Below are 227,780 nucleotides of genomic sequence, written 5' to 3'. Positions count from 1 at the left end.
TCCTCGCCGATGATGGCGTTGTCCATCACCACGGCGTTCATGCCGACGAGCGCATTGCGGCCGATGCGGCAGCCATGCAGCACGGCGCCGTGGCCGATATGACCATCGACTTCGACCACCGTGTCGCAGCCGGGAAAACCGTGCATGACGCAGGTATCCTGCAGATTCGCGCCCTCTTCCAGGATCAATCGGCCGAAGTCGCCGCGGATCGAGGCCAGCGGACCGATATAGCAGCGCGGGCCGACGATCACATCGCCGATCAGCACGGCCGACGGGTGCACGTAGGCGCTGGGGTGGACGACGGGGGTGACGCCGTTGATTTCGTAGACTTTGACCATAAAAACTCCTATATGCCTTGAGATAAAGCGTGCTTTCAGCCCAAGACCTCAACTGCCGGGGTCGGACCCTCAGGGTCCGACCCCAGTCTCTGCTCTTGGGTTACATGCCCAGATAGGCACTTTGTACCTGCTCGTTATGCAGCAATTCGGGACCGGGACCGGACAAGGTGATGGCGCCCGTCTCGATCACATAGCCGACGTCGGCGATCGACAGGGCCGCGTGCGCGTTCTGCTCGACGAGGAAGATGGTGATGCCCTGGTCGCGCAGCTCGGCCACGATGCGGAAAATTTCCGCGATCAGGAGCGGGGCCAGGCCCATGCTCGGTTCATCGAGCAGCAGCAGTTGCGGGCGCCCCATCAGCGCGCGCGCCATGGCCAGCATCTGCTGCTGTCCGCCGGACAGCGTACCGGCCAGCAGCAAGCGCTTTTCCTTCAGGATCGGGAACAGCCCATACATGCGCTCCATGTCGCCGGCCACGTCCTGCGCGGGGCGCGTAAAGGCGCCCAGGCGCAGATTGTCTTCCACCGTCATGGGGCCGAACACTTGGCGCCCTTCCGGCACCTGGCAAATGCCGCTGCGCACGCGCTTGTCGGCGCTCATGCGGCTGACGTCCTGGCCGGCGAAGGCGATGCTGCCCGCGCTGATCGGCTGCACGCCGGAAATGGCGCGCAGCAGGGTCGTCTTGCCAGCGCCATTCGCGCCCACCAGCGCCACCAACTGGCCCTGGCGCACTTGCAGGTCGATGCCGTGCAGGGCCTGGATGCGGCCGTAATGGCTGGTCAGGCCGGCGATATCGAGCACCAGCGGAGTTTGAGGTTTTTCCATCTTCATCATGCCGCCACTCCCAGGTATGCCGCCACCACGTCGGGATTGGCGCGCACTTCGGCGGCGGTCCCTTCGGCCAGCTTCTTGCCATAGTCGAGCACCAGGATATGGTCCGACAAATTCATCACCAGTTTCATGTCATGCTCGACCAGCACCACCGTCACGCCCGATTGCGCCACCTTGCGTATCAAGGCTTCGATCTCGCCCGTCTCCGTGTGGTTCAAGCCCGCGGCCGGCTCATCGAGCAGCAGCACTTTCGGCTTGGCCGCCAGCGCGCGGGCGATTTCAAGGCGTTTCAAGGCGCCATACGACATCTGTCCCGCCTCGTCGTCGATATGCCGGCCCACGCCGACAAACTCCATCAAGCCCGCCGCCTCGTCGCGGCAAGCCGCATCCGCGCGACGCACGGACGGCAAACGCAGCATGGAGGCGAACAGGTTCTGGTTCAGGCGCAGGTGCGCGCCCACCATCACATTGTCGATGGCCGTCATGTTCATGCACACCTGCAGGTTCTGGAAGGTACGGCTCATGCCGCGCCGCGCCAGCGCATCGGGCGGCATGGCGGCCACGTTTTCCCCATTCAGCAGGATCTCGCCCCTGGTCGGCGTGTAGACGCCCGTGATCAAATTGAACAAGGTCGTCTTGCCGGCGCCGTTCGGCCCGATCACGGAATGGATATTGCCTTCCTTGACGGTGAAGCTCACGTCCTGCACCGCGTGCACGCCGCCGAAGCTCTTGCTCAAGTTGTTAATCGTCAGCATCTCACACCTCCTGTGCCGGTTTGGCGGGCGCCTTGGGCCCCCCTGCCCGCTTGCGCGAACGGCTGGCCAGGCTCGGTACGAGGCCCTTGGGCATGAAGATCATGGTGGCCATCAGGATCACGCCAAACACCACCGTCTCCCAGCCTTCAAAACTGGACAGCAGTTGCGGCAGGATCGTCAACAGCGCTGCGCCGATGATGGAGCCGAAGATCGACGCCATGCCGCCCACCACCACCATCGTCACCAGCTCGATCGAGTGGAAAAAGCCGGCCAGGTTGGGCGTGATGAAACCGATGTAATGGGCGCTGATGCTGCCCGCGATGCTGGCGATGACGGCCGACAGCACGAACACGCGCACCTTGAAGCGCGTCGTGTCGACACCGACCACGCGGGCCGCCACTTCCGAGCCGTGGATCGCCTGCAGCGCGCGGCCGACGGGCGAATCGATCAGGTTCAGCGCCAGCCAGGTGACCAGCAACAGCAGCACGGCGCACACCAGGTACCACGATTTTTCACCGGCGATTTCCAGTCCGGCGACACTGAAGGCGGAGACCCCGATGCCATCGGGGCCGCCCGTCCATTGCGTCTCGTTGTTGATGACGATGGAAATGATGATGCCCAGGCCCAGGGTCGCCATGGCCAGGGTATGGCCCTTGAGTTTCAATACGGGGCGGGCCAGCAGCAAGGCCAGCAAGCCCGTGGCGACGGCGCCGGCGGCCAGGGCGGCGAGCGGCGGCCAGCCGTAGTGCGTGGTCAACACGGCCGATGCATACGCACCCAGGCCATAGAAACCCGCGTGACCCAGGCTGATCTGGCCCGTGTAGCCCATCAAGAGGTTCAGGCCGATGACGACGATGGCGTTCAGGGCGATGCGGATCGCCACGTCATAATAGAACGCATTGGTGAGGAACAGCGGCAGGATGGCCAGCACCAGGGCCAGCACCAGCAAGCCACCATGGCGCGAGCGTGTCAAAAAGTTGGTCATACACGCTCCGAATTTTTAGCGCCAAACAAGCCTTGCGGCAGGAAGAACAGGATCAACAAGATCAGCACGAACGGCACGGCGTCCTTGTAGGCCGAGGAGATGTAGCCGGCCGTCATGGCTTCGGCGATGCCGAGGATCAGGCCACCGGCAATCGCGCCGGCGCCGCCACCGAGGCCACCCAATACGGCAGCGACAAAGCCTTTCAGGCCCAGCATGATGCCCGCGTCATACGAGGTATACGTGATCGGCGCGACGAGGATGCCGCCCGCCGCGCCCAGCAAGGCCGACAGGCCGAACGAAAACAGCAGCACCTTGCGCGTGTTGATGCCCACCAGTTGCGCAGCCAGCTTGTTGTGCGAGGTGGCCAGCATGGCCTTGCCCATCAGGGTGCGACCGAAGAACCAGCCCAGCACCAGCACGATGACGATGGTCACGCCCAGCACCCACAGGCTTTGCGGCAGCAGGCTGGCGCCCAAAAATTCGATCGGCGTATCGCCGGAAAAGGCGGGCAGTGTATGCGTATCCTTGCCCAGCCAGATTTGCACCAGGCCGCGCAGCACCAGCGAGGCGCCGATGGTGATGATCAACAGGGTGATGACCTGCGCATTTTGCGCCGGTTCGATCACGGTTTTTTCCATCAGCAGGCCCACCAGGCCCGTGGCGATGACGGCCAGGATGATGGCCAGCGGCAGCGGCACGCCGGCGGCCGACATCACGGCGGCCAGCATCCCGCCCAGCATGATGAATTCGCCTTGCGCGAAATTGATCACGCCGCTGGTGTTGTAGATGATGGTAAAGCCCAGCGCCGCCAGCGCGTAGGCGGAACCGACCGTCATCCCGGAATACAGAAATTGTAGAAATTGAGCGACTTCCATGGTGTCTCCATTATGTTCGGCTACGCGCGGACCGCCTTCGAGGGCAGTCCGCGCAGGTACTTCTGGCTTACATTATTTCGACAATTGCCATTCGCCGTTCTTCACTTCCACCATGCGGAACGCCGACAGGTCCAGGCCCATATGGTCTTTGGCCGACATGTTGAAGACACCGGTGGTGCCGACAAAACCCTTGGTCTGTTCCAGTGCCGTGCGCACTTTTTCGCGGTCCGTGCCGCCGGCGCGCTTGATGGCGTCCACCGACAGGTTCAGGGCATCGAGCGCATAGCCGCCAAAGGTCGACGGATCGATCTTGTAGCGCTCTTTATACGTCTTGTCGTAGCCGACCACGATGGCCTTCTGCGCGTCGCTGTCGGGCAGCATGGCGCCGATCAGCAGGGCTGGCGTCGGCAGGCGCACGCCTTCGGCGGCTTTGCCCGACAGCTTCAGATACTCGTCCGACGCCACGCCGTGCGACTGGTACAACGGCAGCGCGGACATGCCCAGCTGGCCGTAGTTCTTGGTCACCACGGCCGGCCCCTGGCCCAGGCCGAAGACGAAGACGGCCTGCACGCCGGCCGTATTCTTGATGCGCGTGAGCTGCGCCGTGATGTCCGTGTCTTTCGGACCGTAGGTTTCATCGGCCACCAGGGTGATGCCATATTTGGAGGCGACGATCTGCGATTCCTTGCGGCCCGAGGCGCCGAAGCCGCTCGTTTCCGACAGCAGGCCGACCTTGCTGATGCCGCGCTTCTTCATGTCCTCGAACACCTTCTCGGCTGCCATGCGGTCCGTATGCGGCGTCTTGAACACCCATTTTTTCACGGGATCGATGATGACCACGGCGCCCGCCAGCGAAATGAACGGCATGCTGGCACGCTCCACCAGCGGCGCCATCGCCATCGTCGCGCCGGTGGTGGTGCCGCCGATCAGCACATCGACCTTGTCCGACTCGATCAGGCGCTTGGTAAAACCGTTGGCCTTGGCCGCATCGCTGCCGTCATCGTAGTGCACCAGTTCCAGCTTGCGCCCCAGGACGCCGCCGGCCGCATTGATTTTCTCGATATACAGCTGCAGGGTTTTCAGTTCGGGGTCGCCCAGAAAGGCGGCAGGTCCCGTGACGGACAGCACGGAACCGATCTTGATGTTCTCGGCCGCATACGCGCCCGCGGCGGACATGGCCAGCACGCCGGCGATCAGGGTTTTCTTGAAAATATTGGCAATCATTGTGGTCTCCACCAGGTTGGCACTACGGTCAATTATGGTTGGCGCTTTTTTGCAAGCCTGCGCCTTTTGTTTTTACTTTGTTTTTACTCGTTTATACGCGTTCAATGACGACAGCAATACCCTGCCCCACGCCGATGCACATGGTGCACAGCGCATAGCGCCCGCCCGTGCGTTCCAGCTGGTTCAGCGCCGCCATCACCAGGCGCGCGCCCGATGCGCCCAATGGATGGCCGATGGCGATCGCGCCGCCATTCGGATTCACGTGGGCCGCGTCGTCGGCCAGGCCCAGGTCGCGCGTGACGGCCAGCGCCTGCGCCGCAAACGCTTCATTGAGTTCGATGACGTCCATCTGTTCGATGGTCAATCCTGTCTGCGCCAGCACCTTGCGCGACGCCGGCGAAGGCCCAAAACCCATGATGCGCGGCGCCAGGCCGGCCGTGGCCATGCCCAGCACCTTTGCGCGCGGCGTCAATTTGTATTTATCCACGGCGGCGGCGGACGCCAGCAGAATGGCGCAGGCGCCGTCGTTCAAGCCCGAGGCGTTGCCGGCCGTGACCGTGCCGTCGGCCTTGACTACGCCTTTCAGTTTCGCCAGCATCTCCAGCGAGGTATCGGGACGCGGATGCTCATCCATCGTCACCATCTTCGGTTCGCCTTTTTTCTGCGGCACGGCGACGGGCACGATTTCGCGATCGAAGACGCCAGCCGCGTTGGCGGCGGCCCAGCGCTGCTGGCTGCGCAAGGCCAGACCATCCTGGTCGGTGCGGCTGATGCCAAATTCCACGGCCACGTTTTCCGCCGTTTCCGGCATGGTGTCGATGCCGTACTGCGTTTTCATCTTGCCGTTGACGAAGCGCCAGCCCAGGGTCGTGTCTTCAATTTTCGCCGCGCGCGAAAAGGCGCTGTCGGCCTTGCCCATCACGAATGGCGCGCGCGTCATGCTTTCCACGCCGCCGGCAATGATCAGCTCCGCCTCGCCCGCCTTGATGGAGCGGGCGGCCATGCCGACGGCGTCCAGGCTGGAGCCGCACAGGCGGTTGATGGTATTGGCCGGCACTGCCGCCGGCAAGCCCGCCAGCAGCGCGGCCATGCGGCCCACGTTGCGGTTGTCTTCGCCCGCCTGGTTGGCGCAGCCGTAGAACACATCGTCGATGGCGGACCAGTCGACGGAAGGATTGCGGGCGATCAGCGCAGCGATTGGCAGCGCGCCCAGGTCGTCCGCGCGCACGCTGGACAAGGCACCGCCGTAGCGGCCGAAAGGTGTGCGCACGGCGTCACAGATAAAGGCTTCGTTCATGTTTGCTTCCTTGTTCGGGCTATCAGGAGAAAATCTTCGGGCGCTGGTCAACCACGCGGCGGGCCTTGCCCGTCAGGGTGCGTTCGATGCCGGCGGCGGCCACCAGGCGCACGCGCGTGCTCACGCCCACATGCGTCTTGATGCGGTGTTCCAGCTCGCGCGCCAGGCCATCGGTCTCGCTGGCCGAGAGGGTGGCAGTAAGATCGATACGCAGCTCAGCGATCACTTCGAGTTTGTCGAGGTGGCCGTCGCGCGTGACGACCAGCTGGTACTGCGGCGCCAGCTTCGGCATTTTGAGGATCAGCTCTTCGATCTGCGTGGGGAAGACGTTCACGCCGCGGATGATCAGCATGTCGTCGGAGCGGCCCGTGATCTTGCCGATGCGGCGCATGGCCCGCGAGGTCGGCGGCAGCAAGCGGGTCAGGTCGCGCGTGCGGTAGCGGATGATGGGCAGCGCCTCTTTCGACAAGGAGGTAAACACCAGTTCGCCCTCTTCGCCGTCCGGCAGCACTTCGCCCGTTTCCGGATCGATGATCTCGGGATAAAAATGGTCTTCCCAGATGACGGGACCGTCCTTGCTTTCGATGCATTCGGACGCCACGCCAGGCCCCATCACTTCGGACAGGCCATAGATGTCGACGGCGTCGATGCCGGCGCGCGCCTCGATTTCCGAGCGCATGGCATCCGTCCACGGCTCGGCGCCGAAGATGCCCACCTTCAGCGACGATTCAGCCGGATCGAGACCCTGGCGCGTGAATTCCTCGATGATGTTGAGCATGTACGAGGGCGTGACCATGATGATCGATGGCTTGAAATCCTGGATCAGTTGCACCTGCTTTTCCGTCTGGCCGCCCGACATCGGGATGACCGTGCAACCGAGGCGTTCGGCGCCATAGTGCGCGCCCAGGCCGCCCGTAAACAGGCCGTAGCCGTAGGAGATATGCACCATGTCGCCCGCGCGGCCGCCGCCGGCGCGGATCGAGCGCGCCACCACATTGGCCCAGGTATCGATGTCGTTCTGCGTGTAGCCGACCACCGTGGCCTTGCCCGTGGTGCCGCTCGACGCGTGGATGCGCACCACTTGCTCGCGCGGCACGGCAAACAGGCCGAACGGATAATTGTCGCGCAAGACTTTTTTGTCCGTGAACGGAAATTTGGCCAGGTCGGACAAGGATTTGAGATCGTCCGGATGCACGCCCGCTGCATCAAAAGCGGCGCGGTAATGGGGCACGTTGTCATACGCGTGCTTGAGCGTCCATTTCATGCGTTCGAGCTGCAGCGCCTGCAGTTCATCCTTGCTGGCGCGCTCGATCGGCTCGAGGTCATTCGGGGCGGGAATTCGTTGGACCATCATTGTCTCCTAATTGGTTCTTTAACTATTTAAAGCTGCGGCGGCAGTTCAAGCCTGCTCTTGTATCTTCAATCGCTAATGACTTCACCCGCCACGCGGATCGACTTGCCTCGGAAGAGCGCGATGGCGCGGCCATCCTGGTTGCTGACCTTGACGTCGTAGACACCGCTCTTTCCCGCCAGCGCCTGCTCGACGGCGTGCGCCGTGAGCACGTCGCCTTCACGTCCCGGCGCCAGGTAATCGATGGTGCAGCCGGCGCCCACGGTATTCATGTTGTAGCTGTTGCAGGCAAACGCGAAGGCACTGTCGGCCAGGGAAAAGATAAAGCCGCCGTGGCAGGTCTGGTGGCCATTGAGCATGTCTGGGCGCACCGTCATCGTCATGCGCGCGTGGCCGGGCCCCACGTCAGCCAGGGCGATGCCCATGGCGGCGGTGGCGTTATCGCGCGACAGCATGGAGGCGGCGGCCGCTTCGGCCAATGCCTGTGCCGTCATGTTGTGATCTTCATTCGGCATGAAACGTCGCTCCAGTGGCAAGTTTGCGGCGCAGCAGCGGCGAGACCCGATAGCGGTCTTCGCCATAGCCTTGCGCCAGGTGGTGCAGCACGGTCACGATATGCTGGACGCCGACAGCATCGGCCCAGGCCAGCGGTCCGCGCGGGTAATTGACGCCCTTCTGCATGGCGACATCGACGGCAGCCACCGTGCACACGCCCTGGTTGACGGCATCGGCCGCTTCGTTGGCCAGCATGGCGAGCGTGCGCATGACGGCCAGGCCAGGCACGTCGTCCAGGCGCGTGACGATGAAACCGGCCGCCTGGAACAGGCCGACGACGGCCGCGTAGGCGGCGTCGCCGCACTGGTCCGCACGGGCCACGGCGATGCGTTTGGCACCGGCGTAGTCGAGCGCCAGGTCGAACAGCACCGTGTCCGGATGCTGGTTGTCGTGCGCGCGCTGGGTGGCGCTGCGACCGTCGGTCAGATAAATCGCGGCGCCGTTGCAATGCAGGGCAGGTGCCTCGTCATGCGCCTGGCCTTCCTGCGTCACGCGGCGGCTGACGGTGATGCCCGCCTGCTCCAGCCGCTGCACCAGGCTGCGGATGACGCCGCTGTGGCCACGACCATCGCCGCCGATGGCAGCCGACAGGGCGACGAATTCCGGGGTCGCTTGCGCGCTTTCCGCCTGCGCCACAGGGGCAGCGGCGCCTTCGCCGTACAGATAAAAGCCCCGGCCCGATTTGCGGCCCAGGAAACCGGCGTTGACCATTTCCTGCTGCAGCACGGACGGCGTGAAGCGCGGGTCGTTGAAGTAGGCGCCGAACACGGATTGCGTGACGGAGAAATTCACGTCGTGGCCGATCAGATCCATCAATTCGAATGGCCCCATGCGGAAACCGCCCGCTTCGCGCAGCACGGCATCGATGGTGGCGGGGTCGCCCGCCTGCTCGTTCAACAGGCGCCAGCCTTCCGCATAAAACGGACGGGCGACACGGTTGACGATGAAGCCCGGCGTCGATTTCGCATGCACGGGGTTCTTGCCCCAGGCGATCGAGGTGTCGTAGACGGTGGCGGCGACCTGCTCGCTGGTGGCCAGGCCACTGATCACTTCAACCAGCGCCATCAGGGGAACGGGATTAAAGAAATGCATGCCGACCAGGCGTTCCGGACGGCGCAGCTTGGCGGCGATGGCCGTCACGGAAATCGACGAGGTATTCGTCGCCAGGATGCAGTCGTCGCTGACTAACGCTTCGAGTTCGGCGAACAGGCCGCGCTTGACGTCGAGGTTTTCCACGATGGCTTCCACCACCAGGGCGCAATCGCTCATGTCGGCCAGGCTGCCGGCCGCCTGCAGGCGCGCCGTGGCGGCCGTGGCTTCGTCAGCCGTCATGCGGCCCTTCTCGGCCAGCTTCGCATACATCTTGCCGATATCGAGCAAGGCCTTGCTGACCGCTTCCGCGCGCGTGTCGTACAGTTTGACCCTGTAGCCGGCGGCCGCGGCCACCTGTGCGATGCCGGCGCCCATGGCGCCGCTGCCGATGACGGCGACGATACTGTTGTTTGCCAATGCGGTCATATCAGTGTCCCTTGAATTGCGGTGCGCGCTTTTCCATGAAGGCGGCCACGCCTTCGCGGTAATCGTCGCTGTTACCGAGATCGCTCATCATGCGCGCTTCCAGCGCCAGCTGCTGCGGCAGGGTATTCGCACCGCTGGCGGCCAGCGCCTGCTTGGTGTAGGCCAGGCCCTTGGTCGGCGCCGTGGAAAAGTGCACGGCCAGCTTGCGCGTTTCTTCGGCCAGCTGCGCGTCGTCCACGCATTTCCAGATCAAGCCCCAGTCTTCCGCCTTTTCGGCCGTCAGTTTTTCGCCGAGCATGGCCAGGCCCATGGCACGCGCCGAACCGATCAGGCGCGGCAGGAAGAAGGTGCCGCCCGTGTCCGGGATCAGGCCCAGCTTGCAGAACACTTCCACGAAGCTGGCCGACTTGCCGGCGATGACGATGTCGCAGGCCAGTGCCAGGTTGGCGCCCGCGCCGGCGGCCACGCCGTTGACGGCGCAGATCACGGGCATAGCCAAGGCTTTCAAGGCCAGCACCAGCGGCGCATAGTTTTTTTCCACCGACTCGCCCAGGTCCACGCCCTTCGAGCCTGGTTCGACGGCGCGGTCGGACAGATCCTGGCCCGCGCAAAAGCCACGCCCCGCGCCCGTCAGCACGAACACGCGCACGGTGCTGTCGGCGTTCACTTTCGCAAGCGCATGGCGCACTTCCTCGTGCATGGCTTGCGTAAAGCTATTGAGCTTGTCGGGACGGTTCAGGGTGAGCGTGGCGATACCCTGCTCGATGGTAAAGAGGATGTTTTGGTAGGTCATGGCGTCTCGCTTCAATTTTTTAAACCCAGATGCAAGTGCCGGGGTCGGACCCTGAGGGTCCGACCCCAGTCTTCGCTTGGGGTCTGATGTTACTCAGCTTGGTCGAAGTCGACCACCACCTTGTCGGTCAGCGGAAAACTCTGGCAACTGAGGACGAAGCCGCGCGCCACTTCGTAGTCTTCCAGCGCGTAGTTGACGTCCATTTCGACCTTGCCGTCGAGGATCTTGCAGCGGCAGGTCGAACACACGCCACCCTTGCATGAGTAGCGCATGTCCAGCCCCGCTCGCAGACCCGCGTCGAGGATGGATTCCTTGTCCTTGTCCATCGTGAAGGTGGTGTGGTTGCCATCCATGATGACGGTCACTTCCGTTTCCCGCACCGCATCCGCAGCCAGCTGCGCACGCGGCTTATGAAAGTTTTTCGGGATGCTGGCGGCGAACAGTTCGATCTTGATGTTCTGCTTGGGCATGCCGGCCGCCTGCAGGGCGGCGGAAACACCGAGCATCATGTCTTCCGGGCCGCAAATAAACGCGTTGTCGTAATCTTCTACCTTGATCCAGTGCTGCAGGAATTGCTCGCATTTTTCCTGCGTGATGCGGCCGTTGAACAGCTCGATATCCTGCTGCTCGCGACTCATCACGTAGACCAGGTTCAAACGCTCCAGGTACACATCCTTCAAGTCCGTCAATTCTTCCTTGAAGATGACGGAAGACGAAGCGCGGTTGCCGTAGAACACAGTAAAGCGGCTCAAGGGTTCCATCAGCAGTGTCGTCTTGATGATGGAGAGGATGGGCGTGATGCCGCTGCCGGCCGCAAAGGCCAGGTAGTGCTTGCGGTTGACGCAGTCGAGCGGCACGTTGAAGTGGCCCATGGGCGGCATCACCTCGATGGTGGCGCCGGCTTTCAGTGTGTCGTTCGCCCAGGTCGAAAAGGCGCCGCCCGGTGTGCGCTTGATGGCCACGCGCAGCGTGCCGTCCTGCACCGCCGAACAGATGGAATACGAGCGGCGCACGTCTTCCGCATTGATATTGGCGCGCAGGGTCAGGTGCTGCCCCTGCTGGAAGCGGAACTGCTGCTGCAGTTCCGCTGGCACGTCGAACGTGATGGCGATGGTGTCGCGCGTTTCATTGCGCACGTTCGATACGCACAGCGGATAAAATTTACTCATGCTTCATCTCCAGTTTCTTCGGAACGTGTGCCTGATTTTTTTAGTGGCACTTGAAGTAGTCAAACGGTTCGCGGCAAGCCAGGCATTTGTACAGGGCCTTGCACGGCGTGGAGCCAAACTGGCTGGTCAGCTGCGTATGCGTGGAACCGCAATTCGGGCAGATCACCTCCAGCGTCGGCATGGGCTGGCGCTTGACACCACCTGTCAAACCACTGATGTCGATCACCTGCTGCTGCGGCGGGGCGATGCCATAGCCTTTCAGCTTGGCCTTGCCCGCCTCGCTCATCCAGTCCGTGGTCCAGGCGGGCGCCAGCTGGTTCACCAGCGTCACCTTGACCACGCCATGGCTGCGCAAGGCATCGGTGACGGCATCGGCGATCACCTGCATGGCCGGGCAGCCCGAATACGTGGGCGTGATCGTCACGATGCACTCTTCGCTGCTGACCACATCGACGGCACGCACGATGCCCAGGTCCACCACCGAAATGACGGGAATTTCCGGGTCCGGCACGTCGCCCAGCCAGGCCCAGACCTGGGCCGCGTCCAGCGCTGCCATGGGCGTGTTCACTACCACTCCGCCCCGGGATAGGCGCGCTGCAGGAACTGCATCTCGGCCAGAATAAAACCCAGGTGTTCCGTGTGCGTGCCCTGCTTGCCACCCTTTTGCATCCACGCGTCGGGCGCCGGCATGTTCAAGGTGGCTTCGGCGAAGATCTCGGCCACGTGTTCGAGGAAGGCCTGGCGCAGGATGTCGGACGGCGGCGCGATGCCGGTGGCAAGCATGGCCTGGTCGACGGCGTCGTACTTGAACATCTCGCCCGTGTACATCCACAGCTTGTCGGCCGCCGCCTGCGTCTTGGCATGGCTGTCCGCCGTGCCGTCGCCGAGACGCACGATCAGGTCGCCGCTGCGTCTCAGGTGATACGTCACTTCCTTGATCGACTTCTGCGCCACTTCGACGATGCGTGGATCGCTGCATTTCGCCAGTTCCAGCAGCTGGAAGTAGTGCCAGCTGTCGAAGAAGAACTGGCGCATCATGGTGTCGGCGTAATTGCCGTTCGGCTGTTCGACCAGCAGGCAATTCTTGAAGTCGTGGGCGTCGCGCAAGAAGGCGATGTCGTCCTCGTCGCGGCCCGCGTTTTCCAGTTCGGCCGCATAGCTGAACCACAAGCGCGTCTGGCCCAGCAGATCGAGCGCCACGTTGGTCAGCGCCATGTCTTCTTCCAGCGCCGGCCCCTTGCCGCACAGCTGTGACAGTTGCTGGCTGAGGATCAGGGCGTTGTCGCCCAGGCGCAGGAGGTAATTGACCTTGTCATCCATTACAGGCGCTCCCATCACAGGTTCTTGACTTCTTCCGGCATCGGGAAGAAGGTGGGATGGCGGTACACCTTGCTGTTCGACGGTTCGAACAGGGCGGCCTTGTCGCCAGGGCTGCTGGCGACGATATCGGCCGCGCGCACCACCCAGATGCTCACGCCTTCATTGCGGCGCGTGTAGACGTCGCGCGCATGGTTGACCGCCATGGTGGCGTCGGAGGCGTGCAGGCTGCCCACATGCTTGTGCGCCAGGCCGTGCTGGCTGCGGATGAAAACTTCCCACAATGGCCATTCTTTGCTCATGTTGCTCTCCCCTATCTGTCTTATGTAATTACGCTGCTGCTTTATTAGCGGCTTGCTTGTCTGCATACGCGAGCAAGGCATCGCGGAACCATGCGCCGTCTTCATACGCTTTGACCCGCGTTTGCAGGCGCTCGCGGTTGCACGGGCCATTGCCCTTCAGGACATTGTTGAACTCGGACCAGTCGATCTCGCCGAATTCATAATGGCCCGTTTCCGCATTGAACTTCAGGTCGGGATCGGGCACGGTCAGGCCCAGGTATTCGATTTGCGGCACGGTCTGGTCGACCATGCGCTGGCGCAATTCGTCGTTCGAGAACAGCTTGATGCGCCATTGCGCCGATTGGGCGCTGTTGACGGAGGCGGCGTCGGACGGGCCGAACATCATCAACGATGGCCACCACCAGCGGTTCAGCGCATCCTGCGCCATGGCTTTCTGCTCTGGCGTACCCTTGCACAGCGACATCATGATGTCGTAGCCCTGGCGTGCATGGAACGATTCTTCCTTGCAGACGCGGATCATGGCGCGCGCATACGGACCATACGAGCAGCGGCACAGCGGGATCTGGTTGATGATGGCGGAGCCGTCGACCAGCCAGCCGATGGCGCCCATGTCGGCCCACGACAGGGTCGGATAGTTAAAGATGCTGGAATACTTGGCTTTGCCCGAGTGCAAGGCAGCGAGCAGATCGTCGCGCGACACGCCCAGGGTTTCCGCGGCGCTGTACAGGTACAGGCCGTGACCGGCTTCGTCCTGGATCTTCGCCAGCAGGATGGACTTGCGTTTCAGGGTCGGTGCGCGCGTGACCCAGTTACCTTCGGGCAATTGACCGACGATTTCCGAGTGCGCATGCTGCGAAATCTGGCGGATCAGGGTCTTGCGGTAAGCGTCCGGCATCCAGTCCTTGGCCTCGATCTTGATGCCTTCGTCGATGCGCGCCTGAAAAGCGCGCTCTTCCTGGCCCATGTCGTCGATGGAGCGGACGTTCTTGAGGCCGGTTTCAACCATTTGTGCGTACATGATGTGTCTCCCATGTCTTTGATTTTGCGCAGCAACGCGGTGCGATGAACAGATAATACGATACAAAAAACGATTTGCATACACTTGATGTGAGTCATTTTAAAAATTCGTATCTTATGCAGCTTTTTTGTGCGTATGATATTGCTTATGAGAAAACACTACGAAGTGCCACCAGCGCTTCCGGCAAATTATTGACGCGCTACCCGCGCAGCCAAGTAAACTGCTGCTTTTATTGAATCGACCGCAACACGGCCAGACCGGAACCACATGAAGAACACCCGCTGCACGGCATGGATAGCCGATTTCCTGGAAAGCGACCCACCGCGCTCAAAGTCCCTGGTGATGACGATTTTCGGCGACGCCATCGTGCCGCGCGGCGGCGCCATCTGGCTGGGCAGCCTGATCGACCTGCTGGCACCGTTTGGCGTGAATGACCGCTTGCTGCGCACCAGCGTGTTCCGCCTGGCGCAGGAGGGCTGGCTCAGCTCGCAACGCGACGGCCGCCGCAGCGCCTATACGATACGCCCGGAAGCTCTGGCCCGCTTCGAACGCGCCTATCGCCGCATCTATGCGCCGCTGGTCGTGCACTGGGATGGCAGCTGGACCCTGGTGATCGGGCCGGCCGGCAGCATCGGCGCCGCCGAGCGGGGGGCGCTGCGCAAGGAATTATTGTGGGCTGGCTATGGCTTGATCTCTCCCGGCATCTTTGGCCATCCAGCCAGCAACTCGGAGGCGCTGGAAGACATCCTCGTGCGCAACGAGGTACAGGGCAAGCTGTATGTTTGCCACACGACAGAGTTGCCGGATGTCAGCACACGCCCGCTGCGCGACATGGTGGGCGAATGCTGGGACTTGTCGGAAGTGATGGCCGGTTACGAAAAATTCATCGCCAGCTTCCAGCCCCTGCTGACCTTGCTCCAGCAGGAACCCGTGTTCGATGCGGAGCAAGCGTTTGTCATCCGCTCGCTGCTGACGCACGCCTACCGCCGCGTGCAATTGCACGACCCGCAACTGCCCGTCGAACTGCTGCCCGAACCGTGGCCCGGCACGCAAGCGTATGCGCTGGCGCGCGACCTGTACCGCCTCACCCATGCGGCGGCCGAGGAACATATCCTGGCCACCCTGCGGCGCGAGGATGAGCAGGCGCCGGACGTGGAGCCGTGGTTCTTTGAACGTTTTGGCGGCCTGAACACCTGACAAAACGTCCATGGCGGCGTTGCAGGGCCTGGGCGTACGTTCGTACTGCCTGCGGCCCTGCGCCTTGCCCTGGCCATTTTTCAGGCGTTCAGCAAGCGTCGTTGTGTACCGTTCATTGCTTGGTCACGACTTGCTTCGCCCCTGCCAGCAAATCCTGCCCCAGCTTTTCCAGTGCATTGGCCTGCACCAGCATGGTGTCGAGGATGGCGACGTTGAAGGTGAACTCGGCCGGCGTGGTATAGCCGGGAAAACGCAGGATGCGCAGCAATTCATGCAAAGTCGTGCCCTTGCCCAGGTGCGCCAGGGCGTCGCTGAGGGCGCTGATTTTCTTTTCCAGGTCGCGTATGTGGTTGCTATGGTCGTCCATGATGCTCTCCCCGTGTTGGAACTATCACGTTAGCAAAGCATGTCCCGCGTCGTTTGCGCCAGCACAAAGGCGCGACTAAAACAGGTATCATCGCGCCATTGCACACGATGCAAAACCCATATGTTTTTATCAGGAACACTCATGACCATTAAAATCAGCCAGCAATTCGACGCCGGCGCGATCGAGGTGCTGCGCGCCGACGATGCCCAATCCATCGAGCTGAACATCCGCAAGGATTCCCACGCCGACATCACGCAGTGGTTTTATTTCCGCCTGCAAGGCGCGCAAGGCGAGGCGTGCACGATCCGCTTCATGAATGCAGGCAAGTCGGCCTACCCGGACGGCTGGAAAGACTACCAGGCCGTCGCCAGCTATGACCGCGAAACCTGGTTCCGCGTGCCAACCAGCTTTGACGGCACGGTGATGACCATCGCACACACCCCCGAGGAAGAAAGCGTGTACTACGCCTACTTCGAGCCGTACCCATGGGATCGCCATCTGGCCCTGATCGACAGCGCGCAAGCGTCGCCGCTGGTGCGCCTGATCGACCTGGGCAGCACGGTGGAAGGGCGCGACATGAACCTGCTGGTGGTCGGCGACGCCGATGCCGAGAAGAAAGTCTGGGTCATCGCGCGTCAGCATCCGGGCGAAACGATGGCGGAATGGTTTGTCGAGGGCATGCTCGAAGCATTGCTGGACCAGGCCAATCCGTTTGCCCGCCAATGCCTGCAAGACGCCGTCTTCTACGTGGTGCCGAACATGAACCCGGACGGTTCCGTGCATGGCAACCTGCGCACCAACGCGGCCGGCGCCAACCTGAACCGTGAATGGATGACGCCGACGATGGAACGCAGCCCGGAAGTATTCCTGGTGAAACAGAAAATGCATGAAATCGGCTGCGATCTGTTCCTCGACGTACATGGCGACGAAGGTCTGCCTTACGTGTTCGTCGCCGGCAGCGATGCGCTGGAAAATTTCACGCCAGCACAAAAGGCAGAGCAAGACCGCTTCATCGCCGACTTCAAGGTGGCCAGCCCCGACTTCCAGGATGAGCACGGCTATGAAGACGGTCCGTTCACGCCGGAAGTACTGACCATGGGTTCGCCCCACATCACGCATGCCTTCGGCTGCCTGGCACTGACCCTGGAACTGCCGTTCAAGGACAATGCCAACGATCCCGACCCACAAACGGGCTGGAGCGGCGCCCGCAGCGCTGCCCTGGGCGCGGCCGTACTGCAGCCTATCCTGTCCACCTTGCGCGCCTGAGCATCAGGGCCGGACCGGCCCGCGTAAGCCCGATGCCCCGCACGCCGGGGCATTTTTATGCCCGCACTGCAAGCGTTGCTGAGCGAACGATTTTTTTTCAGAACGTCTTGCCTAGCAGAAATTATCGTCCTACACTCAACAACAGAATCAGGCCGTGCCACGCTGCGCGGCCCCGCAAGAATACGCCACCGGGTGGGTCGCCATGACTTCCCGGCCACCAGAAATACGCATCCACGGCCCCATACCTGCCGAGCTAGCTCTCTGTAAGAAAAAACGACCGCATCGGCATCGTGCCGCAGCGCGCCTGCCCATCTGGCGGGTGCGTGTACACATGCTGCCGGGCGCTTCCCGCATGTCGCCGAGGATGGATTACCTATGTCCAAGCTTAAAATCAGTACCCGTCTGGCCTTCAGTTTCGGCCTGATCATTGTCCTGCTTGCCATGGTGGCATTTGTTTCCGTGAGCCGCATCCGCAACATCAATGCCTCGACGGAAAAAATCCTCAATGACCGCTATGTCAAGGTCATGCTGTCGAATACGATACAGTCCGAGATCAATATCCAGGCCCGCCTGCTGGGCAACGCGATCATCGGCGCCAACGATGCCGACGAAGTCAGCAGTGCCGTGGCCAAGATTCAGGCATCGGTCAAAAAGAACCTGGAACTGCTGGCGCGCCTGAAAACCCTGATCAACACGCCCAAGGGCCAGGAACTGCTCCAGGCCGTGATGACCAGCCGCGAAAGCTATGCCAGGACGCGCGATGCGAATATCAAATTGTTGCAAGAGGGAAAAACCGAAACGGCCGGCATCTTCCTGCTGACGCAACTGCGCTATCCACAAGAAAAATTCTTGACGGCGCTGGCGGCCATGGCCGGCTTCCAGGAATCGCTGATGGCAGCCGAAGGCAAGCAAGCTCTCGCCGACGGGCGTCTGGCCATCATCCTGACCCTGTCCCTGTCGCTCGCCGCGACGGCCATTGCCATCGCGCTGGCCGTCCTGATCAGCCGCTCGATCAGCCGGCCCATCGCCGAAGCCGTCAAGGTGGCGCAACGCGTGGCGGCTGGCGACTTGTCGGGCAGCATCGACGCGCGCGGCAATGATGAAACGGGCCTGCTGCTGCGCGCCCTGAAAGAAATGAACGACAATCTGCAAGGCATCGTGGCCCGCGTGCGCCATGGCACGGATGCCATCGCCCATGGCTCGCGTGAAATCGCCTCCGGCAATATGGACTTGTCCTCGCGCACGGAACAACAAGCCAGCTCGCTGGAAGAAACGGCCTCGTCGATGGAAGAACTGACGTCGACCGTCAAGCAGAATGGCGAAAACGCACGCCAGGCCAACCAGATGGCGCAATCGGCCTCCAGCGTGGCCAGCAAGGGCGGCCAGGTGGTGGCGGAAGTGATCACGACCATGGATTCGATCAATGCCTCGTCGAAGAAAATCGTCGACATCATCGGTGTTATCGACGGTATTGCCTTCCAGACCAATATCCTGGCCCTGAATGCGGCCGTGGAGGCGGCCAGGGCGGGCGAACAGGGCCGCGGCTTTGCCGTGGTGGCCACGGAAGTGCGCAACCTGGCGCACCGCTCCGCCGCCGCCGCCAAGGAAATCAAGATCCTCATCGACGACTCCGTGCAGCAGGTTAATCTCGGCAGCAACCTGGTGAACCAGGCGGGCAGTACCATGGAAGAGATCGTCAGCAGCGTGCGCCGCGTCACGGACATCATGGCCGAGATCACATCCGCCAGCAACGAGCAGGAAGCGGGGATTGAACAGATCAACCAGGCCATCACGGAAATGGATGCCGTGACACAGCAAAATGCCGCCCTCGTGGAAGAAGCGGCAGCCGCGTCAGAAGCGTTGCAGGATCAGGCCGGCATCCTGGCCGAAGCTGTCAGCGTGTTCAAGCTCGACGGCACGCAGGCGCTGCCGCCGGTTCCGGTTCCGGTTCCGGCCCCAGCCATCCGCGCACCAGCGAAGCCTGCCGCCGCGCCACGCGTCACGGTCACTGCCGCACCCGTCAGAAAAGCAGGCAAGGTGGTCGCGCAGGCCGCAGTCACCGAGACCGAGTGGGAAGAGTACTGAGGCACCGCCATAGGCCTGCGCCTCAGCCGCCCGCCACCACCATGCTCTCGATGAGGATGGAACCGGTCTCTTTGGTGCCGCGGCGCAGCACGTCGGCGCCCACGGCGACGATGTTGCGCAGCATGTCCTTCATGTTGCCGGCGATGGTGATTTCTTCCACCGGATACTGAATCACGCCATTTTCCACCCAGAAACCGGAGGCGCCGCGCGAATAGTCGCCCGTCACGTAATTGGTTCCTTGCCCCATCAGTTCCGTCACCAGCAAGCCCGTGCCGAGTTTTTTCAGCATGGCACTAAAATCGTCGCTGGCGGCCGTCTGGGACGAGGTCAGGTACAGATTGTGCGAGCCGCCCGCGTTGCCCGTCGTCTGCATGCCCAGCTTGCGGGCCGTGTAAGTCGACAGGAAATAGCCTTGCACCACGCCATCCTTGACGACGTCGCGGCTGACGGTTTTCACGCCTTCCTCGTCGAATGGCGCGGAACCGACGCCACCGATCACGTGCGGATCTTCAAAGATCTGCACGTGCGAGGGCAGCACTTGCGTACCCAGGGAATCGATCAGGAAAGTGGATTTGCGGTACAGGGCGCCGCCCGAGGTCGCTTGCACATAGGTACCCAGCAAACCGGCCGCCAGCGGCGCCTCGAACAGCACGGGACAGGTGCGCGTGCCCAGCTTGCGCGCGTTCAGGCGCGACAGGGCGCGTTCGGCGGCGTAGCGGCCGATGGCTTCCGGGCTCGACATTTTGGCGGCGTCGCGCACGGACGAATACCAGTCGTCGCGCTGCATCTTCGCGCCCTTGCCCGCGATGGGCGCCACGGACAGGGTGTGACGGGAAAACGGGTAGCCGCCGATGAAGCCGCGCGAATTGGCGGAAACAAAGTGCGATTGCTGCACATGCACGCCCGCGCCTTCGCTGTTCGTGATGCGCGGGTCGACGGCAAACGCGGCCGCTTCTGCCCGCTGGGCCAGCACGACGGCTTCCTCGGCGGAAATCAGCCAGGGATAGAACAGTTGCAAGTCGCGGGGGGACATTTCCAGCATGTCGGCGTCGGCCAGGCCCGCGCAATCGTCCTCGGCCGTGAAGCGAGCGATATTGTAGGCGGCGTCCACCGTGGCGCGCAGGGCGGACGGCGAAAAGTCGGAGGTGCTGGCATTGCCGCGTTTCTTGCCGACAAACACGGTCACGCCCATGCCCTTGTCCTTGTTTTGCTCGATCGTCTCGATCTTGCCTTTTCGTACAGACACGGACAGGCCACCGCCTTCGCTGACTTCAACGGCTGCGTCGGTGCCGCCCGCTTCCCGCGCAAAAGACAACACATCACGGGCCAGTTGCTGCAATTGCTCTTGACTATGGGTAAATACGGAGTCGTTCATGCGCTGTTTTCTTCGGAAAGCCGCTAAAAAGGGTATCATAGCAGTCGTTTACAGTTTACAGGTGCGGCCTACGCGGCCAATCCCGCCTTATCATGCCAAATCCAAACCGGGGAGCTTGCGGCTTCCAATCCACCGAATTCGAACAGGAATATGAACGTCCGTCGAAGTCGGAACTCAAGCGTCAGATGACCGTCCTGCAAAAGATGGGGGAAGAACTCGTCAATGAAGCACGCGACCGCGTCAAGCGCGTCCCGATGCCGGAAGACGTGCGCGACGCCATCCTCGAATGCCAGATGATCCGCGATCACGAAGGCCGCCGCCGCCAGCTGCAATACGTGGGCAAGAAAATGCGCACCCTGGATGAAGAAGAAGTTGCCGCCATCCAACGCACCATCGATAGCTGGAAAGGCTTGTCGAAAGCCGACACGGCCAATATGCACGCGATGGAACGCCGCCGCGACAAGCTGTTGACGGACGACAAGGCGCTGACCGTCTTGCTGTCGGAAAACCCGGAACTGGACGTGCAGCACCTGCGCACCCTGATCCGCAATGCCCGCAAGGAGCAGGCCGAGAACAAGCCGCCAAAAGCCTTCCGTGAAATCTTCCAGATCTTGAAAGAGATCGCCAAGAAGAAAAACGGCGGCAAGAAAGATGCCGACGAAGATGGCGTTGAAGGCGAAGACGACGAGTAAACCCCACATGCAAAAGCTGGGGTCGGACCCTCAGGGTCCGCCCCCAGTCTTTGCTTAGGGTTGGGAAAAAACCGGGAGCCAACCCGGTTTTTTGGTTTTTACGACATAACAGGTACCGCATGACCACTCTCGAAGACGAATTGATTATCGGCCTCGTGTCGATCTCGGACCGCGCCAGCGGCGGCGTGTATGAAGACCAGGGCATCCCGGCCCTGGAAAGCTGGCTGGCCGCCGCCATCCGCACGCCTTTCCGCCTGGAAAAACGGCTGATCCCGGACGAGCGCTCGCAGATTGAAAACACCCTGATCGACATGGTCGACCTGAGCCACTGCCATCTGATCCTGACGACGGGCGGCACGGGCCCGGCGCGGCGCGATGTGACGCCGGACGCGACCTTGTCCGTCGGGACCAAGGAAATGCCCGGTTTCGGCGAACAGATGCGCCAGATCAGCCTGCAATTCGTGCCGACGGCGATCTTGTCGCGCCAGGTGGCCGTGATCCGCGAGACGCCCGAGCGCGCTTGCCTGATCATGAACTTGCCGGGCCAGCCGAAAGCCATCAAGGAAACCCTGGAAGGCTTGAAAGACGCCGCTGGCGTGCAACTGGTCAACGGCATCTTTGCCGCCGTACCGTATTGCATCGACCTCATCGGAGGTCCCTACATGGAAACCGACCCGGCCATCTGCAAGGCCTTCCGTCCCAAATCGGCGCTGCGTCCGGCGCAACCCCTACCTGAGGAAAATACATGAGCACCTTGCTGGAAACCATACAACTCGACAGCGCACCGAACCCCACCGTTTCCATCATCTGGATGCACGGCCTGGGCGCCGACGGCAACGACTTCGTGCCCCTGGTCAAGGAACTCGATTTGCGCGGCTGCCCCGCCATCCGCTTCATCTTCCCCAGCGCCGGCACCATGCCCGTCACCATCAACAACGGCTACGTGATGCGCGCCTGGTACGACATCCGCGAAAATGATCTGGTGCGCCGCGAAGACGAGAACGGCTTGCGCGCCTCGCAGGCACAAGTCGAAGCGCTGATCGCGCGCGAAAAGGCGCGCGGCATTCCCGCCAGCCGCATCATCCTGGCCGGTTTCTCGCAAGGCTGCGCCATGACCCTGCAAACGGGCTTGCGCCAAGCGGAACCGCTGGCTGGCCTGATGTGCCTGTCCGGCTACCTGCCGCTGGCCGACAAGACGGCGCTTGAACGCACGCCAGCCAGCCTGGAAACACCGATCTTCATGGCGCACGGCACGGCCGACCCCGTGGTGCCGATCGCCCGCGCGCAGCAGTCGCGCGATTTGCTCACAGGCATGGGTTACAAGGTGGAATGGCACGAGTACATGATGCAGCACTCGCTGTGCCAGGAAGAGATCGACGCGATTGGCGCGTGGCTGAAAAAAGTATTGGCTTAAAGTAAAACAGGCGCGGTGTGCGCCGCGCCTGTTGTCAAACGGAACGCCGGGAACGATCAGTTCGCCGGCGTTTTTGCATTCCATATTTTCAACATGTCGGCCGATGCTTCCGAACGGATGCCGTTGTCCGTCAGCACCGATTCCGTCGCCGCCAGCATGTCCTTGCGGGGTACGACGACCATTTCCGCATCGCGCTGCTGGAAGCGGAACGTCAGCAATTCATCCGTCTGGTCGCGCAGCAAGGTCACCAGGTGCGCCAGGCTGCGCACGCGCACGCCATTGACGGAATCGACGACCGAGAAGAAACGGGTACTGTAACCATTCATCAGCTTGTGCGGGAAGAACGGCGCGGCGATCACCACCAGCTCTTCGCGTTCGCTATCGGGCGCATCGCCGCGCCGCGTGACCAGCGGGTTGCCGGCAAAACTCATGCCGCCCAACATTGCCGGGTTGCCATTTGGCGCGGCCATGAATTCCGTGCTGGCGCGCGAAAACACCATCGGGCCAAAGATGAAATAGGATGGGTAATTGCCCTGCAAGCCGCTGATGAGCATCGGGTGCGCCGCCGAGACGGGTACCTTGATTCTCACGGGCGCGCCCTGGCGCACCACCGTCAACGGCAATTCGCCGTCTTTCGCCAGCTGCTGCACCCGGTACTGGAAGCGCACGCGGCTGTTGGCATTCAGCTTGACCATGCCCTGATTGTCGATAGGAAATTCACCGATATGCGTGATGACATCCCACTCCTTGAGCGGATAGGCGGCATCCTTGCTGGCCGGCGTCATCACGACGGCGCCCTCGACGCCCTTGGCCAGCTTCAGGTAGGTGCGCAGCGCGGGATTTTCCAGCGTTTGCGTCACGTCGCGCATGGCCGGCTTGCCCTTGGGCGCGCCGCTTTCCTGGTCGCGCAGGAACAGCTCGATTTCCTCGTTGGGGATGATGTAGCCGATGTTTTGCGCATTGAGCATGCCGGCAAAGGCCAGGCCGATCATCTTGTCGCCCGCAATCACGGGGCCGCCGCTATTGCCCGGGTTGATGGCAGCATCGATCTGGATGCGCAGGCCGGACACGGGGAAGTTATAGCGCACGAATTCGATGCGCGACACGATGCCCTTGGTGATCGACAGCGAGGTGCCGCCCGTCGGATAGCCATACGCCAGCACGGCATCGCGCACGTCCGGCAAAACGTTGGCGCGCGGCACCGCTTTGTGGCTGGCGAAAAAACTGTCATCGTCGATTTTCAGCAAGGCCAGGTCCATGCCACGCGAAATGGCCAGCACGGTCGCCGGTATCTTGTCGCCCGCGCCATTGGCCTGGATCTGCACCTGACTGGCATAGCCGACCACGTGCGCATTGGTGAGGATGCGGCGGCCTTCGATGACGACGCCGGAGCCTGTCACCTCTTGCGGCGCGGCCTTGCTCCAGGGTTTATAGGGGTCCGGCCCGCGCAGGGTGGAAAACACCTTGACGACGGAATTTTCCAGCGCGGAAGCGCTGGCGCTAGCCGTAGCGGCGGTCTCCGCGGCCAGCGCCCGCAGCGTCATCAAGGGACAAAAAGAAAGGGCCAGCGCCAGGAAGGCGCGGCCCATCAGGGTGATGCACGGACGAGTTTTCATTGAGCTTGTTGGCAATGGAAGGGAAGCAAAATTATATATTGAATAATTGCAACTTCATTACACTTTGTCCATCTTTGCCCGAAGAACTCTTCTAATCGGGCAAAGGCGTGACGCCCAAGGCTGGCACCGCCGTCTGCGCGCCGTTCATCACCATGGCGAGGAAAGTGTAATAGCCATTGATGCCCATCAAGTCCACCACGCCGTGCTCGCCGAACAGCGCCAGCGCGCGCGCATACGTGGCATCGCTGACGCGCTTGTTCTGCTGCAACTCGATGCAAAAGTCGTGCACGGCTTGCTCGTCTTCCTTCAGGGAAAGCGGCGCGCGGCGCGCCGCGATGGCGTCCACGGCCGCCTGCGCGATGCCGTTCTGCACGGCCAGCGGCGCGTGGATGGCCCACTCGACTTGCTGGTCCCACTGGCGCGCCGTCACCAGGATCGCCAGCTCGGACAGGCGCGTGCCGATGGCGCTGCGGTAGCGCAAATACTCGCCCATGCGCTGCGCCGTTTCCATCAGCTCCGGGCTGCGGATCAGCGGCACGAAGGGGCCGTACAGCGCGCCGCGCGGACCATCGATGATGGCTTGCGCGGCGGCGCGCTGCTGCGGGTCGAGCCGGTCCAGCGGCAGCGCGGGCAAGCGGTCGATATCGCTACCGGCCATCAGGCAGTCCAGGCGACCACGTCCTGCTGCTGTTCACCGAGGCCGGGGATGCCCAGGCGCATGCTGTCGCCTTTTTTGAGGAAACGCTGCGGCTTGCGGCCCTGGCCCACGCCCGGCGGCGTGCCCGTGGCGATGACGTCGCCCGGTTCCAGGGTCATGAATTGCGACAGGTAGCTGACGATCTGCACCACCGTGAAGATCATGGTTTGCGTATTGCCGGTCTGCATGCGCTTGCCGTTCACTTCCAGGTACAAGTCCAGGTCTTGCTCGTCGATGACTTCATCGCGCGTCACCAGCCACGGGCCGATGGGGCCGAAGGTGTCGCAGCCCTTGCCCTTATCCCATTGACCGCCCCGCTCCAGCTGGAACGAACGCTCGGAGATATCGTTGACGACGCAATAGCCGGCCACGTATTTCAAGGCGTCCTCTTCGCTCACGTACTGTGCGCGCGTGCCGATGACGACGCCCAGTTCCACTTCCCAGTCCGTCTTTTTCGAGCCTTTCGGCAACACGACATTGTCGTCCGGACCGTTCAGGCAAGTGATCGCCTTCATGAAGACGATCGGTTCGGCGGGAATCGGCATGCCCGATTCGGCCGCGTGATCCGCGTAATTGAGGCCGATGCCGATGAATTTGCCGACCTTGGCCAGCGGCACGCCGAAGCGTGGATTGCCGCGCACCAGGGGCAAGGTCTTTTCGTCGAGCTTGGCCAGCTTGCGCAAGGCCTTGTCGGACAGTTGTGCGCCGTCAATATCGGCAATCACGCCGGACAGGTCGCGCAGTTTGCCTTCTTCATCGATCAGGCCCGGTTTTTCCTTGCCTGGACGTCCATAACGAACGAGTTTCATAGTCTTCCTTGGAGTTGATCATTGCCGCTGTGCAGGCCGCCATTTTACCGGATGGCCCGGCGCGCCTGTAGCGGTGAATGAAAAACATCACAAGTCCCGGCAGTTGCAAGGCCGCCAGCACGCCAAACGCCACCTGGTACGCTTGCGGCGGGTACTGCTGCAAGCTGTTCAGGGGCCAGCAGCCGAGGAGCAGGCCAAAGCCCGCCTGCACCAGGAAGGCGCCCGTAAAAATGAGCAGATTCAAACAGGTGGCCGCCCTGCCCGTCAGGCTGGCCGGCATGCTTTGCGCGACGATCACATACTCGAGGCCCGTCACCGTGCCCAGCAAGGTAAACAGCACGGACAGCATGGGCAGGCTGGGCACGACGTTACACGCCATCGCCACTTGCACGGCGACAAACAGGACGATACCGGCGGCCGCCACTTGCATGGGCGCAATGCCGCGCCGCCCGGCCCACTCCGTCAGCATGCCCATGCCGATGGCGCCGAAGATGACGGCCGCCATGCCCAGGTACAACAAATACGCGACATTGTCATCGGACAAGCCGCCCACGTCGGCCAGCCAGCGCCCCACCCATAAACCCTGCACGCCAAAGAACACCGTGTGCGGCAGCAGGATCAGCGCGATGGTGCGGCGAAAGCCGGGATCGCGGTACACGCTCCAGACGCTGACCTTGCTCACCGGGTGCGCGGTGGCGGGCCTGGGCATGGCCGGCGACAGCAGGCGGATCAGCAAGCCGATGGCCAGCGCGGCCAGCGCCAGGCCCAGGAACACGCCGCGCCAGTCCGTGTAGTGCAGGGCCAGCTTGACGGGCATGGTGGCGCTGGCCGCACCCAGGCCGCCCACGGCGATCAAATAGCCATGCACGGAAGGCAGGCGCGCTGGCGCGATGGCGCACGAGAGCGCTTTCACGGCGGCCATGAAACAGCCGCCCAGGCCTGCCCCCATCAGGGCGCGTGCCCACATCAGCTCGGCAAAGCTGTGACCACGGCTGAACAGCCATACCCCCAGGGCCGCCAGCACCAGCAGCCACAGTTGCACCGTGCGGGGGCCGTAACGGTCGAGCGCCATGCCGATCGGCAATTGCACCAGCGCAAAGGCGAGAAAAAAGGCGCTGGTCAGCAGGCCCAGCTGCGCTGGCGTCAGGGCAATGGCACCCAGCAATTGCGCCGTCAGCACGGCATTCACGCCGCGCAGCAGGCACGACAGGTAATGCCCGAGCGCGAACGGCAGGAACACCAGGCAAAACACGGCTACGCCGGAACGGGAAGAGGCGCCGGCGCCGTGCATGCTCAGGCGGCCTGTGCCAGGCGGATGATTTTATGCGGCAACTGCGGCACAGGTTCATCCGTCTCGAAGAAGAATTTATCGTGGCCGAACGCGGGCTTTAAATCGTCCATCCACGTCGCTTCCGCATCGAACTTCGCATAAAACGGCCGGCGCACCCAATCCGGATTGCGCGCCTGCAAAAATTGCAGGGCAAACAGTTTTTCACCATTGATGCTGACGATGCCATCGATGACGATCTTGCCGGGAAACGCGCTCATGGAGGGCCCGCGCACCGTGCGCGACAGGCCGGACACCATCTGGTAGGCGGCCTGGAAAATCTCGTGCGCCTTCGCCAACGGTAACTCGAAATAGCCGCGCGGCCCCGTGTCCCGTTCGACAAACATGTAATACGGAATCGCTCCCAGGCGCGTGCCCGTCTGCCACAGCTCGGCCCAGCTAGCCGGGTCTTCATTGATATGGCGGATCAGCGGCCCCTGCATGCGCAAGGTGGCGCCCGTGGAGACGATGCGTTTCACCGCTTGCTGCGCGATGTCCTGGCGCAACTCGACGGCGTGGCTGTAATGGCCCATCACGGCCAGGTTCTTGCCCGCCTTGACGATGCGCTCGAACAGGCGCAGCAAATCATCCGCATCGCGGTCGGAAACAAAACGCTGCGGCCAATACGCCACCGCCTTGGTGCCGATGCGAATGTTCTGGATGTGTTCCAGGCCCGGCGCCAGCAGCGGCTCCAGGTAGGCAGCCAGTTGCCGCGTGTTCATGATCATCGGGTCGCCACCCGTGATCAGCACATCCGTCACTTCCGGATGCAGTTTCAGGTAGGCGGCCAGCTCATGCGACTCGCGCGCATCGAACTTCATGTCGTCCATGCCGACGAACTGGGGCCAGCGGAAGCAGAAGGTGCAATATGCGTGGCACGTCTGGCCTGCGCTGGGGAAAAACAGCACCGTCTGCGCATACTTATGCTGCAAGCCGCGCACGGGCGCATCGTTGACCCTCGGCACGTTATGCGTCATCTGCCCGGCCGGATGGGGATTCATGCCCAAGCGCAAGCCATGCACATAGGCATCGATGGCCGCCTTGTCTCGCTGCACCAGCACCAGGTCGCGCAAGTGCGCGTACTGCTCGGGCGGCAGCATGTCGCGGTGGGGAAAGACGAGGCGATAGATGGGGTCGTCAGGGATGTTGTTCCAGTCGATCAACTGGTCAAGCACATAGGCATTGGTGCGAAACGGCAAGACGTGCGACACCACCTGCACGGCCTCGCGTTGCTCTTCCGGCAGCCATTCCCACTGCCGCGCCTGATGAATGGTTTGCCGCGTATACGGCTTGAACTTGGGTGAAAACGGCTCGGTAATGAGTGCGGACACGATCGGCTCCTTGCCAGTAAATAGCGATAACTTTCATGAAATTGACCGTATATCGGCCAATTTCAGCCTCTTTCCCCCACAGGCCATGCCAGCTCGGCATGCTGTGAAAGTCATCATAGTTCTTGCCGCCTGGAACCAAATTGCTACACATCAACAAGCATTCCGATACGTTGTTCGCTGCCTACAAGCAACACCTTAGTTTGTTCCATCGCAATTTGATGGGTCCGTCGACGACGTAAATTACGGCTTGGCAATACATCCCTCGATATCACAAGGAGCTGTCATGAAACGCTTATTCACGGGTAGCCTGCTGTGCCTGGCATTTGCCGGCGGCAGCGTCAATGCCGCCGTCGAACCAACGGAAAAAGACGCCATCGCCATGGCCGAACGGGGCGCCGCCTTCATGAAGGCGCATGGCAAGGAAGAAATGATGAAGAAAATCACGGCGAAAGACCCCGACTTCGTGCAGGGCTCGCTGTATGTGGACATGCGTGACATCAAGACGGGCATCGTGCTGGCCCACCCCATCAATCCATCCATCGTGGGCAAGGATTTGACGGATGTGCCTGATGCGAATGGCAAGAAATATCGCCGTGAAATCATTGAGCTGGCACAAAAGCAGGGCAAGGGCTGGGTCGACTACCAGTACAAAAACCCCACCAGCGGCAAGATCGAGCCGAAGACCACGTACATCCTGCGCGTCAACGACGTAGTGCTGGAAGCGGGGATCTACAAAAAATAAGGCAACGGCGGCGTACACGAACGCTGTGCGCCGCCAGTGCCTGGAACAGCCATAGCCAGGAGTCAAGCATGCTCAATCAATTACGCATCGGACCAAAATTATTGCTGGCGCCCGCCCTGGTCTTGCTGCTGCTGATACTCAGCTCGAGCGGCGCCTGGTATGGCATGGTGCGGCAAAATGCCTCGCTGGAAAACATGGTGCTGGTGCGCATCGCGCATCTGAAAGCGGCCGCCGACGTCGTCGGCGAGGCCAAACATGTGCATGGCAATATGTACCAATTGCTGTCGTGGACGAATGGCAGTTTCGCCAAGGCCCGCATCGACGCGCTGGAACAACAGATCAAGGCGCGTCACGCGGCCATCGGTACCCAGCTGGCCACACTGCGGTCCTCCGCCACGGGTGCCGAACGCACCTTGGTCGATGCCGCCATCACGGCCCTGGCCGGCTATCGCAAGGCCGTGCTGGAAACCATGGAAATGGCACAGATGGACCAGTCGATCGCCACCAATTCCATGCTCAAGGCGGAAACGCAATTCGGCCAGTTCAATACACAGCTGGCGCAGCTGTCGGCCCTGGAAACGACGCTCAGCAGCCAGGCCCATGCGACGGCCAGCGCCGAGTTTCGCAGCCTGGGCTGGAGCCTGCTGCTGACCGTCATGCTCTCCATCCTGGCCTCCATCGTGGTGACCATGCTGGTGCGGCGCGCCATGCTGGTGGAAATCCGCGGCATAGCCGACGCCGTGCAAGACTTGGCGGCGGGCAAGCTGATCGCCGGTGCGCCCAAGCAAGGCAATGACGAGATCGCCGCCACCTCGCGCGTGCTGGACCAGACCATCGCCCACCTGAACCAGACCTTGCGCACCATCATGGACGCCGTGCAATCGATCGACACGGCGTCGCGCGAAATTGCCACCGGCAATCTGGATCTGTCGGCGCGCACCGAAATGCAAGCCAGTTCGCTGGAAGAAACGTCGAGCGCCATGGAAGCGCTGACGCAAGCCGTCAATGACAACGCCGACAACGCCCAGCTGGCCTGCGAGCTGGCGGGGCAAGCCTCTACCTTGGCCGTGCAAGGGGGAAGGTCGATGCAGCAGGCGGTGACGACGATGGCGACGATACGCGCCAATTCGCGCCAGATCGTGGATATTATCGGCGTGATCGACGGCATTTCGTTTCAGACCAATATCCTCGCGCTGAACGCCGCGGTGGAGGCGGCGCGCGCGGGCGAGCAAGGCCGCGGCTTTGCCGTGGTGGCATCCGAAGTGCGCACCCTGGCGCAACGCTCGGCGCAGGCGGCCAGGGAAATCAAGACCCTGATCGCCACCTCGGTCACCACCATCGATGGCGGCAGCGTGGCCGTGCAGCAAGCGGGTGACAGCATGGGCGCCATCGTGGCCTCGGTGCAGCAAGTCAATGAAATCATCCAGCGCGTCAAAGAGGCCAGCGCCGAGCAGGCGTCGGGCATCACGGAAGTCAACCAGGCCGTCACGCAAATGGATGACGTCACCCAGCAAAATGCGGCCCTGGTGGAACAGGCAGCGGCAGCGGCGGCCAGTTTGCAGGACCAGGCCGTCAAGTTGTCGGCGGCCGTGGCCGTGTTCACCCTGGACGAGCGCCCCGCTACGCCGGCCGGCCACAGCGGAGACGAGGTATTCCAGCATCCGGCCAGCCCCGTCAAGGGAGAAGGCAAGGACAGGCGCGCGCTGCACAGCCCGCTGCGCGGCATGCCCGGCCTGCGCGGCGCCAAGGATGCGTCCCAGCGCCGGCGCGGCTAGCTGACAGGCGCGCGCATCGGCTTGCTCAGGTAGGGCGAACCGGCCAGCACGAAGCGCCACGGCGTCTCCATCGCCCTGGAAATGCCGATGCGCGGGCCCGCCTGCACAGCAAACTCTTCCTCGCGGGCCAGCAGGGTGAACGGTGGCGCATCGAGCGCCAGCCGGTTCTGCAGGTGGCTCACGCCCAGCGCCTGGCACACCTTGCCCGGGCCCGAGCACAGCAGCCGCGGTTCCTCGACGCCGCGCCGCTCGCGCATGGCATCGATGCCCGCCAGCGGCTCGATGGCGCGGATCAGCACGCCCGCCCCATGGCCCGCTTCGCGGCACACAAAGTTCAAACACCAGTGGATGCCGTAGGAACGGTAGACATAGGCGTGCGCGGGCGGGCCGAACATGGCGGCGTTGCGCGGCGTCAAGCCGGCATACGTGTGCGAAGCGGGGTCCAGCCGGTCATACGCTTCCGTTTCCACGATGCGCCCGCCCACGCCGTCGACCAGCACGGTCACGCCGATCAGCTGGCGCGCCACGCTGCTGGAATCGTCCGCAAAATCGATACCGGCCAGGAGTTTTTTCATGCAGCAATTGTACTGCCGCACTTCCCGCCGCACGCCTTGCCCCATCTTAAAAACAAGTAAAACTTGATTTTTCGGTCATGGAAACCGGGGTGGACAGCGTCGTAAAATGTGGAAAATAGCGTATGGACCAGGTCAAAACGGGGATTTTTTCCAGAATATATTGTCGAGATGAACTATTGCCACGCATAAACAGCGATAATCGTTGGGCACTGCGTCAGACGCTCATGAAGCGGGCAGCGGCAGCGCGACAGAATAAGCACCGGGCACAAAAATGATGATGAAAGCGTGATGATGAGAGCTGCAGCGCAAAAGCAGGTAGTGCAGGAAGATCCGGTTGACGCCTTGATGCGTTCCATCCGTATTCCGCCGCGTCCCAGCCTGCTGGTCGACCTGCAGCGCGAACTGGCGGAACAGGACCCGTCGCCGCGCCGCATCGCGCGCATCATCGCCGACGATGTCGGCATGTCCGGCGCCCTGCTGAAATTGGCGAATTCACCGTTCTACGGCGCCGCGCGCAAGGCAAAATCCGTCGAGCAAGGCATCAACTTTCTCGGCATCAACCAGTGCAGCGCCATGATGACGGGCTTGCTGGCGCGCCAGGCGCTGGAAGCGGAAGGCGTGGAACTGACCAACTTCTGGGACGTGTCGGCCAAGCGCGCGCGTGCCCTGGTATTTACCTCGCGCAAGCTGCGCATCGCCCCGCCCGACATCGCCCACACCTTCGGCCTGTTCTGCGATATCGGCGTGCCCCTGCTGATGAACCGCTTCCCCGACTACGTCAAGACGTACGCGGCGGCGGCCAACGATGCACACAATTGTTTTACGTCACTGGAAGACGCGCGCCACCAGACCAACCACGCGGCCATCGGCTGCTTGCTGGCGCGCAACTGGGGCCTGTCCTCCGATGTCTCCTGGGCCATTTTGCACCACCACGACTACACGGTGCTGGCCGACCCGTCCACGGACGACGCCATCCGCTCGCTCGTCGCCCTGTCGCTGCTGGCCGAAAAGGGCATTCAGCGCTACCATGGCAACAGTACCTCGCTGGAGTGGGACAAGGGCGGCGAACTTGCCTGCCAGCATCTCGGCCTGTCGCAGGAAGAAGCCGCCGACCTGCTCGACGAGCTGCACGAGATGTTCGATACCGACCATTGAGGTATCAGGCGGCCGCGTCCGCCTGTATGATCCGCCCCGGCGCCTGGCAGAGCCCTGGCGCCCGTTTCCGTTTGCCTGACCGTATTTCTTAACCTGTTGATCGCCATGCCCAAAAATAAGCGCCCTGTCCCCCGTAAATCCGCCAACACGCCTGAAGACAAGGATGAGTCCGTCACGCGCATGCTCTGCACGATGGCCCTGAATCTGGCGGAGCAGGAAGACAGCGAATCGCAGGGCACGGTGCTGGCCGAGCAAGCCGTCGAATTCGGCCGCCTGATCCGCAAGGCCTTGAATCAAAAGAAGGATGAAATCCTGTACGACGCCATCGAGCGCGCCAAGTACGAAGACGTGGGCGCCTACCAGTATTTGCGCAGCCATATCGAGGAAGCAGCGTCCATTTCCGTGATCCGCCGCGAAAATGCGCCGGCCATGGAAATCAACGCCTTTGTCGTGCCGTTGCTGGTGCAAAACACGGGCGGCCTGCGGGAAGCGGACAGTTTCCAGGACCAGGACGCCTTCGAAGCGTTGGTGAAAAGTTTCCAGCAGGCACAACTGGAAAGCGCCAAGGCCAAGGTGGTCTTGATGAGCCATGCCTACGACCTCGATGAAATCGACCGCATCACGTATAGCCATTTGCACGAGATGGTGCGCGATGCGTACTCGTCGATGACGGACAAGAAAATCGTCGCCACGCCGGGCCTGGAAGGCAGCATCGTCGGCTGGAGCGAGACGGCCTTCGGCCCGCAGGACACGGCCGTCGAACTGCGCTTCCTGCTGGGCTTTGCCCTCAAGCGCGTGGACGACCCGTTCTATGCGGAGCCGAAGGATGAAGCGGCGCTTGACGCCTGGTTCGACGCGCGCCTGGCCCGCTACCAGCAGTGGACGACGGAAGTGGGCGACCTGGTGAAACGCTGCCTGGCGCCGGCCGGCAGCGCGCTGGAAGTGAGCTTCTTGTACCAGGATCTGTTCCACGGTGGTAAGGAACAAGGCATGAGCGAGTATGCGATGCTGCAGATGATGTCGGGCATCAACCACGCGCTGGCGGAAAACAACATTGATGCGGGCGACGTCTCGGTGGTCGTCGGCCCGGCCGATGAACACGGCGAAATGCTGTTGCGCGTCAATGTCAGCACGGCGGGCGGCGAGCTGCTGCACAGCGCCGACAAGCCGCTGGACCTGGCCGCCGACCTGCAGGAAGAAGTCGACGACATCTGCGATGCGCTGGCCACCATCGGCGTGACGCAACTGTCCGTGGCGCTGAAATTCGACGCCAAGGGACAGCCGGTGGAAGCGCAGCCGTACGCGCCGGCGTAAAACCGGCGACATAATCAGTGCGCGGCCGGCGCCTGTTGGCCACGCAGCGACAGCCATGCCTGCAATTTCTGCGCATACGCCAAGGTGTAGGCGGGGCTGCTCGACGGCAAGCTGACGATGCGGTAGCGCTGCGCATGTTCGCCCAGCACCTTGACGCCCAGCTTCGCCGCCGTGCCGCCGTTGAAGGCGATCGTGTGCAGCCGCGGCAGGCTGGCGGCCAGGGCCACCAAGTCGTTGTCGTCGCGGCAGCGGATATTGCTGTCCAGGCTGCCCGCGCGCTGCGCCTGCGCCACCACGTCCCACAGGCCCACGCCGTGCGCCAGCAAGGTGGCCAGACGCTCTTCATAAGGCAGGCTCTTCAGCTCCACGCCCAGCACCTCGCCCAGCAGCATCCAGAATTTGTTTTGCGGATGCGCATAGTACTGGCTGTGCGCCAGCGATTTTTCGCCGGGCAGGCTGCCCAGTATCAGCAAGCGCGTATTGGCGTCGACGACGGGATCGAAACAGCGCTTGCGCGGGTCCGGCATGGCCGGTTCAACAGACAATAAGCGGGTCAAAAGCGGCATCCTGCAGGAGTGGGGGTAGCGCCTATTTTACTGGGGCCATTGCACGGGCACAGACATGATGCCCTTGTCATCCCACACCAGCACCTGTGCCGTATGAAATCTGCCTTGCGGTGTGACGGCATTGCCGATGCCATTGACATGGTATTGGTAGCCCGATCCATAGCGCTGCGCCACTATCGTGCGCGCCTGTCGCGCCGTCTCGCCATGCAAGGTCGCCAACCCGATGCCAACGCTGCTGATCCCCAGGATTAGCCCGAGAATGGCAGGTATGCGCAGATCGCGCCGCCTGTATCCCCTGGCATCGCAGGCGGCCATGACAGCTGGCATCCCCAGTTGACGGTACAAGTAATGCATGGTCCACAGCGACAGCACGGTTTCCAGCACCAGCCAGCCATGACGGACAGGCGCCAGCTTGAACTGCGTGACGGTCAGCGACAGCGGTTGCATGAACAGGAAATCGAGCACCAGCACGGTGGGGAGCACCAAGAGAACAATCAGCCAGCGCAGCCATCTCGCCGCGCGCAGGTTGCCACGCAACAAGAAGATGCCAAAGATCAGCAACTCGATACCGCCAACAAAATACATCCGACTCTCCGCCAGCGCGATTTCAGACCAGGCACTGACGGTCAACACGACCCACGTGAACAGCAGCACATAGCCGGCCGACTGCAAGTGGGGCTTGGCCGCTTGCGCGAGTGCGGCAGTAGCGGGATCGAGCGGCTTGTCCTGCGGCCGCGCTACCCATTGGCGCTGTTCTGCCGCATGGTCATCCAGCTGGCGCTGGGCAATTTCCGCTTCGATGCGCTGGCGCCGTGCCGCATCGGCGCCGTCGGCGCCGGACAGGGCTTGCTGCAGGGACGCCATGGAATAGCGCTGGTAATCAGGGAGGCTGGCGGGCGATGTCACGGATGTCTTTGAGATGAACGGGAATATTTCCAACGGGAAATAATAACGCGAAATTAGCAATTGAGCAATTCCACCACAGAACACTGCGTTCGGCGGCTGGTGTTCCGGTGTAGAATTTCCAGCCAGAACATCACACAAGAGACCGCCCATGCGCACCATCGATACCCTGCTGGCCCAGTATGGCGAAAGCCACCGCAACCACGTCAATGAATGGGTGCACATCGTGTGCGTGCCGCTGATCGTTTTCAGCCTGCTGGGGCTGCTGTGGAGCGCGCATCCCAGCGTGGCGCTGCTCGGCGGTATTCTCGCCTTATACTATTATTACAAGCTGTCGCGTCCGTTTGCGGCAGGCATGCTGCTGATGCTGGCCATCATGCTGGGCCTGCTGCTACTCATGCCGGCGCTGACCATTCTGCCCGTGTCGCTGGCGCTATTCGTGCTGGCCTGGATAGGCCAGTTCATCGGCCACCAGATCGAAGGCAAGAAACCGTCGTTCCTCGACGATGTGCGCTTTTTGCTCGTGGGTCCGCTGTTCGTGCTGGGATTTTTATACCGGCGCCTGCGGCTGGCGTACTGAGCGGCAAGACGTCACGCGTAACCGGTAACAGATTTTTACTATTCGCAACTAGTTATCTGATGCAAGTGTCCTTATGATAAGTCATCATCTGCCGGTCAATGTAATCGGCAACTAACTTTTGTCCAAGGGAGTCCCACATGAAAGCACCAATTATTGCAGTGGCATTGCTCGCCACCCTGGCCGGCTGCGCCGTACAACCGAACTCGGCGAATGTGTACAACGCGCGCCAGGCGCAGAATGAACAATCGGTTCGCATGGGCACGGTTGAATCCGTGCGCCAGGTCACCATCGACAAGGGCGAAACGGGCACGGGCGTGCTGGCTGGCGCGGCACTGGGCGGCGTGGCCGGTTCCGCGGTCGGCGGCGGCAAGGGCGCCATCGCGGCCAGTATCCTCGGCGCGGTTGCCGGCGGCATGGCCGGCAAGAGCATCGAAGCGAATGCCTCGAACAAGGCCGGCCTGGAAATCACCGTGCGCCTGGACAATGGCGACATGCGCGCCATCGTGCAGGACGCGGACGAACTGTTCCGCCCGGGCGAGCGCGTGCGCCTGCTGTCCGATGGCCGCAAGACCCGCGTCACGCATTGATCTGCTTGCCGGCGCATGCGCTCAGCCGAATGCGCCGGCAGCGAGCAAGGCAGACGGGTGCAGCCAGATGGCAATCACGGCGGTCACAACGACATACACAAGCAGGCTCCAGACTTTGATCTGCAGTGAGGCTGGCATGGCGGTCTCCCTTCAAAGATGCAATTCAGAAAATATTTACTTGATAATAAAGTAAATATTTTCATAAATTCAACATTTTCCAGAAGCACTGCGCTGGCTCAATGCCCGGCTGTCTGCTGACCGCTCTTTGAGCAAGCTCGACCAAGACTCGCCATCCCCGCGCGATGCCCGTATACTTGCGCGATGTCCTCTCCTCTCCTGTTCATCATTGCCTGCCTGATCTGGGGCTCCACCTTCTGGGCCATCACCTTGCAGCTGGGCGACGTCGCCCCCGCCGTGTCCGTCGTCTACCGCTTCGGCCTGGCGTCCGCCACCCTGTTCGCCTGGTGCGCGCTGCGCGGGGACACCCTGCGCCTGCCCTGGCGCGCGCAAAAATGGATGCTGCTGCAAGGCCTGGCATCGTTTGCCCTCAGCTATGTATGCACCTACAGCTCGGAGCAATACCTGGTCTCGGCCCTCGTCAGCGTGCTGTTCGCGCTGATGGTGTTCTGGACGCCCTTGCTCAACCGCATCGCCTTCGGCACGCCGATTACCTGGAGCACCTGCTGCGCCGCGTTCGTTGCCATCTGCGGCATCGTGCTGCTGTTTTACCAGTCCATCGGCGCGGCGCTGCACGATATTCTCGGCGGCGGCAATGGTCATTTCCTGCTCGGCTTTATCCTGGCGCTGGTGGCCACCATTTCCAGTACGGCCGGCAATGCCCTCGTCATGAAAGTGCGCGAACAGTCCGGCAATGTGATGCTGACCATGGCCTGGACCATGTTGTGGGGCACCTTGATGGTGGCCGCCTGGGCCAGCGCCACGGGCCAGTCCTGGCAGTTGCCCACGCGCCCCAGTTACTGGATGGGACTGGTCTATCTGGCCATCTTCGGCTCGGTGATCGCCTTCAGCGCGTATTTCACTTTAATCGCCCGCATCGGCACGCAAAAGACCGTGTACATCGGCGTCGTCACGCCCGTCATTTCCGTGCTGCTGTCGGTGCAATTCGAACATTACCGGCCCGCTCCCATCGAATGGGTGGGCATGCTGCTGTGCCTGTCCAGCGTGGCCTGGGCCCTGACCTCGGGCGCGCGCAAGACGGCTGCCGTCGCCTCCCTTTCCACCACTCCATCAGCAAAGGCAACATGAGCACCTCTTCCTCCCTCGCCATCCGTCCCGCCCAGGAAACCGACGTGGCCGCCATCTTCGGCATGATCCATGAACTGGCCGTGTTTGAAAAACTTGAACACATGATGATCGCCAAAGAATCCATGCTGCACGACAGCCTGTTCGGCAAGCACCCCGCGTGCGAAGCGCTGGTCGGCGAGGAAGATGGCGAGGTAGTGACGTTCGCCCTGTTCTTCCATAATTTTTCCACCTTCCTGTGCCGCAAAGGGCTGTACCTGGAAGACCTGTATGTGAAGCAATCGGTGCGCGGTAAGGGCTATGGCAAGCAGATGCTGGTGGCGCTGGCGCAACTGGCCGTCGAACGCGATTGCGGCCGCTTCGAATGGTCAGTGCTGGACTGGAATGAAAACGCGATCAACTTCTACCAGGGCATGGGCGCGGACGTGATGCCGGACTGGCGCATCTGCCGGGTCGCTGGTGATGCCTTGACGCAATTGTCGGCGGGCACGCCGAAAGCGGCCTGATTGGAGGGGGAACTGTAGCGAGCGGATGCGATTTGTGGCCGAGAAGCGGAACTGTACGCTAGGTACAGTGAGCATCGCAGGCCGCAAGGCGCGCCGCGCAGTAAGTTCCCAAAAAAATCCCCGCGGGCTAGCGGCACCGCGGGGTGAACCCATTGTCAAGTGGGAGGGGGAGAATGCAATCAACGGTTATCAATATAAACGCTACGACTGGTCACCGCGTCGACCTTTACATTTGCTTACCGGGCCTTACATTTGACTTAAATCCGCTAAGCAAGTGTCGCTCGGATGACACTGATTATTTCCGTGGTTCAATCAACGTGCCGTGCAAGCCGATATGTTGTTGCGCAACCCCACTGCCACCCTGCGCATTTTTATAGATTTGGTACACTGTCAGGCAGGCGATGCAGCCAGCAACCACGGCAAAAATGACCATGCGACGCTCCTTGAGTTTTTTGTAGCAATCAGGAAAAACAGAGCCTGCGGCCGATGATGGCCAGGCAGGGAAGATTCAGTGTGGCATCTTCTGCTGGTGGGGCATTGCGCAATATCAAACGCGTCAAAGTGACGGCGCGCTGGCGTTTGATGCGACGCAAAATGGCGGCAATGCGCTCACACACAATGGACGAATCAATGAACGAATCGTTACGCATACGGGAGCCACATCATGAATGTCTCTGCCAAACCGCTCGTCATGAAAATCTACCGCGCCTACCTGCGTTCCCGCCTGGAACGCTACACGCGCGACTTGCAAGCCATCGCCGAACAGCGCGAGAACGACTTCCAGGCCGAACGCATCCTGCACCAGGCCGTCGTCTCGGTGCGCTCGAAACTGCACTCGTTGTAACCGTGATGCCGTCAGCGCTGCCGGCCGGCCACGGCCCAGCGCTCCACCAGCTCGAACAAGCCTTGCGTCAGCAGGGCCAGCACGGCGGCGGGGATCGCGCCGGCCAGCAGCATGTCGTTGTCGTTCAGCGCCAGGCCGATGGTGATGCGTTCGCCATAGCCGCCCGCGCCGATGAAGGCGGCGATGGTGGCCGTGCCCACGCTCATCACGGCCGCCGTTTTCACGCCCGCCAGCATGACGGGCAAGGCCAGCGGCAAGTCCACGTGCAGCAGGCGGTCACGCCGGCTCAAGCCCAGCGCCAGCGCCGCCATGCGCAGGCCTTGCGGCACCTGCAAGATGCCCGTGCACGTGTTGCGCACGATGGGCAGCAAGGCATACACGAATAGCGCCACCAGCGCCGGCACGGTACCGATCATGCCCAGCACGGGGATCAAGATCGCCAGCAGGGCCAGCGACGGCACCGTCTGCAGCACGCCGACGAAGGCCAGCACCGTTTGCCGCAGCGGCGCCGAAAACGCCGCCAGCACGCCCAGCGGAATGCCGATCAGGCAGGCCAGCGCCACCGACAGCAACACCAGGGTCACATGCTGGCGCGTCAGGGTCCACAGATCATCGCCGATGATTTTATCGAGCAGCTTGCTGCGCGCGGCGGACGGTTTGCTTGCCTGCGAGCCGGAGGCCAGCCACTGGTGCGCCACGTCAGAAAAACGCTTGCCATCGATTTCCACGGCCGCATTCATGGCGATCATGTCACCCTCGCTGATGCGCCCCTGCAGCCCTTGCAAGGCTTGCCAGGCGGCGGGAAAGCGCGGCGGCAAGTCGAGCCGGTACAAGAGCATGGCGTCGTAGCGGGGAAAGTACTGCCGCGTGTCGGCCAGCACGCGCAAGCCGTACTGGCGGATCTTCGCGTCCGTCGAATAAATGTCGATCACGTCCACCTGATGCTGCGCCAGCGCTTCATAGGCGATGCCGTGATCGAGTCCGCGCGGGCGCTGCGGCAAGCCATAGCGCGCGGCCAGGCCCGGCCAGCCATCGACGCGGCCGATGAATTCATGCGACAGGCCGAATGTCAGGGCCGGGTGCTGCGCCAGTTGCGCCAGGCTCGTAATGGATTTTTCATCACCGCGCATGGCCAGCGCATAGGTATTATTAAAGCCCAGCGGCACGGCCACGCCCAGCCCCAGCGCCGCCAGTTCGCGCCGCATCTGTTCCAGATCAATCGGTTTGTCGTGCTTGAGGATTTCGCTGGCGATGGTGCCCATGTATTCGGCATACACGTCGATGCTGCCCGCCTGCAGTGCGGCGAGCACGATGGCCGTGTTGCCCAGGCCCTGGCGGTGTTCCACCGCGACGTGCGGCGCGGCGCTCTGCTTGACGATTTCACCGAGAATATACGATTCCGTGAAGCGCTTCGAGCCCACCTTCAGGGTGCCGCCATCCATGGCAAGGGAGGACATGGGCACGGCGGCGAAGACTAGCAAGAACAGCAAGTAAAACGGCAAATAAGCAGCACGCACGCGGCGCTCCAGGGCGGATGATCAATCCGGCAAGCTTACCACCGGCGCGCGCCAGACACCGCCGTGCACCACGCCCGCGCACGGGTTCAGGCCCAGCGCATACGCCAGGTCGGCCGGACGCGCGATACGCCACAGGGCGAAATCGGCGCGCTTGCCCACCGCCAGGCTGCCCGTTTCATGCTGCAAGCCCAGCGCGCGCGCCGCATGGCACGTAACACCGGCCAGCGCTTCCTGCGGCGTCAGCCGCCACAAGGTGCACGCCATGTTCATCGCCAGCAGCAAGGACGTCATGGGCGAGGTACCCGGATTGCAATCGGTGGACACGGCCATCGGCACGCCGGCCGCGCGCAATGCCGCGACAGGCGGCGGCTGCGTCTCGCGCAAAAAATAATACGCGCCCGGCAGCAGCACGGCCACCGTGCCATGCTGCGCCATGGCGGCGACGCCCTCTTCCGACAGGAATTCCAGATGGTCGGCCGACAGGCCGCCGTAACTGGCCACCAAGGCCGCGCCGCCCAGGTCCGACAGCTGCTCCGCATGCAATTTGACGGGCAAGCCCAGCGCCCGCGCCGCCTCGAACACCCGCTGCGTTTGTGCCGGCGTAAAGCCGATGCGTTCGCAAAACGCGTCGACGGCGTCAACCAGGCCATCGCCGGCCAGCCGGGGCAGCATCTGCGTGCACAGCAGCTCGATATACGCGTCAGGCTGGCCCGCATACTCGGGCGGCAGCGCGTGCGCGCCGAGGAAGGTGGTGCGCACGGATACGGGTAGCTGTTCGCCTATCCTGCGCGCCACGCGCAGCATCTTCGCCTCGCTGTCCGCATCCAGGCCGTAGCCGGACTTGATCTCCAGGGTGGTCACACCCTCGGCCAGCAGCGCCAGCACGCGGGGCAGGCTTTGCCGCAGCAACTCGTCGTCGCTGGCCGCGCGCGTGGCGCGCACGGTGGACATGATGCCGCCGCCGGCGCGGCTGATGTCTTCATAGCTGGTGCCATTCAGGCGCGCCTCGAATTCGTCGCTGCGGTTGCCCGCGTGGACGATATGCGTGTGGCAGTCGATCAGGCCGGGCGTCAGCCAGCAGCCCTGGCCGTCAATCAGCACCGCGCCGCTGGCCGGCAGCTCGTCGCCGGGGCCGAACCAGGCGATGCGCCCATCCTTGACGGCGATGGCCGCGTCGAGCAGTTCGGCGTAGCCATGTTCCATGGTGGCCAGGTGGACGTTGTGGATGACCATATCCCAGTCTTGCATGGCTTTTCTCTCCTAGGTAAACAGGTCGACGCACAACACGGCCGTGCGCTGCAAGGCGTCGAGCCGCCATTCCTGCGCATCGTCGGCGTCCAGCAGCAAGGCGTCGTAGCGGGCCAGCGCGAACTGCTGCTCGCCACCGCGCGCCAGCACGGCACCCTCGCCGGCGACGAACAGCAAGGTCGCCGCGCTGCGCCGCGCCAGCCTGCCCGGCGCCGTGATTTTTTCCAACTGGTGGCGGCAGCGGTCGCGCCGCGTCATCACATTGAAATCCGTCGTCGGTCCCTTGACCTGCGCCTCCACGGCGGCCTCGCCGGGAAACCACAGCATCGGTTGCGCCGCGCTCAAGATTACCTTGCGCGTACCGTCGAGCGTCAGCTGCACGCTGTCGCCATCGACCAGCATCAGGCTGCGGTCGATGCCGGGAAAGCTGGAAAACGGCCCGCTGGCCGTGATCGTCGCCAGGCTGATACGCCAGTCGAATTCCATCAGGCTGGCGCCCGCTGGCGAAATGGCGATTTCCGTCGTGCTGCCGCCGCCGTTTTTCCACGGCGCGGCGCGCAGGTATTCCTGTGGGATGAAGGTCGCCATCAGAGCGCCCTCAGTTGCGCCAGGGTGCGCTTGTAGGCAGTGGCGATGGCGTCCTGCGCCACGTGGCGCCCGCCGCGCACCTGCCACCGGCCGCCGCACAGCACGTCGCGCACCAGCGTGTCGTTGCCGCAAAAGATAAAACTGCCCAGCACATCGGCGATGGCCACGCCGCACAGGTTCACGTGCGCGTCGTCGAGCACCAGCAGGTCGGCGCGGCAGCCCGGCGCCAGGGCGCCAAGCTTGCGTCCGGACGCCTGCGCGCCGCCCTGCAAGGCGGCCTGCCACAGATAGTCGCCCACATGGCGCTCATGCGGCGTGGCGGCCACATTGCGCTGCTGGCGCTGCAAGCGCTGGCCGTATTCGAGCCAGCGCAACTCTTCCACGGGCGACTGCGACACATGGCTGTCGCTGCCGACGCCGAAACGCCCGCCGGCGCCGATGAATTCGGCCAGCGGAAACAGGCCGTCGCCCAGGTTCGCCTCCGTCGTCGGGCACAGGCCCGCCACGGCGCCGCTGGCGGCCATCAGCGCCACCTCGTCGGGCTGCACATGCGTCGCATGCACGAGGCACCAGCGCGCATCGACGTCGACCTGATCGTACAAATACTGCACCGGGCGCCGGCCACTGTAGTCGAGGCACTGGCGCACTTCGCCCTGCTGCTCGGCGATATGGATGTGGATGGGGCGGCCCGCTGGCAGCGCTTGCGCCACTGCGCGGATCTGCGCCACGCCGGCCGCGCGCAGCGAATGGGGCGCGAAGCCCACTTCCACCTGCCCGCCGCGCTGCGGCGCCAGCGCCTCGATAATGCGCAAGACGTCGTCGGCGTCCGTGCGAAAGCGCGCCTGCTCGGGTTTGAGGGGCTGCTCGCCGAAGCCCGCATGGCTGTACAGCACGGGCAGCATGGTCATGCCGATGCCGCTGAGGCGCGCCGCCGCCAGCACCCGCTCCGCCGTTTCGGCGGGACGCGCATACAGCGCGCCGGCCATATCGCGCTGCAGGTAGTGAAATTCGCAGACGGACGTGTAGCCATGGCGCAGGCATTCCGCAAACAGCTGCGCGGCGATGGCCTCCATCTGTTCCGGCGTGATGTGGCGCGCGAAGCGGTACATCAGCTCGCGCCAGGTCCAGAAGCTATCCGCTACATGATTAACCTCGTCACCTGCAATCTCCGTCATGCCGCCCAGCGCCCGCTGGAACGCATGCGAATGCAGGTTCACCATGCCGGGCAAGACATACTCGGCCACTTCTGCGCCGGGCGGCACTGTGGCGCTCTCCGTCACCGCCGTCAAATCGCCAGCCGCGTCCCATTCCAGCAGCACGTCGCGGCGCCAGCCCTGCGGCAGCAGCGCATGGCGCGCGAACAGACAGGTACTCAATGCGCCACCCATGCCACGGCCGCTTCCATCATCTGACGCAGCAGCGGCTGCACCTTTGTCGCCAGGTCGGGCCGGTAGCCGAACGGCGCCGTCTCGTCCATGTACACACATTGGCACATCTCCAGCTGGATCGCCTGCACGCGCTTGTCCGGCTGGCCGTAATGGCGCGTGATATGGCCGCCCTTGAAGCGGCCGTTGAGCGCCACGGTAAATGCATCCTGCGCGCGCGCGATGTCGACCACGGCGGACGTCAGACCCGCATCGCAGCTGGCGCCATCGGCCGTGCCGAAGTTCAGGTCGGGCAGCTTGCCGTCAAAGAAGCGCGGCACGTGCGAAGCGATGGAATGGGCATCCCACAGCACCACGGCGCCATGCACGCGCAGCAGCCGGTCCAGTTCCGCGCGCAGTTGCACATGATACGGCGCCCAGTAGCGCTGCAACCGGTGCTGCACGTCGGTCGCATCGGGTTCGCGGCCGGCCAGGTACAGCGGCTCGCGATGAAACGTATCGTTGGGCAGCAAGCCCGTCGTATCCTGGCCCGGATACAGATTCGTGTCTTCCCGCGGGCGGTTCAAGTCGATGGTGTAGCGCGACCAGCGCGCCGACAGCACGGACGCATCCATCTCGTGCAAAAAACCATACAGCTCGCGCAAATGCCAGTCCGTGTCGGCCTTGATCAAGGCCTGCGGCGTCATGCGCGCGGCGATATCGTCCGGTATGTCGGTGCCCACGTGGGGCATCGACACGAGCAGCGGGATGCTGCCTTCGTTGAAGCGGAAATCCATGCTTGTCTCCTTGCGCCCGCTCAGGCGTACAGCGGGGCGAACAAATTCTTGCACGTGCTGCTCAACTCACCGTGCAGCACCATCTGCTTGGCCGCTTCGATATCGGGCGCGAAGAAGCGGTCGGCATCGAAGAACGGCACCTTCTGGCGCAGCTGGTGATGCACATGTTCGAGGTGCGGCGAGGTTTTCAGCGGGCGGTGGAAATCGATGCCCTGCGCGGCGGCCAGCAGCTCGATGCCGACGATGACGGCCGTGTTGTGCGCCATGTCGTCCAGGCGGCGCCCGGCGAACGTGGCCATGCTCACATGGTCTTCCTGGTTGGCGGACGTGGGCAGGCTGTCGACGCTGGCCGGATGCGCGAGCGACTTGTTTTCCGACGCCAGCGCGGCAGCCGTCACATGGGCGATCATGAAGCCGGAATTGACGCCCGGATCGCGCACGAGGAAGGGCGGCAGGCCCGAGAGCGTGGCGTCGATCAGCAGCGCGATGCGGCGCTCGGCCAGCGCGCCGATTTCGGCGATCGCCAGCGCCAGCGTGTCGGCCGCAAAGGCGACAGGTTCGGCGTGGAAGTTCCCACCCGAGACGATTTCCGCCTGGCCGTTGGGACCGTCCTGGAAGATCAGCGGATTGTCCGTGACGGCGTTGGCTTCGATCAGCAGGGTGCGGCCGACGTTACCAATCAGGTCCAGGCAGGCGCCCATGACTTGCGGCTGGCAGCGCAGGCTGTACGGATCCTGCACGCGCTCGTCGCCTTCCAGGTGCGAGGCGCGGATCGCGCTGTGCGCCACCAGCTGGCGGTACATCTGCGCGGCCAGGATCTGTCCCGGCTGTCCACGCACGGCATGCACGCGCGCGTCGAACGGCGCATCGCTGCCCTTGGCCGCGTCAAGCGACAGCGCGCCCGTGACCATGGCCGCTTCCAGCAGGCGTTCGGCCATGAACAGGCCATGCAGCGTCAGCGCGTTCGACACCTGCGTGCCGTTGATCAGCGCCAGGCCCTCTTTTGCCGCCAGCACCACGGGTGCGATGCCCGCCTGCGCCAGCGCCTCGGGGGCCGGCATCAATTCGCCGTTGACGCGCACGTCGCCCACGCCCAGCATGGCCAGCGTCATGTGCGACAACGGCGCCAGGTCGCCCGAGGCGCCGACGGAACCCTTGGCGGGAATGGCCGGCATGATGCCCGCGTTGTACAGCGCGATCAGGGTATCGACGATCAGCGGGCGCACGCCGGAATAGCCGCGCGCCAGGCTGCCGATCTTCATCAGCATGATCAGGCGCACGACGGCGTCCGACAGCAGCTCACCCGTGCCGACGGAATGCGACAGGATCAGGTTGCGCTGCAATTGCTCCAGCTTTGCATCGGGGATGCGCGTCTTGGCAAGCAGGCCGAAGCCCGTGTTGATGCCGTAGGCCGCATCGCCCTTGGCGACGATGGCTTGCACGGCGGCGGCCGACGCCTCGATGACGGGATACGCCTCGGCGGCGAGGATCAGTTTCGCGGGCGCGGCCCATACGGCGCGCAAATCGGCCAGGGTCATCGCGCCGGGTTTTAACGTCCAACTTTTTGAGTGCTGTGTCATCTTCGCTTTCACTTCATCATGGGGAGAATCAGGCCGTTGCGCTTGGCGCAGGCGGCCGCTGTTTCGTAGCCGGCATCGGCATGGCGCATCACGCCCGAGCCGCTGTCGTTGACCAGCACCCTGGCCAGGCGTTTCGCCGCGCCTTCCGTGCCGTCGGCCACGATGACCATGCCCGCATGCTGAGAATACCCCATTCCCACGCCGCCGCCATGGTGCAGCGAGACCCAGGTGGCACCGCCGGCCGTGTTCAGCATGGCGTTCAGCAGCGGCCAGTCGGAGACGGCGTCCGTGCCGTCCTTCATGCTTTCCGTCTCGCGGTTCGGGCTGGCGACGGAACCCGTGTCCAGGTGGTCGCGGCCGATGACGATGGGCGCCTTCAGCTCGCCCGTGCGCACCATTTCGTTGAAGGCCAGGCCGGCGATGTGGCGCTCGCCCAGTCCCAGCCAGCAGATGCGCGCCGGCAGGCCCTGGAAGGCGATGCGCTCGCGCGCCATGTCCAGCCAGTGGTGTACCTGCGTGTGGTGCGGGAACAGCTGCTTGATCTTCGCATCCGTCTTGTAAATGTCTTCCGGGTCGCCCGACAGGGCCACCCAGCGGAATGGCCCCCGCCCTTCGCAAAATTGCGGGCGGATGTAGGCGGGCACGAAGCCGGGGAAGTCGAAGGCGTTCTGTACGCCCTGGTCGAACGCCACCTGGCGGATGTTGTTGCCGTAATCGACAGTGTGCACGCCCATGGCGTGGAAATCGAGCATGGCTTGCACGTGGGCGGCGCAGGAATCGGCGGCGGCCACCGTCAGGCGCGCATGGCGCTGCGGATCCTGCTGCGCCGCCTTCCAGTCCGACACGCTCCAGCCGCGTGGCAAATAGCCGTTGACCAGGTCATGCGCGGACGTCTGGTCCGTCACCAGGTCCGGCACCAGGCCGCCCGCCTTGGCGCGGCGTACCAGTTCCGGCAGCACTTCGGCCGCGTTGCCCAGGAGGCCAATGGAAATGGCTTCCTTGCGTTCGGTGTGGTATTTGACCAGCGCCAAAGCTTCATCCAGGCTGGCTGCCTGCTTGTCCAGGTAGCGCGTGCGCAAACGGAAGTCGATGCTGCTTTGCTGGCATTCGATATTGAGCGACACGGCACCGGCCATGGTGGCGGCCAGCGGCTGCGCGCCGCCCATGCCGCCCAGGCCCGCCGTCAAAATCCAGCGCCCGCCCCAGTCGCCGCCAAAGTGCTGGCGGCCCGCTTCGGCGAAGGTTTCATACGTGCCCTGCACGATGCCCTGCGTGCCGATGTAAATCCAGCTGCCGGCCGTCATCTGGCCGTACATGAACAGGCCTTGCCGATCGAGTTCGTTGAAGTGTTCCCAGTTGGCCCATTTCGGCACCAGGTTGGAGTTGGCAATCAGCACGCGCGGCGCGTCCGCGTGCGTCTGGAACACGCCCACCGGCTTGCCGGACTGGATCAGCAAGGTCTGGTCATCTTCCAGTTCGCGCAGAGAAGCGAGGATCTGGTCGAAACAGGCCCAGTTGCGGGCCGCGCGGCCGATGCCGCCGTAGACGACCAGATGCTGCGGATTTTCCGCCACTTCCGGGTCCAGGTTGTTTTGCAACATGCGGTAGGCCGCCTCGGCCTGCCAACTCTTGCAAGCCATGACCGTGCCGCGCGGCGCGCGGATGGTACGGCTGGCATCAAAGCGTGGATCGGTGTCCATTGTGCTGTTCATGCTGTCTCCTCGTAGGGTGCGAGCGGGCGTATCTGGCCCGATACGTGGCCCGATACCTGGCCCGCTCTGGTACTCCCAGCATAGGTTGTCTATACAACCAAGTCAACAGGTTTTCTTTGGGGGCAGACCCGGCGGGTCTGACCCCAGCCCTCATTTTTTCTCGAACACGCGCTGGCCCGCCACCCACGTCTGCAGCACCTGCGTCTTGCCGATGGCGTTCGGCGCCACCCTGAACAGGTCCTGGTCGACGACGATGAAATCCGCCCATTTTCCCGCTTCCAGCGTGCCGATGACCTTTTCCTGGTGCGCCGCACAGGCCGCGTCCAGGGTGAAGCAGCGCAGCGCCTGCGTCACCGTCATGGCTTGCTGCGGATACCAGCCACCGGCCGGGAAACCGTCGCTGTTTTGCCGCGTGACGGCCGCGTGGATGCCCTCGAACGGATTCGGCGACTCGATGGGGAAGTCCGATCCGCAGGCGATGCGCGAACCTTGCTGGAGGAAGGTGCGCCACGCATACGCACCCTTGATGCGCTCATGGCCCACGCGCTGCTCCGCCATGTTCTGGTCGGACGTGGCGTGCGTCGGCTGCATCGACGGCACGATGCCCAAGGTCTTGAAACGGGGGATGTCGCTCAATTGCACCACCTGCGCATGTTCCATGCGGTGGCGCAGGCCCGCGCCGCGGTACTGCGCGATCAAGGCTTCATAGCCGTCGAGGATTTGATGGTTGCCCGCGTCGCCGATGGCGTGCACGTTCACCTGGTAGCCGGCGCGCATGGCTTTTTCCATCTTCGCGCGCATGGCGTCATCTTTGAAGAACAGCAGGCCGCTGGTGGTCGGATCGTCGCTGTACGGCGCCAGCAGCGCCGCGCCGCGGCTGCCCAGGGCGCCGTCGGACAGCAGTTTGACGGCGCGCAAGGCGTACATGTCGCGCGCGTAGCTGTTCAAGGGACCGTTTTTCGACAGCGCGTCGAAGTCGTCCGTCGTGTCGGCGATCATGCCGTACACGCGCACCGTCAGCTTGCCGTGGTCCGCATAGTCGCGGAACAATCGGTCCTGCATCTGGCCGATGCCCGCATCGTGCACGCTGGTCAGGCCCACCTGTGACAGCTGCGCCAGCGCGCCATCGAGGGCGGCGCGGTTTTCCACGTCACCGGGCTTGGGCAGCACGGCATCCATCAAGTCCATGGCGCTGTCGACCAGCACGCCGGTGGCGTTGCCGTCCGCATCGCGGACTATCTTGCCGCCCGCAGGGTCTTGTGTGGCGCGCGTGATGCCGGCCAGCGCCAGCGCGCGGCTGTTGGCCCAGCCCGCGTGGCCATCGACCCGGCGCAGCCACACGGGCCGCGCGCTTTCCGCCGCATCGAGCTCAAAGGCCGTGGGAAAGCGCCCCAGCTTCCAGATTTCCTGGTTCCAGCCATTGCCGACGACCCAGTTGCGCTCGGGATGCGCGCGGGCGAAGTCGCCCACGGCCTGCACGGCGGCCTGCAGCGACGCGGAACCGTACAGCATCACGCCGCTGGCGATCGTCCCCAGGCCAAACACGTGGCCGTGCGCGTCGATCAGGCCAGGCAGCACGGTCTTGCCCTGCACGTCGACGTGCTTGGCGCCCTTGGCCGCCTTGCGTTTCACCTGCGCGGCGCTGCCGACGGCGAGCAGCTTGCCAGCGTCGTCAAAGGCCAGCGCCGTGAAGCGGACCACCTTGCCGTGCGCGTCGAGCGTGTAGCCGTTGGCATTGTCGATGACGGTATCGGCGTGGGCGTGGGCGTGGGCCAGCGTGCCAAGGCAGGCGAGAACGAGCAGGGTGCGGCGCAGTGGCAGGGTCGGCATTTCCATCTCCAGGTCTTGAATGAAAAGACGAGTGTATAGAAATTGGCAAAATGGTCAATCAGGCAGCAGATGGTTGCCGCAGCATCAGCCAGTAATCGCAGCCCGTGACGGCTTCCGCGTAACGCCCCGCCACCGCGAAGCCCAGGCGGCCATAGAACGGCAGGCTGCGCTCGTTGTAGGTCTCCAGGAAGCACGTGGCGCCCGCCGCATCGACGGCCGCCAGGCCAGGCGCCAGCACGGATGCGCCCAATCCCCGGCCCTGCGCGTCCGGGGCGATGCCGGCGATCGACAGGTACCACGCGTCCTGCAGACCATGCGGCGCCAGCGCGTGCTCCATGTTCTCGACGATGGCCGTGAAATGCGCGAAGCCGCGCTCCCCCAGCAAGTTGCGCAAGGCGGCTTCGCGCTGCGCATACGCGGCCTGGCGCTGGGCCGACGGCGTATCCGTGGTCCAGATGGCCGCCCCATTGCCCGCGTCATCAGCCAGGTCGACGCGGCCCGCCTGCTCGCCCTCGTCCAGCGCCAGCGCAAAGTACGCCGTCAGCATTTCCAGCCGCGCCGCTTCGTCCTCGCCGCATGCCACCGTGACGACGCGGTAGAACGGGTCGCCGATCAGGGCGGCGGCCAGGCTGCGGGCGATGCGGGGAAATTCGATGTTGGATGGGCTGGACATGGGATCTCTTTCTTTGTATTAAAACGCCCGGCATCTTAGCGCAAGCGCGCAGGCCTTGCGCCTGGTCAATACTTCCCCACCGCCGCTGTCCTACGCTGGCGTTTTAACGGGGAGCTCCCATGGCCAGGCACCATGTCATCAGCACCACCGCTTGCGACGTGTTCTTCAAGCTCGTGGCGCACCAAAAGAAAAGCCTGGGCGCGCACTTCGACAGCATGATCGTCACCTTCAGCGCCGACGGTCGGCCCGTGCTGGGCGCCACCCTGCGCAACGCGACTAGCGGCTGCGAACTGCACCGCCTGGCCGGCCAGCCCGACGAATGCTGGTGCTGCGGCTACGACGAGCAGCTGGAATTCGTCTCGCCAACCAGCGTGCCGCTGGCGCACGCCGACTACCGGCTCACCTTGAGCAATGGCGAAACGTGGACGGGGACGACGGATGCAAAGGGCCGCACGGGGCGCGTGGCCAGCAAGCAGGAAGCGCTGATTACCCAGGCCGAATTCCTGCCGCACGCGGATAAATCGCCATGCTGCGCCGCCGCGCCAAAACATGCTGCGCCAGCCATCAAGGTCGTCCAACTGGAAGGCATCAAGACGACCGACAAGGACGTCGGTTCGTCCGTCAAACAGGTCAAAGTGAAAGACAAGGTTCGCCCGCTGACCAAGGGCGAGATCGACATGGCGTGGATGCTGTTCCAGGATGCGATCGACTATGGCAAGGTCAAGGTGCATGGCGAGCCGTATCTATGGTTTAACTGGCAGCCCAAGAACGTGGCCATGACGCCGGATGGGGAGATGTATTTTCATGAGTCGGAGTATCGGGAGGATTTCTCAAAGGAGGATGATCATCGGAAGCATTGGTTCATCCACGAAATGGTTCATATTTGGCAGTATCAACTCAACTATCCAGTAAAGATACGTGGTGCCATTCGTCTCGGCCTGGACTATACATACGTTTTGCTAGCAAATCAAAAACTGGCCGATCACAATATGGAAGCTCAAGGAGATTTAATTGCAGACTACTTTGTGCTGAAATTTTTAGATTCTACTGAAGCAATGGTCCAACAGAAATATAAGAACTCTCAAAAAACTTTTGAAGAGGTACTCGGTGATTTCTTTAAAAATCGAAAAAATCCAAAAAATCTTCCTGGTAACAATATCGACCATGAGCCTTTATTCGATATCCCCTGACGGATCCGCCTTTTCACGTATGGCATATGCCGTCGTCACTACTTCAAACGGAATGCCGTGCTTTTCCATTACAAAAAAAGAAGAGGCACGCAATGGCACACCAATGCTCGGGGCATTGATCGTTTCCGATCTATCCGTTCAACCCGTCAAGAAGGTATGGTCTTTCTCTGCACCTCCAGATTGGCCTATTCCAATCCATGCAGATTCGTGCATTCGTTATGGAGATTTACCCCCTACTGCTACAGGAATCAAACCAAAAAGTCTTGTTCCAGGACATTTCTATAGCGTATTTCTGAATGGCCGCCCTAAAGATCCGTCCGATCCAACCTATGGTTACCAAGGAAAATTCTGCGTGAGAGCTACGGCGGATGGCGGCCAGCAAGTCATCCCCATCAACAGCGACATGCAGGCCTGGATCGATGAAGTCTGCCCGACGCCTTATTAGCATCATGCCCTTGCGTCATAAAACACTGTGCATACTGCTCGCGTTCACGAGCATGAAAAGCTGCGCGCGATCACGCATGGCCGATGCCGAAGTTACCTCGATCAATGGCGTGCCCTGCTTCAGCATTTCCAAACAGGAAGAGAGGCGCAACGGCCAGCCCTTCCTCGGCGCCTTGAGCGTGTCCGATGTGACGGTCAAGCCAACGACGGAAATATGGGGGTTTCTCATGACGGACGGTAAGAAAATTCCGCTGTCTTCAACAGATTGCATTCTCTATGGAAATATTCCGGCACATGCCGACGCCGCGCCCGCGCCTGAATTGAAGACCGGCAGGATGTACGAGGTATTTCTGAATGGCAGGCCAGCCGATCCTGCCGATCCTACCTATGGATATGTGGCAAAGTTCTGTCTCGTACAGCAGGTCTCTGCCAAGCCACGCCTCGTCGTCATCAAAAGCGATACACAGGCCTGGATGGATGATACGTGCCCAGCAAGAAATTCTTCCCGATAACGCAAGGCATGCAATGAATCATCGCCACCTTAGTCTTTGTCTGCTGGCGACCTTGACGAGCATGGATGCCTCGGCGTGGTCGCGCATGGCAGAAGCCAAGATTAGCTCATTCAAAGGCATACCATGCTTTAGCATTTCAAAAAAAGAAGAACGCCGCAATGGAACTCCAATGCTGGGCGCACTCATGGTTTACGATATCTCCATAAAGCCGCCTGTAAAGGTCTGGTCCTTCATTCTCCCTGGAGCGACGACCCTCCCCATGCATGCGAAAACCTGCTATTTGTATGGCCAAGTACCGGCAGGAGCCGAATCGACTGCCGCGACAATGCTGAAAACAGACAGGATGTACAGCGTTTTTTTGAATGGCAGGCCGGATGACCCGTCTGACTCGACCTACGGCTACAAAGGGAAATTCTGTCTCATCGAGACAGCTAACAGCGGTCAACAGGTCATTCCCATCAAGCGCGACATGCAGGCCTGGATCGATGAAGTTTGTCCAGCAAACCTCCAAGCACAAAAGGGCCAATAATGCCCAACTGCAACAAGACCCAATTGATGCTTATCTTTCTGACCAGCATGAGTGCCTCGGCCACCTCCCGCATGGCATATGCGGAAGTACAGCTAAAAAACGGCACTCCCTGTTTCTCTATTTCTAAAAAGAAGAAGCACGCAACGGGGTTCCGCAGATTAGTGCGGTCGTACTGACAGATGTATCCGTCAAGCCTGCAGTCAAAGTATGGTCTTTTCTTTTACCGGGCACAGCAACTATCCCTGTGCATGCCAAGTCCTGCCTTTTGTATGGGCTTGCTCCCGCAACGGCAGAGGTCAAGCCGCCCAAAGCGCCGCCGCTGAAAACGGGGCGCATGTATGACGTCTTCCTGAACGGTAGGCCAGCCGATCCTTCAGATCCTACTCGCGGTTACGTAGGCAAGTTTTGCTTAATGACAGGCATCTCCGGGGAGCGCAAGATTCTTCGTATCGACAGCGATAGCCAAGCTTGGATAGATGAAATCTGTCCCGTTCAGAAATAGGAAAAACATAATCTCCTTGCAACAGAATGCCCTGTTCATACTGCTCATGTTCCTCGGCCTGCATGCCTGTGCAACATCGCGCATCGCCGATGCTGACATCAGTTCAGTGAATGGCACACCCTGCTTCACCATCTCGCAGACGGAAGAGCAGCGTAACGGCCAGCCACTCCTGGGAGCACTCAGTATTTCAGACCTCTCAGAAAAGCCCGTCGTTGGTGTGTGGAGTTTTTATATGACTGGTGGAAAAAAAGTACCGCTCTCGTCAAAAAGCTGCCTTCTCTATGGTGATCTTCCTCAGGGAGCGAACGGCATGCCCGCCCCTGAACTGCAAACAGGACGGGTCTACAGCATTTTCCTCAATGGAAGACCAAATGATCCTTCCGACCCCACCTATGGCTACATGGGGAAATTTTGCATAGTTGCCACGCCCGCTGGTGAACGAAAAATCATCGCCATTGGCAGCGACACGCCAGCATGGAAACAGGATAGTTGCCCGGAGCATTCGCTCATCAGATAGTGCAAGGATCGCCATGCCATATCGTCACACACTGTTATTCCTGCTTGCCGCCTTGACGAACGTCAATGCCTCGGCATGGTCGCGCATCGCTGATGCCCACATTCACTCTGTCAACGGCACGCCCTGCTTCTCCATTACAAAAAAAGAAGAGGCGCGCAATGGCCTGCCATTTCTTGGCGCACTCATGGTTTCAGACATGTCCGTGCAAACGGTAAAAGAAGTATGGGGGTTCTCCCTACCGCCAGAAATGGCGTTACCCATCCGTGCCAGCACATGCATACGCTATGGCAGCCTGCCTACCGGTGCGACGGGCATACGCGCTGAAAAACTGATTCCTGGGCATTTCTATAGCGTATTCCTGAATGGCAGCCCCAAAGATTCGTCCGATCCAACCTATGGTTACCAAGGAAAATTCTGCGTGAGAGCTACGGCGGATGGCGGCCAGCAAGTCATCCCCATCAACAGCGACATGCAGGCCTGGATAGATGAAGTTTGCCCACCTCCTCCCTAGCACCCTCAGGGCTTGGGCGGCGCCACTTGACCTGATTCCTCCCCCCGCTTTGCCGGCGCCCTGAACCATTCACCGGGCGGCACCACGTGCGATTCTTTCGGGTCGTCGATGTAGTGCGGCGAGGTGATCTGCACGTCGAATTCGTTGAAGACGTCGATGATGTTCTGGTGCAAGCGGTTCAACACTTCGGCGCGCTGGCGCGGGACTTCGGCGCTGGCGTAGGCGACGAGGCGGTATTGCACGTAGTAATCTTGCAAGGCCAGCTGCATCACGTAGGGTTTCGGCGTGGTCGACAGTTCTGTCGTGCGCGACGCGGCCAGTTCCAGCATGGCGTGCACTTGCCGCCAAGGCGTGGCGTAGCCGATGGTGACGGTGGAGTCGAGCACGAAGCCGCCGCCCGGCTGGGCGCGTGAATAGTTTTTCGTCGTTTGCGACATGACCCACGCGTTCGGCAAGGCAACTTCCTCGCCCAGGCCCGTGCGCAGGCGCGTCTCGAACATGCCCACGTCGACCACGGTACCCTCGCTGTCGCCCACGCGCACATATTCTCCCTTGCGGAGGGCGCGCGTGTACATCAGGATCAGGCCGCTGGCGCCCTGGCCGACGATACTCGACGCACCGATCGACACCATCAAACCGACCAGCACGGAGAGTCCCTGGAAGGCGGCCGTGTGCGAGCCGGGCAGATAGGGATAGGCCATGGCCAGCGCGAACAGCCAGATCACCACGCTGGCGATGCGGCGCGTGGGCAGGGCCGTGTCCTTGTCGAGCCAGCCGATCTGCAATTCGCCGCTTTCCACGCGCTTGAACAGCGAGGCGGCCGTGGCGGCGATCAGGCGCGCGATGGCGAAGATCACGCACACCAGCACCAGCCCCGGCAAGGCGCCGATGATGGCGTGGAAGACGTCGGCCGCCACGTCGAACAAATAGCCGCTCAGGCTTTCGCCCCAGGAGCGCGTGTAGGGCAGCCGGCCCAGCACGAAGGCGGCCCACAGATAGGTGGCCATCAGGCGCAAGCCCCACAGCACGGCGCTCAGCAGTTGATACGCGAAGGCGATGTAGTGTTCGGCGTCGAGCACGCGCACGTTTTTCAGGCGCACGTCGCGCAGGCGAGAAGCAAGCAGGATGCCGCTGCGGCGCTTGGCCCAGCGGTACAAACGCGTCAAACCCATCCACACCAGCCAGAACACGAGCGTGGCGGCCGCGCACACGGCGGCGGCGATCGACAGGTAGCGCCAGCTGCTCTGCTCGCGATAGTCGAGCACAGCCTTGCGTAATTCCTCGGCGGCCGCTTTCGCCACGCTTTCCGTCGTGTCGCCGGCCAGCTGGTTGACGTCGCCGGGCACGACGACGAACAGTTGCACGCCATCGAGCAGCACTTGCGTGCCTTCGGGAATCATGCGCGTGCTCGCCTGCAAGGGACCGTTTTTCGCCAGCACGCTTTCCAGGCGACGCTGCGCGCCGATGGCCCGTTCATCGGGCGGATAGCCGGCCAGCGCGGCGCGGAAGACGAATACCTTGCGGTTGGCGAACATCAGCGGCGCCGTCTTGACGGTGGCGGCCTGTGACGGCGCGATGGCGGTCGCGGCTTCCGCAACGAGCGAGGATGCGCCATCGTCCGCATGGGCTGCGGGCAGCAGGAAAATGGTCAACAGGCACAACAGGCGGAGCAACGCGGACATGGCAGAAATGAAAGAGTGACAAGAATAGCCATCATGCCATGTAATTGCGGAAACTCAAGCGCCGCAGCTACCGTTCAGCTCGCATCATGGAAAATGATGCCCAGGGTGTGGCGCATGCCCGAACGCAGGCGCGACACGCCATGGCGCATGTTGACGCGGTAGCTGCCGCGCGTGCCGTTGACGGGGCGCTGCGCCACGGGAAAGAGGACGGCGTCGCCCTGCGCCAGCGGCACCACCTCGGCGCGCGACTGCATGCGCGGGCGCTGCTCCGTCAGCACGAATTCGCCGCCCGTGAAATCGTCTTGCGGGCGCGACAGCAGCACGGCCAGCTGCAGCGGAAACACGTGCTCGCCATATAGATCCTGGTGCAGGCAGTTGTAATCGCCTTCCCGGTAGCGCAGCAGCAAGGGCGTGGGCCGCGTCTGCCCGGCCGCATGGCAGCGCGCGAGGAAGTCCGCGTGGTCCAATGGGAAGCGGCTATCGAGCCCCATGCTGGCGTGCCAGCGGTTGGCGATCGCCGCCAGGGGCGAATACAAGCGCGTGCGCAGATCGGAGACTACGTCGGGCAGCGGATACGCCCAGTACTGGTACTCGCCCTGCCCAAAACCATGGCGCTGCATCACCACCCTGCTGCGAAAGCGCGACGCATCGTCGTACTGCGCCGCCAGCGCGGCGCACTGCGCAGGATTGAGCAAGCGCGGCACGACGGCGCAGCCGTATTGATTCAGCGCATCCTCGATCTGCGGCCAGTCCAGCGCCCTCACCGTTCACCCTCGCGCTCGCGCTCGAGCAGCGCCTGCTTGCGCTCCACGCCCCAGCGGTAGCCGGACAAGGCGCCATCGTTGCGCACCACGCGGTGACAGGGGATGGCGACGGCCAGGGCATTGGCGGCGCAGGCACCCGCCACGGCCCGCGCACCGTTCGGGGCGCCGATGCGGTGGGCCAGCTCGGCATAGCTGACCGTGCTGCCGGCGGGAATCTCGCGCAACGCTTGCCACACGCGCTGCTGGAACACCGTGCCGCGCACGTCGAGCGGCAAGTCCAGGCCGATCGCTGGCGCCTCGACCAGGCCCACCACCTGCGCCACCGTCTGTTCATAGTCCCCTTCCGCGCCACGCAGTTCGGCTTGCGGAAAGCGGTCCTGCAAGTCGCGCAGCAGCACTTCCGGGTCGTCGTCGATCAAAATCGCGCAGATGCCCTTGTCCGTGCTAGCCACGAGGATGGCGCCCAGCGAACAGGCGCCGATGGCGAAGCGGATCACGGCGCCGCTGCCGCCGGCACGGAATGCGCCCGGCGTCATGCCCAGCAGGCCCGGCGTGGCCGCATACAGGCGGCCGCTGGAATTGAAACCGGCCGCGTACAGGGTCTCGGTGACGTTCGCCGCACCCTGCAAGCCGGCCTTCAGGCGCTCGCCGCGCCGCGCCGCCGCGTAGGCTTTCGGCGTGATGCCCGTGTGCGCCTTGAAGACGCGGTGGAAGTGAAAGCGGCTCATGCCGGCCGCATGCGCCAGGCTGTCCAGGTCTGGCAACTCGTCGCTGGCGTCGATCAGGCGGCAGATATCGGCCACGATGGCCGCCTGGCGCTGGGCCAGCGGCGGCAAGTCTGGTTTGCAACGCAGGCAGGGGCGGAAACCGGCCGCCTCCGCCTCTTCGCACGTGGCGTGAAAAGCCACGTTGCGGCGCAAGGCGGGACGCGCCGCGCAGGAAGGGCGGCAATACACGCCCGTCGTGCGTACCGAGTAATAAAAGACGCCGTCGGCGTCGGGCGCGCGCCGCTGCAGGGCGTCCCAGCGTGCATCGTCAGTCAGGTAAGCGTATTCCATGGCGAACTCCGTGCAAGTCAAGGGTAAGTCACCAGCATAGCCAGCACCCGCGCGCGCCACACTCCGGCGCTTGCTTTTGAATTCAAAAAAAGGCTGGCGGCGGGCAGCGTGCTCGGTGCTAAAATCGGCCATCGCGCCTCCAGCCGGCGGCGCGCCCTGCCCGCGCCCCGGAGAAACCGCATTGGACGATCATACTACCCAGGAAAATACGCCCATTTTCCAGCGCATCAAGGATTTTCTGCTGGCCGGCATCGCCGCCGGGCGCTGGAAGGAAGGCGACGTGATTCCCTCCGAGCAGGCATTGGTGAAACAATTCGGCGTCTCGCGCATGACGGTCAACCGCGCCGTGCGCGAACTGACCAGCGAGCAGATACTGACGCGGCGCCAGGGTTCCGGCACCTATGTGGCGCAGCAAAAATACCAGGCGACCTTGTTGGAAATCAAGAGTATCGCCGATGAAGTGCGCGCGCGCGGGCATATCCACCGCAGCAGCTTGCAATTACTCGAACGCACCAAGGCCTCCGATTTGCTGGCCAAGCAATTCGGCTTGCCGCCCGAGCACCCGCTGTTTCATTCGCTGATCGTGCATTTTGAAAACGGCGTGCCGATCCAGGTGGAAGACCGCTGGGTCAATCCCGAGTGCGCGCCCGACTACATGACGCAGGATTTTTCCAGCATCACGCCGAACGAATACCTGATGGCCGCCGCCCCCCTGCAAGGCGCCACCTACAGCATCGAAGCGCTGTCGGCGCCGCGCGACATCGCCGAAATGCTGGCCATCGACACCAAACAGCCATGCCTGGTGCTGCGCCGCCAGACGCGCTCGGGCGGCAAGATCGCCTCGATCGCCACCATGTGGCATCCCGGACACCGCTATCAGTTCGCCGGAAGTTTCACCTGAGGCTATCGCCTCGATTGAGTAGCACGATTTTGCGCCAACTTTCTCACGAATTCTCACCAAATCACAAAAAAAACAGCCATTCCGGGGCAAAAAAAATCCCGTTCTGGCTGTTTCAGAACTTAACTACTGCGACTAAATATTCGATGCTATAGTTGCCGCCAGAAAGCGCCGCAGGCGTTTATTTGAGCGCGCAGCATGCACTGCCAGCCCAGCCCAATCACGCCCCAGAAAGGGATGCATTTGTCGTATTGCAGCCACACGAGTTTCAGCGCACCACGCCGACGGCGCCCTGCGCTGCGCCGGCTCGCTCGCATGATACTGGCGGCAGGCATGACACTCTCGCTGCCGGTGCAGGCGGCGGTACATGGCATGGCGCCGACACTGCTGTGGCCGTACGCCGCCGCCAGCGCCACCGCCCTGGCGGGACTGGCTTGCTGGCAAGCCTGGCGGCTGCGGCAACAACTGCGCCACCTGCTCCTGCCCGCACATGCCCTGAGCGAACAGAATGCCGGGCAAGCCTTGCGCGGCGCGGCCCTGACTGGCTGGATCTGGCGGCGCCAGTCCGACCGCCTGCAGTTCGCGCCCCAGTACCAGGACGTGCTGGGCGACAAGAGCGCCAGGCTCGACCATACACTGGCCGACTGGCTGGCCGAAGTGCACCGCGACGACCGCGCGCGCCTGAGTCTTACATTTCGACAACATCTGGATGGCCAGGCGCACGGCACCTTCAATTGCGAATTCCGTTTGCGCCACAGCGACGGCCACTGGCGCTGGCTGCTGGCGCGCGGCGCCGTGCTGGCACGCGCCTCGGATGGGGCCGCCACCCACGCCAGCGGCATCGTCTGCGATATCAGCGAACGCAAGCAGGACGAGCAATCGCGCATGCGTTCCATGCTGGAAGCGGCGCCCGAAGCCATGCTGGTGGCCGACGTCGAGGGCAAGGTGCATTACGCCAACCAGATCGGCGCGCGCTGTTTCGGCTATCCGCTGGCCGAATTGACGGGCATGTCACTGGAACAACTGGTGCCGGAAAGCACGGCCAACCACTCCGTGGTCGACCCGCAAGCGCGGCACAGCCTGCCGGGCCGGGTGATGATGGCGCGGCGCCGCGACGGCACGCACTTCCCCGCCAAGGTCAGCCTGTCGCCGCTGCGCATGGCCGGGCAAGTGTTTTCCATCGTCTCGCTGCGCGACATGACGCAGCGCCAGCGCGCCGAAGAAGCCTTGCACGCCAGTTCGGAACGCTACCGCCTGATCGTGCAGACGGCGGCCGAAGGCATCTGGATGACGGATGCGGACGGCAAAACCACGTTCGTCAACCCGAAGATGGCGCACATGCTGGGCTATACGGTGCAGGAAATGCTGGGTCGTCCCATGCTCGACTTCATGGACCGCGACAGCCAGTTGCTGATGCAGCGGCGCCTGGCCAGCCACGGCAGCTTCGCCAGCCAGCCGGACCAGGTTGACTTCCGCTTCTTCCGCAAGGACTTGTCCAGCCTGTGGGGCTTGCTGTCGAGCACCAGTATCCAGTCGGACAATGGCGAGCCGGGCGGCACGCTGGCGATGATTACCGACATCACGGAACGGCGCCAGGCATCGATCGCCCTGTCGAATTCCAGCCAGCGCATGGCCTCCGTGTTCGGCGCCGTGACGAATGGCCTGGTGGTGCAGGACAGCCACGGCCACATCCTGGAAAGCAACGCCGCCGCCGAGCGCATGCTGGCGGCCAATCAGACCAACCGCAGCCTGTGGCAAGCCATCCGCGAAGACGGCTCCGCCTTCGACCAGCGCAGCCATCCCGTGCACATCACCCTGTCGACGGGTGTCGCCATGCGCGACGTGCTGATGGGCGTGCAGCAGCCCGATGGCAGCCTGTCGTGGCTGTCCGTGAATACCGAGGCCATCCGCGATGAATACGGCAAGGTGGGCATGGTGGTGGCCAGTCTGACGGACATCACGTATCACAAGCGCAGCGAGAGCGCCTTGCGCGAACTCAATGAACACCTGGAAGAGCGCGTGGCGCAGCGCACGGAACAGCTGGACCAGGCCAAGCAGGTGGCAGAGGAAGCGAGCCTGGCGAAGGGCCAATTCCTGGCCAACATGAGCCATGAAATCCGCACGCCGATGAATGGCGTGATCGGCATGGCGTATCTGGCCCTCAAAACAGACCTGGAACCGCGCCAGCGCGATTACCTGGAAAAAATCCGCTTCGCCGGCGAGCATTTGCTGGGCATCATCGACGATATCCTCGACATCTCGAAAATCGAGGCGGGCAAGCTGGAAATCGAGCGCGTCAATTTCAGTTTCGACCACGTGGTGCAAACCCTGATGACGGTGGTGGCGCCGCGCGCCGCCGGCAAGAACCTGGAACTGCTGTTCGAGATCGACCCGCAATTGCCGGCTGTGCTGGTGGGCGACCCGCTGCGCCTGGGGCAAGTACTGATCAACTACGCCAATAACGCCATCAAGTTCAGCGAACAGGGCAGCATTACCGTGAAAGTGCGCAAGGTGGTGGCGGACGCCAGGCACTGCCTGGTGCGCTTCGAAGTGTGCGACCACGGCATCGGCCTGTCGCAGGATGAAATGAGTAAACTGTTCCAGTCCTTCCAGCAAGCCGACACCTCCACCACACGCGAATATGGCGGCACGGGCCTGGGCCTGGCCATCTGCAAGCAGCTGGCCCAGCTGATGGGTGGCGACGTGGGCGTCGACAGCCGTCCCGGCGCCGGCAGCACCTTCTGGTTCACGGCCAACCTGGGCATTTCCGACCAGGCGGCGCCGGCCATGCTCGACAGCATGGCGCAGACGGCAGCGGCCATGCGCGCCAGCGCCGACGCCGCCCTGGTCCTGCGCACGCTCAAGCATGCGCGCATCCTGCTGGTGGAAGACAACACCTTCAACCAGCAAGTGGCGCTGGAATTGCTGGAAGAAGCGGGCGCCGCCGTCTGTCTGGCCAACAATGGCGAAGAGGCGCTCGACCTGCTGCGCCAGACGCAGTTCGACTGCGTGCTGATGGACGTGCAGATGCCGCTGATGGATGGCTTGCAGGCGACGCGCCACATCCGCGCCGACCCGCAGCTGGCGCATCTGCGCGTGCTGGCCATGACGGCCACGGCCACCAGTGAAGACCGCGTGCGCTGCCTGGAGGCGGGCATGGACGATTTCATTTCCAAGCCGATCCAGCCGGCCATGATGTACCAGACCATCGCCAGCTGGCTGCCGGCGCGCGAGACACCGCCGCCGCCCGCGCGCAGTCGCGCCGCGCCCGCCTTCAAGACCACCCTGGCCGGCGACCCGCAAGTGATCGACCTGTCCATCCTGGCCAAGTTGCTGGGTTACAACCCGGAAAAAGTGCGCAAATTTGCCTTCAAGTTCCTGCAGACCACGCAGGATGGCTTTGGCGACATCGATGCGGCCCTGGCGCGCGGCGACGTGCACCAGGTACGCGAACTGGGGCACCGCATCAAGTCGTCGGCGCGCACCGTGGGGGCCCTGGGGCTGGCCGAACTGTGCCACAACCTGGAAACCCTGGCGCCGGGCGAACCGGCCGACGAGGCTGAGCGGGCACAACGCATCGTGGCGCGCCTGTGGCCCCTGCTGGAACTGATTACCGAACAAATCATGAATAACACCAGCTTTGCCAATGACGATTAGCTACCGCCAAATCACCTTACGGCAAGGTATCGGCATCGACAACGATGCAGCATATGAATAGGAAGACGGACGATGAATACTGTATCAAACCAAGCAAGCCGGGAACACAACGAAGCAGGCCTGGCGCCGTTGCGCGTGCTGCTGCTGGACGACGATGTCTTCATGCTCGACGTGCTCAGCGACATGCTCGAACAAATGGGCCCGTTCGACATCCGCTGCGAATCGCACAGCGAACAGGCGCTGGCGACCCTGAAGCAGCACCAGCCCGACCTGCTGATCTGCGACCTGTCCATGCCTGACATCGACGGCATCGAATTTTTGCGCATGGCGGCGGAGAATGGCTTCCGCGGCGGCGTGGTCCTGCTGTCGGGCCTGCATTCGGCCGTGCGCCTGGCGGCCGAACGCCTGGCCATGGCCAATGGTCTGCATATATTAGGCACCTTCCGCAAGCCGATGGAAAGCGCGGAATTGCAGCTCATGGTGAACTTGCAACTGCAACACACGGCCCGCCAGGCCAGCGTACAGGCCTGAACGCGGAGGATGGTCACGGGGCGGGCACGGCGCTGCGGACCAGCAGGCATGCGGCTTTGCCGCCCTGCCGGCACGCGCGGTGGCGATATGCCTCAAGTTTTTCTGCAATAATCGCCACGCTTTGAAAAAATGGGTTATTATTTCAGCCATCCCCGCCTGCATACCTCTGGTCGCACCTTCCAAGAATATTGAATTTGTGCCCATTGCCCCCATCTGCTAGCTGCATTCCAGGAAGCATGGATGGCGAACCAGCGTATGGTTAATCCCAGGCATTATTGATCCCACCCTCATTTGAGGAAAATATGAGCGAAAATATCAAACACATTAGCGATGCATCTTTTGAAGCAGACGTCCTGAAATCCGACTTGCCCGTCCTGGTGGACTTCTGGGCTGAGTGGTGCGGTCCCTGCAAGGCCATCGCCCCGATCCTGGAAGAAGTGGCCAAGGAATACGCCGGCCGCATCGTGATCGCCAAGATGGACGTGGACGCCAACCAGGCAGTGCCTGCCAAGTTCGGCATCCGCGGCATTCCGACCCTGATCCTGTTCAAGGATGGTGCTGCAGCTGCTCAAAAAGTGGGCGCCATGGCCAAGGGCCAGTTGACCGCTTTCGTCGACAGCAACATTTAATGTATGATAGGCAGCGCTGCGCCCGCAGCGCCGCCTGACTGGAACGTCCGGGAAGCAGCTTTGCCCTCATTCGTGCACAGCCTTCCCCACTGATTAATCAACGCCACGCAGTCCCCTCCCCTACCTTTACATCCCGTCTCGGGACACTCAACACATATGCATTTATCCGAACTAAAGGCCCTACACGTATCCGCCCTGCTTGAGATGGCGATCGGTCTTGACATTGACAACGCAGCCCGCTTGCGCAAACAGGAGCTGATGTTCGCTATCCTGAAAAAACGCGCCAAGTCCGGCGAACAGATTTTTGGCGACGGCGCCCTGGAAGTGCTGCCAGACGGCTTCGGCTTCCTGCGCTCGCCTGACGCCAGCTACATGGCGTCCACCGACGACATTTACATCTCCCCTTCGCAAATCCGCCGCTTCAATCTGCACACCGGCGATTCGATCGAGGGCGAGGTACGGACCCCGAAAGATGGCGAACGCTATTTCGCATTGGTCAAAGTCGACAAGGTCAACGGCGAATCGCCGGAGATGTCGAAACACCGCATCCTGTTTGAAAACCTGACGCCGCTGCATCCGAACGAGCCGCTGCGCCTGGAACGTGAAATGAATGGCCAGGAAAACATCACCGGCCGCATCATCGACCTGATCGCCCCGATCGGCAAAGGCCAGCGCGGCTTGCTGGTGGCATCGCCGAAATCCGGTAAATCCGTGATCCTGCAGCACATCGCGCATGCGATCACGGCCAATCACCCGGATATCACGCTGATCGTGCTGCTGATCGACGAACGTCCGGAAGAAGTGACCGAAATGCAACGCTCCGTGCGCGGTGAAGTCGTCGCCTCGACCTTCGACGAGCCGGCCACGCGCCACGTGCAAGTGGCCGAGATGGTGCTGGAAAAAGCCAAGCGCCTGGTCGAAATGAAAAAAGACGTGGTGATCCTGCTCGACTCGATCACCCGTCTGGCGCGTGCCTACAACACCGTCATCCCTGCCTCGGGCAAGGTCCTGACCGGTGGTGTCGACGCGAACGCGCTGCAACGTCCAAAACGCTTCTTCGGCGCCGCGCGCAATATCGAAGAAGGCGGTTCGCTGACCATCATCGCCACGGCGCTGATCGAAACGGGTTCGCGCATGGATGACGTGATCTTTGAAGAATTCAAGGGTACCGGCAACATGGAAGTGCATCTGGAACGCCGTCTGGCTGAAAAACGCGTCTATCCGGCAATTAACCTGAACAAATCGGGTACCCGCCGCGAAGAACTGCTGATCAAGCCGAACGAACTGCAAAAAATCTGGATCCTGCGCAAGTTGCTGTACTCGATGGACGAGATCGAGGCGATGGAGTTCATTCTGGACAAGATGAAAGCCACGAAGAACAACGCCGAATTCTTCGACATGATGCGCCGAGGAGGGTAAACCTACTGCGCGTCCCGCTCTACGGCCTGTGTTGCTCGCTGTACCTTCGTACAGCTGCGCTACTCGGCCGTATATCGGGCCTGCTCGCTACGGTTTCCCTCCCCTCGGTGGCACATATCAATGTACTACCGGCCCAAGCCGCTCATTGAGCGGCTTTTTTATTGCCTGCAGTCCGAAAGCGCTATATAATCGACGGTTGCATTATTTTAAACCCTGGCAAGTGATCGGCAATCGGGTCAAGAAGCAAGACGACCGACGAAGTGCTGTTTGGCTACCTACTTAGAGAGAATCCCATGAAAGTCGATACCCATCCAGAATACCGCGAAGTTGTTTTCCACGATCTGTCGTGCGATTTCAAATTCGTTACCCGCTCGACCATCCAAACCCGCGAAAAAATCACCCACGACGGTAAAGAATACCCACTGGTGAAGATCGAGGTTTCGGCTGAATCGCACCCATTCTTCACGGGCAAGCACAAAATCGTCGATACCGCTGGTCGCGTCGAGAAGTTCCGTCAGAAGTTCGGTACTGTTGGTTCGAAAACCGCAGTCGCAGCAGGCTGATTTTTGCCGCTTGGCGGCAAAAAAGGGCAGCTTCGGCTCCCAGAAAAAAGGCAGCCACGGCTGCCTTTTTTGTCTTTGGCCGCTTTACTTTATACTCGCGCATACCCGACGCCATTCGTCGCGTCTTGCCACTATTCTGATACCGATTATCGATGAAGCCAGTCCGCCTTCCCGCCGCTGCCACACTCGCGCTGCCACGATGGGCCTTGTTTGCGCTTGGCCTGCTGTACATCCTGCCTGGCCTGATCGGCCGCGAACCGTGGAAGAACGATGATGCCGCCAGTTTCGGCATCATGTGGACCATGGCACATGGCGGCCTGAACGACTGGCTATGGCCCAACGTGGCCGGCTTGTCGCTGCCGGATGAAGGCCCGCTGGCCTTCTGGCTGGGCGCCATTTTCATCAAACTGTTCGGCTGGATCGACGGCGACGTCTTCGGCGCGCGCATGTCGACCATCGGCATCTTCGTCGTCAGCACCCTGTCCGTCTGGTACACCGCCTTCAACCTGGGCCGCCGCAATGACGCCCAGCCGCTGCGCCTGGCCTTCGGCGGCCAGCCCGAGCCGGACGATTTCGGCCGCACCCTGGCCGATGCCGCCGTGCTGATCTACCTGGGCTGCCTGGGCTTGCTGCAGCACAGCCACGACATCACGGCCGAAGCGCTGCATGTGTCGCTGATGGCCTATTTGCTGTACCGCGCCGTGCGCTATGTGGAAGGCCCGTCCATGCGCAATGCCGCGCTGCTGGGCCTGGCACTGGGCGGCCTGACCCTCACGCGCGGCTGGATCACGCCGGCGGCGCTGAGCATGGCCCTGCTGCTGTGCACCGTCTTCCTGCGCCTGCCGCTGCTGCGCAGCGTGCGCCACCTGGCGCTGGCCGTGCTCGTGGCCATCGCACTGGCCCTGGTCTGGCTGTTGCCGGGCGAACTGCTGCAACCATACGGCCATTCGCCGCTGCAGGCATGGATGGAGTGGAATGGCCGCCAGTTCAGCGCCCCGAGCCTGAAAAGCCTGCAATATTTCTTGCGTGTCGGCATCTGGTTCTTCTGGCCCGCCTGGCCATTCGCCGCCTGGGCCGTGTATGCCTGGCGTCGCCAGCACCACGTGCTGCACATCGTCGTGCCGCTGACCTTTGTCGCCATGCTCGCCATCCTGGGCCTGTGCCACCCCGATCCCGAACCGAGCCAGCTGCTGCCCCTGCTGCCGCCGCTGGCCGTGATGGCCGCGTTCGGCCTGCTGACCATGAAACGGGGCGCCATCAACGCCATCGACTGGTTCTCCGTGATGGTGCTGACCATCTGCGCCCTCGTGCTGTGGCTGTTCTGGTTCGCCATCCTGACGGGCTGGCCGCCGCAACAGGCCCACAATGCACTGAAACTCGTGCCAGGATTCAAGCCCGAGCTGGAACTGGTGGCCTTCTTCGTGGCCGCTGGCGTCACGGCTGGCTGGATCGCCCTGGTGCACTGGCGCATCTCGCGCCAGCCTGCCGTGCTGTGGCGCGCCGTGGTGCTGTCGTCCGGCGGCCTGATCCTGATCTGGGTCCTGATCATGACGCTGTTCCTGCCGCCGCTGAACTACAGCAAGAGCTACGCCAGCGTGGCGCACCAGATTTCCATCCACCTGCCGCCAGGCAGCAAGTGCATCAACAGCAACGTCGGCGCCGCCCAGCGCGCCTCGTTCGCCTACTACGGCCACCTGCCGTTTGCCGGCGTGGAGCAGCAGCAATGCGATGTGTTCTTGTTGCAAGACAGCATCAAGGTTCCTGACAGCAAGGAACAGCTGCCCGAGCATCACGGCGCGGACTGGATCAAGCTATGGGAGGGCCGCCGCCCCACCGACAACGTGGAGCGCTTCCGCCTGTACCAGCGCGTCAGGTAACACACGAAAAAACCGGGCATGTCCCGGTTTTTTCTTGCCCGCCAGAGCAGCGTTAAGAACATACAAAATGTTGCCTTTAAGTATAGTCAATTAGCTAAAATGAACGACAATTGTTTTTTATATTATAATGTCGGCCAGCGCGATGGCGGTGTACTTGCTTTCCCGCCCTTCCGTCCCTATTACTAGAGAATATTTATGACATTTTTTGCCTCACGCACCTTGCCGCTCATCAGCGCCGCCCTGTTCGCTTTTTCCTTCAGCGCCTCGGCCCAGGCGACCGTGATTGACCTCGGCGTCGCCAACGGCTACTCGGCCTTCATCTTCGGCAACATCGGCAGCAGCAACGCCAGCGGCTTCACCAGCGTCAGCGGCAGCCTGGCCGCTGGCGGCAGTATCTACCTGGACGGCTACAGCGTCGGCACGAACAAGAAGCCGGGCAGCGCCGCCAACACGCTGGTTGCCGGTAGCAACCTGAACATCGGCGGCGGCAGCATCAACGGCACGGGCGTCTACGGCGTGAGCAATGCCAACGGCAGCGTGACAGCGCCATCGTGGTACCCAACGGGCACCTTCAGCAAGGGCAATGCCTCCACCCTGGACTTTGCAGCTGCCCAGCAGCAACTGACGACCCTGTCGGGCGACGTGGCCAAGCTGCAATCGAACGGCACCGTGATCTCCCAATACGGCGGCTTCAAGCTGGTGGGCGACGTCAACGCCGACGTGAATGTCTTCACGATCGATGCGGACAACCTGCATAACCTGATCCTGGACGTATCGTCGCTGAAAAGCACGGCCAGCATCATCATCAACGGCACGGCCACCAAAATCACCATGAGCGGCGGCTTCGACAATTTCGCCAGTTTCGCCGATCGCACGCTGTTCAACTTCGCCAACGCCACCACCACCAGCCTGCAGAACGTCGGCATCAACGGCAGCATCCTGGCGCCGAACAGCGCTTTCTCGGGTTCGGGCAATATGAACGGCACCCTGATCGCCAATTCGGTCAGCTCGATCAATTATGGCCACGTCTCGATGAACGGCTCCGGCTTCAACACGGTCAACGTGTCGGCCGTACCGGAACCAGGCACCTGGGCCATGCTGCTGGCCGGCCTGGGCTTGCTCGCCTTCGTACGCCGCCGCACGCCAGCGCGCGCGCCGCAAGCGCAACTGGCCTGAGCTTTACGCTGAATCAATAAAAAAACACCGGGCCGCGCCAGCGTCCCGGTGTTTTTTTATGTGCTGGCGAAAAGCTTAGTCCGCGCTCAGCCCCAGATCCGTCGCGACTTGCTGGCGCAACAAATATTTCTGGATCTTGCCCGTCACCGTCATGGGGAATTCCTCGACGAAGCGCACATAGCGGGGAATCTTGTAATACGCGATCTGCCCGTCGCAAAAAGCGCGGATATCCTCGCTGGTGGCCTGCGTGCCCGGCCGCAGGATGATGCAGGCGCACAACTCCTCGCCATACTTGGCATCGGGCACGCCCACGCATTGCACATCGAGCACGCTCGGGTGGCGGTACAGGAATTCCTCGACTTCGCGCGGATAGATGTTTTCGCCACCGCGTATCACCATGTCTTTCGAGCGGCCGACGATGCTGCAAAAGCCGTTCTCGTCGATGACGGCCAGGTCGCCCGTGTGCATCCAGCGCGCCGTGTCGATAGCTTCGGCTGTTTTTTCCGGGTCGCCCCAGTAGCCCTGCATCACGGAATAACCGCGCGTGAGCAACTCGCCCTTTTCGCCGCGCGGCACGATCCGGCCTTCCGCATCGACGATTTTCACTTCCAGGTGCGGATGGACGCGGCCGATGGACGAGACGCGCATCTCGCGCGGGTCTTCGATCGACGTCTGGAAGCTGACGGGCGATGTTTCCGTCATGCCATACGCAATCGTGATTTCCGCCATGTGCATCAATTCGATGACCCTCGTCATGACTTCCATCGGGCAGGGTGAGCCGGCCATGATGCCGGTGCGCAAGTTCGACAAATCGTATTGTTTGAAATCAGGATGGTCGAGGATGGCGATGAACATGGTGGGCACGCCATGCAGCGCCGTGCAGCGCTCGGCCTGCACGGTTTCCAGCACGGCCTTCGGATCGAAACCTTCGCCCGGGAACACCATGGCCGCGCCATGCGTGACGCACGCCAGGTTGCCCAGGACCATGCCGAAACAGTGGTACAGGGGCACGGGAATGCACAAGCGGTCCTGCTGCGTCAGGCGCATGGCTTCGCCGATGAAAAAGCCGTTGTTCAGGATATTGTGGTGCGTCAAGGTGGCGCCCTTCGGCGCGCCCGTGGTGCCGGAAGTGAACTGAATGTTGACGGCGTCGTCAAACTGCAAGCCAGCGCTCACTTCTTCCAGGCGCGCCAGGTCGGCGTCCGTGATGCCGTCCATTACCGCGTCGAAGTTATGCATGCCTGGCGTGGCGGCCGTGCCCAGGCGGATGACGTGGCGCAATTGCGGCAGGCGTGGCGATTGCAGGGCGCCCGCGTGCGAACGGGCGATTTCCGGCACCACGTCCTGCACGATGGCCAGGTAATCGCTGGACTTGAAGCTGGGCGACAGGATCAGCGCGCTGCATTGCACCTTGTCGAGCACGTATTCGAGTTCCGAACGCCGGTAAGCGGGGTTGATGTTGACCATGATCAAACCGGCTTTCGCCGTGGCAAACTGGGTCAGCACCCATTCGGCACAGTTTTGCGACCAGATGCCGATCCGGTCGCCCGGCTGCAAGCCCAGCTTCAGCAAGCCTGCGGCCAGCCGGTGCACGCGCCGCTGGAATTCCAGATACGTCCAGCGCACGTTCTGGTGCGCCACGATCAGGGCATCGTGCTGGCCGTAGCGGGCGGCGACGCCGTCCAGGTAAGCGCCTATCGTTTCGCCGATCAACGGCGTCTCGTGGGCGCCATGTACATAACTCATTGCTTGCATGCTATCTCCAGGGTGTGTGGCGCGACGCGCTCTTGTTATCGTCTTCGATGCAGAAAATTATAGCCGCAACCGCCCCCGCCCTGCATCGGCTTGCTGTAATGTGCAGGCCAGCACACCAGACACTCACGGCACCATGACAGGCAACGCGCAGCATCCGCCCGAACAGGGCTTTATTTTGACCCGCCACTGGCGCGACACGCGTGACGGCACGGAGGTCGATTTCTGGCTGGCAACAGACGCCGGGCCACGCCACGTGCGCCTGCCCGTGCAGACGGCCGTCGCCTTCCTTCCCATGGAGCAGCGCGAGCAGGCGGAGCTGTTGCTGCGCGGCGAGCGCCACGCCGAGTTGCGGCCCCTGTCGCTGTGCGATTTTCACCAGCGCCCCGTGCTGGGGCTGTACTGCAAGCAATACCGGCATTTGCTGAAGCTGGAAAAGCAGCTGCGCGCGCACGGCATCGATGTGTACGAAGCCGACATCCGCCCGCCCGAGCGCTATCTGATGGAGCGTTTCATTACGGCGCCGGTAACGTTCAGCGGAGAAACCGGGCAGGAAGTGCAGCTGAGGCCGTCACCCGGCTACCGCCCCACATTAAAACTGGCATCGCTCGATATCGAGACGACGGCGCACGGCGAGCTGTATTCGCTGGCCCTGGAAGGCTGCGGCCAGCGCCAGGTCTACATGCTGGGGCCGCAAAACGGCGGCGACGAGACACTCGACTTCGACCTCGAATACTGCGACACGCGCGCACAAATCCTCGAACGCCTGAACACGTGGATGGAACGCCACGACCCCGACGCCATCATCGGCTGGAACCTGGTGCAGTTCGACTTGCGCGTGCTCAAGGAACATGCCGAGCGCTATCAAATTCCCTTGCGGCTGGGACGCGGCGGCGCCGTGATGGAATGGCGCGAGCATGGCGGCAAGCAGGAACACTATTTTGCCGCCGCGGCGGGACGCCTGATCATCGACGGCATCGAAGCATTAAAATCGGCGACGTGGAATTTTTCCTCTTTCAGCCTGGAAAACGTGGCGCAAACGCTGTTGGGCGAAGGCAAGTCCATCGACAATCCCTACCAGCGCATGGCCGAGATCGACCGGCGTTTCCGTGAGGATAAACCCGCACTGGCGCGCTACAACCTCAAGGACTGCGAACTGGTCACGCGCATCTTCGCCAAGACCGAATTGCTGACCTTCTTGCTGGAACGGGCCAGCGTGACGGGCCTGGCGGCCGACCGCAGCGGCGGCTCCGTGGCCGCCTTCGAACATTTGTACTTGCCGCTGATGCACCGGCAGGGTTATGTGGCGCCCAACCTGGGCGATATCTCCGGCGAAAACAGCCCGGGCGGCTTCGTCATGGATTCCCAGTCGGGCCTGTACGATTCCGTGCTGGTGCTCGACTACAAAAGCCTGTACCCGTCCATCATCCGCACTTTCCTCATCGATCCGGTGGGCCTGGTGGTGGGCACCAGCGGCGACGAAGCCGATACCGTGCCCGGCTACCGGGGCGCGCAGTTTTCGCGCGTCAAACACTGTCTGCCCGCCATCGTGCAACAGGTGTGGCAAGGGCGCGAGACGGCCAAGCGCGAACGCAACGCACCGCTGTCGCAAGCGTTAAAAATCATCATGAATGCGTTTTATGGCGTGCTGGGATCGAGCGGTTGCCGCTTCTTCGATCCGCGCCTGGCCTCGTCGATCACCCTGCGTGGCCACGACATCATGCACCGCACGCGCGAGCTGATCACAGAACAGGGTTATCAGGTGATCTATGGCGACACGGACTCCACCTTCGTGTGGCTGAAAACGGCGCATACGGATGAAGAGGCGGGCAAGATCGGCCGCGCCCTGGTGACGCACGTCAACGCCTGGTGGGATGCCCATCTGCGCGAGGAATTCAGCCTCGCCAATGCGCTGGAGCTGGAATTCGAGACGCATTACCGGCGTTTCCTGATGCCCACCATCCGCGGCTCGGAAGAAGGCAGCAAGAAGCGCTATGCGGGCCTGGTGGGCAAGCCGGACGGCAGCGAACAGATGGTCTACAAGGGCCTGGAAACGGTGCGCAGCGATTGGACGCCGCTGGCGCAGCAATTCCAGCAAGAGTTATACCGGCGCATCTTCCAGCGCGCCGCCTACCAGGATTATGTGCGCGACTACGTGGCGCGCACCGTGCGCGGCGAATGCGACGCTTTATTGGTCTATCGCAAGCGCTTGCGCCGCCCGCTCGGCGATTACCAGCGCAACGTGCCGCCCCATGTGCGCGCGGCGCGCACGGCCGACGCCTACAATCTGGCGCAGGGCCGGCCGCTGCAATACCAGAACGGCGGCTGGATCAGCTATGTCATCACGGTGGCGGGGCCGGAACCGCTGGAAACGCAGCGCTCGCCCATCGACTACCATCACTACCTGACGCGCCAGCTGCAGCCGGTGGCCGACGCGATCCTGCCTTTCCTGGGCGACGACTTTTCGCGCCTCGTGTCCGGGCAGCAGGATTTGTTTTAGGTCAATTTTACTGACCGGCATGGCCAAGCTGAGGTAATATCGGCGCCTGCCAGGCCAGTCCGCAGGCGCTGTGCGCCGGGGCAGCGTAAAATACGCCATGGCGAAAGAATAAGAGCTGCATGAAGAAGATGCCATTCCAGACGAGAATCGTTCGCAACATGATTTCCCCGGCTGAAATGGCGCATCATTTAACACTATGTTGAACCAGCGGGCAGTCGCACCAGCCATCTGCCTTGCTAATTTTTGAATGAATTGACACCATGACCGAGATTACGTCCTTAAGAGACATCCCGCAAAAAAATATCTTCCGCAAGGGCGACACCTTTGTGCTGTTTGGCGAGCTGTTCGGCCGCGGCTATGTGAATGGCTTGCTGGACGAAGCGCGCAAGGCGGGCATGAATATCGTCGGCATGACGGTGGGCCGCCGCGATGAAAACATGGCGCTGCGCCCATTGAACGCGGAAGAACTGGCCGAAGCCGAAGCCAACCTGGGCGGCCGCATCATCAATGTGCCGCTGATGGCCGGTTTCGACCTCGACGCGCCAGCCGGCGAACCGACGCCGACGGCCCTGCTGGCCGACATGACCCTGAAAAGCTGGCAAGAAGACAAGCTGGACTGGGCGCAGATCGAACGCTGCCGCGAAGCCGGCATCGCCCGCTTCAGCGCTTCCGTGGCGAAGGCCATGGCCGAGCTGGACAGCCTGATTCCTGACGCCAGCAATGTGTATTTCGCCCACACCATGGCGGGCGGCATTCCGAAAGTCAAAGTCTTCCTGGCCATCGCCAACCGCATCTACAAAGGCCGCGGCGAGCGCTTCATGTCCTCGCGCGCCCTGCTCGACAGCGACCTGGGTAAATTGATCCTGATGAACTTCGACGAAGTCACGGCCAACACCCTGCAACACCTGATCGACGGCAGCGCCGCCATCCGCGCCCGCATCGAGCAAACGGGCGGCCAGGTGCGCTACAGCGCCTACGGCTACCACGGCACCGAGATCTTGATCGACGGCAAGTACCAGTGGCAAACCTACAGCAACTACACGCAGGGCCTGGCCAAGATGCGCCTGGAAAACGTGGCCAAGGCCGCGTGGGAAAAAGGCATCAAGGCCACCGTCTTCAACTGCCCGGAAATCCGCACGAATTCGTCCGACATTTTCGTCGGCGTGGAACTGTCCTTGTTCCCCCTGCTCGACGCGCTGAAAAAAGAAGGCGGCGGCGCCTGGGCCGAAGAGCAATGGAAAATCTGCCAGGGCTTGCTGGAAGACGGCGTCTCGCTGCAAGACTTGCTCGACCGTATCGCCACCTACAACGGCGACGCCACCAGCGTGCAGTTCCGCAACTTCGCCGCCTGGCCGATGGACAACACGCCAGAACTGGCCGACGTCATGATCGGTACCTCGGACGACATCACCAAGCTGCACAAGGAGCGCAAGGAACTGATCACCGACCACCTGAGCTCGCTGGTGCTGGAAGGCACGGGCCCGCTGATGTTCCACACCATGTCGGAACCGCCAGCGCCCGTCATCTGGCTCAACCACGACATCATCGCGCGCCAGCTGAACTCGGTTCACAACTGAGCTTGATGTAGCGTAAGGCAAGCTGCACCACACCGACGGCCCGGCTCATCCCCGGGCCGTCGGCGTTTCCGGCACCGCGTTGATGTCCACAAGATGGATACGCCGCCATCGCAGGCAGTTGCTACTTGGCCACCAGGAAGGCACTGGGGAGATTGGTATCGATGCCCGCGCACCACTAGAACGGCTGGCCAGGCGCGGCACTCCGTTTCTTGCGCTGGAATCGGCGCCTTCAAGGATGCTCAATGCTGGTGTAAAACACGCGCCAAGCATAAAACTTGCCAGATTGTGACAAATCAGCGATAATGCGTCTCGCGTTGCCGGGATGGCGGAATAGGTAGACGCACGGGACTCAAAATCCCGCGCTGGAAACAGCGTGCCGGTTCGATTCCGGCTCCCGGCACCAGAACACAGCAGTAAAAGCTCGAAAAATATCCAGGAACCCGCCTTCGTCATAGGAGCGCGGGTTTTTTGTTGTCCGTGTTTGTCCATCGGCGTACATTAAAAGCCATGAACTTTGTTGGTACTTTTTGCTGGATTTAGGATTTTCTCTAAAAAAATACCATCAGGGAGTGCGCTATGCCACTGTCCGATCTGTTTCTCCGCCATGCCGTCTACCAGGGCACGCCCAGCGGCGACAAGTATCCCGACCTGTACGGCATGTACCTGCTGGTCACCCGTACCGGCAAGTACTGGCGCATGAATTACCGCCATGCAGGCAAGCAAAAGACACTGGCCCTGGGCGTCTACCCCCGCGTGAGCCTGGCCCAGGCGCGGCGCAAGGCTGAAGATGCGCGCAAGGCGCTGGCCGAAGGGATCGATCCGAACGCCGTCAAGCGCGCGCAGAAGGCTGAGCAGCGCAGCGCTGCCTTGAATACCTTCGACAAGCTGGCGCGCCAGTGGCTGCTCACCATCCAGCGCAACGGCAGCGCCAGCACGCAAAAGAAAGTCGGCAACTGGCTCGAAGGCGACGTCATCCCCTACCTGGGCAAGATGCCGCTCAACACCATCCGCCCGCGCGACGTGCTGCGCGTGGTGCAGCGCGTCGAGGCGCGCGGCGCGATCGATTCGGCGCACCGCATCAAGCAGCTGTGCGGCCAGGTGCTGCGCTTCGGCGTGGCGATGGACCTCATCGAGCGCGACGTCACGGCGGACCTGAAAGGCGCATTGACGCCGGTGCCGAGAACACACTACCCGGCACTGACGGAACCGGGCGATGTCGCGCCGCTGCTGCGCGCCATCCACGGCTACCAGGGCCACGCCACGGCGGTGGCGGCGCTGAAACTGGCGCCCATGCTGTTCGTGCGTCCCGGCGAACTGCGCGCCGCCGAATGGAGCGAAATCAATCTCGATGCCGCCGAGTGGCGCATCCCGGCCAGGAAAATGAAAATGCAGCTCGAACATCTGGTGCCGCTGCCGACACAGGCCGTGGCGATCCTGCGCGCGCTGCAGCCTGTCACCGGCGAAGGCCGCTACGTGTTTCCCGGCCTGCGCAGCGGCCAGCGCTGCATGAGCGAAAACACCATCAATGCGGCGCTGCGTTCCCTCGGCTATGCCAAGGAAGTCATGACCGGCCATGGCTTCCGCGCCATGGCCCGCACCATCCTCGACGAAGTGCTGCAAGAGCGCGTGGACCTGATCGAGCACCAGCTGGCGCACAGCGTGATCGACCCGAACGGGCGCGCCTACAACCGCACGGCGCACCTGCCTGCGCGCCGCGCCATGATGCAGCGCTGGGCCGACTATCTCGACGCCCTGCGCGACGGCGTCGCCACGCCGCCAGCGCAAGCCTGACGCCGACGCCCGCCTGGAGAAAGAAAACCAGTGGTGGCGCTGGCAGGAACAGGTGCCGCGATACGCATGCCTGTCGCCTGCGCGCCACGATGGGCGACACGGCGTGCGTCCACCCGCATCCGCCGTCGTCCTGTTTCGCGACAGCGCCCGCGCTGTTTGATATCGCGTAAGGAAAGCGGCTGGCCCGCGCCTACATTAAAGACCGGGGAGCTGCAGGCGCGTGGGCTGGCGAGGAGCAAGCCATGTTTTCGCTTCGCTCAAACCGGCTTGCCCTGCGGGGCCATCCTCGCTGCGCTCGCCCACCACGCCAGGAGCATCGATGCACGCCGAGACCACGCCACGCAAGCGACAAGGCGGCCGCCCGAAAGGCGACCCGGCCGCCGTGCGCGGCGCCACCATCGGCGTGCGCGTCTCGGCCGCCGAACATGCGGCGCTGCTGGAACGCGCCGCCCGCATGCAGATGCGTCCCGCGCAATGGCTGCGCGCCGCAGCGCTGGCGCGCGCCTTGCCCGCGCCGCCGGTCGCCGCCATCAACCGCGAACACTACGTGGAACTGGCCCGCCTGGCGTCCAACCTGAATCAGTTGACCCATCTCGCCAACGAGGGTGGCCGCGTCGCCGTGGCCGACGCCCTGCTGCAGCGGCTGATCGCGGAAACGCGCCGCCTGCGGCTGGCACTCTTGGGCGTGAAGGAGCAGGACGATGATCGCTAAGGCCATCAAGGGACGCGGCTTTCGCGGCGTGCTGGCCTATGACTTGGGCAAGAAGCAGGCGCGCGTGATCGACACCAACATGACCGGCCGCACGCCGCGCGAACTGGCGCAGGAATTCGGCGCCGTGCGCAAGCTGCGCCCAGGCCTGGGCAAGGCGGTGCTGCACGTGTCGCTGTCGGCCGCGCCGGGAGAGCAGCTGTCCGACGCCTAGTGGACGCAGATCGCGGGCCGCTATCTGGCGGGCATGGGCCTGGACGACAACCAGTACCTGCTGACGCGCCATGCCGACACCCGGCATGAACACGTGCACCTGCTGGTCAACCGCGTGCGCTGCGATGGTGGCGTGGCCAGCGACAGCCACGACTACCGGCGCCAGGAAGTCATCATGCGCGCGGTCGAACGCGACTTTGGCCTGCAGCAGCTGCGGCCCTCCGTCGAGGCGCCGCGCCGCGCGGCGAGCCGGGGCGAGATCGAGGCAAGCCTGCGCACCGGCATCGCCTCGACGCGGCAGCGCCTGCAGCAGCTGTGCGATGCCGCCATTACCGGCTGCGGCAGTTTCACCGCTTTCATGCAGCGCCTGGCAGCGGCGGGCGTGGCCCTGGTGCCGGTGACGCAGCGCAATGACAGCACCCTGGCGGGCCTGTCCTACCGCCTCGATGGCGTGCTGATGAAGGGCAGCGACCTGGGACGCGGATACAGTCCCATGGGATTGGCGAAACGAGGAGTCCACTATGACAAAGAGCGAGACCTTGCGGCGGTTGGCCACTGCCGAGAATACGGCGCAGCTGGACGCGCTGGCGTGCAGGATGGCGCAGCTGCACCAGGCGAAGCTGGCCAGCGCCGAGGAGCTGGCGGCGACCCTGGAGCCGCTGGCGCAGGCGATGGCGGCCCTGACGGACGAGGCGCGCCAGACGATGCAGCAGCTGGGCCTCGACGGCACGCGCCAGGGCGAGCAGTTCCGGCGCCAGATCGAGGCGGCGACGAGCGCCTGGCGCAGCGCGGAGCAAGCGGCGCGCGAGAGCGCCCAGGCAATCGACTGCAGCAGCCGTACGCTGTCGCAGCGCCAGTACCTGCTGGCCGCGCTGGTGGGCATGATGACGGGACTGCTCGCCAGCGCATTGTGGCTCTGGCTGGCACCTGCCCCCAGGCTGCAGAACGTACTGGACGCGCAGCAGCTGGCCGCGCTGATCCGGCCCGCGACCGCAGCTTGGAAGCCGTGCGCGGGCAAATGACGGCGCTGGGCTGCGCGCAGTTCATCGTCAGGCTGGTAGAGGCGAAAAACGGCAAGCAAGAGACGCGGCAGTGGAGCGGGCTGGAACTGCTGCGCAGCCTGGCCTGGCTCAAGCGCATGAATGCGCGCAGCTACGACGTCACCGTGCGCCCCGCAGGCCCGCATGGCCTGGTGCTGCTCGACGGCCTGCAACAGGCCGACTTGCAGCGCCTGGACGCGCGCGGCTGGCAGGGCGCCGCCGTGGTGGAGGTGCAGCATGGCCGCTTCCAGGCCTGGATCAAACTGTCCGGCCAGCCAGTCGCCGACGCCTTGCGCGGCCAGGCGGCATCCCGCCTGGCGGCCGAGCTTTGCCGCAGCGGCAGCGCCATCACGGTCGCCGAATTTGGCGCGCTGGCCGGATTGACCTGCCACGCGCCGGGCATGGCCGAAGGGCAAGCGGCACGCTATGCGCTGCTGCAAGCGTCGAATGGAGCAGTGGCAACCGCTGCAGCGCCCTGCCTGGAGCGCATGGCGCACCTGCCGGACCTGCCACCGCCGCCCAGGCTGTCCATGCCGCAGGGCGCCGTCCGGAAACGCTCAAGCGGGCGCGCCAGATAACCGGCCAGGTGCTGGCGGCCTTAGCAGCAGCTTTACCGGTTGCATTTCGACATGGTGACGAACGTTTGGCGCATGAGAAAGCCATTTCCCCGGGCGTGACAATGCGTGTAGTTTTCTGTTTGGCAATTTGCTATTCTCGGGGACGGCTGTCGGCTGCGGATTCAACCGGTCAACGACGGCAAGCGGCCAAAAGCCGACCTTCCCTCAATCGAGTTCGCCCTCTAACAAAAATGATTGTGCCTTTATGCATATCGCTCTCCCGATCATCCTGCTCTTGTCCGTATCCAGTTCCGTCATGGCGCAATCCGGCACCGAACAGCCCCCTCCCGAATCAACTCAACAAGTGACTGTGGCGGGTAGCAGAGATCCGGACTGGAAACCGTACCGGAAAATGCTGGATGGTATAGATGCATTCGACCGCTACCATTCTCTGGCGCCGCAAGCCCAGCTGAAATTTATTTTACGCCCGCAACAGCCTCGGCTGACGGCATCCGATCTCAAACTTCGCATCGTCGGGGATAATGTGAACATCGAAGTTCCGATTGCAGCCGACCTGACTTTTTCAGTACCCCGCGACGAGTCGGCAGCAAAAGATGATGCCGATCTCCGGCTCAGCACCAAAAAGGGATTATTTCGTTGGCGGCCTGACATCCATACCGCTGGCATCCCTCTCGGAACAAGGCGCCTGGGTGATCTGCGTCTGGAATGCGAAGTGCGATGGGCCGTCGACAAATTTGACGCGTCGTTGATCAAGCTGGCCTATCTAGTCCCTCTAGGCGGAGTTTGTCATACATCGAGAAGCCGGGTTTTTTATTCGTCTAACGTCCCCATAACGGGTGCTACGCTGGTGTCGGGTTCGCGCCGCGAAAGGCTTCCGGCAGAGCGTCTGGATGCAAAGGACCGCGCGCGCTATGCACCACCGCTGCATGATCAAAGCTGGCCGGATGACACGCTCGTGGAATTTGAGTTCGCGATGCCGAATGACGCCACCGCCGCCGATACGGTAAAAAATTGAGACTGGCGTGGCCAATGTCATACGAAAATTTCCGCAATCTTGACGCTTAGGTCGAACAACCCGCGCCGATATTTAAGTTCAGGAGCGCTAACTGATATCGGCCAGAAGCGGCCATTCGAACCAGCGTGACAATGTGTGAGATTTTCTGATTGGCAATCCGCTATGCTCTGGTGCCGCTACCGGCCACAAGCGGTCTTTCAAAACCGCCCTTGTAGAGAAACGACCAAAACAGGATATTGTTGCATCGTGAAAATTAAAGACGAAGATGTAATTCAAGCACTGACGGTTAATGGCATAACTTTAGACCGCTGGCTCTCCCTTGGCAGTCATCTCGTCGGCTATCTTGATGAGAGTAGTGGTCTAATGGCACGCATCATTGAGGATGAGGCGCTCGCCGTCGCGGCTTCCAAGATGCTTCAAAAGCGCGGTCAGATTCACAACATTAAGCGCGTATAGCAGTGTTCGCTTTGGGGCGGAACCTACCAATGACGGCTACCGGCCTATCGTGTTGAAAAAAACGAACGACGACATTTTCAGGAGGACGCAGACCTCCAATCAGTCGCTGTTCGTTCCATAGCGGCGGTTCTGGCCAGTTCAGGTTGGCAGGATTTCTATCTTAACGTCAAGGTAGCTATGTTTTTTAAGGCAATCGGCAAGAAGCATTCATTCCCGGGCGGCTTAACATGCCTGGCGCTGTAAAGTGCCGCGCTTGCCGGGCAGTTTCCGCTTCGGCTGGAACAACAGCGCGGAGAAGAGCTCATGCTGATGCATTCTCCATGCAAGAAATCAGTTACTTAGTGTTGCAAGTTGCCAGTCGCATCAGGCTTCAGCCAGCCCGAAGCGGCACCTCCCGGATCGGGCAAGAATTCAACAACAGGACGTCATTACGATGAATCAGTATTTTGGGACCATATTAGCCGTCATAGTGACCAGTGCGCTCTACGGGTGCTCCGCCTCTCAACCCAAAGCGGCGCCTGTCCCTTTTGCCAATGTTGCACCGTGGGCCGCTGACGTGACTAAAGCCCCGGAGTACACATTCCCAGGCGAGGAAAATTTACGCCTCCCCTTGCCGAGCGATACAGGCGTGGCATGGGACGAAATTTCTCATCGAGGCGATATGAGATGGAACTGTCGCGCAGTGCCAAGCGGTAAATTCGTTATGAACTCCCTGTGTGCGAACGAGCCCAAGGTCGACTCACGATGGCCCGGGACAGCGCCCCCCCCAGGTTGGGACGGCATGGTTCATTCAGACTGATCCAAAGCAACAAGTGACTTTATGGCAATAATGTGACGAAAGGTTGGTTGGATGAATACCCTGGTGAACGCCCGTAATGGGGCGGAACCTGCCAACGACGGCAGGCGGCCAGAAGCGGTCTTTCAACGTTCGAAGATTAAGAGCCACATGAAGAACATCATCCTTGAAAAAACGAGTGAAGTCCGCTGGTACACGAACATGCGCGACGTGTTCGAGGCCGCCAACATTGCGCCGCAAGACTATGACTGGTACGTCAGCGACATCGAAACGAACTGGAGACCACCAGGTTTCTCGCCGGATGATCAATGGTTCACTGGCGACGAGCTTGCAGCCTTCCTGCATGCCTATGAGGTCCAGTTTATCTGGGCAGTATTCAGCGCGGTACCTAAGGGGCTTCGTCCGATACCTGCTCCCGCGCCATACGTCGAGGACAATCCGCAGTATTGGGATGGTACGGAACCGAAGCCGCAACTAGAGGGCGCGTTGTTCGAGATCGCGTGTTGGGACAGCAGTGGGACGATTCTGATCAACCTGCCTGAACAAGCCATCCATTCGTTCTTGATACGATACCCAGACGCAAAGCCGTTGGAGACCGCGCGTTCCTGAGGAGTGCTGAGACGTCTGCTTTGGGGCATAATCCGCCAACGACGGCAACCGGCCACTTCCGGTCATTCATGAAATGGAGATAGCGATGTCCTGCGTGTTGAGCGTGTCCGGTGAGCATCTTGATATCGATGCTCTGCTTCAAAGGCAAAATTTAATCCCCATCGTTAGTTGGCGAAAGGGAGAAGAGCGATTTTTGAAGGGCCGATTCCATACTGATTCAGGTGCTAACTTCGATGTTAGTGATGCCGAAATTGAAGATTTCGCACGTCAAATCATCGATGCTGAGTTGTATCTGGCGACGAATTACAACGCAATTTCCATACTTGTGTCGGCTGCAGGTGTCGCGAACGCAACATTAGATTTTTCAGTGTCGACACGCCCAGGATTTGTAACTCAAACCAGCTATTTTTCGTCTACGTTCGTGCAGCATGTTGCTGAGCTAGGACTGGGGTTAGCAGTCTCGCATTACCCGACGCAAGACGATATCGAGGAAAATATCTAGAAATTATGAGTGTCGGCTTTGGGGCGTAAGCGGACACCGCAGTGGGAAGCTGCGGCCTCAAAGCAACTCGCAGTAATTTCGGCCATGCTTTTCAAGAAAGTGTTCCCTCGCTGCCGATGCTTGCTGGGAGGAAAATACAAAATCAAAAAAATTCATCGGGAGTACTAGCATTTGACGTTTTTTGTACTAGACTGTTTGTCTGAAGTCACCAGCAACCGCTCCAAGTGGAATGGTAACGAAGAACTTTTTCTCCAATGATGGTATTTATGATGGTATTTTTGGATATTCGCTGAATTCTCATAGCGGCTTTCGATTCCGGCTCCCCCACAGAACACATCAAAGAAGTACCGATAAAGCCATTAAATCCAATAAAATCAAGGATTTAGTGGCTTTTTTCTTGTCCGCTCATTCCGAACACCAGCGTTTATTCCCGATAGAGCTGCACATTACGCCCAAGAAGTCGCCGCTTGGGCGGTCGAACGGGAAGCGCTACTGCGCTGCAGCGAGGCGAGCTATGAGCCGCAGCGGGGAAGTGCCGCCGCATCACTGGATAGCGGCCGACGATTCCTTGCCATCATCAGTAGCTCATTTCCAGACCGGCCATCCTGACAACGAAGAAGGTGACGATCCCCAAGGCCAGGAGCAACAGCATGAAGACTGCGACCACCTTGCCGCTTGCGCGCAGCACCGCGCGGTTCTGCTTCGCCTTATCCTTATCCTTCTTCCCTTGATCGTAATGCCACTTGATGGCGAAGAACATGCCCGTGCAGAGCACGAAAGCCTTGAATGTCACGAAGACTATGGGGGTCCAATCGATCATTTTGCGTATTTCCAGTCTATTACTTGACACTATCTATCGTGAGGAGCACTGCCTCAAAACGCTGCGTCAGCAGCTTCTGTGCAAACCATCCCCCCCAGACATCCTGTTTGACTCTTTCATTATATCTACCTATGAAATAACAATGGCATCGGGCGCAGTGATTGGCCGAATGCGGATGAGAGAGGAGAAAACGTCAGCGACTGCCATGCAAGGATGCTGCCGCACGTGTTGAAGCATACTACTTCAAAACAATTTCCATACATTGAGACAAAATGTCCCAGTTGAAAACCATGCAAGATGATCATTTGGCTATCTGTTTGCCGTGATTAGGCGGGAACAAGGGAGCGGGCACAGCAGCAGGGAAGCTGCTGCCTAAGGCTAGTACTTAACCAAACGGCCGCACGCCAAACAGCACGCCATGCAGCCAAAACGCCAGCAGCAGCCACAGCGCGACCCCAGCGCCGATGGCGATCAGGGTGCCTGGCATGGTGCCGCCCGGGTACGCCACGCCGGCCGCGCGGTCGCGCAGCACGGCGGCATACAGATCCACCGACGACCAGGCGAGGAAGCCGCCGAACAGCAGCACGTCGGCCACGCTGCCGTTGGCCAGCAGATGCGCCACGGCCCAGAGTTGCGTGCCCAGCAGCATGGGGTGGTGCACCCAGGTCTTGATGCGGTTGCGCGGCACATTGGCCGCCGCCAATAAAATCAGCGAGAACAGCATCAGCAGGCCACTGGCGTGGCGCAAACCCATGGGCGGCGTCCACAGCACCAGCGCGTGCTGGCGCGCCAGGGCATAGCCCCAGATGATCAGGCCCAGCCCGGCAAACGCCACGAGCGAATACAGCCCTTTCCAGCGCTTTTCGCCGAGACGCGCCAGTTGGGCGCTGCGCCAGCCATCGGCGACGATACGCACCGAGTGCAAGCCCAGGAACAGCAGCAAACCGAGTATCAGCACCGTCATCGTCTTCTCCCGCAGTCAATAGCAGCTACCGAGCATAGACGACGCCATGGCCGGCGTCGTCCGTGCAGATCAACGTTCCTCGCGATAGTAGTCGCAGCCCTCGAACGTGGTGCGCAGCGCCTGCTGCAGCTGGGCGTAGCGCTCCGGCGTCAAATTGAAACGCACGTCGATCTGGCCGTCGTCATCCATCTGCATGGCCGCCTCGGCATCCATCTGCACGGACAAGCGGTTCGGATGCAGGATGACGGCGTGCATGTGGCCATACCAGGCAAATTCCTGGCCGCAGTATTCAATATACGGTTCGTCCATGCCCATGGCGACGTCCTGCTCGTCATACTCGTCCGCGCGCTGCAACATCAGGTAGACGGGCTCGCCTTTGCCGGCCGGCGCGGCCAGGGTGGTGATCAGGGCGTCGTCTTCATTCATGACGGACAACTCGGTGGCGGTAAATCCTGCGGACATGGCGTGCTTTCAACAAATAGAGGGATGACGCCACCATAGCGCAAAAGCGGCGCGCACGACATAGGCACGGGCGAATAAAGCGTGCCGCCCCGCAAGCCCATCGCCGCCTATAATTGCCGCTCCAACTATTTCGACAGGAGACAGCCTTGACCGCAGCATCGCCCTACACCACCCGCCTGGCCATCCCCTCCATCGCCACCTACCAGCAGCTGCGCGTGGCCGCCGGCATGAGCGCGAAAAGCACGGACGCGGCGGCCAAGGGCTTGCCACACTCCCTGTTTGCCGTGCAAATCCTGCATGGCGACGCCGTGGTGGGCATGGGCCGCATCATCGGCGATGGCGGCTGCTTCTTCCAGGTGACCGATATCGCCGTGCTGCCGGCACACCAGGGCAAGGGCCTGGGCAAGCGCATCATGCGCGAGATCATGCAATTCATCGAGACGGCGGTGCCGGAAAGCGCGTATGTCAGCCTGATCGCCGATGGCCAGGCGCAAGACCTGTACGCGCAATTCGGCTTCCAGCACACGGCGCCCGCCTCGGTCGGCATGGCGCTGAAGCGCTAGGCGCCCGATGCCTGTCTGGCTGCTATGCAGCATGGCGCTGGCGCTGCTGTTGAGCGCCGCCGCCTGGCGCGCCGAACGCGCGCGGCAGCGGCGCGGACGCCCGACGCGCTGGCTGTGGCTGGCGGCCATCGCCGCGTCCGTCATCGTGCCCCTGGCATGGCTGCCCGGCGTGCTGGCAGCCATGCCGGCGGAGCAGGCACAGCTGAAACTGGGCTGGTTTGTCTTATCCAGCGGCATGCTCTTGATGTTGGCGCTGCGCAGCATCTGGCTGCTGTCGCACCAGCGCCGCTGGCAAAAGAGCACCTTGCTGGGCACGCCCGTGTACTTGAGTGGCGGCATTGGCCCTTGCGTGGCGGGGCTGCTGCGACCGCGTATCGTGATGCCCGTCTGGCTGCAACTGATTCCTCCCCAGCAACAGGCGCTGCTGCTGGCGCACGCACAATGCCGGCTGGCCGCGCGCGACCCGCTGCTGCTGGCCCTGGCCTACGCCTTGATCGTGCTCATGCCGTGGAACCTGCCCCTGTGGTGGCAGTTGCACCGGCTGCGCTTTGCCATCGAAGTCGATTGCGACGCGCGCATGCTGGCGCACGGCCACGCGTGGCGCGACTATGCCACGGTGCTGCGTCGGCACGGCCAGTATTATTCGGGCCTGACGGGCGCCGCGCCCATCGTGCTGAACGACCCGCGCGCGCTGCGCCGGCGCCGCCATCTGATGGCCAGATTTACCGGGAAGCAGGCGGCGAACTTGCTATAGTAGCGGCAACGCCGCGCGGCGCGCCCGCGTTCCCGGCTTCCCCCTTAGAAATCAGAGAGATACCATGCTTTACCTGCTTGCCATCGTGATCGTCATCGCCCTGCTGTACTACGTCTTCAGCGGCCGCACGCCCGTCAAACCGCTGCACAAGCCACTCGTCTCGGTGCGCCAGTACGTGCCGGCGATTCCCGCGGGCGCACCGGCGCACCACTGGAACGACGAGGGGCGCTTTGCGTCGGAAGTGGAAAACGAAGCGATGTACCAGAGCGCCATCGCCACACTGGCCGGCGAACACGGTCCCGGCAACGCGGAAGAAAAATGCCTGGCCCTGCTCGTCTGCGACGATGCCAATCCGTTCCAGGACAAGGCCATCGCCGTCTTCATCGATGGCCAGCTGGTCGGTTACCTGTCGCACAACGACGCCCTGCGCCTGCGCCGCAACCTGGGCCGCATGGACCTGGTGGGCCAGCTGACCTCGTGCGACGCCGTCATCCGTGGCGGCGGCCTGTGGAACGGCAAGCGCCTGTCGTATGCCGTGTGGCTGGACTTGCAGCCCTACAATTAAGTGAACTCCCGCCACGGCCAGCGTTGTTGCGTCACACAAAGCAGTGCCGGACAGATGGCGCCGGCGCCGATGCAGACCACTGGAAGGGCAAGGAGTTCGATGCCATTATCGCCGGCAGTGGGCCAGGCATTTTGATGCACATCAAACAGCTCGCAATTTCCTGGCCGTCGCCTTGCACAAGGCCACGGCCCGTGTTTTCTTGACCCACGTCAAGCCCAGCATAAGAAAATCCCTGGCCACTACGGCAATGCTGGACTTGCCCACGTTGTCGTTCTAGCCTTGTTGCCATCCTGACTAGCGAATGACACCATGGCTTATAAATCCATCCTCGTCCACGCCGACCTGTCGCGCCATGCGCCGCAGCGCATCGCCATCGCGGCGCGGCTGGCGCACGCGCACCAGGCGCACCTGATCGGCGCGGCGATGACGGGCATGTCGCGCTTTACCCTGGAAAACAACCGCGGCATGCGCGGCGGCGCCGTGGCGGCGCAGATCAACGCCCTGCATGGGCAGGCGGATCAGGCGCTGGACCAGTTTGAAACGCTGGCGCGCCAGGCCGGCGCCGTCTCGCTCGAACGGCGTCTGATCGAAGACGATGAAGATGGCGGCATGGCCGTCAGCGCCCGCTACAGCGACTTGACAGTGCTCAGCCAGCACGACGACAGCGAAGCACTGCCCGGCGCCATGAGCGACCTGGTGCCCTACGTGATGCTGAACGCGGCGCGTCCCGTGCTGATCGTGCCGCGCAGCGGCCAGTTTGCGGAAGTCAGCAACACCGTGGTGGTGGCCTGGGATGGCAGCATGGAAGCGACGCGCGCCATCGGCCACGCCCTGCCGCTGTTGCGCGCGGCGCGCCTGGTGGTGCTGGCCCTGCTGCATCCGCCGACCGGCCATGCGCAGCCGGCCCGCCATCCGGGCGCCGACATCGCCGCCTACCTGAGCCGCCATGGCGTGCCCGTCGAGGTACGCCCGGCCGTCGCCACGGGCGACGTCGGCGCGGCGCTGCTGGCCATGGCCGCCGAAGTGCATGCGAACCTGCTGGTAATGGGCGGCTACGGCCACGCGCGCTTCCGCGAAATCCTGCTGGGCGGCGTCACGGAAACCGTGTTGCGCCAGATGACATTACCCGTGCTGATGGCGCACTGACGTAAAAAAGCCGCGCCACCCTTGCGGATGGCGCGGCTTTCAATTGACAGCGACAGCCTTAGACCTTGCGTTGCGCTACGGCATCAACCACGCACAAGGCCGTCATGTTGACGATGCGGCGCACGGTGGCCGATGGCGTCAAAATGTGCACGGGCTTGGCGCAGCCGAGCAGGATCGGACCCACGGCGATGCCGTTGCCGGCGGCCGTTTTCACCAGGTTGTAGGCGATGTTGGCCGACTCGATGTTCGGCATGACCAGCAGGTTGGCATCGTGCTTCAGTGCCGAATTCGGCATGATTTTTTGACGCAGCTTGCTGTCGAGGGCCGTATCGCCGTGCATTTCGCCGTCGATTTCCAGGTCCGGCGCGCGTTCCTTGATGATGGCCAGCGCGGCGCGCATCTTTTGCGCCGAGGCGCTGTCGCTGGAACCGAAGTTCGAATGCGACAGCAGGGCCGCGCGCGGCGACAGGCCGAAGCGGGTCATCTCTTCGGCGGCCATGATGGTGATCTCGGCCAATTGCCCGGCGTCCGGGTTTTCGTTGACGTGCGTGTCGACCATCACCAGCTGGCGCTCCGGCATGATCAAGACGTTCATGGCCGCGTAGACATTGCTGCCGGCGCGCTTGCCCAGCACCTGATCGATGTATTTCAGGTGCAGCTGGGTGGTGCCGAAGGTGCCGCAGATCATGCCGTCGGCGTCGCCCTTGTGGATCATCATCGAACCGATCAGGGTGTGGCGGCGGCGCATTTCCAGCTTCGCGTATTCCTCGGTGACGCCCTTGCGGCTGGTCATCGCGTAATACGTGTTCCAGTAATCGCGATAGCGCTCGTCGAAGTCCGGGTTGATGACGTCGAAATCGACGCCTTGCTTCAGGCGCAGGCCGAACTTCTGGATGCGCGCTTCGAGCACGGGCGGACGGCCCACCAGGATGGGGCGCGCCAGTTTTTCATCGACCACCACTTGCACGGCGCGCAGCACGCGCTCTTCTTCGCCTTCGGCGTAGACGATGCGTTTGAGTTCGGCCGGCGTGGACTTGGCCATCAGGAACAGCGGCTTCATGAAGGTGCCGCTGCGGTAGACGAATTGCTGCAGGCTGTCCGCGTACGCTTGCAAGTCCTTGATCGGACGCGTGGCGACGCCCGATTCCTCGGCTGCCTTGGCCACCGCTGGCGCGATCTTGATCAGCAAGCGCGGGTCGAACGGCATCGGGATCAGGTATTCAGGACCGAACGACAGGTTGCTGATGCCGTAGGTGGTGGCGACGATGTCCGACTGCTCGGCATGCGCCAGGTCGGCGATCGCGTGCACGACGGCGATTTCCATCTCGCGCGTGATCGTCGTCGCGCCGCAATCGAGGGCGCCGCGGAAGATGTACGGGAAGCACAGCACGTTGTTGACCTGGTTCGGATAGTCCGAACGGCCCGTGGCGATGATGGCGTCGCTGCGCACGGCCTTGACTTCTTCCGGCAGGATTTCCGGATTCGGATTGGCCAGCGCCAGGATCAGCGGGTTCGGCGCCATCTTGCGCACCATGTCCTGTTTCAGCACGCCGCCGGCGGACACGCCGAGGAAGATGTCGGCGTCCGGGATGATCTCGGCCAGGGTGCGCAGCGGCGTGTCTTGCGCGAAGCGTTCCTTGTCCGGGTCCATCAGTTCCGCGCGGCCCTTGTAGACCACGCCGGCCAGGTCGGTGACGTAGATGTTTTTCAGCGGGAAGCCCAGGTCGACGATCAGGTCCAGGCAGGCCAGCGCCGCGGCGCCCGCGCCCGACACGACCAGCTTGCAGTCCTCGATTTTCTTGCCGACGGCTTTCAGGCCGTTCAGGATGGCCGCGCCGACGATGATGGCGGTGCCGTGCTGGTCGTCATGGAAGACGGGAATCTTCATGCGGCTGCGCAGCTGGCGCTCGATGTAGAAACACTCGGGCGCCTTGATGTCTTCCAGGTTCACGCCGCCGAAGGTCGGTTCCAGCGAAGCGATGATGTCGACCAGCTTGTCCGGGTCCATTTCGTTGATTTCGATGTCGAAGACGTCGATGCCGGCGAATTTCTTGAACAGCACGCCCTTGCCTTCCATCACCGGCTTGGCGGCCAGCGGGCCGATATTGCCCAGTCCCAGCACGGCCGTGCCGTTGGTGATGACGGCCACCAGGTTGCCGCGCGCCGTATATTTATAGGCATTCGCCGGATCGATGACGATTTCTTCGCACGGTGCCGCCACGCCTGGCGAGTAGGCCAGCGCCAGGTCGCGCTGGTTGGTCAGTTGTTTGGTGGGCGTCACGCTGATTTTGCCGGGGCGCGGGCACTCGTGATATTCGAGTGCGGCCAAGCGCAATTGTTGACGCAATTCTTCTTTTTTATCAGATGACGAATCCATGCTGTGCAGCCTTCCTGTTTGGTCGATCGGGTGTTCCGGATTTTATCAGACCGATTCTTTCAATTAGCTAGGTATTTTCCGCTAGCCACAGTCTGATATCACGAAAACGCATAACCTAGCATTGTAAGGCCGTCCGGCGGCACAAACGTGCTGAGCAGGAAAAACTATCAAATTTTATATTTCAATTAGTTTTTATGATAGACCGCCGGGAGCGCGCCACAGCGGCAGCGCGGCGACGGCGCGCTCGATATCGTCCATCTCGTCGTCGCCAAGGGCGGTGTCGAACGGCGCGGACAGGATGCTGCGCATCAGCGCCAGGCGCGTCGTCGCTTGCTCCTCGTCGATGAAGCGCGTCGTCTCCGCGCAATACTGCGCGCGCCGCAAGGCATCGGCGCCATCATCGTCGCCGTCGGGATAATAGTGGCGGCCGATGTGATGCAGCGACTGCAGCAGGAATTCGATCTCGCGCAGGATGCGCAGCGCATCTTCGCCGGACAGCACGATGCGGCGGTTGGCGGGCAGCAGCGAGGGTGGCGCGGCGATATGGTCAGCCATGGCGGCATCTTTCTCTCAAGAACAAACCGCCAGCCTACGCGACTTTCCCCGCAGACGACGCCAGCCGCGCCCCCGGCGCAAAGCGCACGGCGATCAGCAATAACACCACCACGCCGCCCGCCATCACCATCCACGCCTGGGCCAGGCTGGATGAATGCTGGCGAATCAGCCCGGCGATGAACGGCATGCTGCTGGCGATGATGTAGCCGCCGCCCTGCACGAAACCCAGCAGGGCACCGGCGCCGGCCGGGTCCGTCACGTGGTCCATGCTGACGATCAGCGACAGGGGGAACAGAGAACCGATGCCGCAGCCCAGCAGGATCACGGCGGGCAACGCCAGTTGCGCCGGCGCCACGATCAGGCAGGCCAGGCCGCCCAGCACGGACAACAAAACGGACAGCAGCAGGATGCGGCGGTCGGGAAAGCGGTGGATGATGCTGGAAATCACCAGTCCCGCCAGCACTTCCACCAGAGTCAGGGCGCCCAGCAGCAAGCCGCTGTCGGCCGCGCTCCAGCCCAGTTCCGTATAAAACGGCGGCAGCCAGGCCAGCACCAGGGTGTACGCGCCCGTGCCGATGCCGAAAAATACCATCAGCAGCCAGGCGCGGCCACTGCCCACGGGCAGGCTGGCGCCCGCGCCGCCGGCCACGTCCACGCGCGCAGCGGATGCACGACGCCACAGCAGGGCGGCGGCCATGGCAGGCAGCGCCCACAGGGCCAGCAGCGCGTTCCAGCCCCAGCTTTGCGCCAGCGGTGAAGCGGACGCGGCGGCAATGGCCGCGCCGCCCATGATGCCCGTCGTATAAAAGCCCATCAACTGGCCCGCCCGCTGGGGGAAATGGCGCTTGATGAAGGCCGGCAGCAAGGCTTGCACCAGCGCGATGCCCAGGCCGCCCAGAGCTGCCGTGGCGATCAGGCCGCCGCTGCCATGCAAGGGCCAGCGCAGCGCGCAGGCGGCAGCGATGATGGCGATGCCCAGCGAGATGCCGCGCGCCACGCCCAGGCGGCGCTGCAGCTGGGCGCCCGCCAGCGCGCACACGCCCATGGCGAACACGGGCACGGTGGTCAGCAAGCCCGCGTCGGCATTGCTGATGCCCGTGCTGGCCTGGATGCTGTCGAGCAAGGGACCGATGGCGGCCAGGATGGGCCGCAAATTCAGGCCCAGCAGGATGATGGCGGCCACCAGCAGGGCGGACGAGGGCAGCGGGGAAGATACGGGGCGTTCAACAGGCATGGCAGAGTTGTCCTTGCCTCGCAGGGAGGCACATGGTTTAATGCGTCACATAATAACTTGATGAAAAGTATCTTAACATAAAGATAGAAATCTATCTTGATGTCGAGATAAATGCATACACCATGACGGATACCCCGCAAGAACACACGCGCGCGCAATTTGCCGCCGCACAATGGCAGCGCGAATTGCCGCAGATGGATACGCATGCCATGCAACTGGTGGGCCAGCTGGGCACGGTGGCCCAGCTGATGGCGCGCGACTGGCTCAACCCGCTGTTTGCCGAACATGGCTTGCAACCGGGCGAATTCGACGTGCTGGCGACCTTGCGCCGCTCGGGCGCGCCGTATGCGCTGACGCCGACGGCCCTGTACGAGGCGGCCATGCTGTCCTCGGGCGGCATGACCAACCGCATCGACCGGCTGGAAGCGGCAGGCCTGATCGAACGCCAGAAGCACCCGACGGACCGGCGCGGCGTGCTGGTGGCCCTGACGCCGAAGGGATTGGCACTGATTGAAAAGCTGGTGCTGCTGCACGTGGAGAACGAACGCGCCATGCTGTCGGCACTGAGCGCGGACGAGCAGCGCCAGCTCGACCAGTTGCTGGCCAAGCTGCTGCAGGGCATGGCGCAGGCGAAGAAAGTTTAAGGAGCGAGCAGCTGCGCCAGCTCGCGCAGCGCCGCATTGCCGCGCCGGGCCAGGCGCCGCAGGTCGGCGGGGTCGCGGCTGTCGTACAGGGCCTGGACATGGCCCACGCTGGCGGCGCGCAAGTCGATATCGCTGTCGCGGTCGGGAAGCTGGGCCTCGGCCACGTGCCCCTCGACCAGGGTCAGATAGTAATGACGGGGCTTGCCGCGCAAATTGGCGGCAAACTGCAGCACCAGGCCGCTGTCGAACAGCAGGGCGCCGCTGCGCCCGCCCTGTTCCAGCAGCACGCGAAACGCCGGCAAGGGCTGCCGCGCCGCGCGCAGGAAACCGGCCAGGTGCACCTGATAACCGAGGTCCAGGCCATTCGCGCCCAGCTGGCCGCGCTGCAGATACGCCTTGAACGATGCCAGCACCGGACGCTGGCCCCTGCGGAACAGGCGCTCGTCCTCGTACAGGCACAGCTGGCCGCCGTCGCTGATGGCGTCGAAGCCCCACGCCACCAGTTCCTGCGCCTCAAAAGTATTCAAGCCGACGGCTTGCGGGTCGCGCAGCCAGCCATGGTCGAGCCAGGATTGCAATAAGACGTGAATATCGAGAATGGGCATGGCAAGTTGCTCGGCAGTGGAAAAGACCCGTATTGTAGGCCAGCCTATAATAGCCGGGCCACACCATCACTCAACGCACAGACTACGCCATGGCCCCACACGACGCGCTTTCCGAATTCGACCTGATCAAACACTATTTCGTGCGCCAGCGCCCCGGCCGCGCCACCCTGGGCATTGGCGACGATTGCGCGCTGATGACGCCCGGCGCGGGCAAGCAGATCGCCATCTCGTCGGACATGCTGGTCGAGGACCGGCACTTCTTTGCCGGCGCCGACGCCCGCATGCTCGGTCATAAAAGCCTGGCCGTGAATCTGTCCGACCTGGCCGCCATGGGCGCGCGGCCCGTGGCATTTACCTTGGCCCTGGCCCTGCCGCAAGCGCAGCGCAGCTGGCTGGCCGGCTTTGCCGAAGGCCTGTTTGCGCTGGCCGACGCCTTTGATTGCGAACTCATCGGCGGCGACACCACCAAGGGGCCTTTGAATATCTGCATCACCGTATTCGGCGAACTGACACCGGGCCAGGCCCTGCGCCGCAGCGCTGCCGTGGCGGGCGACGATATCTGGGTCAGCGGCACCCTGGGCGACGCGCGCCTGGCGCTGGCAGGCTACCGCGTGGAACAGGAACTGGCGCCAGCCGACCTGCTGACGGCCGCCGCGCGCATGCACACGCCCACGCCGCGCGTGGCGCTCGGCTGCGCCCTGGCCGAAGCGGGCCTGGCGCATGCGGCCATCGACATTTCCGACGGCCTGGTCGGAGACCTCGGTCACATCTTGAAAGCGTCGCAAGTGGGCGCCACCCTCGACGTCGACGCCCTGCCGGCCGGCCCCGTGCTGGCGCGGCAGGAAACCAGCTTGCGCCGCCGCTACACGGCCGCCGGCGGCGACGATTATGAGCTGTGCTTCACGGCGCCCCCATCGTCGCGCGAGGGCATCGCCGCGCTGGCGCTCAGCTGCGGCACGGCCGTCACGCGCGTGGGCCGTATCGAGGCGGTTAGCGGCTTGCGGCTGGTCGATGCGGCCGGGCAGCCGCTCGATCTGGCCTTGAGTTCTTTCGACCACTTCAGCGAGTAAATTCTACCGCACCGCCACGCGCGCCAGCCCCGGCTGGTTCACCATCCAGTAGTGCTGGAAGGCCAGGCGGATGTTGTCGCGCAGCTGGGTGTCGTCCCACGGTTTCGTATAAAAACGGTAGATGGCGCCGCGGTTGATCGAGTCGAGCACCGCTTCCAGGCCCGTGTAGCCGGACAGGATGATGCGGATGGTTTCCGGGTACAGCTCTTTGACTTTGCTCAAGAATTCCGTGCCGCTCATGCTGGGCATGCGCTGGTCGCAGACGATGACGTGGACCCTGTGCAGGGCCAGCATTTCAAACCCTTCGGCCGGTGTGCTGGCCGTGAGGATCTGGTAGCCCTCGGGACGGAACAGGCGGTGCAAGGACGACAGTACGTTGACGTCGTCGTCGACGATGAGCAGGGTTTGCGCCGGCTGGGCAGCGGGATCGTGGCCGGGCGGCAGGCCGGCGCCGGCGGCGATCATCTGCCCCAGTTCCAGCGCCGGCAGGGCGCGGCTGAAATAAAAGCCCTGGATCTCGTCGCAGCGGTTGCGCCGCAGGTACTCGAGCTGCGGGCGCGATTCCACGCCCTCGGCCACCACGCTCAGTTTCAGGCTGTGCGCCATGCTGACGATGGCCAGCGCGATGGCCGCGTCGTTCGGATTGCTGGTGATGTTGCGCACGAAGGCGATGTCGATTTTCAGCTTGTCGATGGGGAAGCGCTGCAGATACGCGAGGCTGGAATAGCCGGTGCCGAAATCGTCGATGGCCACCTTCACGCCGATTTTCTTCAATTTGCCCAGCACGACGATGGTGCGCTCGGCGTTCGACATCAGCGCCGTTTCCGTCAGTTCCAGTTCCAGCAATTCCGGCGCCACGCCGTACTGCGCCAGCGCGCGCGTCACTTCGCCTTCCAGGTCGCCTTCGGCAAACTGGCGGCTCGACACATTCACGGCCACGCGCACGGGTCCCACTTCGCTGTCGCGCCACTCGGCGATCTGGCGGCAGGCGGCCTGGATCACCCAGGCGCCCACGCGCACGATCAGGCCCGTGTCTTCCAGCACCGGCACGAATTCGGCCGGCGCCACCAGGCCGTAGCCGGGACGGCGCCAGCGCAGCAGCGCTTCCACGCCGCTGATGCGGCCCGTGCGCAAGTCCACCTTCGGCTGGTAGTACAGGATGAACTGGTCATGTTCGAGCGCATGGCGCAACGCCAGTTCCAGGTCCAGGCGCGCCAGCACCTGCACGTTCATGCCGGCCGTGAAAAAACGGTAGCCGTCGCGCCCCGCCTGCTTGGCGCCGCCCATGGCCGTATTCGCGTATTTGATCAGCGTTTCCGGGTCGGTGGCGTCGTCCGGATACATGGCGATGCCGATGCTGGCCGTCAGGGTGGCCGCGTGGCCGCGCAAGTCAAACGGCGCGCGCAAGGCTTCGCGCACCTGGTTCGCTACCGCCACGGCTTCCTGCTGGTTGCGGCTCATGGTGAGTATCAGCGCGAATTCGTCGTTGCCCAGGCGCCCCACCGTGTCGCGCAGGCGCACGCATTCGACCAGGCGGTTGCTGAACTGGCGCAATAGCTCGTCGCCCAGCGCCGCGCCCAGGGTGTCGTTGATGCTTTTGAAGCGGTCGAGCGCGATGAACAGCACCACGATGCGCCAGCTTTTTTCCTGCGCCAGTTCGACCGCCTGCGCCAGCGTCTGGTAGAACAGGCTGCGGTTCGGCAGGCCCGTCAAGCCATCGTAATGGGCCAGGTGCTTCAGCCGCTCCTGCGTCTGGCGCCGTTCGCTGATGTCGCGCGCCACGGCGATCAGCAGCAGGCCACCCGTGGCATGGCCGCCGGCCACGGGCGCCTGCGCATACCAGTGCCAGCCCAGTTCCACGGGCACCAGGCTCAGGTCGCGCCGCACCAGTTCGCATTCCGTCACTTCCGTGGCCAGGTGGCCCGGACCACCCGGCAGCGCGGCCAGGGGCGGGGCCGGCGGCGATGGCAGCAAGGTGCCGGGCGCCAGCGCCAGCAGTTCGGCGCGCGCATAGCCGAGCAGGCGGCACGCGCCGTCGTTGACGTCGACCAGGGTCATGCCCAGCACGTCGACGAGGAAGATGGCGTCGGTGGTGGCGTCCATGGCGCCGCGAAAGCGCTGCAGTTCGGCCGTGCGCTGGCCCACCGTGCGTTCGAGCAAGGTGTTGTAGTGGCGCGCGGCGCGGTGCAGCAGCCGCACTTCAAGCATGTTGCGGATGCGCGTGAGCACTTCGAGCGCGTCGAAGGGCTTGCTGATGAAGTCGCGCGCGCCCGCTTCCAGCGCGGCCAGCTTGGCGTCCGGGTCGGCGGCGATCACCAGCACGGGCAGGTAGCCTTCCAGCTCCAGCGGGCGCAAGGCATCCATCACGTCGTAGCCGCTCATGCCGGGCATCACCAGGTCGAGGATGATCAGGTCGAACTGCTGGCGCTGGTGCAGGCCGGCCACGGCGTGCGCGTCGAGGGTGCTGCTGATGGCCGTGTAGCCGCCGCTTTCCAGCAAATGCGCGAGCAGGCGCAAATTGACTTCCTGGTCGTCGACGATGAGAATTTTCGCCGCATAGATATCGGCCTGGCTGATCATGGCGCGCCTGTTCCCTTTTGCCGGCGCTGCCGCGCCACATAGGCCAGGGTGCTGTTGATCGCCTCGGTAAATTCATCGAGGTTGATCGGCTTGGTCAGGTAGCGGTAAAAGCCCAGCGCCATGCTGCGCTCCACGTCGCCAGGCATGGCGTTGGCCGTCAGGGCGATGACGGGGATGTGCGCCGTGCGCGGATCGGCGCGCAACAGTTTCAGCGCATCCGTGCCGTTCACATGGGGCAGGTTGATGTCCATCAAGATCAGCTGCGGCAAATGCGTGCGCGCCATCTCCACGCCCAGGCGGCCATCCGTGGCCGTCAGCAGCTGCAATTGCGGGCAGTAGCGGACGATTTCCTCGACCAGCGTCAGGTTGGCGGGATTGTCTTCCACGTACAGCAAGGTCACGAGGGCGCTGTGCTCGAGCAGCGCGCCGGCCAGGTCCGGCCGCGGCAAGACCGGGGCCACGGGAATGGGCACGGCGTCGACCACGCGCAGCTCGATCCAGAAAGTGCTGCCCTCGCCGGGTGCACTGGCCACGCCAATGTTGCCGTCCATCAATTCCACCAGGCGCTTGGTGACCACCAGGCCGATGCCGCTGCCCTCCTCCGTGCCGCCTTCCTGCCCCAGCCGGTTGAAGGGCTGGAACAGCAGCGCCAGCTGTTCGGCATCGAGACCCACGCCCGTGTCGCGCACGCTGATGCGCACCCGTCCGCCAGCGTGCGGCGCGCAATCGATGGCCACCTGCCCCTGCTCGCGGTTGTACTTGAGCGCATTCGACAGCAGGTTCAACAGAATTTGCTTGAGGCGCGTGCGGTCGGCCAGCACGTTCAGGGGACAGGCATCGGGAAAAGCCATGCCGATGCCGCGCTGGCTGGCCAGCGGCGCGATCATGTCGCGGCATTCCTGCAAGATGGCGTCCAGGCCCACCGGTTCCAGCGACAGGCTGACCGTGCCCGACTCCACCTTCGCCAGGTCGAGGATTTCATTGATCAAGGTCAACAAATGGCGGCCCGATTTGAGGATATGGCCGGCGAATTCCTTCTTTTGCTCCAGGGTCGACGGCAGGCGGTCGGAACTGAGGATTTGCGCGAAGCCCAGGATGGCGTTCAGCGGCGTGCGCAATTCATGGCTCATCGACGACAGGAAGGCCGACTTGGCATAGTTGGCGCTGCGCGCCTCCTCCATCGCCATGGCCAGTTCGCCATTCGTCATTTCCAGCTGCATCGTGCGCTCGTGCACGCGCACTTCCAGTTCCTGGTTCAGGCGCATGACTTCCTGCTGCGCCTGGGTGCGCTGCTCGCCTTCGCGCGCCAGTTCGCCATTCGAGCGTTCCAGCGCGTGCGTGCGCAGCTCGATCTCGGCCAGCATCTTGTTGAAGGAATCGACCAGCTGCGCTACTTCGTCGTCGCTGAGCTTGCGCGCGCGGCGCGAGTAGTCGCCCGTCTCGATCACTTCGCGCGCCACGTCGGCGATATCGAGGATGGGCTGCGTGATGACGAAATCGAGGCGGCGCAGCAACAGCAAAGCCACCAGCAGCGCCAGCACCGTCACGCCCAGCGCGATGGCCAGGTAGTCGGCCGTGCGGCCGGCCAGCTCATAATCGGCGCGCAGATACACGGTGCCCAGCAGCTCGCCATTGTCGACGATGGGTTTGAACAATTCCACCGAGCTGCCGGCGATGCTTTCGCCTTCCTTGCCCACCTTCGCCGGCAGCGCGCCCACGCGCTCGTTCGCGCGGTAGCTGGCAAACAGGCTGCCGTCGGCCTTGTACAGGGCGCCGGCCGTCACGCGCGGGCGGATGCGCATCAGGTTCAGGTTTTCCAGCGCCAGACGTTCGTCGTCGAAGGCCAGCGCGGCCGAACTCATGTGCCCCAGCAGCTCGGCCTGGGTACTGATGTCGGCCACCAGGTTGCGGTGATAGGCGCGCAAGTCGTAGACGACGATGGTGCCCAGCGAAATGACGAGCGCCACCAGGGTGGTCAGCAAGACCACCGACATCAGCTTGTGGCGGATGGAACGCAGTCGCAGCATGGTCAGGCGCCCCCCGTCTGCACGCGATAGGCGGCCAGCAGCATGCGCGCGCTGATGCGGATATGCGCCAGCGCCACGGGTTTCAAGGCCACGTCGAAGCGCACCTTGTCTTCGGCCATCACAAAATTGATCATGCTGCCCATCGCGTAGACCTCATCCGAATCGGACACCGTCAACAACGCCAGGCCACGGCTGGCGGCCAGCATCTCCTGCAGCGCCGTTTTTTCCAGCGCGCCCAGGTACAGCACGTGCAGCCCGGCCAGCGCTTCGCCGCGGCGCACTTTTTTCACCTGCACGGCGCGGCCGTTGACGCTGTGCCCGGCCACGCTCAGTTCGAGCTGCTCGGCCAGCGCGTCGGCGCCCGCCACGCCGATCACCAGCGGAGAGTCGGGCCGGGCAAAGCTGCCGTCCGGCCACTCGACAAAGCCGGCAAACTTGTACAGATACGCGGCCTTGACCTGGCGTTCCAGTTCACCTGGCACCTGCGCCCGCACGTCGGCGCACAGCACGCCCAGGAACAGCAATAGCCAGCCCCAGCGAAGAGGGCGGCGGCCGGCGCCGCGCGCGGGGCGGCGCAGGGGGCCAGCATGACGCCACCAGGTCCAGTTCAGAATTGCCATGACAACCGAGTAAGATAATGCATACGAAGGCGCGGCACCATGCCGCTTGCCGGTTCGGGCGATGCGCACCAGGGTGGCGCAGCGACAGAGCGCCTGCCGGCCCGAAGTGGTAGCAAATGTATAAAAGAGTGTACGCATTTTCGCTGTTACCGGGGAAAGTTTCTTTTACCGTTGGCCATGCTACAGTCTCGCCACCCTTACCACCGCATGCAGGAGTCCTCCATGAGCAACACACTCGCCTCCCTCTCCACCGCCGTCGGCCTGGCCTTGCAGGCGAAGGGCCTGCTGCTGGCCACGGCCGAATCGTGCACGGGCGGCGGCGTGGCCCAGGCCGTCACCGACATCAGCGGGTCGAGCGCCTGGTTCGATCGGGGCTTCGTCACCTATTCCAACGGGGCCAAGAGCGGCATGCTGGGCGTGCCCGCCGAGCTGATCGCCGCCCACGGCGCCGTCAGCGAGGAAGTGGCCGCCGCCATGGCGCAGGGAGCGCTGGCGCACAGCGATGCTCAGGTGGCGGTCTCGACCACGGGCATCGCCGGCCCCACGGGCGGCGTGCCCGGCAAGCCCGTCGGCACCGTCTGCTTCGGCTGGGCCATGGACGGGCGCGCACAAACAGAGCGCCGGGTATTTGCCGGTGACCGGCAAGCCGTGCGCGAGCAGGCCGTTCTGCATGCCCTGCAGGGCCTCTTGCGCTTTATCCAGTAGCCCCGGCGATGCAGGCACGGTCGCGGCCCGCCTGCTTGGCCGCATACAGGGCGCTGTCGGCGCGCAGCAGCAACTCGTGGCGGCCGGCGCCATGGCGCGGATACTCGGCGATGCCCGCCGAAAAGGTGCAGCCCGTCAAGCTGTGCGGCGCCTGCCGGATCAGCAACTGGCGGTAGCGCGCGGCGATATCGTCGATCTTGTGCGCGGCGATGACGCTGTCGGCTTCGCGCAACAGCAGGCAGAATTCCTCGCCGCCATAGCGGCACACCATGTCGCTGCCGCGCAGCTGGCTCTCCACCAGGCGCGCGAACTGGATCAGCACTGCATCGCCAAAGTTGTGCCCGTAGGTATCGTTGACGCGCTTGAAGAAATCCAGGTCGATGATGGCGATGGCCACGGGGGCGTCCGCATCGGCCGCGTGCAGGATGGCATTGAGGCAGGTTTCAAAATGGCGGCGGTTGTACAGGCCCGTCAGGTGGTCGCGCATGGCCTGCTCCTTCAGGCTGTCCTGCAGCGAATTGACGTGCAGGATCTGGTGCGCCAGTTCGCGGTTCAGATGTTCGAGCTTGACGTTTTCCGTCTCGCGCGCCGCCTGCAGCTCCAGCGCCTTGTCGCGCTCGGCCTTCAGGCTGTGCATTTCCTTTTCCAGGTTGCGCATCAGGCTGCGCGAGGCGCGCGCCGACTTGCTGCTGGCCTCGAACACGGCCTGGTATTGCTGCAGAAAGCCGTACGCCGCCTGCCATTCGCCCAGCTGGGCATTGATCTCGGCCAATCCCCGCAAAATCTGTTGCTGGTGAAACGGATTGCGCGTCCAGCTCAGCAGGCTGTGCGCCTGCGTCAGCGAGGCCAGCGCCTGCGCCGTCTGGCCCGCGTGCAGGTCCAGCTTGCCGCGCACCAGCCACGCGTGCATCTGCTCTTCCAGGTCCTGGCCGCGGCGCGCATAGTCTTCGGCGCGCAGCAGCAGTTGCAGCGCGCTGTCGGGCCGCTGCAGCAAGATGGCGGCGTGCGCGGCGATGCAGAACAAAAAGGCGCGCACGGCCAGGTCTTCTTCCGGCCACTCGTAAAACGGTTCCACCAGCGCCAGCGCCTCGGCCGGCTTGCCTGTGGCTAATAAACACATGGCCAGGTTGGCCGAGACGATGGTTTGCTGGTATTTGAGCTTTTGCGTGCCGATGATCTCGAGCGCCTCGGCCAGCAGGGGAATCGCGTCTTCATCGTTGCCCAGGTCATGCTGCGACGACGCCAGGTTCGACAGGCTGTTGACGCGGTGCGCGGGGCTGCCGAAGCGTTCGGCGATGTCCAGCGCCAGCAAAAAATTGCGCGGGCCGTCTTGCGTATCGCCACGGTTCAGGGCGTCGACGCCCAGGCGCGCATACAACATGAACTTGTGCAAGGAATCGGGGATCTGCGCGGCCTGGCTGCGCGCCTGCAGGAAATGCTGCTCGGCATCGGCAAAGTCGCCGCGCCGGCTCGCATACGCGCCCTGCAGGGCGGCCACTTCCATGCCCCCTTCCAGGTCGCCGCTGTGCTGGAAATACGCGTGCAGGCGCTCGCACGACGGTTCAGCCTCGCCCGCGTAATACGCGAGCCAGCAATGATTGAGTTCCGCATACGCGCCGCCGCGCGCATACTGTTGTCGTTGCGCCGCCGCCAGCGCCATCTGCGCCAGCCGGCGCGCCTGGCGGCGGTTGCCGACCAGGCAAGACAGGGCTTGCTGATTCAAACGGTCAATGTCGGCTTTATCGAGACTGGAGATCGGCACTGCGTCCTCGTTCACACTCTGGGGTGGATTTTTCACACAAAACTTGCTCTGTATCAATGGTATCCTGATTAACATCATAACCAGATTCGCTGTTCCGCATGGCATATTTGCAAAGGATTGTGGTAAAAATGCCAGTCGTGGCCTGGCCTGGCGCCCGCGCCGCTGTCACGGATCTTTGATTGTCACTGACGCAACAACTTGGAGTAGTCGCAATGCAAAACACGGTACATTTCATCCTGCAGGGCAAGGGCGGCATCGGCAAGACCCTGGTATCGACCCTGCTGGCCCAGTGGATAGGCGGCAAGGACGACACGCCCTTGCGCTGCTATGACACCGATCAGGAAAACGCCACGTTCTCGCGCTACAAGGCGATGCAGGTCAAGCATGTGCCCGTGATGACGGATGCGCGCAACATCGACCCGAAACGCTTCGACGCGCTGATGATCGACATCCTCGAAACAGACGGCAACTGCGTGATCGACAATGGCGCCAACACCTTTTCGCCGCTGATGGGCTATCTGCTGGAAAACGATTGTTTCTCGCTGCTGGAAGAATCGGGCCGCAAGGTGTACATCCACACCATCGTCGGCGGCGGCGACACCTTGCACGATACGGCCACGGGCTTTGTCGCCACGGCGCAAGCGACGAAAGTGCCGCTGGTGCTGTGGCAAAACGAACACTTCGGCCTGCTGCAATCGGCGTCCGGCAAGCAGTTTGTCGAATCGCAGTCGTATGCCGACAACCGCGCGCGCGTGAAAGGCAGCATCACCTTGAGCCAGCGCAATCCCGACACCTTCGGCGCGGATGTGAAAAAAATGAACACGGCACGCCTGACGATGCAGGAAGTGATGCAGAACGACAAGTTCAACATCATGGAAAAACAGCGCATCAAGGTCGTCTACCGCGACATCTTCGAACAACTCGACAAGGTGCAATGGTAGATGGACCAGCACAAACTGCGCAGCCATGTGTTCGACAAGACGGGCATCAAGATCGACGTCGATGACCCGATATTCGCCCTGGTGGCGCTGAACGAAGCGGTGCTGGCGGAAACCGTCGAGCGCCAGCTGGCCCTGCTGAACTCTGCCACGCAAGCGCTGGCGGCGCAGGCGCGCGCGGCGGGCGGCTTGCCGGCCGAACCGGCGCCAGCCATGCCCCAGCCCGCGCCGCAAGCGCCGGCAGCATCGCCATCGCCGGCCGGCTTTACGCCGCGCGAATGGCGTTTGCTGGGCGCGGCCGCCATCGTCTCCGTCGCCTGCGCGCTGCTGGTGCTGGGCGGCGCGACCCTGCTGTATAAACTGTAGTACCGTCGCGCTGCGCCCGCCACGAGCGGGCCGCAGCGTCTTCCCCACCCTAGCCTGGAAGCATGCATGAAACCGATCAAATTGCTGGCCATACCCGCCCTGATGCTGTCGCTGTACGGCGCCCCCCTGAGCCTCGCCCACGCCGCCGGTGCGGCCGCCGCGACGGCAGCCACGACCGTGCCAAATGTTGCCTACGAAAAATACACGCTGCCGAATGGCCTCGACGTGATCCTCGTGGAAGACCATAAATTACCCGTCACGGCCGTCAATGTCTGGTACCACGTGGGTCCGGCCAATGAAGCGCCGGGGCTGACGGGCTTTGCGCACTTGTTCGAACACATGATGTTTGCCGCCACCAAGCACGTGCCGCGCGGCATGGCCGACCAGTTGCTGGAAGGCGCGGGCGCCACCGATTCGAACGGCAGCACGGATTTCGACCGCACCAATTATTTTGACACGGTGCCGTCGAACCAGCTGGAACTGGCCTTGTGGGCCCATTCCGACCGCATGGGCTATCTGCTCGACGTGCTCGACCAGACGGCGCTGACGAACCAGCAGGACGTGGTGCGCAACGAGCGCCGCCAGAGCGTGGAAAACGCACCGTACGGCATCGTGCAGGAAGCCCTGTACCACCAGCTGTTTCCGAAGACCCACCCGTATTACGCCAGCGTCATCGGTTCGCATGCGGACATCCAGAACGCGAAGCTGGCCGACATCAAGGAATTCTTTACCAAATACTATGGTCCCAACAATGCCAGCCTGGTGATCGCCGGCGACATCGACAAGGCGAAAACCAAGCAACTGGTCAACAAATACTTCGGCAGCTTCAAGAGCGGCCCCGCCGTGGCCAAGCCCGATGTGGTGACGCCGCCCATCACGCAGGAGCGCCGCATCGTGGTGCAGGACCGGGTCGAGTTGCCGCGCGTCTTCATGGCCTGGCTGACGCCGTCCGCCTACGCCAAGGATGACGCGGAACTGTCGATGGCCGCGCACATCCTGGCCGGCGGCAAGTCCAGCCGTCTGTACAAGTCGCTGGTGTACGACAAGCAGATCGCGCAGGACGTGGGCGCGAACCAGAGCTCGAACGCCCTCACCTCGGTGTTCAGCCTGGACGTGACGGCCCGCCCCGGCCACCAGCCCGAGGAAATCGAGCAAGCCATGCAGGCCGAACTGGAACTATTGCGCACCAAGGGACCCAGCGAGAAGGAAATCGAGCGGGCCCGCAACAGCATCGAGACGAGCATGCTGAGCCAGGTGGAAAAAGTGGGCGGCAACGCCAACATGATGAACCAGTACAACCAGTACCTGGGCGACCCCGGCTACCTGGGCAAGGATATCGAACGCTACCGCCAGGTGACGGCGGCCGGCGTGCAGCGTGCCGTCGACACCTACCTGACAAACCAGGCGCGTGTGGTCGTGTATGGCGTGCCGGGCACGCCGGACCTGGGAGCGGAAGTGGCGACGCCGGCGCCGGGCAAGGTCAAGGCGGCGCCAGGCACGGCCATCAATGCGGACGAGCCTTGGCGTAACAAGGTGCCGGCTGCCGGTCCCGCGCCGAAGATCGTGCTGCCGCAAGCGACGTCCTTCACCTTGAGCAATGGCTTGACCGTGATCCATAATTACAACCCGGCCGTGCCGCTGATTTCCAGCCAGCTGGTGGTAAAAAGCGGTTCGGGCGCCAATCCGCTGGCGCAGCCGGGTTTGTCGGGCTTTACGGCGCAACTGCTGCAGGAAGGAACCAGTACGCGCAGCGCGCCGCAGATCGCCGATGACGTGGCGCAACTCGGTGCTTTCCTCGGCACGGGTTCCAGCGCGGACGCCTCGTTCGCCCAGCTGACGTCGCTGAAAACCACCTTCCCGCAAGCGCTCGACGTGCTGGCCGACGTGGTGCAGCACCCGCAATTCCCCGCGGCCGAAGTGGAGCGCCAGCGCGCCAGCCGTATCGGCGAACTGGCGCAGCAGCGCGAAAACGCGGGGGCCGTGGCGGCCCGCGTGGAAGCGGCAGCCCTGTACGGCCCGCAACATCCGTACGGGTACATCCAACTGGGCACGGAAGCGGCCCTGAAAGCCACCAGCCGCGCCGACCTGCAGGCGTTCTGGCAGCAGCATTATGTGCCGAACAATGCGGCCCTGATCGTCTCGGGCGACATCGACGCCGCGCAATTGAAGAGCCTGGCCGAAGCCAAGTTCGGCAGCTGGAAGGCGGGCGCGGTGGCGCCGTCCGTGACGGCGGCGCCGGCCACGACAAAAGCAAAACTGATCCTCGTCGACAAGCCGGGCGCGCCGCAGACGGCCGTGCGCCTGTCGACCATCGCCGTGGCCCGCACGACGCCCGATTATGCGCCGCTGCAAGTAATGAATGCCGCGCTGGGCGGCTTGTTTACGAGTCGGCTGAGCAATAATCTGCGCGAAGAAAAGGGCTACACCTATGGCGTGCGCTCGCAATTCCAGTACCGCAGCCAGCCAGGCCCATTCTCGATAGCCGCCGGCGTGCGCACGGACGTGACGGGCCCGGCCGTGTCGGAAACCTTCAAGGAAATCCGCGCCATGATCGCCAAGCCACTGACGGCCAGGGAATTGTCGAATGCGCGCAATTCGCAGGTGCTGTCGCTGCCGGGCCAGTTCGAGACGAATGCCAGCATCAGCGCCAGCATGGCCAACGTATATATCTACGGCCTGGGCCTCGACTACTACGCGACCCTGCCACAGCGCTTTGCCAGCGTGACGGACAAGCAGGTGCAGCAGGTGGCAAAAAAATACCTGCAGCCGGAAAAGCTGATCGTCATCGGCGTGGGCGACCAGGCGAAGATCGCCCCGCAATTGAGCAAGCTGAAACTGGCGCCCGTGGAACTGCGCGATGCCGAGGGTAACGTGAAGTGAGGACTAGCGGCGCTTGAACAGCGCCGCTTTATCCACCAGCGCCGCGATCGCCACACCGGCCGTGTAGGCGATCAAGTCGCCCCAGCCGAAGGTGGAACCGAGCACCAGGTGCCCCAGCGGATGCGCGCGCAGCGCGACGAGCCATGGCGTCTGGACCAGCTGGCCGAATTCCACGGCAAAGCAGATCAGCAAAGACCACAATGCCAGCTGCCACGTGCGCATGCGCGTGGCGATGATGCCCAGCGCAAAGACGATCATCATGGCCCACAGGGCGTCGCCCGGATACTTGCCGAGCGCGGCGGGAAGGAATTGGGGATAGGCGCGCGAGGCCAGGCCCAGCGCGATGACAGCCACGGTTGCGCCCACCTGCAGCAGGCGGCGGCGTTCAGGTTTTACCAGGAACATATTTCCATTCAAAGGCACAATACGGACCGAACCATTGCGGCCCGTGCGATATTGTACTGCGCCTGCCCTGCCTGCCTGGCGCATATTTCGGCATGGCAAGTTCAACCGGCGCCCTTGCACGGCGCCGGTCAAGCGGCGCTACCTTCGCAGCCCCGCCGGACGGATCGGCTCTTAGTCGCCCAAGCCCGCGTACAAGGCCGTGCTCAGGTAGCGTTCGCCGAACGACGGGATGATGGTGACGATGGTCTTGCCCGCGTTTTCCGGACGGCGCGCCACTTGCAGGGCTGCCCACAGGGCGGCGCCCGACGAGATGCCAACCAGCAAGCCTTCATCGCTGGCGGCCAGGCGCGCCGTGGCGAACGCGTCGTCGTTCTTCACGCAAATGATTTCGTCGTAGATGGCCGTGTTCAGTATCTGCGGCACGAAACCGGCGCCGATGCCCTGGATCGGGTGCGGCCCCTTGGTGCCTTTCGACAGCATCGGCGACGCTTCCGGTTCCACGGCGATCACTTGGACGCCGGGCTTGCGTTCCTTCAACACTTCGCCGATGCCGGTGATCGTGCCGCCCGTGCCCACGCCGGCGATGACGATGTCGACTTGTCCATCCGTATCGCGCCAGATTTCCTCGGCCGTCGTGGCGCGGTGGATGGCGGGATTGGCGGGATTGTTGAATTGCTGCAGCATCAGGTAGCGCGGCTCGGCCGCCACCATTTCCTCGGCCTTGCGGATGGCGCCCAGCATGCCTTCGCTGCCGGGCGTGAGCACCAGCTCGGCGCCGTAGGCACGCAGCAGGATGCGCCGTTCGCGGCTCATGGTATCGGGCATGACGAGGGTGCAGCGGTAGCCGCGCGCGGCGCAGACCATGGCCAGCGCGATGCCCGTGTTGCCGCTGGTGGGCTCGACGATGACGGTATCGGCATGAATCTTGCCAGCGGCTTCCGCAGCGACGATCATGGACAGGCCGATGCGGTCCTTGACGCTGTGCGCGGGATTGTAGAATTCGAGTTTGGCCAGGATGGTGGCCACACTGCCGGCGGCGATGCGGTTGATGCGCACCAGGGGCGTGTTGCCGATCAGTTCAGTGACGTCGTTGGCGATGTTCATGGGAGTCTCCACAGCTATATCAGAAAATCCCAGTCTACCGCTTTTTCACGGCAGCGCACGTGGTGCGCTGCCGAAACTGAACAATTACTTCACGTCCAGCAATTCCACGTCGAAGATCAGTGCCGAGTTCGGCGGAATGTCGCCATTGCCGGCGCCGCGCGGACCATAGGCCAGTTCGCCTGGAATGATCAGGGTGCGCTTGCCGCCCACTTTCATGCCGGCCACGCCCTGGTCCCAGCCCTTGATGACCATGCCCTTGCCGAGCGGGAAGTCAAACGGGCCACGGCCCACGGAGCTGTCGAACTTCTTGCCGCGCGAATCTTTCGCCATGGGACGGTACAGCCAGCCCGTGTAGTGCACGGTGACGTTATTGCCGGCGGACGCTTCCTTGCCCGTGCCGACCTTGTTGTCGATCACGATCAGTTTATCGGCGACAGGGCCGGGGCTCAGCGAGACGGCGGAGGCGGGAACAGGCGCTGGCGCCTGTGCCTGCGCCAGCGACGCGGCGACGGAGCAGATCAGGGCAAACAAAACGGAGCTACGCGTCATGATGTATTCTTTCAGTGAGTTTCGGTGAGATCCCTGCCAATGCAAGAGGCAGGGAACGCCAATCATAGCAAACCGCCGCAACGATAGGAAAAACTTGTCGCCTGATACCCATTGCCCCCGCCTGTTTTACGCGCTGTGGCCCGATGCAGCCACGCGCACGGCCCTGCTCGCCTGGCAGGCGCGCTTGCAAGGCAAGCCCGTGCGCGCCGAGAAACTGCACCTGACGCTGGCCTTCCTGGGCCAGCGCCCGGCCAGCGAGCTGCCGGCCCTGCAAGATATCCTGGCGCACTTGCCGGCGCATCCCATACCCTTGCTGTTCGATCACGCCAGCCACTTTGCGCAGCTGGCGCTGGCCTGGGCCGCCCTGGCGCAGCCCTCGCCCGCCCTGCTCGCCTTGCGCGCGGCCTGCATGCATGAGCTGGCGCAACAGGGCCTCGCGCCCCGCTTCGAGCACGACCGCTTTACACCGCACGTGACGCTGGCGCGCCAGGCGCCGCCGCCGGCCAACCAGGACTTCGCGCCCATCGCCTGGCTGGCGGACGAACTGGTGCTGGTGGAATCGCTGAAAAGCAGCGGCGATTACCGCATCCTGGCCAGCAGGAAATTAAGCTAGGCGGCGTCCGGTATTAACACTGGCACCTCGGCCAGTTTGTCCTGGCGCAAGCTTTTCAGCGCATGGGCGGCCGCCACCATGCCGAAGCTGGCCGTCACCACCACGCTGGAACCGAAGCCGGCACAGTTCAAGCCCGTGACGCCGGCGGGCGCGCTGCCATCGATGGCGCACGCTTCGGCGCTCTCGGGCGTGCTCAACGGCTCCATGGAAAACACGGCGTCGACATTGAATTTGTTTTTCACGCCACGGGGAAAACCATATTCGGTGCGCAACAGTTTTCGTACACGCTTGAGCAGCGGTTCCTGCTCCGTTTTCGACAAATCGCGCACGGCGATCAGGGTCGGGTCCGTCTGCCCGCCCGCGCTGCCGATCGTCAGCATGGGAATGTTGCGCGCACGGCAATACGCGATCACGGCCGCTTTCGCCTTGGCATTGTCGATGGCGTCGATCAGGTAGTCGAAATCGCGCCCGCCCAGCAATTGCTCCAGGTTATCGGGAGCAATAAAATCCTCGATCTGCGTGACCTGGCACAAGGGGTTGATCAGTTCGATGCGTTCGGCCAGGGCCGTGATCTTGGCCTTGCCGATGGTGTCGCTCATGGCCTGGATCTGGCGATTGATATTCGATTCGGCAACATTGTCGAGGTCGATCAGGGTCAGGCGGCCGATGGCGCTGCGCGCCAGCGCTTCGACGATCCAGGAACCGACGCCGCCCACGCCGATCACACACACATGAGCGGCACGGAAGCGTGCCAACGCGGGGGCGCCGTACAGGCGGGCAATGCCGCCGAAACGCCGTTCAAAATCGATCTCGGTCAAGTCCATGGAAATTAGTTCATTGGTGGAGGTATGCATGGCGCCATTTTAACGGACACTGCGCTGGCGGATATTCTAAAATAGCCGAATTGACACAGCGACAAGCTCCGTTTGTCGCCGCGCCCCCACACCGCCCACCACGAGAACTCGCCATGACCTCTCCCCTGTTCGACTCCGTTCCCGGCTTTGACCAGCCCATCGCCGTGCTCAAGCATTGCCACGACAAGATCCGCAAGCAGCTGACGACCCTGCAAAATCTGCTGGGCCACCTGGGACAGAACGGCAACACGCCGGAAGCGCAACAGGCGGCCAAGGCGGTGTTGCAGTATTTCAATAAGGCCGCCCATCTGCATCATGATGATGAAGAGCAAGACCTGATGCCCATGCTGCAGGCCACGGCCACGGGCGAGGACGCGGCCCTGCTGGCCACCCTGGTGCCGGAAATCCTGGCCGACCACCAGCGCATGGACCAGGCCTGGCTGACCCTGCGCCCGGAACTGGACGCCATTGCCGCCGGCACGGACTCGCAGCTGTCGCACGATGGCGTGCGCGACTATGTCGCCGCCTACCAGGCCCACATGGCCAAGGAAGAAGGACAACTGGCGCCGATGGCCAAGCGCCTGTTCAGCGCGCAGCAGATGGAGCAGCTGGGCACGGCCATGCAGCGCCGCCGCGGCATCGCGCCCGATGCGCCGGAAGCTCCCGCAGTGCCGGACGCGGCCGCCGTGCTGGCGGCCATGCGCACCGATTACGTGCAATCGCGCCTGAGCGAGACGGATGTACTGGCCGATCCCATCGCGCAGTTCCAGAAATGGTTTGCCGAAGCCGTCAAGGCCCAGGTGATGGAGCCGAACGCGATGGACTTGTCCACCGTCAGTCCCGACGGCAAGCCCAGCTCCCGCATCGTGCTGATCAAGCAGTTCGACGAGCGCGGCTTTACCTGGTACACGAATTACAACAGCGACAAGGGCCAGCAGCTGGAACACAACCCGCACGCGGCCCTGCTGTTCTTCTGGCGCGAGCTGGAACGGCAAGTGCGCATCGAAGGCACGGTGGTGAAAACCACGGCGGCCGAGAGCGACGAGTATTTCAATGTGCGCCCCCTGCAAAGCCGCTTGTCGGCGATTGCCTCGCAGCAAAGCGCCCCCATCGCCGACCGTGCCACGCTGGAAAGCCATTACGAGGCCGTGGCCGCAGCCCTTGGCGACGCGCAGCCGCCACGCCCGGCCCACTGGGGCGGCTACCGCTTGCAGCCGGAGCGCATCGAATTCTGGCAGGGACGCCGTTCGCGCTTCCACGACCGCATCGTGTTTACGCGCGGTGCCGACGGGCAATGGAGCATGCAACGCTTGCAACCCTGAGCAAGCTGGTCAAGGCGGCGCAAAGCAAGCTGGTCAATATAGGTGTAGGCTATGAAGGTAGAAGTTACTAAATAACATTGTTTCTCAATTTGCGGCCCCAACTGGGGCCGCTGCATTGGAGGCCATTTTGTTTGTACAAAACCAACTCAAGTCCTGGATCGCCAGCATCCGCAGCAAGACCGCCCTGCCGCTGCGCATCGAATTGTGGAACGGCCAGCATGTCGACCTGTCCAGCGAAACGCCCAGAGTCACCATCCGCCTGCCGACCGTCGCCTCGGCCCGCTATCTGCTGAACCCCTCGCTGGCCAATCTGGGCTCGGCCTATGTGGAAGGCAATATCGAGGTCAAGGGCACGGCGATGGATATGATTTCCATCTGCAATGCCCTGGCGCGTAACACCTTGAAACCGGAAGGCAAGCTGGCGCGCATCGTGCGTAGCTTTACGCACGACAAGAGCAAGGATGCCGAGGCCATCCGCTACCACTACGACGTGTCGAACGCGTTTTATGAACAATTTCTCGACCCCGCTCTCGTGTATTCCTGTGCCTATTTCGAACATGGCGATGAAACCCTGGCGCAGGCGCAAGTCAAGAAGATCGACCATATCCTGAAGAAAATCCAGCTGCAGCCGGGCCAGACCCTGCTCGACATCGGCTGCGGCTGGGGTGCGCTCGTCATTCGTGCCGCACAGCAATATGGCGCCCGCTGCGTGGGCGTGACCCTGTCGGAAAACCAGTACGCGCTGGCGCGCGAGCGCGTGGCGGCAGCCGGCCTGGCGCACCTGATCGACATCCGGCTGCAAGACTACCGCGACGTCACGGGCCAGTTCGACCGCATCACCAGCGTGGGCATGTTCGAGCACGTGGGTTTGAAGCACTTGCCCGACTACTTTTCCATCATCAACAAGCTGCTGGCGCCGGACGGCATGGCGATGAACCACGGCATCACCTCCACCGACCCGGAGAATGGCGAAACGCCGTATGGCGGCGGCGAATTCATCGAAAAATATGTGTTTCCGCACGGCGAGCTGGCGCACATCGGCAATGTCCTGAAAACCATGCAGCAAGGGGGGCTGGAAGTGCTGGACGTGGAAAACCTGCGGCGCCACTATGCGCGCACCTGCGCCCTGTGGACGGAAAATTTCGAAGCCAACGCCGAGCAGATACGCCCGCTGGCGGGCGAACGGCGCTTCCGCATCTGGCACGTCTACCTGGCCGGCTGCGCCTATGCCTTCGAGCAAGATTTGATCAGCCTGTACCAGATCGTCTGCGTGAAGGGGGGCCGGCGCTCCGCCACCCTGCCCTGGTCGCGCAACTACATGTATGCGCAGGAGACAAGGCCGTCACCCGTGCTCACGCCCTGACAGGCACGCGCGCGGGGCGCCTACTTCAGGCGTCCCGCGTACATGGCGCGGAATTTCTCCACCTTGGGCGCGACGACCAGCGCGCAATAGCCCTGCAAGGGATGCTGGGCAACATAATTCTGGTGGTAATCCTCGGCCGTGTAAAAGACTTGCGCCGGCGCCAGCTGCGTGACGATGGGCGCATCCCACACGCCGGCCATCTCGGCCAGCACCTTGCGCGCCACGCTTTCCTGTTCCGCCGACTGGTAATAGATGACGGAACGGTATTGCGTGCCGACATCGTTACCCTGGCGATTCAGGGTGGTGGGGTCGTGCAGCGTGAAAAAGATTTCCAGCAAGTCGTGGTAAGCGATGACGGCCGGGTCGAATTCCAGGCGCACCACTTCCGCGTGGCCCGTGTCGCCCGCGCATACCTGTTCATACGTGGGATCGGGCACGCCGCCGCCCGTGTAGCCGGCCGCGACGCGCGTCACGCCGCGCACTTCCCCATACACGGCGGCCAGGCACCAGAAACAGCCGCCGCCCAGTACCGCCACTTCCATTTCCGCACGCATCTTGTACTCCCTTCTCCCAATTGGCCATGAAGGCAATATTGCTACTTAAATTACTATAAACCAAACCGCCAGCGGCTGCATTGCAGCCTGCATGCTGCGGGCTGATACGGTCATCGCATGGAACATTTTGTCATTTGACCATCAAACACGGGCGCTGCTATACTGGATTAAATATTTCCTATAAGCAACAAAACATTACGGATGCCATATCACGAATGTTTCATCTCTCACTCCAAGGCAAAACATGAAGGAATATACTGGCGACTATCTGGAAATCGGCCCGAGCAAACCAAGTGGCAAATGGCGTAAGTACACGTATATCAAGATCGGTACCGAGATCATCAAGAATGTCTACATCGACGAACGCCTCAGCATTATCTTGCGTGATCAAATGAAACGCGAGGGGCCTGCGAAATTGTGGATCATCCAATGGGCATTCCGGCCTTTGATTATCGGCATTACCCAAAATGACGGGCAAACCTTCCGGCAGAGTCTTTTCACACAATACGGTTTTGCCGGCATATGCCTTGCCATTGCGGCTGGCACGCTGATGGCATGGGAAATAGGGAAATTCATTCTGCCTTTGGCGATTCTCGGCGCCTGGCTTAACATCGGACTGATCAGCAAAATCAAGAAAATTCCGGCTGACCATATTTATTGATGTCGCCGACGCATGCTCCGGCTTCATTTCGCTTCGGGCCTTCATGACGGGAAAGTACTGGCAAGGCCATTTTTTGGCATAATGGAGACAAACAGACAGGTCTCCCATGAACACACGCTCTCCCCGCGCGCCCGCGCAAGAATTCGATACGACACATTTCCGTCAGGCATTGTCGCAGTTTGCCACCGGCGTGACGGTCATCACCACGCGCCTGGCCGACGGCAGTTTCCGCGGCTTGACGGCCAGTTCCTTCAATTCCGTTTCGCTGTCGCCGCCCCTGGTGCTGTGGAGCCTCGGTTCCGTGGCGAACAGCATGCCGATTTTCAGCGGCAACTCGCATTACGTCATCAATGTGCTGGGCGCCGAGCAGGCGGAACTGGCGCAGCGCTTTGCACGCCGCACGCCGAATCCCTTCGACGATGTCGAATACGAACTGTCGCGCACGGGCCAGCCCATCCTGAAAGGCGCATCGGCCTGGTTCGAATGCCACAACCGCAGCCGCTATCCGGAAGGCGACCACGTCATTTTCGTGGGCGAAGTGGAACAATGCGCGTTTGCCGCGCAACCACCCTTGATCTTCCACAATGGAAAGTTCAATACACCGCCAGCCTGAGCGGGACAAAAAAAAATCCGCCGAGGCGGATTTTTTGTTTTACAGGGTAAAGTTGTACCCGATGCTGATACTCACGGCAACCGGGTCGAGCTTGATGTCCTGCGTCTGCCCCGTCGAGAATTTCGCCTTGGTTTTCAGGTAGGTCTTGACCACGGCCACGTCGGCAAACCAGCGCTCGTTGATGGCCACGGTGCTGCCGAGCACCAGGCTGCCTGTCAGCTTGTTGTCCATGCGGTAGGTGACTGGTTTTCCACCCGGATCCAGCAGGGCCGTCATCTGACCCGAGCCGGTTTCCTTCTGGAAATATGCATACGTCAAGCCCGCGCCCACGTAAGGGCGGATCATCGCATTGGGCTGGAAGAAACGGTACTGGATGAAGGCCGTCGGCGGCAACACTTCTGCCGTGCCCAGCTTGCCCGTGCCCTTGATCGAACCATCACCCACCAGGTCGTGCTTGTACGGCACGCCCAGGATCATTTCAGCGGAAATATTGTCCGTGAGCATATAGGCAAAGCTCAGGATGGGCTTGGTATCGGCCTTGACATCGGCTTTCGTGCCCGGCAGTGCCGGTGCGGAAATGTCGCCACTGTCCACGTGCGGCGTGATCTTGTTGATGCCAGCCTTGACCATCCAGGTGCCTGCGCTTTGCGCCGAAGCGCCCGTCGCCATGGCCATCGCGGCAGCTGCAGCCAGCACGCGTACAGCGGTATTCAAACGATTCTTCATCTTGTCTCCTGATTCATTATGTGCGGAGTGTTCCGCTATCGAGTCTTGTCGCTGCCGGCCGCGCCTCCCAGGCACAGCCGGTACGGCCATCCCTTACAGCCAGCCCCGCACGACCATGTCCTTGGCCACGTAGCGGGCCAGCAACAGGTTATTGAACGGCGTAGGATGCACATCGTCGGCATACGCATAGTGGCTGACGTCGCCCGCTTTCAGGTTCGTGCCATTGCACACCAGCGAGCTGCCCAGAATATTGCCTGGCGCGCTCAGGTCGCATGCCGTTTCCGTGACGTTGGTCAAGCCATACGGGCCGGGATTGACGCCCTGGTCATGGCTGACGGCAAACACGTCGACCAGCAAGACTTTCGCATTACCCGTCAAGCCCGCCTTGATTTCGCCATTGAAGGTGCTGACCATGGCATTGATGAGCGCCTTGGTATTGGCATCCTTGCCCAGGCCCGATGGCGTACCGGCCACGTCAGGCAGATTGTTGACGATGACATAGTTGGCGCCCTTGGCAATGATCTGGTCCTTCACCAGCGCTACCAGTTCGGTGCCAGCCTGTTTCATGGCGCCAACCAGTGCAGGTCCATTCGCTGCGGCGTAATCGGCACCGGCCTTGGCACCTGCAGCGGCGCCGGCGGCGTTACCGGTAACGGTGGCATCGGCTTGCGCCTTGGCCACCAGCGGGCCATACACGGCTTGCGAAGATATTCCCGGATCACCGGCAATAACGGCAGCTTGCACGGCAGCACCCACGATCGATGCGGAGGTGGCGCCTGGCGCTGCGGCGGCAGCCGCCACGGCGGCGCCGATGGCTTGCGCCGCCGTGGCAGGATTGGCGGCGTGAGCAGCGAAGGCCGCGACCAAATTGGTGGCAAAGGCTTTCGCGCCAGCAGCGGCACCAGCAGTAGCGCCTGCCGCCTGACCAGCAGCGGTGGCCTTCGCTTGCAAATCACCCAGCAAGAACAGCACGTCGTTACCGCCGGCCATCACGAACACGGCTTCCGTGCCGCTGAACTTGCCGCCGGACACGGCCAGGTGGTTCGCGATCTGCGTCACCACGGGCACGGTCAGGGCACCCAGCTCGCTGCCCGTCGCCTTGTTGTTCGGGCCAACCGGATTGGTCACGCGCGAACCGCCCATGGCGTAGCCGTAGCAACCAGCATGCTTGACGCGTGGCACGGCCAAGCCCTTCAACGCATTGCCTTCCAGGCCAGTCTCGGCGGCGCATGGCGCGGCCAGGCTGAATTGCGCGGCCAGGTGCTCGGTCCAGTTCTTGCCCGTCAGTTCAGGATTGATCTTGGTATTGTCGCCATTGATGGTGAACTTGCCGCCACCTTTCGCCAGCACCGTGCCGACGGCATACGAACCGACATCGGACAGGCTGTCGCCGAACGACACCTGCGCCGTGTATTTGACTTTCAAGGTTTGATCACCGCCACTGGCGCCACCGCAACCTGCCAGGACAGCCGCAGCCAGCACGGCCAGCGCGAATTTTGTTTGATGCATTTTGTCTCCTCGGTCTTTTTTCTGGTTTCTAAACGAACGGGCGTGCTATTCGCTACCCAACTAATATGCCATCGTTCCTCAGGCTTGTATAGAAAATATGTTTTAAAAATCAACGAAATAACAACACCGCCGGCGCCCTGTCATGACCGGGCGATCAGCTGAATTATGGAGGATATAAGATGTTTCGTGGCAAGCATCGCTATTGCGCTGCATCAAGAAAAAGCCCCTTGCGGGGCTTTTCATTATGCGGATAGAAACTGCTGCAAGATACCACTTGAGCCGAACGCGGCGCGCCGCAAACGGTCATTCACGCCCAGCCACGCGGGCCCGGTGGGCGGTGCTTCGACGAGTATCAGCTCGGCGCCGACCTGGTCCATCGTGCGCAGCGAGGCATACAGCGCATGTGCGTAATTTTCAGGGGTCGCGGCCAGGCGCACGCTGGCGCTGGCTGGCGGCAGATCCGAGTAGTGGATCAGGGCCACGCGACGCCCGTCATTGAGCAGGCGGTTCAAGGTGGCGCGCACGTCGTCGCTGTGCTGCATCGCAACAGGCGTGTGCGGTGCGTAATGCGATTCCAGTGTGCCCGAGGCGCGCGGCGCGGCCGCGTCCGCCACGGCCGGTGCGCGGCCGATGACGGCAGCGATTTGTTCGCTGCTGATATGGCCGGGACGCAAGAGCACGGGACCGTGCGTGGCCAGGCGCGACAGGTCGACGATGGTCGACTCGATACCGACCTCGCTCTGGCCGCCATCGAGGATCTGGCCCAGCAAGCCGCTGCCCAGTTCCGCCGCGAACTCATCGCGCACGTGCTGCGCCGTGGTGGGGCTGACATTGCCGAATTTGTTCGCCGACGGCGCCGCCAGGCCGCCCTTGCCGCCCTTGAAGGCGCGGAGCAATGCGATCGCCACCGGATGCGACGGGCAGCGCAGGCCCACCGTATCCTGGCCGCCGGATACAGCGTCGGGAATATGCGCGGCGCGCCTGACGATCAGGGTCAGCGGGCCGGGCCAGAAGGCGGCCACCAGCTGCTGCGCTTCCACGGGAATATCATCGGACCAGTGCGCCAAATCGGCACCGGGCGCCACGTGCACGATCACGGGGTGGTCCGATGGCCGGCCCTTGGCTTCGTAGATGCGCGCCACAGCGGCCGGGTTTTCCGCATCGGCGCCCAGGCCATATACTGTTTCCGTCGGGAAAGCGACGAGGCCGCCCGCTTCCAGCACGGCGGCCGCCGCCGCCAGGTCTTGCGCGGGCACGCTCACGGCGCGATTCCCAGAATCAGACAAGCATCGCGCAGGCGCTGCTGCGCCTCTGGCAAGCTGGCCGCGATGAAGGTCAGGTGACCCATCTTGCGGCCACGGCGCGGATCGTCCTTGCCATACAGATGCAAACAGGCGCCCGGCAGCGCCAGCACCTGGTCCCACGCCGGTTCGCAGGCGACATCGCTGTCGTCGGCAAACCAGGCGTCGCCGAGGATGTTGAGCATCACGGCCGGCGAATGCTGGCGCACATCGCCCAGCGGCAAGCGCGCCATGGCCCGCACCTGCTGCGCGAACTGGCTGGTGACGCAGGCATCCATCGTGTAATGGCCGCTGTTGTGCGGACGCGGCGCCATTTCATTGACCACCAGGCTGCCGTCTGTGAGCACGAAAAATTCGATGCACAGCACGCCGACATAGCCGAGTTCGGCAACCATCGCTTGCGCCGCCCGCTGCGCCCTGGCGGCGCAGTCGTCGGACACGTTCGGACCCGGCACCGTGGTGGTAAACAGCACGCCGTCGCGGTGCACGTTTTCGGCGATCGGATACACGACCGATGCGCCGTCCACGCCGCGCGCCGTCAGCACGGACACTTCATACGCCAGCGGCAGCATCTTTTCCAACAGGCAAGTTACTTCGCCCATTTCCGCAAACGCGGCACGCACCTCGTCGCGCGTGCGCACGCGGTACTGGCCCTTGCCGTCATAGCCCATGCGCACGGTTTTCAGTATGCCTGGCAGCAAGTCGTCGCTGATGGCATCGATGTCAAGCTGCGTGGCAATCACCGTATGTGGCGCCGGCAGCACGCCCGATGTCGAGGCGCAGGCGACAAAGAAACGTTTTTCGGCGATGCGGTCCTGCGCCACCGACACGCCGTGGGCGTTGGGGGCGACAAACACGCTTTCGGCCAGGCGCGACAGACTGTCGGCCGGCACGTTTTCGAATTCGGTGGTGACGGCCAGGCATTGCGCGGCCAGCGCGTCAAGCCCGGCTGCATCGCTGTAGCCGGCATTCACCAGACGCTGCGCCACCTGCCCCGCAGGGCAGGCGTCCGATGGTTCCAGTACGGCAACCTGATAGCCCATGCTCTGGGCGGCCTGCGCAAACATGCGGCCGAGCTGGCCGCCGCCCATCACGCCCAGCCACGCCGGTGGATGGGCGGCGGGCAGCAATGGGGAAGTCGATTTACTATTCATTATTTTTCAAACACATTATTCAGGCAAGACCATGGCCTTGGCGGCGGCCGTTTGCGTGGTGCGGAAAGCTTCGAGTTGGTCAGCCAGGGCGTCATCGTTGGCGGCAAGCATCGCCACCGCCGTCAACGCCGCATTCGCCGCGCCCGCTTCGCCGATGGCGAAGGTGGCCACCGGCACGCCCTTGGGCATTTGCAGGATGGACAGCATGGAATCTTCGCCGCGCAAGTATTTCGACGGCACCGGCACGCCCAGCACGGGCACGATGGTCATCGCCGCCACCATGCCAGGCAGGTGGGCGGCGCCACCGGCGCCGGCGATGATGGCGCGCAAGCCGCGCGCGCGCGCGCTTTTCGCGTACGCATACATCTCGTCGGGCATGCGGTGCGCGGAAATGACTTGCGCTTCGTACGGCACGCCAAACTGTTTCAGGATGGCAACCGCGTTCTGCATCACTTCCCAGTCCGAGGACGAGCCCATGATGACGCCGACCAGCGGCTTATTCTGCTCTGTCATCTTATGCCTTCAGCTTCTCGCCCGTCAGGCGTTCGATGGCTTCGAAGTACTTGGCCTGGGTTTTTTCGATGACGTCGGCCGGCAGCGCGGGCGCCGGTGCGGTCTTGCCCCAGGTCAGCGTTTCCAGGTAGTCGCGCACGAATTGCTTGTCGAACGACGGCGGCGAAATGCCAGGCTGATAGGAATCGGCGGGCCAGAAGCGCGACGAGTCGGCCGTCAGCACTTCATCCATCAGATGCATGACGCCATTGTCGTCCAGGCCGAATTCGAACTTGGTGTCGGCGATGATGATGCCGCGCGTGGCCGCGTACTCGGCGGCCGTCTTGTACAGGGCAATGGCCACGTCGCGCATCTTGGCGGCCAGTTCGGCGCCGATGCGCTCTTCCATTTCAGCAAAGCTGATGTTTTCGTCATGCTCGCCCAGCTCGGCCTTGGCCGCCGGGGTGAAGATCGGTTCCGGCAGTTTTTCCGCCTGTTGCAGGCCTGCTGGCAACTTGATGCCGCAGATGCTGCCTGTATCTTGATAGTCTTTCCAGCCCGAACCGATGATGTAGCCGCGCACCACCGCCTCGACCATGATGGGCTTCAAGCGCTTGGCCACCACGGCGCGGCCCTTGACTTGCTCCACTTCCTCGGGCGCCACCACGGATTCCGGCGCCACGCCGGTCAGGTGATTCGGCACGATGTGGCCCAGTTTCTCGAACCAGAAGTCGCTCATCTGATTGAGGACCTTGCCCTTGCCGGGGATAGGCTCGTTCATGACGACATCGAAGGCCGACAGGCGGTCCGTGGTGACGATCAGGATCTTGTCGTCGCCGACGGCGTAATTGTCGCGGACCTTGCCGTGGCCCAGCAATGGCAGGGAGTGGATGGAAGTCTGATAGAGGCTGTTCATAGCGGGGGGAATAGTTGGATGAAACGAAACCGGCAGGCAGGGAAGACGCCCGCCGGTCGAGAAAATCGGGCACGGAGATGCAGCTTCCGGCCCGTTCCAGACAGAATTTTACTTCACAATTTGCGACAGCTCGCCGGCCTTGTAGCGCTCGGCCATTTTTTCCATCGTGATGACCTTGATTTTCGACGCCTGGCCTTCGCAACCGAATGCCTGCATGCGGGCGCGCACGATTTGCTCTGCAGCAAGACGGGCTGGCTTCAGGTAGTCGCGCGGGTCGAATTTCGATGGGTTTTCAAACAGGTATTTGCGGATCGCGGCCGTCATCGCCAGGCGGATATCGGTGTCGATGTTGATCTTGCGCACGCCGTGACGGATGCCTTCCTGAATTTCTTCCACTGGCACGCCGTAGGTTTCCTTCATGTCGCCGCCGAATTCGCGGATGATGGCCAGCAATTCCTGCGGTACCGACGACGAGCCGTGCATCACCAAATGGGTGTTCGGGATGCGCGCGTGGATTTCCTTGATGCGGTCGATGGCCAGGATGTCGCCCGTCGGCTTGCGCGTGAATTTATACGCGCCGTGCGAGGTGCCGATGGCGATCGCCAGGGCGTCGCACTGGGTGCGCTGCACGAAGTCGGCAGCCTGCGCCACGTCCGTCAGCAGTTGCTCACGGGTCATGGTGCCGTCGGCGCCGTGGCCGTCTTCCTTGTCGCCCTTCATGGTTTCCAGCGAACCGAGCACGCCCAGTTCCGCTTCCACCGTCACGCCGATGGCGTGCGAGAATTTCACCACTTCACGCGACACTTCCACGTTGTATTCGTAGGAAGCGACCGACTTGCCGTCCGCTTCCAGCGAACCGTCCATCATCACGGAAGTAAAACCCGAGCGGATGGCGGCCATGCAGACGGCCGGCGACTGGCCGTGATCCTGGTGCATGACGACGGGAATGTGCGGATACGCTTCGACGGCGGCGTCGATCAGGTGGCGCAGGAAGGCTTCACCGGCGTACTTGCGCGCGCCAGCGGACGCTTGCATGATCACCGGCGAATTCAAGGCATCGGCGGCGGCCATGATGGCTTGCACTTGCTCCAGGTTATTGACGTTGAAAGCAGGAATGCCATAACCGTTTTCGGCGGCATGGTCCAGCAGTTGACGCATGGATACGAGAGACATGGTAATACTCCAGAGAACAATAGAAACCGTTGCGGCGCTTCGCGGTCGATGACCGCGGCGGCGCCTGAATTCTTAGCTATTAATCAAACTCGCCGACTGTGACAATCTTTAATGCATTCGTGCCACCCACCTGGCCCATCGGCTCGCCCCAGGTGACGACGATCATGTCACCCTTTTTGACGATGCCCTGCGCCACCAGCAGCTCTTCCGCCTGCTTCAGCACTTGCGCGCTGGGGGCGTTCTGCATCAGATGATACGCCCGAACATTGCGGTACAGCGCGGCTTTGCGCAAAGTGGTGACACTGGGCGTGAGCGCGTAGATCGGCGTGTCGATGCTGTGGCGGCTCATCCACAAGGCGGTGGAACCGGATTCCGTCAGCGCCACGATGGCTTTTACGCGCAGGTGATGGGCCGTGAACAGCGCGCCATACGCGATCGACTGGTCGATGCGGGTAAACGTGACGTTGAGGAAATCGGCATCGAGCTTGTTGTATTCGGACTGTTCCGCCTCGACGCAGATGGCGGCCATCATTTCCACCGTCTCGATCGGGTACTTGCCCGAGGCCGTCTCGGCCGAGGTCATGACGGCATCCGTGCCATCGAGCACGGCATTGGCCACGTCGGACACTTCGGCGCGGGTCGGCACGGCGTTGACGATCATCGATTCCATCATCTGCGTGGCCGTGATCGCCAGTTTATTCGACGCGCGCGCCATCTTGATCATGCGCTTCTGCAAGGCCGGCACGGCCGCATTGCCCACTTCCACGGCCAGATCGCCACGCGCCACCATGATGCCGTCGGACGCGTCGAGGATTTCCTGCAGGGCAGGAATGGCTTCGGCGCGCTCGATCTTGGCGATCATCATCGGCTTGTGGTGGTACGCTTCGCCGGCAATATTGGCCAGCTGGCGCGCCATTTCCATGTCAGTCGCGCATTTCGGGAAGGAAATGGCCAGATAGTCGGCCTGGAAACTCATGGCCGTCTTGATGTCTTCCATATCCTTGGCCGTCAGCGCGGGGGCGGACAGGCCGCCACCCTGGCGGTTGATGCCCTTGTTGTTCGACAACTCGCCGCCAATCTTGACGGTGGTGTGGATTTCGCTGCCGTGGATGCGCTCGACGATCAGCACGATGAGGCCGTCGTTCAGCAGCAGCACGTCGCCCTTGTGCAGGTCGCGCGGCAAAGCCTTGTAGTCGAGGCCGACCCGTTCCTGGTTGCCCAGTTCACCGTTTTCGCCCCACTTGGCGTCGAGGATGAAGCGCTCGCCCGCTTCGAGCTGGATGCGGGTGTTTTCAAACTTGCCGACGCGAATCTTCGGACCCTGCATGTCGGCCATGATGGCCACTTCGCGGCCGCATTCGGCCGCCGCCAGGCGCACCAGCGCGGCGCGGTCGATATGGTCTTGCGCCTTGCCGTGGGAAAAATTCAAGCGCACCACGTCGACGCCCGCACGTATCATTTTGACCAGGATATCGAAGTCAGTGGAGGCGGGGCCGATTGTTGCTACGATTTTTGTACCACGTGGCATAGGAATCCTTGTGCGCGAGCGAAGGTGAGCAAGGCCGGTTGGAGACAGCAGCCGGCAAGGTAAAAGCGCAGCGGTCAGGCTGCGCTTGGTGGCACTACAGTCAGGCTTTATCAGCCAGCACGTTGCATGAGAATTTCCACTGCGGGCAAAGTCTTGCCTTCCAGGAACTCCAGGAAAGCGCCGCCGCCCGTCGAGATATAGCTGATTTTATCGGTAATGTCGTATTTGGCAATCGCCGCCAGGGTGTCGCCACCGCCGGCGATCGAGAACGCTTTCGACTCGGCAATGGCCAGCGCCAGGGTCCTGGTGCCGTGGCCGAACTGGTCGAATTCGAACACGCCGACCGGGCCGTTCCACACGATGGTGCCAGCGGCGGCGATCTGCTGCGCCAGCAGGGCCGCCGTTTTCGGGCCGATATCGAGGATCATGTCGTCGTCCGCCACGTCGGCCACGTCCTTGACGGTAGCGGCGGCCGTAGGCGAAAACTGCTTGGCACACACGACATCAACGGGAATCGGTACTTGCGCGCCGCGCTTGGCCATGATCTCGATGATGGCTTTGGCTTCTTCGACGAGTTCCGCTTCCACCAGCGACTTGCCGACGTTCAAGCCAACGGCCTTCATGAAGGTGTTGGCGATGCCGCCGCCGACGATCAGGTTATCGACCTTGTCGGACAGGGCTTTCAGGATGGTCAGCTTGCTCGATACTTTCGAACCGGCGACGATGGCCAGCAGCGGGCGGGCCGGGGCGTGCAAAGCTTTCCCCAGCGCATCGAGTTCGGCGGCCAGCAGCGGGCCGGCGCAGGCGACAGGGGCGAACTTGGCGATGCCGTGCGTGGACGCTTCGGCGCGGTGGGCCGTGCCGAACGCGTCATTGACGTAGATATCGCACAATTTCGCCATTTTTTGCGCCAGCTCATCGCTGTTTTTCTTTTCGCCCTTGTTGACGCGCACGTTTTCCAGCAGGACCACCTGGCCTGGGGCCAGGTTTTCCAAGCCGGCACCGTCGATCCAATTTTGTTTCAGTGCAACTTCCTGACCCAGCAGCTCGGACAAACGGGCGGCCACGGGCGCCAGGCTGTCGGCCGGCTTGAACTCGCCTTCCGTCGGACGGCCCAAGTGCGACGTCACCATGACGGCGGCGCCAGCGTCGAGGGCGGCGCGGATGGCCGGCACCGAGGCGCGGATGCGCGTATCTTCGGTGATCTTGCCACTGTCATCTTGCGGGACGTTCAGGTCGGCGCGGATAAACACGCGCTTGCCTTGCAGTGCATTTTGGGCGATCAAATCTTGCAGACGGATGAAGTTGAGAACAGCTGACATGGCGATCCAGATGACGAGTGGAAGGAAGTGCGCTATTTTACCGCAATGACCAGACCAAATCCCCGATTTGTCCTGCTTTACTGAAAAACATGCAACAGTCGCAAGCCCGTGAAAACCAGCATGCCAAACACGATGGTTTGCAGCATATTGCGGCGCATCACGAAAAAGAGCGTGGCGGCAATACCGGATAACAGTTTCAAATTGGACAATTCAAAGTGCAGCTGCTGCCCCTCCATCAGCAGGTCGGGCGCGATGATGGCCGCCAGCGCACAGGCCGGCGCATAGCGTAGCATCTCGCCTACGCGGCGCGGAATGGTGATGTGATGGCCGACCAGCCAGAAGGTGCTGCGCGTGGCGGCCGTGGCCACCACCAGCACGGCGATGGCGATCCACACATCGGCCCTGCCCCAGTCTATGCCGTCAAACATGGCGTTTTATCCATTTTTCTGTCAATTCTTCCACGGCCATGGCGCTGACCATGCCCACCACCACGGCCACCAGCAAGCCCAGCTTATACGGCAGGCCGAAGGCCAGCACGGCCACAGCACCCGCCACCAGCACGCCGCACAGGGCGGCGCGACTGAGGATCAGCGGCACCGTCACGCACAGGATCGCCAGCGTGCCGGCAAAGCCCAGTCCCCATTCGGCCGGCACGACGGCGCCCAGCACGATGCCGATGAAGGAACCGATTTGCCAGGCCAGCCAGTTCGGGTAAATCAGTCCCTTGAGGAAGGGCAGCTTGGCCGGGTCCGGCGTTTCATGCGGGTAGCGCTGCAGGAACAGGCCCACCGTGATGTCGCCGGCCACATAGCCGAGCGCAAAGCGCTGGCGCCACGGCAGATGGGAAAAATGCGGGGCCAGCAACACGGAAAAGATGACAAAACGCAAATTGACGACGAGGGCCGTGGCGAAGATCACCCATACGGGCGCTTGCGCGGCCAGCAGGGGCAAGGAGGCGAGCTGGGCCGAGCCGGCAAACACGAACAGGGTCATCGCCCCCGCCTGCGCCACCGTCAAACCGCTTTTCACCATGGCCACGCCGACCACCATGCCCCAGGCGGCGATGCCCAGCAGGGTGGGCGCGCCCAGATTCAGGCCGGCGCGCCAGGCGTCTTTCAGCAGGGCCTCGTCCTTGTCGGCCATGACGGCGCTCACGCGGGTGTTCATGCGCACCCCCGGCAAGCGGAGTGTGGTAACTGCACAACAATGGTGCGCGTAGTAGCGCTACGCAACGGTGATACCGGCAAGGCGAATCCAGTCAGTGTGGCGCTGCAGCTGCCATATTTCCGCAAAAAACCCGCGCCGCAGCCGCAGATGATCGAGCCGCCATTTTAGCCATGATTTTTGCTGTCTGCCTGAATCCGTTAAAATCGTACTTTTGGCAGCAGCCGACTTCCTTCCATACAGCCTCACGGAGCATGACAAGATGACAAAAACCACCCAGCCAGCGGTCGAACTCGACGGTAAAGACTTGCCAGCCCACTGCCCTAACCCGGCCATGCCGCTGTGGTCGTCGCATCCGCGCGTGTTTCTGGAATTCAACAAAGACGGTATCGCCAAGTGCCCGTACTGCGGCACGGCGTATACCCTGAAGGAAGGCGCCAGCGCCGGCCATCATTAAACTGCCCAGCGGCGCGCCCCCAGCGCGCCGTTTTTATTTGCACCAGCCCGGAGTCGTCATGAAACGTCTGAAAGAACTCAATGGCAGCGCCGCCGAAGTCGAAGCGGCTTTCTACGATGCCTTGCACCGCGCCGACCTCGAAGCGCTGATGGCGCTATGGGCCGACGACGAGGAAATCGTCTGCATCCACCCGGGCGGCGCGCGCCTGATCGGCCATGCCGCCATCCGCGCCTCGTGGGAAACCATTTTGACGGCCGGCGGCCTGCACATCGTGCCGGCGCAGCTGCATGAAACGCACAACCTGATGAGCTCAGTGCACACCGTCATCGAAGGCGTCACCGCCGAAGAGGGCGGCCCGGCACATCTGCTGGCCACGAATGTATATGTCAAAACGCCGCGCGGCTGGCGCATCGTGCTGCACCACGCCTCCATCGCCCCCGGTGGCGCGCCGGCCGACGCCACGGGAACGCAGATCCTGCACTGATGTCCTTGTCTCTTTCCTACACCGCGCCGCTCTGGCTGCCTGGCGGCCACGCGCAGACGATTTATCCGGCCGTGTGCCTCGCCAAGCCGGCCGTGGCTTTCCGCCGCGAACGCTGGCAGGCGCCCGATGGCGACTTCGTCGACGTCGACCTGGTCGACGGCCAGCCGGGCCAGCCCTTCGTGTTGCTGTTCCACGGCCTGGAAGGCTCGTCGAACAGCCATTACGCGCGCGCCCTGATGGCCGAGGTGGCCGCGCGCGGCTGGTCGGGCGCCGTGCCGCACTTTCGCGGCTGCTCGGGCGAAGCCAATCTGGCGCCGCGCTTTTACCATTCGGGCGATGCGCAGGAAGTGGACTGGATCGTGCAGCGCCTGCGCCCGCGCGCGACAGGTAAATTTTACGCGGCTGGCGTCTCGCTGGGCGGCAACGCCCTGCTGTGCTGGCTGGGCCAGTCGCAGCACCAGGCCGATTTCATCGATGCCGCCGCCGCCGTGTCCGCTCCGCTGGACCTGGCGCAAGGGGGCAAAGCCCTGTCGTCCGGCGCCAACCGCCTCTACACGCGCATGTTCCTGAACACGCTCAAACCGAAGTGCCTGGCCAAGCTGGAACAGTTTCCCGGCCTGTTTGCGCGCGACGCCATGCTGGCCGCGCGCGACTTGCACGCCTTCGACAATGTCGTCACGGCGCCGCTGCACGGCTACCGCGACGCCGACGATTATTGGCACCGCGCCAGCGCCAAGCACGTCTTGCCAGACATCACCGTGCCGACCCTGGTGCTGAATGCCCAGAACGATCCTTTCCTGCCCGGGCGCTACTTGCCGCGCAGCGCCGCGCCGCAGGTCACGCTCGAATATCCACGCCACGGCGGCCACGTCGGCTTTGCCGCTGGCAAGTTACCAGGAAGCACACGCTGGTTGCCGCAGCGCCTGATCCATTTTTTTGAAGGCGGCAACACGGCGCCATCGGCACCATAAAGCTGTCACGCTGGCAGTTCGCAAACGCACACGGAAAACGCTACACATGGATGAACTCGTCAAACAGGCGCTGGCCAAATGGCCGAACGTGCCGCACTGCTACGGCTGGCTGGGCCTCGATGCGCGCGGCCACTGGCGCATGCGCGACCAGCAGGCGCAACAGCAGCAACTGCCCGGCGACAAGATAGCCCATGCAGCCCTGTTGGGATTTATCAACCGCAATTACGACCATGACGACCGCGGTTGCTGGTTTTTCCAGAATGGCCCGCAGCGCGTCTACCTGAACCTGGAAGCGACGCCCTACATCGCCCGCAGCGACCCGCGGCACGGTTTTGTCCTGCAGACAGGCACGCCGCTGGCGGCCATCGAGGCGGCGTATCTATGCGACAACGGCGCGCTGATCTTGCGCAACGATCATATCGTGGCGCAGGTGGACGACCGCGACATGGCGCAGGTGCTGCCATCGCTGCGGCTCGACGGCCTGGCGGCTGGCGACGAGGCCCTGCTGGCCTGGCTGGAAAATGGGCAGGGAAACTTGGTGTTATTGCATGACGACAAGGAGATAGTCGTGCAGCCGCTGCGCTACGATGCCGTGCCGACAACCTTCGGCTTCCAGCGCGCGCCGCAAGCCGAATAAGGCTTAACCCTTCTGGTCTTTCAGCTGTTCGCGGCGCTTTTCCTGCAATTCGCGCTCGCGCGCATCGATCACGGCCTGGTCATAAAAAGTCGCGTCCGTCGACTTGCGGGCGATGGTCAGCTGGTCCAGCGCGGCCATGGTGGCGCCCTGCAACACATAGGATTCGGCCAGCGCCATGTGCTGCAAAGTCATCTTGCCCTGGTCCGCATAGGATTTCGCCAGTAAATCATACAGTTCCGGTTCTTCCTTGTAGAGCTGCACCTGGTCGCGCAGATACAAGGTAGCCTGCTCCAGCTTGCCGGCAGCCATCAGTGCTTCCGCATACTGATGGGCAATGCCGCGCGAGAGGGGGAACTGCTGGCGCGCCGCATCCGCCGCCTTCAGGGCTTGCTGCGCCACTTCCTTCTTTTGCGCCGGCATCAACAGCACTTCCAGCCCCATCGCCGCCAGCAGCGAGTTCGGCGCCTGCGTGCCGCCCGAGGTAAACACATTCGGCCCGGCCGGCTGGTGCAGGGCGGCATTGGCGGCATCGAGTTCCTTCTGCGCCTCCGCCGGCTTGCCCTGCTTGACGGCGACAAAGGACAGGCCGTAATGGGCAGCCACCACCTGGAAACGGCTTTGCTGTTCCAGCTGCGTCTTGAAGACGGCCGTGGCATTCAACAGGCCTTGCACGCTTTCATCCTGCAGCACGCGGGCACGCGCGCGGGCCAGGTGAAAACTCAGGCTGTCCGGACGCTGCTTGTACGGTTGCTCGCGGATACGCGCCTGGATATCGGCGATGCGTTCCGTCGTCAGCGGGTGGGTCTGCAGATAGGCGGGCACCAGGTCGCTGTACGAACGGCTGGCCGCCTGCATGCGGCCGAAGAAGGCCACCATGCCGGTGGTGTCGAAACCGGCTTCGCCCATGATCTGGAAGCCGATGCGGTCGGCCTCGCGCTCGGCATCGCGGCCAAAATTGAGCTGGCGCTGGATGGCCAGGCCCTGGCCGGCGGCAAACACGCCCAGCGCCACGTCGCCGCCCGCGCGCGACGCCAGCGCCGCCAGCAACATGGCCGCCAGCGGCATCAGCGCATCCTGGCGCTGCTGGCCCAGCATGCGCGCGATATGGCGCTGCGCCACGTGGCCGATCTCGTGCGACAGCACAGACGCCAGTTCCGCCTCCGTTTGCGCCGCCAGCACCAGGGCCGAATGCACGCCGATGAAGCCGCCCGGCAAGGCAAACGCGTTCAACTGGGGATCGCGCACGGCAAAGAAGAAATAGTCGTAATTCGTTTCGCCGCGCACGCTGGGGCGCGCCGCCACGAGGGCGTTGCCGAAAGTGTTCAGGTATTCCAGCAGCGGGGCGTCATCGAGGTAATCGCGGTCGCCGCGGATGCCGCGCATGATTTCCTCGCCGATCTTGCGCTCCATCGCCGGCGACAGGTCTACGCGCGAGGTATCGCCCAGGTTCGGCAGGTTCGGCGCCGGCGGCACGGCCAGCGGCGTCCAGCTGCTGGCCGTGGTCGCCGTGATGGCGGCCGGCGCCGCCGGTGCGGACGTATAGGTTTGCGCCAGCGCACATGGCGCCGCCAGCCAGAATGCAGCCAGCATGGATGCGCGCCGGGAGCGGCGCAGCCATGCCGCAGCGGCGTTTTCAAGGACGATAGGAAGGGGAGTTTTTGAATTCACGGGTGCTATCATACCTTGTTAGCGGCGCCCATTCTCACGCGACAAGCATGCGCCATGCCAGTGCTATGACGCCGTGGCCGGGCGTGCCGCATCTCCACTCCTTACCTATTTTGACGCCATGACAACAGCAGACAAGCAAGCCCCCGCCGGAGAACTGACCCATTTTGACGCCACGGGCCAGGCCCATATGGTCGATGTGGGCAGCAAGGAAGACACGCGCCGCAGCGCCGTGGCCGCCGGCACCATCCGCATGCAGCCCGCCACCCTGACATTGATCATTTCCGGCCATGCGAAAAAGGGCGACGTGCTGGGCATCGCCCGCATCGCCGCCATCATGGGCGCCAAGCGCACCAGCGACCTGATTCCCCTGTGCCACCCGCTGGCCCTCACGCGCGTCACCGTCGACTTCGAAGTGGATGAAGCGGCCAACAGCGTGCACTGCCGCGCCCAGGTCGATACCACCGGCAAGACGGGCGTGGAAATGGAAGCGCTCACTTCCGTGCAAATCGGCTTGCTGACGATTTACGACATGTGCAAGGCCGTCGACCGGGGCATGGTCATGACGAATGTGCGCGTGCTGGAAAAGCATGGCGGCAAGTCGGGCGACTGGCACGCCGAGGTGTAACTATGCCAGCTGGCGCGCCAGCTGGCCCAGGACGCGGCGCAGGTCGCACAGCAGCCAGACGGCACTGGCCAGGCACAGCACGATGATGGCCACGGACAGGGGCAAGTGGAATTGTTCCAGCCCTGCCAGCGCAAAGCCGGCATGAATCAGGCAGGTTCCCACGCCCAGCGCGGCGCACACACAAGCGTACAGGGCCGCCCGCGGGGTGGCCAGCAGCACGTGCCGGTAACCGACCAGCACCAGCGCAATCGCCGCCAGGTTAAACAACAGGAAACCCTGTATGCCGCCCGGCACATGGAACATTTCCCATTCGCGCCAGTACGCCGCATCGACCTGATGCAGGATCAACAACAACATCGTCCAGAAATAGCTGCGTGCCATAAGATTTACATTCGTCAATATTGACGCAATTGTAAAGCCAGAACCGCGCACCGGCACGCGTCCATGGCATTTTTCCATGCGAATATGAATTTCATTGATATGAGTGCTTTTTCATCAAGAAATCATGCATACTGCGATTCGACCATATCGAGATGAGCATCGCATGACAAGCAACAAGCCCGCCGCGGAAAGCAAGCTCCAGGACTTCGAATTCGAGGCGATGAATCTGCAGGTGGGCGGACGCATCCAGTTCATCACGCACCGCACCATCAAGCCCATCCAGCATTTCTCGACCCTGATCGGCTATGTGAAAGACGAGTACCTGATCGTCAAGATTCCCATGGAAAACGGCACCGCCATCGTGCTCAACGAGGGCGACAAGCTGACCATCCGCGTGTTTTCCGGCGTCACCGTGTGTTCGTTTGCCTGCAGCGTGCTGCGCATCTTTGGCCGCCCGCTCAATTATGTGCACCTGAGCTTTCCCGACGCCATCCAGGGCACCAGCCTGCGCACGGCCATGCGCGTGAAAGTGGACATTCCGGCGCAGCTGAGCTACCGCGACGTGGCGGCCGTGCCCGTGTTCATCGTCAACCTCAGCGTCTCGGGGGCGCTGATCGAGGCGCCCAGCATGCTCACGCCGGACGACGAGGGCGTCGCGCTCAGCTTTACCCTGCTGGTGCAGCCGAACAAGCATCAAATGCGCGTCAACACGCGCGCGCGCATCCAGAACGTCAGCGTGGGCAAGCCGTCGAATGGCAATGCGGCCGACGTCGCCGAAATCTATACGTATGGCGTGCAATTCATCGACCTGGAACCGACCCACTACACCCTGCTGCAAAACCTCACGTATGAAGCGCTGATCGCGGACCGGCAAAAAATCGTCTGACACTGGCACGGCAGGCAGCGCTCACTGCGTCGCCACCACCTTGGGAATATTGTTCCTGGTAATGGCTTCCTTCGCCGCCGCATTCGTCACGCTGGTGCTGTTAAACCAGCTCAGGCTGCTGGAGCCGACCTGCAACTCCATGCTCACCGTCTGGCCACCCATGCCGCTGCCCATGTCGCCCGCCAGGGTCAGCTCGATATTGCCCTTGTCGACCTTGGCACTGGCCACTTCGCGCGTCGGGCTGAACAGGGGAATGGCGCTGGGCGCGGCCTCGGTGGGCGTGCTGCAAGCGGTCGCCAGTCCTCCGTTTTCCTGCACGCACAGGGCCACGGCCGTTTTCAACGGGGCAGCGGCGGCCAGCACGTTGCTGACCTTGGCCCGCATCGTATAGTCGCCATACTGGGGAATGGCCACGGCCGCCAGGATGCCGGCGATGGCCACCACGATCATCAGTTCTATCAGGGTAAATCCGCTCTGCGCGCGCATCGTCGCCTCCCATGGTGCCTTGTGCACGCCAGGTACGGTGCAAGCGCCATGCCAGCGGCGCGCCCGGGCAACGGCGGTGCACGTGGAAAGAAAAGCGACACTTTTTGGCATACGCGGCCCAACTGCGTCAGGCGGCGTCCTCGGACAGTCCTTTCTTTTCCGCAAAATAGGGATAGGCCAGAGGCAACAGCAGCAAGGTAAAGAAGGTAGCCGACACGATGCCGCCCACGATCACCACGGCGAACGGGCGCTGGGTTTCCGAGCCGATACCGTGCGACAGCGCCGCCGGCAGCAAGCCCAGGCCTGCCATCAATGCCGTCATCAGAATGGGCCGCAAGCGCGCCACGGCGCCGGCGATGGCACTATCGACGGCACTCGCGTTGTGCCGGGCTATCTCGACGATCTGCTCGACCATGATGACGCCGTTCTGCACCGATATACCGGCCACGGCAATGAAGCCAACGGCCGCCGAGACGGAAAAATGCAGGCCGACCAGCGCCAGGCCCAGGATGCCGCCGATCATGGTAAATGGCACGATGGACAGGATCAGCATGGCCTTGCGCACGGACCGGAAGGCCCAGAACAGCAGCGAAAATATCATCAGCGCGGTGATCGGCACGATCACTTCCAGGCGCTTCACGGCGCGCTGCTGGTTTTCGAACTGCCCGCCCCAGGTGATCTGGTAGCCCGGCGGCAGGTGCACGAGGCGCGCCACTTTTTCTTGAGCCTCCGCAACGAAACTGCCCTGGTCGCGGCCCAGCAGGTTGGCCTTGACGGACGCATTGCGCCCGCCCGCTTCGCGGCTGATGCGGGCCGCGCCTTGGCGCACCTCGATGTGCGCCAGCTCGGCCAGCGCCACCGTGCCGGTGGCGCCCGGCAAATTGACCGGCAGGGCGCCGACGGCATCGACGGAGTCGCGCGCCGCTTCCTTCAGGCGCACGGTAATGTCGAAACGCCGGTCGCCTTCGAAATACGCGTTGACGACGTTGCCCGCCAGCGCCGTCTGGATCGCCGTGTTGACATCGGCCACGTTGACGCCCAGGCGGGCGATGCGCTCGCGGTCGATAACGATGTCGAGTTCGCTCTGTCCGCCGATTTTTACGGCGCCCACGTCGGCCGCACCCGCAATGCCGCTCAGGATGCCGGCGATCTGCTCGCTCTTTTGCGTCAGCACGTCCAGGTCGGGACCGTAAATCTTCACGGCAATTTCGCCCTTCACGCCGGACAGCGCCTCTTCCACATTGTCTTCGATGACTTGCGAAAAGTTCGTCGGCACGCCGGGCAAGGTGCGTATCTTCGCCGACATATCGGCCACCAGCGCCTCCTTGTCCGCAAAGCGCCAGCTGCCGCGCGGTTTCAGGTCCGCCAGGATTTCCATGTTGTTGCTGCCCTTGGGATCGGTGCCGTCGTCGGGCCGGCCCACGTGCGAGATAACATTCCCCACTTCCGGGTAGGACAGGATGATGGCGCGTACCTGCTGCTCGACGGCGCGCGTCTTTTCCAGCGAACTGGAGGTCGGCAGGCTGACCGTCAGCCACAGGTTGCCTTCGTCGAGCTTGGGCAGGAACTCGCTGCCGAGTAGCGGTGCCAGCGCCAGGGTCACCACCAGCGCCAGCACCGAGGCGAGCATGACGAAATTGCGCTGGCGCTGGGCCGCCGCCAGCAGGCGGCCGTAACCGTCCTGGATGCGCTGCAGCCAGGCGCTGTGCTTTTCCGCCATCGGGTGGCGGCGCATGGTCCAGGCCAGCAAGGTCGGAATCAGCGTCATGGTCAGGATGATGGCGCCCAGCATGGCAAAGCTCAGCGTAAACGCCACGGGCGAGAAGATCTTGCCTTCCACGCGCTGGAAGGTGTAGATGGGAATGAAGGCGACAATAATGATGGCCTTGGCAAACAGGATGGGGTGACCCAGGTCGACCACCGTCTGCTTCAGGGTGCGCTCGCGCAGGGAGGCATCATGCCGCCCCTGCTCGCCCAGCAGGGCCAGCCGTACCAGCAATGCTTCGACCAGCACCACGGCGCTGTCGATGATGATGCCGAAGTCGACCGCGCCCAACGAAATCAGGTTGGCGGGAATGCCGCGCGCATCAAGCATGATGAAGGCGAACAGCAACGACAGGGGAATCACGGCCGCGACGATCAGGGCGGCGCGCCAGTTGCCCAGGAAAATTACCAGGATGGCGATCACCAGCGCCGCGCCCAGGAGCAGGTTTTCCGCCACCGTGTGTACCGTGTGGCCGATCAGTTCCGTGCGGTCGTAGATCGTGCGCAAATGCACGCCTTTCGGCAGGCGCGCATCGAGGCCGGCGATGGCCAGCTTGACGTCGGCCACCACCTTGGCGGCGTTGCTGCCCTTGCTCATCTGCACGATGCCTTCCACCACGCTGTTTTCACGGTTGAAGGCCACCACGCCGGAACGGGGGCGATTGCCCACGGTCACTTCGGCCAGGTCCGACACGAGCACCGTGCGCCCGCCCTTGGCGCTGACGATGACGCGGCCGATATCGTCGATGCTGCCAAAGATACCGATGCCGCGCACCACCAGCGCCTCGTCGCCGCGGCGCACCAGGCCGCCACCCACATTGGCGCTGTTATTGTTCAAGGCCGCGCTGAGCTGGTCGATGGTGACGCCATAGCGCTGCAGGGCGGCCGGGTCGACCTGCACCTGGTATTCCTTGACAGTGCCGCCGAAGCTGACGACATCGGCCACGCCGGGTACGATGCGCAGCGCAGGCCGCACGACCCAGTCCTGCAAGGCCCGCACTTCGTTCGCATCCATGCCCGGCGGTGCCTCGATCACATAGCGGAAGATTTCACCGACCGCCGTCGACAAGGGCGCCAGGCTCGCCTGCACGCCCGTGGGCAGCGTGACATTCTGCAATTTTTCCAGCACTTGCTGGCGCGCAAAATAATCGTCCGTGCCATCGGCAAAGGTCAGGGTCACCACGGACAGGCCGGTAATCGTCACGGAACGCAGCTGCGTCTGCTGCGGCACGCCACTCATTTCGCGTTCGATGGGCAAGGTGACGTTGCGTTCGACTTCCTCCGGCGCCTGGCCCGGATACTGCGTGACGATCTGCACCTGCACGTCCTGCACGTCGGGAAAGGCTTCGATGGGCAGGTTGCTCAGCGCGCGGTAGCCGAAGACGGCCAGCGCCGCCGTCAGGATCAGCACGAAAACGCGCTGCGCCAGGACAAAATCGATCAGCTTAGCGAGCATTGGTGGCCACCTCGGCGTTGAGCAGGAAGGCGCCTTCCGTGACGACCCGTTCGCCGGCGCTCACGCCCGCATCGACAAAGCTGCTGTCGCGTCCCTTGATGCGCACGTTCACGCGGCGTTTTTCAAACGTGCCTGGCTGTTTTTCCACGAAGACATAGCTGTGCACGCCTTCTGCGAACAGGCTGGTATTGGGCAAGGCCACGGCCAGGACGCCGCCATCGCCGGCCAGGAAGGAGGCGCGCGCGAACATTTCCGGCTTCAGGGCGCCATCGGCGTTGTCCAGCGTGCAACGCACCTGGATGCGCCGCGTCTGCGGGTCCAGCACCGGCGCCACATGCGCCACCGTGGCGCTGAAGCGGCGCCCCGGGTAGGCATCCGTCTCGACACTGACGGCCTGTCCCTGGCGCACGCTGGCGAGGGCGCTTTCCGGCACGTCGACCAGCAGCCACAGGCGGCGCAAGTCGCTGATGACGAACAGGGGCGCGGGCGCGTCGGGACGCACTTCCTGGCCCGGGTTGATCTGGCGGTCGGCGATGGTGCCGGCCAGCGGCGCGCGCAGCGTGTAGCGGCCATTGTCGCTGCCGACCGCGTTCAGGCTATGCATGCGCAAGGCCGCACGCCGCGTTTCCGCGCGTGCCTGCTGGAAATCGGCATCGGCCGACTCATAATCCTTGCGCGCCAGCACCTCTCCGCGGAACAGTGTGTCGGCGCGCTGATAGGCCAGTTGCTTGCGCACTTCGTCGGACTGGGCTTTGCGCCAGTCGGCCTCGGCACTGGCCAGGTCGGGAGAATCGAGGTCGGCCAGCAAGGCGCCGCGCGCCACGCGCTCGCCACTATCGGCATGCAACGCCAGCACGCGGCCCAGCACGGGCGAACTGACGCGCGTGGTGACGTTTTCATCGTAGGCGATGCGTCCGTTCAGGGCGGCGCTGGCCGGCAGCGGCACCGCACTCACTGCGGCGATTTTCAGCGTCGCCATCTGCGGCGCATTCGCGGCAAAATGCAGCACGCCGGGCGCGGCAACGCTGCTGGCCACGGCGGCGGCAGGCAAAGCGGCGGCGTGCGCCCGTTGCAGATACTGCACGCCCGCGGCGGACCCGCCGCACAACAGGACGAACAGGGCGCCATAAGTCAAAGTACTGCGCGATATCATGGTGTCGTACTTTCAAGAGATGCGGTGGGAAAGGATGCCTGCCAGGCGGCCAGCGCCTTGGCGTAGTCACTGCGGGCGGCCAGTGCGTCAAGCTGCACGGCGCGGTAGCTGCGCCGCACATCGAGTACATCGGCGATCGGCAGGGCGCCATGCTGGTAAGCGAATTCCGCCGCCTGGGCCGACTTTTGCGCGGCCGGCAGCAAGCTGTCGTCGATGCGTTGCAAGCGCTCGCCATTGCTGCGCATGTCGAGTACAGAACGGCTCAGCTCCGCCCTGGCCAGGATGCGCGCCTGCTCGAGGTTTTCCTGCGCCAGGTCCAGCGCCACCTGGGCACTACGGATCTCGCCGTCATACTGGTAGCGCAGAAAGAGCGGTACCTGCAGGGAAATACCGAAGCTGTTGCCGCTGCCTTGTGGATTGCTGGCGCTGGTCGGGTAATGTTCAGCCTGCACGCCGATGGAAACGTCACGCGTGCGCGAGGCAAGCGCCAGCTTGTGTGCCGACAGGGCCGCGGCCACCCTCGCCTGCGCCGCCATCACATCGGGGCGATGCGCAATGGCTGCCTCGGCCGGATCGGCCTGCGCCAGGGTGGTGGCTGCGACTGCGGGCCAGCCATCGGCAAGCGGCAGCTGCGCCTGGCGGTTGTCGATACCGGTCAGCAAGGCCAGCGCCAGGCGCGTACGCGCGACATCGCTGCGCGCCTGCGCCGTATCGTTGCTGGCGCGCAGCGCTTCAACTTGCAGCCGCGCCACGTCAGCCGGCGACACATCACCCGCCTGTCGCTTCTTCTGCGCCACCTCGACGGTGCGCTGGTACAACTGCGCCGTATCATTGAGGATGGTCAGGCGCTCGCCCGCCGCCAGCGCATCGTAATAAGCCTGGCTGACAGCGAGACGCAACTGGCGCCGCGCCTCGCGCACGTCTTCGCGCGCGCCCTCTTCCTGATGCAGTGCACCGTCGCGGCGCAGGCCGCGCTTGCCGCCCCGCTCCAGCAACTGGTCGATGCGCACACTGCTGTCGACGGTCTTGCTGCGCAAGCTGCCTGCGCCCACGCCAAGGCCGGGGTTGATGTTCATCGTCTGCACCGTCAACATGGGATTGGGCGCGGCGGCGGCGCTGGTCACGGCAGCGGCGGCACTGTCAAGCGCCAGTGCCGACACGCGTACGTCGTGGTTGCGTTCGAGCGCAACGCGCTGCAACTGCTCCAGCCCCAGGCTGTCCTCCAGCGGGGTCTGCGCATGCAGGATCAGTGGCAGGAACAACGGCAACAACGCCGCTGGCCACCGTAAACATTTCATGGACATGATGTTTGCTTTCACATTCTCTTGGAATTTAATCGCTGTCAGCGGGCAATAATCTGGACATGCGCGACAAATGACCTCTCCCGCAATCCTCTGGCCACAACTCGACCTGCACGCCAGGCCTGGCGTCGATCTCCGGCGGCACCTCGGCTACCGCCGTGCGCATGACGCGCACATGGTGGTAGCGCAACTCGACAAAATGGCGGCTCGCCAATTCGGCGTCGGACAAGCGCGCCAGACAGGCTGGCAAATCGGCGGTGCGTCCGGGTGCGTACGCAGCGACGACCCAGGCGCGCTTTGCGCCCTGCCGCCAGTCCACCTTGGGCGCCTCGGCACAGGCGCACAACAGCAACAGGCATAGCGCGGCCACGCCCGGTTTCATGGCATCCATAGGGTAGTTTTCCGATGTAGAAAGTAGGCACGCACGCGGCGCGCGAAGGTGAAGCTGACAGGCCGAATCATAGGCGCGCGGTGCACCGAACGGTGTTACAAGTTGGTAATGTCACATGCCTGTCATGGCCCACGCGAGCGGGCACGTAGACGGTAACGAGGTGTCGCGGGATAGGGCGAGCGGTTGGCAGGAAGGGGGATGCAAAGGACAAAAAAAGGAGCCGAAGCTCCTTTTTTGCATTGCGTGAACCAGGCTGGAATTACAGCATGGCTTTCAGCAGACGCGCCATTTCCGACGGGTTTTTGGTCACGGTGATGCCGCAAGCTTCCATGATTTCCAGCTTGGCTTGTGCCGTATCGGCACCGCCCGAGATCAGCGCGCCGGCGTGGCCCATGCGCTTGCCTGGAGGAGCCGTCACGCCAGCGATGAAGCCGACGACCGGTTTTTTCATGTTGTCTTTGATCCAATACGCCGCGTTGGCTTCGTCCGGACCGCCGATTTCGCCGATCATGATGACCGCGTCGGTATCTGGATCATCATTGAACATCTTCATGATGTCGATGTGCTTCAGACCGTTGATCGGGTCGCCGCCGATGCCGACTGCCGACGATTGGCCCAGGCCCAGTGCGGTCAGCTGACCCACTGCTTCATAGGTCAGGGTACCCGAACGCGATACCACGCCGATGCGGCCTTTTTTATGGATGTGACCTGGCATGATGCCGATCTTGATTTCGTCTGGCGTGATCAAGCCTGGGCAGTTAGGGCCCAGCAGCAAGGTTTTGCTGCCCGACTTGGCCATACGGTCTTTCAAGGCCATCATGTCACGGACAGGAATGCCTTCGGTGATGCAAATGGCCAGATCCATTTCAGCTTCGACAGCTTCCCAGATCGCCGCTGCCGCGCCTGCTGGCGGCACGTAGATCACGGAAACGTTGGCGCCGGTTTCTTTTTTCGCTTCGGTGACGCTAGCGAAAATAGGAATGCCTTCGAAGTCTTCGCCGGCTTTCTTCGGGTTCACGCCTGCCACGAAGGCAGCTTTGCCGTTCGCGTAGTCGCGGCAACCGCGGGTGTGGAACTGGCCGGTCTTGCCGGTGATCCCTTGGGTTACGACTTTGGTATCTTTATTGATCAGAATGGACATGTTGATTCCTTAATTAAGCTTGACCGGCAGCAGCGGCAACGACGCTCTTGGCTGCATCTTCCATGGTGTCGGCTGCGATGATAGGCAGACCGGAATCGGCCAGCATCTTTTTGCCCAGATCTTCGTTGGTGCCCTTCATGCGCACCACCAGCGGTACGTTCAGCGAGACGGCTTTCACCGCGGCGATGACGCCTTCGGCGATCACGTCGCAACGCATGATGCCGCCGAAAATGTTCACCAGGATGGCTTTCAGGCCTGGGTTTTTCAGCATGATCTTGAACGCTTCGGTCACTTTTTCTGCCGTCGCGCCGCCGCCGACGTCCAGGAAGTTGGCTGGCTCGCCGCCGAACAGTTTGATCGTGTCCATGGTGGCCATGGCCAGGCCGGCGCCGTTCACCAGGCAACCGATGTTGCCGTCGAGCGAAATGTAGGCCAGGTCGAATTTCGACGCTTCGATTTCAGCTGGATCTTCTTCGTCCAGATCGCGCAGGGCGACGATTTCCGGATGACGGAACAGGGCGTTCGGGTCAAAGTTGAACTTGGCGTCCAGGGCGATGACTTTGCCGCTGCCGGTGACGATCAGCGGATTGATTTCGGCCAGCGAGCAGTCGGTTTCCCAGTACGCTTTGTACAGGCCTTGCAGGTTGACGCGGGCGTCGACGATGGAACCGGCAGGCACGCCGATTTTGGTCGCGATGTCGTCTGCCTGGGCATCGGTCAGGCCAACGCTAGGCTCGATGGTGACGTGGTGGATCTTCTCAGGGTGGCTCTCGGCCACTTCTTCGATGTCCATGCCGCCTTCGGACGAAGCCATCAGGACGATTTTCTGGGTGACGCGGTCGGTGACCAGCGAAACGTACAGTTCCTGTTTGATGTCGGCGCCTTCTTCCACCAGCAGGCGGTTGACTTTCTGGCCTTCGGCGCTGGTCTGGTGCGTGATCAGCTGCATGCCCATGATCTGGTCAGCGTATTCTTTGACCTGTTCGATCGATTTTGCCACTTTCACGCCGCCGCCCTTGCCGCGGCCACCTGCGTGGATCTGCGCCTTGACGACCCATACCGGGCCGCCCAGGGTTTCCGCAGCCTTGACGGCTTCGTCGACGGACATGCACGGAATGCCGCGTGGTACCGTCACTCCATACTGCCGGAGGATTTCTTTGGCTTGATACTCATGGATTTTCATGCTGGCTTCCCTTCTGATACTGATTTGTAAAAATACGGTTAGTGGTGCAAAAAAACAGGAAATACAGCGCCGGGGTCACGCTTTGGCTACCCAGCGCGGGTAATACTGTGCAACTGCCCCGCCATCGGTGCGCAGGGCGTGACACTTGTCGAGTTGAAACGGCTTTTCATGCGACAAATCAGCATTCTCACCGTCGCGGGTCGACCAGACATCACCGGCAAATGCCTGAACCGTCGCAGTCGGCAAGACTTGCGCCAGTTCGGTCAAATGGGTACAGCCGGCGATTCCCGCCAGGCGCTGTTTCAAGTCGCGGCGGAAATTCTTCAATAAATTCAAACCGATCAGCGCCCTGTAAGCGGGGCCGATGGTATCGCAAAAACCGGGATAGGGCACGGCATCGGAGGCGGCTTCGGCCTCGACGATGGTCAGTTCGCGATCGACGGTAATGCGTAAATGGAGGTCATGCAGGGGAGTGCCGGCGGGACGGGGGCCGGAGGCCAGGGTCGCGTCATAGCTTTTGATATCGGTGATACGGGCGTCGATATCCCACAGGCCGTCGTCGCGCATATACGCTTGGACGTCGATAACGCGGGAGTGCCGTAGGGCGCGCCGGGATACGGGAGTTGACAGGGGCATAAGACCGATGCCGCTTGCGCGGCCAAAATTTAGTAAGCAGCCATGTGCCTAAAGCACTCTGTTCGCAGCTTCTACGAACAGCAACCGCACCTGCGGCGCCGCAAAAACCCTAAAAGTGTAGCACATTGGACGCAGGTTGCGCCGCAACATAATTTTTCATTGCTTCGTTAAAAACATTTCAAATTATAAATAGAAAACAGTGATTTTCATGAAGTCATTCACAAAACAAATGATTGATATCATAAAAATCACTGTCATTGCCATGACACGAGAGGCGTCGGCATCAGCCTCAATCGGCCACGCCCAGTGCCTGCAGGATGGGCAGCACGGTGACGCGGAAGCTTTCCGCCTGCACGGCCAGTTCAGCCAGGTTGTCTTCTTCCGTCGTCAGCACCGTGCCATTGCGCACCATGGTTTGCTGCAGTGCGCGGAAAGCCTGCCAGGCAAATGCCGCCCAGGTGTCGGCCTCCTGATGCCCTTCCAGTCTGGCCAGCAGGAACAACTGTTGCAGATGCAACACACCCACGCCGCCGCCCGTCACCGGACTGGCCAACGCGGCCAGGTCGGTGCGGCCCAGGGCCTTTTCCAGCAGATGCCGGTTCAGCCTGGCCGTAGCCGGCCGCGCCAGTGCGATCGCCGCGTCATCCTGCACTGGCGAGATGCAGGCTTTATGTGCCAGCACCAGCAACATCTGCAGCAGGCTGCCCAGGTCGGCCAGCAAACGCTGTTGCAGTTCGGCTATGGTATGGGGCTTGCAGTCACCGAGCAGTTCCAGCAGGGGGCCATACACGGCCGGGTCCAGATCGGCCTCGCCCAAGGCGCCCGTCACCTTCATGGCGATCTGCTCGACCGGCGCCACCAGCAGGATGCGTATGGCGCGCAGGGCGGCAGCCTGTTCATGGGCGCTCAGCTTGCGGCTGCCCTTGACCCAGTAATCCTGGCGAAACTGCCGGTTCAGCATGAAATCGGCGGTGTTCTCGCGGAACGTGGCATCCGGAATCTGCGCCAGGAAAGCCAGGTGTTCGGGCGAGAAATTGAGCGGGGCAACATGATCGGGGTAGGCGGCCGAACCGGCAAACTCGAGCTTGGCCGCGGCCAGCACCGGCTTGATGGCCGAAAACGATACCGGTTGCCAGTAATGATTGAAGTACTCGTGGGACAGGTAGTTCGGATCCTGCTCACTAATCTGTTGCAGCCGCAGGGCGATGCTGGGATTGGCCAGCAGATAGCGCGGCTTGGTCTCCATCAGGCGGTTGACGAAGGAGAGCGCGCTGCCCACGCGCGTCAGCGAATCCTGCCCCGGCGCGCTCAGCACGCGGCTGTGCTGCTCCATCAGGTCGCGGATCGGCGCCATCGCAGCCCAGCCCGCCTGCGTGTTGTAACTGATGTACAGCACGCCACCCGGCTTGAGCTTGCGCGCCAGGAAATCGGCGATATGCGCCTGGTTTTCCGGCGAGATCCAGCTCCAGATACCGTGCAGGGCGATGAAATCGAAGTCAGGCAGGTCGGTGCGGGCGCAAAAATCCTGGAACGCTTGCTCCGACAGCACGGCGCCATTGCCGGAGACCTCGGCCAGTTCCTGCGCAAAGGCGGTCTGGGCCGGATTGAAATCGGTGCCATACCAGCGTGTGCGGGACGCCGCGGCATGGATATTGACGGTCATGCCCTGACCAAACCCGAGTTCGCATGCGGTGCTGACCTTCGGCGGCTGTATGCCCCAGCTCAGCAGCAACAACTGTATGCGCAAGGGGTTCAATTCCGTGTAATAGCCGTAGGTGTATGCGGTTTCGGCCGTGTAGCCGGCATGCCAATTGCTCATCAGGTGTCCCGTATATCAAGTAAAAAAGCTGGGACGCAACATGCGCAGCAGCAATTGGGCAGAATAACTGATCCTTGCTGTCAAGTTAACAAATATTACTCGTCTTCGGGCTCCAGGCCTTTCAAGGCCACCTGCACGGCGCGCTGCGAAAAGCCGCGCTGCATCAGGAAGCGCACCTGCTTGTTGCGCTGTTCTGCATCCTGCGCCACTGCACCGAATTTGCGGCGCCACACTTCGCAGGCGCGCGCGGTCTCGCCTTCGGCCAGGCCCGCCTTGAGTTCCTGCAGCGCCTCGCCTTTGACTCCATGGCTTTGCAATTCCGCCATGATGCGGCTATTGCCGAAACGCGCCGAGCGGCGGTGGATCAGCGACTCGGAAAAGCGCTCCTGCGACAGCCAGTTGGCCTGCTCCAGGCTGTCGAGCAAGGCTTCCACATCATCGCCTTCCTGCGCATGCCGCTGCAGCTTGCGCCGCAATTCCATGCGGCTATGCTCGCGCATCGACAGAAAGCGTAGCGCCCTGCCCTTCAGGCTTAGTTGTACTGCAGCCATACACCCACCTTGTCTTTCATTCCACGATCACAGCACCCAAACACAATCGCCGCCCGGCGCAACAGCGCGGGACGGCGATCATGGTCCTACCTTGCGGCAAACCATGCGTAGGTCGGATTAGGCCCCTTGGGCCGTAATCCGACAACATTGTTGGCGTCTGTGGTGTTGTCGGATTACGCGCGGCTTTGCCGCGCTAATCCGACCTACTCTGGCTTGGCTTCCGCCTTGGCAGCCTTGTCGGCGGCTTTATCGGCTTTATCGGCTTTTTCCGGCTTTTCAGCAGCCAGCGGCGGCAGTTCACGCACGCCCAGCGAAGCGCGGACCTTGTTTTCGATCTCGCGGGCCAGCGCCGGACGCTCTTGCAGGAAGGCGCGGGCGTTGTCCTTGCCCTGACCGATGCGTTCGCCGTTGTAGCTGTACCACGAACCGGATTTTTCGACGATCTTGGCATCCGAGCCCAGGTCCAGGATTTCGCCTTCGCGCGAGGTGCCGGCGCCGTACAGGATGTCGAAGTGCGCTTCCTTGAACGGTGGCGCGATCTTGTTCTTGACGACCTTGACCTTGGTTTCGTTGCCGATCACTTCATCGCCGGACTTGATCGAGCCGGTGCGGCGGATGTCCAGACGCACGGAAGCGTAGAATTTCAGCGCATTGCCGCCGGTGGTGGTTTCAGGACTGCCGAACATCACGCCGATCTTCATGCGGATCTGGTTGATGAAGATAACCAGGGTATTCGTGCGGTTGATGGAACCGGTCAATTTACGCAGGGCTTGCGACATCAGGCGCGCTTGCAAGCCTGGCAGGGAATCGCCCATGTCGCCTTCGATCTCGGCGCGTGGCGTCAGTGCGGCCACGGAATCGATGACGACCAGGTCGACGCTGCCCGAACGCACGAGGGCGTCGCAGATTTCCAGCGCCTGCTCGCCCGTGTCCGGTTGCGAGATCAGCAATTCGTGCAGGTTCACGCCCAGTTTTTGCGCGTAGCCGACGTCGAGCGCGTGCTCGGCATCGATAAAGGCGCACGTGCCGCCCAATTTTTGCATTTCAGCAATGGTCTGCAGGGTCAGCGTGGTTTTACCCGACGATTCAGGACCGTAGATTTCCACCACGCGGCCGCGCGGCAAGCCGCCCACGCCCAGCGCGATATCGAGGCCGAGCGAACCGGTCGACACGACTTGCACTTCTTCGATCACCGCGCTGGCATCCATGCGCATGACCGAACCTTTGCCAAACTGCTTCTCGATCTGCGCCAGTGCGGCGGCGAGCGCCTTGGCTTTTTCCGATGCGGGTACTACAGCTTTTTTATCGTCCATATGTTCTTTCAGCCGTTCTACAGTTGCGGACTCAGTGGAATCCGGCAGCCTGCGATAGCGCCAGTGGGTTAAATTCTTTACACAGACAGTACTGTATAAAAAAACAGTGATCAATGCAAGCGGAACGTGGATTTGTTTTGAAACAGATCAATACAAGCCTGGTTTTTCACAAAAACTATCCACCTTGCGGAAAATGAAACACAATACACACTTCAGATGTCCTGATGTTGCAAGCATAGGAAGTGCACCATGCGTATTTTACTTGCCGAAGATGACAGCGTGCTGGCCGATGGCCTGACCCGCTCGCTGCGCCAGTCCGGTTATGCAATCGACTACGTCAAGACCGGCCAGGAGGCCGATACGGCCCTGTCCACCCAGGAATTCGATCTGCTGATCCTCGACCTGGGCCTGCCGAAGATGTCCGGCCTGGAGGTGCTGCGCCGCCTGCGCGCGCGCGCCTCGCTGCTGCCGGTGTTGATCCTGACGGCCGCCGATTCCATCGAACAACGCGTGAATGGCCTCGACCTCGGTGCCGATGATTATATGGCCAAGCCGTTCGCCCTGTCGGAACTGGAGGCAAGAGTGCGCGCCCTGACGCGCCGCGGCGCCGGCGGCGGCGCCACCGTCATCAAGCACGGCCCCCTCAGCTACGACCAGGTGGGGCGCAGCGCCTACATCAACGACCAGATGCTCGACCTGTCGGCGCGCGAACTGGGCTTGCTGGAAATCCTGCTGGGCCGCACCGGCCGCCTCGTCTCGAAAGAGCAGCTGGTCGACCACCTGTGCGAATGGGGCGAAGAAGTGTCGAACAACGCCATCGAGGTGTATGTGCACCGCCTGCGCAAGAAGATCGAGGTGGGCGGCGTGCGCATCGCCACCGTGCGCGGCCTCGGCTATTGCCTGGAAAAATACTCGGAAGCGGCGCGCCTGAACGCCGAAGCGGGCGAGGCGGCAGTCCCGGCCAGCGGACCCGCCAGCAAGTGAAGGCGCGCGAAGCGCCAGCGGACGAGGTGGACGACGACGACTGGTTCGAGCCGCCCACCACCGAGCAGGATGACACCATCGAGCATTCGCTGTTTGGCGAAATCCTCGACTGGATGCTGGCGCCCTTGCTGCTGCTGTGGCCGATGAGCATCGCCATCACCTACCTGGTGGCCAAGGGCATCGCCAATCAACCGTTCGACCATGCGCTGGAAGACAGCGTGACGGTGCTGACGCAACAGGTCAAGCAAGCTGACGGCACGCTGCTGCGCCGCGTGCCGGACAAGAACAGCAGCGGCCGCGACTTTCTGCGCGGCGACGATGTCGACACCCTGTATTACCTGGTGGTGGGCGGGCGCGGCGAATACCTCGACGGCGACCGCGACTTGCCGCCGCCGCAAGAGCCCGACAAATACCGCAGCGGCATGGTGCTGTTTCGCAACGACACCATCCACGGCACGCCCGTGCGCGTGGCGTTTACCTATCTCGACATGCCGTCCGGCAGCGACGACGAACCGCGCCGCACGCTGGTGCAAGTGGCCGAGACGCTGGAAAAGCGCGCCCAGCTGGCCAATGAAATCATCAAGGGCGTGATCTTGCCGCAGTTCATCATCCTGCCCGTGATCCTGGCCCTGGTCTGGTTTGCCCTGGCGCGCGGCCTGTCGCCGCTGGCACAATTGCAGGAGCGCATACGCGCGCGACCGCCCGACGATTTGAGCCCCATCGAATCGGGCCAGGTGCCCGAGGAAATCACGCCACTGGTCGGTTCGCTCAACGAGATGCTGGCGCGGCTATCGCTGTCGATCGACATGCAGAAACGCTTCATCGCCGATGCGGCGCACCAGATGAAAACGCCGCTGGCCGGCATGCGCATGCAATCCGAGCTGGCCCTGCGCCAGACCGACCACGACGAGATTCACCGCTCGCTGCTGCAACTGGCGAAAAGTTCGGAAGCGGCCACGCGCCTGGTCAACCAGCTGCTGGCCCTGGCGCGCGCGGAAAACCAGCCGCAGGCGGGCACGGCGTTCGAGCCGATCGAGCTGAGCGAACTGGCGCGCGGCGTGGTGCAGGACTGGGTGCAAGCGTCGTTTGCCCAGCATATCGACCTGGGCTTCGAGCAGCCCGCGTATTCGATCATGATTTCCGGCAATGCCATGATGCTGCGTGAACTGCTGAGTAATCTGATCGACAATGCCCTGCGCTACACGCCGGCCGGCGGCAGCGTCACGGTGCGCGTGCGCAGCACCCTGGAACTGGCCATCCTGGAAGTGGAAGATACGGGCCCCGGCATACCGCAGGCCGAGCGGGCGCACGTGTTCGAACGTTTTTACCGCATTCTCGGCAGCAATGTCGATGGCAGCGGTCTGGGCCTGGCCATCGTGCGCGAGATTGCCCAGCAGCATGGCGCCGAAGTCGATATTTTTAACAATCCGCGCGCGCAGTCGCCGAAGCTGCCGGGCACCCTGCTGCGCCTGAGCATCGCCCTGTTGTTGCCGGACGCGCCAGAAGAGGATGACATCACGTATGGATAAGCCCAGCCTTCCCGCGGCGCCGCTGCGGCCGGCGCGCACGCCCGGCCCCGAGCTGCAGGCGCGCCTCGACGTGCACTGGCACAAGACGCGGCGCCTGACGGCCATCCTGCTGCTGATCTGGCTGCTGACGGGCTTCCTGACCGTGTTTTATGCCCGCGAACTGTTGCACCTGAACCTGTTCGGCTGGCCGCTGCCCTTCTATATGGCGGCCCAGGGCGCCTCGCTGGTGTATCTGGCCATCATCGCCTTCTATGCCTGGCGCATGCGACGCCTGGACCGGGATTTTCATGCCGAGGAGCAAACATGAGCGGCCAGCGCAGCTTCTTTGCGCGGCTGTGCCGCTACTACCTGCTATTTACCGCCGGTTTCGCCGCCTTCCTGCTGGCCCTGTCGGTGCTGGAACAGGAAGGCATGCCGCGCGCCTGGATCGGCTACCTGTTCATGCTGGTCACCATCACCCTGTACGCCACCATCGGCGTCATCAGCCGCACTTCGAACGTCACCGAATACTATGTGGCGGGGCGCAGGGTGCCGGCCATGTTCAACGGCATGGCCACGGCCGCCGACTGGATTTCGGCCGCCAGTTTCATCAGCCTGGCCGGCGGCCTGTACTTGAACGGCTTCGACGGCCTGGCCTTCATCATGGGCTGGACGGGTGGCTATTGCCTGGTGGCGCTATTGATCGCGCCCTACCTGCGCAAGTTCAGCCAGTACACGATTCCCGACTTCCTCGCCGCCCGCTACGCCAGCGGCACCGACAAACGGGGCGCCAGCGTGCGCGTGGTGGCCGTCGCCGCCACCATCATCGTCTCGTTTACGTATGTGGTGGCGCAGATCTACGCCGTCGGCCTGATCGCCTCGCGCTTCACGGGCGTGGATTTTTCCGTCGGCATCTTTCTGGGCCTGGCCAGCATCCTCGTCTGCTCCTTTCTGGGCGGCATGCGCGCCATCACCTGGACGCAGGTGGCGCAGTACATCATCATCCTCGTCGCCTTCCTGATTCCCGCCATGTGGCTGTCGGTCAAGCATGCGGACAATCCCGTGCCGCAGATCGCTTACGGCAAGGTGTTGCCGCAACTGAGCGCGCGCGAACACGTGCTGGAAACGGACCCGAAAGAAAACGAAGTGCGCGCCATCTTCCGCCAGCGCGCGCAAAGCTACCAGGCGCGCATCGCCGGCTTGCCCGGTTCCTGGGAGCAAGGCCGGCTGGCGGCCCAGCGCCAGCTCGATCATTTGCGCCAGCGCAATACCTCGCTGTTCGACATCCGCAACGCGGAGCGCTACCTGGTCGCCTATCCGAAAAGCCCGGACGAGGCACGCGTGCTGTGGCAGGCGGCGCAGGCGCAGAATCAGAAACGCGCCGAACCGATCATTCCGCACGCGCTGCCGTTTCCCGCCGCCGACCGCGAGCAGTCCGACATCAAGCGCAACAATTTCCTGGCCCTCGTGTTTTGCATGATGCTGGGCACGGCCGCCCTGCCGCATATCCTCATGCGATCCTACACCACGCCCTCCGTGCACGAAACGCGCGTCTCCGTGTTCTGGGCCCTGTTTTTCATCTTGTTGATCTATCTCACGATTCCCGCGCTGGCCGTGCTGGTCAAGTACGATATTTACTCGGCACTGGTCGGTACGCAATACACGAACCTGCCCACCTGGGTGTCGTACTGGGCCAATGTGGACAAGCTCAGTCCCCTGATCAGCATCGTCGACGTCAACCGCGACGGCATCGTGCAACTGGCGGAAATTTCCATCGACGCCGACGTGCTGGTGCTGGCCACGCCCGAGATCGCCGGCCTGCCCTACGTGATTTCCGGCCTGGTGGCGGCCGGCGGCCTGGCCGCCGCCCTGTCGACGGCGGACGGCTTGTTGCTGGCGATTTCAAATGCCCTGTCGCACGACATCTATTACAAGGTGGTCGATCCCAGCGCCTCGACGCAAAAGCGCGTGACGATTTCCAAATTGCTGCTGCTGGCCGTGGCCTTCATCGCCGCCTATGCGGCCTCGCAAAAGCCGGCCGATATCCTGTCGCTGGTGGGCGTGGCGTTCTCCCTGGCCGCCTCGACCCTGTTCCCGCCGCTGGTGCTGGGCGTCTTCTGGCAACGCGCCAATTACCAGGGGGCGCTGGCCGGCATGTTCACGGGCTTTGGCGTCTGTCTCTACTACATGCTGCACACGAGCACCATGCTGGGTGGCAATGCCAGCGGACAATGGTTCCATATCGCCCCCATTTCCGCCGGCATCTTCGGCGTGCCGGCCGGCCTGGCCGCCGCCATCCTCGTCAGCTGGCTGACACCGGCGCCGGGACGGCGCAGCAGGGGACTGGTGGAGCATATCCGGGCGCCGGAATGACAACGCGGCAAGGACTGGGCAAGGTGGAAGAATTCCTCGACAGAAATATCGGAAAAGACAGCGCCCCGGCAAAAAAGGAGTAGGCTGGAGGGCCGCTCCATTTACGAGGAAATCCCATGCCGTCTGGAAAAATTCTTGTTGCCCAGGGAGGCGGCCCCACCGCCGTCATCAACCAGTCGCTGGTGGGCGTGGTGCTCGAATCGCGGCGTTTTCAGCATGTCACGCGCGTGTATGGCGCGCTGCACGGCGTGCGCGGCATCGTCAATGAAGAATTCGTCGATCTGACGCAGGAAACCAGCCACAACCTGGAACTGGTGGCCGCCACGCCCTCGTCCGCCCTCGGCTCCACGCGCGACAAGCCCGATATTGCCTACTGCCAGCAAATCTTCGAAGTCTTGCGCGCGCACGAGATCGAACATTTCTTTTATATCGGCGGCAACGACTCGTCCGACACCGTGCGCATCGTCAGCGAGGAAGCGCACAAGGCCGGCTATCCATTGCGCTGCATCCACATCCCGAAAACCATCGACAACGACCTGGTCGGCAGCGACCACACGCCCGGCTTTCCCTCGGCCGCGCGCTTCGTCGCGCAGGCATTCGCCGGCGCCAACCTCGACAACGCGGCCTTGCCCGGCGTCTACGTGGGTGTGGTGATGGGCCGCCATGCGGGCTTTTTGACGGCCGCCTCGGCGCTGGGCAAGAAGTTCCCCGACGATGGCCCACACCTGATCTACCTGCCCGAGCGCGTCTTCGTGCTGGAGAAATTCCTGGCCGACGTGAAAGCCACGTATGAAAAATACGGCCGCTGCGTGATCGCCGTCTCGGAAGGCATCCACGACGCCTCGGGCGAACCGATCGCCAGCCTGCTGGCGAAACAGGTGGGCAATGAAGTGGAACGCGATGCGCACGGCAATGTGCAATTGTCGGGCACGGGTGCGCTGGCCGACCTGCTGTGCGACGAAATCAAGGCCAAACTGGGCATCAAGCGCGTGCGCGGCGATACCTTCGGCTATCTGCAGCGCTCCTTCATCGGCTGCGTCTCTGATGTAGATCAACGCGAAGCGCGCGAAGTGGGCGAAAAAGCCGTGCAGTTCGCCATGTGGGGCGACCGCGACGGTTCCGTCGCCATCAAGCGCACGGGCTTTTATTCCGTCGATTACGAACTGCTGCCCCTGACCGACGTGGCGGGCAAGACGCGCACCATGGAAGACGAATTCATCAGCGCCAGCGGCACGGACGTGACCGATGCTTTCAGGCTGTATCTGCGCCCGCTGCTGGGCTCGGGCATGCCCGATGCGTTCCGCCTGCGGGCCGCCAAGGTGGCGAAAGTACTCAAGCCTTAACTTTTCTTACAGTAGACTAAAGAGTAACAGGCGGCGCATTATTCCGCCGGTTCTCTAACTTAATTCCTTAATTTTACTTAATAAGTAAATAATCTTTCAAGATGCTTGGGTAAAGCAGAAGAGCAAAAAAAAGCGGCGATGCATTCGCATTCGCCGCTTTCGAAAACCATTGTTATGTCTTAGATCACGATCGTCTGGTGCTCATCACCCACGCGGGCGCGGATGGTGCCGATGCGCGAGACGCTTTCGCCGGCCGCTTGCAATTGCGCGATGGCGGCGTCCGCGTTTTCCTGCGAGACGATGACGGTCATGCCGATGCCGCAGTTGAAGACGCGGTGCATTTCGGCGTCAGCCACGCCGCCATGCTGTTGCAGCCACGTGAACAGCGGCGGCATGGTCCATGCCTTCGAGTCGAGCTCGGCCACCAGGCCAGGCTGCAGCACGCGCGGGATGTTTTCCACCAGGCCGCCACCGGTGATGTGCACCATGCCCTTGACTTCCATGGCGTCCATCAGCGCCAGCAGCGGCTTGACGTAGATGCGCGTCGGCTGCATCAGCACGTCGGCCAGTTTACGGCCGTGGAAGTCGCCTTCCAGGTCCGGTTTCGCCACTTCGATGATCTTGCGCACCAGCGAGTAACCGTTCGAGTGCACGCCCGACGAGGCCAGGCCCAGCACCACGTCGCCCGGGGCGATCTTGGTGCCGTCGATGATTTTCGATTTTTCCACGGCGCCGACGGCAAAACCTGCCAGGTCGTATTCGCCGGCCGGGTACATGCTCGGCATTTCCGCCGTTTCGCCGCCGATCAGCGCGCAACCCGCTTGTTCGCAACCCTGGGCGATGCCCTTGATGACGTCGGTGGCAATCGCCACGTCCAGCTTGCCGCAGGCGAAATAGTCGAGGAAGAACAGCGGCTCGGCGCCCTGCACCAGGATGTCGTTGACGCTCATGGCGACCAGGTCGATACCGACCGTGTCATGGCGGTTCAGTTCGAACGCCAGGCGCAATTTCGTGCCGACGCCGTCGGTGCCCGAGACCAGCACCGGTTCCTTGTACTTCTTGCTGATTTCAAACATGGCGCCAAAACCGCCCAGGCCGCCCATCACGCCTTCGCGCAGGGTGCGCTTGGCAAACGGCTTGATTGCTTCGACTAAAGCGTCGCCTGCGTCGATATCGACGCCAGCGTCACGGTAGGAAAGGGAAACATTAGAAGTCTGGTTCATGGTGTGGTGGCAGCGAAGGCGGTAAAATAGAAGGCGGATACCCGCCGGCACGCGCGCGCAAGCATGTTTTTCAACATCGTGCGGCAGGCTGCCAGCGGGTGAATTCGGTCGATCAAGACGCTATTTTATCAAACTGCCTCGCCATTTCGTAATTAACTGCCTTTTTTTAACGCAACAGCACAAACTACATGCCATTCGCCATCACCGCCGAGCAGAAGCAAACAGCATTTTGGATCGCGGTCTGGCTGGCATTCTTGCTGCTGCTCGTCAGCCTGGGCCCCATCCTGACGCCCTTCCTGGCCGCCGCCATCCTCGCCTACGTGCTCAATCCCGGCGTGGACCGCTTGCAACGCCTGCATTACAAGCGTTTTTACGTGCCCCGTCCGCTGGCCGTGCTGGTCGTCGTGGTGTTGTTTTTCCTCGCCATCACGGCGCTGGTGCTGATCGTCGTGCCCGTGTTGCAGAAGGAAATCCCATTGCTGCAGGCGCAGATCCCGCAGTTCCTGAACAAGGCGAATGATTTCCTGGCGCCGAAACTGCGCGACCTGGGCATCCGCGTGCGCCTCGATGGCACGGGCATCAAGCGCATGCTGGGCCAGCAGATGGCCACCAGCGGCGATGAAATCTGGAGCACGGTACTCGCCTCGGCCCGCATCGGCGGCACGGCCGTGCTGGGCTGGCTGGCCACCGTGGTGCTGATTCCCGTGGTGCTGTTCTACCTGCTGCTGGACTGGCATCCGATGCTGGCGCGCATCGCCGGCGCCGTGCCGCGCCGCTGGGTCGGGCGCACGGTGGGCATGGCGCAGGAAGTCGATACCCTGCTGGCGCAATACCTGCGCGGCCAGTTGCTCGTCATGCTGGTGCTGGCCACGTATTACTCGGTGGCGCTGGCCATCGCCGGTTTTGAAGTCGCATTGCCTGTGGGCATCATCACGGGCTTGCTGGTGTTCATCCCCTACCTGGGCTTCGGCCTGGGGTTGATGCTGGCGCTGATCGCCGCCCTGCTGCAATTTGCCGACTGGAGCGGCGTGATCGCCGTCGCCATCATCTATGGTTGCGGCCAGGTCATCGAAGGCTTTTTCCTCACGCCGCGCCTGGTGGGCGAGCGTATCGGCCTCAATCCGCTGGCCGTGATCTTCGCCTTATTGGCCTTCGGACAACTGTTCGGTTTCGTCGGCGTTCTGCTCGCTTTACCCGCTTCTGCCGTCCTGATGGTCGCTTTTAAGCATCTAAGACGCCACTACCTGTCCAGCACCTTCTATAATGCGTGACAAGGTGACTGACATAAGCTACTGCGCGTCGCACTTTGCGGCCGGCGATGCTCACCGTACTCAAGTACGGTTGCGCTTCTCGGCCACAAATCGCTGCCGCTCGCTACGCTTCTGTCAGGCACTCGATACCACTACAATGTTAAATTAATAAAAATCCAATAACAGCGACGACGACGCACAAGCAGTAATGAAAAACAGGACAAGGCGTACGCCATGAAACAACTGGTGCTCGATTTAGGCACAGACCAGGCGCACAGCCTCGATACCTTCGAGGTGGGACAGAATGCCGAAGTGGCGCAGCTGATGCGCCAGTTCGCCGCGCGCACCTCGCGCGAACATTTTGCCTACCTGTGGGGCGAACTGGCCGCCGGCAAGAGCCATCTGCTCAAGGCCCTGGCCAGCACCGAGCGCGCGCGCTATATTTCGCCGTTCTCGATCGAATCCGAATTCGTGTATTCGCCCGACGTCGACCTGTACCTGCTCGACGACTGCGAAAAGCTCTCGCCGCTGGCGCAGATCGATGCCTTTGCCCTGTTCAATGAAATCCGCGCCAACAAGGCCTACATGGTGTGCAGCGGCGCCGTGCCGCCGGCCGTGCTGCCCGTGCGCGAAGACTTGCGCACGCGCATGGGCTGGGGTCTGATCTATCAAATCCACGGCTTGACCGACGATGAAAAAATCGCCGCCCTGACCCAGGCGGCCACCACCCGCGGCTTGACCTTGTCGCCGGGCGTGTTACCCTATCTGCTGTCCCATTTCCGGCGCGACATGCGTTCGCTGTCGACGATGCTGGACTCTCTCGACCTCTACTCCCTTGAAACCCAACGCCCGATCACCTTGCCATTGTTGCGCGAGTTGCTGCAGGCGGAAGCGAAAGAATGATGAATCTGGCCCTGTTTGACCTCGACCACACCCTGCTGCCCATCGACTCGGATCACGAGTGGGGCGAATTCCTGGTACGCATCGGTGCCGTGGACGCCGCCGAATTCACCCGCCGCAACGACGAATTTTTCGCGCAATACCAGGCCGGCACCCTGGACCCGGTGGAATACCTGGAATTTTCGCTGGGCACGCTGGCGCAATTCCCGCGCGAACGCCTGGAAGCGCTGCACCGCCAATTCATGGCCGAAGTGGTCATGCCGGCCATCCGCCCCGAAGTCGTGGCCCTGCTCAAGCAGCACCAGGACGCGGGCGACCTGCTGGCCATCGTCACGGCCACCAACCATTTCATCACCAAACCCATCGCCGATGCGCTGGGCGTCGAGCACCTGCTGGCCGCCATGCCCGAATATGACGACGCAGGCAATGTCACGGGCAAGCTGCTCGGCACGCCGACCCTGGGCGCGGGCAAGCTGACCCACACCCACGCCTGGCTGGAAAAGATGGGCAAGGAGCTGGGGCAGTTCGAGCGCAGCTATTTTTACAGCGATTCACACAACGACATTCCCTTGCTATCGGTCGTGACCCACCCTGTCGCGACCAATCCCAACACCGCTTTGAGCGCACACGCATCCCTCCACGGCTGGCCATCACTCCACTTATTCAATGATTAAAAAATTCATCCGCAAGATCCTCGGCGTTAAAAAAGAGGCAGCGCGCGACACCACGGCACCCATCGTGCTCGGTCCCGCGCAACACGGAATCGACCCGAAACTGGTGTCGTCGAATGCCATCCGCGTCACCAGCAGCCTGCAGGAAGCCGGTTTTGAGGCCTTTGTCGTCGGCGGCGCCGTGCGCGACCTGCTGCTGGGCGTCAAACCCAAGGACTTCGACATCGCCACCAACGCCACGCCGGAACAGGTCAAGCGATTGTTCCGCCGCGCCTTCATCATCGGCAAGCGCTTCCAGATCGTGCACGTGATGTTCGGCCAGGATTTGCTGGAAGTGACGACCTTCCGTGGCGCCGGCGCCGACTCCGCGCCCAAGGATGAACATGGCCGCGTCCTGCGCGACAATACCTTCGGCTTGCAGCACGAAGATGCGCTGCGCCGCGACTTCACCATCAACGCCATGTATTACAACCCGGCCACGCAGGAAGTGCTCGATTACCACGGCGGCGTGGAAGACATCCGCGCCAAGACCTTGCGCATGATCGGCAAGCCCGAAGAGCGCTACCGCGAAGACCCGGTGCGCATGCTGCGCGTGGTGCGCTTCGCCGCCAAGCTGAAATTCACCATCGAGCCGCATACGGCCGCGCCGATTCCCATCATGGCGCCGCTGATCAACAATGTGCCGGCGCCGCGCGTGTTCGACGAGATGCTGAAACTCCTGATGAGCGGCCACGCGCTGGCCTGCCTGCAGCAGTTGCGCAAGGAAGGCTTGCATCATGGCTTGCTGCCGCTGCTCGACGTGGTGCTGGAGCAGCCGCTGGGCGCGAAATTCGTCACCCTGGCGCTGGACGCTACCGACCGGCGCATCGCCGCCGGCAAGACCGTCTCGCCAGGCTTCCTGTTTGCCTCGCTGCTGTGGCACCAGGTGCTGGAAAAATGGACGGCCTACCGCGCCGCCGGCGAGTCGACCATTCCCGCGCTGCACCTGGCGGCCGACGACGTGCTCGATTCGCAGACGGAAAAACTGGCCCTGCAGCGCAAGATCGGCTCCGACATGCGCGACATCTGGTCGATGCAGCCCCGTTTCGAGCGCAGAGTCGGCAAGGCGCCGCACAAATTGCTGGAGCACCTGCGCTTCCGCGCCGGCTACGACTTCCTGCTGCTGCGCTGCGCCTCGGGCGAGATCGACATGGAGATCGGCGAATGGTGGACCGCGTTCTATGAAGGCGACGAGGAAACGCGCGAAGCGCTGCTCGTCAGCGCGAATGCCGCGCCGGGTGCCGTCAAGAAGAAGCGCCCGCCACGCCGCAGTACGCGCAGCAAGACGGGTACAGGCGGCTCGACCACCGGCGGCGGCAGCGACGAATAATGGTCGTCATTGCTTACATCGGCATCGGCGCCAACCTGGGCGACGCGCGCGCGAATGTACAGGATGCGATTGCGCGCCTGGCGCGCCTGCCCGGCGCCAGCTTGCTGGACGCCTCGTCCAGCTACCGCACGGCGCCCATCGCTTCGAGCGGTGACGACTACATCAACGCCGTGGCGCGCATCACGACCACCCTGCCGGCAGAGGAACTGCTGCTGGCGCTGCACGCCATCGAGGCGGCGCACGGGCGCGAACGGCCTTACCGCAACGCCCCGCGCACCCTGGACCTGGACTTGCTGCTGTACGGCGAGGAACGGATCGCCAGCGCCAGCCTGACGGTGCCCCATCCGCGCATCACCGAACGCGCCTTCGTGCTGGTGCCGCTGCTCGAACTGGCGCCCGCCGTCGTCGTGCCCGGCCTCGGACCGGCGCAAGCCTACCTGGCAAGCGTCGCTGACCAGGCTATCAGCCAGCTGTGAGCGCCACGCGGCATTGCTCTACAATGCCGCCCCTGCACGCCGCCATATAAAGTACTACACTAGCGGCGTCGCAATAGCATCACCCCCCTTTCACTCTAGAGAATACCTATGTCCGCTTATTTGCAAGGAACAGATCTGGCCGCAAAAGACAAGGCCGCCACACCGGCGCCGGCGCCATCCAAGCCTGTCGCCAACAAGGCCGTGACCATCCATACCCTGGCCACGCTGCGCGCCGCCGGTGAAAAGATCACCATGCTGACCTGCTATGACGCCAGCTTCGCGTCGCTGATGGACCGCTGCGGCGTGGAGATCCTGCTGATCGGCGATTCGCTCGGCATGGTCTGCAACGGCCTCAACTCCACCCTGCCCGTCACCGTGGCCGAACTGGCTTACCACACGGCTTCCGTGGCGCGCGGCAGCAAGTCGGCCATGATCCTGTCCGACCTGCCGTTCGGCGCGTACGGCACGCCTGAAACGGCTTACGCCAACGCCGTCATCCTGATGCAGGCTGGCGCGCACATGATCAAGATCGAAGGCGGCGCCTGGCTGGCCGAGACCGTCCGTTTCCTCACCGAGCGCGGCATCCCCATCTGCGCCCACATCGGCCTGACGCCGCAATTCGTGCATCAGCTGGGCGGCTATAAAGTACAGGGCAAGAGCACGGAAAGGGCCGCCGAACTGAAAAACGACGCGCTGGCGCTGCAAAACGCGGGCGCCGCCATCGTGCTGATGGAAGCCGTGCCATCGCAGCTGGGCAAGGAAGTGACCGACATGCTGACAATCCCCACCATCGGCATCGGCGCAGGTCCCGACTGCTCGGGTCAGGTTCTCGTCATGCACGACATGCTGGGCGTCTTCCCAGGCCGCAAGGCGCGCTTCGTGCGCAACTTCATGGAAGGCGCGGCCAGCATCGACGACGCCGTCACCGGCTACGTCAAGGCCGTCAAGGATGGCAGCTTCCCGGCGCTGGAACACTGCTTCTGATGTAGTGTGTTTTACGTCCAAGTCGGCTTACGCGCTGCGCGCTAAGCCGACCTACGAAACCATCCACGCTATAGGTCGGGTAGGTCGGATTAGGCGGGGCCGCCGAGGCCGCAGGCCGTAATCCGACAACACCACAGGCGCAACTCCCTACCCCACCTGTATCCACGTCGTCTTCAGCTCCGTGTATTTATCGAGCGCGTGCAATGACTTGTCGCGCCCGTTGCCCGACTGTTTGTAGCCGCCGAACGGCACGGTGATGTCGTCGCCGTCGTACTGGTTGACGTGCACGGTGCCCGCGCGCAGGGCACGCGCCGTCTGGATGGCCTTGGTGATGTCGGAGGTCCATACGGCCGCCTGCAAGCCGTACGGCGTGGCGTTGGCCTGTTCGATGGCTTCGGCGATATCGGTAAAGCCCAGCACGGACAGCACGGGGCCGAAGATCTCTTCGCGCGCGATCGTCATGCCGGCGTCCACGCCGAAGATGGTCGGCTGCACGTAATAGCCGCCCGTATCAAGGCGCACGGCCTCGCCGCCACCGAGCAGCTGTGCGCCTTCGTTCTTGCCGGCCGCGATATAGCCCATCACCGTGTTCATCTGCGTGGCGTCGACAATCGCGCCCATGACGGTGGCTTCATCGAGCGGGTCGCCGGGCTGGAAGCGGGGCAGCATGGCCAGCGCCTTGGCGACAAATTCTTCCTTGATCGACTCTTCCACGAACAGCCGCGAGGGCGCGTTGCAGCTTTCGCCCTGGTTGAAAAAGATGGAGCCGACGGCGGCCGCCACGGCCTTGTCCAGGTCCGGGCAATCGGCGCAAACGATGTTGGCGGACTTGCCGCCCAATTCCGTCCACGCCCGTTTCAGGTTCGACTGACCCGCCATCTGCACGATCAATTTCCCTGTGCGCGTGGAGCCCGTAAAGCCGATGCAATCGACATCCATGTGCAGCGCCAGCGCGGCGCCGGCCTCATTGCCGTAGCCTGGCAACACGTTGAAGACGCCCGCCGGCACGCCCGCCTCCAGCGCGATGTCGGCCAGGCGCAGCGCCGTCAACGGCGATTTTTCCGACGGTTTCAATATCACGCTGTTGCCGGCCGCGAGGGCGGGCGCGATCTTCCAGGCGGCCATGATCATCGGGTAATTCCACGGCACGATGGCGGCGACGACGCCGACCGGTTCGCGCGTGATCAGGGCCAGGCTGTTGGCCGGGGTCGGGGCGATTTCATCGTAGACCTTGTCGATCGCCTCGCCATACCAGCGCAGGCAATTGGCCGTGGCGCCCACGTCCACGCTCTGGCTGTACTTGATCGGTTTACCCATGTCCAGGGTTTCCAGCAGGGCCAGCTCGGGACCGTATTTCTGCACCAGGTCGGCGAACTTGATCAATATCCGCTTGCGCTGCGCGGGCGACTTGCCTGCCCAGCGGCGGTCGTCAAAGGCGGCGCGCGCGGCCTGCACGGCCGCGTCCACGTCGGCGGTGTCGCAGCGCGCCACCTGCCCCAGCAAACGCCCATCGATGGGCGACAGATTGTCGAAGGTCTGGCCGGACCTGGCCGCGACCCGCTCGCCGTTGATGAAGGCGCGTCCATCGATCTTGATCTCTGCGGCCCGTGCGTGCCAGCTGGTGTTTTCCGTCATGGTCGTCTCCTGTGTCAGTGTAAGAGCAGCTTACTCCTGGTCTGCCGAATACGCCGCGGACATCTGCTTGCGGCGCTGCCGTTCGGCGCGCGCCAGCAGCACGGCATACGCGATCACGGCGAGCGTCACGACAAGAATCGTCAGTGCGGCGATGGCATTGACGCGCGGGTCGAGCCCCAGGCGCGCGCGCGAGAAGATCACCAGCGGCATGGTCGTCGAACCGGGACCGGAAAGGAAGGCCGACAGCACCACGTCGTCCAGCGACAGGGTAAATGTCAGCAGCCAGGCCGAGGCCAATGCCTGCGTGATGTTCGGTAGCGTCACGAGGAAGAACACCTGGTGCGCGCGGCAGCCCAGGTCCATGGCCGCTTCCGCCAGCGATTTGCTCATTTCCTGCAGGCGCGACTGCACCACCACGGCCGCATACGCCATGCCCAGCAAGGTATGCCCCAGCCAGATGGTCAGCACGCCCCGCTCGGGGAAACCGAAGACCTTTTGCATGGACACCAGCATCAGCAGCAGCGACAGGCCGATGATCACTTCCGGCATCACCAACGGCGCGCTGACCATGGATGAAAACAAGGTACGGCCACGGAAGCGCTGGTAATTGGTCAGCGCGAAGGCGGCGAACGTGCCCAGGATGACGGACGAGGTGGCCGACATGAAGGCGATTTTTAATGACAGGCCGAAGCCCGACATGATTTCCGTATCGCTCATCAACTCGCTGTACCAGCGCAGCGAAAAGCCGCTCCACACCATGTCCTGGCGCGAGCTGTTGAACGAGAAGACGATCAGCACGATGATGGGCAGGTAGAGGAACAGATAACCGAGCGAGAGCCAGCCGCGCCCGAACCAGCGCTGCAGGAAAGTACGTCCGTTCATGTGCGCTCCTCCGCGTCCTGGTCCGTCTTGTACTTGTTAAAAATGGCCATCGGCACGAGGATCAGCAAGACCACCAGCACCGTCACGGACGAAGCCATGGCCCAGTCGTTATTGGTGAAATATTCATCCCACAGCACGCGGCCGATCATCAGGGTTTCCGGGCCGCCCAGCAACTCGGGAATCACGTATTCGCCCACGGACGGAATGAACACCAGCATGGCGCCGGCGATGATGCCCGATTTCGACAGGGGCACGGTGATGCGCCAGAACGCCTGCAAAGGCGTGGCGCCCAGGTCGGCCGCCGCTTCCAGGTAGCGCATGTCCATTTTGACCAGGTTCGCATACAGGGGCAAAATCATGAACGGCAAATAGGCATACACCATGCCGACCACCAGCGAGAATGAGGTGTTCATCATGTGCAGCGGTTCCTGCACCACGCCCAGCGCGAGCAGCAGGTCGTTGAGCAAGCCGTGGTTGGCCAGGATGCCCTTCCACGCATACACGCGCAGCAGGAACGAGGTCCAGAACGGCAGCATCACCAGCAGCATCAGCACGGGCCGGATCGATGGCCTGGCGCGCGCCATGAAATAGGCGAACGGGTAGCCGATGAACAGACAGATGGCCGTGGTGATGGCCGCGTACTTGATGGAACTGAGGTAGGTGAGCAGATACAGCTCATCGGCGGCGATGAACAGGTAGTTGGCGATTTTCACCTTCAGCACGACGATGCCGTCGACGTACGACAGCAAGCCGCCGAACGGGCTGCCCGCCGTGTCCATGTCGGACAGGCTGATGCGCAGCACGATCAGGAAGGGTACCAGAAAGGCGGCCGCCAGGAACAGCGACGGCACGGCGATGACGGCGTTGCGGCCAGTGACCCAACGCAGGGTGACCATGCTGCGCAGCGATTGCAGGAGGGAAGTCATGGTAGCCTCAGCTGGTCAGCACGACGATGTCGGCGCCATCCCACCACACCCACACGCGCTGTTCGCGCTCCAGGCGCGCGGCGTCGTGGCGGGCCGCGTTGGTGCGCGAGACTTTCACCACCGTGCCGCTGTCGAGGCGCACGTGGTAGCTGGTTTCATTGCCAAAATACGCCATGGCGACGATCACGCCCTGGGCGCAGTTGTAGCCGTGTTCGGCCGGCGACGCCCGCTCTTCCAAAGCGGGTGGCGCGATCTGGATGCCGATTTTCTCGGGGCGCACGGCCACCGAGACATCCATGCCCAGGTTACCCGTGATGCCGTGCGAGACATAGTGCTCGCCATCGGGCGTGTCGATGACCACGTGATCGGGTTCATCTTCCGTGATGCGTCCGTCGAACAGGTTGACGCTGCCGATGAAGTCGGCGACGAAGCGGCAATTTGGCGTTTCGTAGATTTCACCGGGCGCGCCCACTTGCAGGATGCGCCCCTCGCTCATGACGGCGATGCGCGTGGCCATGCTCATCGCCTCGTCCTGGTCATGCGTGACCATCACGCAGGTGACGCCCACCTGCTCGATGATGTTGACCAGTTCCATCTGCGTGCGTTCGCGCAGTTTTTTATCCAGCGCGCCGAGCGGCTCGTCGAGCAGCAGCAACTGCGGACGCTTGGCCAGGCTGCGCGCCAGCGCCACGCGCTGCTGCTGGCCGCCCGACAGCTGGTGCGGCTTGCGCTTCGCGTACTGCCCCAGTTGCACCAGCGCCAGCATCTGCTCGACCCGCGCCGCCACTTCCGCTTTCGGCAAGCCGTCGCGGCGCAGGCCGAAGGCGATGTTATCCCACACGGACAGGTGGGGGAACAGCGCATACGACTGGAACATCATGTTGATGGGACGCTGGTGCGGCGGCACGTCGACGATGCTGTTGCCCGCCAAGGCGATCCTGCCCGATGTCGGCGTCTCGAAGCCGGCCAGCATGCGCAGCAGGGTCGACTTGCCGCAACCTGAGCTGCCCAGCAGGGCGAAGATCTCGCCCTTGTTGATCGTCACGGAAATCGCATCGACGGCGCGCACGCCATCGAATTCCTTGACCAGCTGATCAATCAGCAAGAAAGGCGCTGGGGCGTCGCTGGCCGACGCGGCAGGTGTTGCTATCGTCATGTGTGGGTGGCTTCTGGGTAAGAGGGTATCAAAATGAAAAACTGGCCACTACAAGAGCGGCCAGGATGGAAGTTTAGCGGAACTGCCACGATTCTGGTCCAAAAAAACTTGAGTTAGCGTCTATTTGGGTGAAAAACTGACACCAACCCCAGAGCAAACCCCGGGGTCGTACCCTGAGGGTACGACCCCAGCCCTTGCGTTTGGGTTCAGCCAGACCCTACACCCAGCCCTTCGCCTTCACCTCGTCATACGTCTTGTCCAGGCACAGCCGTATCAGCGCCACCATCTCGTCGATCTGCGCGCGCGTCATGACCAGGGGAGGAGCGACGATCATGCGCTCGCCCACGGCGCGCATGATGACGCCGTTGTCGAACATGTGGCCGCGGCAGATCATGCCCACGCCCTGGTCCTCGTCGAACAACTCGTTCTCGTGCACGGTGGCGCCCTTCTTGCGCACCAGGTTCAGGCCCGCGACCAGGCCACAACTGTCCGCATAGCCGACCAGCGGATGCTCGCCCAGGCTGGCGAAGCACTGATGCAGGTACGGCCCCGTATCCTCGGCCACCTTCGCCACCAGCTGTTCTTCCTCGATGATGCGGATGTTTTCCAGCGCCGCCGCGCAGGCCACTGGGTGGCCGGAATACGTAAAACCGTGCGTGAATTCGCCGCCCTGCTCGATCAGCACCTTGGCCACCCTGTCGCCCACCAGCACGCCGCCCAGCGGCACGTAGCCCGAAGTGACGCCCTTGGCAAACGTGATCAGATCGGGCTTGATGCCGAACAGTTCGGAGCCGAACCAGCGGCCCAGACGGCCGAAGCCGCAGATGACTTCATCGGCGATCAGCAAAATGCCGTACTTGTCACAGATGCGCTGAATCTCGGGCCAGTAGGTCGATGGCGGGATGATGACGCCGCCGGCGCCCTGCACCGGTTCGCCGATGAAGGCGGCCACCTTGTCGGCGCCGATTTCCAGTATCTTGTCTTCCAGCCAGCCGGCCGCCTTCAAGCCGAATGCTTCCGGTGTCAAGCCGTGGCCAGACTCCAGGTAATTGGGCTGGCCGATATGCGCGATGCCCGGTATCGGCAAGCCGCCCTGCGCATGCATGCCATCCATGCCTCCCAGCGATGCTCCCGCCACGGTGCTGCCGTGATACGCATTGTGGCGGCTGATGATGGTGTGGCGCTCCTGGTAGCCGAGAATATCCCAGTAGCGGCGCACCATGCGCAGGTTCGTGTCGTTGCCTTCCGAGCCGGAACTGGTGAAGAACACGTGCTGGAACTGCGGCGGCGATATCTGCGCCAGCTTGGCCGCCAGTTGCGCGGCCGGCACGTTGGTCGTGCCAAAGAAGCTGTTATAGAAGGGCAGCGTCTCCATCTGCTTGTACACGGCTTGCGAGATCGACGTGCGGCCATAGCCCACGTTGACGCACCACAGGCCCGACATGCCGTCGACGATTTTCTTGCCCTGGCTATCCCACAGGTAGACACCGTCGCCGCGCACGATCACCCTGGCACCCTTGCTTGCCAGGTCCTGGAAATCGGTAAATGGGTGCAGGTAATGGGCCGTATCCATTTTCTGGATGGCGGCCGTGTCATATACCTGTGGCGCCGCATTCTTTTGCGCCACGGAGGAGACAAAAGCGGCGCTCGGCGCCAGCGGATTGTTTGTTGTGCTCATGCGTGTTCCTTTTAAACGTGTAATAACAGGTGTTCGCGCTCCCACGGACTGATGACGGTCATGAATTCCTGGTGCTCCAGGTCCTTGATGGCCGCATACACGTCGATGAAGCGCTCGCCCAGCACCGTGCGCAGCTTGTCTTCCGCGCGCAGCAGCTGCAAGGCCTCGGGCAAGCCTTGCGGCAGCTCGAACTTCATGTCGTAGGCGCTGCCCACCATCATCGGCGTCGCTTCCAGCTGCTCCGTCATGCCCAGATAGCCGCAGGCCAGGGTGACGGCCAGCGCCAGGTAGGGATTCGCGTCGGCGCCGATGATGCGGTTTTCCACGCGCCGGTCCTGCACGCCCGACTCGGGCACGCGGAAGCCCACCGTGCGGTTGTCCAGGCCCCACTGGATGTTGATCGGCGCGGCCGTGTGGCGCACGATGCGGCGGTAGGAATTCACGTAGGGCGCGACGATGGCCATGGCCGACGGCATGTAGCGCTGCAGCCCCGCGATGTAATGCTTGAAGATGGGCGCGGCAGAACCGTCGTCGTTGCTGAAGATATTCAAGCCCGTCTTCGCGTCGACGACGCTCTGGTGCACATGCATGGCGGACCCCGGTTCGCCGGCCATGGGCTTGGCCATGAAGGTGGCGTACATATCGTGCTTCAGGGCCGCTTCGCGCAGGGTGCGCTTGAAGAAGAAGACCTTGTCGGCCAGGCCTAATGGGTCGCCGTGCAGGAAGTTGATTTCCATCTGCCCCGCGCCGATCTCATGGATCAAAGTGTCGACGTCAAGGTTCATCAGTTCGCAGTAATCGTAGATATCCTCGAACAGCGGGTCGAATTCATTGACGGCGTCGATGCTGTACACCTGGCGGCTGGTCTCGGCCCGGCCGCTGCGGCCGATGGGCGGCTTCAGCGGCAAGTCGGGGTCCGTGTTTTTCGCCGTCAGGTAGAACTCCAGCTCCGGCGCCACCACGGGTTTCCAGCCCTTGTCCGCATACAGTTTCAGCACGCGCCGCAACACGGATCTTGGAGCAAAATCGACCAGCGCGCCATCCGAAAAATAGCAGTCGTGGATGACTTGCGCGGTGGGATCGGTAGCCCACGGCACCATGGTGATGGTGGTGGGATCGGCCTTCAAGATCATGTCGCGGTCGGTGCTGGAAATGGCGCGGTCATAGCCGCCATCATCGACCGGGTAATTGCCCGTCACGGTCATGCCCAGCACCGCTTCCGGGATGCGCATGCCGCGCTCCTGGGTGAATTTCCCGCGCGGCAGGATCTTCCCGCGCGCCACGCCCGTCAAGTCGGGCACCAGGCATTCGATTTCCGTGACGCGCTTTTCATTGAGCCACAAATCCATATCCGTATAGGTGAAATTTTCGCGTATTGCCATGTTTCCCTCTCGTTGGTCTTGCGCTTTTCCTGATTAAGCGCCGCATGCTGCTGGTGCGGCGCGCCTGTCATCCTGTCCGGTCATTCTTTCTGTGCTGCTGTTCCTGGTAATCGCGGCATGCCTGGCCAAAGGCGCCGAACAACCGCATCGACTGCGGATTGTCTTCCACCTGCCATTCCGGGTGCCATTGCACGGCCAGCGTAAAACCGGTGGCGCTGGCCACCGTATAGGCTTCCACCAGGCCGTCGCCGGCCAGGGCATCGACCAGCAAGCCATCGGCCAGCCGGGCGATGCCCTGGCCATGCAGGGAATTGACCATCATTTCGCTCTCGCCGCCCAGCAACCGTGACAGCAGGCCGTCCGGCATCAACTTGATGCGGTGCGCGGGCGCGTACTGGCGCGCCAGGGGATCGAGCACGTTCTCACGGTGGTCCATCATGCCCGGCACCGCATGCACGGCCTGGTGCAGGCTGCCGCCCAGGGCCACGTTGACTTCCTGGAAGCCGCGGCAGATGGCGAGCAAGGGCAGCTGGCGCGCCAGCGCGGCGCGGATCAGGGGCAAGGTGGTGGCGTCGCGCGCAGGATCTTGCGGCAGGTCGGGGTGGAGAATTGCTTCGCCGTACAGGCGAGCGTCGACGTTCGAGGCGGAACCGGTCAGCATGATGCCATCGGCGATCCGCAGCGCCGCTTCCAGGTCGGCGTCGGCGCCCAGCGCGGGCAGCAGCAGTGGCATGCAGCCGGCGCCGCGCAGCACGGCGTGCAGGTATTTGTCCTGCGCCATGTGCCAGGCGTGACTGCCGAGCTGGCGCTGGCAGGCGGGGACGAGAACGATGGGACGGCGCATAGAGTGCTACCTCGCTGGCGTGACGATCCAATGACAGCGCCATGACAGCGCTGCCGCTCGCTACACTGTACAGCAGAGCCGGTAGGGGCGGCCACACCGATGGACGTGGCCAGCGGCGGCACACATCACCTACACTACGGCCTTGCAATCTTGCCTTTATTAAAATCATCATATGCCCGTCCGGCGCCAAACACCAGCGCCACCGGCAAAGTCCCCTTACTTTCCCATGCACTCACACCGCTTTCCAGCCTTCCGAAACTCCTTTTTCACCCTGCGGGGGCAGCCATGAAGCACATGCCATGGCGCGACTTCTTTGCCCTCGTGGTCAGCATCGGCGTGGTCGGCCTGGGCCTGGGCGCGACCATGCCGTTGACGGCGCTGACCCTGCACCAGCGCGGCGTGGGCACGGACATCATCGGCATGATCACGGCCGTCAGCGCGCTCGGCATCCTGGCCGCCTCGCCATTCGTCTCGCGCTGGGTGGGACGCTTCGGTGCGCGCGCCACCATGCTGGGCGCCGTGTGGGTGGCGTCGCTGGCGACGATCGCCATGCAGTTCACCGACCACCTGCTGGCGTGGAGCGTGCTGCGTTTCCTGTTCGGCGGCGCCATGGGCGTGCTGTTCACTATCGGCGAGGCGTGGGTGAACCGCCTGGCGCCCGACAATTCGCGCGGACGCGTGGTGGCCATGTACACCACCAGTTTTACCTTCTTCCAGCTGATCGGCCCTGCTCTCGTGGCGCTGTTCAACGACAAGATCAGCTGGAGCTTCGCCGCCTGCGGCCTGCTGTTTTTGCTGGCCGTGCCGGGCCTGATGCTGATCTCGAACGGCGGCCCGGAACGCGAGCCGGAAGAACAGGGCGTGAAGTGGACCTTGATCCTGCCGCGCATGCCGATGATACTGCTCGGTGCCGCCTTCTTTGCCCTGTTCGACACGCTGGCATTGAGCTTGCTGCCCCTGTACGCGATGGAGCACGGCATCGGCACGGACCTGGCCCTGCTGTCGGCCACCGTGGTGCTGGTGGGCGACACGGGCCTGCAATTCGCGTTGGGCTGGATGGCCGACCGCTTCGGCCGGGCCAAAGTGCACGCGGCCTGCGGCGTGGCCGTCTGCCTGCTGCTGCCGCTGCTGCCGTTCGCCGTCGGCACGCCGTGGCTGTGGTGGACCTTGCTGCTGTTGCTGGGTGCGGCGGCGGGCGGCATCTACATGCTGGCGCTGGTGGCCTGCGGCGAGCGCTTTACGGGACTGTCGCTGACCAGCGCCAGCGCCATCGTCAACGCCACCTGGGGTGTCACCAGCGGCGGCGGTCCCCTGCTGACGGGCGTGCTGATGCAATCGGTAGGCGTGAACGCCCTGCCGGCCGTGATGTGGGTGTGCTGCGCCATTTTCGTCGGCAGCGCCGTGTGGGAACGCAGGAAGGGGATCGTGTAACGCGCTACTTTTTTTCCAGCCGCTGCCGCAGCTCCTCGGCCACCGGATAGTCGGGATACGCCTGCCGGAACGCGGCCCATTCCTCCTGCGCCAGCGTGCCCTCACCTGCCTTGAGCAGCGCGTCGATCTTCACCAGCCACACGGAAGCGTCGAGCTTTGCCGGCGGCGGCAACGGCGCCGACTTTGTCGCGATGGGAGCTGGCATGGCCAGCGCGCGCTGCACCGGCGCCTGGCGCAGCAGGCTCGATTCGGCCTGCATGGCCGCTTGCCGCTCCATCGCCTCCCGCATCGCCGGGGGAGGTGGCGGGGCCGGTGGCGCAGGCGCGGGTACTGACACGGGTGCTGGCGCCGGCTCGGCTTGCGCCGGCGACCTCGGTGCCGCCTTGGCCATGGCGCGCGGTGCTGGCGGTAGTGGCGCAAACTCAGTCGCAGGTGCAGCGGCCGGTGCAATGACTGGTGCGGCCTCCTGCGTCATCTCCTGCGTGACCGGTTCCCCTACCACGGGAAACTGCGCCGGTTTCGAGCCGAACCAGTCCACGCCGATCAGGTTTACCGTCAGCAGCACGGCCGCGGCCAATCCCAGCGGAATGCGCCAGCGCTGCAGATAGTCCGGTGATTTCTTGGCGGGCAAGGTGCGCAACACGCCATCGGCGCTGTCGTTCGCGGCCGCCGGCTGGTGCAAGGCTTTTTCCGCGTCCGCCAGAATGGCCGCATCGAGCGCGCTCGAAGGCGCTGGCTGCGGCAGGCTGGCCAGCAGCGCCGTCAATTCCTCGTCATTCGGTTCGTCGTGATCTTGATCGTGCGTATTCATGCCTGTCCTCCCGCGCTGTCCAAGCCCGCGCGCAACTTCTGCATGGCGTAGCGCAGCCGGCTCTTGACGGTTTCCGCTTCCGCCCCCGTCACCACGGCGATATCCTGGATGCTCATGCCGCTGAACTGCTGCAGCACCAGCGCCTCCTTTTGTTCCACGGGCAGCGCCGCGATGGCCGCATGCAGCAGCGCATGCTGCTGTTTCTGCTCCAGCGACTGCGGCGGCGAGGCGCCCTCGTCCACCAGTTCGCCCGCGTCCTCGTGTTGCTGCCCTTCCCGCTGGCGCAGGAGATCGATCAGGCGGTTGCGCGCGATCTGGTACAGATAGGTGCGAAATGCCGCCTGCGGCTGGTAGCCCGTGCGCGCCGCATGCAGGCTGGCCCACGCATCCTGCACAATCTCGTCGACCCACGCGCGCCGGGGCGAACGCCAGGCCACGAAGCGGTACAGACCCTGGCTATGGCGCCGGTACAATTCGCGAAACGACGGCAGGTCGCCGGCGCTGTAGCGCAGCATCAGGTCTTCATCCGTCGCGGTAATCAGGGTGTCGGGCATGCGGAGCAGTGTAGCCGAACTGCGCGACAGCGGCAATTTCCCTACGCCGTCAGCGTACAGTGGGCGCAACGGGCGCATAACTGACGCGGCGTACTTCGCGGATCTGTCCCTCCCTGAGCGCCCCTTCCACCAGTTCATAGCCAAGCAGGGCGAAGACGCGGCCCAGCAGGAACAGGGGCCGCGCATTGCCATACCAGTCCACGCAGGATGCGCGGCAGCCATCGTCCGGTGCTGGATCTGGACGCGCGGCCAGCGCACCGAGTTCCGTCAATGTCAAACCACTGTTGCGCAGGTACAGGACGGAGGCGGCCGGCCGGCTTAAACCTGGCCGCTCGTCCGCACCCAGGATGGGCAGCCCGATCACGCCCTCGCTGGCCGTGTGCGGCTTGTAGAAAAAGCCGTGGCTGCGCGACTCGCCCTGCGCCGCGTCGGCGCGGATGTAGCGCGTGGCAATCGCCGCCTGCGCCCCCAGGCGGATGCTGCTGAAGTGCAGATCCTTGCCCTGCGCGCCGATCACCACGGCGTCATTGCCCAGCGCTTCGATGCGCTCCACGCCGTGCGGCAGCGACAAGGCTTGCACGCTGCCCGCATCGGCCCAGCGCACGGCATACAGGGGCTGGCGCGGCCAGGCCTGGTCCGCCTGCCGCCGGCCGCCATTGCCGGGATGGCCGTACAACAGATACGGCCCCACATAGCGGTTCTGCAGACCGTAACCGCCACCACCGGGCAGCGCCCTGTAGCTGCTGGCCGGCGCACTGTCGCGGCCATCGGAAAATGACGTCAATGGCACGCGCAGCAGGGCCATGTCGCCGCGCCCCCTTGTACCATCCCACATGGCGTCGCCCTGGCCCTCGGCGCGCAGCAGGACGTTCAGGTAGCCGTCGCCGCTTTCGAGGAACGAGAACTGGTCGACGGGCGCGCCCGCCACCTTCAGGGCGCTGGGCGCCGTGCCATCGAGAGGAATGCGGAACACGCCCGAGTCGCTGCCGCGGCGCGTGGTCCACACGAAAACGGATTCGCCCGACACATAAAACACGCGGCCCTGCGGCCCCATCACGGCAGTCGCTTCGCAGCGCATGTCGCGCTGCGCCAGGTCGCATACGGTGACCGTGTGCAGGGTCAGACCAAAGCCCGGTTCGGGTTCTTCATCGGTGCGGTAGATGCGCGTGGCCGGAGCGATGCGCTTGAAGTCGGACGGCACGGCGTCGGGACGCCAGCGGCGCAGCGCCGGGAAGCCGCCAAACGGGTCGCCCCGGCGCAGGTTCAGCGACAAGGGCGAATAGAACACCAGTTTGCCGCCGATCAGGCGGCTGGCGTAATTGCGCGAGGAATAATAATCGTTGGAGCGCAAATGATACGTGGCGCGGTAGGCCAGCTTGCCATCCGCATCGATGTCGAACAGGCCGATTTCCGTGCCGCCCCGGCTGTAGCTGTAGCCGATCACCACCAGCGTATCGCCATCGATCAGCATCTCGTCATACCAGCTGCCCGAGGGGTCGCTGCCCGGCGCGTACGCGTCGAGCGAGGACACCGGCTGCAAGGCATTGCCTCCCACCTGCACCGTGAACAGCTTGCCGCGCCGGAGCATCACCAGGTGCTTGCCGTGCAGCTTGACGATGCCGCCTTCGTCCACGCCCGCCGTCTGCACATTGGTGATCGATTCGGCCGCCTCTGCCGATGCTGCCGGCGCGGCTTTCGCCACCATCGGCGCCGACATGGACTGCGCCGTGGCGCGCTGCAGTTTCTGCTGCTGTATTTGCTGCTCCCTTAGCAGTGCCGCCTGGCGCGCCTGCAGCTGCTGCAGGTAGCTGCTCAAGGCCTGCTCGCTGGCGAAGGCAGGCAAGGTTTTCCTTGGCGCCGTGTCGGCGGCATGGCTGCCTGCCGACAGCAGCAGGGACAGTATCAATGTGATCTTGAGGACGCTGGGCATCGCTTCTTCTCCGGTTGGCTGGGGTGTCCAACATGAAACGCAGCGGCGCAGAAAAAGGGGTTAAAGGCGAGTGAAAATATTCACGCAGTAGTCACGCAGTAGTCACGCGGCTGCCGCCTTACTCAAACCCGCGTATGCGGTCGCCGTTGAAATTCGGCAGGCGCCACTCGAAGTGCAAGGCCAGGAAGCGGAACAAAAAGCCCGCGCCGATGGACGACAGCTGCGCCACGGAGCTGTCGACCTTGAAGTGCAACAGGCCGACATACAGGGCGCCCGTGAACAGGGCCACGGTGGCATACACTTCGCGCTGCAGCACGAGCGGAATCTGGTTGCACAGGATATCGCGCAGCAGGCCGCCGAAGACGCCCGTGATCATCCCCGCCAGCACCACGATGGCCGGGTGCATCTTGGCCGACATGGCGATGTCGCAGCCGATCACGCAAAACGCCACCAGGCCCAGTCCATCGACCAGCAGGAAGATGGCGCGCAGATGGTGCAGGTAGCGCGCGACAAAGGCCGTGACGATGGCCGCGCCGATGGTAAACAGCAGGTATTCGGGATGCGCGATCCAGCCCAGCGGGTAGTGCCCCAGCAGCACGTCGCGCACGGTGCCGCCACCGAGCGCCGTGACGGTGCCGATCATGCAGATGCCGAACAAATCCATGCCGCGCCGCATGCCCATGATGGCGCCGGACATCGCTTCGGCGACAATCGCCACCAGGTAAATCGTATATAGCAGCATGCTCTTACTCTTCCGAAAATGATTTGAGAATTTGTTCGCGTTCGCGCGCTTCGCTCAGGGTGCGCGCTTCATTCGTGCCCGTGCTGGAACCGCCATCGCCGCCAGCGCCAGCGTCACCGCGTGCCATGCGCGTATCGGCACCGCCGCTGCCGCAGCCGACACTGCTGTGGATAAAGGCGAAGTTATCCTTCAGGCAGTCGCCGGCCAGGTATTCGGCATACACGTAGTCGCCGTCGAGCAGGGCCAGGCCTGGTGGTTCGGCCAGCACCTGTTCGCGGCGGCCCTGCACGGCCACCTGCATGTAATCGCGCCAGACGGGCAGCGCCAAAGTCCCCCCCGTGGCATTGCCCAGGCTTTTCGGCTGGTCGTAGCCGAGCCAGACGACGGACACGAGGCCCGAGGAGTAGCCGGCGAACCAGGCGTCATAGGCATTGTTCGACGTGCCCGTCTTGCCGGCCGCATCGCCGCGCCCCAGCGCCAGCGCGCCGCGTCCCGTGCCGCTCTTGACGACGTCGCGCAGCATGCTGTCCATGACGTAGGCATTGCGCGTGGAGATGACCTGCGTGCCCCGTGCCGGCTCGCCCTTGGCGCGTGGCGCCGCATCGCTGAACAGCACTTCTCCGCTGCGGCTGCGCACTTCCTTGATCAATTTGGGCGGCATCTGCATGCCGCCGTTGGCGAACACCGCATACGATTGCGCCAGCTGCAGCGGCGTGACGGCACCCGCGCCCAGCGCCAGCGGCAGGGAGACGGGATTGCGCGCGCCCTCGAAGCCGAAGCGCGTGGCGTAGTGCTGCACGTAGCCGGGACCGGCCGCCTGCATCAGGCTGACGGCCACCAGGTTTTTCGAGCGCACGAGGCCGCGCCGCACGCTGATGAAACCTTCATAGTTGTTGCCGTAATTGCGCGGACGCCACTGCCGCGCGCCCGTTTCCTGCGGCAGCAGCAATCGCTGCGTATCGTCCACGGCCGTACCGGGAAAATATCCCTTTTCCAGCGCCGCCGAATATACGAAGGGCTTGAAACTGGAACCGGGCTGGCGGTAGGCCTGCATGGCGTGGTTGTAGTGGTTGCGGTAAAAATCGAAGCCGCCCGCCATGGCGACGATTTCGCCGCTGTGCGCCTCGACGGAAATGAGCGCGCCTTCCATCTCGGGCAGCTGGCTCACCAGCCAACGCTTTTTCGCCGCGTCGTGCACCACGCGGATCACGCTGCCCGCGACGATGGCGCGCTTGCCATCCCACTGCAGCTTGCCGCCCAGGCGCGCGTCCGAGGCCGTCAGCACGATCTGGTCGCCATTGCGCAGCTGCGCCGTCAACTGGCGCTTGCCGCTCGTCTCGACCTTGCGCACCAGCGCGGCGCGCAGTTCACCGCTGTCCGGATAGGCGGCCAGCTGGCGCGCCACGCTGTCTGCGGAGGGGGCCAGGCGCGCTTCCGGGCCACGGTAGCCGCGCCGCGCCTGCGCGTTCAACAAGCCATCGCGCAGCGACTTGTCGGCTGCGATTTGCGGCGCCATGCGGATGGTGGTCGTCACGTCCAGGCCCATGCTGTAGGCGCCTTCGGGATAGCTTTGCAAGATCAATTGACGCGCTTCCTCGACCGCATACGCGGCCGCGTGCACGGAGCTGTTGCGATCCTTGTTCAGGGCCAGCTTTTCCGCCACGGCCGCGTCGTATTCGGCCGGCGTGATGTAAGCGAGTTCGCGCATGCGCTGCAGGATGTAGTGCTGGCGCACGGTGGCGCGCTGCGGATTGGCGACGGGGTTGTAGGCCGACGGTGCTTTCGGCAGGCCGGCCAGCATGGCCGCTTCGGCGATGCTCACTTCCGCCAACGGTTTGTCAAAATAAATGTTCGAGGCGGCGGAAAAGCCGTAGGAGCGCTCGCCCAGGTAAATCTGGTTCATGTACAGTTCCAGCAGCTTGTCCTTGCCGTAGTGCTGTTCCAGCTTGTAGGCGAGCAGCATCTCCGTCAGCTTGCGCTGCACGGTCTTTTCGCGCGACAGGAAAAAGTCGCGCGCCACCTGCATGGTGATGGTGCTGGCGCCCTGTACGTGGTGGCCCGTGACGACGTTGGCCAGCGTGGCGCGCGTCAAGCCATAAAAGTCGACGGCGCCGTGTTCATAAAAGCGCGCATCCTCGATGGCCAGCAAGGCCTGGCGCATGCGCAGCGGGATCTCCTTCAGCGGCAGGAATTCGCGGCGCTCTTCGCCGTATTCGGCCAGCAGCTCGCCTTCGCTGGAGAAAATACGCAGCGGCAGCGCGGGTTTGTACTGGGCCAGGTGCTCGACGGCCGGCAAATCCTGCCATGCCTGGCGCAGCCACCAACCGCCCGCCAGGGCTACAGACAAGCCCAGGCCCAGGGTCAATCCCAGGCCGAATTTCAGATTGCGCGCCAGCTTCGACTGGGGCTTGCGGGCAGGTGTGTCGTTCGCTTGTGCTTCCATGGTGGTATTCCCTTGCTGCCAGGAGGCCGCGCGCTGGCGCGCGGCACTCCATCAAAGAGGCATTGTGCACTGCAACACACCCATCCTTATGAAAAGTAAGTATTATTTAGTATTGATAAATTTTTCTTATGTTAGGCAGTGGTCATGGATCTCAATCCCAAGCACACGGAAGCGTTCCGCGCCGTCGTCGAAACGGGCAGTTTCGAGCAGGCGGCGCTGCGGCTGCACCTGACGTCACCGGCCATTTCGCAACGGGTACGGGCGCTGGAAAGCCAGCTGGGCAATTCGCTGATCGTGCGCAGCCGTCCCGCGCGCGCCACGCGCATGGGCCAGCGCCTGATGCAGTACCTGAAACGCGCCAAGCTGCTGGAAGCGGACTTGCAGGCGGAACTGGCGGTGCAGCAGGATGCCCCGCTGACCCTGGTGCTGGCGCTGAACGCCGATTCGATGGGCACCTGGTTTTTCCCCGCCCTGTCCGAGGTGCTGATACGCGAGCGCGTGCTGCTGGACCTGACCGTGGAAGACCAGGACCACACGTACACCTTGCTGGAGACGGGCATGGCGATCGGCTGCATCAGCACGGAGCCAAAACCCATGCGTGGCTGCACGGCCGAGCCGCTGGGCGTGATGCGCTACTGGCTGGTGGCCACGCCCGCGTTCCGCCAGCAGTGGTTTGCGCACGGCCTGACGCGCAAGGCGGCGCGCACGGCGCCCGTCGTCGCCTACACGCGCAAGGACACCTTGCAATCATCGTTCCTGCAAGAGGCGCTGGGACTGCCCGAGGGCGCTTACCCCTGCCATTACGTGCCGGGCGCCACCTCGCACTTCAACGCCATCCGCTACGGCCTCGGCTACGGCATGGTGCCGGAGCTGCTGCTGAAGACAAATACGGATGGCGAACGGGTGGAAATGCTCACGCCCAAGACGCCGGCCGACGTGGCCCTGTACTGGCACACGTGGAAGGTGCAGTCGCCGCGCATGGAGCAGCTGTCGCGGCAAATCATCGCGGCGGCGCGCACCATGCTGAAATGACTACCGCTGCATGCCCCAGCGTTTCAAGGTGACGCGCTCCAGGGTGCGAAAGCCAAGATTTTCCACGATTAAACCGATGACGATGACGGCCGCCAGGCCCGCGAACACCTTGTCCGTGTACAGCTCGTTGCGGTTCTGGAAAATGTACCAGCCCAGGCCGCCCTGTCCCGAGGTGGTGCCGAAGACCAGCTCGGCCGCGATCAGGGTGCGCCAGGCAAACGCCCAGCCGATCTTCAAGCCCGAGACGATGGACGGCAAGGCGCCCGGCACGAGAATGTGCAATACCAGGCGCAAGCCGTTCAGCCCATAGTTGCGGCCCGCCATGCGCAGGGTCTCGGGCACGCCCTGGAAGCCCGCATACGTGTTCAAGGCCAGCGGCCACATCACGGAATGGACGATGACAAAGATCAAACTGGCGCGCCCCAGGCCGAACCACAGCAGGGCCAGCGGCAGCAGGGCAATCGCGGGCAAGGGATTCAACATGGCCGTCAGGGTTTCCAGCAGGTCGCGCCCGATGCGGCTGGACACGGCCAGCAAGGTCAGCACGAAGGCGGCCAGCACGCCCACCGCATAGCCCTGCAGCAAGACGATCAGGGAAGCGGCCGTGCGCGTCAGCAATTCTCCGCTGGCAATGCCGCCGATAAACGCCTGCGCCGTCTGCAGAAAACTGGGCAACAATAAATCGTTCTGCGTCCAGCGCGCCGCGCCTTCCCACAGCAGGGCCAGGCTGAGCAAAATCAAGGCCTTGCGCCACAGCGCGTGCTGGCTCCAGCGCTGCCAGCGCGACAGTGGCTGCTCGACGGTGACGCCGGCCGGCGGCGGCGCCGCATACACGAATTCCTGGCGAATGGGCGGCTCCAGCAACACATTCATACGGCCTCCCGCTGCGCGCCAGTTGCTTGCGGAACAGGAACCACTTCCTCATCGAACAGCAGGCCGTGGATGCGGCTGCTGGCAGCCTGGAATTCCGCGCTGCCCGCGCTGTGCAAACCGAACTGATGGCTGTTGAGTTCGGCGCGCACCCTGCCCGGATGGGGCGACAGCAGCAGGATGCGGTTGCCCACCACCAAAGCTTCCTCGATCGAATGCGTGACGAAGACGAGGGTAAAGCGCAGCTCTTCCCACAGGCGGCTCAGCTCTTCCTGCATCTTGCGCCGCGTCAAGGCGTCGAGCGCGGCGAACGGCTCATCCATCAGCAGCACTTCCGGCTGCATGGCCAAGGCACGGGCGATGGCCACCCGTTGCTTCATGCCGCCCGACAAGGTATGTGGATGGGCATCCTCGAAGCCGGCCAGGCCCACCTTGGCGATCCAGTGATGGGCGCGCTCGCGCGCCGCCTGCTGGTCGAGACGCTTGCTGGCCAGCAAGGGGAACATGACGTTTTCCAGCACCGTCTTCCACGGTGGCAACTGGTCGAATTCCTGGAACACGACCACCCGGTCCGGTCCCGGTTGATGAATGGGCTGGCCCTGCATGGCGATGCTGCCCGCGCGCGGCGCGATGAAGCCGGCCACGGCTTTCAGCAAGGACGACTTGCCGCAGCCCGATGGCCCCAGCAAGACAAAACGGTCGCCGCGGAACACGTCGAAACTGACGTCGTGCGTGGCGCGCACGGTGCGCTGCTCCGTGCGGTATTCCAGGCTGACATTTTTGACGCTGAGTAATGGCGCCACTGTGACCGGAGGACGTACCAGGTGAAAAGCGGGCGCGTTCATGTCAGCCTCCTTGCGTGATGGCAGGGTCGTCAAAGAAATAATCGCGCCAGCTGTCGGGCAGGTTGCGGATGGCGCTGACGCGGTGCAAAAATTGCGCCAGGCCATAGGTGTTTTGCGGTGCGATCTTGAATTGCACTTGCGGATTGGCAAAGATTTTCAAGAGCAGATTGCGGTCCACCTTGCTTTTATTCACCTTGATATAGATGTCGGCCGCGCCTTGGCGGTTGCTGCTCGCATACTGCGCCGCTTCCGCCAGCGCGGCGATGAAGGCGCGATAGGTTTTCGGATTGTCCTTGCGGTATTTTTCTGCCGCATACAGCAGGGTCGACGAGCTGGGCCCGCCTTGCACATCGTAGGAATTGAGGAGGATGTGGGCGTTCGGATTTTGCGTCAGTTCCTGCTCCTGGAACGGTGAATTGCCGAAGTGGCCAGTCAACTCCGTGCCGCCGGCGATGATGGCGGCGGCCGCGTCCGGATGCGGCAAGGTTTGCGTGATTTTATCCAGGCGGGCAAATTCCTTGTCGCCCCACTGTTTTGCCACGGCCATTTGCAATATTCTCGCCTGGACGGAGACGGAGACGGCAGGCAAGGCGATGCGATCCTTGTCCGTCAAGTCCGCCAGGGTTTTCACCTTCGGATTATTGCTGATCAAATAGTAGGGGAAATTGCCGAGCGAAGCCACGCCGCGCACGTTCTGCCGGCCTTTGGTGCGGTCCCATATCGTCAGCAGCGGCCCCAGCCCAGCCCCCGCGATATCGATATTGCCCGACAACAAGGCGTCGTTGATGGCAGGGCCGCCAGACAGGGTGATCCACTCGACTTTGACGTCGACGCCCTGCTGCTTGCCATGCTTTTCGATCAGCTTTTGTTCCTGCGCAATATTGAGCAGCAAGAAGGTGATGCCATGCTGGCCCGCGATGCGGATCTGCCCTTCGGCCCGGGCCATGGGCATGGCCATGCACAGCACGGCAATGGTGGCGAGCAGGCGGCGGGAAAAGGTAAAGATCGGCAACATGGACACTCCTTGGGTCAGGCTTACAGGAAAAAATCAGTACGGCGCATCGCCTTCGATGGTGGTTCGATAGAGTTTGCGGCGCTGCTCGGGCGGACACCCCGTCGCCAGGTGCATCAGGGAACGGTTGTCCCAGAACACCAGGTCGTGCGGCTGCCAGCGGTGCACATATAAATGCTCGGGGCGCACGCTGTGCACGAACAATTCGTCGAGCAGGGCGCGGCTTTCATCCTCGGGCAAGCCGACGATACGCGTGGTGAAATGTTCGCTGACAAACAGGGCGCGGCGTCCCGTTTCCGGATGCACGCGCACGACGGGATGGGTGACGGGTTTGACTTCATCGATCTGCGCCTGCGTCAGCGCGGGGCGCCAGGGATTGCGGCGGCGCAATTCCTCATACTGGCTCAGGTAACTGTGTTCGGCACGGGCGCCGCGCACGGCGTGGCGCAGCGCGGCCGGCAAGCTTTCCCAGGCCAGGTGCATGTTGGCAAACACGGTATCGCCGCCCTCGTCCGGCAGCTCTTGCGCGTGCAGCATGGAACCGAGGCTGGGCACTTCCTTGTACGACAAATCGGAATGCCAGAAATGGCCCGCGTCGCCGAGGCCGATGGGCTGGCCGTTTTCGACGATGTTCGAGATGATCAGCACTTCCGGCTGCGTTGGCAGCTGGAACTGGCGCAGCACGTGGATTTGCAGGGGACCAAAACGGCGGCTGAAATCGACCTGTTGTTGCGGCGTGATGTGCTGCTCGCGGAACACCAGCACGTGATGGTCGAGGTGGGCGTGGTGCAAGCGCTGGAAGTCGCCCAGCGACAGCGGCTGGGCCAGGTCCAGCCCCAGCACTTGCGCGCCGAGCGGCGCATCGAACGTCTCGATACGGAAGTGGCTGGTGGAGTACTTGGGTTTCAGGACGGCCGACATGGGAACTCGACTAGAGTCTGGGGAAGTCCACTGTATGTCGGCCGGCTTCCCTTGCAAACGAAGCATTTACTATATGGATATGCGCGGCGCGTTGCGCCACGCTGCAACTGGCATCGGCGTGGCCAGGGAACTGGCGCTGCGCCTGCGTCGCTTACGCCGTTGCTTCGTAGCGGGCCAGGCGCGTCGCCATGCGCGGCGCCAGCTCGTGGCCGGCCGTGACCGTCACTTCCAGATCGTTCAGCAAGCCATCCTTCAAGCCATAGACCCAGCCATGGACGCTGAGTTCCTGGCCCCGTTCCCACGCATCTTGCACGATGGTGGTCTGGCATACGTTCAAGACCTGCTCGACCACGTTGAGTTCGCACAGGCGGTCGCCGCGCTGGCGGCTGGTCAGCACGTCGCCCAGGTAGCGTTCGTGCTTCTGGCCCACGTCCTGCACGTGGCGCAACCAGTTGTCGACCAGGCCGATGCGCGTGCCCGTCATGGCCGCATGCACGCCCTTGCAGCCGTAATGGCCGACGATGATGACATGTTTGACTTTCAGCACATCCACGGCAAATTGCAGGACGGACAAACAATTCAGGTCGGAATGCACGACCACATTGGCAATATTGCGGTGCACAAACACGTCGCCAGGCGCCATGCCCAGCAGTTCGTTGGCGGGCACGCGGCTGTCGGAGCAGCCGATCCACAGGTATTCGGGCGACGTTTGCGCTTCCAGGTTCTTGAAGAAGTTCGGGTCTTTCGCCACCATCGAGTCGGCCCAGCGGCGGTTACGCTGCAGCAGTTCCGCCAGGGCCATGCCATTTTTCGGTTCGGTCATATCGCTCCCATTGTGTAAGTACGACTGCATTGGCGGCAGATCGCGCCCATAGGCCGGCGATGTGCGCACATTGTTCAGTCGTAGTGAAAAAAACGCCGGGATGTTGAAGCATCCCGGCGCATGGTATTACGTGTGCTTATTCAAAAAAGTCCTTGACCTTGTCTTTCCAGGTCTTGCTTTGCGGACTGTGCTTGGCACCGCCCTCGGTGGTCGACTTTTCAAAGTCGCGCAGCAGGTCTTTCTGTTTTTCCGTCAGTTTGACCGGTGTTTCGATCGCCACGTGGCAGAACAGGTCGCCCGCGTAACCGGAGCGCACGCCCTTGATGCCCTTGCCTTTCAGGCGGAAGGTCTTGCCCGACTGGGTGCCTTCCGGGATCGTGAACGACACTTTGCCGTTCAGGGTAGGCACTTCGATTTCGCCGCCCAGGGCCGCCTTGGTGAACGAGATCGGCATTTCGCAATGCAGGTCGTCGCCTTCGCGCTGGAACACGGCGTGCGGCTTGATGTGGATTTCCACATACAGGTCGCCCGACGGACCGCCATTCGTGCCCGGTTCGCCGTTGCCGGACGAACGGATACGCATGCCGTTGTCGATACCGACTGGTATCTTGACTTCCAGGGTCTTGTTGCGCTTGATGCGACCGGCGCCGCCGCATGGCGTGCACGGGTCGGTGATGACCTTGCCGCTGCCATGGCATTTCGGGCAGGTTTGCTGGATGCTGAAGAAACCTTGCTGCATGCGCACCTGGCCGTGGCCACCGCAAGTACCGCAAGTGGTCGGCGAGGTACCCGGCTTGGCGCCGCTGCCGTGGCACGTGTCGCACTTGTCCCAGCTCGGCACGCGGATGGTCGTGTCGAAGCCGTGCGCAGCTTGCTCCAGTGTAATTTCCAGGTTGTAGCGCAAGTCGGCGCCACGGTACACCTGTGGCCCCGCATTGCGGCTGCGCCCACCGCCACCGCCAAAGATGTCGCCGAAGATATCGCCGAAGCTGTCGGCAAAGCCGCCAGCACCGCCGCCGAAGCCGCCACCGCCGCCCATGTTCGGGTCCACGCCAGCGTGACCATAACGGTCATACGCATCGCGCTTTTCCGGATTGGTCAGCATCTCGTAGGCTTCTTTGACTTCCTTAAACTTTTCTTCCGATTCCTTGCTATCCGGATTGCGGTCCGGATGGTATTTCATCGCCAGTTTACGGTAAGACTTTTTGATCTCTTCTTCCGAAGCATTTTTTGCGACACCGAGTGTCTCGTAAAAATCACGCTTTGCCATGTTGTCGGCACCTTGCAGTCTATCTACTGATGTAAAAATTACACGAAAAAGCCGAGTCGAGTGCTGCACTGGGCAACGACTCGGCTCGGCCGGTCTTCGCGGCTAATTCCGCGATGTAGCGTTCAGCCCGGCTGCCCCCAGTTCATGGGAGCGCAAGACATTACTTGCTGTCTTTGACTTCTTTGAAGTCAGCGTCAACAACGTCGTCTTGCTTGGCGCCTGCGTCCGATGCGCCAGCAGCTTGCTGTGCACCTTCCGCGCCGCCGGCAGCTTGCTGCGCTTGCATGTCGGCATACATTTTTTCGCCCAGTTTCTGCGATGCGCTCGACAGTGCTTCCACCTTGGTGTCGATCTCAGCCTTGTCGCCCGCCTTGATGCTTGCTTCCAGGTCGGTGATCGCCGCTTCGATCTTATCTTTCTCGCCCGCGTCGAGCTTGTCGCCGTATTCGGTCAAGGATTTCCGGGTCGAGTGTACCAGAGCATCGGCCTGGTTGCGCGACTCGGCCAATTCTTTGACCTTCTTGTCTTCTTCCGCGTTCAACTCGGCGTCTTTCACCATCTTCTGGATTTCAGCCTCGGTCAAGCCGGAATTGGCCTTGATCGTGATCTTGTTTTCCTTGCCCGTGGCCTTGTCTTTCGCACCGACATGCAAGATGCCGTTGGCGTCGATGTCGAAGGTCACTTCGATCTGCGGCGTGCCGCGCGACGATGGCGGAATACCTTCCAGATTGAATTCACCCAGGCCTTTGTTGCCGGCGGCGATTTCGCGCTCACCCTGGAAGACCTTGATGGTCACCGCAGGTTGATTGTCGTCGGCCGTCGAGAATACCTGGCTGAACTTGGTCGGAATCGTCGTGTTTTTGTGGATCATCTTGGTCATCACGCCGCCCAGGGTTTCGATACCCAGGGACAAAGGCGTTACGTCCAGCAACAGCAAGTCCTTGCGTTCGCCCGACAGGACCGAACCTTGAATCGCTGCGCCCACTGCCACGGCTTCGTCCGGATTCACGTCCTTGCGTGGATCTTTGCCGAAGAATTCCTTCACTTTTTCCTGTACCTTCGGCATACGCGTCATACCGCCGACCAGGATGATGTCATCGATGTCCGACACTTTCACGCCAGCATCTTTGATGGCGATGCGGCATGGTTCCATCGTCGCGATGATCAGTTCTTCCACCAGGGACTCCAGCTTGGCGCGGGTCATCTTCAGGTTCAGGTGGACCGGTGCGCCATTCGCCATGGCGATGTACGGCTCGTTGATCTCGGTTTGTTGCGACGACGACAATTCGATCTTCGCGCGCTCGGCCGAAGCCTTGATGCGCTGCAGGGCGATCGGATCTTTTTTCAGGTCGATGCCGTTGATCTTCTTGAACTCGTCGATGATGTAATCGATGATGCGCTGGTCGAAGTCTTCGCCGCCCAGGAAGGTGTCGCCGTTGGTCGACAGCACTTCAAATTGTTTCTCGCCATCAACATCTGCGATTTCGATGATCGACACGTCGAACGTACCACCACCCAAGTCATACACGGCGATTTTACGGTCGCCTTTTTCGGTCTTGTCCAGGCCGAACGCCAGCGCTGCCGCGGTTGGCTCGTTGATGATGCGCTTGACGTCCAGACCAGCGATACGGCCGGCATCCTTGGTCGCTTGACGCTGCGAGTCGTTGAAGTACGCAGGTACGGTGATGACGGCTTCGGTGACTTCTTCACCGAGGTAGTCTTCTGCCGTTTTCTTCATCTTGCGCAGCACTTCAGCCGAAATTTGTGGCGGCGCCAGTTTTTTGTCGCGCACGCCGATCCATGCATCGCCGTTGTCGGCTTTCATGATTTGATACGGCATCAGCGCGATGTCTTTTTGTACTTCTTTTTCGTCGAACTTGCGACCGATCAGACGCTTGACTGCGTACAGCGTGTTTTTCGGATTGGTCACGGCCTGGCGTTTCGCCGGCGCGCCGACGAGAATTTCGCCATCTTCTTGATAAGCAATAATCGACGGCGTCGTGCGTGCGCCTTCAGCGTTTTCGATTACCTTTGGTTGACCGTTTTCCATGATGGAAACGCAGGAATTCGTGGTTCCCAGATCGATACCGATAATTCTACCCATGATTTTTTTCCTTTTATTTGCTAGATTTCAGATGGTTCTTATATGTGGCAAAGCGGCATGGTTTCAAGGCTTGCTTGATGCCGCACTCTGATTATTTTGCTTGCGCGGTCGTGACAATGGCTGGACGCAGCAGGCGGTCCGCAATCATATAGCCCTTTTGCAGGACTGACACGATGGTATTGGCTTCCTGCTCCGCTGGCACCACGGCAACGGCCTGGTGTTTCATCGGATCGAGCTTTTCACCCTGCACCGGCAACACTTCCACCAGGCGGTTGCGCTCGAACGCGGCATTCAATTGCTTCAGGGTCATCTCGACGCCTTCTTTCAGCGATTCGATGGTCGGTGCTTCCACCGTCAGCGCCGTTTCCAGGCTGTCTTTCACCGGCACCATGGCTTCGGCAAAGCTTTCCACTGCGAATTTATGTGCTTTAGCAACATCTTCCTGCGCGCGGCGGCGGATATTTTCACCATCGGCCTTGGCGCGCATGAAGGCATCGTGCATCTCTGCAAGACGCGCTTCGGTACTCGCCAGCTGCTCTTCCAAAGTAGGCTCTGCGGGAGCCGCGGCGTCCGCTTGCGGATTAGGTACAGCTTGGTTTTCCTGATCTTGCATCTGAAAAGCTCCTACAATCAATGACTTAAATGAGTTAGTCTAACTATCTTTACAACACTAACGGGCAGATGGGGCTATATCCTATTGTTTCAAGGGGTATGCATGGCAAAACCAGAATTACAGCGATCCATGTTACAGCTTATTACAAAACGCTACCCATTTCGGCCAGCGATCCGTGCGCGCGCCCCCTTGATTTTCCAGGCTTCCCACGGCAAAGCGGGCATTCTACCAGCCCCGCCGCCGCCATCGCCACTGGCGGCGTTGCTATCTGGATCGTACTTTTGTCGCGCCAGACATGACAAAGCCGCGCAAGCGCGGCTCATAACTGTCAAAAAATTAACATTTGTTAATTCGCCGCGCCCAGGGCCAGCGCCGCCTCGCGCGCCCTTTCGCCCGTTTTCTTGTCCGCTTCGCGCTGCGGCGCCGTCTTCATCGTCGGCCAGCCAATCATGTGCTGTTCGGCAATTTCCGCCATGCCCGCGATCCAGGCTGGCGTTTCGTTCAGGCAAGCGATGTAATGAAACTGCTGGCCACCGGCCGTTTCGAAATCATGCTTGGCTTCCATGGCGATCTCTTCCAGCGTTTCCAGGCAATCGCTGGTAAAACCCGGGCACAGCAGGTCAACGCGCTTGACGCCCTGTTGCGCAAGCGCCACCAGGGTGGGCGCCGTGTACGGTTGCAGCCACTCGGCCTTGCCGAAGCGCGACTGGAAGGTCACCGCATATTGATCCTTTGTTAATTTTAATTTTTCCGCCAGCAAGCGCGCCGTTTTCAGGCATTGGCAGTGGTAGGGGTCGCCCAGCAGCAAGGTGCGCTTGGGCACGCCATGAAAACTCATCACCAGTTTTTCCGGACGGCCATGCGCTTCCCAGTGGTTCAGCACGGAATCGCGCAGGGCGTCGATATACGTGTCGTGCTCGTGATATTGCTTAATAAAGCGCAATTCCGGCACATTGCGCACGGTGGCGTAATGGGCAAACACGGCGTCGTAGATAGAACCCGTCGTCGTGCCCGAGTATTGCGGATAGGCAGGCAGGATGGCGATACGCTCGCAGCCTTCGCTTTTCAGCCTGGCCAGCACCTCGGGCAGGGAAGGCGAGCCGTAACGCATGGCCATGGCCACCGTGACGCCGTCATGGCCCCGCTCGGCCAACGCGCCGGCCAGCAATTTCGCCTGTTTCTGCGTATGCACCTTCAGGGGCGAGCCTTCGCGCGTCCAGATCGATGCATATTTCTTGGCCGACTGGCCGGAGCGGAACGGCAAGATGATCAGGTTCAGGATGAACCACCAGACCAGGCGGGGAATCTCGACCACGCGCGGGTCGGACAAAAATTGCTTCAGGTAGCGCCGCACGGCCGACGAGGTCGGCGCATCGGGCGTGCCCAGGTTAATCAGCACCACGGCGCTGCGGTCGATGCTGCCATGCGTGTACGGCGGTTCTGTTTGAAATGACATGAAAGCTCTTCGAAGGCGTTGAATGGATAGCCCAACCATTATAGTTACATTGCGTCAACATCGGGAAAGATGGATGTTGATGCAATTCACCCATAGCAAAGGCTGGGGTCTGACCCCGGATTTAAATCGCGAGTAATTCACGGGCGTGCTTGCGCGTGGTGGCCGTGATTTCCAGGCCGCCCAGCATGCGCGCCACTTCTTCTACGCGGGCCTTGGCGTCGAGCATGTCGATGCGCGACGCCGTCTTGCCATTGTCCAGGGTGCTTTTTGCCACCTGAAAATGCTGGTTCGCCTGGCTGGCCACTTGCGGCAAATGGGTCACGCACAGCACTTGGCGTCCCTGCCCCAGGCGTTTCAGCAGGCGCCCCACCACTTCGGCGACGGCGCCGCCGATGCCGCTGTCGACCTCATCGAAGATCAAGGTCGGCGTGGTGGTAGCGTGCGAGGTGATGACGGAAATCGCCAGCGCGATGCGCGCCAGTTCGCCGCCGGACGCCACTTTAGCCAGCGAACGGGGCGCCGTGCCCGCATGGCCGGCAACGAGGAACTCCACCTGCTCGAGGCCGTGGGCGGCCGGTGCGCACGGGTGCAGGGCGATCTCGAAGCTGCCGCCCGTCATGCTCAGTTCCTGCATGGCGCGCGTGACGGCGTGCCCCAGCTCCACTGCCGCCGCCTGGCGCGTGGCCGACAGGCGACCCGCCACGACGCGATATTCCGCTTCGATCTTCGCCTCCTGACGCAGCAAGCCTTCGATATCGGAAGCGTCGGCCAGGTGCTGCAGCTTTTCCGACAGCTTGGCGTGTTCCTCGGGTAGCTCTTCGGGCGTGACGCGAAATTTGCGGGCCGTGCTGTGCATGGCTTCCATGCGCGCATCGAGCTGGTGCAGGCGCTCCGGGTCCAGTTCCACGCGGTCCAGATAATTGTTCAGCGCGTACACGGATTCCTGCAGCTGGATGCGCGACGATTCGATCAGGTCGACGATCGGCTGCAATTCCGCATCGACGGACACCAGCTTGCCCAGCTTCTGGTTCAGGGCCGACAGTTGCGACACGATAGGATGGTCTTCCGACTCGGAAATGAGGGACAGCGCTTCCTGCGCCCCTTCCAGCAGGCTGGCCGCATGTGACAGGCGGCTGTGCTCGTTCGTGATCTCCGTCCACTCGCCGGGCTTGGCCGCCAGTTTTTCCAGTTCGCCCACTTGCCATTCCAGGCGTTCGCACTCGTACAGCACGTTGGCGGCGTTGGTTTCGAATTCTTCGCGCTGGCGCACGAGGGCGCGCCAGCGCTTGTGCAGCGCCGCCACCTGCCGCGCATCGTGCTCCACGCCCGCTTCGCGCGCCGTCGCCTGGCCGTCGAGCAGGGCGCGCTGCGCCTCGCTTTTCAGCAGCGACTGGTGCGCGTGCTGGCCGTGGATATCGACCAGCATGTCGCCCAGTTCGCGCAACTGCGCGGCCGTGGCGGGAATGCCGTTGATATACGCCTTCGAGCGGCCCGCATTGTCGATCACGCGGCGCAGCAGGGCGCCGCCATCGTCGTTGGCGAATTCATTGGCCACCAGCCAGGCCTGCGCCACCTCGCTGACGGAAAAATCGGCCGTGATGTCGGCCTTGGCCGCGCCTTCGCGCACCACGCTGGCGTCGCCGCGCCCGCCCAGGGCCAGGGTCAGCGCATCGATGAGGATGGACTTGCCGGCGCCCGTCTCACCCGTCAGCACGCTGAAGCCGGCGGAAAATTCCAGTTCAATGGTATCGACAATGACAAAATCGCGAATGGACAGTGTATGGAGCATGGCTTCTGTGGTTAGGCGGCGCACCGCGGTTGACGTGGAGAAAATGTTAGCTGAGCTTGCCCTCGCCCGACGGGTATTCATTCCAGTGCAATTTTTCACGCAGGGTGTTGTAGTAACTCCACCCTTCCGGATGCAGGAAGGTAATCGTGTGCGGCGAACGACGGATGAGGATGCGGTCTTGCTGCACCAGGCTGGCAAAGGTCTGCATGTCGAAATTGACGCTGATATCGCGCCCGCGCACGATTTCCACGACGATCTGGCTGGAATCGGGCAAGACGATGGGGCGGTTCGACAGCGCATGCGGAGCGATCGGCACGAGCACGATGCCGCCCAGGGTCGGATGCAGCAGCGGGCCGCCGGCCGACAGCGAGTACGCGGTCGAGCCCGTGGGCGTGGAAATGATCAGGCCATCCGAACGCTGGTTGTACATGAAGTGGCCGTCGACTTCGACGCGCAATTCGGCCATGCCGGCGCCGCCCCCGCGCGAGACGACGACATCGTTGACGGCCATGCCCACGTGAATCGACTCGCCGTCGCGCAGCACGCTGCCTTCGAGCAAGGTGCGGCGTTCGGCCTTGAAGCGGCCGCCGAGAATTTGCGCCAGCACGGGCAGCATGCGCTCGAGCGGGATATCGGTCATGAAACCCAGGCGTCCTTGATTGATACCGATCAAGGGAACGTCGAATGGCGCCAGCTGGCGCGCAATGCCCAGCATGGTGCCGTCGCCGCCCATGACGATGGCGCAATCGGCGGCGGCGCCGATCTCGGCCGGCGACATGGCGCGCACGCCGGGAAACGCCAGGTTCAGATGCGCGGCCGTCTCCGCCTCAAAGACCACCGTGTGGCCCAGCACTTGCAGGAAATCGACGATGCTTTTCACGGGCTCGGCAATGCCATCCGTATTCTGGCGCACGACCAGGGCGATGGTCTTGGCGCCCAGGTTAAAGCGCTCGCCCGGGGCTGGCAAGGTCGCGGCTGGCTGTTCGGCGCGTTGTTCGGCGTGTGTATCGACGGGCATATGAGTCTCGGTAGTGAATTCGGTGGCAAACCGCCCCAGGCTGTCGCGTCGCACGCCGGCATCGCATGATACTGTATATATGCACAGTATAGTGCGGCTGCCGTGTGCCCGCAAGGGGCGTTCTTGGTGTTGCACGCAGTGTAGCGCAGAAAAAGAATCGTCCATGCGTGCGCCAGCGCTCCCTGCATGGACAAATTCGCTTGCAGACGGCCTGGCGCGGCAGGACACTGGTTGCACTTTATTGTCAGGAGGCCATATGGTTAGCCAGCATAGCGAACGCAAGATCAATACCGATGCAAAGGTCCAGAATGACGGCGTCGACCGTCTGCCGCATGAGCGCGACGAATCGCCCGATGCGCAGAACGTGCATCCGCGCAAGATCATGCAACAGGCGGCCAGCGACCTGGAACAAGGCCTGGTCGACACGGACCGCCACGCCCAGCCCGGCGTGGAAAAAGTCAAGCCGGCCGCGCCGCGACAGGCCCGCCCCGACGCGCAGCTGGAACCAAAGAAGGCGCGCTGAGTCGAACTGTCCGGCACCGCGACTTTGCCGACTCCGCGCCGTGTATGCCTTGGCCCCAAGCATTCGCCCCCTGTGTGACGCAACGAACGGAAGCGCAAGGGCATGGCGCGCATGATGGACCTTCGAACCACGCAAGGAGTACATCATGAAAAAAACAGGATCAGCCGTCTGGAGTGGCGGCCTTAAAGATGGCAAAGGTTTCATTTCCACCGAAAGCGGCGCGCTCGACAATGTGGCATATGGTTTCAACACGCGCTTCGAAGACGGTCCCGGCAGCAATCCGGAAGAACTGATCGGCGCCGCCCATGCCGCCTGCTTCACCATGGCCTTGTCCGGCCAGCTGGGTGAGGCGGGTTTGCGCGCCACGGCCCTGAAAACCACGGCCGATGTCAGCCTGGAAAAAATCGATGGCAGCTATGCCATCACGGCCGTCCACCTGACCCTGGTGGCCACCATTCCCGGCGCCACCGACGCAGCGTTCCAGGAAGTAGCAGTGCGCGCCAAGCTCGGTTGCCCCGTGTCCAAATTGCTGGCCACGGAAATCACCCTGGATGCCCGTCTGGAGTAAATCCAGAGGCACCAAGGTCACCGTCCGCTGCTGTCCTGCACCAGGGCAGCCGGGGCGGTCTCGGCAAGAAAGCCATAAACCGCATAAAATCCTGCCATTCCCCTATCATCATCAAGGATTTACGATGCGTATTTTGCACACCATGTTACGGGTCGGCGACCTGCAGCGCTCCATCGATTTTTACACCAAGGTCCTGGGCATGAAGTTGCTGCGCACCAGCGACAATCCCGAATACCAGTACACGCTGGCCTTCGTCGGCTATGGTTCGAACCCCGACCACGCGGAACTGGAACTGACGTATAACTATGGCACCACCAGCTACGAGCTGGGCACGGCGTATGGCCACATCGCCATCTCGGCCGACGACATCGTCGCCGCCTGCGACGCGGCACGCGCGAATGGCGGCAACGTCACGCGCGAACCGGGCCCCGTCAAGGGCGGCAATACCGTCATCGCCTTCATCACCGATCCGGACGGCTACAAGATCGAATTGATCGAGCGCAAGTTCGACGGCCAGGGCGGCGGCCTGTAATTCCTCAGCCTGGCCCGGCGGCCGTTGCAACGGCCGCGCGCAGCCAGGCGATGCCCGCATCACCGTCCGTGCGGCGGTGCCGTATCGCTTCAAACGCAAACGGCGCGATGGCAAACGGCGCAGAATGCTGCGCCAGCCCTTGCGCCGCGCTGCCGTGCAAGGCGCGCCGCGCCACCGTCAAAATCATGTCCGTCCCCAGCACGACATCGGGTGCGACCGTCCAGTACGGCACGCGCACGGCGATGCGGCGCGCCTGGCCCAGCTGAGCCAGCGCCGCGTCCACTTCGGCCGCCATGCCCCCCTCGCTGGATGCCACCAGCACGTGCGGGCGCGCCAGGTAGGCCTCCAGACTCATCGCTTCGCCCGGCGCCAGGCTGGCCGGGTCCAGCGCGCACACGAACGTTTCCTCGAATAAGGTTTCTCTATGTAACTGCTCGGGCAGTTGCGGGAACACGCCCAGCGCCAGGTCAATCTCGCCATCCTGCACGCCAGCGATCACGGCAGGACGGCTGGCGTAGCTGACGGCCACGTCGATGCCGGGTGCGTCCACGCGCAAGCGGCGCAACAAGCGCGGCAAGAGCAACGCCGCGCCGTAATCCGACATCGCCAGACGAAACACGCGCTGCGCCGTGGCCGCCTCGAAAACGGCGCCGCCCAGCACGGAGCGCACGCTTTGCAGCGCTTCGGCCAGCGGCCGCGCCAATTCCAGTGCGCGCGCCGTGGGCTGGAAGCCGCCCTTGCCGCGCAGCAGCAACGGATCGTCGAGCAAATGGCGCAAGCGCGCCAGCGCATGGCTGACGGCAGGCTGACTCATGTGCAGGCGTTCGGCCGCGCGCGACAAATGGCGCTCGCTGAGCAGCGCTTCCAGGATCACCAGCAAGTTCAGATCGACGGCGCGCAGATTATTCATTTGGTGCATAGCTGGACGACAAATTACGAATTGGATTTAATCATCACAGCATAATACGATGACGCCATCAACTCAACACGCATGGAGTCCTACATGAACGGATGGATCACCCTGTTTGCCCCGCTGGCCATGCTGGCCGGCGCCGTCGTCCCCTTCCAGGCGGGCGCGAATGCCGCACTGGGCCGCAACCTGGGCCACCCGTTGTGGGCCACGCTCGCCTCGCTGGCCGTCAGCGCCATGCTCGCTTCACTGGTGATGCTGCTCTGGAGAGTGCCGGCGCCCGATTTTCACCTCGCCGTGCGCGGGCCCGGCTGGTCCTGGCTGGGCGGCGCGGCCGGCGTGTTTTATATTACGGCCGCGCTGATGCTGGCGCCGCGCATGGGCTCCGGCCCCTTCATGGCGGCCGTCATCGGCGGACAAATGCTGGCCGCGCTGGCCATCGACCGCTACGGCTTGCTGGGCTTTGCCGTCAAGCATATTTCTCCGCTGCACTGGGCCGGCGCGGGCCTGGTGGTGGCCGGTGTTGTACTCACACAGATCGCCAACAGCCGCGCCGTGTGACAACACCTCAAGACGAAAAAAAACCAGCGCCGCTGCCGGTGCTGGTTTTCATTCAGAGCAAGAGCGCGCTTACTTGTCGAGCAAGGCGTTGACGGGCATCAAATCCGTTTCCTTCAGGGTGCCGGCCGCCGCCTTCAGGCGCAAGCCGTTCATGATGGTGTCGTAGCGCGCTTTCGACAGGTCTTTTTGCGTCGAGAACAATTGTTTCTGCGCATTCAACACGTCGATATTGATGCGCACGCCCACCTGGTAACCGAGCTGGTTCGACTCCAGCGCCGATTTGCTCGACACTTCCGCCGCTTCCAGCGCCTTGACTTGCGCCAGGCCGCTATTGACGCCCAGGAAAGCCTGGCGCGCGCCCTGCGATGCCGTGCGGCGTGCCGTTTCCAGGTCGTTGCGGGCCTTGTTTTCCAGCGCAATCGATTCGCGCACCTTGCTGGTGACGGCAAAGCCGCTGAAAATCGGGATGCTCCACTGTACGCCGATGGCGTTGTTGTTGGAATTGCCGTTACCGCCGCCCGTCGTATAGGTATGGCCCGCGTTGGCGATCAGGTCCAGCGTCGGATAGTGGCCGGCGCGGTTGCGGCCGATGTCGCGCTTGGCCGATTCCACGTTGAACTGGGCCGTGACGACGCCGTAGTTCTGCTCTTCCGCCGAGCTCACCCACGGATCGATGGCGGCCGGTTCCGGCGCGCTGAGGACCACGCCCGTACGCATCGGCGCCAACGATGCCGGGGCCTCGCCGATGATGGTTTGCAGCGCGCTGCGCTTGTTGGCCAGGTCATTGATGGCGGCAAATTCCTGCGCCACCACCAGGTCGTAGGCCGCCTGCGCTTCATGCGTGTCGGTAATCGTTTGCGTGCCGACTTCGAAGTTGCGCTTGGCCGATGCCAGCTGCTCCGTCGTGGCGACCTTTTGCGCCTGCGTCGCGCCCAGGTTGTCTTGCGCGCTGAGCACGTCGAAATACGCCTGCGCCACACGCGTGATCAGGTCTTGCTGCACCTGTGCAAATTGCGCTTCGGCTATCGCCTGCGCCAGTTTGCTTTGCTGATACGTTTCCCAGCGGTCCCAGCGGAACAGCGGCTGCGCCAGGGTCAGATTGTAGCTATTCGTGTGCACCTTGACCGTGGGCATGGAGATCGTGCTGGTGATCGGCTCGATGTTATTGCGCGTATTGCTGCCCGAGGCGGACACTTGCGGCAGCAAGCCTGCCAGCCCCTGCGGAACCCGCTCCATCCCGGCCGACAGGGCCGCGCGCGCACTGGCGTACTGCGCGTCATTGGCCAGCGCCTGCTGGTACACCTGGATGAGATCGGCCGCCTGCGCTTGCAGCGAGCATGTCATCGAGACAAAGGCGCTGGTCATCAGCACGGCGATAAGGGGTTTCCGCATTGCATTTCTCCGTTGGAGTCGTCAAAAGTTGATGGAATCAAAAATCTGCTACCGCATGCCTTGCGCCCGCCGGATCAGCGGGGTACAGGCCTCCGCAGGCATGCAGGAAAACATGCCTGGGTGCATCTACTGCGAATTAACTTAGTATTTCGGCATCGCGCTGTCGACTTGCAGCGCCCAGGCATGCACGCCGCCCGTCAAATTACTGATCTTGCCAAAACCATTGCGCTCCAGGAAGGCCGCCACCTGCATGCTGCGCATGCCGTGATGGCAGATGCAGACGATCTCGGCGTCTTCATCGAGGTCATCGATGCGCGCAGGAATCGAGTTCATCTGCATCAGGGTGGCCCCGTCGAGGTGGCACAGATCGAACTCCCACTGTTCCCGCACGTCCAGCAAAACAGGACGCGGGCGGGAAGGGTCAGCCAGCCAGGCGGCCAGCTGCGGTGCACTCAAATGCTCCATCGAATCGGTCGCCTCAGAACTGGAAATGCGACGGTGCCACCGCTTGCAGCGGCGTGACATTGGTTTCAAACAGCTTGCGCGTGTCATAAGCCTTGTCCGAGCTGCGCGTGATCAGGTGCGCCGACATGATCGGCGCTTCGCCGATGATGGCCAGGATGCGGCCGCCGACTTTGACTTGTTGCAACAGTGCTTCCGGCAACACGGCCAGGGAGCCGGACACGACGATCACGTCGTACGGCGCACCCTTGCTCCAGCCTTGGGCGCCGTCGCCCAGTTCCACGGTGACGTTCGTCACGCCGTTGGCGGCCAGGTTCTGCTCGGCCAGGGTTTTCAATTGGGGAACGATTTCCACGCTCGTCACATGGCGTGCCTTGTGCGCCAGCAAAGCGGCCATATAGCCGCTACCGGTGCCGATCTCCAGCACATTTTCATGCTTCTTGACGGCTACGTCTTGCAAAATGCGCGCTTCCAGCTTTGGCGTCAACATGCATTCGCCGCCGCCCAGTGGAATTTCCGTATCGACGAAGGCCAGGTTTTTATAGGCGGCCGGCACGAAATCTTCACGCTTGACCACGTTCAACAGCTCCAGCACGTCGAGATCCAGTACGTCCCATGGACGGATCTGCTGTTCGATCATATTGAAGCGGGCTTGTTCGATATTCATCTTTGGACTCGGTAAGTGAAGTAATAATCCGCCATTTTATCGTTGAACTGGCTGAAAGCACATGTTAACCATAAAGGCGGGGAATGGAGGAAATTTGCGACGATCTGCAGATTTGGGGGGGCGAACCTTGGAAAAGGGGCAACTGAACGGTGGAAGCAGGCTCAGCGCATCAGCTTTTTCCAGGCGCCTCCACCTGCAGGCTGCGCACGCTCATGTCGATAAACGCATCCATATAGGCGAGCGGATCGATATTCTTGACCTCGCACGGCACAAAGGAGTGCGTCCACATCATGAGCATGGTGACGGGTGCGCTGAGGATGGTGCTGACCAGCACGGGATCGACCTGGCGGAATTCGCCGCGCTGCATGCCCCGTTCCAGCAGGCTGACGATCAGCGCATTGCCGCGCGTGACGACTTCTTCGTTGTAAAACTGCGCCAGTTCCGGGAAATTGTTCGCTTCGGCCAGCATCAGCTTGGTCAAGCCGGCCAGTTTCGTGGCGCCGAACTCTTCCCACCACTGCATCATCACCTTGCGCAACAACTCGGCGCTGCTGCTGTCCGAGGCGGCCATGCTGTCTTCCGCCTCGCCGATCGACTGCACGATATTGTCGCGCACCACGGCCTTGAACAGCTCTTGTTTATTCTCAAAGTACAGGTACAGCGTGCCTTTCGACACGCCGGCCCGCTTGGCCACATCCTCCAGGCGCGTCGATGCGAAGCCCCGTTCGACAAACAGGTCGAGGGCGGCGGCGAGCAATTCCTGTGGGCGGGCATCCTTGCGCCGCTCCCAGCGGGGCTTGGTATCAATCGGGGCTTGCATGTGTCTTTCCAAGTAACTTACTTTTGAGTCATTAATAGTAGACCTGTCTACCGCCAAGGTCAAGCGCAGGCCGCTTCGTTGGACGACGCATAAGCTTGCACGGACGACAGATAAAGTTGCACGCGACGACGCATAAACCTGCACGCGGTGCAAAACTTGGATGCAAGTTGCTGACGACTCCGGCAACCACAATGCCGCACAACCTCGTACTCATGCCTCCATCCCGATGCAAAAAGCCTTATATCACCGGCCAAACATGCTTTGCAAGGCCATTATAGCGGTCTGAGGTAGGGAAGAAGTAACGGTCGTGAGGTCCGCAGCGAATCGTATGGATAGTACACGCGGGTCGCTCGGCTTGTTTGGCCTGGGAATGTCATCCATCGCGTAAACCATTGCGGAGCGTTCGGCAAAAACAAGATCGAACCGTTTGTCTACTTTGTCGGAAAAGTCGCTGCCTAGCTGTTCGTTTGCTGGACGGATTGACCCTCTCAGTTTGACCCTCCCTCCAGGTTCTCGCGAACGCCGCGACCCTATCGTAAGACCCCTCGAATCCCAATTCCTTCAAGTCTTCATGGATCTGTTTCAGCGTACGCCGCTGCTTGCGTGATCGCGCCGCTTCGGTCTTCAAGAGCGCAGAAAGCTGGAACGCGTATTTATCGATGGCGCGGGTAGAGCGCCGCTCTGAGTAGGTCGGTTCAACGGTTTCCGATCGCAGATAGCGTCGGACGGTGTTTCTAGAGATGCCTAAACGCCTGGCTATCTCTCTCAAAGGGACCTGGTCGCGAATGTGCCAGCGTCGAATAATGCCTAGTAATGCCACGTCGATCACTCCAATTCCCCACTCAATGTTATGAGCAGGATTGTGTCTTATACGTGGGTCAGTTTCGTGTGCAAATTATGTGGCAAAGTGGGTCAGATTTCGCTGCAAATCAACAGTCTTGCACGTTGGAGCAGTGCGGCAAAATCCCGACACGGCTGCAAGTGGTCAAATAGTTAAAGTTCCTGCTTCGACGAACTTATTTTTGTAAAAAAAAGGTGGTAAATTTAACGTTTGAAATGCATAAGAGAGTGATAAAATCCTCTTTTTGTGTGTCCTGCTAGGTTTTGATGATGCTCCTTACGCTGCCAGCTTTTGATAAACTCCGAAAATTTTTACAAGAAGCTAAATTTCCGCCTGAAAATCTAATTTCAAATAGTGACCAAAAGGTTCAAATTAGTGAAGGTGATGGCTTGAAATTTCTGAATGATGGGGCAAAATCCACCCAAAAAAAATCTGAAGATTCAAATATGCAACCTCTGATTACAGGCGACATGGTGCAGGGGCAACATTTATGGGTTGTAAGGTCTGAAGACGTTGTTCACGCAGAAGAACAATGTGAGTTTGGGAAAAAATTGGAATCAAAAATTATAAAGCACACAAATTTAACAGGTGGCGGCAAAGCATTTTCCGGTGGTGAAATTATATTTTTGAATGATTGCCAAATAATCATCAATGGTTGTTCAGGTAGATATGGGCCAAAATCAGAAGAAGAAATGCTAAGTATTGCGATGGCATTTTCCGATTCTGGATATTTGGTTTGGAATATGGGTTACGATGACGAGGCAAATAAGCCACTTCCTTTCCTTGGTGTAGATCCACAATTTGTCGGATAAAATCGCTATGAATGAAAATAAATATTTAAATGAAGTTTTTGGCGATGAGTCAATTGGTGCCACTGAAAAAGAGCGTGCAAAGACCTCTAATCATCGGTTCGTCCGAAGTCAGGTTCAGATTGCTTATGCATCTCCACAAGCTAAAGGAAGAATTTTTACTGCTGTAGAAGTACTTGAAAAATTTGGCCTAAAGATATTATCTAAAGTTGCGCAAGAAGGTGCTGCATCATTAATTTCTGATCCATCAGAACCTGCAGCTACATTGAAGGCACGTAGAATTGAACTAGGTTTAATGCCAGAGGAATTGGCTAGGTCTGCTAACGTTAAAACTTCAGATGTAATAAATGCTGAAACTGCTGGAAAATTATCTAAAATGAGAACTCTCGAGAGTATAGCGCAGGCGCTTGCTCTTGACGAGATGCTCCTTGGCTATCAGTCAAATGGTGGGCGTGACTCTGATTTGGGTGTTAGATTGCGTGAGATGTCATCACATAAAGATTCGAAAAAACCTGAAGCTAATATCTTTGATGGTAGGACTGTATTAGGATTAACTGAAGCTGCTTGGGTTTTTTCAAAACAGCAAGATATTGTCGAAATGCTGGGTTATAAGTCATCAAAGCGTATAAATTTTAATATAAAGCATGAAACTAAATTAGAAAAATTAGCGTACGAAGCTGGATATGGACTTGCAAAAAAAACAAGAAAAATGCTTGGTTTGTCTTTGATGGATCCAATAGATAGTCTTCGTGTCTTAATTGAGGAAGTTTTGGAGATTCCTTTAGTACAGCAATCCCTAGCTAGTGAATTTTCTGGGGCAACTATCTCAAACGGTAACGTTAGAGGGATAGTGGTTAATGAAAATGGAACTAATAGTAATGTATGGGTTAGGAGGATGACATTAAGTCATGAGCTTTGTCATTTATTGTGGGATTCGGAAGAGAATTTAAATAAATTGCAAGTTGATCGTTATGTAGATATGGAAAGAAGTGTAACTGATCCAAAGCAAGATTATGTGGAAATGAGAGCCAATGCATTTGCTATTGAATTTCTGTTACCGCATGATGCTGTTAAACAAATGTCCGCTAAATTTCCAGACATTAGAGATCTTATAGAAGAAGCTATGGTGAAATTTGGAGTAGGGGCTGGAGCTGCAAAGTATCACATTCATAATGTTACGAAAAGAGTGACTAGCCAAGTAAAAAATACTACACTTCCCAATCCAGATCTTTCTTGGGTTGCGCGAGAGAATCTATCAATTGACTATTTCCCTGTGGAATCTACACCCATAACTAGAAGAGGAAAATTTGCTTGGATTGTTGCGTTAGCATGTGAGAATAAAATAATTACTTCCGATAGTGCGGCAAGTTTTCTATGCTGTAAAGAATCTGAATTTATTGATGGTATGAAAACAATTATTGAGCTTGGTAGCGAAGTAATAGCTAAGTAAGTCCGAACTGAGACAATAACGGCATCCCACTGTCCGCCATCGACCATGTAAAAGAGCTTTTCCCACCTTGAATATACTGCCAAGAAAAAACTGACGCGGCGTGATCGGTTCCTGGCCGAGATCGACAGCGTGACGCCTTGGGGCAAGTTGTATAAAGCCGTGGAGCCGTTCTATCCGAAGGTCGAGGGAGCCGGCCGTCCGCCAATCGGACTGGCGCGCATGCTGCGCATGTACGTGGCCCAGCAATGCTTTGGTTTGTCGGACGAAGGTATCGAAGACGCGATCTACGACAGCCAATCCATTCGTGCTTTCGTCGGCATCGACTTGGGCCGCGAATCGGCGCCGGACGCGACGACCTTGTTGAAGTTCCGCCACCTGCTTGAGGCCAACGGGCTGACGCGCCAGATCTTCGACACGATCAACGGACACTTGGCCGAGAAAGGCTTGATGATGCGCGAAGGCACCATCGTCGACGCGACGCTGATCGCCGCGCCACCGTTGACCAATAACAAGGATGGCAAACGCGACCCTGAAATGCACCAATCCAAGAAAGGCAATGACTGGCACTTCGGGATGAAAGCTCATATTGGCGTCGACGCAGCATCGGGCCTTGTGCACACTGTCGTTGGCACAGCGGCCAATGTCTCGGACGTGACGCAGGCGCATACGCTGCTGCACGGCGACGAAACCGCAGCGCTCGGCGACGCGGGTTACCAGGGCGTTGAGAAACGGCCGGAAAATGGCGGCAAAGCCGTCATCTGGCACGTGGCCATGAACGCTCCAAACGAAAGGCGCTGCCCAACAACAAATTGGGGCGCCTGACAGAAAAACTGGAGCATCTGAAGGCCAGTGTTCGGGCGAAAGTCGAGCACCCGTTCCATGTCATCAAAAACCTGTTCCGTCATAAAAAAACACGCTACCGTGGGCTGGCGAAGAACACGGCGCAACTGTTCACGCTGTTCGCGTTCGCCAATCTGGTGTTGGCCGGCAGGCGCTTTACCGTCACCGAAACCCGAAAACCGTCTTGATCACCGAAAGGCGACGAACGCAGCACCAATTCGCCCAAAAAGAGCTTGTATCGGCTCTCAAAAATGCAGATATTTGCTGATGATATTACCCGGCCGCGAATTCGCGCGGCGCGCTGGCGAAAAAGTGAATTGATCAGCGCTTCCCTAGGGACATCAAATAATGAATCGGAGCCGCCGTATCCGGCCGGCTTAACTAAGCACCAGCCATAATGCGGCGACTGTTAGACCCCATTATCAATGCCGATCGCCCGCACCCGACTTCATACACCAAGAACCATTCAAGAATATATTAAAATAGCTATCTATAAAGTAGCTTGTACGGGGAGCTAATCAAGAATGTACATGTGAGATAAAGAAGAACTGAAAATCTTAAGTCCTTGATTTCAAAAAGACCTCATTCAAGTTTCTATTCCGACGTAACACCGCTGGCACGACGCGGGGCACCGCCCGGCACGCCGAACACGGGTATTGTACGCTCCGTGCCGGCGTTGGCGACACCTCCTCTGGCGCCGGACCCTGTCGCACCGGGTGAACCGGAATGCGTTTCAGCCCCCGTTTTGCGCAGTTCATCGCATTTCCACTCAGCAAGCGTGTCGGATTTGCTATCTTGCCATCGACAGCACGGCAACCGCGGCGCGGTAGCCGGCTTTTTTCTTGTCCTGAACTACAACAATCATAAAGGAAACACCATGCGTACCTTGCTGGCCCTGTGCTGTGCCGTTGCCCTTGGCGGTTGCGCCATCGTCATCAGCCCCAATGATGGCGAAGTGCGCTATGCCGAATCGGGCGGCAATGCCATCCAGGGCAACGAGCAAGTGAGCCGCGACGTGCGCCAGGTCAGCACCATCAACACGCTCGACATCGACAGCATGAAGCGCATCGACATCAAGATTGACGTGCGCGTCGGGCCGGCGACATCGCTGGTGATTGAAGCGGACAGCAATCTGCAGCCGCACATCCATAGCGAAGTGAGCGGCAATACCCTGCGCATCTGGAGCGATACGAACATTCGCAGCAGCAATGGCATCCACGTCATCTATACGACGCCGCAATTGAAGAAGATCAACATCTCCGGCTCTGGCCGCCTGGTGGCCAGTGGTTTCAATGGCGAAGATTTCAGCCTGGAACAGCGCGGTTCGATGAAAAGCGAACTGTCGGGCACGGTGGGACGCCTCGACGTGGCCAACAATGGCTCGGGCAGCATCAACGCGGCGGCCCTCGCCAGCGGCAACACGGATGCGGTGCAGAACGGTTCGGGCAACATCCAGCTGGGCAGCCTGCGCGGCGAACGCATCAACGTGGCCCTTAACGGCTCGGGCAGCATCAGCGCCAGCGGCGCCGTACAGCGCCTCGACGCGAACGTGAATGGCTCGGGCGATATCAACCTGGCGGCCCTGCGCAGCGACGTTGCCTATCTGGCGAGCAACGGTTCCGGCGACATCGATGTCACCGTCCAGAATGAAGTCAATGCCCGCGCCAGCGGTTCCGGCCGCATCACCGTGCATGGCGATCCGGCCCGCCGCACCCTGTCGGGCAAGCGCGTCAGCATCGTGCGCTAATCACGCTCCTGGCGAGACACGGGGCCGGCTTGCTATACTGTCGGCTCCTCACCCGCCCGTCTGAAATCCCATGTCACCTTCTGCCACCCTGGCATGCCGGCCATCCTGCGGCGCCTGCTGCACCGCACCGTCCATCACCAGCCCGATTCCCGGCATGCCGGATGGCAAACCTGCGGGCGTACGCTGCATACAACTGGCCGACGACAACCGCTGCAAGATCTTTGGCCAGCCGGAGCGGCCCGCCTTTTGCGGCGGCTTGCAGCCGTCGGCAGACATGTGCGGCAGCAGCCGCGAACATGCCATCGGCTGGCTGGCCGAACTGGAACGGTTGACGGCGCCCTGAACGGTAGCCCCTGCCATCGTTACCGCTTAGCGGCCATCTTCGGCTGCTGCCGATGCTTCCTCCGCGTCGCGCAGGCGCTTGTATTCCAACAGCATGGCAAGGCCCAGATAGGTCAACAGCAGGAACAGGGAAACGCGCGCATCGCTCCAGTCCAGCGTACGGTGGCGCATCCAGTGCATGACATTTAGCAACAATACTGCACCCAGCATTCCCCATCCATGACGGCGCAAGGCACGGCCCAGCAAGGTGGCCAGCAACGATGTACGTGACAGCATGGTATTCCTTTATTCATTCCATTTTTTACAACACTAACAGAATTTATATCTTTTCGGCAATATTTTACGGCACCACGCCGTACACTTGACTCTGATTGCACGTTTGCGTATATTCATTCACATTCCTGCACGTTTTAGAAATATACCCATGTCCGCCACCCTGCTCCTCAAACAACGCCACGCGCTGATCCAGCAACAATTGCACGCCGACGGCCGCGTGCTGGCGCTGGACCTGGCGCGCCAGCTCGACGTGTCCGAAGATACGATACGGCGCGACCTGCGCGAGATGGCGGCGGCCGGCCTGTGCCAGCGCGTGTATGGCGGCGCCCTGCCGCTGGCGCCCGACGGTGGCACCTTGACGCAGCGCAAGCAGGAAGCGCCGGAACGCAAGGCGCGCCTGGCGCAGGCCGCCGTGTCCCTCGTGCGCGCGGGCCAGGTGCTGTTTCTCGATGCGGGGTCGACCAACCTGGCCATCGCCGGCGCCTTGCCGGAGTTGGCGCTCACTGTCATCACGAATGCCCCCGCGATCGCCATGGCGCTGATGGAGCGCCCGGAAATCGAGCTGATCATAGCTGGCGGCAGGGTCGACCGCCGTGCCGGCGCCAGCCTGGGCCCGCAGGCGCTGCGCACCGTCGAACGCATGCATCCCGACCTGTGCTTCCTCGGTGCCTGCGGCGCCGACGCCGACGCGGGCGTGACGGCCTTTAATTATGACGAGGCCGAATTCAAGCGCAGCATCGCCGGCGCCAGCAAGGCCGTCGTGGTCGCCGTCACCAGCGACAAGCTGGGCACGGCCGCACCGTTCGGCGTGCTGGCCACGGGCTTGCTGCAGCACCTGGTGCTGGAAGCCGATGCCGACTCTGCCCATGTGGCCGCCTTTCAACGGCTGGGCGTGCAAGTGCTGCGCGCCCGCGCCTGATTTTATCCACCCCGACTCTGGAAAAGCTCTCCCATGCATCTCACCGGCACCCTGCAACAACGCGCCACGCGCCTGGTCTTTTTTGCCGCCGGCCTCGGCATGGCCGCCTGGGCACCTTTAGTTCCCTACGCCAAGTCGCGCCTGGGCCTCGATGAAGCCACCCTCGGCATCTTGCTGCTGTGCCTGGGCGCCGGCTCGCTGTGCGCCATGCCGTTTACAGGCATGCTCGCGGCACGCTTCGGCTGCCGCAAGGTCATCGTCGGCGCCGGCTTGCTGCTGACCGCCATCCTGCCCGGTCTGGCGCTGGCCGCCACGCCGCTGCAACTGGGCCTGGTGCTGCTGGTGTTCGGCGCGGCCATGGGCACCTTCGACGTGGCCATCAACATCCAGGCCGTGATCATCGAAAAAGCCAACGGCGGCGCCATGATGTCGGGTTTTCACGCGCTGTTCAGCGTGGGCGGCTTTGCCGGTGCGGCCTGCATGGCCCTGCTGCTGTGGCTGGGCCTGACGCCGGCCTGGTCCTGCGTGGTGGTGATGCTGCTGCTGTGCGGCGTGCTGGGCGCGGCGCAAGGCCATCTGCTGCCGACGGCGTCCGCCTCGGGCGAAAAGACGCCGCTGTTCGTCATGCCGCATGGCGCCGTCATTTTCATCGGCTTGCTGTGCTTTATCGTCTTCCTGGCCGAAGGCGCCATCCTCGACTGGAGCGCCCTGTTCCTCACCACCACGCGCGGCGTGGAAGAAGCCAAGGGTGGCCTCGGCTACGCCGCCTTCGCCATCGCCATGACCTTGGGCCGCTTCACGGGCGACAAGGTGGTCAGCCGCTTTGGCGGCAAGCGGGTGCTTACTTTTGGCGGGCTGTGCGCGGCGGCAGGCTTCTTCCTCGCCGTGCTGGCGCCGCACGCCAGCCTGGCCATGGCCGGCTTCGTGCTGATCGGCCTGGGCGCGGCGAACATCGTGCCCATCCTGTTCACGGCCGCCGGCAACCAGCGTGCCATGCCGGCCAGCCTGGCGGTGGCGGCCATCACCACCATCGGCTATGCCGGCATCCTGGCCGGTCCGGCCGTCATCGGCTTCGTGGCGCACGCCACCAGCCTGAATATCGCCTTCGCCATGCTGGGCGCCGCGCTGCTGCTGGTGGCGGCCAGCGCGCGCCTGGTGGCGCCGGCAAAACAGGTATCCTGACCCTCCCCTTGCCTGGCGGACGGCGCTAAAAAAGCACTGCCCGCCAGCGCCCAAATAAGGTCCGCAAGCCTCTGTCGTGGTAAGCTTCGACCCCGCGCGCATTGCTGGCGCCATGCGCTCCCCCCATCCTGTCACTTATACCCGTTTATATATCTATGGATCTCATTCTTGCGTTAAAAGCCATCATCATGGGGCTGGTCGAAGGTTTTACCGAATTCTTGCCGATTTCGTCCACGGGACATCTGATCCTGGCCGGCAGCCTGCTCGACTTTACCAAGGATGTCTCGAAAGAAGTCATGGATGTCTTCGAGATCGCCATCCAGGCCGGCGCCATCCTGGCCGTCTGCTGGGAATACCGCCAGCGCATCGGCAGTGTGCTGTCCACCTTCAGCACCGAGGTCAAATCGCGCAAGTTCGTGCTGAACGTGGCCATCGCCTTCATCCCGCTGGCCGTTATCGGACTGGCGATTGGCAAGATGATCAAGCATGCGCTGTTCAAGCCTGTGCCGGTGGCCATGGCCTTCATCATCGGCGGCATCATCATCCTGCTGGTGGAGCGCCGCGCGCGCACCAATCCCGTCACCGTGCGCGTCAACTCGGTCGATGAAATGACGCCGCTCGACGCCTTGAAAGTGGGCTGCGCGCAGGCGTTTGCGCTGATTCCCGGCACCAGCCGTTCCGGCTCGACCATCATCGGCGGCATGCTGCTGGGACTGTCGCGCAAGACGGCTACCGAATTCTCGTTTTTCCTGGCCATCCCGACGTTGCTGGCCGCCACCGCCTATTCTCTGTACAAAGCGCGCGACATCCTGTCGGCCACCGACGTGCCCCTGTTCGGCCTGGGCACCGTGGCCGCCTTCATCTCCGCCTTCCTGTGCGTGCGCTGGCTGCTGCGTTACATCAGCTCGCACGACTTCACGTTTTTTGCCTGGTACCGCATTGTGTTTGGCTTGCTGGTCCTGGCCAGCGCCCATTACGGCTGGGTTGTTTGGGCAGAATAAGGCACTATGAATCAAGATCTTAACCAGCGCGCGCTGCACCTGCTGCAGACCGTTTTCGGCTATCCGGCCTTCCGCGGCCAGCAAGCCGACATCGTCGACCACGTCAGCCATGGCGGCGATGCGCTGGTGCTGATGCCCACGGGCGGCGGCAAATCTCTGTGTTATCAAATTCCCGCACTGCTGCGCGATGGCGTGGGCGTCGTCGTCTCGCCGCTGATCGCGCTGATGCAGGACCAGGTGGACGCGCTGGAGGAAGTCGGCGTGCGCGCCGCCTTCCTCAATTCCACGCAAACCTACGAAGAGGCGAGCCGCATCGAGCGCCTGGTGCGCACGGGTGGCATCGACGTCGTCTACGTGGCGCCCGAGCGCCTGATGACGCAGCGTTGCCTGGACCTGTTCCAGGCGTCAAAAATCTCCCTGTTCGCCATCGACGAGGCGCATTGCGTGGCCCAGTGGGGCCATGACTTCCGTCCCGAATACATCAAGCTGTCGGTGCTGCATGAGCAGTTCCCGGACGTGCCGCGCATCGCGCTCACCGCCACGGCCGACCCGCAGACGCGCGCCGAAATCGCCATGCGCCTGCAGCTGGAAGACGCGCGCCAGTTCGTCTCGTCCTTCGACCGCCCGAACATCCGCTACCAGATCGTGGAAAAGGCGAATGGCCGCAAGCAGCTGCTCGACTTCATCAACACGGAACACACGGGCGACTGCGGCATCGTCTACTGCCTGTCGCGTAAAAAAGTCGAAGAGACGGCGGAGTTTTTAAACCAGAGCGGCATCCGCGCCCTGCCGTATCACGCCGGCATGGAGTACGCCAAGCGCAGCGCCAACCAGGCGCGCTTCCTGCGTGAAGAAAACATCGTCATGGTCGCCACCATCGCCTTCGGCATGGGCATCGACAAGCCCGACGTGCGCTTCGTGGCGCATCTGGATCTGCCGAAAAGCATCGAGGGCTATTACCAGGAAACGGGGCGCGCGGGCCGCGACGGCATGGCCGCCAACGCCTGGATGGCATACGGCTTGCAAGACGTGGTGCTGCAGCGGCGCATGATCGACGAATCGGAAGCGGACGACACCTTCAAGCGCGTGCTGGGCGTGAAACTCGACGCCATGCTGGGCCTGTGCGAAACGCTCAGCTGCCGCCGCATGCGATTGCTCGAATACTTCGGCGAACCGGCTTCGCCGTGCGGCAATTGCGACACCTGCCTGGTGCCGCCCGTGTCGTTCGACGGCACGGTGCCCGTGCAAAAACTGCTGTCGGCCATCTACCGCGTCGACCAGCGCTTCGCCGGCGGCCACGTGATCGACGTGCTGCGCGGCGTGGAGTCCGAACGCATCAAGACCTGGCACCACGACTCGCTATCCGTCTTCGGCATCGGCTCGGACTTGGGCGAAGCGGAGTGGAAATCGATTTTGCGCCAGGCCATCGCGCTGGGCCTCGTCTCGGTCGACCATGAACAATACAGCTCGCTGAAACTGACGGACGCCTCGCGTCCCGTGCTCAAGGGCGGCCAGAAGGTGCAGCTGCGCCAGTACCAGAAACCGGTGAAAACCAGCAAGCGCAGCACCAGCGTGGCGAAGGGTTATGTCGAGACGGATTTGTCCACCAGCGAGCAGGCGATTTTCGACAAGCTGCGCTGGTGGCGCGTGGAGACGGCGCGCACGCACAACGTGCCGGCCTACGTCATCTTCGTCGACGCCACCCTGCGCGAAATCGCCAAGGCCAAGCCTACCTCGCTGGAACAGATGCGCGGCGTGAGCGGCGTGGGCGAGAAAAAACTGGCCTCGTACGGCGACGAAATCGTCGCCATGATCCTGGAGATGATGTGATGGAAGCACTCTCGTCCGACCTGATCTATCAGGCCGTAAACATCCTCGGCGCCCAGCCCGACGCAGAAGACGCGGTGGAAGCGCAAGTCCGTGCCCTGGTGGGCGACGACCTTAGCGTGCGCCGCCTGGCCGACGTGGTGCCGGAAGCCTTCGGCCTGGTGCTGGCGTCGCACCTTCCCGGCGCCGAAAACATGACCTTGCCCGACACCTTCCGCGCCCAGGACGACGATGGCGAGTGGGTGGAGTTCCCCCTGCGCCGCGAACCGATCTTTGTCGTCGCCCTGGACATCGCCCAGCATACCTTCCACAATGGTCCGCGCGCGCTGATGCAGAACCTGGCCGACCGCAGCTCCCTGCTGTCGGCCATCAACAAGGCCCTGAACGCGGGCGGCTCGCTCGATGGCACGACCCTGGGCCCGCCGTCCTTCTTCGGTCTGCCCGCCGCGCTGTACCAGCCGGCGGCATAAAAAACGGCGCCCGCGGGCGCCGTTTCCACACTTATTTTGCCACTGGCTTGCCGTCGACATCGAGCACCGTCACCTCGCCCCAGCCCAGTTCCCGCACTCTCGCCTCGATCTTGCGCAGGTCGCCGATGACCAGCCACACCAGCTCGTCGGGCCGCACGAACCTGGCGCCGGCACTGGCCAGCTGCGCTTCGTCGAGCGTCCGCATCCTGGCCGAATAAGCGGACCAGTACGTGTCAGGCAAACCCTGGTTAAGACTCGTCAATGCCGCCGAATCGAGTGCTGCCAGGGTTTCAAAACGGCCCGCCAGGCGCGAGTTCATATTGCGCATGATGCTGTTGAACTCTTCGCCCTGCACCGGCCGCTCGCCCGCCACGTCGCGGATTTCCTTCGCCACTTCCTGCATCGCTTCGCGCGTCTTGTCCGTCTGTACTGGCGCCAGCACCATGAAGGCGCGCTGGCCGCGTGGACGCGTCAGCACGCCGCTAGTGCCATAGCTCCAGTGCTTGTCCAGCCGCAGATTGCGGTTCAGGCGCGAGGTGGCCATGCCGCCGAAGTTCTGCATCAAGGGTTCCATCGCCAGGTCTTCCGGCTGTCCCGGCGGCAGCGACAGGTGCGCGGCGAGAATGGTCGATTGCGGCGCGTCGGGTTTGTCGATCAGGAAGACGCGCTTGCCCACCGTGCGGCCCGGTGCGGCCAGCACCTTGGCTGGCGCGCTGCCACCCTTCCAGCTGCCGAACGACGCTTCCAGTGCCGGCATCAGCTGCGCCAGCGTGGTGTCGCCGGTGACGATGAGGGTGGCGCTGCCCGGCTTGAACCAGGTGGCGTGCCATTGCGCCACGTCGGCGCGCGTCAGGCCTTGCACGCTGTTGACATCGCCCGAAGCGGGCCGGCCATAAGCGTTCTCCGTGCCATACAGGATAGCCGGCACGATGCGCATGGCCAGGCTGGTCGGCTGGGCCTTTTCCTGGCCGATCTGCGCCAAGCGGCGCTGCTTCTGCTGCGCGAACAGGTCCTCACCAAAGGCCGGCTGCAGGGCCGCGTCGGCCATCAGCGCCAGCGATGGCGCCAGGTTGCCCGCCGTTGATTGCAGACGCAGCAGGGACAGGTCGTCCAGCGAACTGCTGGACAGGCTGGCGCCCAGCGATTCAAGCGCGTCGGACAGCTCGAAGGCATTGCGCGTGCGCGTGCCCTTGTCGAGCAAATCCATGGCCAGCGACGCCGTACCCGCCTTGGCGGCGCTATCCGAGGCGCTGCCCGCGTCGAGCGCCAGGGTCACGTTGACGATGGGCGCCGCGTGCCGCTGCAGCAGCACGACCTTCACGCCATTTTTCAGCTGCGTGCGCTCGATGGCGGGAAACGCCACGTCGGGCGGCGTGCCGAGGGCCGGCAAAAGCTTGCGGTCCAGCGTGGAGTTTTCCGCCGCCAGCTGCGCGAACGGTTTGACGGTCATGGTGTGGCTGTAGCCATTGAGCCAGGCCGCGCCGCCGCGCCGGACTTGCTCCGGCGTGGCACTGGCGACCGCTTCCAGCTTGTCCAGATACGCTTCCGGCGTGGCGCCGAACGTCGCGTTCTCCGACAACTGGTTGGCCCGACGGCCAAGACGCTCATTGCCACGCGCCACTTCCGCCAGCGCGCTCGTCTTGACGCGCGCCAGCTCCGCTGCCGTCGGTCCCTGCACCAGCAACTGCTGCAGCACGCTCTCCATCTCGCGCTCGGCATCGGCGGGCGAGACGCCCGGCTTGACCGTCACGATGATATTGAAGGTGCTGCCCAGCTCTCCTTCGTTGACGCCAGCCTGGACGGATGTCGCCAGGTTTTTGTCGTACACCAGGCGGCGCACCAGGCGCGAGCTCTTCGACCCCGCAAGCACATCAGCCAGCAGCGACAGGCGCGCCACCTCGGGGTCGCTGACCGCCGGCGCATGGTAGCTGCGGTAGATGCGCGCCTGCGGCACGCGGTCTTCCATCTCGCTGCGGATATTGCTGTCCAGGCGCGGAATCCAGCTCTGCGTGCGCGGCAGCGGCGGGCCCGGCGGGATGGCGCCGAAATACTGCGTCACCAGCGCCAGAGCGCGCTCCGGCGTGATGTCCCCGGCCAGCGAAATGACGGCGTTATTCGGACCATAATAGGTGCGATACCACTGCTTGATATCGTCCAGCGAGGCCGCATTCAAGTCGTCCATGCTGCCGATCGTCGACCATGAATAGGGGTGCGAATACGGATACATCTGCGCGCTGATTTCTTGCCACACGCGGCCATACGGCTGGTTTTCGCCCTGGCGCTTTTCATTCTGCACCACGCCGCGCTCGCGCTCGAGCATCTCCTTCGAAATATAGTTGCCCAGGTAGCCCATGCGGTCCGATTCCAGGTACAGGGCACGCTCGAGCGCGGACACGGGCACGTCTTCATAAAAATTGGTGCGGTCGCCATCCGTCGTGCCGTTGCGGTTGCTGGCCCCCAGGTCATCCATCGCTTCGCGGAAGCCATGCGGATAGTTTTCCGACCCGTTGAAGAAGAAGTGCTCGAACAGGTGCGCAAAGCCCGTCTTGCCACGCTGCTCATTGCGCGATCCCACGTGGTACCACAGGTTCACGGCCACCACAGGCACGCTGTGGTCTTCATGCACGATCAGGGTCAGGCCGTTCTTGAGCACGAATCTCTGCTGCTTGAGGGCGTAATTGCTGCGCTGGAATGGTACCTGGGAGGCCGGCGCCGCTTTCACGGTCGCGGCCGGCGTGGCGGCATGCAGGGGAACGGCTATTTGCGCGGCGGCGGAAAGGGCCAGGGACATCAACAATTTCTGTTTCATTGCATTCCTGAAAAAAGAAAACTTCGCATGGGAAGATGCGGCGCAGTAGGCACCATGGCTGGCCGCAGCAGTGAAGTATTCTGCCAGATGTTTTAGATAGCAAAGAATTATTGATTGCATTTTAGAAATCTTGCCCGGCGGGCGCCGGCGCCCTTTGCATTTGCCCATAAAGGCGGTACGATCCTGCGATGGAAACCAAATGGCTGGAAGACTTCATCTCGCTCGCTGAAACGCATAATTTCAGCCGTTCCGCGGCCCTGCGCCACGTCACCCAGCCGGCCTTTTCGCGGCGCATCCAGTCGCTGGAAAACTGGCTCGGCATCGACCTGGTCGACCGCACCTCGTACCCGACGCGCCTGACGCCGGCCGGCGCCGTGTTTTACGAGCAGGCGCTGGAAATGCTGGGGCAGATCAACGGCGTGCGCGCCCTGTTGCGCGGCAAGCGGGCGGCCACGCAAACGAGCGTCGATTTCGCCGTGCCGCATACCCTGTCGCTGACCTTCATGCCGAAGTGGCTGACGGCGCTGGAAGACGGTTTTGCACCGATCAACAGCCGTTTGATGGCACTGAACGTGCACGACGCCGTGCTGCAGCTGGTCGATGGCGGCTGCGACCTGCTGCTGTGCTATCACCATCCGCGCCAGCCGGTGCAGCTGGACCCGGGCCGCTACGACATGCTGGTGATGGGCCGCGAAACCGTGCGCGCGTATGCGCGCTGCGGCCAGGACAAGGTGCCGGACTTCGTCCTGCCCGGCAGCGCCAAGCAGCCGCTGCCCTTCCTCTCCTACACCAGCAATGCCTACCTGGGACGCATGGTGGAACTGCTGGTGGCCGACGCCAAGGCGCCCCTGTTCCTGGAAACCTGCTACGAAACGGACATGGCCGAAGGCCTCAAAATGATGGCGCTGGAGGGGCGCGGCATCGCCTTCCTGCCCGAATCGGCCGTCATGCGCGACGTCAAGTACAAGCACCTGGCACGTGCCGACGGCGGCGCGCCAGGCTGGGAAATCGAGCTGGAAATCCGCTTGTACCGCGAACGCCCGTCGGGCCTGCGCCCCGGCAAGCCCATCGTCGAAAGCCTGTGGCAGTACCTGCTGCAGGCGCAGGAAAGCGCCGCGCGCGGCGGAAAAAAACGCCGGCGTGCAGCCGTCACCACAATTCCATCCTGACCTCCAAACTATGCAATAAATGCATAACCGGATGCGCACAAAGCATTGGCCGGGGCATGAGGCTATCGCCTACGATGCGGTTCCGCTGCGCGCAGCTGCATCTCGGCTGTGCCTCTAACGTATTCGTATTGTCAGGAGCTTATCAAGCATGACCAGCAAGCACGCACTTCCTTCCTACCTCAATCCTGAAGACCTGGGCCCATGGGGCGTCTACCTCGAGCAGATCGACCGCGTTACGCCGTACCTGGGCAACCTGTCGCGCTGGGTGGAAACGCTGAAGCGTCCAAAGCGCATCCTGACGGTCGACGTGCCCATCGAGCGCGATGACGGCAGCATTGCCCACTACGAAGGCTACCGCGTGCAGCACAACCTGTCGCGCGGCCCAGGCAAGGGCGGCGTGCGCTTCCACCAGGACGTGACCCTGTCGGAAGTGATGGCCCTGTCGGCCTGGATGACGGTCAAGAACGCCGCGGTCAACGTGCCATACGGCGGCGCCAAGGGCGGTATCCGCGTCGATCCGAAGACCCTGTCGCGCAACGAGTTGCAGCGCCTGACGCGCCGCTACACGAGCGAGATCAGCATGATCATCGGACCGAACAAGGATATTCCGGCGCCGGACGTCAACACGAATGAACAAGTCATGGCGTGGATGATGGACAGCTATGCCATGATCGGCGGCAATATGTCGACCGGCGTAGTGACGGGCAAGCCGATCTCGCTGGGCGGCAGCCTGGGTCGCCGCGATGCGACGGGCCGCGGCGTGTTCGTCGTCGGTTGCGATGCGGCCGCCAAGGTCGGCATGTCGCTCGAAGGCGCGAAAGTCATCGTGCAAGGTTTCGGCAACGTGGGCGGCGTCGCCGCACGCATGTTCGCGGAAGCCGGTTCGAAAATCGTCGCGGTACAAGACCACAAGACCACCGTGGTGCATGCCGGCGGCTTGAACATCCCGCAATTGCTGGCACACGTGGCCGAAGTGGGCAGCGTCGAAGGCTTCCCGGGCGCCGAGGCATTCGTGCCACGCGAAGATTTCTGGGGCATCGATTGCGACATCCTGATCCCGGCCGCGCTGGAACAGCAGATCACGGCCGAACGCGCACAAGTCATCCGCGCCAAGATCATCCTGGAAGGCGCCAACGGCCCGACCCTGCCGGCAGCGGACGACATCCTGACCGACCGTGGCGTATTGATCGTGCCGGACGTGCTGGCCAACGCCGGCGGCGTGACCGTCAGCTACTTCGAGTGGGCACAGAACTTCTCGAGCTTCTTCTGGACGGAGGAAGAAATCAACAGCCGCCTGACCCGCATCATGCGCGAAGCGTTCGACGCGGTATGGCAAGTGTCGCAAGAGAAGAAAGTGTCGATGCGTACCGCCACCTTCATCCTGGCGTGCACGCGCGTGCTGCAGGCGCGCGAAGTGCGTGGCCTGTACCCATAATGGCTGCCTGAGAAAATGCCTGGGGCGTTGTTGCTTCGCCTCGCCCCAGACATTTTTCAAGCGCCATTGGTTTGCTGGCGCTCTAAAAAAAATCCCGCCACATTTTTGTGTGAGCGGGATTTTTTTATGCGCGCCGGCCTTGCGTCAGGCTGAATAACCTTGCGGATTCTGGTGCTGCCAGCGCCAGTGGTCGGTGCACATGTCGTCGATGTTTTTCTGCGCTTGCCAGCCCAGCAATTGCTTCGCCTTGTCGGCCGAGGCATAGCAGCTGGCGATGTCGCCGGGGCGGCGCGGCACGATGTCGTAGGGGACCTTGCGGCCGCTGGCCGCTTCGAAGGCACGCACGGTATCGAGCACGCTGTAGCCGTGACCCGTGCCCAGGTTGACGGTAAAGCCACCGTCCGTGGAAAACAGGCGGTGCAACGCCGCCACATGGCCCAGCGCCAGGTCGACCACGTGGATGTAGTCGCGCACGCCCGTGCCATCGGGCGTAGCGTAGTCGTTGCCGAAGACGGCCAGGCGCTCGCGGCGGCCCACTGCCACCTGGGCGATGAAGGGCATCAGGTTATTCGGAATGCCGGCCGGATCTTCACCGATCAAGCCGCTGGCATGCGCGCCAACCGGATTGAAATAGCGCAGCACACCGACTTGCCACTGGGCGTCGGCATGCACGACATCGGCCAGGATCTGCTCGACCATCAGCTTCGAGCGGCCATATGGGTTGGTCACGGACAGGCGTGACGATTCCAGGATCGGCAAGGCTTCCGGGTCGCCGTACACGGTGGCCGACGAGCTGAACACAAAACGCTTCACATTCGCCGCCGCCAGCACTTCCAGCAGCGCCACGGTGCCCGACACATTGTTATCCATATACATCAGTGGCTGCGCCACGGATTCGCCCACCGCCTTCAAGCCCGCAAAATGGATCACCGCATCGATGGCGTGCTCGCGCAATACGGTGGCCATGGCCACGCGGTCGCGTACGTCAGCCTCGTAGAAGGGCACGCTTTTGCCGGCAATGCGCTCCACGCGCGCCATGGCTTCGCGCGCGCTATTGCACAGATTATCCACCGCGACCACATCAAAGCCGGCAGCCAGCAATTCGACGCACGTATGCGAGCCGATGAAACCGGATGCGCCGGTGACGAGTATTTTCTTGGACATAATATCAATCAATACAAAAAGATAAGACTAGCGTAATTCCCCCACCGTGCCTAGCCAGCGCGCATGAATAAAGCCTGCGGCGTCGCCGCGGCAGGCTTGTTCTCGTGCAAACGGCACAGGTGGTGAAACCGCCAAAGAGAATTTATTTCTTGATGAAAACCAGATCCCACACGCCATGACCCAGCTTCAAGCCACGGTTTTCAAACTTGGTCAGCGGACGATATGCTGGCTGCGGTGCATAAGCATCGGCGCTATTGTGCAACTGCGGCTCGGCGCCCAGCACATCGAGCATTTGCACCGCGTAATCTTCCCAATCGGTGGCGCAATGCAGATAGCCGCCCGGCGCCAGGCGATCGGTCAATTGCTTGACGAACGGCGCCTGGATCAGGCGGCGCTTGTTGTGGCGCGCCTTGTGCCATGGATCAGGGAAAAACACGTGGATACCGGCCAGCGAATTGGCAGGAATCATGTGCGTCAGCACTTCCACGGCATCGTGCTGCAGCAGGCGCAGATTCGTCAGCGACTCTTCGCCGATCAGTTTCAACAGACTGCCGACACCGGGCGTATGCACTTCAACGCCGATAAAATCCTTCTCCGGCATGGCCTTGGCGATATGCGCCGTCGTCGCCCCCATGCCAAAACCGATTTCCAGGATGACCGGTGCCTTGCGGCCAAACACCTGTTCGAAGTCCATCGATTCCTTGGCGAAAGGCAACAGGAACTGCGGCCCCAAGGTCTCAAGCGCGCGCGCCTGCGCGACAGACAGCCGTCCCGCGCGTGTCACGAAGCTGCGGATGCGGTGTTCGGTCGGATCGTACATCATCGGCCGCGCCGGGCCGTTTGCTGGGGTATCAGAAGACATGGGAATGAAGAAATAAGTGGCCGCGCCGCATAAAATCAGGCGCCAGCGAAAAATGGAGCGGGTGAAGGGAATCGAACCCTCGTCGTAAGCTTGGGAAGCTTCTGCTCTACCATTGAGCTACACCCGCGAAGCCTGCATTTTACGCGGGATGGCAAGGACTTGGCAAACTTGTGGATCGCTTTCGAATTCATCAGGAATTCTCGCAATATCTCACAAAAAAACATAGACTGCTGTCTCTGCACGATGCCGTTCTTGTTGATTCATAGCAACATCTCGGCAGCGAGACACTATGAATGGTCTGGTATGCAGCTAAAATAGAACAAATTATTATCGGTATGGACTGTGCAGGCAGACTGTCCAGAGAAATGTTGCTACAATCGTGTGACAGTTTAGCATTCCCGCTGTTCAACCTAAAAGGATATCCCATGAAGAAAATTCTGATCGCTTCGGCAATCCTGTGCTTCGCTTCCGCACAAGCCATGGCTCAAACGACGGCACCAGTTGGTGGCGCACCTGTTCCACCAGCAGCTGCACCAGCAGCTGGTGCAACTGGTGCAGCTGCCGGCGGCACTGTTGCCGGCCTGAGCACGAGCGCCCTGATCGCCATCGGCGCAGCAGTTGCCGTTGTGGCCGGTGCAGCAAGCTCGGACTCGACCACCGCACACACCACCCCAAGCCACGCCAAGTAATCTGTCGATGCTTTTGGCTGAGACAGACAAGGCCAAGCCAGCGGGCTGATGTCAAGCCGCACAACGCTGGCCTGGTCTCACGAGAAGCTGGCCTTGTCATACGCAGCGCCACTTCCTCGATAAAAGCCCTTTTTCATTTTCTTGAAAACGGGCTTTTTATTTTTCGTCAATGACGCGCGCGCTGTTTACGCCAGTCTTTCCTATACCTGATGCCTGTTTCTCTCCATGTGCGAGCGATACGCATCTGTTTTCAGAAAAAGCACCGAACCGTCAGGGACATGAGATTCCCCGGCCAATCCTATAAAGCTAATGAAAAACCAGCCTTTCCATATGCGCATGGGATTTGCCCTGCAAGGCTTGAGCGCCGCCTTCCGCATGGAATCGAGCTTCCGGCTGCAATGCCTTGCCGCCCTCATTGTCGTGATCGTGCTCGCCTGGAGCAAGCCGGCAATGATCTGGTGGGCACTGCTGCTACTCAACTGTGGCCTGGTGCTGGCAGCTGAACTGTTCAATACGGCGCTTGAACACTTGATTGATCACCTGCATCCTGGCCTGCACCCCAGCATCAAGATCGCCAAGGACTGTGCAGCAGCGGCTGTGCTCATCCTCAGCATGAGTGCCGCCTGCATTTTTGTTGCTTTTTTGCTGGAAACGCTTTCCCGTTGAGTAGTTATAGCTGCCAAGCAAATTACAATGCATGGGTCGCCAAGGCACCTCGCTGTCAACGTCAACATTCGAGACGGTGAGAAGAAACACGTAGATTCCTATAATTCATTAAAATAATACCTTTTTGAAATATTTTATCTTTACCAATACTAATTTTTGCACGCCTTGCGCATGCATGAAAATTGAGTAAAACAATAATCGCTTTTTGCGAGCGACTAACGACTCAGTTCCCATTTGGCGAAGCTGTTTTAATTTTGAATTGATGCGTAGATGAACATTCCCCTTGTACCAGTGATTCTTTGTGGTGGTTCCGGCACACGCTTGTGGCCCCTGTCGCGCGAAGGCTACCCTAAACAGTTTTTGCGTTTGTCCGGCGAGACCAGCATGTTGCAGCAAACGCTGCAACGGCTTGCCGGTATCGAGGCCTTGGCGCCGGCTTTGCTGGTATGCAATGAATCGGCGCGTTTCATTGTTGCGGAACAGTTACGTGAGATAGGCCTGAACAATGCCCGCATGGTGCTTGAACCGATGCGCCGCAATACGGCGCCGGCCATTGCCACTGCGGCGCTGCAAGCCATGGAAAACGGCGACGACCCCATCCTGTTGGTCCTTCCTTCCGATCATGTCATTTTGGATACTCCAGCGTTCCACCGTGCCATCAGCCTGGCGCGCGATGCTGCAGAGCAAGGCAACTTGCTCACCTTCGGCATTACCCCGACCGGACCGGAGACAGGCTACGGCTACATCCGCGCCGAGGGTGGCGCAGTTGGTCAGGCTCAGCGTATTGTCGAATTCGTCGAGAAGCCGGCCCTGGCGCTGGCTGAGCAATATATTGCCAGCGGCGATTATTTCTGGAACAGTGGAATGTTTGTATTCCGCGCCAGCCGTTACCTGGAAGAACTTGAACGCTTTCAGCCTGCCGTCGTCGCGGCGTGCAGGGAAGCGCTGGCCAAGGCGAAAAGCGACCTCGATTTCATCCGCCTGGACCACGATGCCTACGCCGCCAGTCCCGATATCGCCGTCGATTACGCCGTCATGGAGCGCACCAGCCATGCGGCCACCATCGCGCTCGACGCCGGCTGGAACGATATCGGCTCGTGGAAAGCCGTACTCGACGTGGCAAAAAAAGACGCCAACAACAATAGCGTCCAAGGCGATGTGTTGATGCAGGATTGCAATGATTGCCTGGTGCATGGGAATAGCCGCCTGGTGACCGCCATCGGCATGCGCAATACCGTCATCGTGGAAACGGCGGATGCCGTGCTGGTCATGGATGCGGATCAGGCGCAACATACCAAGACCCTGGTGGCGCAGTTGATTGCCAAGGACCGTGCTGAAGCGACCATGCACCGCGAAGTGTTCCGACCGTGGGGATCGTACGACTCCATCGGCAACGGCGAGCGCTTCCAGGTCAAGCGCATCACAGTCAAGCCGGGCGCCAAACTGTCGCTGCAAATGCACCATCACCGCGCCGAGCACTGGATCGTGGTATCCGGCACCGCCCAGATCACCAATGGCGACAAGGAATATCTGCTGACTGAAAACCAGTCCACCTATATCCCCCTGGGCGTCGTCCATTCTCTAGCCAATCCAGGCAAGCTACCGCTGGAATTGATTGAAATTCAATCGGGTAGCTACCTTGGGGAAGACGATATCGTCCGCTTTGAAGACCGCTACGGCCGCGCCTGATCGAATAAATACACAATCTCCACGCATGCGCCGCCGCAAGAATTCACACTGAAGTTTATAAGGTTGAGCAAGTCATCATGAAACCAATCGAAGGCATATTTCTACAAGAGCTAAAATGGTATTGCAGCAGCAGGGCAGAAAAATACTTTCTCACCTTTGCCGATGCACTTGCCATGTTCATGGCATTCTGGCTCGCTGGCAGATGGACCCTCGATGTCACCGACTTGAACAGCTTCGGGCTGGATAGTTCGCGCCTGCTCAGCTACAGCCTGCTATGCCTGGTCACTCTGGCGATCTTCAAGCTGAAGGGTCATCATGCCAAACGTCGTCCGTACTCAAATGAAATCAAGGAACTCCTGAAAATCGCCATGGTCATGGGCCTGATCGACGCGGCCCTGGTCTTCCTCGACAAGCGCGACTCCTCGCGCGAAGCACTATTGGCCACCTGGCTGCTGGTGCCATGCTTTGTCTTGCTGCTGCGCGGCATCGTCAAGTACCTGCTGATGAAATCGGGCGGTTGGATACGCCCCATGGTCATCATCGGATGGGGCGACAATGCCTTGCAAACAGCGCGTGCCTTCGATGAGGAAGCATTGATGGGCTATCGCCTGATTGCCTTCCTGATACCGGAAGGCCAGGGTCGCCTGGAACAGCATTATGTGAACCGCAGCAACCAAGCGGTACCCTGCATCCCGCTGGGCCAGAGCCCGGAGCAAACGCTCAAGCTGCTGGGCAATCCGCATACGGTTGTCGCCCTGGAGCAAGGTGGCATTGACGCCTATCAGGGCATGATCCAGCAAGTCAGCCGTTGCGTTGCCAATATGCAAGTGGTACCTGCCGTACGCGGCCTGCCCCTGTATGGCATGGAGGTCAATCATTTCTTTACACATGAGGTGCTGCTGCTGACCATGCGCAACAACCTGGCGCGACCAGGTTTGCAACTGATCAAGCGCTGCTTTGACCTGACGACGTCGATCGCCGTGATGATCGTCGGCGCTCCCATCCTGCTGTGGATCGCCGCCAAGGTGATGGCCTCTGGCCGCCCCATCTTCTATGGCCACAAACGCGTCGGCCAGAATGGCAAGCATTTCCTCTGCTATAAATTTCGCACCATGGCCGTGAATGCCGATGTGCTGCTGAAAGAGTTACTGGAACGCGACCCGGTCGCCCGTGCCGAATGGGACCGTGATTTCAAGCTGAAAAACGACCCGCGTATCACCTCGATAGGTCATTTCCTGCGCCGGACCAGCCTGGATGAATTGCCGCAACTATGGAACGTACTGAAAGGCGAAATGAGCCTGGTCGGGCCGCGTCCCGTGGTCGATGCGGAACTGGAGCGTTATGGCCCCCAAGTAGACTATTACCTGGAAGCCAGACCCGGCGTTACGGGTCTATGGCAAGTGAGCGGCAGGAACGATGTCAGCTACGATACGCGCGTCTATCTCGACGCCTGGTATGTCAAGAATTGGTCTCTGTTCAATGACATCGTCATTTTGCTGAAAACGGTCAAAGTCATCTTCAAGAAAGATGGCGCGTATTAACAAAAATACAGCCAAAAAATTAAATAATTTGCAAGGCAAGAAAAGGATAAGAGCATGATTTTAGTGACCGGCGGTGCCGGCTTCATCGGTTCAAATTTTGTACGCGATTGGCTGGCGCTCAATGATGAGCCCGTCATCAACCTCGACAAACTGACCTACGCAGGCAACCTCAGCAATCTGGCCAGCCTGGAGCAAGACCCGCGGCATATTTTTGTACGTGGAGACATTTGCGATACCGCCCATATCTCGCGCCTGTTGGCAGAACACCAGCCACGCGCCATCGTGCATTTTGCGGCGGAAAGCCATGTCGACCGCTCGATCCATAGCCCCGGCGAATTCATTGCGACCAACGTCAACGGCACTTTCAGCTTGCTCGAAGCCGCGTGCGCCTATTGGTCCGGCCTGACGGGCGAGGCCAAGGACGGTTTCCGCTTCCTGCACGTCTCGACCGATGAAGTCTATGGCACCCTGGGTCCGCAAGATCCGCCATTCACAGAAACGACGCCGTATGCGCCAAACAGCCCCTATTCGGCATCGAAAGCAGCCTCCGACCATCTGGTACGCGCCTATTTCCATACGTATGGCATGCCAGTACTGACGACAAACTGCTCGAACAACTATGGCTCTTTCCATTTCCCGGAAAAACTGATTCCCCTCATCATCAGCAACGCCCGTGCCGGTAAACCCTTGCCGATCTATGGTGACGGCATGCAAGTGCGCGACTGGCTGTATGTGGGCGACCATTGCGCGGCGATTCGTCGCGTGCTGGAAGCGGGACGTCTGGGCGAGGTCTACAACGTGGGCGGCTGGAATGAAATGGCCAATCTGGAAGTCGTGCATACCCTGTGCGACATCCTCGATACGCTGGACCCGAAAGCGTCCGGCAGCTATCGCGAACAAATCACCTATGTACAGGATCGCCCCGGTCACGACCGCCGCTACGCCATCGATGCACGCAAGATCGAGCGCGAACTGGGCTGGAAGCCGGCAGAAACCTTTGCCACGGGCATACGCAAGACGGTGCAGTGGTACCTGGACAACCAGGCCTGGGTACGCGACGTGCAGTCGGGCGACTACCTGACGTGGGTAGAAAAAAACTATGCGGCACGCGATGCGGCAAAGGAAGCAATCTGATGAGCGCAGCGATCGAACGCAAAGGCATCATCCTGGCCGGTGGTTCCGGCACGCGCCTGTACCCCGTCACCATGGCCGTATCAAAGCAGCTGCTGCCCGTGTATGACAAGCCGATGATTTACTATCCGCTGACCACTCTGATGCTGGCCGGCATACGTGACATCCTGATCATTTCCACGCCACAAGATACGCCACGCTTCCAGGAATTGCTCGGTGATGGCAGCCAGTGGGGTATCAGCCTGACCTATGCCGTGCAGCCCAGCCCGGATGGCTTGGCACAGGCGTTCATTATTGGCAAAGAGTTCGTCGGCGATGCGCCATCGGCACTGATCCTGGGTGACAACATCTATTACGGCCACGACTTCGAAACGCAATTGCGGCAAGCCTCGGCACGCACCAGCGGTTCCACCGTATTTGCCTATCATGTACACGATCCGGAACGTTATGGTGTGGTCGATTTCGATGAGCAACGGCGCGCCGTCAGCATCGAAGAAAAACCGCTCAAGCCAAAATCGAACTACGCCGTCACCGGCCTGTATTTCTATGACAGCCAGGTGTGCGATATTGCCGCCGGCATCGCTCCGTCACCACGTGGCGAGCTGGAAATCACAGATGTCAACCGCACTTATCTGGAGCGCGGCCAGTTGAACGTTCAACTGATGGGGCGCGGCATGGCCTGGCTCGATACTGGCACACATGAATCCTTGCTGGAAGCGGGACAGTTCATTGCCACCATCGAAAATCGCCAAGGTTTGAAAGTTGCCTGCCCGGAGGAAATTGCCTACCGCAAAGGATATATCGACAGCACCAAACTGGAACAACTGGCCCTGCCGTTGAAGAAGAACGCCTATGGTCAATATCTGTTGCGTTTGCTCAACGAAAAGATATTCTGAGATGCGTCGCGCTTCGCTTTCTACCTAATTGATACGATGCCGAAATACCATGCAGATCCAGACCACAGCCATTCCTGACGTGCTGATACTCGAACCGACCGTGTTCGGCGACGACCGCGGCTTTTTCTATGAAAGCTTTAACCAGAAGCGCTTTGCCGAACTGACCGGCGTTACGCGACCTTTCGTGCAGGACAATCATTCCAAGTCGGCCAAGGGCGTCTTGCGCGGCCTGCATTATCAGATCCAGCAGCCACAAGGCAAATTGGTACGCGTCACCGCCGGCGCAGTGTTCGATGTCGTCGTTGACCTGCGCAAAAGCTCGCCGACGTTCAGCCACTGGGTTGGCGTAGTCCTGTCGGCCGCCAACAAACGCCAGCTATGGATACCTGAAGGTTTCGCCCACGGCTTCGTGGTGACCAGCGACAGCGCAGAGTCCCTGTACAAGACCACCGACTATTGGGCGCCGGAGTTCGAGCGCAGCATCCTGTGGAGTGACCCGGCGATCGGCATCGACTGGCCGCTGGACGGCGAACCGCTACTGTCGGGCAAGGACAAGGTCGGCACATTGCTGGCCAATGCAGACGTCTTCGCCTGAGCACTGCAACACCGCCGCGCCAACATTCACGGTAACACATATGAGCCGTATCTTAATTACAGGAAAAACCGGCCAGGTCGGCCACGAACTGGAACGCAGCCTGCAAGGTCTGGGAGAGATCATCGCGCTAGACCGCAGCCAGATGGACCTGGCCGATCTGGATCAGGTACGCGACGTGATCCGCCGCATCAAGCCGACCCTGATCGTCAATCCGGCGGCCTACACCGCTGTCGATAAGGCCGAGAGCGAGCCTGAAATGGCGCTACGCATCAATGGCGAAGCACCGGGCGTGATGGCGGAAGAGGCAAAAAAGCTGGGCGCCGCGATGATCCATTACAGCACCGACTACGTGTTCGACGGCTCGAAAGATGGTCCCTACGTCGAAACCGATCCGACCTGCCCGATCAATGTCTACGGCAGCAGCAAGCTGGCCGGCGAACAGGCGATCCAGGCCAGCGGCATCGCACACTTGATCTTGCGTACCAGCTGGGTCTATAGCACGCACGGCAAGAACTTTCTGTTGACCATGCTGCGCCTGGCAAAGGAGCGCGAAGAACTAAGTATCGTATCCGATCAGTTCGGCGCACCGACGTGGAGCCGCACCATTGCCGATACCACGGCGCATATCGTGGCGCAAAGCCTGGTGGCGGCAGATCAGCAAGCATGGTGGGACGAGCGTGCTGGCCTGTATCATTTGACGGCGCAGAGCAACACCACCTGGTTTGGATTCACCGAAGCCATCATGGCTGATCCATCGGTCACGAAGAAGCCAAAGCTCAAACCGATATTGGCGCAGGATTACCCGGTGCCAGCCAAACGGCCGACTAATTCCGTGATGTCGTCACAGCGCCTCATCAACACATTCTGCAGTTTACCGGAATGGCACGACGCCTTAAAACTTTGTATGGGCTAAGCAACAACAATGGCCATCAATAAATTAATAATTGTAGCTGTTCAACATGAGCGTTTTTCATAAAAACAGTTGTCAACTTTTTCAGGCTGGCTCATCATGCTGGCTATGGCAAAAAAAAAGCGCCCTTCCCGACCTCTCCGCCCTCACGCGCGGCGAGCTTGAGGGCGTCGTGTTGACACTGTTGCAACAGCTGGAGGCACTGGAATCGAAGTCGGCAAGAGCAGCCGCAACTCTAGCCAGCCGCCGTCATCCGATGGCTTGCACAAGACCAACGTCGATGACGCCATTGCTGCTCGGCGCCAACAACGCACGCTCGATGCCGACGATGTGGCCGCCTTCCGCGCCGTGTACGACGCGTTGGTGCGGGAAGGCGAAGCGCTGTATCCTGAAACCACGCAGTCGCCGGGCCAGTGCTTCATCAGCGACCCGGCCGTGCCGTTCACCAACAACGTTGGCGAGCGCGCCGTACGCATACCCCAGGTCAAGCAGAAGATCTCGGGATGTTTCCGCACCGTCGCCAGCGCCAAGCACTTCTGCGTCATCCGCTCCTGCCTCGACACGCTGCGCAAGCAAGGACACAGCATGCTCGCCGTCCTGCAACGCGCCTTTGCCGGCAATCCTATCCAGATCGCCACTTAGCCGCTGAACAGTCACAAATAATCTTTAAAACAAAAGCGACAAATCGAGTGATCAATAAACTTCTTGCAAAAACCAAGCTGCTTAAATTAATACTGATGCGTGTGGTGGCCACCGGTCTGGCTCTCACCATCAGCATTGTCGTGGTGCGTGAACTACCACTCGAACAGGTTGGACTGTACTATCTTTACGTCACGTTATCTTATCTGGCCAATGCGCTGATTTTCGTCGGAGCGGATTACCAGCTGCAAAGAGTATTGCATGATTTATCGGAAAAAAAATCAATCAATCTGCCGGAACTTTTTAAATATTCCTCCTTGATACTGATACCGGGGTTTTTGCTGGTATTAGCATTTGGCACGGCGTATATGTATGCGACCAGCGGTACCGGCCTCATCGTCGGCATCGCTTGCGCAGCGCTTGCCAGCATGACGTTCCTGTCCGCGCTGATGCGCAACCTGTTGCAACTCTCAGGCATGGCCACAAAATCGGCGCTGGTGAATTTATTTGAACAGCTAATGCGACTGTCGATAACAATCGCCGTGGTCAAAGCCGGCTTTCACAATGGCGAAAGCATCATTGCCGCCAATGCGATCGGTGCGCTGCTGGCCGCGACAATGGGCATCGGGCTGATTTATCGATACATGACGCGCGATAACCGTATCTATTTCTTCGGCTATAAAAAGTTGATCAAAAACATCATTCCTATCGGTTCTTCCGGCCTGATGAACTGGATGCAATTACAGGGATATCGTCCATATGTCAATTATGCCTTCCAGCGCCCCGACTTGATCGGCGCCGTTTCCTTCCTGAGTTCATTGGGCAGTACGGCCGCAAACGCATGCCTGGCGATTCTAGGCCAGATATGGATCCCAAAACAGTATGCAAGTCGTGGCGCTGCAACGTCGCGCTATTTCAAGATTGCGGTTGCCTGCATCATCGGTCTGGCGCTGGCATCGCTGCCTGCCGGTTGGGTCTTTCTTCATTTCACGAATCATCTCGATTTGATGCCCTACGTATTTTTGGTACCAGTCGGAGTATTGGTCGAAGGTGGCAATACTCTGATCGGGATTCATACCAATCATCGCAATGCCACCGGCCAGCCGCTCTGGATCATACCAATTGCCACCTTAGGCGGCATCATTATTACGGCGCTGATCCTGGTCTGTCCCGTGCCAGCGGCATCGCTGCCAGTGCTCATTGCTGCGGCATTAATTTCCGGCCAGCTCACCATCCTGAGCATCATAGCCTCTCATAATATTTTTATCAAAAGGCGGCTTTGTGTTAAATAATAACATTACAGTATGTATTTTCGCGTTCAATGAATCGGCACGTATTTTACGATGCATCGAAAATTTCAAAGATTTATTTCCGATCATAGTCATTGATAATTGCAGTACCGATGACATGCGCGAGCGTTTGACGACGGCTGGACATCGCTACAAAAGCATCAAGAATCCTGGGTTCATTGAAACTCCGGAGGTGATGGACAAGGTAGAGGCGGCCATTGACACCGATTACTTGTTGATCGCATCCGTCAGTGAATTCATACCGTTAGCACTACTACAACGGTATGCGGACGTCGCCAAAAGCAACACCCATGACGTGGTACGTGCGTTCCGAGTCAGCATTACCGCAGGAGAGCCGATTCCGATCAGCGGCCAACCGCGCAAAGGTTTTCCTGGAGAGTTACGCTTCTATAAAAAAGGAGCGGTCGACTACAGCGGCAATCAGGTTCATGATCGCGGACGCATGGTCTGTGCTCCGGACAGAGTATTGAACTTGGTGACCGATGAAACCTGTCATTTTTATCAGTTCAGGGACTACGATTGCGCCCGCACCGAGCGCACCCATGCCAACTACAATGACGTGCTGGCAAAGCAAAAATACGACGCCGGGACGCGCTTTTCGTGGCTGAAAATGATCATACATTCAAACAAGCAGTTCCTGAACAGCTACATACGGTTTGGAAGTTGGCGTTTTGGCATGCTTGGTTTCCTGCATTCATTTTATCGCTGGCATATGGAAATAGGCATCTGGTTGCGAATCTGGGAATGGGAAAACAACCTTTCCGGCGATGGCGTAAAAGATGCCAATAATAAGATCCGCTCGGAGTTTGAGAAAAAGATCGCGGAAGAAAAAGAAGTAGTATTGAAATAAATCGGCCCACCTGCAGTGTGATCGCCGCCAGATAACTGCGAGTCCTCACTGATCGAGATGTACTGGCAACACGAATCGTGCTGGCGGCGTTAAGACCCGGAATCGGCCACATGGATTTCCGGGCGTTACCGCATCAATGTCTTGCAACACTGACAGTATGCCACGCAGGTGCTTCTTGATCGTCAGCCTGGCAATCTAGAAGCGCCGTCCATTGCCTAATCAGTCACAGGTTGCCGGGCATGTCGGCATCCTTGTATAGTCATTCAAGCTATATTGAACAGCCGCCGGTAGGCGTTTCGCATTCTGTAAAGCGATTCCTTGGTCACTCGCTGCAAAGGCGGTTCGAGTTTCATAGCCACCAGCCACGATACAACTATCACTGCGACCATTGTGATGCCCAGTGCAGTCCAGCGTCCCATACCGAAGCTGATCAACCAGCCCATGGCAATACTTCCAGCCATCTGATGCAGCAGATAGATTGGAAACGTCATCAAGCCCGCCGTCCTGGCGGCGCGCAGCACCGGCTGCGGCAGGGTGTGAAAATGATGATTCAAGCGAGCTGACAGATAGATGAAAACTATGGAAAAAAGCCATATGCCACAAGTCAGATAGGCCGTGTAATCCTTGTCGGAATCGACATTCAGCGACCTCGAAGTCGCCACAATTTGCAGACAACCCGCAGCGGCAAGGATGGCAAACCATTTTGCATTTTTATAGCCGCCATGCTTGATTTGATTCCACAACAAAATTCCGATTGAGAAAAAGATACCGTGATGCACGAGCACCAGCGCGAACATCCGTTTTCCGCCTATTTTTTTCAAGATGGCCGACAATTGTTCGATATTCCAAAAGGCGGACAGATACGTGGCGAACCAGAAAGCGGCGCTGATACAGCCGATCAACACGGCAAAATTTCTGATCCATGAGAATTTATCGAAAAATAACAACATGAAAATCATCGAATAAAATCCCATTTCCATTCCCAATGTCCAGTAAGACGCGTCGATCATAGGACCGAACGGGATGAAAAATATGGCGCGCAAATAACGCAGGATCAGTTGAAATCCACCATCGACGGAAAACAGAAAAAATAGGGTAATGGATGCGCAAATCCACACACATGGCGCCAGTCGAATCACCCTACTAACAAAGAATTCAAAATAAGAAGCGCGCTGTGCGGAAAAGGCGATGACAAAACCAGAAATGACAAAAAATACCTGCACACCAATCCAGCCGAAATGCGAATAATCATAAATTTCGGGAAAGCCGGAAAATCCCTGACTGACATTCCTTGTTACCTTGTTGGGATCGAGCCCCAGCCAGAAACCGTAGTGATACCACATCACTATTATCGCAGCCATGAATCGCAAAATATCTATGCCGATCACGTGCTTGGGATTAACCTGGCTTTCACTTTTCATAATTTTTCTTAAATCAAATCTGGATCCGGCGATTTCCCTCGCAGGCGTGCAAGGGAAATCTATTGCTGCACCTAAGCAAGTGCAGGCAAGAAACTACTTTCGCGCTTGCAAGATGTTAGCGACGTACCATTTGTACGTCTCGCGCAAACCCGCTTCCAGGCTGATCGAGGCTTTCCAACCCAAGCTGTTCAAGCGGCTGACATCGAGCAACTTGCGTGGCGTGCCGTCGGGCTTGCTTGCGTCAAATACCACGCGGCCCTGATAACCGGTGACGCGCGCAATGGTTTCCGCCAGTTCGCGAATCGTGCAATCGATGCCGGTGCCGACATTGATATGACTTTGCATGGGCAGCGTCAGGGCTTTCAACGCGGCGCCATCCAGATTCATGACATGAATACTGGCCGCGGCCATATCATCGACATGCAGGAATTCCCGCATCGGCGTACCACTTCCCCATACCACGACCTCTTCATCGGCAGCGACTGTCGCTTCGTGAAAACGACGCAACAGCGCTGGAATAACATGGCTATTTTCCGAGTGGAAATTATCGTTTTGACCGTACAAATTGGTCGGCATGACCGAGCGGTAATCACGACCATACTGGCGGTTATAGCTTTCGCACAATTTAATACCAGCAATTTTCGCGATGGCATACGGCTCATTCGTCGGCTCCAGTTGACCGGATAGCAAAGCGCTTTCGGGCATGGGCTGAATGGCATTTTTCGGATAGATGCAAGACGATCCTAAAAACAGCAACTGCTGTACGCCATTCACATGGGCAGCATTAATAACATTCGATTGAATGACCAAGTTTTCGTAGATGAAGTCGGCCGGATAGGTATTATTGGCATGAATGCCTCCAACCTTGGCGGCAGCCAGGTAAACCTGGTCGAACTTGTTCTCCTCAAAGAATTTGGCTACAGCCGATTGATTGGTTAAATCAAGTTCGCTGCGCGTGGCTGTCAAAATTCGATTGCTCGCATCCTTCTGCAAACCACGCACGATAGCATCGCCGACCATCCCGCGATGCCCTGCTACAAAAATGTTCTTGATCTGAATATCACTCATATTAACGCTCCACCGAGATCGAGACGTCATGGCCGTGCGTCTTCAGCAATGCATGGCGCTTGGCCGCGACCAGATCGTGCTGGACCATTTCGGCACACATTTCTTGCGCGGTGATTTCCGGCACCCAACCCAGTGTTTCCTTCGCCTTGGTCGGATCACCCAACAAGGTTTCGACTTCAGTAGGACGGAAATAACGCGGATCAATTTTGACGATCACATCGCCCACTTTGACAGCAGGGGCGTTGCCTCCTTCAATTTTTGCGACGAACCCTATTTCGTCAACGCCCTGCCCCTTGAATTCAATGGTAATACCTAGCTCCGCGGCGGACCATTGAATAAATTCACGCACGCTGTACTGAACGCCGGTGGCAATAACGAAGTCTTCCGCTTTGTCTTGTTGCAACATCATCCATTGCATGCGGACATAATCCTTGGCATGGCCCCAGTCACGCAGCGCGTCCATATTTCCCATGAACAACACCTTTTCCAACCCTTGCGCGATATTGCTCATGCCGCGGGTGATCTTGCGCGTCACGAAGGTTTCGCCACGACGCGGCGACTCGTGATTGAACAAGATGCCGTTGCAAGCATACATGCCATACGCTTCACGGTAGTTCACGGTGATCCAATAAGCATACATCTTTGCTACGGCATACGGACTGCGT

General features: G+C 61.9%; 218 protein-coding genes, 2 tRNA genes and 2 pseudogenes (2 of these 222 running past the window's edge). 102 read left to right on the top strand and 120 right to left on the bottom strand.

Translation table 11 applies throughout. The features are described from left to right. The 16 genes from paaY to paaA form a co-directional block, all read right to left on the bottom strand. Positions 1-338, bottom strand: the 5' portion of a protein-coding gene (paaY, locus tag K0F86_RS01875; protein ID WP_219132676.1) for a phenylacetic acid degradation protein PaaY. Its footprint begins 277 nt before the window's first position; the window shows 338 of its 615 coding nt (coding positions 1-338); it begins with the start codon at positions 336-338; its stop codon lies beyond the left edge, outside the window. Between the two features lie 100 nt (positions 339-438). After that, complete coding sequence (locus K0F86_RS01870; RefSeq protein ID WP_092796538.1) at positions 439-1,170, bottom strand: ABC transporter ATP-binding protein; 732 nt, start codon at positions 1,168-1,170, stop codon at positions 439-441. Then, the gene (locus K0F86_RS01865; RefSeq protein ID WP_086137156.1) at positions 1,170-1,925 is read right to left on the bottom strand and encodes an ABC transporter ATP-binding protein; all 756 of its coding nucleotides are present in this window, start codon (positions 1,923-1,925) and stop codon (positions 1,170-1,172) included. Before K0F86_RS01865 ends, K0F86_RS01870 begins: the two co-directional genes overlap by 1 nt. A 1-nt stretch (position 1,926) precedes the next feature. Further along, on the bottom strand, positions 1,927-2,910 hold the full coding sequence (locus tag K0F86_RS01860) for a branched-chain amino acid ABC transporter permease (RefSeq protein ID WP_219132675.1): 984 nt from the start codon (positions 2,908-2,910) through the stop codon (positions 1,927-1,929). Beyond that, positions 2,907-3,785, bottom strand: coding sequence for a branched-chain amino acid ABC transporter permease (locus K0F86_RS01855; protein WP_219132674.1), 879 nt, complete (start codon positions 3,783-3,785; stop codon positions 2,907-2,909). The genes K0F86_RS01860 and K0F86_RS01855 overlap by 4 nt, the downstream gene beginning before the upstream one ends. A gap of 72 nt (positions 3,786-3,857) precedes the next feature. Then, positions 3,858-5,009 carry an ABC transporter substrate-binding protein gene (locus K0F86_RS01850; protein WP_219132673.1) on the bottom strand — a complete coding sequence of 384 codons (1,152 nt, stop codon included), beginning with the start codon at positions 5,007-5,009 and terminating at the stop codon, positions 3,858-3,860. Between the two features lie 91 nt (positions 5,010-5,100). Continuing rightward, positions 5,101-6,306 (bottom strand): 3-oxoadipyl-CoA thiolase, encoded by a 1,206-nt coding sequence (gene pcaF / locus K0F86_RS01845; protein WP_219132672.1) that lies wholly within the window; start codon positions 6,304-6,306, stop codon positions 5,101-5,103. Positions 6,307-6,328: 22 nt separating this feature from the next. Continuing rightward, the gene (gene paaK, locus K0F86_RS01840; protein ID WP_219132940.1) at positions 6,329-7,657 is read right to left on the bottom strand and encodes a phenylacetate--CoA ligase PaaK; all 1,329 of its coding nucleotides are present in this window, start codon (positions 7,655-7,657) and stop codon (positions 6,329-6,331) included. A 68-nt stretch (positions 7,658-7,725) separates the two neighbouring features. Then, positions 7,726-8,172: a hydroxyphenylacetyl-CoA thioesterase PaaI gene (gene paaI, locus K0F86_RS01835; protein WP_219132671.1), complete on the bottom strand. Its 447-nt coding sequence runs from the start codon at positions 8,170-8,172 to the stop codon at positions 7,726-7,728. After that, positions 8,162-9,730, bottom strand: a complete 1,569-nt coding sequence (gene paaH, locus K0F86_RS01830) for a 3-hydroxyacyl-CoA dehydrogenase PaaH (protein ID WP_219132670.1) — start codon at positions 9,728-9,730, stop codon at positions 8,162-8,164. The genes paaI and paaH overlap by 11 nt, the downstream gene beginning before the upstream one ends. 1 nt (position 9,731) lies before the next feature. Beyond that, positions 9,732-10,523 (bottom strand): 2-(1,2-epoxy-1,2-dihydrophenyl)acetyl-CoA isomerase PaaG, encoded by a 792-nt coding sequence (paaG, locus tag K0F86_RS01825; RefSeq protein ID WP_219132669.1) that lies wholly within the window; start codon positions 10,521-10,523, stop codon positions 9,732-9,734. A gap of 89 nt (positions 10,524-10,612) precedes the next feature. After that, the gene (gene paaE, locus K0F86_RS01820; RefSeq protein WP_219132668.1) at positions 10,613-11,692 is read right to left on the bottom strand and encodes a 1,2-phenylacetyl-CoA epoxidase subunit PaaE; all 1,080 of its coding nucleotides are present in this window, start codon (positions 11,690-11,692) and stop codon (positions 10,613-10,615) included. Positions 11,693-11,732: 40 nt separating this feature from the next. Continuing rightward, the gene (gene paaD, locus K0F86_RS01815) at positions 11,733-12,248 is read right to left on the bottom strand and encodes a 1,2-phenylacetyl-CoA epoxidase subunit PaaD (protein WP_219132939.1); all 516 of its coding nucleotides are present in this window, start codon (positions 12,246-12,248) and stop codon (positions 11,733-11,735) included. Positions 12,249-12,259: 11 nt separating this feature from the next. Continuing rightward, on the bottom strand, positions 12,260-13,012 hold the full coding sequence (gene paaC, locus K0F86_RS01810; protein WP_219132938.1) for a 1,2-phenylacetyl-CoA epoxidase subunit PaaC: 753 nt from the start codon (positions 13,010-13,012) through the stop codon (positions 12,260-12,262). Between the two features lie 14 nt (positions 13,013-13,026). Further along, positions 13,027-13,311: a 1,2-phenylacetyl-CoA epoxidase subunit PaaB gene (gene paaB / locus K0F86_RS01805; protein WP_219132667.1), complete on the bottom strand. Its 285-nt coding sequence runs from the start codon at positions 13,309-13,311 to the stop codon at positions 13,027-13,029. 28 nt (positions 13,312-13,339) lie between these two features. Then, positions 13,340-14,329, bottom strand: a complete 990-nt coding sequence (paaA, locus tag K0F86_RS01800; protein WP_219132666.1) for a 1,2-phenylacetyl-CoA epoxidase subunit PaaA — start codon at positions 14,327-14,329, stop codon at positions 13,340-13,342. Between the two features lie 267 nt (positions 14,330-14,596). On the opposite strand from paaA, the gene paaX reads away from it, so the two are divergent. After that, complete coding sequence (gene paaX, locus K0F86_RS01795; protein ID WP_219132665.1) at positions 14,597-15,526, top strand: phenylacetic acid degradation operon negative regulatory protein PaaX; 930 nt, start codon at positions 14,597-14,599, stop codon at positions 15,524-15,526. Between the two features lie 112 nt (positions 15,527-15,638). On the opposite strand, the gene K0F86_RS01790 is transcribed toward paaX, so the two are convergent. Beyond that, positions 15,639-15,893 (bottom strand): hypothetical protein, encoded by a 255-nt coding sequence (locus tag K0F86_RS01790; protein WP_219132664.1) that lies wholly within the window; start codon positions 15,891-15,893, stop codon positions 15,639-15,641. 141 nt (positions 15,894-16,034) lie between these two features. Here K0F86_RS01790 and K0F86_RS01785 point away from each other — a divergent pair, with 141 nt between their 5' ends. Together K0F86_RS01785 and K0F86_RS27820 are read left to right on the top strand one after the other, a co-directional pair. Beyond that, a complete protein-coding gene (locus K0F86_RS01785) occupies positions 16,035-17,159 on the top strand; it encodes a M14-type cytosolic carboxypeptidase (protein WP_219132663.1) in 1,125 nt (374 codons plus the stop codon). A 375-nt stretch (positions 17,160-17,534) separates the two neighbouring features. Further along, positions 17,535-19,244, top strand: a complete 1,710-nt coding sequence (locus K0F86_RS27820) for a methyl-accepting chemotaxis protein (RefSeq protein WP_219132662.1) — start codon at positions 17,535-17,537, stop codon at positions 19,242-19,244. A gap of 22 nt (positions 19,245-19,266) precedes the next feature. On the opposite strand, the gene pmbA is transcribed toward K0F86_RS27820, so the two are convergent. Then, positions 19,267-20,619 carry a metalloprotease PmbA gene (pmbA, locus tag K0F86_RS01775; RefSeq protein WP_219132661.1) on the bottom strand — a complete coding sequence of 451 codons (1,353 nt, stop codon included), beginning with the start codon at positions 20,617-20,619 and terminating at the stop codon, positions 19,267-19,269. 92 nt (positions 20,620-20,711) lie between these two features. Here pmbA and yjgA point away from each other — a divergent pair, with 92 nt between their 5' ends. From yjgA to K0F86_RS01760, 3 genes are all read left to right on the top strand, one after another. Beyond that, positions 20,712-21,311: a ribosome biogenesis factor YjgA gene (yjgA, locus tag K0F86_RS01770; protein WP_219132660.1), complete on the top strand. Its 600-nt coding sequence runs from the start codon at positions 20,712-20,714 to the stop codon at positions 21,309-21,311. 119 nt (positions 21,312-21,430) lie between these two features. Then, a complete protein-coding gene (gene mog / locus K0F86_RS01765) occupies positions 21,431-22,060 on the top strand; it encodes a molybdopterin adenylyltransferase (protein ID WP_219132659.1) in 630 nt (209 codons plus the stop codon). Next, entirely contained in the window at positions 22,057-22,725 is a 669-nt protein-coding gene (locus tag K0F86_RS01760) for an alpha/beta hydrolase (protein ID WP_219132658.1), read from the top strand. The genes mog and K0F86_RS01760 overlap by 4 nt, the downstream gene beginning before the upstream one ends. A gap of 56 nt (positions 22,726-22,781) precedes the next feature. On the opposite strand, the gene K0F86_RS01755 is transcribed toward K0F86_RS01760, so the two are convergent. From K0F86_RS01755 to K0F86_RS01735, 5 genes are all read right to left on the bottom strand, one after another. Continuing rightward, positions 22,782-24,341, bottom strand: coding sequence for a S1C family serine protease (locus K0F86_RS01755; protein WP_257571940.1), 1,560 nt, complete (start codon positions 24,339-24,341; stop codon positions 22,782-22,784). A 91-nt stretch (positions 24,342-24,432) separates the two neighbouring features. Further along, positions 24,433-24,999, bottom strand: coding sequence for a carboxymuconolactone decarboxylase family protein (locus K0F86_RS01750; protein ID WP_219132657.1), 567 nt, complete (start codon positions 24,997-24,999; stop codon positions 24,433-24,435). Next, complete coding sequence (locus K0F86_RS01745; RefSeq protein ID WP_219132656.1) at positions 24,999-25,847, bottom strand: fumarylacetoacetate hydrolase family protein; 849 nt, start codon at positions 25,845-25,847, stop codon at positions 24,999-25,001. The genes K0F86_RS01750 and K0F86_RS01745 overlap by 1 nt, the downstream gene beginning before the upstream one ends. After that, the gene (locus K0F86_RS01740; RefSeq protein WP_219132655.1) at positions 25,792-27,138 is read right to left on the bottom strand and encodes an MFS transporter; all 1,347 of its coding nucleotides are present in this window, start codon (positions 27,136-27,138) and stop codon (positions 25,792-25,794) included. The genes K0F86_RS01745 and K0F86_RS01740 overlap by 56 nt, the downstream gene beginning before the upstream one ends. Before the next feature lie 2 nt (positions 27,139-27,140). Beyond that, positions 27,141-28,505 (bottom strand): KamA family radical SAM protein, encoded by a 1,365-nt coding sequence (locus K0F86_RS01735; protein ID WP_257571939.1) that lies wholly within the window; start codon positions 28,503-28,505, stop codon positions 27,141-27,143. A gap of 283 nt (positions 28,506-28,788) precedes the next feature. On the opposite strand from K0F86_RS01735, the gene K0F86_RS01730 reads away from it, so the two are divergent. Both K0F86_RS01730 and K0F86_RS01725 read left to right on the top strand, forming a co-directional pair. Beyond that, entirely contained in the window at positions 28,789-29,247 is a 459-nt protein-coding gene (locus K0F86_RS01730; protein WP_071075415.1) for a cache domain-containing protein, read from the top strand. 68 nt (positions 29,248-29,315) lie between these two features. Further along, positions 29,316-31,022 (top strand): methyl-accepting chemotaxis protein, encoded by a 1,707-nt coding sequence (locus K0F86_RS01725; RefSeq protein WP_219132654.1) that lies wholly within the window; start codon positions 29,316-29,318, stop codon positions 31,020-31,022. Here K0F86_RS01725 and K0F86_RS01720 read toward each other — a convergent pair. Next, positions 31,019-31,597: a DNA-3-methyladenine glycosylase gene (locus K0F86_RS01720; protein ID WP_219132653.1), complete on the bottom strand. Its 579-nt coding sequence runs from the start codon at positions 31,595-31,597 to the stop codon at positions 31,019-31,021. The genes K0F86_RS01725 and K0F86_RS01720 overlap by 4 nt on opposite strands. 288 nt (positions 31,598-31,885) lie before the next feature. On the opposite strand from K0F86_RS01720, the gene K0F86_RS01715 reads away from it, so the two are divergent. Both K0F86_RS01715 and K0F86_RS01710 read left to right on the top strand, forming a co-directional pair. Next, positions 31,886-32,752 (top strand): HDOD domain-containing protein, encoded by an 867-nt coding sequence (locus K0F86_RS01715; RefSeq protein WP_100874542.1) that lies wholly within the window; start codon positions 31,886-31,888, stop codon positions 32,750-32,752. A gap of 105 nt (positions 32,753-32,857) precedes the next feature. After that, complete coding sequence (locus tag K0F86_RS01710; protein WP_257571938.1) at positions 32,858-34,066, top strand: hypothetical protein; 1,209 nt, start codon at positions 32,858-32,860, stop codon at positions 34,064-34,066. A 14-nt stretch (positions 34,067-34,080) separates the two neighbouring features. Here the strand turns inward: K0F86_RS01710 and K0F86_RS01705 are convergent, their stop codons facing one another. Together K0F86_RS01705 and K0F86_RS01700 are read right to left on the bottom strand one after the other, a co-directional pair. Next, a complete protein-coding gene (locus K0F86_RS01705) occupies positions 34,081-34,593 on the bottom strand; it encodes a DNA-deoxyinosine glycosylase (RefSeq protein ID WP_219132934.1) in 513 nt (170 codons plus the stop codon). A gap of 66 nt (positions 34,594-34,659) precedes the next feature. After that, on the bottom strand, positions 34,660-35,688 hold the full coding sequence (locus K0F86_RS01700) for a tellurite resistance TerB family protein (protein WP_219132652.1): 1,029 nt from the start codon (positions 35,686-35,688) through the stop codon (positions 34,660-34,662). On the opposite strand from K0F86_RS01700, the gene K0F86_RS01695 reads away from it, so the two are divergent. From K0F86_RS01695 to K0F86_RS01680, 4 genes are all read left to right on the top strand, one after another. Beyond that, positions 35,687-36,115 carry a DUF962 domain-containing protein gene (locus K0F86_RS01695; protein WP_219132651.1) on the top strand — a complete coding sequence of 143 codons (429 nt, stop codon included), beginning with the start codon at positions 35,687-35,689 and terminating at the stop codon, positions 36,113-36,115. The genes K0F86_RS01700 and K0F86_RS01695 overlap by 2 nt on opposite strands. 137 nt (positions 36,116-36,252) lie before the next feature. Then, positions 36,253-36,702 (top strand): glycine zipper 2TM domain-containing protein, encoded by a 450-nt coding sequence (locus tag K0F86_RS01690; protein WP_071321907.1) that lies wholly within the window; start codon positions 36,253-36,255, stop codon positions 36,700-36,702. A gap of 321 nt (positions 36,703-37,023) precedes the next feature. After that, on the top strand, positions 37,024-37,968 hold the full coding sequence (locus K0F86_RS01685; protein WP_219132650.1) for a DMT family transporter: 945 nt from the start codon (positions 37,024-37,026) through the stop codon (positions 37,966-37,968). Further along, positions 37,965-38,471 carry a GNAT family N-acetyltransferase gene (locus tag K0F86_RS01680; protein ID WP_219132649.1) on the top strand — a complete coding sequence of 169 codons (507 nt, stop codon included), beginning with the start codon at positions 37,965-37,967 and terminating at the stop codon, positions 38,469-38,471. The genes K0F86_RS01685 and K0F86_RS01680 overlap by 4 nt, the downstream gene beginning before the upstream one ends. 295 nt (positions 38,472-38,766) lie before the next feature. Here the strand turns inward: K0F86_RS01680 and K0F86_RS01675 are convergent, their stop codons facing one another. After that, the gene (locus K0F86_RS01675; protein WP_157751284.1) at positions 38,767-38,904 is read right to left on the bottom strand and encodes a hypothetical protein; all 138 of its coding nucleotides are present in this window, start codon (positions 38,902-38,904) and stop codon (positions 38,767-38,769) included. Positions 38,905-38,932: 28 nt separating this feature from the next. Next, positions 38,933-39,121 carry a hypothetical protein gene (locus tag K0F86_RS01670; protein WP_219132648.1) on the bottom strand — a complete coding sequence of 63 codons (189 nt, stop codon included), beginning with the start codon at positions 39,119-39,121 and terminating at the stop codon, positions 38,933-38,935. A gap of 14 nt (positions 39,122-39,135) precedes the next feature. On the opposite strand from K0F86_RS01670, the gene K0F86_RS01665 reads away from it, so the two are divergent. Then, positions 39,136-39,315: a hypothetical protein gene (locus K0F86_RS01665; RefSeq protein WP_034746290.1), complete on the top strand. Its 180-nt coding sequence runs from the start codon at positions 39,136-39,138 to the stop codon at positions 39,313-39,315. 11 nt (positions 39,316-39,326) lie between these two features. Here the strand turns inward: K0F86_RS01665 and K0F86_RS01660 are convergent, their stop codons facing one another. From K0F86_RS01660 to K0F86_RS01620, 9 genes are all read right to left on the bottom strand, one after another. Further along, on the bottom strand, positions 39,327-40,772 hold the full coding sequence (locus K0F86_RS01660; protein ID WP_219132933.1) for a glycine betaine ABC transporter substrate-binding protein: 1,446 nt from the start codon (positions 40,770-40,772) through the stop codon (positions 39,327-39,329). 81 nt (positions 40,773-40,853) lie between these two features. Then, positions 40,854-42,080: an imidazolonepropionase gene (gene hutI, locus K0F86_RS01655; RefSeq protein WP_219132647.1), complete on the bottom strand. Its 1,227-nt coding sequence runs from the start codon at positions 42,078-42,080 to the stop codon at positions 40,854-40,856. Positions 42,081-42,092: 12 nt separating this feature from the next. Then, entirely contained in the window at positions 42,093-42,668 is a 576-nt protein-coding gene (locus K0F86_RS01650; protein WP_219132646.1) for a HutD family protein, read from the bottom strand. Next, positions 42,668-44,056, bottom strand: a complete 1,389-nt coding sequence (locus K0F86_RS01645; protein ID WP_219132645.1) for a formimidoylglutamate deiminase — start codon at positions 44,054-44,056, stop codon at positions 42,668-42,670. The genes K0F86_RS01650 and K0F86_RS01645 overlap by 1 nt, the downstream gene beginning before the upstream one ends. Next, complete coding sequence (gene hutG, locus K0F86_RS01640; protein ID WP_219132644.1) at positions 44,041-44,829, bottom strand: N-formylglutamate deformylase; 789 nt, start codon at positions 44,827-44,829, stop codon at positions 44,041-44,043. The genes K0F86_RS01645 and hutG overlap by 16 nt, the downstream gene beginning before the upstream one ends. A gap of 20 nt (positions 44,830-44,849) precedes the next feature. Continuing rightward, positions 44,850-46,409, bottom strand: coding sequence for a histidine ammonia-lyase (hutH, locus tag K0F86_RS01635; protein WP_219132643.1), 1,560 nt, complete (start codon positions 46,407-46,409; stop codon positions 44,850-44,852). Between the two features lie 8 nt (positions 46,410-46,417). Then, positions 46,418-48,121 carry a urocanate hydratase gene (gene hutU / locus K0F86_RS01630; protein WP_219132642.1) on the bottom strand — a complete coding sequence of 568 codons (1,704 nt, stop codon included), beginning with the start codon at positions 48,119-48,121 and terminating at the stop codon, positions 46,418-46,420. Positions 48,122-48,271: 150 nt separating this feature from the next. Beyond that, the gene (locus K0F86_RS01625) at positions 48,272-49,951 is read right to left on the bottom strand and encodes an amidohydrolase (protein WP_219132641.1); all 1,680 of its coding nucleotides are present in this window, start codon (positions 49,949-49,951) and stop codon (positions 48,272-48,274) included. A 58-nt stretch (positions 49,952-50,009) separates the two neighbouring features. Then, complete coding sequence (locus K0F86_RS01620; protein WP_219132640.1) at positions 50,010-50,624, bottom strand: GNAT family N-acetyltransferase; 615 nt, start codon at positions 50,622-50,624, stop codon at positions 50,010-50,012. A gap of 119 nt (positions 50,625-50,743) precedes the next feature. Between K0F86_RS01620 and K0F86_RS27280 the strand changes: the two genes are divergently transcribed. From K0F86_RS27280 to K0F86_RS01590, 6 genes are all read left to right on the top strand, one after another. Then, positions 50,744-51,814, top strand: coding sequence for a hypothetical protein (locus K0F86_RS27280; protein ID WP_257571937.1), 1,071 nt, complete (start codon positions 50,744-50,746; stop codon positions 51,812-51,814). Then, the gene (locus K0F86_RS01610) at positions 51,789-52,259 is read left to right on the top strand and encodes a hypothetical protein (RefSeq protein WP_219132639.1); all 471 of its coding nucleotides are present in this window, start codon (positions 51,789-51,791) and stop codon (positions 52,257-52,259) included. The genes K0F86_RS27280 and K0F86_RS01610 overlap by 26 nt, the downstream gene beginning before the upstream one ends. Before the next feature lie 76 nt (positions 52,260-52,335). After that, entirely contained in the window at positions 52,336-52,770 is a 435-nt protein-coding gene (locus K0F86_RS01605; RefSeq protein ID WP_219132638.1) for a hypothetical protein, read from the top strand. Positions 52,771-52,783: 13 nt separating this feature from the next. Beyond that, the gene (locus K0F86_RS01600; protein WP_219132637.1) at positions 52,784-53,299 is read left to right on the top strand and encodes a hypothetical protein; all 516 of its coding nucleotides are present in this window, start codon (positions 52,784-52,786) and stop codon (positions 53,297-53,299) included. A gap of 518 nt (positions 53,300-53,817) precedes the next feature. Next, positions 53,818-54,318, top strand: coding sequence for a hypothetical protein (locus K0F86_RS01595; RefSeq protein ID WP_219132636.1), 501 nt, complete (start codon positions 53,818-53,820; stop codon positions 54,316-54,318). Between the two features lie 13 nt (positions 54,319-54,331). Next, entirely contained in the window at positions 54,332-54,829 is a 498-nt protein-coding gene (locus K0F86_RS01590) for a hypothetical protein (RefSeq protein ID WP_219132635.1), read from the top strand. Between the two features lie 5 nt (positions 54,830-54,834). Here K0F86_RS01590 and K0F86_RS01585 read toward each other — a convergent pair whose 3' ends face one another. The 3 genes from K0F86_RS01585 to ada form a co-directional block, all read right to left on the bottom strand. Next, positions 54,835-56,511: a mechanosensitive ion channel family protein gene (locus tag K0F86_RS01585; RefSeq protein ID WP_219132634.1), complete on the bottom strand. Its 1,677-nt coding sequence runs from the start codon at positions 56,509-56,511 to the stop codon at positions 54,835-54,837. A 74-nt stretch (positions 56,512-56,585) separates the two neighbouring features. After that, the gene (locus K0F86_RS01580) at positions 56,586-57,275 is read right to left on the bottom strand and encodes a 2OG-Fe(II) oxygenase (RefSeq protein ID WP_219132633.1); all 690 of its coding nucleotides are present in this window, start codon (positions 57,273-57,275) and stop codon (positions 56,586-56,588) included. Then, positions 57,272-58,333: a bifunctional DNA-binding transcriptional regulator/O6-methylguanine-DNA methyltransferase Ada gene (gene ada, locus K0F86_RS01575; protein WP_219132632.1), complete on the bottom strand. Its 1,062-nt coding sequence runs from the start codon at positions 58,331-58,333 to the stop codon at positions 57,272-57,274. Before ada ends, K0F86_RS01580 begins: the two co-directional genes overlap by 4 nt. 181 nt (positions 58,334-58,514) lie before the next feature. Here ada and hutC point away from each other — a divergent pair, with 181 nt between their 5' ends. From hutC to K0F86_RS01535, 8 genes are all read left to right on the top strand, one after another. Then, positions 58,515-59,234 carry a histidine utilization repressor gene (gene hutC, locus K0F86_RS01570; RefSeq protein WP_219132631.1) on the top strand — a complete coding sequence of 240 codons (720 nt, stop codon included), beginning with the start codon at positions 58,515-58,517 and terminating at the stop codon, positions 59,232-59,234. A 330-nt stretch (positions 59,235-59,564) separates the two neighbouring features. Beyond that, positions 59,565-62,888, top strand: coding sequence for a PAS domain-containing hybrid sensor histidine kinase/response regulator (locus tag K0F86_RS01565; RefSeq protein WP_219132630.1), 3,324 nt, complete (start codon positions 59,565-59,567; stop codon positions 62,886-62,888). Between the two features lie 72 nt (positions 62,889-62,960). Beyond that, positions 62,961-63,419: a response regulator gene (locus K0F86_RS01560; RefSeq protein WP_219132629.1), complete on the top strand. Its 459-nt coding sequence runs from the start codon at positions 62,961-62,963 to the stop codon at positions 63,417-63,419. 302 nt (positions 63,420-63,721) lie between these two features. Beyond that, positions 63,722-64,048, top strand: coding sequence for a thioredoxin TrxA (trxA, locus tag K0F86_RS01555; protein WP_219132628.1), 327 nt, complete (start codon positions 63,722-63,724; stop codon positions 64,046-64,048). Between the two features lie 156 nt (positions 64,049-64,204). Further along, positions 64,205-65,467, top strand: coding sequence for a transcription termination factor Rho (gene rho / locus K0F86_RS01550; RefSeq protein WP_034746249.1), 1,263 nt, complete (start codon positions 64,205-64,207; stop codon positions 65,465-65,467). Between the two features lie 293 nt (positions 65,468-65,760). Further along, on the top strand, positions 65,761-66,030 hold the full coding sequence (locus tag K0F86_RS01545) for a type B 50S ribosomal protein L31 (RefSeq protein WP_010401544.1): 270 nt from the start codon (positions 65,761-65,763) through the stop codon (positions 66,028-66,030). Between the two features lie 152 nt (positions 66,031-66,182). Further along, on the top strand, positions 66,183-67,907 hold the full coding sequence (locus tag K0F86_RS01540) for a glycosyltransferase family 39 protein (protein WP_219132627.1): 1,725 nt from the start codon (positions 66,183-66,185) through the stop codon (positions 67,905-67,907). Between the two features lie 195 nt (positions 67,908-68,102). Then, on the top strand, positions 68,103-69,083 hold the full coding sequence (locus tag K0F86_RS01535) for a choice-of-anchor A family protein (RefSeq protein ID WP_219132626.1): 981 nt from the start codon (positions 68,103-68,105) through the stop codon (positions 69,081-69,083). 75 nt (positions 69,084-69,158) lie between these two features. On the opposite strand, the gene K0F86_RS01530 is transcribed toward K0F86_RS01535, so the two are convergent. Continuing rightward, the gene (locus tag K0F86_RS01530) at positions 69,159-70,838 is read right to left on the bottom strand and encodes an AMP-binding protein (RefSeq protein ID WP_219132625.1); all 1,680 of its coding nucleotides are present in this window, start codon (positions 70,836-70,838) and stop codon (positions 69,159-69,161) included. A 133-nt stretch (positions 70,839-70,971) separates the two neighbouring features. On the opposite strand from K0F86_RS01530, the gene K0F86_RS01525 reads away from it, so the two are divergent. Continuing rightward, positions 70,972-73,335, top strand: a complete 2,364-nt coding sequence (locus K0F86_RS01525) for a DNA polymerase II (protein ID WP_219132624.1) — start codon at positions 70,972-70,974, stop codon at positions 73,333-73,335. 7 nt (positions 73,336-73,342) lie between these two features. Here the strand turns inward: K0F86_RS01525 and K0F86_RS01520 are convergent, their stop codons facing one another. After that, positions 73,343-73,495, bottom strand: a complete 153-nt coding sequence (locus K0F86_RS01520; RefSeq protein WP_165829550.1) for a hypothetical protein — start codon at positions 73,493-73,495, stop codon at positions 73,343-73,345. A gap of 100 nt (positions 73,496-73,595) precedes the next feature. Here K0F86_RS01520 and K0F86_RS01515 point away from each other — a divergent pair, with 100 nt between their 5' ends. The 11 genes and pseudogenes from K0F86_RS01515 to K0F86_RS01470 all read left to right on the top strand — a co-directional run bounded on the left by K0F86_RS01515 (position 73,596) and on the right by K0F86_RS01470 (position 82,621). Next, complete coding sequence (locus tag K0F86_RS01515; protein WP_219132623.1) at positions 73,596-74,912, top strand: hypothetical protein; 1,317 nt, start codon at positions 73,596-73,598, stop codon at positions 74,910-74,912. Between the two features lie 316 nt (positions 74,913-75,228). Beyond that, positions 75,229-75,315, top strand: a tRNA-Leu gene (locus K0F86_RS01510). 173 nt (positions 75,316-75,488) lie between these two features. Continuing rightward, positions 75,489-76,703 carry an integrase arm-type DNA-binding domain-containing protein gene (locus K0F86_RS01505; RefSeq protein WP_219132622.1) on the top strand — a complete coding sequence of 405 codons (1,215 nt, stop codon included), beginning with the start codon at positions 75,489-75,491 and terminating at the stop codon, positions 76,701-76,703. A 319-nt stretch (positions 76,704-77,022) separates the two neighbouring features. After that, positions 77,023-77,415: a plasmid mobilization relaxosome protein MobC gene (gene mobC / locus K0F86_RS01500; RefSeq protein ID WP_219132621.1), complete on the top strand. Its 393-nt coding sequence runs from the start codon at positions 77,023-77,025 to the stop codon at positions 77,413-77,415. After that, positions 77,405-77,818: pseudogene (locus K0F86_RS27895) on the top strand (relaxase/mobilization nuclease domain-containing protein); the annotation flags it as partial. The gene mobC and the pseudogene K0F86_RS27895, both read left to right, overlap by 11 nt. A 328-nt stretch (positions 77,819-78,146) precedes the next feature. Continuing rightward, positions 78,147-78,647: an IncQ-type mobilization protein MobB gene (locus K0F86_RS27275; RefSeq protein ID WP_257571936.1), complete on the top strand. Its 501-nt coding sequence runs from the start codon at positions 78,147-78,149 to the stop codon at positions 78,645-78,647. Then, positions 78,632-79,243 carry a RepB family DNA primase gene (locus K0F86_RS27270; protein WP_257571935.1) on the top strand — a complete coding sequence of 204 codons (612 nt, stop codon included), beginning with the start codon at positions 78,632-78,634 and terminating at the stop codon, positions 79,241-79,243. The genes K0F86_RS27275 and K0F86_RS27270 overlap by 16 nt, the downstream gene beginning before the upstream one ends. A 244-nt stretch (positions 79,244-79,487) precedes the next feature. Next, complete coding sequence (locus K0F86_RS01485; RefSeq protein WP_219132618.1) at positions 79,488-80,258, top strand: hypothetical protein; 771 nt, start codon at positions 79,488-79,490, stop codon at positions 80,256-80,258. Positions 80,259-80,504: 246 nt separating this feature from the next. Then, the gene (locus K0F86_RS01480) at positions 80,505-80,714 is read left to right on the top strand and encodes a hypothetical protein (RefSeq protein WP_219132617.1); all 210 of its coding nucleotides are present in this window, start codon (positions 80,505-80,507) and stop codon (positions 80,712-80,714) included. An 850-nt stretch (positions 80,715-81,564) separates the two neighbouring features. Next, the gene (locus K0F86_RS01475; RefSeq protein ID WP_219132616.1) at positions 81,565-82,119 is read left to right on the top strand and encodes a hypothetical protein; all 555 of its coding nucleotides are present in this window, start codon (positions 81,565-81,567) and stop codon (positions 82,117-82,119) included. Between the two features lie 85 nt (positions 82,120-82,204). After that, complete coding sequence (locus K0F86_RS01470) at positions 82,205-82,621, top strand: hypothetical protein (RefSeq protein WP_219132615.1); 417 nt, start codon at positions 82,205-82,207, stop codon at positions 82,619-82,621. 577 nt (positions 82,622-83,198) lie between these two features. Here K0F86_RS01470 and K0F86_RS01465 read toward each other — a convergent pair. The 3 genes from K0F86_RS01465 to K0F86_RS01455 form a co-directional block, all read right to left on the bottom strand. Further along, positions 83,199-83,441, bottom strand: a complete 243-nt coding sequence (locus tag K0F86_RS01465; protein WP_219132614.1) for a hypothetical protein — start codon at positions 83,439-83,441, stop codon at positions 83,199-83,201. Between the two features lie 385 nt (positions 83,442-83,826). Beyond that, positions 83,827-84,405: an NnrU family protein gene (locus tag K0F86_RS01460; protein ID WP_219132613.1), complete on the bottom strand. Its 579-nt coding sequence runs from the start codon at positions 84,403-84,405 to the stop codon at positions 83,827-83,829. A 69-nt stretch (positions 84,406-84,474) separates the two neighbouring features. After that, complete coding sequence (locus K0F86_RS01455) at positions 84,475-84,867, bottom strand: Imm10 family immunity protein (RefSeq protein WP_096237964.1); 393 nt, start codon at positions 84,865-84,867, stop codon at positions 84,475-84,477. A gap of 146 nt (positions 84,868-85,013) precedes the next feature. On the opposite strand from K0F86_RS01455, the gene K0F86_RS01450 reads away from it, so the two are divergent. From K0F86_RS01450 to K0F86_RS01435, 4 genes are all read left to right on the top strand, one after another. Beyond that, complete coding sequence (locus tag K0F86_RS01450; protein WP_257571934.1) at positions 85,014-85,430, top strand: GNAT family N-acetyltransferase; 417 nt, start codon at positions 85,014-85,016, stop codon at positions 85,428-85,430. Positions 85,431-85,437: 7 nt separating this feature from the next. Further along, positions 85,438-86,184: a M56 family metallopeptidase gene (locus tag K0F86_RS01445; protein WP_219132612.1), complete on the top strand. Its 747-nt coding sequence runs from the start codon at positions 85,438-85,440 to the stop codon at positions 86,182-86,184. 64 nt (positions 86,185-86,248) lie between these two features. Next, on the top strand, positions 86,249-86,749 hold the full coding sequence (locus tag K0F86_RS01440) for a hypothetical protein (RefSeq protein WP_219132611.1): 501 nt from the start codon (positions 86,249-86,251) through the stop codon (positions 86,747-86,749). Between the two features lie 309 nt (positions 86,750-87,058). Next, the gene (locus K0F86_RS01435; RefSeq protein WP_219132610.1) at positions 87,059-87,895 is read left to right on the top strand and encodes a universal stress protein; all 837 of its coding nucleotides are present in this window, start codon (positions 87,059-87,061) and stop codon (positions 87,893-87,895) included. A gap of 58 nt (positions 87,896-87,953) precedes the next feature. Here the strand turns inward: K0F86_RS01435 and K0F86_RS01430 are convergent, their stop codons facing one another. The 3 genes from K0F86_RS01430 to K0F86_RS01420 all read right to left on the bottom strand — a co-directional run bounded on the left by K0F86_RS01430 (position 87,954) and on the right by K0F86_RS01420 (position 92,061). Then, a complete protein-coding gene (locus K0F86_RS01430) occupies positions 87,954-90,272 on the bottom strand; it encodes an NADP-dependent malic enzyme (RefSeq protein WP_219132609.1) in 2,319 nt (772 codons plus the stop codon). A gap of 192 nt (positions 90,273-90,464) precedes the next feature. Continuing rightward, positions 90,465-90,827 (bottom strand): hypothetical protein, encoded by a 363-nt coding sequence (locus K0F86_RS01425; protein ID WP_219132608.1) that lies wholly within the window; start codon positions 90,825-90,827, stop codon positions 90,465-90,467. A gap of 34 nt (positions 90,828-90,861) precedes the next feature. Beyond that, positions 90,862-92,061 (bottom strand): MFS transporter, encoded by a 1,200-nt coding sequence (locus K0F86_RS01420; protein WP_219132607.1) that lies wholly within the window; start codon positions 92,059-92,061, stop codon positions 90,862-90,864. 122 nt (positions 92,062-92,183) lie between these two features. On the opposite strand from K0F86_RS01420, the gene K0F86_RS01415 reads away from it, so the two are divergent. Next, entirely contained in the window at positions 92,184-92,705 is a 522-nt protein-coding gene (locus K0F86_RS01415) for a MarR family winged helix-turn-helix transcriptional regulator (protein WP_219132606.1), read from the top strand. On the opposite strand, the gene K0F86_RS01410 is transcribed toward K0F86_RS01415, so the two are convergent. Next, positions 92,702-93,310 carry a hypothetical protein gene (locus K0F86_RS01410; protein ID WP_219132605.1) on the bottom strand — a complete coding sequence of 203 codons (609 nt, stop codon included), beginning with the start codon at positions 93,308-93,310 and terminating at the stop codon, positions 92,702-92,704. The genes K0F86_RS01415 and K0F86_RS01410 overlap by 4 nt on opposite strands. Before the next feature lie 89 nt (positions 93,311-93,399). Between K0F86_RS01410 and thiL the strand changes: the two genes are divergently transcribed. Then, the gene (thiL, locus tag K0F86_RS01405) at positions 93,400-94,380 is read left to right on the top strand and encodes a thiamine-phosphate kinase (protein WP_219132604.1); all 981 of its coding nucleotides are present in this window, start codon (positions 93,400-93,402) and stop codon (positions 94,378-94,380) included. 3 nt (positions 94,381-94,383) lie between these two features. Here the strand turns inward: thiL and K0F86_RS01400 are convergent, their stop codons facing one another. Genes K0F86_RS01400 through K0F86_RS01390 form a run of 3 tightly spaced genes read right to left on the bottom strand, consistent with a single transcriptional unit; the run spans position 94,384 to position 99,607 of the window. After that, on the bottom strand, positions 94,384-96,960 hold the full coding sequence (locus tag K0F86_RS01400; RefSeq protein WP_219132603.1) for an EAL domain-containing protein: 2,577 nt from the start codon (positions 96,958-96,960) through the stop codon (positions 94,384-94,386). Further along, positions 96,957-98,987, bottom strand: a complete 2,031-nt coding sequence (locus K0F86_RS01395; protein ID WP_219132602.1) for an ATP-binding protein — start codon at positions 98,985-98,987, stop codon at positions 96,957-96,959. The genes K0F86_RS01400 and K0F86_RS01395 overlap by 4 nt, the downstream gene beginning before the upstream one ends. A gap of 2 nt (positions 98,988-98,989) precedes the next feature. Continuing rightward, on the bottom strand, positions 98,990-99,607 hold the full coding sequence (locus K0F86_RS01390; RefSeq protein ID WP_219132601.1) for a YfiR family protein: 618 nt from the start codon (positions 99,605-99,607) through the stop codon (positions 98,990-98,992). Between the two features lie 222 nt (positions 99,608-99,829). Here K0F86_RS01390 and K0F86_RS01385 point away from each other — a divergent pair, with 222 nt between their 5' ends. Further along, positions 99,830-100,312, top strand: coding sequence for a CinA family protein (locus K0F86_RS01385; RefSeq protein ID WP_219132600.1), 483 nt, complete (start codon positions 99,830-99,832; stop codon positions 100,310-100,312). Here the strand turns inward: K0F86_RS01385 and K0F86_RS01380 are convergent. Then, a complete protein-coding gene (locus K0F86_RS01380; protein WP_257571933.1) occupies positions 100,302-102,074 on the bottom strand; it encodes a diguanylate cyclase in 1,773 nt (590 codons plus the stop codon). The two genes, K0F86_RS01385 and K0F86_RS01380, sit on opposite strands and share 11 nt — an antisense overlap. A 212-nt stretch (positions 102,075-102,286) precedes the next feature. Here K0F86_RS01380 and K0F86_RS01375 point away from each other — a divergent pair, with 212 nt between their 5' ends. The 3 genes from K0F86_RS01375 (at position 102,287) to K0F86_RS01365 (ending at position 106,258) form a co-directional block, all read left to right on the top strand. Then, positions 102,287-103,015 carry a hypothetical protein gene (locus K0F86_RS01375; protein ID WP_219132599.1) on the top strand — a complete coding sequence of 243 codons (729 nt, stop codon included), beginning with the start codon at positions 102,287-102,289 and terminating at the stop codon, positions 103,013-103,015. After that, positions 103,016-103,378: a hypothetical protein gene (locus K0F86_RS01370; protein ID WP_219132598.1), complete on the top strand. Its 363-nt coding sequence runs from the start codon at positions 103,016-103,018 to the stop codon at positions 103,376-103,378. It begins immediately after the preceding gene. 66 nt (positions 103,379-103,444) lie between these two features. Further along, complete coding sequence (locus tag K0F86_RS01365) at positions 103,445-106,258, top strand: pitrilysin family protein (protein ID WP_219132597.1); 2,814 nt, start codon at positions 103,445-103,447, stop codon at positions 106,256-106,258. 3 nt (positions 106,259-106,261) lie between these two features. Here the strand turns inward: K0F86_RS01365 and K0F86_RS01360 are convergent, their stop codons facing one another. The 3 genes from K0F86_RS01360 to K0F86_RS01350 form a co-directional block, all read right to left on the bottom strand. Next, on the bottom strand, positions 106,262-106,663 hold the full coding sequence (locus tag K0F86_RS01360; RefSeq protein WP_219132596.1) for a DUF2809 domain-containing protein: 402 nt from the start codon (positions 106,661-106,663) through the stop codon (positions 106,262-106,264). 171 nt (positions 106,664-106,834) lie between these two features. Then, on the bottom strand, positions 106,835-107,767 hold the full coding sequence (gene cysK, locus K0F86_RS01355; protein WP_219132595.1) for a cysteine synthase A: 933 nt from the start codon (positions 107,765-107,767) through the stop codon (positions 106,835-106,837). A gap of 84 nt (positions 107,768-107,851) precedes the next feature. Next, positions 107,852-108,316 carry an FKBP-type peptidyl-prolyl cis-trans isomerase gene (locus tag K0F86_RS01350; protein ID WP_219132594.1) on the bottom strand — a complete coding sequence of 155 codons (465 nt, stop codon included), beginning with the start codon at positions 108,314-108,316 and terminating at the stop codon, positions 107,852-107,854. Between the two features lie 94 nt (positions 108,317-108,410). Here K0F86_RS01350 and thpR point away from each other — a divergent pair, with 94 nt between their 5' ends. Then, on the top strand, positions 108,411-108,929 hold the full coding sequence (gene thpR / locus K0F86_RS01345) for an RNA 2',3'-cyclic phosphodiesterase (RefSeq protein WP_219132593.1): 519 nt from the start codon (positions 108,411-108,413) through the stop codon (positions 108,927-108,929). Here the strand turns inward: thpR and K0F86_RS01340 are convergent. Further along, positions 108,926-109,783 carry a tRNA threonylcarbamoyladenosine dehydratase gene (locus K0F86_RS01340; RefSeq protein ID WP_257571932.1) on the bottom strand — a complete coding sequence of 286 codons (858 nt, stop codon included), beginning with the start codon at positions 109,781-109,783 and terminating at the stop codon, positions 108,926-108,928. The genes thpR and K0F86_RS01340 overlap by 4 nt on opposite strands. 113 nt (positions 109,784-109,896) lie before the next feature. Between K0F86_RS01340 and pdxH the strand changes: the two genes are divergently transcribed. Then, a complete protein-coding gene (gene pdxH, locus K0F86_RS01335; protein WP_219132592.1) occupies positions 109,897-111,105 on the top strand; it encodes a pyridoxamine 5'-phosphate oxidase in 1,209 nt (402 codons plus the stop codon). A gap of 127 nt (positions 111,106-111,232) precedes the next feature. Beyond that, positions 111,233-112,468, top strand: a complete 1,236-nt coding sequence (locus K0F86_RS01330; RefSeq protein WP_219132591.1) for a cyclopropane-fatty-acyl-phospholipid synthase family protein — start codon at positions 111,233-111,235, stop codon at positions 112,466-112,468. Between the two features lie 20 nt (positions 112,469-112,488). Here K0F86_RS01330 and msrA read toward each other — a convergent pair whose 3' ends face one another. Beyond that, complete coding sequence (msrA, locus tag K0F86_RS01325) at positions 112,489-113,022, bottom strand: peptide-methionine (S)-S-oxide reductase MsrA (RefSeq protein ID WP_257571931.1); 534 nt, start codon at positions 113,020-113,022, stop codon at positions 112,489-112,491. Positions 113,023-113,266: 244 nt separating this feature from the next. Between msrA and K0F86_RS01320 the strand changes: the two genes are divergently transcribed. Together K0F86_RS01320 and K0F86_RS01315 are read left to right on the top strand one after the other, a co-directional pair. Then, the gene (locus K0F86_RS01320) at positions 113,267-113,683 is read left to right on the top strand and encodes a hypothetical protein (RefSeq protein ID WP_219132590.1); all 417 of its coding nucleotides are present in this window, start codon (positions 113,267-113,269) and stop codon (positions 113,681-113,683) included. A gap of 106 nt (positions 113,684-113,789) precedes the next feature. Then, positions 113,790-114,296 (top strand): flavin reductase family protein, encoded by a 507-nt coding sequence (locus K0F86_RS01315; RefSeq protein WP_096237985.1) that lies wholly within the window; start codon positions 113,790-113,792, stop codon positions 114,294-114,296. Between the two features lie 39 nt (positions 114,297-114,335). Here K0F86_RS01315 and K0F86_RS01310 read toward each other — a convergent pair whose 3' ends face one another. The 11 genes from K0F86_RS01310 to K0F86_RS01260 all read right to left on the bottom strand — a co-directional run bounded on the left by K0F86_RS01310 (position 114,336) and on the right by K0F86_RS01260 (position 125,584). Beyond that, complete coding sequence (locus K0F86_RS01310) at positions 114,336-115,022, bottom strand: OmpW family protein (protein WP_219132589.1); 687 nt, start codon at positions 115,020-115,022, stop codon at positions 114,336-114,338. Positions 115,023-115,115: 93 nt separating this feature from the next. After that, on the bottom strand, positions 115,116-116,531 hold the full coding sequence (locus tag K0F86_RS01305) for an esterase (RefSeq protein WP_219132588.1): 1,416 nt from the start codon (positions 116,529-116,531) through the stop codon (positions 115,116-115,118). Between the two features lie 242 nt (positions 116,532-116,773). Next, complete coding sequence (locus K0F86_RS01300; protein WP_219132587.1) at positions 116,774-117,793, bottom strand: L-threonylcarbamoyladenylate synthase; 1,020 nt, start codon at positions 117,791-117,793, stop codon at positions 116,774-116,776. Further along, positions 117,790-118,986, bottom strand: a complete 1,197-nt coding sequence (locus K0F86_RS01295) for a 5-(carboxyamino)imidazole ribonucleotide synthase (RefSeq protein ID WP_219132586.1) — start codon at positions 118,984-118,986, stop codon at positions 117,790-117,792. Before K0F86_RS01295 ends, K0F86_RS01300 begins: the two co-directional genes overlap by 4 nt. Positions 118,987-119,001: 15 nt before the next feature. After that, the gene (gene purE, locus K0F86_RS01290; protein ID WP_219132585.1) at positions 119,002-119,499 is read right to left on the bottom strand and encodes a 5-(carboxyamino)imidazole ribonucleotide mutase; all 498 of its coding nucleotides are present in this window, start codon (positions 119,497-119,499) and stop codon (positions 119,002-119,004) included. A 1-nt stretch (position 119,500) separates the two neighbouring features. Then, the gene (locus tag K0F86_RS01285; protein ID WP_070220356.1) at positions 119,501-120,394 is read right to left on the bottom strand and encodes a phosphoribosylaminoimidazolesuccinocarboxamide synthase; all 894 of its coding nucleotides are present in this window, start codon (positions 120,392-120,394) and stop codon (positions 119,501-119,503) included. Positions 120,395-120,502: 108 nt separating this feature from the next. Next, the gene (gene fba, locus K0F86_RS01280; RefSeq protein WP_071075342.1) at positions 120,503-121,567 is read right to left on the bottom strand and encodes a class II fructose-bisphosphate aldolase; all 1,065 of its coding nucleotides are present in this window, start codon (positions 121,565-121,567) and stop codon (positions 120,503-120,505) included. Positions 121,568-121,646: 79 nt separating this feature from the next. Next, positions 121,647-123,095: a pyruvate kinase gene (gene pyk, locus K0F86_RS01275; RefSeq protein ID WP_099762002.1), complete on the bottom strand. Its 1,449-nt coding sequence runs from the start codon at positions 123,093-123,095 to the stop codon at positions 121,647-121,649. 110 nt (positions 123,096-123,205) lie between these two features. Further along, positions 123,206-124,417, bottom strand: coding sequence for a phosphoglycerate kinase (locus K0F86_RS01270; protein ID WP_219132584.1), 1,212 nt, complete (start codon positions 124,415-124,417; stop codon positions 123,206-123,208). 77 nt (positions 124,418-124,494) lie between these two features. After that, positions 124,495-124,845: an AzlD domain-containing protein gene (locus tag K0F86_RS01265; RefSeq protein WP_219132583.1), complete on the bottom strand. Its 351-nt coding sequence runs from the start codon at positions 124,843-124,845 to the stop codon at positions 124,495-124,497. After that, positions 124,838-125,584: an AzlC family ABC transporter permease gene (locus K0F86_RS01260; protein ID WP_219132582.1), complete on the bottom strand. Its 747-nt coding sequence runs from the start codon at positions 125,582-125,584 to the stop codon at positions 124,838-124,840. Before K0F86_RS01260 ends, K0F86_RS01265 begins: the two co-directional genes overlap by 8 nt. 259 nt (positions 125,585-125,843) lie before the next feature. Here K0F86_RS01260 and K0F86_RS01255 point away from each other — a divergent pair, with 259 nt between their 5' ends. The 4 genes from K0F86_RS01255 to K0F86_RS01240 are packed head-to-tail and all read left to right on the top strand — an operon-like array spanning position 125,844 to position 128,130. Next, entirely contained in the window at positions 125,844-126,038 is a 195-nt protein-coding gene (locus K0F86_RS01255) for a zinc-finger domain-containing protein (RefSeq protein ID WP_070220739.1), read from the top strand. 58 nt (positions 126,039-126,096) lie between these two features. Next, positions 126,097-126,522, top strand: coding sequence for a nuclear transport factor 2 family protein (locus K0F86_RS01250; protein WP_219132581.1), 426 nt, complete (start codon positions 126,097-126,099; stop codon positions 126,520-126,522). After that, entirely contained in the window at positions 126,522-127,493 is a 972-nt protein-coding gene (locus K0F86_RS01245; RefSeq protein WP_219132580.1) for a YheT family hydrolase, read from the top strand. The genes K0F86_RS01250 and K0F86_RS01245 overlap by 1 nt, the downstream gene beginning before the upstream one ends. 46 nt (positions 127,494-127,539) lie before the next feature. Beyond that, a complete protein-coding gene (locus K0F86_RS01240) occupies positions 127,540-128,130 on the top strand; it encodes a DUF2946 family protein (protein ID WP_219132579.1) in 591 nt (196 codons plus the stop codon). Between the two features lie 3 nt (positions 128,131-128,133). On the opposite strand, the gene K0F86_RS01235 is transcribed toward K0F86_RS01240, so the two are convergent. Next, the gene (locus K0F86_RS01235; protein ID WP_219132578.1) at positions 128,134-129,720 is read right to left on the bottom strand and encodes a M48 family metalloprotease; all 1,587 of its coding nucleotides are present in this window, start codon (positions 129,718-129,720) and stop codon (positions 128,134-128,136) included. Positions 129,721-129,916: 196 nt separating this feature from the next. Between K0F86_RS01235 and moaC the strand changes: the two genes are divergently transcribed. Continuing rightward, entirely contained in the window at positions 129,917-130,423 is a 507-nt protein-coding gene (moaC, locus tag K0F86_RS01230) for a cyclic pyranopterin monophosphate synthase MoaC (protein ID WP_219132577.1), read from the top strand. Here the strand turns inward: moaC and K0F86_RS01225 are convergent, their stop codons facing one another. Continuing rightward, positions 130,424-130,804: a DUF6713 family protein gene (locus tag K0F86_RS01225; protein ID WP_219132576.1), complete on the bottom strand. Its 381-nt coding sequence runs from the start codon at positions 130,802-130,804 to the stop codon at positions 130,424-130,426. Between the two features lie 163 nt (positions 130,805-130,967). Here K0F86_RS01225 and K0F86_RS01220 point away from each other — a divergent pair, with 163 nt between their 5' ends. Continuing rightward, positions 130,968-131,690: a flagellar brake protein gene (locus K0F86_RS01220; protein ID WP_219132575.1), complete on the top strand. Its 723-nt coding sequence runs from the start codon at positions 130,968-130,970 to the stop codon at positions 131,688-131,690. Between the two features lie 21 nt (positions 131,691-131,711). On the opposite strand, the gene K0F86_RS01215 is transcribed toward K0F86_RS01220, so the two are convergent. From K0F86_RS01215 to recA, 11 genes are all read right to left on the bottom strand, one after another. Continuing rightward, entirely contained in the window at positions 131,712-132,176 is a 465-nt protein-coding gene (locus K0F86_RS01215; protein WP_219132574.1) for a pilin, read from the bottom strand. A gap of 127 nt (positions 132,177-132,303) precedes the next feature. Then, positions 132,304-135,396 (bottom strand): efflux RND transporter permease subunit, encoded by a 3,093-nt coding sequence (locus K0F86_RS01210; RefSeq protein ID WP_219132573.1) that lies wholly within the window; start codon positions 135,394-135,396, stop codon positions 132,304-132,306. Continuing rightward, the gene (locus K0F86_RS01205) at positions 135,386-136,549 is read right to left on the bottom strand and encodes an efflux RND transporter periplasmic adaptor subunit (protein WP_219132572.1); all 1,164 of its coding nucleotides are present in this window, start codon (positions 136,547-136,549) and stop codon (positions 135,386-135,388) included. Before K0F86_RS01205 ends, K0F86_RS01210 begins: the two co-directional genes overlap by 11 nt. Then, entirely contained in the window at positions 136,546-137,847 is a 1,302-nt protein-coding gene (locus K0F86_RS01200) for a TolC family protein (RefSeq protein WP_219132571.1), read from the bottom strand. Before K0F86_RS01200 ends, K0F86_RS01205 begins: the two co-directional genes overlap by 4 nt. A gap of 34 nt (positions 137,848-137,881) precedes the next feature. Next, positions 137,882-138,232 carry a hypothetical protein gene (locus K0F86_RS01195; RefSeq protein ID WP_219132570.1) on the bottom strand — a complete coding sequence of 117 codons (351 nt, stop codon included), beginning with the start codon at positions 138,230-138,232 and terminating at the stop codon, positions 137,882-137,884. 268 nt (positions 138,233-138,500) lie between these two features. Then, positions 138,501-139,382, bottom strand: coding sequence for a succinate--CoA ligase subunit alpha (gene sucD, locus K0F86_RS01190; protein ID WP_065306949.1), 882 nt, complete (start codon positions 139,380-139,382; stop codon positions 138,501-138,503). Between the two features lie 13 nt (positions 139,383-139,395). Further along, entirely contained in the window at positions 139,396-140,565 is a 1,170-nt protein-coding gene (gene sucC, locus K0F86_RS01185) for an ADP-forming succinate--CoA ligase subunit beta (protein ID WP_096238002.1), read from the bottom strand. Between the two features lie 75 nt (positions 140,566-140,640). Then, positions 140,641-141,201, bottom strand: a complete 561-nt coding sequence (locus K0F86_RS01180) for a DUF2889 domain-containing protein (RefSeq protein ID WP_219132569.1) — start codon at positions 141,199-141,201, stop codon at positions 140,641-140,643. A 289-nt stretch (positions 141,202-141,490) separates the two neighbouring features. Further along, positions 141,491-143,020, bottom strand: a complete 1,530-nt coding sequence (locus tag K0F86_RS01175; RefSeq protein WP_219132568.1) for a class I SAM-dependent methyltransferase — start codon at positions 143,018-143,020, stop codon at positions 141,491-141,493. A gap of 95 nt (positions 143,021-143,115) precedes the next feature. Beyond that, positions 143,116-143,571: a recombination regulator RecX gene (gene recX, locus K0F86_RS01170; RefSeq protein ID WP_219132567.1), complete on the bottom strand. Its 456-nt coding sequence runs from the start codon at positions 143,569-143,571 to the stop codon at positions 143,116-143,118. A gap of 203 nt (positions 143,572-143,774) precedes the next feature. Then, positions 143,775-144,884: a recombinase RecA gene (recA, locus tag K0F86_RS01165; protein WP_219132566.1), complete on the bottom strand. Its 1,110-nt coding sequence runs from the start codon at positions 144,882-144,884 to the stop codon at positions 143,775-143,777. Between the two features lie 249 nt (positions 144,885-145,133). Between recA and K0F86_RS01160 the strand changes: the two genes are divergently transcribed. The 5 genes from K0F86_RS01160 (at position 145,134) to K0F86_RS01140 (ending at position 151,092) form a co-directional block, all read left to right on the top strand. Then, entirely contained in the window at positions 145,134-145,868 is a 735-nt protein-coding gene (locus K0F86_RS01160) for a response regulator transcription factor (RefSeq protein WP_219132565.1), read from the top strand. Then, the gene (locus K0F86_RS01155; RefSeq protein WP_257571930.1) at positions 145,865-147,397 is read left to right on the top strand and encodes a sensor histidine kinase; all 1,533 of its coding nucleotides are present in this window, start codon (positions 145,865-145,867) and stop codon (positions 147,395-147,397) included. The genes K0F86_RS01160 and K0F86_RS01155 overlap by 4 nt, the downstream gene beginning before the upstream one ends. Then, positions 147,390-147,704 (top strand): DUF4212 domain-containing protein, encoded by a 315-nt coding sequence (locus K0F86_RS01150; protein WP_219132564.1) that lies wholly within the window; start codon positions 147,390-147,392, stop codon positions 147,702-147,704. Before K0F86_RS01155 ends, K0F86_RS01150 begins: the two co-directional genes overlap by 8 nt. Then, positions 147,701-149,749, top strand: coding sequence for a sodium:solute symporter family protein (locus K0F86_RS01145; RefSeq protein ID WP_219132563.1), 2,049 nt, complete (start codon positions 147,701-147,703; stop codon positions 149,747-149,749). The genes K0F86_RS01150 and K0F86_RS01145 overlap by 4 nt, the downstream gene beginning before the upstream one ends. Before the next feature lie 116 nt (positions 149,750-149,865). Further along, positions 149,866-151,092 (top strand): 6-phosphofructokinase, encoded by a 1,227-nt coding sequence (locus K0F86_RS01140; RefSeq protein ID WP_219132562.1) that lies wholly within the window; start codon positions 149,866-149,868, stop codon positions 151,090-151,092. 179 nt (positions 151,093-151,271) lie between these two features. Here the strand turns inward: K0F86_RS01140 and purM are convergent, their stop codons facing one another. Further along, the gene (gene purM / locus K0F86_RS01135; protein WP_096238012.1) at positions 151,272-152,315 is read right to left on the bottom strand and encodes a phosphoribosylformylglycinamidine cyclo-ligase; all 1,044 of its coding nucleotides are present in this window, start codon (positions 152,313-152,315) and stop codon (positions 151,272-151,274) included. Between the two features lie 188 nt (positions 152,316-152,503). Between purM and K0F86_RS01130 the strand changes: the two genes are divergently transcribed. The 6 genes from K0F86_RS01130 to panB all read left to right on the top strand — a co-directional run bounded on the left by K0F86_RS01130 (position 152,504) and on the right by panB (position 157,965). Next, a complete protein-coding gene (locus K0F86_RS01130) occupies positions 152,504-153,586 on the top strand; it encodes an AI-2E family transporter (protein ID WP_219132561.1) in 1,083 nt (360 codons plus the stop codon). A gap of 213 nt (positions 153,587-153,799) precedes the next feature. Further along, positions 153,800-154,468, top strand: coding sequence for a DnaA regulatory inactivator Hda (gene hda / locus K0F86_RS01125; protein ID WP_034788687.1), 669 nt, complete (start codon positions 153,800-153,802; stop codon positions 154,466-154,468). After that, complete coding sequence (locus tag K0F86_RS01120; RefSeq protein WP_219132926.1) at positions 154,468-155,139, top strand: HAD family phosphatase; 672 nt, start codon at positions 154,468-154,470, stop codon at positions 155,137-155,139. Before hda ends, K0F86_RS01120 begins: the two co-directional genes overlap by 1 nt. Beyond that, positions 155,132-156,505: a polynucleotide adenylyltransferase PcnB gene (gene pcnB, locus K0F86_RS01115; protein ID WP_219132560.1), complete on the top strand. Its 1,374-nt coding sequence runs from the start codon at positions 155,132-155,134 to the stop codon at positions 156,503-156,505. Before K0F86_RS01120 ends, pcnB begins: the two co-directional genes overlap by 8 nt. Next, the gene (gene folK / locus K0F86_RS01110) at positions 156,505-156,981 is read left to right on the top strand and encodes a 2-amino-4-hydroxy-6-hydroxymethyldihydropteridine diphosphokinase (RefSeq protein ID WP_219132559.1); all 477 of its coding nucleotides are present in this window, start codon (positions 156,505-156,507) and stop codon (positions 156,979-156,981) included. The genes pcnB and folK overlap by 1 nt, the downstream gene beginning before the upstream one ends. A gap of 108 nt (positions 156,982-157,089) precedes the next feature. Beyond that, positions 157,090-157,965 carry a 3-methyl-2-oxobutanoate hydroxymethyltransferase gene (gene panB / locus K0F86_RS01105; protein WP_219132558.1) on the top strand — a complete coding sequence of 292 codons (876 nt, stop codon included), beginning with the start codon at positions 157,090-157,092 and terminating at the stop codon, positions 157,963-157,965. Between the two features lie 147 nt (positions 157,966-158,112). On the opposite strand, the gene K0F86_RS01100 is transcribed toward panB, so the two are convergent. The 7 genes from K0F86_RS01100 to K0F86_RS01070 form a co-directional block, all read right to left on the bottom strand. Continuing rightward, positions 158,113-159,600 (bottom strand): aldehyde dehydrogenase, encoded by a 1,488-nt coding sequence (locus K0F86_RS01100; protein WP_219132557.1) that lies wholly within the window; start codon positions 159,598-159,600, stop codon positions 158,113-158,115. A gap of 30 nt (positions 159,601-159,630) precedes the next feature. After that, a complete protein-coding gene (locus tag K0F86_RS01095) occupies positions 159,631-160,482 on the bottom strand; it encodes an ABC transporter permease (protein WP_219132556.1) in 852 nt (283 codons plus the stop codon). Beyond that, complete coding sequence (locus K0F86_RS01090) at positions 160,479-161,408, bottom strand: ABC transporter permease subunit (protein WP_219132555.1); 930 nt, start codon at positions 161,406-161,408, stop codon at positions 160,479-160,481. The genes K0F86_RS01095 and K0F86_RS01090 overlap by 4 nt, the downstream gene beginning before the upstream one ends. Positions 161,409-161,415: 7 nt before the next feature. Next, entirely contained in the window at positions 161,416-162,564 is a 1,149-nt protein-coding gene (locus K0F86_RS01085) for an ABC transporter ATP-binding protein (protein WP_219132554.1), read from the bottom strand. A 217-nt stretch (positions 162,565-162,781) separates the two neighbouring features. After that, entirely contained in the window at positions 162,782-164,242 is a 1,461-nt protein-coding gene (locus K0F86_RS01080) for an aspartate aminotransferase family protein (protein WP_219132553.1), read from the bottom strand. An 11-nt stretch (positions 164,243-164,253) separates the two neighbouring features. Continuing rightward, positions 164,254-165,624: a glutamine synthetase family protein gene (locus tag K0F86_RS01075; RefSeq protein WP_071075305.1), complete on the bottom strand. Its 1,371-nt coding sequence runs from the start codon at positions 165,622-165,624 to the stop codon at positions 164,254-164,256. 67 nt (positions 165,625-165,691) lie between these two features. Further along, on the bottom strand, positions 165,692-166,468 hold the full coding sequence (locus K0F86_RS01070; RefSeq protein WP_219132552.1) for a gamma-glutamyl-gamma-aminobutyrate hydrolase family protein: 777 nt from the start codon (positions 166,466-166,468) through the stop codon (positions 165,692-165,694). Positions 166,469-166,753: 285 nt separating this feature from the next. Here K0F86_RS01070 and K0F86_RS01065 point away from each other — a divergent pair, with 285 nt between their 5' ends. Then, positions 166,754-167,899 carry an MFS transporter gene (locus tag K0F86_RS01065; RefSeq protein ID WP_219132551.1) on the top strand — a complete coding sequence of 382 codons (1,146 nt, stop codon included), beginning with the start codon at positions 166,754-166,756 and terminating at the stop codon, positions 167,897-167,899. Between the two features lie 4 nt (positions 167,900-167,903). Here K0F86_RS01065 and K0F86_RS01060 read toward each other — a convergent pair whose 3' ends face one another. The 5 genes from K0F86_RS01060 to K0F86_RS01040 form a co-directional block, all read right to left on the bottom strand. Further along, a complete protein-coding gene (locus K0F86_RS01060) occupies positions 167,904-168,710 on the bottom strand; it encodes a hypothetical protein (RefSeq protein WP_219132550.1) in 807 nt (268 codons plus the stop codon). Continuing rightward, complete coding sequence (locus K0F86_RS01055; protein WP_257571929.1) at positions 168,707-169,264, bottom strand: sigma-70 family RNA polymerase sigma factor; 558 nt, start codon at positions 169,262-169,264, stop codon at positions 168,707-168,709. Before K0F86_RS01055 ends, K0F86_RS01060 begins: the two co-directional genes overlap by 4 nt. 49 nt (positions 169,265-169,313) lie before the next feature. Next, entirely contained in the window at positions 169,314-171,194 is a 1,881-nt protein-coding gene (locus tag K0F86_RS01050; RefSeq protein ID WP_219132549.1) for a beta-propeller domain-containing protein, read from the bottom strand. A 118-nt stretch (positions 171,195-171,312) separates the two neighbouring features. Beyond that, a complete protein-coding gene (locus K0F86_RS01045; RefSeq protein WP_070220436.1) occupies positions 171,313-171,936 on the bottom strand; it encodes a trimeric intracellular cation channel family protein in 624 nt (207 codons plus the stop codon). Between the two features lie 4 nt (positions 171,937-171,940). Continuing rightward, positions 171,941-174,379 (bottom strand): penicillin-binding protein 1A, encoded by a 2,439-nt coding sequence (locus K0F86_RS01040; protein ID WP_219132548.1) that lies wholly within the window; start codon positions 174,377-174,379, stop codon positions 171,941-171,943. Between the two features lie 138 nt (positions 174,380-174,517). Between K0F86_RS01040 and K0F86_RS01035 the strand changes: the two genes are divergently transcribed. Further along, complete coding sequence (locus K0F86_RS01035; RefSeq protein ID WP_219132547.1) at positions 174,518-175,411, top strand: HTH-type transcriptional regulator ArgP; 894 nt, start codon at positions 174,518-174,520, stop codon at positions 175,409-175,411. Here the strand turns inward: K0F86_RS01035 and K0F86_RS01030 are convergent, their stop codons facing one another. The 11 genes from K0F86_RS01030 to K0F86_RS00980 all read right to left on the bottom strand — a co-directional run bounded on the left by K0F86_RS01030 (position 175,412) and on the right by K0F86_RS00980 (position 188,132). Further along, the gene (locus K0F86_RS01030) at positions 175,412-176,284 is read right to left on the bottom strand and encodes an ABC transporter permease (RefSeq protein ID WP_219132546.1); all 873 of its coding nucleotides are present in this window, start codon (positions 176,282-176,284) and stop codon (positions 175,412-175,414) included. Then, entirely contained in the window at positions 176,281-177,126 is an 846-nt protein-coding gene (locus tag K0F86_RS01025) for an ABC transporter ATP-binding protein (RefSeq protein ID WP_219132545.1), read from the bottom strand. Before K0F86_RS01025 ends, K0F86_RS01030 begins: the two co-directional genes overlap by 4 nt. A 1-nt stretch (position 177,127) precedes the next feature. After that, a complete protein-coding gene (locus K0F86_RS01020; protein WP_219132544.1) occupies positions 177,128-178,141 on the bottom strand; it encodes an ABC transporter substrate-binding protein in 1,014 nt (337 codons plus the stop codon). Between the two features lie 33 nt (positions 178,142-178,174). Continuing rightward, positions 178,175-179,059 (bottom strand): TauD/TfdA family dioxygenase, encoded by an 885-nt coding sequence (locus K0F86_RS01015; RefSeq protein ID WP_219132543.1) that lies wholly within the window; start codon positions 179,057-179,059, stop codon positions 178,175-178,177. A gap of 151 nt (positions 179,060-179,210) precedes the next feature. Further along, positions 179,211-179,882 carry a carbonate dehydratase gene (gene can, locus K0F86_RS01010; RefSeq protein ID WP_071075293.1) on the bottom strand — a complete coding sequence of 224 codons (672 nt, stop codon included), beginning with the start codon at positions 179,880-179,882 and terminating at the stop codon, positions 179,211-179,213. 136 nt (positions 179,883-180,018) lie between these two features. Further along, positions 180,019-181,152 carry a molecular chaperone DnaJ gene (gene dnaJ, locus K0F86_RS01005; protein WP_034745985.1) on the bottom strand — a complete coding sequence of 378 codons (1,134 nt, stop codon included), beginning with the start codon at positions 181,150-181,152 and terminating at the stop codon, positions 180,019-180,021. Positions 181,153-181,312: 160 nt separating this feature from the next. Beyond that, entirely contained in the window at positions 181,313-183,256 is a 1,944-nt protein-coding gene (dnaK, locus tag K0F86_RS01000) for a molecular chaperone DnaK (protein WP_219132542.1), read from the bottom strand. 91 nt (positions 183,257-183,347) lie between these two features. Beyond that, on the bottom strand, positions 183,348-183,869 hold the full coding sequence (gene grpE, locus K0F86_RS00995; protein WP_071075290.1) for a nucleotide exchange factor GrpE: 522 nt from the start codon (positions 183,867-183,869) through the stop codon (positions 183,348-183,350). 346 nt (positions 183,870-184,215) lie between these two features. After that, complete coding sequence (gene hemH / locus K0F86_RS00990) at positions 184,216-185,325, bottom strand: ferrochelatase (protein WP_219132541.1); 1,110 nt, start codon at positions 185,323-185,325, stop codon at positions 184,216-184,218. A gap of 121 nt (positions 185,326-185,446) precedes the next feature. Then, positions 185,447-187,114, bottom strand: a complete 1,668-nt coding sequence (recN, locus tag K0F86_RS00985; RefSeq protein ID WP_219132540.1) for a DNA repair protein RecN — start codon at positions 187,112-187,114, stop codon at positions 185,447-185,449. Between the two features lie 46 nt (positions 187,115-187,160). Beyond that, a complete protein-coding gene (locus K0F86_RS00980; RefSeq protein ID WP_232730743.1) occupies positions 187,161-188,132 on the bottom strand; it encodes an NAD kinase in 972 nt (323 codons plus the stop codon). Between the two features lie 256 nt (positions 188,133-188,388). Here K0F86_RS00980 and K0F86_RS00975 point away from each other — a divergent pair, with 256 nt between their 5' ends. From K0F86_RS00975 to gloA, 3 genes are all read left to right on the top strand, one after another. After that, positions 188,389-188,655: a hypothetical protein gene (locus K0F86_RS00975; protein ID WP_219132539.1), complete on the top strand. Its 267-nt coding sequence runs from the start codon at positions 188,389-188,391 to the stop codon at positions 188,653-188,655. 145 nt (positions 188,656-188,800) lie between these two features. Continuing rightward, positions 188,801-189,223, top strand: a complete 423-nt coding sequence (locus tag K0F86_RS00970) for an OsmC family protein (protein WP_219132538.1) — start codon at positions 188,801-188,803, stop codon at positions 189,221-189,223. A gap of 124 nt (positions 189,224-189,347) precedes the next feature. Then, positions 189,348-189,755 (top strand): lactoylglutathione lyase, encoded by a 408-nt coding sequence (gloA, locus tag K0F86_RS00965; RefSeq protein WP_010401713.1) that lies wholly within the window; start codon positions 189,348-189,350, stop codon positions 189,753-189,755. Positions 189,756-189,759: 4 nt separating this feature from the next. Here gloA and K0F86_RS00960 read toward each other — a convergent pair whose 3' ends face one another. Beyond that, a complete protein-coding gene (locus tag K0F86_RS00960; protein WP_219132537.1) occupies positions 189,760-190,665 on the bottom strand; it encodes a LysR substrate-binding domain-containing protein in 906 nt (301 codons plus the stop codon). A 93-nt stretch (positions 190,666-190,758) separates the two neighbouring features. On the opposite strand from K0F86_RS00960, the gene K0F86_RS00955 reads away from it, so the two are divergent. Continuing rightward, complete coding sequence (locus tag K0F86_RS00955; protein ID WP_219132536.1) at positions 190,759-191,226, top strand: DMT family transporter; 468 nt, start codon at positions 190,759-190,761, stop codon at positions 191,224-191,226. 69 nt (positions 191,227-191,295) lie between these two features. Here the strand turns inward: K0F86_RS00955 and K0F86_RS00950 are convergent, their stop codons facing one another. The 5 genes and pseudogenes from K0F86_RS00950 to K0F86_RS00930 form a co-directional block, all read right to left on the bottom strand. Continuing rightward, positions 191,296-192,618, bottom strand: a complete 1,323-nt coding sequence (locus K0F86_RS00950; protein ID WP_219132535.1) for a TolC family outer membrane protein — start codon at positions 192,616-192,618, stop codon at positions 191,296-191,298. Between the two features lie 141 nt (positions 192,619-192,759). Further along, positions 192,760-193,083 carry a rhodanese-like domain-containing protein gene (locus K0F86_RS00945; protein ID WP_219132534.1) on the bottom strand — a complete coding sequence of 108 codons (324 nt, stop codon included), beginning with the start codon at positions 193,081-193,083 and terminating at the stop codon, positions 192,760-192,762. 13 nt (positions 193,084-193,096) lie between these two features. Then, the gene (locus K0F86_RS00940; protein WP_099761952.1) at positions 193,097-193,747 is read right to left on the bottom strand and encodes a protein-L-isoaspartate O-methyltransferase; all 651 of its coding nucleotides are present in this window, start codon (positions 193,745-193,747) and stop codon (positions 193,097-193,099) included. 169 nt (positions 193,748-193,916) lie between these two features. Next, a complete protein-coding gene (locus K0F86_RS00935; RefSeq protein WP_219132533.1) occupies positions 193,917-194,567 on the bottom strand; it encodes a TetR/AcrR family transcriptional regulator in 651 nt (216 codons plus the stop codon). 504 nt (positions 194,568-195,071) lie between these two features. After that, a pseudogene (locus K0F86_RS00930) lies at positions 195,072-195,387 on the bottom strand (helix-turn-helix domain-containing protein); the annotation flags it as partial. A gap of 287 nt (positions 195,388-195,674) precedes the next feature. Here K0F86_RS00930 and K0F86_RS00925 point away from each other — a divergent pair. The 5 genes from K0F86_RS00925 (at position 195,675) to K0F86_RS00905 (ending at position 200,597) form a co-directional block, all read left to right on the top strand. Further along, positions 195,675-196,220: a hypothetical protein gene (locus tag K0F86_RS00925; RefSeq protein ID WP_219132532.1), complete on the top strand. Its 546-nt coding sequence runs from the start codon at positions 195,675-195,677 to the stop codon at positions 196,218-196,220. Positions 196,221-196,227: 7 nt separating this feature from the next. Next, positions 196,228-197,667 carry an ImmA/IrrE family metallo-endopeptidase gene (locus tag K0F86_RS00920; protein WP_219132531.1) on the top strand — a complete coding sequence of 480 codons (1,440 nt, stop codon included), beginning with the start codon at positions 196,228-196,230 and terminating at the stop codon, positions 197,665-197,667. Positions 197,668-197,757: 90 nt separating this feature from the next. Continuing rightward, positions 197,758-198,695, top strand: a protein-coding gene (locus K0F86_RS00915) for an IS5 family transposase (RefSeq protein ID WP_374197256.1) whose coding sequence is annotated in 2 segments (ribosomal slippage) — positions 197,758-198,439 and positions 198,439-198,695 — 939 coding nt in all. Because the reading frame shifts where the segments join, the coding sequence is not laid out codon by codon here. A gap of 689 nt (positions 198,696-199,384) precedes the next feature. Further along, complete coding sequence (locus K0F86_RS00910; RefSeq protein WP_219132530.1) at positions 199,385-200,254, top strand: head GIN domain-containing protein; 870 nt, start codon at positions 199,385-199,387, stop codon at positions 200,252-200,254. A gap of 70 nt (positions 200,255-200,324) precedes the next feature. After that, entirely contained in the window at positions 200,325-200,597 is a 273-nt protein-coding gene (locus K0F86_RS00905) for a YkgJ family cysteine cluster protein (RefSeq protein WP_219132529.1), read from the top strand. A 26-nt stretch (positions 200,598-200,623) separates the two neighbouring features. Here the strand turns inward: K0F86_RS00905 and K0F86_RS00900 are convergent, their stop codons facing one another. Further along, a complete protein-coding gene (locus tag K0F86_RS00900) occupies positions 200,624-200,872 on the bottom strand; it encodes a hypothetical protein (RefSeq protein WP_219132528.1) in 249 nt (82 codons plus the stop codon). A gap of 148 nt (positions 200,873-201,020) precedes the next feature. Between K0F86_RS00900 and K0F86_RS00895 the strand changes: the two genes are divergently transcribed. From K0F86_RS00895 to K0F86_RS00875, 5 genes are all read left to right on the top strand, one after another. Then, on the top strand, positions 201,021-201,791 hold the full coding sequence (locus K0F86_RS00895; protein ID WP_219132527.1) for a DeoR/GlpR family DNA-binding transcription regulator: 771 nt from the start codon (positions 201,021-201,023) through the stop codon (positions 201,789-201,791). Positions 201,792-201,824: 33 nt separating this feature from the next. After that, positions 201,825-202,973, top strand: a complete 1,149-nt coding sequence (locus tag K0F86_RS00890; RefSeq protein ID WP_219132526.1) for an MFS transporter — start codon at positions 201,825-201,827, stop codon at positions 202,971-202,973. A 155-nt stretch (positions 202,974-203,128) separates the two neighbouring features. Then, positions 203,129-203,974: an undecaprenyl-diphosphate phosphatase gene (locus tag K0F86_RS00885; RefSeq protein ID WP_219132525.1), complete on the top strand. Its 846-nt coding sequence runs from the start codon at positions 203,129-203,131 to the stop codon at positions 203,972-203,974. Positions 203,975-203,980: 6 nt separating this feature from the next. Continuing rightward, on the top strand, positions 203,981-205,804 hold the full coding sequence (recQ, locus tag K0F86_RS00880; RefSeq protein WP_219132524.1) for a DNA helicase RecQ: 1,824 nt from the start codon (positions 203,981-203,983) through the stop codon (positions 205,802-205,804). Beyond that, positions 205,804-206,271, top strand: coding sequence for a hypothetical protein (locus K0F86_RS00875; RefSeq protein ID WP_219132523.1), 468 nt, complete (start codon positions 205,804-205,806; stop codon positions 206,269-206,271). Before recQ ends, K0F86_RS00875 begins: the two co-directional genes overlap by 1 nt. A gap of 31 nt (positions 206,272-206,302) precedes the next feature. Here the strand turns inward: K0F86_RS00875 and K0F86_RS00870 are convergent, their stop codons facing one another. Beyond that, complete coding sequence (locus K0F86_RS00870) at positions 206,303-209,080, bottom strand: pitrilysin family protein (protein WP_219132522.1); 2,778 nt, start codon at positions 209,078-209,080, stop codon at positions 206,303-206,305. Positions 209,081-209,268: 188 nt separating this feature from the next. Between K0F86_RS00870 and K0F86_RS00865 the strand changes: the two genes are divergently transcribed. Together K0F86_RS00865 and K0F86_RS00860 are read left to right on the top strand one after the other, a co-directional pair. Continuing rightward, a complete protein-coding gene (locus K0F86_RS00865; RefSeq protein WP_219132521.1) occupies positions 209,269-210,249 on the top strand; it encodes a LysR family transcriptional regulator in 981 nt (326 codons plus the stop codon). 148 nt (positions 210,250-210,397) lie between these two features. Continuing rightward, positions 210,398-211,684: a Glu/Leu/Phe/Val dehydrogenase gene (locus tag K0F86_RS00860; RefSeq protein WP_071075270.1), complete on the top strand. Its 1,287-nt coding sequence runs from the start codon at positions 210,398-210,400 to the stop codon at positions 211,682-211,684. A gap of 144 nt (positions 211,685-211,828) precedes the next feature. On the opposite strand, the gene galE is transcribed toward K0F86_RS00860, so the two are convergent. From galE to K0F86_RS00845, 3 genes are all read right to left on the bottom strand, one after another. Further along, on the bottom strand, positions 211,829-212,848 hold the full coding sequence (galE, locus tag K0F86_RS00855) for a UDP-glucose 4-epimerase GalE (RefSeq protein WP_219132520.1): 1,020 nt from the start codon (positions 212,846-212,848) through the stop codon (positions 211,829-211,831). A gap of 142 nt (positions 212,849-212,990) precedes the next feature. Then, the gene (trmB, locus tag K0F86_RS00850; protein ID WP_219132923.1) at positions 212,991-213,671 is read right to left on the bottom strand and encodes a tRNA (guanosine(46)-N7)-methyltransferase TrmB; all 681 of its coding nucleotides are present in this window, start codon (positions 213,669-213,671) and stop codon (positions 212,991-212,993) included. A 92-nt stretch (positions 213,672-213,763) separates the two neighbouring features. After that, positions 213,764-213,837, bottom strand: a tRNA-Gly gene (locus K0F86_RS00845). Positions 213,838-214,003: 166 nt separating this feature from the next. Here K0F86_RS00845 and K0F86_RS00840 point away from each other — a divergent pair. The 11 genes from K0F86_RS00840 (at position 214,004) to K0F86_RS00790 (ending at position 224,626) form a co-directional block, all read left to right on the top strand. Beyond that, a complete protein-coding gene (locus K0F86_RS00840; RefSeq protein WP_219132519.1) occupies positions 214,004-214,399 on the top strand; it encodes a hypothetical protein in 396 nt (131 codons plus the stop codon). Positions 214,400-214,708: 309 nt separating this feature from the next. Next, entirely contained in the window at positions 214,709-215,065 is a 357-nt protein-coding gene (locus K0F86_RS00835) for a diacylglycerol kinase (RefSeq protein WP_219132518.1), read from the top strand. Positions 215,066-215,335: 270 nt separating this feature from the next. Then, positions 215,336-216,754, top strand: coding sequence for a mannose-1-phosphate guanylyltransferase/mannose-6-phosphate isomerase (locus K0F86_RS00830; RefSeq protein ID WP_219132517.1), 1,419 nt, complete (start codon positions 215,336-215,338; stop codon positions 216,752-216,754). Positions 216,755-216,831: 77 nt separating this feature from the next. Further along, on the top strand, positions 216,832-218,295 hold the full coding sequence (wbaP, locus tag K0F86_RS00825) for an undecaprenyl-phosphate galactose phosphotransferase WbaP (RefSeq protein WP_257571927.1): 1,464 nt from the start codon (positions 216,832-216,834) through the stop codon (positions 218,293-218,295). Between the two features lie 54 nt (positions 218,296-218,349). Next, a complete protein-coding gene (gene rfbB, locus K0F86_RS00820; RefSeq protein ID WP_219132515.1) occupies positions 218,350-219,429 on the top strand; it encodes a dTDP-glucose 4,6-dehydratase in 1,080 nt (359 codons plus the stop codon). Then, positions 219,429-220,322: a glucose-1-phosphate thymidylyltransferase RfbA gene (gene rfbA / locus K0F86_RS00815; protein WP_219132514.1), complete on the top strand. Its 894-nt coding sequence runs from the start codon at positions 219,429-219,431 to the stop codon at positions 220,320-220,322. Before rfbB ends, rfbA begins: the two co-directional genes overlap by 1 nt. A 49-nt stretch (positions 220,323-220,371) precedes the next feature. Further along, the gene (rfbC, locus tag K0F86_RS00810) at positions 220,372-220,917 is read left to right on the top strand and encodes a dTDP-4-dehydrorhamnose 3,5-epimerase (protein WP_219132513.1); all 546 of its coding nucleotides are present in this window, start codon (positions 220,372-220,374) and stop codon (positions 220,915-220,917) included. A gap of 40 nt (positions 220,918-220,957) precedes the next feature. Then, positions 220,958-221,830, top strand: coding sequence for a dTDP-4-dehydrorhamnose reductase (rfbD, locus tag K0F86_RS00805; protein ID WP_219132512.1), 873 nt, complete (start codon positions 220,958-220,960; stop codon positions 221,828-221,830). Positions 221,831-222,088: 258 nt separating this feature from the next. Further along, on the top strand, positions 222,089-222,469 hold the full coding sequence (locus K0F86_RS00800; RefSeq protein WP_374197252.1) for a transposase: 381 nt from the start codon (positions 222,089-222,091) through the stop codon (positions 222,467-222,469). 47 nt (positions 222,470-222,516) lie between these two features. Further along, positions 222,517-223,758 carry a hypothetical protein gene (locus K0F86_RS00795; RefSeq protein WP_219132511.1) on the top strand — a complete coding sequence of 414 codons (1,242 nt, stop codon included), beginning with the start codon at positions 222,517-222,519 and terminating at the stop codon, positions 223,756-223,758. After that, positions 223,748-224,626 carry a glycosyltransferase gene (locus tag K0F86_RS00790; protein WP_219132510.1) on the top strand — a complete coding sequence of 293 codons (879 nt, stop codon included), beginning with the start codon at positions 223,748-223,750 and terminating at the stop codon, positions 224,624-224,626. The genes K0F86_RS00795 and K0F86_RS00790 overlap by 11 nt, the downstream gene beginning before the upstream one ends. Positions 224,627-224,889: 263 nt before the next feature. Here K0F86_RS00790 and K0F86_RS00785 read toward each other — a convergent pair whose 3' ends face one another. The 3 genes from K0F86_RS00785 to gmd all read right to left on the bottom strand — a co-directional run. After that, positions 224,890-226,047, bottom strand: coding sequence for an acyltransferase (locus K0F86_RS00785; RefSeq protein ID WP_219132509.1), 1,158 nt, complete (start codon positions 226,045-226,047; stop codon positions 224,890-224,892). 93 nt (positions 226,048-226,140) lie between these two features. Further along, positions 226,141-227,115, bottom strand: a complete 975-nt coding sequence (locus K0F86_RS00780) for a GDP-L-fucose synthase (protein WP_306823170.1) — start codon at positions 227,113-227,115, stop codon at positions 226,141-226,143. 1 nt (position 227,116) lies between these two features. After that, on the bottom strand, positions 227,117-227,780 hold the 3' portion of the coding sequence (gene gmd, locus K0F86_RS00775) for a GDP-mannose 4,6-dehydratase (protein WP_219132508.1). It continues 455 nt past the right edge of the window; only the last 664 of its 1,119 coding nucleotides appear in the window; its start codon lies off the right edge, out of view; its stop codon occupies positions 227,117-227,119.

It is taken from the genome of Janthinobacterium sp. UMAB-60 (assembly GCF_900095235.1).
Classification (GTDB): domain Bacteria; phylum Pseudomonadota; class Gammaproteobacteria; order Burkholderiales; family Burkholderiaceae_D; genus Janthinobacterium.
The sequence above is the reverse complement of the archived record's forward strand: the minus strand, read 5'-3'. Positions and strand labels throughout refer to the sequence as shown.

Excerpts from the sequence above, each read along its gene's own strand:
- K0F86_RS01870 (WP_092796538.1), bottom strand. The coding sequence starts at position 1,170 with ATGAAGATGGAAAAACCTCAAACTCCGCTGGTGCTCGATATCGCCGGC.
- K0F86_RS01865 (WP_086137156.1), bottom strand. The coding sequence starts at position 1,925 with ATGCTGACGATTAACAACTTGAGCAAGAGCTTCGGCGGCGTGCACGCG.
- K0F86_RS01860 (WP_219132675.1), bottom strand. The coding sequence starts at position 2,910 with ATGACCAACTTTTTGACACGCTCGCGCCATGGTGGCTTGCTGGTGCTG.
- K0F86_RS01855 (WP_219132674.1), bottom strand. The coding sequence starts at position 3,785 with ATGGAAGTCGCTCAATTTCTACAATTTCTGTATTCCGGGATGACGGTC.
- K0F86_RS01850 (WP_219132673.1), bottom strand. The coding sequence starts at position 5,009 with ATGATTGCCAATATTTTCAAGAAAACCCTGATCGCCGGCGTGCTGGCC.
- pcaF (WP_219132672.1), bottom strand. The coding sequence starts at position 6,306 with ATGAACGAAGCCTTTATCTGTGACGCCGTGCGCACACCTTTCGGCCGC.
- paaK (WP_219132940.1), bottom strand. The coding sequence starts at position 7,657 with ATGGTCCAACGAATTCCCGCCCCGAATGACCTCGAGCCGATCGAGCGC.
- paaI (WP_219132671.1), bottom strand. The coding sequence starts at position 8,172 with ATGCCGAATGAAGATCACAACATGACGGCACAGGCATTGGCCGAAGCG.
- paaH (WP_219132670.1), bottom strand. The coding sequence starts at position 9,730 with ATGACCGCATTGGCAAACAACAGTATCGTCGCCGTCATCGGCAGCGGC.
- paaG (WP_219132669.1), bottom strand. The coding sequence starts at position 10,523 with ATGACCTACCAAAACATCCTCTTTACCATCGAGCAGGGTATCGCCACG.
- paaE (WP_219132668.1), bottom strand. The coding sequence starts at position 11,692 with ATGAGTAAATTTTATCCGCTGTGCGTATCGAACGTGCGCAATGAAACG.
- paaD (WP_219132939.1), bottom strand. The coding sequence starts at position 12,248 with ATGGCAGCGCTGGACGCGGCCCAGGTCTGGGCCTGGCTGGGCGACGTG.
- paaC (WP_219132938.1), bottom strand. The coding sequence starts at position 13,012 with ATGGATGACAAGGTCAATTACCTCCTGCGCCTGGGCGACAACGCCCTG.
- paaB (WP_219132667.1), bottom strand. The coding sequence starts at position 13,311 with ATGAGCAAAGAATGGCCATTGTGGGAAGTTTTCATCCGCAGCCAGCAC.
- paaA (WP_219132666.1), bottom strand. The coding sequence starts at position 14,329 with ATGTACGCACAAATGGTTGAAACCGGCCTCAAGAACGTCCGCTCCATC.
- paaX (WP_219132665.1), top strand. The coding sequence starts at position 14,597 with ATGAAGAACACCCGCTGCACGGCATGGATAGCCGATTTCCTGGAAAGC.
- K0F86_RS01790 (WP_219132664.1), bottom strand. The coding sequence starts at position 15,893 with ATGGACGACCATAGCAACCACATACGCGACCTGGAAAAGAAAATCAGC.
- K0F86_RS01785 (WP_219132663.1), top strand. The coding sequence starts at position 16,035 with ATGACCATTAAAATCAGCCAGCAATTCGACGCCGGCGCGATCGAGGTG.
- K0F86_RS27820 (WP_219132662.1), top strand. The coding sequence starts at position 17,535 with ATGTCCAAGCTTAAAATCAGTACCCGTCTGGCCTTCAGTTTCGGCCTG.
- pmbA (WP_219132661.1), bottom strand. The coding sequence starts at position 20,619 with ATGAACGACTCCGTATTTACCCATAGTCAAGAGCAATTGCAGCAACTG.
- yjgA (WP_219132660.1), top strand. The coding sequence starts at position 20,712 with ATGCCAAATCCAAACCGGGGAGCTTGCGGCTTCCAATCCACCGAATTC.
- mog (WP_219132659.1), top strand. The coding sequence starts at position 21,431 with ATGACCACTCTCGAAGACGAATTGATTATCGGCCTCGTGTCGATCTCG.
- K0F86_RS01760 (WP_219132658.1), top strand. The coding sequence starts at position 22,057 with ATGAGCACCTTGCTGGAAACCATACAACTCGACAGCGCACCGAACCCC.
- K0F86_RS01755 (WP_257571940.1), bottom strand. The coding sequence starts at position 24,341 with ATGAAAACTCGTCCGTGCATCACCCTGATGGGCCGCGCCTTCCTGGCG.
- K0F86_RS01750 (WP_219132657.1), bottom strand. The coding sequence starts at position 24,999 with ATGGCCGGTAGCGATATCGACCGCTTGCCCGCGCTGCCGCTGGACCGG.
- K0F86_RS01745 (WP_219132656.1), bottom strand. The coding sequence starts at position 25,847 with ATGAAACTCGTTCGTTATGGACGTCCAGGCAAGGAAAAACCGGGCCTG.
- K0F86_RS01740 (WP_219132655.1), bottom strand. The coding sequence starts at position 27,138 with ATGCACGGCGCCGGCGCCTCTTCCCGTTCCGGCGTAGCCGTGTTTTGC.
- K0F86_RS01730 (WP_071075415.1), top strand. The coding sequence starts at position 28,789 with ATGAAACGCTTATTCACGGGTAGCCTGCTGTGCCTGGCATTTGCCGGC.
- K0F86_RS01725 (WP_219132654.1), top strand. The coding sequence starts at position 29,316 with ATGCTCAATCAATTACGCATCGGACCAAAATTATTGCTGGCGCCCGCC.
- K0F86_RS01720 (WP_219132653.1), bottom strand. The coding sequence starts at position 31,597 with ATGAAAAAACTCCTGGCCGGTATCGATTTTGCGGACGATTCCAGCAGC.
- K0F86_RS01715 (WP_100874542.1), top strand. The coding sequence starts at position 31,886 with ATGATGAGAGCTGCAGCGCAAAAGCAGGTAGTGCAGGAAGATCCGGTT.
- K0F86_RS01710 (WP_257571938.1), top strand. The coding sequence starts at position 32,858 with ATGCCCAAAAATAAGCGCCCTGTCCCCCGTAAATCCGCCAACACGCCT.
- K0F86_RS01705 (WP_219132934.1), bottom strand. The coding sequence starts at position 34,593 with ATGCCGGACCCGCGCAAGCGCTGTTTCGATCCCGTCGTCGACGCCAAT.
- K0F86_RS01695 (WP_219132651.1), top strand. The coding sequence starts at position 35,687 with ATGCGCACCATCGATACCCTGCTGGCCCAGTATGGCGAAAGCCACCGC.
- K0F86_RS01700 (WP_219132652.1), bottom strand. The coding sequence starts at position 35,688 with ATGGGCGGTCTCTTGTGTGATGTTCTGGCTGGAAATTCTACACCGGAA.
- K0F86_RS01690 (WP_071321907.1), top strand. The coding sequence starts at position 36,253 with ATGAAAGCACCAATTATTGCAGTGGCATTGCTCGCCACCCTGGCCGGC.
- K0F86_RS01685 (WP_219132650.1), top strand. The coding sequence starts at position 37,024 with ATGTCCTCTCCTCTCCTGTTCATCATTGCCTGCCTGATCTGGGGCTCC.
- K0F86_RS01680 (WP_219132649.1), top strand. The coding sequence starts at position 37,965 with ATGAGCACCTCTTCCTCCCTCGCCATCCGTCCCGCCCAGGAAACCGAC.
- K0F86_RS01675 (WP_157751284.1), bottom strand. The coding sequence starts at position 38,904 with ATGGTCATTTTTGCCGTGGTTGCTGGCTGCATCGCCTGCCTGACAGTG.
- K0F86_RS01670 (WP_219132648.1), bottom strand. The coding sequence starts at position 39,121 with ATGCGTAACGATTCGTTCATTGATTCGTCCATTGTGTGTGAGCGCATT.
- K0F86_RS01665 (WP_034746290.1), top strand. The coding sequence starts at position 39,136 with ATGAATGTCTCTGCCAAACCGCTCGTCATGAAAATCTACCGCGCCTAC.
- K0F86_RS01660 (WP_219132933.1), bottom strand. The coding sequence starts at position 40,772 with ATGTCCTCCCTTGCCATGGATGGCGGCACCCTGAAGGTGGGCTCGAAG.
- hutI (WP_219132647.1), bottom strand. The coding sequence starts at position 42,080 with ATGCAAGACTGGGATATGGTCATCCACAACGTCCACCTGGCCACCATG.
- K0F86_RS01650 (WP_219132646.1), bottom strand. The coding sequence starts at position 42,668 with ATGGCGACCTTCATCCCACAGGAATACCTGCGCGCCGCGCCGTGGAAA.
- K0F86_RS01645 (WP_219132645.1), bottom strand. The coding sequence starts at position 44,056 with ATGGGTGGCGCATTGAGTACCTGTCTGTTCGCGCGCCATGCGCTGCTG.
- hutG (WP_219132644.1), bottom strand. The coding sequence starts at position 44,829 with ATGGATTTCCGCTTCAACGAAGGCAGCATCCCGCTGCTCGTGTCGATG.
- hutH (WP_219132643.1), bottom strand. The coding sequence starts at position 46,409 with ATGACACAGCACTCAAAAAGTTGGACGTTAAAACCCGGCGCGATGACC.
- hutU (WP_219132642.1), bottom strand. The coding sequence starts at position 48,121 with ATGAACAGCACAATGGACACCGATCCACGCTTTGATGCCAGCCGTACC.
- K0F86_RS01625 (WP_219132641.1), bottom strand. The coding sequence starts at position 49,951 with ATGCCGACCCTGCCACTGCGCCGCACCCTGCTCGTTCTCGCCTGCCTT.
- K0F86_RS01620 (WP_219132640.1), bottom strand. The coding sequence starts at position 50,624 with ATGTCCAGCCCATCCAACATCGAATTTCCCCGCATCGCCCGCAGCCTG.
- K0F86_RS27280 (WP_257571937.1), top strand. The coding sequence starts at position 50,744 with ATGGCCAGGCACCATGTCATCAGCACCACCGCTTGCGACGTGTTCTTC.
- K0F86_RS01610 (WP_219132639.1), top strand. The coding sequence starts at position 51,789 with ATGAGCCTTTATTCGATATCCCCTGACGGATCCGCCTTTTCACGTATG.
- K0F86_RS01605 (WP_219132638.1), top strand. The coding sequence starts at position 52,336 with ATGGCCGATGCCGAAGTTACCTCGATCAATGGCGTGCCCTGCTTCAGC.
- K0F86_RS01600 (WP_219132637.1), top strand. The coding sequence starts at position 52,784 with ATGAATCATCGCCACCTTAGTCTTTGTCTGCTGGCGACCTTGACGAGC.
- K0F86_RS01590 (WP_219132635.1), top strand. The coding sequence starts at position 54,332 with ATGCCATATCGTCACACACTGTTATTCCTGCTTGCCGCCTTGACGAAC.
- K0F86_RS01585 (WP_219132634.1), bottom strand. The coding sequence starts at position 56,511 with ATGTCCGCGTTGCTCCGCCTGTTGTGCCTGTTGACCATTTTCCTGCTG.
- ada (WP_219132632.1), bottom strand. The coding sequence starts at position 58,333 with ATGGAATACGCTTACCTGACTGACGATGCACGCTGGGACGCCCTGCAG.
- K0F86_RS01565 (WP_219132630.1), top strand. The coding sequence starts at position 59,565 with ATGACACTCTCGCTGCCGGTGCAGGCGGCGGTACATGGCATGGCGCCG.
- K0F86_RS01560 (WP_219132629.1), top strand. The coding sequence starts at position 62,961 with ATGAATACTGTATCAAACCAAGCAAGCCGGGAACACAACGAAGCAGGC.
- trxA (WP_219132628.1), top strand. The coding sequence starts at position 63,722 with ATGAGCGAAAATATCAAACACATTAGCGATGCATCTTTTGAAGCAGAC.
- rho (WP_034746249.1), top strand. The coding sequence starts at position 64,205 with ATGCATTTATCCGAACTAAAGGCCCTACACGTATCCGCCCTGCTTGAG.
- K0F86_RS01545 (WP_010401544.1), top strand. The coding sequence starts at position 65,761 with ATGAAAGTCGATACCCATCCAGAATACCGCGAAGTTGTTTTCCACGAT.
- K0F86_RS01540 (WP_219132627.1), top strand. The coding sequence starts at position 66,183 with ATGAAGCCAGTCCGCCTTCCCGCCGCTGCCACACTCGCGCTGCCACGA.
- K0F86_RS01535 (WP_219132626.1), top strand. The coding sequence starts at position 68,103 with ATGACATTTTTTGCCTCACGCACCTTGCCGCTCATCAGCGCCGCCCTG.
- K0F86_RS01530 (WP_219132625.1), bottom strand. The coding sequence starts at position 70,838 with ATGCAAGCAATGAGTTATGTACATGGCGCCCACGAGACGCCGTTGATC.
- K0F86_RS01525 (WP_219132624.1), top strand. The coding sequence starts at position 70,972 with ATGACAGGCAACGCGCAGCATCCGCCCGAACAGGGCTTTATTTTGACC.
- K0F86_RS01520 (WP_165829550.1), bottom strand. The coding sequence starts at position 73,495 with ATGTTGCGAACGATTCTCGTCTGGAATGGCATCTTCTTCATGCAGCTC.
- K0F86_RS01515 (WP_219132623.1), top strand. The coding sequence starts at position 73,596 with ATGACCGAGATTACGTCCTTAAGAGACATCCCGCAAAAAAATATCTTC.
- K0F86_RS01505 (WP_219132622.1), top strand. The coding sequence starts at position 75,489 with ATGCCACTGTCCGATCTGTTTCTCCGCCATGCCGTCTACCAGGGCACG.
- mobC (WP_219132621.1), top strand. The coding sequence starts at position 77,023 with ATGCACGCCGAGACCACGCCACGCAAGCGACAAGGCGGCCGCCCGAAA.
- K0F86_RS27275 (WP_257571936.1), top strand. The coding sequence starts at position 78,147 with ATGACAAAGAGCGAGACCTTGCGGCGGTTGGCCACTGCCGAGAATACG.
- K0F86_RS01485 (WP_219132618.1), top strand. The coding sequence starts at position 79,488 with ATGCATATCGCTCTCCCGATCATCCTGCTCTTGTCCGTATCCAGTTCC.
- K0F86_RS01475 (WP_219132616.1), top strand. The coding sequence starts at position 81,565 with ATGAATACCCTGGTGAACGCCCGTAATGGGGCGGAACCTGCCAACGAC.
- K0F86_RS01470 (WP_219132615.1), top strand. The coding sequence starts at position 82,205 with ATGTCCTGCGTGTTGAGCGTGTCCGGTGAGCATCTTGATATCGATGCT.
- K0F86_RS01465 (WP_219132614.1), bottom strand. The coding sequence starts at position 83,441 with ATGATCGATTGGACCCCCATAGTCTTCGTGACATTCAAGGCTTTCGTG.
- K0F86_RS01460 (WP_219132613.1), bottom strand. The coding sequence starts at position 84,405 with ATGACGGTGCTGATACTCGGTTTGCTGCTGTTCCTGGGCTTGCACTCG.
- K0F86_RS01455 (WP_096237964.1), bottom strand. The coding sequence starts at position 84,867 with ATGTCCGCAGGATTTACCGCCACCGAGTTGTCCGTCATGAATGAAGAC.
- K0F86_RS01445 (WP_219132612.1), top strand. The coding sequence starts at position 85,438 with ATGCCTGTCTGGCTGCTATGCAGCATGGCGCTGGCGCTGCTGTTGAGC.
- K0F86_RS01440 (WP_219132611.1), top strand. The coding sequence starts at position 86,249 with ATGCTTTACCTGCTTGCCATCGTGATCGTCATCGCCCTGCTGTACTAC.
- K0F86_RS01435 (WP_219132610.1), top strand. The coding sequence starts at position 87,059 with ATGGCTTATAAATCCATCCTCGTCCACGCCGACCTGTCGCGCCATGCG.
- K0F86_RS01430 (WP_219132609.1), bottom strand. The coding sequence starts at position 90,272 with ATGGATTCGTCATCTGATAAAAAAGAAGAATTGCGTCAACAATTGCGC.
- K0F86_RS01425 (WP_219132608.1), bottom strand. The coding sequence starts at position 90,827 with ATGGCTGACCATATCGCCGCGCCACCCTCGCTGCTGCCCGCCAACCGC.
- K0F86_RS01420 (WP_219132607.1), bottom strand. The coding sequence starts at position 92,061 with ATGCCTGTTGAACGCCCCGTATCTTCCCCGCTGCCCTCGTCCGCCCTG.
- K0F86_RS01415 (WP_219132606.1), top strand. The coding sequence starts at position 92,184 with ATGACGGATACCCCGCAAGAACACACGCGCGCGCAATTTGCCGCCGCA.
- K0F86_RS01410 (WP_219132605.1), bottom strand. The coding sequence starts at position 93,310 with ATGCCCATTCTCGATATTCACGTCTTATTGCAATCCTGGCTCGACCAT.
- thiL (WP_219132604.1), top strand. The coding sequence starts at position 93,400 with ATGGCCCCACACGACGCGCTTTCCGAATTCGACCTGATCAAACACTAT.
- K0F86_RS01400 (WP_219132603.1), bottom strand. The coding sequence starts at position 96,960 with ATGATCAGCCAGGCCGATATCTATGCGGCGAAAATTCTCATCGTCGAC.
- K0F86_RS01395 (WP_219132602.1), bottom strand. The coding sequence starts at position 98,987 with ATGCTGCGACTGCGTTCCATCCGCCACAAGCTGATGTCGGTGGTCTTG.
- K0F86_RS01390 (WP_219132601.1), bottom strand. The coding sequence starts at position 99,607 with ATGGCAATTCTGAACTGGACCTGGTGGCGTCATGCTGGCCCCCTGCGC.
- K0F86_RS01385 (WP_219132600.1), top strand. The coding sequence starts at position 99,830 with ATGAGCAACACACTCGCCTCCCTCTCCACCGCCGTCGGCCTGGCCTTG.
- K0F86_RS01375 (WP_219132599.1), top strand. The coding sequence starts at position 102,287 with ATGCAAAACACGGTACATTTCATCCTGCAGGGCAAGGGCGGCATCGGC.
- K0F86_RS01370 (WP_219132598.1), top strand. The coding sequence starts at position 103,016 with ATGGACCAGCACAAACTGCGCAGCCATGTGTTCGACAAGACGGGCATC.
- K0F86_RS01365 (WP_219132597.1), top strand. The coding sequence starts at position 103,445 with ATGAAACCGATCAAATTGCTGGCCATACCCGCCCTGATGCTGTCGCTG.
- K0F86_RS01360 (WP_219132596.1), bottom strand. The coding sequence starts at position 106,663 with ATGTTCCTGGTAAAACCTGAACGCCGCCGCCTGCTGCAGGTGGGCGCA.
- cysK (WP_219132595.1), bottom strand. The coding sequence starts at position 107,767 with ATGAACATCGCCAACGACGTCACTGAACTGATCGGCAACACGCCCCTG.
- K0F86_RS01350 (WP_219132594.1), bottom strand. The coding sequence starts at position 108,316 with ATGACGCGTAGCTCCGTTTTGTTTGCCCTGATCTGCTCCGTCGCCGCG.
- K0F86_RS01340 (WP_257571932.1), bottom strand. The coding sequence starts at position 109,783 with ATGCATACCTCCACCAATGAACTAATTTCCATGGACTTGACCGAGATC.
- pdxH (WP_219132592.1), top strand. The coding sequence starts at position 109,897 with ATGACCTCTCCCCTGTTCGACTCCGTTCCCGGCTTTGACCAGCCCATC.
- msrA (WP_257571931.1), bottom strand. The coding sequence starts at position 113,022 with ATGCGTGCGGAAATGGAAGTGGCGGTACTGGGCGGCGGCTGTTTCTGG.
- K0F86_RS01320 (WP_219132590.1), top strand. The coding sequence starts at position 113,267 with ATGAAGGAATATACTGGCGACTATCTGGAAATCGGCCCGAGCAAACCA.
- K0F86_RS01315 (WP_096237985.1), top strand. The coding sequence starts at position 113,790 with ATGAACACACGCTCTCCCCGCGCGCCCGCGCAAGAATTCGATACGACA.
- K0F86_RS01310 (WP_219132589.1), bottom strand. The coding sequence starts at position 115,022 with ATGAAGAATCGTTTGAATACCGCTGTACGCGTGCTGGCTGCAGCTGCC.
- K0F86_RS01305 (WP_219132588.1), bottom strand. The coding sequence starts at position 116,531 with ATGCATCAAACAAAATTCGCGCTGGCCGTGCTGGCTGCGGCTGTCCTG.
- K0F86_RS01295 (WP_219132586.1), bottom strand. The coding sequence starts at position 118,986 with ATGAATAGTAAATCGACTTCCCCATTGCTGCCCGCCGCCCATCCACCG.
- purE (WP_219132585.1), bottom strand. The coding sequence starts at position 119,499 with ATGACAGAGCAGAATAAGCCGCTGGTCGGCGTCATCATGGGCTCGTCC.
- K0F86_RS01285 (WP_070220356.1), bottom strand. The coding sequence starts at position 120,394 with ATGAACAGCCTCTATCAGACTTCCATCCACTCCCTGCCATTGCTGGGC.
- fba (WP_071075342.1), bottom strand. The coding sequence starts at position 121,567 with ATGTCTCTCGTATCCATGCGTCAACTGCTGGACCATGCCGCCGAAAAC.
- pyk (WP_099762002.1), bottom strand. The coding sequence starts at position 123,095 with ATGCCACGTGGTACAAAAATCGTAGCAACAATCGGCCCCGCCTCCACT.
- K0F86_RS01270 (WP_219132584.1), bottom strand. The coding sequence starts at position 124,417 with ATGTCAGCTGTTCTCAACTTCATCCGTCTGCAAGATTTGATCGCCCAA.
- K0F86_RS01265 (WP_219132583.1), bottom strand. The coding sequence starts at position 124,845 with ATGTTTGACGGCATAGACTGGGGCAGGGCCGATGTGTGGATCGCCATC.
- K0F86_RS01260 (WP_219132582.1), bottom strand. The coding sequence starts at position 125,584 with ATGAACACCCGCGTGAGCGCCGTCATGGCCGACAAGGACGAGGCCCTG.
- K0F86_RS01255 (WP_070220739.1), top strand. The coding sequence starts at position 125,844 with ATGACAAAAACCACCCAGCCAGCGGTCGAACTCGACGGTAAAGACTTG.
- K0F86_RS01250 (WP_219132581.1), top strand. The coding sequence starts at position 126,097 with ATGAAACGTCTGAAAGAACTCAATGGCAGCGCCGCCGAAGTCGAAGCG.
- K0F86_RS01245 (WP_219132580.1), top strand. The coding sequence starts at position 126,522 with ATGTCCTTGTCTCTTTCCTACACCGCGCCGCTCTGGCTGCCTGGCGGC.
- K0F86_RS01240 (WP_219132579.1), top strand. The coding sequence starts at position 127,540 with ATGGATGAACTCGTCAAACAGGCGCTGGCCAAATGGCCGAACGTGCCG.
- K0F86_RS01235 (WP_219132578.1), bottom strand. The coding sequence starts at position 129,720 with ATGCTGGCTGCATTCTGGCTGGCGGCGCCATGTGCGCTGGCGCAAACC.
- moaC (WP_219132577.1), top strand. The coding sequence starts at position 129,917 with ATGACAACAGCAGACAAGCAAGCCCCCGCCGGAGAACTGACCCATTTT.
- K0F86_RS01225 (WP_219132576.1), bottom strand. The coding sequence starts at position 130,804 with ATGGCACGCAGCTATTTCTGGACGATGTTGTTGTTGATCCTGCATCAG.
- K0F86_RS01220 (WP_219132575.1), top strand. The coding sequence starts at position 130,968 with ATGACAAGCAACAAGCCCGCCGCGGAAAGCAAGCTCCAGGACTTCGAA.
- K0F86_RS01215 (WP_219132574.1), bottom strand. The coding sequence starts at position 132,176 with ATGCGCGCGCAGAGCGGATTTACCCTGATAGAACTGATGATCGTGGTG.
- K0F86_RS01210 (WP_219132573.1), bottom strand. The coding sequence starts at position 135,396 with ATGCTCGCTAAGCTGATCGATTTTGTCCTGGCGCAGCGCGTTTTCGTG.
- K0F86_RS01205 (WP_219132572.1), bottom strand. The coding sequence starts at position 136,549 with ATGATATCGCGCAGTACTTTGACTTATGGCGCCCTGTTCGTCCTGTTG.
- K0F86_RS01200 (WP_219132571.1), bottom strand. The coding sequence starts at position 137,847 with ATGAAATGTTTACGGTGGCCAGCGGCGTTGTTGCCGTTGTTCCTGCCA.
- K0F86_RS01195 (WP_219132570.1), bottom strand. The coding sequence starts at position 138,232 with ATGAAACCGGGCGTGGCCGCGCTATGCCTGTTGCTGTTGTGCGCCTGT.
- sucD (WP_065306949.1), bottom strand. The coding sequence starts at position 139,382 with ATGTCCATTCTGATCAATAAAGATACCAAAGTCGTAACCCAAGGGATC.
- sucC (WP_096238002.1), bottom strand. The coding sequence starts at position 140,565 with ATGAAAATCCATGAGTATCAAGCCAAAGAAATCCTCCGGCAGTATGGA.
- K0F86_RS01180 (WP_219132569.1), bottom strand. The coding sequence starts at position 141,201 with ATGCCCCTGTCAACTCCCGTATCCCGGCGCGCCCTACGGCACTCCCGC.
- K0F86_RS01175 (WP_219132568.1), bottom strand. The coding sequence starts at position 143,020 with ATGAGCAATTGGCATGCCGGCTACACGGCCGAAACCGCATACACCTAC.
- recX (WP_219132567.1), bottom strand. The coding sequence starts at position 143,571 with ATGGCTGCAGTACAACTAAGCCTGAAGGGCAGGGCGCTACGCTTTCTG.
- recA (WP_219132566.1), bottom strand. The coding sequence starts at position 144,884 with ATGGACGATAAAAAAGCTGTAGTACCCGCATCGGAAAAAGCCAAGGCG.
- K0F86_RS01160 (WP_219132565.1), top strand. The coding sequence starts at position 145,134 with ATGCGTATTTTACTTGCCGAAGATGACAGCGTGCTGGCCGATGGCCTG.
- K0F86_RS01150 (WP_219132564.1), top strand. The coding sequence starts at position 147,390 with ATGGATAAGCCCAGCCTTCCCGCGGCGCCGCTGCGGCCGGCGCGCACG.
- K0F86_RS01145 (WP_219132563.1), top strand. The coding sequence starts at position 147,701 with ATGAGCGGCCAGCGCAGCTTCTTTGCGCGGCTGTGCCGCTACTACCTG.
- K0F86_RS01140 (WP_219132562.1), top strand. The coding sequence starts at position 149,866 with ATGCCGTCTGGAAAAATTCTTGTTGCCCAGGGAGGCGGCCCCACCGCC.
- purM (WP_096238012.1), bottom strand. The coding sequence starts at position 152,315 with ATGAACCAGACTTCTAATGTTTCCCTTTCCTACCGTGACGCTGGCGTC.
- K0F86_RS01130 (WP_219132561.1), top strand. The coding sequence starts at position 152,504 with ATGCCATTCGCCATCACCGCCGAGCAGAAGCAAACAGCATTTTGGATC.
- hda (WP_034788687.1), top strand. The coding sequence starts at position 153,800 with ATGAAACAACTGGTGCTCGATTTAGGCACAGACCAGGCGCACAGCCTC.
- K0F86_RS01120 (WP_219132926.1), top strand. The coding sequence starts at position 154,468 with ATGAATCTGGCCCTGTTTGACCTCGACCACACCCTGCTGCCCATCGAC.
- pcnB (WP_219132560.1), top strand. The coding sequence starts at position 155,132 with ATGATTAAAAAATTCATCCGCAAGATCCTCGGCGTTAAAAAAGAGGCA.
- folK (WP_219132559.1), top strand. The coding sequence starts at position 156,505 with ATGGTCGTCATTGCTTACATCGGCATCGGCGCCAACCTGGGCGACGCG.
- panB (WP_219132558.1), top strand. The coding sequence starts at position 157,090 with ATGTCCGCTTATTTGCAAGGAACAGATCTGGCCGCAAAAGACAAGGCC.
- K0F86_RS01100 (WP_219132557.1), bottom strand. The coding sequence starts at position 159,600 with ATGACGGAAAACACCAGCTGGCACGCACGGGCCGCAGAGATCAAGATC.
- K0F86_RS01095 (WP_219132556.1), bottom strand. The coding sequence starts at position 160,482 with ATGAACGGACGTACTTTCCTGCAGCGCTGGTTCGGGCGCGGCTGGCTC.
- K0F86_RS01090 (WP_219132555.1), bottom strand. The coding sequence starts at position 161,408 with ATGACTTCCCTCCTGCAATCGCTGCGCAGCATGGTCACCCTGCGTTGG.
- K0F86_RS01085 (WP_219132554.1), bottom strand. The coding sequence starts at position 162,564 with ATGACGATAGCAACACCTGCCGCGTCGGCCAGCGACGCCCCAGCGCCT.
- K0F86_RS01080 (WP_219132553.1), bottom strand. The coding sequence starts at position 164,242 with ATGAGCACAACAAACAATCCGCTGGCGCCGAGCGCCGCTTTTGTCTCC.
- K0F86_RS01075 (WP_071075305.1), bottom strand. The coding sequence starts at position 165,624 with ATGGCAATACGCGAAAATTTCACCTATACGGATATGGATTTGTGGCTC.
- K0F86_RS01070 (WP_219132552.1), bottom strand. The coding sequence starts at position 166,468 with ATGCGCCGTCCCATCGTTCTCGTCCCCGCCTGCCAGCGCCAGCTCGGC.
- K0F86_RS01065 (WP_219132551.1), top strand. The coding sequence starts at position 166,754 with ATGAAGCACATGCCATGGCGCGACTTCTTTGCCCTCGTGGTCAGCATC.
- K0F86_RS01060 (WP_219132550.1), bottom strand. The coding sequence starts at position 168,710 with ATGAATACGCACGATCAAGATCACGACGAACCGAATGACGAGGAATTG.
- K0F86_RS01055 (WP_257571929.1), bottom strand. The coding sequence starts at position 169,264 with ATGCCCGACACCCTGATTACCGCGACGGATGAAGACCTGATGCTGCGC.
- K0F86_RS01050 (WP_219132549.1), bottom strand. The coding sequence starts at position 171,194 with ATGCCCAGCGTCCTCAAGATCACATTGATACTGTCCCTGCTGCTGTCG.
- K0F86_RS01045 (WP_070220436.1), bottom strand. The coding sequence starts at position 171,936 with ATGCTGCTATATACGATTTACCTGGTGGCGATTGTCGCCGAAGCGATG.
- K0F86_RS01040 (WP_219132548.1), bottom strand. The coding sequence starts at position 174,379 with ATGGAAGCACAAGCGAACGACACACCTGCCCGCAAGCCCCAGTCGAAG.
- K0F86_RS01030 (WP_219132546.1), bottom strand. The coding sequence starts at position 176,284 with ATGAATGTGTTGCTGGAGCCGCCCATTCGCCAGGAATTCGTGTATGCG.
- K0F86_RS01025 (WP_219132545.1), bottom strand. The coding sequence starts at position 177,126 with ATGAACGCGCCCGCTTTTCACCTGGTACGTCCTCCGGTCACAGTGGCG.
- K0F86_RS01020 (WP_219132544.1), bottom strand. The coding sequence starts at position 178,141 with ATGTTGCCGATCTTTACCTTTTCCCGCCGCCTGCTCGCCACCATTGCC.
- K0F86_RS01015 (WP_219132543.1), bottom strand. The coding sequence starts at position 179,059 with ATGTCGGCCGTCCTGAAACCCAAGTACTCCACCAGCCACTTCCGTATC.
- can (WP_071075293.1), bottom strand. The coding sequence starts at position 179,882 with ATGACCGAACCGAAAAATGGCATGGCCCTGGCGGAACTGCTGCAGCGT.
- dnaJ (WP_034745985.1), bottom strand. The coding sequence starts at position 181,152 with ATGGCAAAGCGTGATTTTTACGAGACACTCGGTGTCGCAAAAAATGCT.
- dnaK (WP_219132542.1), bottom strand. The coding sequence starts at position 183,256 with ATGGGTAGAATTATCGGTATCGATCTGGGAACCACGAATTCCTGCGTT.
- grpE (WP_071075290.1), bottom strand. The coding sequence starts at position 183,869 with ATGCAAGATCAGGAAAACCAAGCTGTACCTAATCCGCAAGCGGACGCC.
- hemH (WP_219132541.1), bottom strand. The coding sequence starts at position 185,325 with ATGTCATTTCAAACAGAACCGCCGTACACGCATGGCAGCATCGACCGC.
- recN (WP_219132540.1), bottom strand. The coding sequence starts at position 187,114 with ATGCTCCATACACTGTCCATTCGCGATTTTGTCATTGTCGATACCATT.
- K0F86_RS00980 (WP_232730743.1), bottom strand. The coding sequence starts at position 188,132 with ATGCCCGTCGATACACACGCCGAACAACGCGCCGAACAGCCAGCCGCG.
- K0F86_RS00975 (WP_219132539.1), top strand. The coding sequence starts at position 188,389 with ATGGTTAGCCAGCATAGCGAACGCAAGATCAATACCGATGCAAAGGTC.
- K0F86_RS00970 (WP_219132538.1), top strand. The coding sequence starts at position 188,801 with ATGAAAAAAACAGGATCAGCCGTCTGGAGTGGCGGCCTTAAAGATGGC.
- gloA (WP_010401713.1), top strand. The coding sequence starts at position 189,348 with ATGCGTATTTTGCACACCATGTTACGGGTCGGCGACCTGCAGCGCTCC.
- K0F86_RS00960 (WP_219132537.1), bottom strand. The coding sequence starts at position 190,665 with ATGAATAATCTGCGCGCCGTCGATCTGAACTTGCTGGTGATCCTGGAA.
- K0F86_RS00955 (WP_219132536.1), top strand. The coding sequence starts at position 190,759 with ATGAACGGATGGATCACCCTGTTTGCCCCGCTGGCCATGCTGGCCGGC.
- K0F86_RS00950 (WP_219132535.1), bottom strand. The coding sequence starts at position 192,618 with ATGCGGAAACCCCTTATCGCCGTGCTGATGACCAGCGCCTTTGTCTCG.
- K0F86_RS00945 (WP_219132534.1), bottom strand. The coding sequence starts at position 193,083 with ATGGAGCATTTGAGTGCACCGCAGCTGGCCGCCTGGCTGGCTGACCCT.
- K0F86_RS00940 (WP_099761952.1), bottom strand. The coding sequence starts at position 193,747 with ATGAATATCGAACAAGCCCGCTTCAATATGATCGAACAGCAGATCCGT.
- K0F86_RS00935 (WP_219132533.1), bottom strand. The coding sequence starts at position 194,567 with ATGCAAGCCCCGATTGATACCAAGCCCCGCTGGGAGCGGCGCAAGGAT.
- K0F86_RS00925 (WP_219132532.1), top strand. The coding sequence starts at position 195,675 with ATGATGCTCCTTACGCTGCCAGCTTTTGATAAACTCCGAAAATTTTTA.
- K0F86_RS00920 (WP_219132531.1), top strand. The coding sequence starts at position 196,228 with ATGAATGAAAATAAATATTTAAATGAAGTTTTTGGCGATGAGTCAATT.
- K0F86_RS00910 (WP_219132530.1), top strand. The coding sequence starts at position 199,385 with ATGCGTACCTTGCTGGCCCTGTGCTGTGCCGTTGCCCTTGGCGGTTGC.
- K0F86_RS00905 (WP_219132529.1), top strand. The coding sequence starts at position 200,325 with ATGTCACCTTCTGCCACCCTGGCATGCCGGCCATCCTGCGGCGCCTGC.
- K0F86_RS00900 (WP_219132528.1), bottom strand. The coding sequence starts at position 200,872 with ATGCTGTCACGTACATCGTTGCTGGCCACCTTGCTGGGCCGTGCCTTG.
- K0F86_RS00895 (WP_219132527.1), top strand. The coding sequence starts at position 201,021 with ATGTCCGCCACCCTGCTCCTCAAACAACGCCACGCGCTGATCCAGCAA.
- K0F86_RS00890 (WP_219132526.1), top strand. The coding sequence starts at position 201,825 with ATGCATCTCACCGGCACCCTGCAACAACGCGCCACGCGCCTGGTCTTT.
- K0F86_RS00885 (WP_219132525.1), top strand. The coding sequence starts at position 203,129 with ATGGATCTCATTCTTGCGTTAAAAGCCATCATCATGGGGCTGGTCGAA.
- recQ (WP_219132524.1), top strand. The coding sequence starts at position 203,981 with ATGAATCAAGATCTTAACCAGCGCGCGCTGCACCTGCTGCAGACCGTT.
- K0F86_RS00875 (WP_219132523.1), top strand. The coding sequence starts at position 205,804 with ATGGAAGCACTCTCGTCCGACCTGATCTATCAGGCCGTAAACATCCTC.
- K0F86_RS00870 (WP_219132522.1), bottom strand. The coding sequence starts at position 209,080 with ATGAAACAGAAATTGTTGATGTCCCTGGCCCTTTCCGCCGCCGCGCAA.
- K0F86_RS00865 (WP_219132521.1), top strand. The coding sequence starts at position 209,269 with ATGGAAACCAAATGGCTGGAAGACTTCATCTCGCTCGCTGAAACGCAT.
- K0F86_RS00860 (WP_071075270.1), top strand. The coding sequence starts at position 210,398 with ATGACCAGCAAGCACGCACTTCCTTCCTACCTCAATCCTGAAGACCTG.
- galE (WP_219132520.1), bottom strand. The coding sequence starts at position 212,848 with ATGTCCAAGAAAATACTCGTCACCGGCGCATCCGGTTTCATCGGCTCG.
- trmB (WP_219132923.1), bottom strand. The coding sequence starts at position 213,671 with ATGATGTACGATCCGACCGAACACCGCATCCGCAGCTTCGTGACACGC.
- K0F86_RS00840 (WP_219132519.1), top strand. The coding sequence starts at position 214,004 with ATGGTCTGGTATGCAGCTAAAATAGAACAAATTATTATCGGTATGGAC.
- K0F86_RS00835 (WP_219132518.1), top strand. The coding sequence starts at position 214,709 with ATGAAAAACCAGCCTTTCCATATGCGCATGGGATTTGCCCTGCAAGGC.
- K0F86_RS00830 (WP_219132517.1), top strand. The coding sequence starts at position 215,336 with ATGAACATTCCCCTTGTACCAGTGATTCTTTGTGGTGGTTCCGGCACA.
- wbaP (WP_257571927.1), top strand. The coding sequence starts at position 216,832 with ATGAAACCAATCGAAGGCATATTTCTACAAGAGCTAAAATGGTATTGC.
- rfbB (WP_219132515.1), top strand. The coding sequence starts at position 218,350 with ATGATTTTAGTGACCGGCGGTGCCGGCTTCATCGGTTCAAATTTTGTA.
- rfbA (WP_219132514.1), top strand. The coding sequence starts at position 219,429 with ATGAGCGCAGCGATCGAACGCAAAGGCATCATCCTGGCCGGTGGTTCC.
- rfbC (WP_219132513.1), top strand. The coding sequence starts at position 220,372 with ATGCAGATCCAGACCACAGCCATTCCTGACGTGCTGATACTCGAACCG.
- rfbD (WP_219132512.1), top strand. The coding sequence starts at position 220,958 with ATGAGCCGTATCTTAATTACAGGAAAAACCGGCCAGGTCGGCCACGAA.
- K0F86_RS00785 (WP_219132509.1), bottom strand. The coding sequence starts at position 226,047 with ATGAAAAGTGAAAGCCAGGTTAATCCCAAGCACGTGATCGGCATAGAT.
- K0F86_RS00780 (WP_306823170.1), bottom strand. The coding sequence starts at position 227,115 with ATGAGTGATATTCAGATCAAGAACATTTTTGTAGCAGGGCATCGCGGG.